A 230686-nucleotide genomic window follows, 5' to 3' on the forward strand; every position below is an offset into this window, starting at 1 on the left:
GGACTCAAAGAGCTCCTCTGAAATTCCTTCAACATCGTAGCGGTTGAACAGGTCAATGCGTTGTAACTCGGTAATACCAAGAAGATCTTTCACTTCTTTGAGCAGGGCTTTTGCCTCGCCCTCGAAACCTGGTTTTCTTTGGACGTAGACGCGCAGGACCATGGGGCCACCTTTCAATGCAAGCCATCAACGCTTTTACTGGCTTTATTGTACGTTACTTAGGTGGACAAATTGACGCTTGTCGAGAAAAGAAAAACGGGTTGTAACAGAGCGTTAAAAATACAGATTATTTAGTTAAAAGTTTTACGCCAGCATGATTTGCGTCGGCAAGTTTACGTCGGAACGTTTTATGCCAGAACAAAGACAAGGGCGATAAAACAGGCAGTTACTCCCAAGGCAATTGCCTCGCGAGCGCCAAAGGTTGGTTGATGCCAACGTGTGCGAGAAGCCCCTGCTACATAGTGACGAGCATCAAGTGCCTTGGAGAGATTGTTGGCGTGTCTGAGTGAACTTGCCAAAAGTGCCACCACAATAGAGAGAGTAGCGCGAAGTCTTTTAGGAAGCGAGCCTGAAACTACGTCTCCTGCGCGAGCGGTTTGAGCCTCGGAAATAGACACGGCGTCGCCTGCAAGCGTTGGAATAAAACGCAGCATAAGCGAGAAAACCATGGCAATTTCTTTACCAGGCAAGCCAATTTTTGAGAGCGGTGCGCAAGCTGCTTCAAAGGCATTGCCCAGATCAGTTTGAGTTGTGGTAAGCAGAAGCAATGCACCAATTAAAATTGCAGATAAAATGCGCATAGGGTAGAGAAAGGCGCTCCATGCTCCCACATCGGTGATAGTGAAGATTGACCAGGAAACAAGTACTGTTCCTTCTCGCGTAAGCAACAGGTCAAAGAGTGAGAGGAAGATTAAAAGCCAGGCAATCGGGATGATTGACATGAGTACTTGTTTGACGGGGATTTTTGCTATGACAAGCAGGCAGAGTGCGCCTACTACAAGCAGCGCGAGCTGTGGTGCAGTGCGGATAAAAAACGTTGTGAGCATCAGTAGGAGCGCAGCCAGACATTTAACGTTGGGGTTAAGCCTGTGGATGGGCGAGTTTGCATGGTAATACTGGCCGACAGAAATTTTAAGCGCCATGATTCTGACCTCCTTGTGTGAGGTCGCTGACCTGTGCGGCACCAGGGGTGGTCATCACCACATCCAACAGCGAATCTGCCAGCTCAGATAGGGTCAAAGGTTCCCCCAGGTTGATTCCCGTAGCTCGTGACAGACGTTGTGCCCACGCAAGTGCATGAGGAATGCCCAGTCCAAGCTTCTGGAATTCTGCCTCTGAGAAATGAGTAAATGTTTGTTGCGGTGAGCCAGAAAAAATCAGGTCACCCTCATGGAGCACGATAATCTGGTCAGTTTCTGCCGCATCCTCCATCGAGTGTGTCAATTCAATAACAGTGCAGCCATCCTTAAGAACAGCGTTAATAATTTTTCTGAGCTTAGAGCGATAGTAGGGATCAAGTCCGTTGGTAGGCTCATCGAGTACAAGCACCTGTGGCTGCATGGCAATAACGCCCGCAAGTGCGCAAAGTCTTTGCTGACCACCAGAAAGCTCAAAAGGGGATGCGTCTGCCTTGCGGGAAAGTCCGACAAGTTCCAGAGCAGCATTCACAGCGCTTGTTACATCGCAGGCAGAAAAGCCCAGGTTAGTGGGGCCAAACGCAACGTCTTCGGCGACCGTTTGCGCGAAAAGCTGGCGTTCTGGTCGCTGCATGACGTAACCAACAATGCCGTGGAGTTTTCTGCGATTTTGCTTCTGTCGAGTATCCAAACCAGTTACGCAAAGGCTGCCGGTGTCAGGTGTATCAAGTGCGCAAATCAAACGCGCCAGGGTAGACTTGCCGGAACCAGTGGAGCCGATAACAGCAACATGCGAGCCTTTTTGCACGTCAACCGAGATGTTTTTGAGCACAGGTTTCTGGTACGAGAACGTCACGTTCCGCACGGAAACCGCCGCTGGCTCGGATGCGCTATCAGTCGCAGTGATGCCGTTGTTCGTGTTGCAACCTGCAGCCGCGCCGTTGCAGTTCTCAGCCATATCTCCGCCCTGCGTCGCCGTGGCGAGAAGCCCTGTCAGCTCGTTGAGAACACGCTCAGCCGAAGGGGATTTGCACACGACAACTCCGCGGTTGTTGAGCGCGTGAGCAACCTGATAGGCAAACGGTTCTTCAAGATGTAGACATTCAACTAGTTCGTGCTGGTCAAAGAGGGCTTCGGGTGTTCCCTCAAACGCAATGCGGCCGTCGTCCAAGGCAATAACGTGATCAGCAGAAACCACTTCGTCCATGAAATGCGTTATATGAACGATAGTCTTTCCAGCTGCACGAAGTTTCTTGACAAGACCCATGACATTATTTCTATGAACAACGTCAAGAGCTGCGGAAGGTTCATCAAGAATTAGAATCTGGGGTTTCATGACCAGCGTACCCGAGATGGCTACACGCTGTTGCTGGCCACCCGAGAGCTTTTGCGGATTTTCAGACGAAAATTTGGTAAGAGAACCAAGCTTAATCTGCTCTTCTACCAGTTGCGTTATGTGGCCACTGGGAACCTGAAGGTTTTCCAGACCAAAAGCAATATCGTCTGCGACCACGCTGCAAATAATCTGATCCTCAGGATTTTGGAAGACCAAACCAAGCTGTGGACGAATGGTTTTGTACGACTCAAAGTCAACCTGGCCATCGTTAACAACGGTTGTTCCCAAAAAGGTAACAGTTCCTTCATCGGGAGCGGTAAGGCCAGAGAGAATCGAGGCAACAGTTGACTTGCCTGAACCATTTGCACCAACAATACAGGTACGTTTACCCGCGGGAATAGAGAACGAGACATGATCTAAGGCAACTACGCCCTTTGCGTGCACAAAGGTCACGTCCGAAAGCGTTGCAGCTACAGGGAGGTCCTGAACTTGTGCGGCGCTTTCAGACGTGTGTGTATCTGGGGAGTTGTCGAGCAGATTACTCACCGTTTTTGATGCTCTCAAAAAGTGAAGTAGCCGAGCGTATGATAACAACAAAAATAATGCTGTTGATAGCAACCTTTACCACGTTGAAGGGGAGAAGAGCGGGGACAATCAGTCCGCTTACTGCCTCTACGCTCATGCCGGTGTAGATTGGAGTAACTAAAAGGTTGCCAAGAATGCAAGCAATAACACTGACAACACTACCCACAATTAGGGCAAGTACCAGCTGTTTGATTTTCTCGGAACGATTGTACACAATCAAGGAAATAGGCAAAACGTAGGTAAGTGTTGCCAAGATTGCCATGATAGTGCCGTAAATTCCGGACTCTGTAGCGAGGTGCAGAAGGTAAGGAAGTACGGAAACAATTGCGCCTGCAGCGGGTCCAAAGGCCACGCCAGCAAGCAGAGCAAAGACGCCCGACGGATCGTACTTTAAAAATGTTACACCTGGAATTAAGGGGAACTGAAGAACCATAGTGCTAATTGCAGCAGCAGCACAAAGCATGGCGAGAATAGCGATTCTCTTGGTAGACCAACCGTTAGAAGATACGGTTGTTGCGTGAGTTGAATGGGACGATGTCATAAAAAACTCCGTTTCTTACATCCGGACTGTACCGTTGGTCCTGGAATTTAACCAGGTTAACCGCTTGTGCGGGTCGCGGACTTGATGGCTCCTTGAGCGAGGTTGTTACAAACCTTGAAGTTCGGCCACCTTACCACCAGTAGGGAATTGCACCCTTTCCTGAAACATACCGGTAAGTACTATAGCAGAGTTAATAGCTGATAACACATAAAACAGGATGGACACGAAAATTGAAGAAGAACAAAAGAAATACGTTTTGCAGTTTTGAGGTGTTTTTCCTTCCTCTATTTGTCTTTTTACCATGCCACGACTCTATGTTTTTCTCGCCCAATCCCACGTTTTTCTCACTTCAACATCACGTTTTTCTTGCTTGCGATAAACTATAAAAAGCAACTTATTAAGGAGCGTGTTACATGTCTGAAAGTGGCTATGACTTACAAAGCCTGGCCGGAAAGCTTTGCTCGATTGTTGGAGAAGAGAACGTCCTGGTAGACGAGCCAATGAGCGAGCACACCACCTTTAAAGTGGGTGGACCTGCGGATCTCTATGTTATCCCTGATGATCCCGATGAGGTTAAAGAGACTCTTCTTGCAGTTAAAGACGCAAAAGCTCCTTATTTTATTCTTGGATACGGCTCTGACCTGCTTGTTTCTGACGCGGGTTATCGCGGCGTCATCATTGCCGTCGCTGACGGCCTAACCGGTGTAAGCATCGACGACACCGAGATGACCTGCCAGGCTGGCGTTGGCCTTAAAGAGGCTTCCGAGATGGCCTGTGAACTGGACCTTTCTGGACTCGAGTTTGCGTGCGGCATCCCAGGTTCTGTGGGCGGCGCATGCTTCATGAACGCAGGAGCTTACGATGGCTGCATCTCTGACGTGCTCAAATCCGTCCGCGTTCTTCTCGCCGATGGCACCTTTGCTACGCTGGACGCTTCCGAGCTTGACCTGGGTTATCGCCACAGCAGAATTGCTGATGAAGGCATGATTGTGCTTTCAGCTACGTTTAATCTTCATCGTGCAGACGGCGAGAAGATCCGCGAAAAGATGGAAGAGTTCACGCGTGCTCGCGAGGAGAAGCAGCCTCTTGAGCTGCCTTCCGCTGGTTCAACTTTCAAGCGTCCCGAGGGTCACTTTGTAGGCAAGCTTGTTACGGATGCTGGTCTTAAGGGTTATCGCTTTGGTGGCGCTGGTGTTTCCGATAAGCATGCTGGTTTTGTGGTCAACTATGACAACGCTACCGCTGCCGAGGTTCATGCAGTTATCGAGCATGTCCAGGCAGAGGTTAAGCGCCAGTTTGACGTCGAACTTTATCCCGAGGTTAGGTTCCTTGGAGAGTAGCGTCAGAGGTTAACACAGCCCGTTATCTTAGCTTTGGGATAAATGGTGGCAGACCGTTATTGTCGGGCAAGATGTTGCTGCTGACAAATCTCCTGGTATCTGCGTCAAAAGCTAGTTCTTCATTAGAGACAAGAGGACGAAGATACGCGAGGGCCTTCTCGGTAATCCAAAGGCCGTCGTCAGAGATCATTTCCGCAGGTACAGACTTCACTCGATTAGCAATATCCGAGATAGGGATGCAGCGGATTTCAGCTTGGTATGGCACATCGCTGAGCCTTTGCAGACCAATCATGCAGCCAGTTTTGTGGGCAAGGAGTGCGTCTACTCCGGCTTTTCCCAGCTCAAACGCCTCGGACAGATCAGTTTTGCTGGACGAATGCATGGCACAGCGCTGCAGTGAGTTGAGGTTGATGCCTCTAATCTTGGCGTCAAAGTGCTTCTGGAAAAGGTCGGCCAGATAAAGGGCGTTTCCGGACTGATCTGCAAGATGGCCGAAGGCATCCATTTTTGTGTGACTTTTGTTCAGAAGCGTTGAGCCATCGGGTCTTCTAACTCCCTCACTGATAACAATTACAACGCTGTTTTTGTGTTCAAATAGCTCTGCCGTCTTGCGAAGTAGCCGTTTCTCGTCGTAAGTAACCTCGGGGAGCAGAATAAAGTCTGGAGCTTCTTCGTTTTTCTCGCGAGCAAGAGCCGAAGCCGCGCCCAACCAGCCTGCATCGCGGCCCATAGTTTCGACGATAGTGATGTTTGGCTTGTTGTAAACCTCGGAGTCGCGGGCTAGTTCGCGGACAATGGTAGCGATGTATCGCGCTGAGCTGCCAAAACCCGGCGAGTGATCGGTGCCTTCGAGGTCGTTATCAATGGTTTTGGGAATGCCGATGACGGAAATGTCATTGTTGTGCTGGGCAAAGTAAGCCGCAAGCTTGTTGACGGTGTCCATAGAATCGTTGCCGCCAATGTAGAGAATGCCGTCGATTTCAAGGGAGGTCAGGCGGCATTCAATGTCTTGGTAAAAGGATGTTTTTTCGGATACTTCGGGAAGCTTGTATCGACAGCTTCCCAGAAAGCTCGAAGGCGTTTTGACGAGAAGTTCTACGGTGTGTTTCTGTTGGTCAGCTCCGCGCTGGTCCACGCCGTGTTCCTGCTGGTCAACACTGCGCTTCTGCTGGTTGACGATATGTTCCTGCTGGTCAACGTTGCGATTCTGCTGGTTTTCTTGTGGAAAGAACAGGTTAGTCAGATTGGTATAGCGACCATTGAGAAATCCTTCAATTCCGTTTTGCATGCCATAAATTTCGATGCCTTCTTCGTGCGCACGCGCGACAATTCCTGCAAGAGAAGAATTGATTGCTACTGTTGGGCCGCCTGATTGACCGATAAGTATTTTTCTAATCTTACGCATGTAACTCCCTGTGATTCATGAACGGATAAGACAGAGAACATTGGTGCGTTTGTATGTCGCAATCGTCTTCAAAATTGCGAGTAATTCAAAATGACATACATAAAAAACTATACAAAGAACGATTTAGACACGTTTTAACTGGAATTATTTGAGTACGTAACCATACCGCTCACAAAAAATTTTAGTAGGTGAGCGGTAGAAAATCTTTATTTGTGATAGAGAATTATTACATTTTTGATGCGCATTGTGCATGATTCGCATGCGCTGTGCGATTTTTGCGTAGAGAGGATGACTTTCTCGCGACTGTCGTATTGGTTTTTATGGCAACTCCGCAAGAAAGCGGGGAAGACCGTCGACGGAAACTGGTTCCTCTATGCCTGCGACAAGAGGACGCAGGTAGGTCAGAGCGGTGTCAGTAACGTTGAAGCCATCTTCGGAGATCATTTCTCGAGGTACAAGCTTTACTTTGTTGGCCACGTCGGCGACAGGGGTAGTACGTATTTCCGTCGTATATGGTTCGTTTGGAATGCGGTGAACGCCAACCATGACGCCTGTTTTACCTTGGAGAACAGCCTTAACTCCTGCGGCGCCAAGCGCTTCTGCCTCGTCCAAGTCAACCTTGCTAGCAGCATGTGATGCACAACGTTGCAGCGTATTGAGTTCGATACCGCGAGACTTTACACCCAGCTGATCTTTGACCAGCTGCGACAAATATTGCGCGGTTCCGGACTGCGCCGCAAGGTGGCCAAACGTGTCAATCGCAACAGACTTTGCATCAAAAAGGAAACTACCATCCGCGTGATGGACGCCTTCGCTGACAACTACAATTACGTTGTTTTTCTCGCGAAGACGCTGTTCAATAGCAGAAAGAAGTGCGTTCACATCAAGAGGAACTTCGGGAAGAAGGACAAAATCTGGAGCAGTTCCGCAAATATCTTGCGCGAGTGCACCGGCTGCCGTGAGCCAACCTGCATCGCGGCCCATGGCCTCGATAAACGTTACATTTTTGGTGTTGTAGACGCCGCCATCGCGGGTGAGCTCGGCAGTTACGGATGCAACGAATCGCGCCGCGCTACCAAAGCCGGGGGTGTGATCCGTGCCCTCTAGATCGTTGTCGATGGTTTTTGGCACGCCAACAACACGAACAGCGCTTTCCACCTGGGCAAAGTATCGAGATAGCTTATCCGCGGTGTCCATGGAATCGTTTCCGCCAATGTAGAGCACGGCGTCTACCTGGTATTTCTTGAGCTGTAAATCAATCTGCTGGTAGATAGGGGAGACGGCTGCGGATTTGGAGTTTGCAGTAGATTCAGAGCTGGCACCAGACGTAGAATTAGCTTCAAGCTCTGGCAGCTTAAAGCGGCAGCTGCCCAGCCAGCTCGATGGCGTTTTTCTGAGAAGCTGAAGGTTTTTCTCGCCAAGATTTGTATCGGCTTGCTTGAGCGCTCCAAGTTTAGGTTTCTCAAGCTCAAGTACTTCAATCAGGTCAACGACATTGCCCTCAAGAAAACCTTGGATTCCATTGCGCATTCCGAGTACGCGAAGTCCCTGGGCATGAGCTGCGCGAATAATACCCGCGAGCGACGCGTTGATAGCCGTGGTTGGCCCGCCCGACTGTCCGACCAGGATTGTGTGAATTGCGTGCTCTGATGTGCTGTGCATGGGCGCCTCGGATTCTTGAGAGTTGACGTATCAAGTATAACTGCAACAGAGTATTGCGCCATTCGCGAGGCTTTTTAATGTGATTTGTACAGTGCAATAGGAGCATGATTTGCTTCAATTCATTTTTATGCATAAACAATATTCAATATACTGAATTATGGATATCGTTGTATAAAAGATTAAACTATCACAAATTTCTGAATTAAAAATCACACCTATGTCGGATAATCTGCTGATTTAGGGACAAATAGCACTTCTAATGACGATATTCTGCATGATGAAAGCAGTTTTAGTGAAATGTATAGTCTTTTTTGGCAGATTATCCGACATAGGTGTGGTTAGACGTCTTGCAGCCGAAACGGATGTGCCAGCGTGACCCGCGTATCCTTCACGTCACTGGTGCAGCTCATGGCGAGAAACCCGCAGGTGCCGTAACCATTTCTGATTCCACACCGCTTCGTTCCCGACGCTCATCCTGCGTCTAGCGCTCAACTTTGCTCGATCGTCCACAAAAAAGCCGCACCTCAAAATTGAGATGCGGCTTCGTAGCTTCTAGCAGACTAAACGGCGTTGCAACTCGGTCGGACCAGATGCATGCAAACCGCCTAGCGCACAACCTGAGGGTTTAGCGAAGGTTGTAGAAAGCGTCCATGCCCAGGTACTCAGCACCGTCAGCGAGGTCATCCTCGATGCGGAGAAGCTGGTTGTACTTAGCAACACGCTCGGTACGAGCAGGTGCACCAGTCTTAATCTGACCAGCGTTTGTTGCAACGACAAGGTCAGCAATGGTGGTGTCCTCGGTCTCACCAGAACGGTGGGAGACAACTGCGGTGTAACCTGCGCGTTTAGCCATCTCGATAGCCTCGAGGGACTCAGTCAGGGTACCAATCTGGTTGACCTTGATGAGGATGGAGTTACCAGCGTGAACCTCAATACCCTTCTTCAGGCGCTGAGTGTTGGTAACAAAGAGGTCGTCGCCGACGAGCTGGATCTTCTTGCCCAGACGCTGGGTAAGAACTTTCCAGCCATCCCAGTCTTCCTCTGCAAGGCCGTCCTCGATGGAGACGATTGGGAACTTCTCGACCATCTCCTCATAGTAAGCAACCATTTCCTCGGAGGTAAGGGAGCGACCCTCGCCCTTGAGGTCATACTTGCCGGTCTCCTTGTTATAGAACTCAGAAGAAGCTGGGTCCATAGCAAAGCGGAAGTCCTTGCCAAGCTCAAAGCCAGCAGCCTTAACAGCCTCGGAAAGAAGCTCAAGTGGCTCCTCGTTGGACTTAAGGTCTGGAGCAAAGCCACCCTCGTCACCAACACCGGTGTTGAGACCCTGGGACTTCAGAGTGTCCTTAAGGGTGTGGTAAACCTGTGCGCACCAGCGAAGAGCGGTGGTAAAGTCAGGAGCACCAACAGGCATAATCATGAACTCCTGGAAGTCAACGTTGTTGTCAGCGTGGACGCCACCGTTCAAGACATTCATCATAGGAACAGGAAGGGTGTGAGCATTTGCGCCACCGAGGTAAGCGTAAAGTGGAAGCTCAGCAGAAGCAGCTGCAGCGTGAGCGACAGCAAGAGAAACGCCGAGAATAGCATTTGCGCCAAGGCGACCCTTGTTTGGAGTACCGTCAAGCTTGATCATAGCAAGGTCAAGACCGCGCTGATCCTCTGCGTCCCAACCAATAACGAGGTCGCGGATCTCAGTGTTGACGTGCTCAACTGCTTTAAGAACGCCCTTGCCCAGGTAACGGCTCTTGTCGCCGTCGCGAAGCTCTACAGCCTCGAACTCACCAGTGGAAGCACCGGAAGGAACGATTGCACGACCAAAGGAGCCGTCGTCAAGAACAACCTCAACCTCAACGGTTGGATTGCCACGGGAATCGAGGACCTCACGTGCGTGAACATCAAAAATCTGGCTCATAGCTCACCTTTCTTTAGGTTTAACATTTTGCCGATTGCATAGACATAACTAGTATACCCATTCTGTTATGAGGTGTGTATTGTAATTACACAGAGTATGAGGCCAGGAAGAGATAGTATTTGGCCAGGCAGACGCGCTGTCCACCTGGCCAAATAGAAAATACCTGCGGAATTGTTAGGTAAATATAAAAATTATTTCTGTGGATAAACAACAACCAGCAGCATCTTGAATTCTTCTGGGGCCTGAAGTGCATGTGGGTGACCCAGAGGCATCACAATAGACTGGCCAGCTTCAAGAGTGTAGACGTCGTCATCAATGGTGATGTTTGCGCGTCCCTCAAGAATGGTGACAAATGCGTCGCCGCCTGCGCGATGGCTTGCGATCTCTTCACCTGAGCCAAAGCCAAAGAGGGTAACGCTGACGGCATCGTTTTGTGCAAGAGTCTTGCTGATGACCTGGCCAGGCAGGCATGCAACCTGGTCTTTGAGGGTTACCACGGTCTTTGCGTCGATGTTCTTCATGACACCAGGAATCAATTCTTCGGACATACTAACCTCCAACGGTAAATGTTATCGATGACTAACATTTACCCGAACCAGCCGTCTTCAATCAGTAAATTTCAAAAAAATCGCAGGTAGAAATTGCTTTTTTTAAAGCAAATTGCTGAGCAGCGGAGTCATCTTTCCTTGAGAGACCACAATCACGTGATGCATCGCGCGCGACAGCGCAGTATAGAGCCTACGGCGAGAAATTCCGTCTGCTTTATACACTTCCTCTTGTGCGTCGGCAACGATGACCTGATCAAACTCAAGGCCTTTTGCTAGCGCAAGGTCAAGAAGTACGACGCCCTTCGCGGGTAGGGAATCGTGGCTGGTGAGCACTTTGACGCCAGTGTTTGACTCGCTTGATTTCATGCCGTCGATCTGCACCGTATCGTCAGTGCCACCGCTCACATCTTCCGCAGCAAACAGCTCTTCCATCTGCTTGGCCAGCCAACGAACGCGAGACTTTTCGGTGCACACAATGGCGGTCAGGCCGTCAAACTCTTGCGCCTGTTCAACAAGAGACTTCATCGTCTTCAGGTACTCAGCGCGCTCAGTCTCTTTATCGTCAGCTACCACCTCAAAGAACTCAGGCTTTTTGCCGCCACGCTGAACAGAGCTTGTCTGGCCGCGTCCTTCTTCACTTAAAAGCGAGGTAAAGAGCGCGGTAATCTCGGGAGAAGATCGGTAGCTTATCAGAAGCTTGCAGGTAGAAACTGCGCCCTCGCCATGTGTTGCGGTAAAGATTTTTTCAATCTGCTCAAATGTTGCGGTGTCTTCCCAAATTGCCTGGTTGGAGTCACCCAAAAGCAGGAAGTGCGCGCGCGAGAAGTACTTTCCAAGCACCATAAGCTGCGTCTCGGTATAGTCCTGGACCTCGTCAATCATGACAAATTTGACGTTTTTCTCGCCAGCCCCTGTGATAAGGAGTCGCAGGTAAACGCATTCGGCGCCACTGAGTGCGGAGGTGTTGAGCATGCGCATACCAATGCGGTCGATGCGGAGCCAGGAAGTGGACTCGATGACCTCGTGAGCGGAGGAGTAGCGCCAGTTAAGGAACTCGCGGGTGCGCGCTAGAACTTCTTCCTCGTCGGAAGGGCTGATGGTGCGGCCAAAGACCTCAAGCTGCTGCTCAACGTCAAGGGAGAGCATCTCTTCTTGGATTTCGTCGTTGTGAGCCATCTGGCCAAGCCTGCGCTCCAGGCGGATGTGGAGCTCGTCTTTGGCAAGCGCAATGAGGCGTGGTCCCACAGGGAATTGCGAAAACTTTGCTACAGAACTAGCCACTTGAGCTGGCTTAATAAGCGTTGTTCCCTCAACAGAGATGGCCTTGAAGTCATCCTCATAGAGCTCAAGCGAGGCAAGTTGCTCCTCAAGCTTCTTCAGAGAATCGGGGTTGTTGTGAGCGCCCGATGCGTGGTCGGCAAGGCCCAATGCTTTGAGGAAAGAATCCCAGGTAAATACCTGCGGATTGTGCTCGCCCATGCTGGGCAAAACGGTATTGATGTAGCGACCAAACATCTCATTGGGAGTGAACAGGTACACCTGATCTGCGGTCAGCGTAGTGCGCTGCTGGTACAGAAGGTACGCGATGCGCTGCAGCAAAACAGACGTTTTACCCGATCCTGCAATACCGTTGACCAGCAGAACTGGCACGTCCTCGTGCCTGACCACAACGTTTTGTTCGCGCTGGATAGTCGCGGTGATGGCCTGCAGCTTCTCGGTGTGCTGGCGCTTCAGGGCGGCAAGCAGCAGAGAATCTTCAATGGCAACCGTTGTATCAAAGTAGAGGTTCAGCTTGTCACGCGTAATGTCAAATTGTCGGCGAAGCTCCAGCTCAACCGTTCTTTTCTTGCCGTCTACCTGGTACGACGTAGTTCCCATTTCTTGGTTGTAATATGTCTCGGCAACGGGGCTGCGCCAGTCAACAATGAGTTGCGAGCGGTCTTTGTCCGTGATGCCTGCTGCTCCAATGTATACATCGCGAGAAGGACGGCCAGGTCGCATCTTGAGCGTGACCTTGGCAAAGTAAGGCTGCCTCAAGAGGATTTCGACTCGACCGAGTTTCTCGACAGTGAAATCGTGGTATTGGTTGTACGTATCAATAACGCTGTTGAGCGTCTCAATAGCCGCAAGGGTCTCAATGGTTTCGTCCGCTCCGCCAAAGTCTGGACGGATTTCTTCACTCATCTGACGAAGGTCTCTAGCTGCATCTTTTTGCGTGGTGTTGAGCGTTGTATCCAAATCCTCACGAATCTCAACAAGTTTTTGATATACGTGGGTGAGGTGCTCTTGTTCTTGCTGGTGGATTGGATCCATGATGCTCCTAGATAGTTGCGTCTTCGATGCGGCGGCGCAACTCATCAATGCCTAGGCCAGTCTCGGATGAGGTAATAATGGTCTGTTCAGGGGTGATGTGGAATGCCTTGCGCAGGGCGGCTGCGGCTTGATTTTGCTTGCCGCGAGCAATCTTGTCTGCCTTGGTAAACGCAACTACAAAAGGCAGCTCAGCCTCTTGGAGAAAGTTGATCATTTGCAGGTCAAGCTTTTGAGCTTCGTGTCTGATATCAACAAGGCTAATGACCAGGTTAAAGCTGCGCTCTTGCTCAAAATAGCCGCCAATGAGGTCTGCCCAACGCTGTTTTTCTTGGCGAGAAACTCGTGCAAATCCGTAGCCAGGCAAGTCTACAAATTTGACACCGTCAACATCAAAGAAGTTGATATTTGCAGTTTTACCTGGGACGCTTGAAACTCGTGCAAGCTGCTTTCGACCAATAAGTTTATTTAAGAGGGAAGACTTACCTACGTTTGAGCGGCCCACAAAGGCTACCTCTGGGGTCTCTGGAGAAGGAAGTTGTGAAATTGTCCCGTATGATGCCTCATATTGTGCGGTTTCATACTTAAGATCCATGATGCCTCCCGTTGCGCTTCAAAAACGTAAGGTATTATTTTAGCGCAAGTTAGGAGGCAGCTAACAATCCATTCATCTGTAGTAGGGGTGACGAAATCTGTAGTAGGAGTGGTAAGAATTGCTACAGAGATACTCGAATTCGTTTTTCTACAGGTAGACGAGAAACAAGCAAATCAAACGTCGTATCAGTAATCGAAGTTCTATAGATTTCTTCTCCAGAAAGATTTACTACATAGGGCACATGAAGAACATATGAAGTGTGCGGTTTGATGGCAATTAGTGAAGTGGTTATATTTGGCTGGACAAGCGGCCAAAGGGAATTTTCATTTCCTAAATCGCAAATGTAATACGTGTTGTTGGCTTGTGGAATTAAAACTGTGCCGAGAAAATCTATTCCCCCTACAGGGTCAGTCTCTTCTCTATCATTTTTAATTTCTATAGTTACATCAATCACACTTGTTTGATTGCTATGAGCATTGGGATGTTGTGGCGTAATCCCATGTTTTTCCAGGTAACCGTCATATGTGGTTAGAGAAATTTCAGTTATTCGCATTGAATATCCATTTGTATTCTCAGAAGACGAATAATGAAAATTTCCGTCAAGAGGAACCCATTCTCCCATTTGATAAATCTCTTCGGGGATAGTTAGTGCATGGGCATTTACCCACCAAACCCTGTAGCCAAGAGCACAAACCAGTACAAGGCTTATGGCAATTGCGAATAATGGTACTTTGCTTTTTAGTTTCATGATGCACGTCTTTGCACGTCGATTTTCTCAACAATTTTACCGAGCTTCATTTTGTAAATTACATCGCAAACAACCTCTAAGAACTCAGCATCATGACTTGAGATGAGAAGCGTTGCACCTCTATCTCTTTGTTCAACAATGAGCTCAGTGAGCATACGGACACCGTTTTCATCAAGAGCATTTGTTGGCTCGTCAAGAATAATTAAATCTGGCTGCTCAAAAAACGCCATGGCAATTCCTAAGCGTTGCTTCATGCCAAGGGAGTATTTTCTGACAGGTCTTTTGTCTTTAGGATCAAGTCCTACTTTTTTAATTGCAGCATCAATAGCTTGCTCAGATACAATTTGTTTTATTGACGAGAGAATCTCTAAGTTCTTATGACCGCTATATGAGCTGAGAAGTGCCGGTTTTTCTAGGAGCAGGCCAACACTTGGTGGAAAATCTATATCATCCCAGAGCTTTTTGTTTTCAATAGAAACATATCCTTGGGTAGGCTTAATGAGGCCACAGACTGCTCGCATAAGCATTGTTTTGCCAGAGCCGTTTTGGCCTTCGAGACCAATTATTTGCTTCTTTTCTAGGGATAATGTGACATCCTTGAGAACAGTATCGTTTCCGATTTCCTTTGTTAGATGCTCAGCTGAAATGTACGACATGTTTACTCACCGCCAAACTGATCAATGTTTTTAAAGCGTGAAAGAGACAGATAAAGAAAAATACCTAGTGAGCCAATACAAAAAACTAGCGTGAGGAGCGGATTGACTCCTGCGCAAAGGTTACCTTCAACGATTTCCCTGCTAGCTGAATCAATATATAGAGAACTTCGAGAAAACATCATGTAGTTGCCAATAAGGATTGGATGTAATTTGAAAATCGAGGAGACTATCCAAGAAATTATTAAAAAGAGAGGAGGCCATTCTTTAATAAATAATCCTGCTGAACATTGAAGCGTTATAAGAGATAGCGAAGTAATGAATAGAGATCCAATCAATGGGACAATACTTACCGTATTTGCGGGTAATGTTGAAGCGTCAAAACCTTCGAGAATTTCTAAGCTTATTGTTGTTGATGGTAAAATTTCTCCACCGTGTAGTAGTGTGAATAAGAGGATTAAAACTCCCGCTATTATCCAATAGAGCCCAGTTGCTGTTACACAACTTACTGTTAAAAGAATTGGATAAAAGCTCTTTGAGGAAGACATAACAAGATACATATCTTTTCTTAGTGACCTGGAGACTGCCAGAAAACACATTAGATGGGGAAGTAAAACAAGTATTAACCAGGCAAAAGGAACTTTAATTTTTGGCATAGCAGCATTTGAAGAAATGCTTTGCGATATCTGTGGCATTCCAGCAAATAGACTTGATACGTTATCTGCAAATGTTGGATTACTTGTTGCCGAGCGATTGAACACTACAAGAGATGTAGTAACGATAAGCACCATTAAGATGGTACAGATACAAAATGGACTACGTAATGAATAGATAAAGGGGCCAAAAGGAATTACTTTAGAGTTTCTCATAATGACCGCCAAACTCTGTATTTTTAGTTCCAATGAGGCCAAAAATGTTTAAGCAAATGATTCCAACAAGAAAATATAAAGTTGTATATACAAGGCTAAATCCTTCTGGATTAAAAGGAAGAAGTCTCGAAAAAGTCATTAATGTAGAGGGGAACGACAGCTTAGGAAAGAACTCTCCTAAAACTAGCAGCGATACGCTTAGTAATACAGCTAGTGAATTGTGAGTATAGAGTTTTATTACTTTGTAAATAGAGCAAAAGAACAAGAGACCAAGATAGTAAATCCCAAGAAGAATCAATACTTCTGGAGCCGTGAGTGATATATCCACACCAGTTTGAACGGTATGGTTAATGAAGATATCTACATTTAGTGTAGCAATATCAGAGCTATTACCTGTACAATTAAGTAAGATAAAATACGTTACTATATAGACGGCAATTAAAACGAGACAAGATACAATTATATTTATATAGCTATAAATCCAATATCTAGTTTTCTTCTCAAATCTCATTATGCGTTGAATAGAAAAATGTTCATTCTTGTCTGAGCTAGAAATAACAATTATGAGAAAAAAAGAGATGCAGAGCGCGGTCCACTCTACAGAGAACGTGTGAGCAGATCCATAGAGTGTTGCGATAATCAAATCACCTAAAGAAAATGAATATCCTCCTTGTGTAATTAAGCTGAATTGTGCAAAAGAAGAAATAAACGCTGTGCAAGATAACAACATCGCAAAAAGCGCTGCCAGAAGATTTTTATGCATATCAAAAAACTGAGTACAGATTTTTGAAATTTTATGCTTCATAGCAGATCACTTCTACAAGTCTTTTTGTAAGAAATGAAGATTACTAGAAATAGCAAAACAAAACAGAAGCAATAAAATCCAAGTTTTGTTGGAGCATATTCGGAACTTGTTAATTGAAAGAAATTCAACTTAATAAAAGAATTTTGCCCGACTTCTCTTAATTGAGCAGAGGAGAGGATTGCTGAAAATTGTGAGCCTAAGAACGCTAATAGGTGAAGCAGAAAATAAGAAACAAAAATTGCTTGGAATGTGGTCTTGGTTAAACTTGCAAAAAGAGAAACAGTGCAGGAAAACAGCCCTCCAATTATGAAGGCTAATGCGGATAGGGTAATGACATAAGCAAGAGGAGAGTTATAAAAAAGTCCTGAGAATAGAGAGTTCATAGGAACAGCGGTATATATCTCATCGTAAATTTTTGGTGTAGATAACGGTAAGAAACAGATTACAGCTAAAAAATTTAGGACAAGAGGTAAGGCAGAGCAAATACCTCCAGAAACAAAGCTTACATATAGTTTTATCCTGATAACACTAGCTTTTTTAATTCTAAGACATTGCTGTTCAAGCACTCCTTCTTTTGAATCGTTGCTTAAAATCCAAGCGGTTGGGATGGTTGCTAAGAGTGGCCATAAGAGATAGTACAGTCCACTGTAAAAATCTCCGATTCGTGTTGGAATCCAAGCAGTATAAGTAGAAATGACAGAAAGCAAAGTGTTATAGGAAAGATGATCTCCCTGTTGAAGAGTTGCCTCTAAGGTATTTAATTCAATTTGTATTTCAATCCAAGCGGCAAGTATTGCAATACAGGCGCCAATTGCAATACATATCCAAAATAATGGATTATTGGTAAGCTGTCGCTTAAATTCAGCCTTGAACAATGAATTCATAGCAAACACCTACTTATCACTTTTTAATGCAGACTGTATATCAACTAACTTTGCGTTTGAATAAATTCCTCCCATATTTGCTAGATGAATAGAAGTAACATCTCTCAGTTCTTCTGGAGATAGCGCAAAAGCAAGTTTGACGTCACATTCATCCCCTGCATTAATCCAAAAATACCCTTTAGTTTTATCAGTATCCGAATTGTCAATTCGGGCATTTTCAGGTGTAATTTGGGACATGAAAATATTATGCCCCTCAGCATTAATTGAGTAACTAGAAAGTAATATATAGTCCGGACCATTTGGGGTGTGTTTTTGAACGGCGTCTATGTTTTTAAAATGAAGCGTATAGACTAGATACAAGCTATCTGCATTTTCTGGTGTTAATGAATTGTTAAGTGTTCCAGAGGTAAAACCTGCTTCGTCTATAGAATGACAAAGGATTACGTCTGTTACCGTTACTTCAATTGTGCCAACCCATGGTAAATCAGCCCCAAAAGGAGTCTCAACTGGATTACCTTCTTCTTGATCAAGTCCAGTTAGTTGTACAACATCGCCAATTTTATAAGTTTCCGAGGCTTCGTTTTGTTTTTGCATAACTTGTTGCGCAAAGAGTTCTTGCTGAGCCTGTTTTTGGGCAAGACTATAAAAATAAAGTAGACCTGCAATGGTGACACAAGCAATCAATACTGCCAAAAAAGGGGCTTTTTGGGGAAGTTTATTTGTTTTTAAGTTTTTAGAATCGTGAGAAAACATAATAAGCCCCAGATGACCTCGATAAATTCACTACACGAGTCGGGACTCCATACGCCCTTCACTATGCTGTTTCTTCGGTCTTTAGCCTATTACTATATTGGAGTAGATGCCGGCTCCCTTTTTTAATTTTATTCTTATAGGTATTGTTGTTATGTGTTTTACTGTGAACGGTATGTTTTTATCGGTTAAATAAATAACATAATTGTTGAATGTTATTTATTGAAATAAATCATTATGAGCAGATAACTTTCAATTGATATAAAAGGTCAGAACATTTCATATAGAAAATTTGATGAGCGCAAGTTGGGAGGCAACTAAATCCTACACCCACGTAACTGCTTGGCAGCAGCGCTTAAGCGCGTCGATGTAAAGTTCACCAAAGAGCGAGAGGCTCTTCTCGTCATGTGTAACGTAGCCAACTTCCATGTAGTCATCAACAGCCAAAGGAACTGCAACAATGTTTGGTCCGTTGAGCTCCTCATTAATAAGGCCGGTGCTGATGGTATAGCCGTTTAGGCCAATAATCAGGTTGAAGATAGTAGCGCGGTCTCGGACCATGATGTCCTTATCGCGATCAAGTGTTGCCAGAAGTTCCTCGGAGAAATAGAACGCGTTATGCTCGCCCTGCTCATAAGAAAGACGAGGGTAGGGGGCAAGATCGTTGAGCGTCACTGATGGACGTTTTGCCAGCGGGTTATCTTTTCCCACAAAAACGCTTGGCTTGCACTTAAACAATGGCGAGAAGACCAGGCCCTGATCCTGCAGTGTTTTTCTAATAACACGCTCGTTGAATGAGTTGAGGTAGAGAACGCCTACCTCACTTCTTAGCTTGGATACGTCTTCAATAATCTCGTAGGTTTGCGTCTCTCTGATACGGAAGTCGTACTTTGAGCCGCCGTGTTCTTTAATCAGGTTGACAAAGGCTTCAACTGCAAAGGAATAGTGCTGGCAAGAAACGCAGAAGCGCTGCTTAGTGGGAGCAGTGCCCAGATAGCGCTCTTCAATGAGATCGGTCTGCATGACAACTTGCCTGGCGTAACTCAAAAACTCCTCGCCATCTGCGGTAGGTTCAACACCCTTGCTGGTCCTGTTAAAAAGGGAGATTCCCAGCTCGGCTTCAAGCTCTTTAACTGCGCTACTTAGAGTAGGCTGCGAGATAAAGAGCTGTTTAGCTGCGGCGTTAATGGTGCCTGCCTTAGCAATGGCAAGAACATATTTGAGTTGAGTCAGAGTCATAAGTCAGATTTCTACGCAGAGGTTTTTCTCGCCTTATTTAACGCCATACTGCTGGTAGTAGGCATCAATGGCACTCTTCAAGGTGTCGTCGATAATAACCTTGCCATCAACCTCTTTGTTATAGAGGGCCTCGGTAACCTCATCCATGGAGACAATGGCTGCGGTTGGCATGCCCCAGCGCTCGGAGACTTCCTGAAGAGCTGCAACTTTTCCACCCTTTCCAACTTCCATACGGTTGAGCGAGACAATAAGGCCAACTACCTCAATATTTGCAATAGAGGTAATCAGAGGATAGGTCTCTTCAATAGACTTACCCGAGGTAGTCACGTCTTCTACCATCACTACGCGTTGGCCATCTTTGAGTTCAGCACCAAGTAACATGCCAGCATCGGCGCCGTGATCTTTGGCTTCTTTTCTGTTGGAGCAGTACTGCACTTGCTTGCCATAGAGTTCATTGATACCCATAGCAGTGATAACGGAAAGTGGAATGCCCTTGTAAGCAGGACCAAAGACTACGTCAAAATTCAAGCCAAAGTTGTCGTGAATGGCACGAGCGTAATAAAGGCCAAGTTTATGCAGTTGCTCGCCTGTGACATAGGCACCTGCGTTCATAAAGAAAGGAGACTTGCGACCACTCTTGAGCGTAAACTCACCAAATTTAAGTACGTTGCTCTGGACCATAAACTCAATAAATTCGCGCTTGTAGTCTTCCATAGTTTCTCCTTTAGCAGGCCTTTTGAAGCGGTAGCAGGTTACAGGTACGTTCCACTGCACTAGTTTAGCTGAATTACGGATATGTGTTTTATGACGCGCTGACTTGGCTGTGTGAGATTAGCGTAAATACCGCCAGATATATAAAAGTGAGCGTTTGCCATGTGGTTATGCGGTATTCTAAATAAATATTTGTTCGTCTCGCAGGATAAGCCTGCAGAGTGAGTTACAAGGAGGGTATGCCCGTGGAGCGCATCACGATTTCTGCATTGTACGCAGATGCAGAGCAACTTGGTGGCCAAAAAGTTACCGCGGCCGGCTGGGTACGTTCAGTAAGGGATATGAAGAATTTTGGCTTCGTCACACTTAATGACGGTAGCTGCTTCAAAGACCTACAGGTTGTTATGAATCGTGAGAACCTTAGCAATTACGAGGAGGTTGCTTCTTGTGGTGTTGGCGCTGCTCTGATTATCGAGGGCGTCCTTGAGCTTACTCCTGATCGCCCACAGCCTATTGAGCTGCAGGCACAGACTATTGTGATTGAGGGACCATCCAGCCCAGATTATCCAATGCAGAAGAAGCGTCAGTCTCTTGAATACCTTCGTACGCAGCAGCACCTTCGTCCTCGCACCAACATGTTCCGCGCCGTCTTCCGCATCCGTTCTGTGGCTGCTTTTGCTATCCACCAGTTCTTCCAGGATCGCGGCTTTGTCTACGTGAACACCCCAATCATCACTGCATCTGATGCTGAGGGTGCAGGCGAGATGTTCCGTGTTACCACGCTTGATTTGAACAACGTTCCACGTACCGAGAAGGGCGATGTCGACTATTCAAAGGATTTCTTTGGTCAGTCTTCTCACCTCACCGTTTCTGGTCAGCTTCAAGCGGAGAACTTCGCCATGGCCTTTGGTGACGTGTACACCTTTGGTCCAACGTTTCGCGCAGAGAATTCCAACACACGTCGCCACGCTGCAGAGTTTTGGATGATTGAGCCAGAGATGGCTTTCTGCGACCTTGCACAGGACATGGACGTTGCAGAAGAGATGCTCCGCTACGTTATTGCATACGTGCTTGAACATTGTCCAGATGAGCTTGAAATGCTCAATAAGTTTGTGGATAAGGGCTTGCTTGAGCGCTTGAATCACGTTGCAAATTCCCAGTTCTCTCGCGTTTCTTACACTGAGGCAATTGAGATTTTGCAGGAGGCAGTAAAGGCTGGTCAGAAGTTTGAGTACCCTGTTGAGTGGGGCATTGACCTTCAGACTGAGCACGAGCGTTACCTCACTGAGCAGCACTTTGGAAAGCCAATTTTTGTTACTGATTATCCAGCAGCAATTAAGGCTTTCTACATGCGTCTTAACGACGACGGTAAGACCGTTGCTGCAGCTGACTGCCTTGTTCCAGGCATCGGCGAGATTATTGGTGGCTCACAGCGAGAAGATCGTCTTGAGCTTCTGGAGAAGCGCATTGTTGAGCTTGGCATGAATCCTGACGATTACAAGTATTACTTGGATCTTCGTCGTTACGGCTCTTGCACACACTCTGGCTTTGGTCTTGGCTTTGAGCGCCTTGTTATGTACCTCACTGGTGTGGATAACATTCGTGACGTTATTCCACATCCTCGTACCGTTGGCAACGCCGACTTCTAAGATTGCAGGTCATAGGTGGTGTAGGAGAGCGTGGTTGATGTGCAACCTCTACTATCACAGATTTGAGCTTTGCTGGGTGGAATTTTGCTTGCATGTTGTGCATAACCGTTATGCAAAAAATGCATAGCAAAGATGTGAGATAAAAGTTTTTCTCGCCATATACCGATATATTTGCCCGTTGGCAGTAAAAATAGGATGTTCGTACAAAATTGCGCGGGCGTCCTATTACGCTATAAGAAGCAGTTTTCTGCAGATGACCAGCGGAGGTAAACATGGTAAAGACTTTGGTTCTTGTTAGACATGGTGTATCTGAACGTGGCTCTGAAGATATGAGTCGAGAGTTAACACGTGCTGGTCAGAGGGCTCTTTCTGCCAATTACCCTCATATCTTTGGTCTGTTGGGAGCAGAGGGTGAAGAGGCTGAGATTTGGACAAGTCCCGCTCTTCGTGCACTGGAGACCGCAGAGATTGTGGCAGAAGCCTTGGATGCAGAGGGCCTAGAGATTCATGACTCCCTTTACGATCAAGATCTTCCTGCACTTCAGGCAGAGCTTGAGCACGCTGATGCAGAGACGCTGGTTCTTGTTGGTCATGCTCCATTTTTGGGCTATGTTGCAGAGACTCTTCTGGGATTTGAGCTTCCGCTGACAAAGGGTGCTGTGTGCGCAATTGACGTACGTGGTTCACTTGGTCATCAACACGAGTGCGTCTGGAAGCAACTTGGAGATGTTCGTGAGCCTCATGGTAAACTTCTTTGGCTGGTAAGCGGTCCTTCTACACAGCCGTGGGAGACACTTGATGCCCTGGATGAGGCGTGCGCTCATGCAGCAACCAATCTGGAAGATGCGTACACAGAGTTTCGTGTCCATCCAGAAGATCCTGCGGTAATCAAAGCATTTAGATTTGCTCTTAGGGGAACCCAGCTGCTTACCAAGTTCTTCTCGCCACTTCTTAACGAGGAGGCGGTTGAGATTGCTGAGCCTGTTTATAGGCTGATGCTTGGAGCAACTACGCGCCTTCGTGAAATTGATGGCTTCTCTGATACCGTTGCAGATTTGATGGAGTCTGGAGAGCTTTCACAGGGCTCTAAGCTAGTCAGCGCTGTAGGGGCAGCTCGCGAGGCTGAGCGTGATCGTGTCTGTGAAGGTTTGCGCAAGAAGGCGGTTCGCCGTAGTCTGCGCTGCGCTTTGGATGAGCTCTTTGAGCCCGCATGGTCAGATACGGTTTTGCAGGACGGTCTCTCATTTGAAGACATTACCAGCCGCTTTGACTATATGCTTGAGACTATTGATGCACGTCTGTTTGGTCTGGATATGACCAGTTTTTCCGAGGTTCATCACGCAAGGCGAGAAGTCCGTGAGGTTGAGCACATTCTGCTCCACCTCAGTGACACGCTAGGTGAAAAGCGCGCTAATTACGCTCAGATTATGCAGGATATTGACTCTGAGCTCAGTACTGTTTGTACAGCTCAGCGAAACATTTCTCTGGTCAAGGAGTGGAAAGACTCCATGGACTTCAGAGATGTTACCTCAGATCTCGCAATTGTTTCAGAACATGAAAAAGTTTTAATTAAGCGTGTTATTGAAGGTAGAGAGACGAGTATCCTTAGATAATCACATAGTCCACGTTTGGAGCACATAGACGTTTGTGTGGCGTGGATGATGATTATGAGGGAGGATGCTATGTCTGAGAGCATCGAGACTCGCTGCGTACAAGGCGGTTATCAGCCTGGTTGTGGCGAGCCTAGGCAAGTGCCTATCATTCAATCAACCACGTTCAAATATGACGAGTCGATGCAGCTTGGAGAGTTGTTCGACCTCAAAGCTGCTGGCTATTTTTATTCTCGTGTTCAGAATCCAACGCTTGATAATGTAGCGTCAAAGATTTGTGCTCTTGAGGGCGGCACTGCTGCAATGCTGACATCCTCTGGTCAAGCAGCAAACTTCTTTGCCGTCTTTAATATTGCTGAGGCTGGAGATCATTTTATTGCGCTTTCCACCATTTATGGCGGCACCTTTAACCTGTTTGCTATCACCCTCAAGAAGATGGGTGTGGAGTGTACGTTTATCTCGCCAGATGCAACTGACGAGGAGATCAATGCTGCCTTTAGGTCAAATACTAAGTGCGTTTTTGGCGAGACTATTGCAAATCCTGCACTGGTTGTTCTTGATATTGAACGCTGGGCAAAGGCTGCTCATGACCATGGTGTGCCGCTGATTGTTGACAATACCTTTGCTACACCTGTGAACTGTCGTCCTCTTGAGTGGGGAGCAGATATTGTGACCCATTCTACTACCAAGTATATGGACGGTCACGGCTGTGCTGTTGGCGGTGCAATTGTTGATGGCGGCAACTTTGATTGGGCTACTCATGCAGACAAGTTCCCAGGTCTGACCCAGCCCGACCCTTCGTATCACAACCTTGTTTATACCGATACCTTTGGCAACGGCGGCGCTTTTATTACGAAGGCAACTGTTCAGCTTATGCGCGACTTTGGCTCCATTCAGTCACCTCAGAGCGCTTTCTATCTCAACCTTGGCCTTGAGTCTCTACACGTTCGTATGGCTCAGCATTGCAAGAATGGCCAAGCAGTTGCCGAGGCACTTGCTAATAACCCTAAGGTTGCCCATGTAAGCTATCCAGATCTTCCGGGTGATACGTACTATGACCTGGCTCAGAAGTACCTTCCTGGTGGGTCCTGTGGTGTTATCACCGTTGATGTTGCGGGTGGTCGCGAGGCTGCCGAGAAATTCCTGGGTAACCTCAAAGTCTTCTCCATTGCAACACATGTTGCAGACGCTCGTTCTTGCTGTCTGCACCCAGCTTCTTCAACGCATCGTCAGCTTACTGACGAGGAGCTTGTAGCAGCAGGTATTACTCCAGGTACCGTTCGCTTAAGCTGTGGTATTGAGGGCACTGAGGACCTTATCAACGACGTCGAGCAGGCACTTGCTGCTCTGTAGTTAGACGTTCTATAACCGTTCATGTTTATGGCGAGAAGATCTTTGAAGCAAAAGATCTTCTCGCCATGTTTTTGAGGAGTTGGTTATGGCACGCGTATACATGTGCGAGTGTGAATGGAGCTACATGGTCACTTGGGCTTATTGAGCTCGGGAGATGGACTCGGGATCTAGGTGATCTTCTGGGCTGGAGAGTTCGGATGTTGCAAGTGCTGCATCGGTGAGTTCGGCATCTTCTTCTTGGCTGGCGTCAGATGCAGCACCTACGTCATCTTTGTCTACACTTGTAAAGTACTTGCGATAGATATGGATGAGACAGCCAACGGAAAGCAGCGCTGAGAGAATGTTGGACACCACCGAGACATACCAGAGTGCATCTAGGCCAAAAGGCTTCAATATCAGAAGTGAGCTGATAGGGAAGATAAGCGCCATGAAGATACTTAAAAGATTAGAAATTTTTGTTTGCTTCAGGGCAATAGCAAGGCTCTCGGTGCACATGGTAATCCAGCTAAAAATGAAGATAAATGCATGGATGCGCATGGCAGGGATAGCTATATTAAGCAGTTCTTGGGTTCCGTCAGGTAGGTATAGCTTAACTAAGAATTCCGAGAAGAAAAACGAGACACAGAAAGCAAAGATGCCAATGATGATGCCTGTGGAGAAAATGTACTTCTCGATAGCAAGAACTCGATTTTTCTTCTTTGCGCCCCAGTTATAGCCAACAGCAGGTTGCATGGCATCAGCCTGTCCATAAATAAGTGGCTGGATCAGGCCGCCAGAATAGAGAAGCACGCCGTAAGAAGCAATGGCAATATCTCCACCAAGGGTGAGCAGGGCAGCGTTCATGAGCAGAGAATAAATCCTACTTGAGATGTTCTGCATAAAGATGGGGAAGCCGTTTACAAAGATCTCTCTTATGTGTGTCCAGTTAAAGTGCGGCTTTACAAATTTGAGAATCTGTTTGTTGCCAATGAAGGGCCAGACACCATAGAGTGATGAGAAGGTAATAGAGATACAGTAGCCCAGCGCTGCGTACTCAACGGAAAGTCCCAAAACACCTAGAAAGTAGTACTCAAGCACGGTTCCCAGAATTGCAGAAATAAAGGCAATGCTGGTAGAGCGCCTAATTTTTCCACAGATTTTAAGAAAGTTATCAACGGCGTATGAGATGCACATAACCGGCAAGAAAAGAGTCCATACGCGCAGGTAGATGGTTCCTTGCTCAGCAATTTTTCCCTGAGCACCCATAAGCGCTAGAACGTTTGGTGCAAAAAAGAAGAAGAAAATACCGCTGATAACACCAGTGGTGATGAGCATGATAAATGCAATGGTAAAGATGTTATTAGCTGTTTGGTGGTTCTTTTTGCCATGTTCAACTGCAATGACAGCAGAGGCACCAACGCCAATAAGGTCAGCAATAGCAAAGCAGAGAATGACCAGAGGAACGGCAATAGTTACTGCGCCAAAAGACTCCTGACCCAAGTAGCGTCCAACAAGAATTCCGTCTGCAGTGTCATAAAGCATCGACGCAAGCATGGCAATGGCGCCTGGGAGCGCTGCTCGTATAAATAATTTAAATGGTGGTGTTTCCGCAAAAAGCTTATTCGATTCCATAGTTCTCCTCGATTAGTGGTGGGACATGTCAGACAGACTCGTGGTGTGGACATGTGACACGATCACGAGAAGATTAAAAAAGCATCGAACAAGCCTCCTTACATACTTGCAGGTACACGGACAGTTGCAAATACTAACACAGCAAAGTGGCTAATGCTATGATTTATTTGAACATTTTGGACAAGTGTGAGGATTTTTTGTGTCAACGGAACAGAAGAAAGATATCGGCACTGAGTTTGCCAAGTTGACTGAGAGCTTGCGAGTAGACGAGTTCTCTAAAAAGATCACTGAGGCATCGTCTGAACTGGTGGAGAACGTTTCTGAAGTAGCAGAACGTGCAGAGAAAATTCTTGTAGTTGACGAAGACGAGCCGCTAGATTTTTCTGCGTCTGATCAAGTTAAGGCTACTATTCCAAGAACTCCTGCTCAACATGTTTTACGCATCGTCTCAATTGTTTTAATTATCTTGGGCGCAGCAGATGTCTTGACTACGTTAACATCTCTTTTTGCAACTATTATGGGCTTACAACCAGCAGTTCCTTTGGAGCAGCTTGAGTTTAGCGGCGTGTATTTTACGTTTAGTAAGAATATTCTTCTAGGCTATATATTTGTATTGCTTATTGGTGTGATGCAGATTGTTACTTCGGTACTTGGATTACGTGCAGCTAAAGATTCATCAAAAGTTGAACCATACAGATTTCTTTGTTATCTGATTGGTCTTATTATTCTGGTGGGAATTTTATGGGCATGGGGTAGAGGAGAATTGCTTATCCTTGATCCATTTGTTCAGTTAAATACCATTGTGTACGTGGTAATTTGTTCTAATCTTGCAGACAAAGTAAAGAAGGAGCACGATCAGGGAGTTGTGGGGACTACGTATTGGCGCTCTCGTCACCAGCGGGTTCTTCATTTGTTTGCACTTGTCTCCATTACATTTAGTGGCATTGTGCTTTTTCAAGTTCTGATTTTACTGGGACTCCATGATCTTTCTGGGGTTGTGAATCAGCCGGTTTTAGAAACTGTTAATCAATTCCTTACACAGCAGGGAATTCTTGCTATTTTCTTGGTGACACTTGGTGCGGTGTTTTCTCTGGTTGTGGGACTTCTGGCTCTTAAAGGCTCAAACGACGCTCGATTTATTAGACCCTACATTCTTGCTGTGACTGTTATTGTTCTGTTTGACATAGCAAGAATTATTTTTACTGCACTAACGCAGGGAATTCCTGCCGTGACTAGTCAAGATATCTTTGAGTTGACCTATAACGTTGCTGGATTGTATTTGGCTATTCGTATTGAGGCGGGATTGCCAAATAGCTATGGACAACGTTTGTGGAAAAAGATTCACTCAAATACGTAGTGTGTTTTGAATTGATTGCTTACAAAAAAACCTCTGTATCCAAATGAGATACAGAGGTTTTGTTTATAGCATTTCAGGTACTCGTAAGCTTTACAGGTCAAGTTGCATAAGGCGAGCAATGCTGACAATGTAAATCTTAAGAGCGCGCTTAAGCCATTCCTCAGAGATTCCCTCGTCAGGACCGTGCTCCATGCCAACCCACTCAGGTAGGTCTTTTGCAGCTTTGCTGTCATAAGGGCCAAAGGCAACAGCACGCTTAAAGTGACGTGCATAGGTGCCGCCACCGATAACAAATGCCTGCTCATTACTACCTGTGTACTCATGGAACGTATCAAGAAGAGTAGTAATCTCAGGAGAGCTTGGGTCAATGTAGAAAGGAACTGCATCAGAGAGCACCTCAAAGGTGCAGTCATGCTCAGCTCCTAGCTTTGTCATACGAGTGGTAATAGCCTCGCCAGTAGTGGAAGTAGGATAGCGAGAGTCAATAGTCTGCACATACCTATCTCCCTTAGTACGGATAGTACCGGAGATGCAGGTCAGAGGACCAAATTTGTCGTCAGCGCTCTGGATGCCCGTGCCAGTGCCGTCAGTGGTTGAGCAAAGCTGTTGTGAGAAGGTTAAAAAGTCGCGTTCTTTTTCTCCGCAGATGTTGTTATCAAGCAGATAGGTTACAAGCAGTCCAATGGCATTGACTGTTCCCTCAGGCATGGAAGCGTGTCCACCCTTACCTGTTGCGTTAATGCGTGCAAGTTTGGTCCCGTCATCCTCAATGCCTGCGTCTTCAACTTTGATGGAATTAGTGTTGGTCAAAGTGGAAGCGTCAGCACGAACAAGTGCGCTCGCAAGTCCTGGAATTGCATTAGGTACGGTGCCACCATCAAGCTCAACGATCTTCTCGCTGTATGCGCCAGCAATCTTTGGAGAAGTGAACTGTGCGTGGTAAACGCCCTTCTCGCCGCAGATAAGTGGGAACTCAGCGTCAGGAGTAAAGCAGAATGCTGGTTCTGGATACTTGGAGAGGTAGTAAGGAACGTCACCCATACCGGTCTCCTCGTTGTTGCCAACGATGGCGCGCAGGGTGTAAGGAAGCTTCTTGCCGGTCTTTTTAACCTGCTCAACAAAGAAGTGAGCTGCCCAAAGGGAGAGGGCAAGAGGACCCTTATCGTCCAGAACACCACGGCCCAGAATGAAACCCTCGCGGCGGGTAACGTCAAGCGGATCTACCGTCCAGCCCTTGCCCAGAGGAACAATATCAGAGTGAGCGATGGTAGCAAGGTACTTCTCAGACTCACCAGGAAGATCACCAAAGCCCAGGTAACCGTCTACATTTGTAGTCTCAAGGCCCAGGCGCTCTGCAATCTCAAGTCCGCGGCGAAGTGCCTCGTAAGACTTTGGACCCCAAGGCTTGCCTGGCTCTGCAAGGGATAAATCTTCTACGGACTCTACCTGCACAAGATAGCGAATATCCTCAATAATCTCTTCCCAGTGCTCGTTAACAAACGCCTCAGCGCTTGTTTTGAGTTCTGCATCAGTCATGAAAACTCCTCTAATTCAAACGTTTGACCCTGAAACATATTAAGAGCAGTGGTTTTAGTAGCATCCTGCGTATGAAATAGTCAAGGTCGGGAACAAGGTACTAGTTACACTATACTTAATACCCCTTCACAAAGGAGTTAACTATGACGAAAAAGACTTTTATTGGAAATGCATTGTTTCTTGGCGTTTTAACAGTTTTGGGAATTGTTTTAATGGTTCTTCGACAAACGTTGGCTCAAGACCCTTACACTCCGCTGTTCTACGCCTACTTTGTTGCGCCAATTGTGCTGTATTTTAGCATTGCTGGCCTGGTGGGCTTGCTCATTGCACGCTATACAAGCTTCTCGTTGACTAAGACAGTGGCGGTTGTGTTGCGCACCCTTGCAGCAATTTTCTTTGTATTACCGTTCTTTTTCTTTCTGATTGTGATGCTCCCTTGGGCTATACTTCGAGGACTTTTTGCCATCTTAATGGTTGTTATGCTCTATGCACCTTGGTTCTGGATGTTCTTTGGCTTGTTCTATGGCTTGAGCTGGGCTCAACAAAAGCTTGTTGAAGACGTCGCTGCTGATCCATTTGCGGAGGACACGACTGCTCAGAAAATTGCTGGCGAGAAGACCAATGCAGCTGATACAGATACAACTGATGAGGGTGCTAAAAACTAGCACTACAATCTTGTACTACAAACAGCACAACAAGAAAGAAGCAACTCGTGCTTGAACTCAAAGGTATTTCAAAACGTTATAACACTGGCGGATTTGAACAAATTGCAATGGATCACATTTCCGTTGCATTTAGAGATAACGAGTTTGTAGCAGTTCTTGGCCCTTCGGGCTCAGGTAAGACTACTATGCTTAATGTTATTGGCGGTCTTGATCGCTTTGATTCTGGAGATTTGCTGGTAGATGGCATTTCTACAAAGGAATTTAAAGAGCGTGACTGGGATACGTATAGAAACAACCGCATTGGTTTTGTATTCCAGAGTTATAACCTTATTCCGCACCAAAGTGTTGTTAGCAATGTTGAGCTTGCGTTGACGCTCTCTGGTGTTTCTAAGGCAGAGCGTCATGAACGTGCGCTTGAAGCGCTTGATAAGGTTGGCCTAAAAGAGCATGCAAATAAGCGTCCAAATCAGCTTTCTGGTGGACAGATGCAGCGTGTGGCTATTGCTCGTGCGTTGGTAAATGATCCAGAGATTCTACTGGCAGATGAGCCAACAGGTGCTCTTGACTCTTCAACGTCTGTACAAGTTATGGATCTGCTCAAAGAGGTAGCACAGGACCGTCTGGTCATCATGGTTACCCATAACCCTGAGTTAGCTCATCAGTATGCAACTCGTATTGTTGAGCTGGCAGATGGTCAGATAACTGCTGACTCAGATCCATTTGATGTTGCAAGCGTTGCTCGTCGAGAAGCTAAGCCTTCTCGTAAAACCTCCATGTCGCTTTTAACTGCATTGGGTCTCTCGTTTAATAACCTTATGACCAAAAAGGGTCGTACGCTTATGACGGCGTTTGCGGGTTCTATTGGCATTATTGGTATTGCGGCAATTCTGGCGCTAGCAAATGGAACAAACGAATATATTAAAAAGATTGAGGAGGATACGCTTTCAATGTATCCTCTGACTATCTCTGAGCAGGCTGTTAATATTTCTTCGTTTATATCGGGAAGTGGAAGTAGTTCTGACTCGGCTGACTCTCAAGGTCAAAGTGTCCAGAGTGAGATGACACAGAATCAGAAAAATGCAGAAGCTGCAAAGTTAGAAAATCAGCCTGCTGAAGGTGCTATCCCTACAAATAACAGACTGGGAATGCGGGCGGAAAGTATTGGTTCTAATGATTTGACCAGCCTGAAGGCATTTCTCGACAAAAATGGTGATGACATTAATACGTATGCCAGCGCTATTACGTATGGTTATTCTGTCAGTCCCTTTATTTACCTGCCCGCAGGTGCTGATTCCAACTCTTCTGATCCTGTTCAGGTTCAGCCAGACGTTACCTTTTCCAAGGTATCTCCTAAGATTCCGTCATATAATCCGCTTGCTTCTTTTGTGAGTACTACACTTTTTAATGAGCTTCCGGATAATCCTTCTATTTACGAAGATAGCTACACTGTTCGTGCTGGTAGATGGCCCACTGCTTGGAATGAAGCTGTTTTGGTATTGCGTCCAAATGGCACCATAGATGACTTTTTGGAGTACACACTTGGCCTACGTGACTATGCTGGTCTGCGCTCTACCGTTGATAAAATTGCAAATGGAGAATCCGGCACTATTGAAGAGTCCAATAGCAGGTACACCTACGAACAGCTGATGTCCCCAACGTTTAAGCTGGTTATGCCCAATCAACGTTATGTATGGGACGGTAATCTTGGTGTCTGGACGGATAAGTCCGACGATCAGACGTACATGAATGATCTCATTTCCAATGCGCCTGACCTGCATATTGTTGGTGTTGTTCAGGCAAAAGATCCAACAACTACAGGAGCGCTTTCTGAAGGTATTTACTACACGCCGCAACTGACTCAGAAGATGATTTCTGACGCAAAAGCTTCTCCTATTGTTCAGGATCAGATGAATCGCCCAGATGTTGATGTTTTCACAGGTAAGACCTTTGAGGACGAGAAGAACGGTCAAACTTCAGAGGGACTTTCAATTGGTTCCCTCATTTCCGTTGATTCAAATGTGCTGTCTTCGGCGTTTAACTTTAATCCACAAGCATTGAGCTTCTCGTCAATTAATCTGTCCGGTTTGGATATGTCCTCGCTTGACCTTTCTGACGTGCAGTTACCTGCTTTTGATCCCTCGCAGCTTAATCTGTCTGATAGCGATGTTCTGTCTTCCGTCACATCTTCACTTGATCCATCTGCGTTAGCCGCAGCTTTCCCAGAGCTCTCCGCAGCAGACATTCAGCAGATTCTTTCTGGCATTACCGTTAACTTCAAACCAGGCGGACAGGCTGCTATTTCTTCTCTCATGGGTACTATTGCTCTTGGTTGGAATTCTTGGAGCGCAGCTAATCCTGGTAAGACCATGGCTGACTATCTTGCCACAGATCAGGTACGCACTCAGATTGTGAACACTGTTTCTTCTGCGATTGATACTGATGATTTGCAGAAACAGTTGGTTACTGCTTTGGCAAATAAGTTGGGCACCAATCCAGACCTTCCAAGTGTCCAAGCTGAGGTTTCTCAGCGACTTATGAGCGCGTATCAATCACAGATTGCAAGTGCACTTTCTGCAGCTATTACGCGTGCTATGAGTGCTTACGTGCAGTCCGCGCTAACCAGTGTAATGACTCAAGTGGCCTCGAGAATGCAAAATCAGATTGCAGGCGCTTTAAATTCAGCTATGCAGGGCGTTATGGCAAATATGTCCAATGCCATGCAGATAGATAAAGCAACGCTGGCAAGTGCTTTTAAGCTCAATGCTGATCCGTCGCAGCTGACAGCCATTGCTGCGTCAATGCTTAGAGCGAAACCTGCTACGTATGAGTCAAATCTTACCAAGATGGGATATGCGGACCTTAATAAGCCCACGTCAATTAATATTTATCCTAAAGATTTTGCAAGCAAAGAGAAGATTGTTGAAATTCTTAACAAGTATAATGCGGATGCAAAAGCTGCTGGCGAAGAGTCTAAGGTGGTTACGTATACCGATCTTGTTGGCGCTCTGATGAGTTCCGTCACGCTGATTGTTGACATGATCTCGGCGATGCTGATTGCATTTGTATCTATCTCGCTTGTTGTTTCTAGCATAATGATTGGCATTATTACGTTTATCTCGGTGCTTGAGCGCAAAAAGGAGATTGGTATCTTGCGTTCTATTGGTGCTTCCAGGCGAGATATTGCCAATGTATTTAACGCAGAGACGTTTATTGAAGGTCTTATTTCTGGTGTTATGGGTATTGCCATTACACAGATGCTTATTTTGCCCGCAAATGCCGTGGTAAAAGCTATGTTTAACGTAGATAATTTGGTTGTTTTGCCACTTAACGGTGCACTCATTTTGATTATGATTAGTGTTGTGCTGACGCTTCTTGCAGGTCTTATTCCTGCAGGTAGAGCAGCTAAGTCTGATCCAGTTCAGGCGCTTAGAAGCGAGTAGTCCATCACTGAAGTGTGTTGCCTGACGAGAAGAACGTCTAGCCGTACGGTATTACCTCACAAGAAAATCCCTGTCATGTATATGCATGACAGGGCTTTTACGTTGCTGGTATTACGAGCGAATTTAATTCACCTGATCGCCAAAGAGGTCAACAACCTTAAGATCAAGCTTGGAAGCTTCAATGGCGTCTTTTGCACCAAAGACAACAACCGAGAGGTCATCATGGCTTTGAGGTATAGTGTTTCCTAGCTCTTTGATGTCTTCAACCTGGGCGTGAAGGATCTTCTCGCGAAGTTTAAGAAGACGCTCTGGATCACGATGGTTGAAGTATTCAATGTCCTGTCTGCGAGCAAGCATACGAGCGGGAACAGGAGCGTCAACGCCAGCAACAGAGGCAACTACGTAGCCCTCAAACTCGTCCTGGTCTGGAGTCCATTTAGAGAGCCAACTACCCGCACCAACATAGCGGTCAAGGGTTGCATCAAGCGAGGGATCTCGATAGGAGACAAAGCTCTGCAAGCCAGCGATGGAGTTTCTGAACATGACGCCATAAGCGCCGCCCTTGACGCGGACCTCGTTCCACAGGTAGTCAAGGCCCAAAACTTTGGTAGCAATAAGCCAGTCACCCTGCTGTTCATTGGTTGCATGGGCAACGTTTGGATAGGAGAGACCAACATAAGAGACATTTGATGGAATGATATATGCCACGCGCTGTAGTTTGCCCTCAGGGACAACAAGCGTTGACCTTGCGCTGTCGGCTTGCGATTCATTACTTTTCTTGAGGTTGAGATCTCCTGCCACTTTCCAGAATGCGTCTCGACTTTGCATGGAGCCAGTAAAGCTGACGGTAACGTTATCTACGCGGAAAATTTTGTGGGTTAGTGCATCTAAGTCTTTTGCAAGCTGAGGAGCACGCTGATTCCAGTTGGAAAGCAGGTTTTTTAGGTACTCGTAGAAGCCAACACCCGCCAGCGCATCATTTACGCGACTAGCGGCAGAATACGAGGTCAAAGCCTTATTTTGCGCAGCTGTATGACCAGCACCTACAAAGTACTGCTCTTGCGCAATACGACGCTGAGTCAGGATGTTTTTTAGACGGTTTAGGTCATCAAAACGCGTGCTGGACCAGACCTCAGAAGGAATGCTTGCAAGTTCTTCGGTTTTCTCGGTGAGTGCACTAGCTGCAACAATAAAAGCAGGGTATGCCTGGTCAAGTGTGTCTTGATCGTAGATATCTGTGAAGAACGAGAGATGACCAAGGTTGCTCTCAATAAGAATATCCAGCTCAGATGCAGTGTGAGCAGCTGTATCAAGCTTGCCCAGTACCTCAGCAAGAACACCAACAAGCGGCAGTTCCTCAAAGGTAACCGCGTGAGTCAAATCAAAATAATGGTAGACGTAGTCAATGCCGTGAGTGTCCAGCTCGTGTGCAACGCAAGGCAGGGGAGCCTTAACTTCAAAGCCAGCAGGGCGCTCTCTACCTGCACCAATATCACTGAGCGAGAGGGACGGAAGCTTGGCAAGATCTTCTGGAGCGTCAGGTGTTTCTTGCTCCAGACGGAGCGCCTCAACTTCTGCACGAATCTTCTCGACGTCTTTATCGGTAAGTGTGGAGCGAAGCTGTTCCAGCTCGGTGGCTTCTTCTTGGGCATCTCCCTCGTCTGTGGGAACAAGCTCGACCTGAGCTGCATGTTTGCTATTGCAGATAAGCTCTAGCAGCAGCTTCTCAAAGCCCCTTTGAGCTGCAAGTTCTTTGACGTAAGCAATGGCGTCCTCGTAGCGGATGTAGTCTAGAGGGCGCGCATCGTCGTAGAGCCAGCTTGAAAGCGAACGCAGCGTGTATTCAATACCGTTTGAGTAAGGCTGATCATTTTCGCGCAGGTTAAACTCTGCAAGTGCAATGGAAGCGCTGAGCTTCTTTTGATTAATGCCTTCGGTAGCAATTTTTTGGCAGGTTGATTCTACAAGCTCACGGAACTTTTGAGCTGCACCCTTTTTAAGACCTTTGAGCTGCAAGAAGAGCATAGGTTGTGCAAGATCATCGGAAAGGTAGTAGCTAAAATCATCACCTAGCTCTGCGTCAAGAATTGCGCGTTTGAGCGGAGATTCATTGGAGCCCATGAGGGTATCAAACAGGATATCTGCTGCCATCATTTTGTTGCGCTGGTCTGGTGTTCCAAGTACGTAGCCTAGGCCAACGCTGGAGTTGTCGGCTGTGGTGTTCATGTGGATCTGGCAAGGCTTGGGCAGCACGGGTGTCTGTAGGTTAAGCGGATTTGGAGCACCTGCATCGCGTTTCTCGGCAGCTGCAAACCTCTGGGCAATAAAAGAGAGCTCACGCTCGCAATCAAGATCGCCATAGAGGAAGGTGTAGCTGTTAGAGAGGTCATAGTGGCGAGCGTGGGCGTCCAGGAAGTTCTCGTAGGTGAGCTTAGGGATTGCGCGAGGCTTGCCGCCGGACTCTTTACCGTAGGCAGTGTCAGGGAAGAGAGCTTCGCTGACAGAATCATAGAGCACGCGATCAGGATTAGAGAGTGCGCCTTTCATCTCGTTAAAGACAACACCGTTATAACTCAGATTTCCCTGGTCATCAGCCTCTAGGTGCCAGCCTTCCTGTTCAAAGATGCGCTTGCGTTTATAGATTGCAGGGTGCAAGACGGCGTCTAGGTACACACTCATAAGGTTTTCCAGGTCAGCTACGTTAGTGCTAGCCACAGGGTAAACCGTTTTGTCAGGGTAGGTCATCGCGTTCAAGAATGTCTGCATAGAGGTTTTGAGCAGGTTAACAAAAGGCTCCTTAACAGGATAGGCATCGGATCCGCAGAGAACCGAGTGCTCCAGGATGTGGAAGACGCCCGTGTGATCTACAGGAGGTGTCTTAAACGCAATAGCAAATGAGCGATTGTCGTCGTCACAGGCAAACCACATAAGGCGTCCGCCCGTGGGAACGTGCTTGAAAATGTATGCATAGCCAGAAATCTCGTTAACCCACTCAGCCGAGATTATCTCAAAGCTTTTGTCTTCTGCATGAAGCGTGCCAACAGAAAACGCGCTGTCCATCTGTAAATATTTGGATGTCATAAGCTGCCAATCTATACGAAAACTTACGTGAGCAGTAATGCCGTTTTTGGACCATCTTGTCCCTTCCAGAGCCATTTAAAGACTTGAGACTCTATACGGAGTAGGTCAAGAAGAATTTTTGTTATTGTGATACTACCGTGACATAGAAAAAGTGACGCTTGTATCCGTATTTTGTAATGAAAGATTTATACCCAGATGAATGATTTCATTTCTAGTGAGAGTAGTGTGGAGCCCTCTAAAATCACAGACGGTGCAAAGACTGCAGTAGAAGATGAAGTACTTGGCAGCGATGATGCTGAAATAACACCTGATAACAAAAAGAAAATTTACCGAGGAATGTTGTTTGTCCTGATTGGAGGGGCTTCCTGGGGTGCATTTGGAACAGCTGCAAAATATCTGTTAGATACCTATCACGTTGATCCGATGTGGTTGATTGATATTCGTGAGCTTTGTGCCTGCTGGTTATTCTTGGGAACTGCTTTTGCGTTTGATAGAAAAAATCTCATGACCGTTATTAGGCAGCCAAAAGAGCTGGCAAAGATTTTTGTGGTTAGTTTGTTTGCTATTCTTTTCTCTCAAGTTGCTTATATTTATGCAGTTAATGCTACTAATTCTGGAACTGCAACCATCATGCAGTCGTTGGGCATGTTGGGCGTTTTGGCCTTTGTCTGCGTGGTTGGCAGGCGTTGGCCTCGACGCCGTGAGATTCTTGGCATTGTTTTGGCGCTTATTGGCACCTATCTTTTGGTAACAGGAGGAAATCCTGGCAAGCTCAACCTGCCAACTGCAGGTATTTTCTGGGGTGTTATGTGTGCTTTTGCTCAGGCAGCTCTTTCTATTTTACCCAAGCCTCTGATGGAGAAGTGGGGTAGCTTTACTGTTAACGGATTAGCGTTTCTGTTTTCTGGCATGCTTATTGCCGTGTTTTATCAGCCTTGGAATCATATGCCTCAACTGGACGCCTTTGGCGTCTTGCTCGTAGTTATTGGTGTGTTTGTGGGAACCTTTTTGGCGTACGGCCTCTACCTGCAGGGCGTTAAGGATGCAGGTTCGCTCAGAGCTGTCCTTCTTGGTACTGTCGAGCCCCTTATGGCAACTATTACCACGGTATTGGTGCTTGGAACCACCTTTAGCATCGCCGACCTTATCGGTTTTGCTCTCATTCTTGCGATGGTCGTGCTCACCGCTTAGCCGCGTATGCAACGCTTTTCCGTCTGGCGAGAAACCCGTCCACTCCAAGCTCAACCTAACCTACAAGTTCCTCTGCACCCGACAACAAAACCCCGCAGCTAAACTGCGGGGTTTTAACGTTCTTTAAAGACTATATAGCCAGAAGCTTAAATAAGTTCCATCTGCGTAAGAACTGCAGAGTACCAGCCGTTCGGATTTGCTGGGTTGTACTTTGCAGCGCCAGAAACAGAAAGCCTTCCGCCATAACCAGCAGCAAGACCAGCTGTATGATCCCAAATAGCTTCTTCCCAGCTGCTCCAGCTTTCAGAACCCCAACCCCATGCGTTGTAGGAAAGGAAGTTATACCTTCCCTTTGTACTCTCAACTGCAGAAATAGCAGGTGAAAAACGTGGATCTACACCGTAGGCCCATGCAGCCTCAGCAAAGGTTGAACCATAGCCGGCAAGAGGAGAGCCAGAAAGATATGCATCAATTCGCGCGCCCCAAGAGCTTACAAAGTTGGTCTTATCGCTTGACCAGTCAACATTTTCTGCTGAAGGAGTTGATGGGGTAGTGACCTCAGTGGTGTTACCAGAAGCATTGGTAAAGGTTGATTCAGCAGAAGCTTCTTTGAGTGCTTCTGCAGCAGCGGCTGCTTCTGCTGCTGCTTGTTGAGCTTGCTCTGCCTGTAGTTTCTCTCTTGTTGCAATTGCTTCGTTCATAGCATCCTCAGCAGCCTTCTTCTGTTCTTCTGCCTCTGCCATCTGCGCATTTAAAGATGACTGAGTATTAGAAAGCTCTTTGCTTAGGTCAACCAGATGGTTGATAGCATCTGAATTTTTGTTTTGGATAATTTCAAGATACTGAACAACAGCAATCAAATCATTAAAGTTATCTGCTGATAAAAGTAGATCAATAATTCCCATGGAGCCTTGCTGCATGCGGTACATAGCTCTAATAGACTCTGCAGCTCTAATACGCTGCTCTGGGAGTTGCTGTTCAATTTCTGCAATGCGTGCCTCATTATCTGCAATCTGTTTTTGCAGTTCAGCTACGCGCTGGTTGGCAGCATCGTAATCAGAATTTGTCTGCTCTACCTTGGCCTGGAGCTCTTCAAGAGTCTCTGCTTGAGCCTTTGAGACGCCAAACAAAAAGGTATTAACAACAAGCACTGTTGCGAGAAGTGCTGTCATAAGGCTAGAGCATGAAGGTAAGCGTCTGTGACGCATATGGTTGTTCAAATCGACCTCCGCGATTGGGGGCTTCCAATTAGTACGCATTTAGTACCGTCCGCTTATTATTAGCTTCAAGCATGAGGTCAGATAACACTTGACCTCAAAAATGCGCATAATCGCTTCTCTCCGCTCGTGCAAGGGTGTCAATTCTACCTGTTTTTGGCTTCAAATGCCAACTTTGCAGAAAACAAGGCACTTTTAATGTAGTAAAGTCGTTAAGTAAAATCGTGAACGGTAGAAAAAGAAAGGGCGAACGGATTACGTACAATAGGTTTGTAATCAGTTCCCGAGGAGGTTTTAGTGGAGTCAGCAATTTTATGGATTGAAGCGCTTAAATCAGCGTTGTTTGGCGTAGTTGAGGGTATTACCGAGTGGCTACCTATCTCATCAACAGGTCATATGTTGCTGCTTAATCAGTTTCTACCACTCAACGTCTCTGAAGATTTTTGGAATATGTTTCTGGTAGTTATTCAGCTTGGCGCAATTCTTGCTGTTTGTGTAGGATTCTTCCACAAGCTCAATCCCTTCTCGCCAAAGAAATCTAAGGAAGAGAAGCGTTCTACCTGGAAGCTCTGGGCAAAAGTGGTGGTTAGTTGCGTTCCTGCTGCAGCGATTGGCCTGCCGCTCAACGATTTTATTGAAGAGCACCTTGGAAGTCCTTTTGTTATCGCCGCAACTCTTATCTTTTACGGCATTATTTTTATTTTGCTTGAGCTACATCGCGAGAAGGTCGCCGCAACGGTAAAGGTTGAGGCACCTCGCGGAAAGCACATGCGTCCAGATGCTGGCGCATCCCTTAAGGCTTCTTCTGCCGACGATCTTGCTCGTGTAAAAGATATTGATAATCTGGACTGGAAGACCGCGCTTGGTATCGGCGTTTTCCAGGTACTTGCAATTGTTCCAGGTACTTCGAGGTCTGGCGCAACTATTCTTGGCGGTTTGGCGCTTGGTTGCTCTAGAGCAGTTGCCGCTGAGTTTACGTTCTTCTTGGCCATTCCAACTATGGCTGGCGCTTCTGCTTTAAGGCTTGTGCGCTACTTTATGAAGGGAAATACTTTCACTACTCCTGAGGCACTTATTTTGAGTGTTGGTTGCCTAGTTGCCTTTATCGTGTCTCTTATTATGGTTCGTGCGCTCATGGGATATGTCCGCAAGCACGATTTCAAGCCTTTTGGTGTTTACCGAATTATCTTGGGTATTGCTGTGATTGCATATTTTCTGTTGGTTAAGTAGTTTTTACTGACAAACGCTACAACATATGTGTTCAAGCGCGGTGAGTTTCTCGCCGCGCTTTCTTATTATGGAGCTAATAAAAACTTGCACAATTAATGTCTGGTTATCGGGGTACACTTTTAGTCTAAGAACGATTAACACAAGGATGGCGTAATGCAGATTGATCTTGAAGGTTTGAATCCTGCCCAGCACCAGGCAGTTATGACAACTCAAGGACCACTTTTGGTTCTTGCAGGAGCTGGTTCGGGTAAGACTCGCGTTTTGACATTTAGAATTGCGCATATGATTGCCGATGAAGGCGTTCGTCCTTGGCAGGTTCTTGCTATTACGTTTACTAACAAGGCTGCAGCAGAGATGCGTGAGCGTCTTGAGGCACTGCTACCTAACAATATTCGTGGCATGTGGGTCTGTACGTTCCACGCTATGTGCGTTCGTCTGCTCAGAGAAGATGGCGATCGTCTTGGTTATGGTCCCAATTTTGCTATCTACGATGATGACGATTCAAAGCGCCTGGTAAAGGCCATTTTGTCTGATTTGGATATTGACGTTCGTCAGTTCCCACTCAATTCTATTCGTTCTAAGATTTCTGCTGCTAAAAACGCGCTTTTGTACCCCGATGATGTTGAAGCTCAGGCGGCAAGTCCTATGGATCATGTGGTGGCTCGCGTGTATCGTGCGCTCCAGACGCGCTTGGATAAGGCCAACGCTATGGACTTTGATGACCTTCTCATTAAGGCGTTTGAGCTGCTCTCTAAGTATCCTGACGTGCTTGCCAAGTATCAGGAGCGTTTTCGCTACATTAACGTTGACGAGTATCAAGATACTAACGGTGTCCAATACGCAATTACCAAGCTCTTGGCGTCTAAGTATCGCAACCTTATGGTTGTTGGCGATGATGACCAGTCCATCTATTCATGGCGTGGCGCAGATATTAAAAATATCTTGGCGTTTGAGAAAGACTATGAGGAAGCAGTTGTTGTTAAGTTGGAGCAAAACTATCGCTCAACTGGTCATATTCTAGCTGCTGCTAACGCTGTTGTTGCGCATAATTCTCACCGTAAGCCAAAGCGCCTTTTCACCGATGAAGGTGATGGCGAGAAAATCCAGGTGTATCAAGCATCTGATGAGCGTGATGAGGGTGCATGGATTGGTTCTGAGATAGAAAAACTGCATGATAAGGGCATGTCATACGATAGCATTGCCGTGTTCTATCGTACTAACGCACAGTCTCGTATTCTCGAGGATATGCTGCTGAGAGCCGGTGTTCCTTATAAGATTGTCGGCGGCACTCGATTCTTTGATCGTGCAGAGATTAGAGACGTTATGGCATACCTTAAGGTTGTCGTAAACCCTGATGATGATATGGCTGCGATGCGCGTTATTAATACACCTCGTCGTGGTATTGGTGCAACCAGCATTCAGAAGATTCAGACATACGCACTGCATAATGGCTTGTCGTTTTTCTCGGCATGTGAAGCATGTGTGATGGAGGAAAGTCTTCTTACCGCAAAAGTAAGAAATGCATTGGTAGAGTTTACGTCTGCTATTGAGCATGGTCGTCATATTGACGGAGAGCTTGACGAGGTTGTTGAGGCAATCATTGATCGTTCGGGTCTCATTCGTGCGCTTGAAGCAGAGCATACCATTGAGGCTGATGGACGTATCGAGAACATTCGAGAGTTCTTTGGTGTTGCGGCAGAGTTTGACGAGTCTCACGATGATGTTGAAGAGACGCTTGAGAGTTTACAGCAGCTCAGAGAAGCGGGAGTACTTGACGCACAGGATGCTGCTTCATTGAATGCTACTGGTTTTAATGCTGCTACTGGTACGCTTTCTAGTGTTGCTGTTTCGCCAACTCCTACTTCTCAGGAAGAGAATCTACATCCTCAGGTTGTGGCGGAGAAGCTCCCTGCATTTATGGAATGGCTGGCGCTTCGATCAGACCTGGATAGTATGGATGGTTCTACCTCTGCGGTAACGCTCATGACTATTCATTCTGCAAAGGGTTTGGAATTCCCAGCAGTATTTGTTGCTGGCATGGAAGAAGGTATCTTCCCACACGCAAATTATGAGGCAGAGGCAGCTCAGCTAGAAGAAGAACGTAGGCTTGCGTATGTTGCTATTACGCGTGCGCGCAAACGTCTTTATTTGACGTATGCGTCTACGAGAAGAACGTATGGTTCTGTTCAGGCAAATCCAGTATCGCGTTTTGTCGGAGAAATTCCTCAGGAGCATGTTAAAGCTATTGGTGTTGGTTCTGCAGGCTTTTCTGGTGTTGGCTGGGCAAAGCGTGGAGATCGACATGGTACTTTTGGCTCTGGGCGTGGTTCAGAGGTCTATGGTGGAAACGTTTTTGGTTCCCGTACGCGCTCTACTGGAGGCTCTCAAGCCCCACGTCCAGCTCCTATTCAGAAAGATCCAGTTCGTGCTTCTGCAAGTTTTGCTGTGGGAGATCAGGTCTCTCACAAGACCTTTGGTCCAGGCATTGTTTTAGCAGTTCAGGGCGATACTATTGAGGTTAAATTTACGCGTACTAATAAGACAAAGAAGCTTATGAAGGGCTTTGCTCCGATAGTCAAAATTGAGGGATAGCCATGATGTTGATGCATGACGGTTTGATTTTGGACCTCACTCCACAAGATTTTATTTTCAAGGCAGTTATTTTTGTAGTGGTATTTTTCATTGCATTTTTGATTGAGCATTTTGCTGTAAAGCTTTCAAAAAAGGCCTTGGATTCATCCAAACTGCCGTCGGCTTCTATTTTTGTTAACATAATTCGTGGAATTATCTGGGCATTTGCTATTCTCGCCGTATTGCAGCCTGTTTTTGGCATTCAACCAACAGCGTTTGTAACTGCTTTGGGAGTCACATCCATTGCCTTTTCCTTTGGTCTGCAGGACACTATTTCTAACCTGGTAGGCGGTCTGGGCCTTATGCTGGGAGGTGTGGTCAAGCCAGGAGATCAGGTAAGCATCGGAAACATTTCTGGCGAGGTCATCGACATGAACTGGCGCACTACTATTGTGCGTGACCGTGGCGGTAAAGTGGATATCATTCCTAACTCTGTGCTCAATAAAACAGCACTTGTACATCGTACTAGGTGGGATGTGACTGAGGTTCCCGTAACCATTGTGCTTAAACCATCGGCAGATTTAGACGTAGTAACTCAAGAAATTATCGAAACAATTAAAGAAACCGTTGCGTCTCAGCTTGATAGAACATTTCCTATTGAGGTTGAGGCTGCAAGCATTGCTGACACTGGCATTACCGTTATTATTCACGTACACATTAAAGATGACGCGAATGATATGAGTGTACGAGACAAAATTGTAAGAGCCCTGGCTGGTTCCAGTTGGCTTGCGGGAGTAGGAGCCTAACATGAAAATTGGAATTATTGGAGCCATGGAACCAGAGATTGCATTGCTAAAAGAGCAGATGACTATTGAGCGCACTTATGAGCAGGCTCATATGCAATTTGTTGAAGGTCTTTTGGGAGAAGTTCCTGTAGTTGTTGTTCAGTCGGGGATCGGCAAGGTCAACGCTGCGGCATGTACACAGATTCTGATTGATACGTTTGCTGTAACGCATGTTATAAATACTGGTATTGCAGGACTTCTTAGTCCTGAACTGCAGGTAGGGGATATTGTTATTTCTTCTGATTTAGTTCAACACGACATGAACGTTGGTCCTCTTAATTATGCAGCTGGTCAAATCCCGGGTCTTCCGGTTTTCTCGTTTAAAGCAGATGAGAGTCTTGTTGAGCATGCTCTTACGTCAGTGCAGGAAGTAGCTCCTGAGTTGCAGGTTATTTCTGGTCGTGTTGCCTCAGGAGATCAGTTTGTAAGTTCATCAGAACTTGCTGACCACATTTACACAACGTTTGGTGCTGATTGCTGCGAGATGGAAGGCGCTTCAATTGCTCAGGTTGCTTGGCTTAACCATACGCCTTTTGTAGTAATTAGACTCATGTCTGATAAGCCCGGCACTACTTCAAGTGTTGATTATTTGACGTTTGAGCGTGAGTCGTCTGAGCGTTCTGCTCAAATTACTGCGGCTATCATCAAGAAGCTTTCTTAATAATTTGGATAACTCTTAATTTTCATAAGAGGGATTACTAAGTGTAAGAAATAACTTGCGCTGATTTTGCTATTCAAATGTTTTTAAACATGGTTAAACGATATTTCGATTATCATTGTCCCGTTATGAAAGTGGTTTGAAAGGTACTAAATGATAACCCTCGGACACTTTTTTGAGATGATAGTTGCCAATCCGTTTTTGGCCCTTGTCATTGTCCTTGTTTTTGGATGCATCTTTGTAAATGGTGCAACCGATGCGGCTAATGCTATTGCAGAGGCTGTTGGAACTCGTTCAATCAAAGTTAATAATGCAATTATCATGAGTGTTGTATGCAACTTTATTGGTTTGGTGGCTATGTGCCTCATTTCAACTGCAGTTGCAGATACAATCTTGGGCATGGTTGACTTTGGTAGTAACGATCATGAGGCTCTTGTTGCTCTTGCTGCAGGTTGTGTAGGTATTGTTACCTGGGCAGTGGGAGCCTGGGCTTTAGGTATTCCAACTTCTGAGTCACATGCACTTATTGCTGGTCTTACTGGTGCAGCGCTTGCTATCCATGGTGATTTTGGCGCTGTTAACTGGGGCGAATGGAGCAAGGTTTTAATTGGTCTGTTTTTTTCAACCACACTAGGCTTTGCTGCTGGTTGGATTATTGTTAAAGCAATTAATAAGCTTTGCGTCAATGTTAATCGACAGCATGCTGATGAAATGTTTGGTCATTTGCAGGTTGTTGGCTCAGCCTTTGTTGCAGCCATGCATGGTGCACAGGATGGCCAGAAATTTATGTCTATTGCTATGCTTGCAATTGCGCTTTCCGCTGGGCACGGAGTTGCTGGCGCAGATGCATTCCCGCTTTGGTTACAGGTACTTTGCGCTGCTCTCATGTCTATTGGCACTGCAATTGGCGGAAGAAAGATTATTAAAAAAGTCGGAATGGAAATGGTAAAGCTTGAGCGTTACCAGGGCTTTGCTGCGTCCTTCTCGGCGTCTGCATCTCTGTTGCTTTCCACGCTGACTGGTCTTCCTGTTTCAACAACTCATACAAAAATGACCGCCATGATGGGTGCGGGCGCGGCAAAAAATATTCGTTCAGTTAACTGGGGTGTTGCAAAAGAAATGGTTGCAGCATGGGTATTCACCTTCCCTGGCTGCGGACTTATTGGTTTTCTTTTTGCAAAACTGTTCCTGATGATTTTCTAAGTACGTATAACTATCTTTTACAAGTTCTATTTGAACCACTCAAATTTATTGGAGGATTCATGCTAGGTAAGCCAAAAGAGGACGTCTTCTACACCATGTTTCGTGAGTTTGGCGACAAAATTGTAGAAACCGCTGAAGAGTACGCGGTCATTATGGAAGGCTATCCTGAGACTGCTGCACGTATTCCTCAGATGAAGGTTTATGAGCGTGAGTGTGACGAGAAGGTCCAGCACATTATGAAAGAGCTTTACGCGTCCTTCGTTACTCCCTTTGAGCGTGAAGACATCTCAGATTTGGCACTTCGTCTTGACGACATTGTTGACGGAATGAACTCTGTTGCAGAGCGTCTTGATCTCTTTAACGTTGACGACACTCGTAAAGAGGCCATGCAGCTTGCTGAGCTTACTCTTCGCGCATGCAAAACGGTTCAGGAGATGCTGAGTATTCTGAGCGATTACAAAAAAGATCCTACCGTTATGGAGAAGGCCATTGCTGTTGGACACGTTGAGGACGAGGGTGACCTTATTTACCACAATGCTCTCTCTCGTTTGTTCCGCGATGAGATGCCTGGCCGTCACACTGTTGCTTGGCTTCGTATTTTTGATCGTATGGAGACAGTTTTAGATTCTTGTGACGATGCAGCAGGAGTTGTTCGCTCTGTTGTTATGAAGAATGCCTAAGTTCGTTTCTTGTAGACGATATATAAAGACTAAAAACTGCCTTCCACCGGGAGGCAGTTTTTATATTCTATTTTTGTCTGGTATTGGGGTTAAACTGTTTATATAAAAGAAAGTGGAGGTGCTATGAGCGGCTTCAAGCGTTTTTGCTACATACTCTATGTTTTAGCAAGTGTATTTGTGTTTTTAGCTCTTGCATTGACGTGGTTTGGTTCTTGGACTCATCAGGCAACCAGCCTCTTGTTTACCAAGCCATACCTTATTGCTCTTAACGTTTGTGCAGCTATTAGTATCTTTGGTCTTATTGTGGTTCTGTTTAGAGCTCTATTCATTAGAAAGACTGTAAAACTTATTGTTGCAACTGTTGAGGGCGGAACAATTTCCGTTACTAAAGACGCTATTTCTTCCCAAGCAGCACATATCATTGAAGAAGACGGAACTTGCCTTGCGCACCGTGTTAACGTGAAGATTTCTAAGAATAATTCTGTATCTGTACAGGTTGATATTCTTCCTAAAGAGCCTGTCGATGTCACCGCAAAGGGTTCTGAGTTCTATAGCGCTCTTCAGTCTGGTCTTGCTATTGTGTGTGGACCTTGTGTTTCTGACATTAATCTCTCTTTTATTAAGCCAAGTTCCTTCTCGCCAAAAGATGAAGAAGGTACGTCTCTACTTCAGTCAAAAGATGTTGTAGCAAAATCAGAGATTGTAGAAGAGCAAGCTTGTGACCAACTTTCTGAACAGGCCTCTGCACAGCAGACTGGTAAAGACATTCGGTTGAGCATTTCAGAGCCAGAGGCAAAGGAGGTCAAAGATAATGGATAAAAGCTTTTTTCAAAAGATGCAGGAGCAGTGCAAAAAATACGTCCTTGATCATCCTGGTGCTATTATTGGCGGATTTGCAGGTCTTTTGTTTGCAATTCTTTTGTTTACATTTGGTCTTTTTAAAATGCTAATTGTTGTATTGTTTGTACTGGTAGGAGTTGCTATTGGTCAGATTTTTGACGGAAAAGCAACTATTTTGGCAAAGATTCGTTCTTTATTCACGGATAGAAACTAGATAGGAGAGAGCTGTGGCAGAAGAGCTTACTAATTCACAAGAGACCACCTCTGAAGAAATTATTCCTGCGGAAGAAACAACAGATGTTCTCTCCGATGCAGATCTCGAGGATACAGATTCCCTTACTTTCTCTGGTGGAGTTGTTGAGAAGATTGTCTCACTGGCCTTGCGTGATGTTCCTAATGTAGTGGGTGCTCGTGGGAATTGGCTTAACAGGGTTCAAGACGTACTTGGTGCATCTGATACGGCTAAAGGTGTCACTGTTGAAGTATTGCCTGATAGTTCGCTAAATGTCACCGTTTCTGTTCTTATTAAATATGGCTCTTATGCTCCTCAGATTTTTGAAGACGTTAAGCATACGATTGTTGAGAAAATTACAGGTATGACAGGACTTGAAGTTTCTGGTGTTAGCCTGCGTATAGAAGATGTTTTGACTGACGAGGAATATGACCGCCTAAAACAGCGTCCGGAAGAGCCTGAACAGTTAGATAAAGAAGAGTAAAGCACACTAAAGTTTATACTGTTTTACGCCTTTATATTAATTGTTTGTCAGAAGATCAATTTCTTGTTTTAACTGGGAATGTTTACGTTCGCCGAATTTGCCAACCGTTTATCCAATAAGAGTGTTCTTCTCGCCATGGGATGTAAGAGAAGAACGACAATACTACTAAGTAGATAGTGAGTATCTGCATGAGTACCTTATTGGAGGTTGTTATGGAGCTCAAAGCTGATAAAAAAGTAATCGTCGAGCGTAATAACAAGGTTGTGTATGACAACGGAGACACAGTCGTTAAGGTGTTCAGCGGAAGCAAACCTTCTGCTGATATTTTGAATGAGGCTTTAAACCTCACTCGTGCTGAGCAGGCCGGTATTAACGTTCCATCTCTTGTAGAGATTAGTAAGGTTGGTAATTGCTGGGCCATTTCAACTAGAAAAGTTGAGGGTAAAACAATAAGGCAGCTTATTGAAGAGCATCCAGAAAAAGAGGATGAGTATCTCAATAAGTTTGTTAATATCGAGCTGGCTATTCATGCACATAAAGCACCACTTCTGACTCGTCAAAAAGATAAGTTCACCCGAATGATTAACAGCATTCCAGACATTCTTGATGAGGCTACAAGGTATGAGCTCCTGCTTAAGCTTGATGGCATGAAGCCTCATACTAAGGTCTGTCACGGTGACTTTGTACCTTCTAATGTTATTCTCGCTGAAGATGGCGCTCCCGTAATTCTTGACTGGGCACACGCAACTCAGGGCAATGGTGCTGCAGATTGCGCTACAACGTATCTGCATTTGCTTCTTCATGGTGATGAAGAGCTTGCCGAGAAATACATCAATCTTTATTGCACCAAGCAGGGATGCACGCGTCAGTATGTAAACGAATGGCTTGGCATTATCGCTGCAGCAGAGCTTGCACGCGGTCGTGTGAAAGAAACAGAATTCCTGCTTAAGTGGGTAAATGTTTTTGATGCAATGTAATTGGTTACAAGCACTTTAAACTAGCGTAGAAGAGCCTCGTCAGGGGCTCTTCTTTTATTACACTTCTTGCTTCCAAATAAAGAAATCACTGAGTTAGACAAGTTGGGACTCAAAGAGCTTTTGGGTTAGTGTTTGTCAAATTAAGAGCACACGATTAGAACATGTTCATTTGAGAGATTGTTAAACAATTTATTTGATGTTAGCGATATCCACGCTATAATAATTTTAATGGGGAGCTGGGAAATGGCCCGGCTGAGAGGCAGCACCTAATACTGCGACCCAAGAACCTGATCTGGGTAATGCCAGCGTAGGGAGCAAATGCCGTCCTTACGCACTATAAGAAGGAGGGCATATGAAAAAACTTTCTCAGTTTGCACTACAAGTCATATCCCTTACTTCTTTTCTTGCACTTTGGCAGCTTGTTATTGTTGTGGGAATTATTCCAAATTATCTAGTCCCAACTCCTATTCAGGTTGTATTTGCGCTGGTTAAGGATTTTCAGCTTCTTATGACACACACAGGAATCACGCTTCTAGAATCCTTTGTTGGTCTTGCTATTGGCGTACTTATCGGCTTCTTGCTTGCGGTCTTTATGGACTTCTTCAAAACGCTGGACAAATTACTTTCTCCACTTATCACCATTTCACAGACTATTCCTGTTGTGACCATTGCCCCGCTTCTGGTGCTCTGGTTGGGATACGGTCTTTTGCCCAAGATTGTTCTTGTAGCTATTTCAACGTTTTTCCCTATTACCGTGGCATTGAACTCAGCATTTAAAGCGATTGATCCTGATATGGTTGATCTGATGACCACCATGGGAGCCACTCGTATGCAGGTTTTTTGGCACGTCAAGTTGGCAGCTGCTGCACCACAGTTTTTCTCGGGGCTAAAAATGAGTGTGACTTACGCCGTAATTGGTGCAGTAATCGCAGAATGGCTGGGAGGCGATGCTGGTCTTGGCGTCTACATGACGCGCGTTAGAAAGGCGTTTGCCTACGACAGGATGTTTGCGGCAATCGTGGTGGTTTCTGCATTGTCGCTGGTGTTGATGAAGCTTGTAGAGCTTATTCAAAAGTGTGCGCTTCCTTGGGATACGTCTCAAAACGTCAAAGAATCTGCAAAATAGCCTTAACAAACTTAAAGAAAGAAGTGATTAAACGCATGAATGCATCAAATTGCAAGAGTATGACAAGAAAAGGCTTTCTAGCTGCGATGGGTTTCTCGACAGCAGGATTTTGCGCAGGTTGCTCGCTTGAACAACCATCTGCTCCGTCAAACGGTGGTAACAATGGCACGGGCCAAAATACTGGTGGTACTACAGAGATTACGTTTGCCCTGGACTATACGCCAAATACCAATCACACCGGCATTTATGTAGCTCAGGAAAAGGGCTACTTTGACGAAGTAGGCCTCAAGGTAACCATTCAGCAGCCACCCGCTGACGGTGCTGATGCGTTGATTGGTGCTGGTGGTGCCCAGATGGGTGTTACCTATCAGGACTATATTGCTAATAGTCTCTCGTCATCTAATCCACTACCGTATACTGCGGTTGCCGCTATCATTCAGCACAATCTTTCGGGCATTATGAGCCGTGAAGATGATCATATTGTTCGTCCGCGTGACCTTAATAACCATACTTACGCAACGTGGAATCTTCCTGTTGAACAGGCTACTATCAGGTCTGTTATAGAGTCTGATGGCGGAGATCCTTCAACGCTTAAGATGGTACCTTATGAGGTAGATGATGAGGTATCTGGCTTAAAAGCAAAGATGTTTGATGCTGTTTGGGTGTATGAGCAGTGGGCTGTTCAAAACGCTCGTGTTCAGAATTTTGCATACAATTATTTTGCCTTTTCAGCTATTGATCAAAACTTTGATTACTACACGCCAGTCATTGCGGCAAACGATGACTTTGCAAAAAAGAACCCAGATGCTGTTAAAGCATTTTTGAGCGCTACCAGAAAGGGTTATGAGTTCTGTGTTTCTAATCCTGACGAGGCAGCAGAGATTCTGCTCAAAGCTGTTCCAGAACTTGATGCTGATCTGGTCAAAGCCTCTCAGAAGTTCCTAGCCTCTAAGTATATTGACGACGCTGAGAAGTGGGGCGTTATTGATTCAGCTCGCTGGCAGCGTTTTTATAACTGGCTTAACAACCAAAAGCTACTAGAGAATAAGATTGATCCATCCGCAGGATTTACTAGTGAGTACCTTGGATAAGAAAATTACTGACATAACAGAAGGCGGCGCGATGGGCGCTCTTGGCGAGAAAAGCCCGGAGGCTGCACCTGCACATGAATCGCAGCAGAGCGCACCTGCGCTTGAAGCACAAAATCTTACGCTAGTCTGGGGTAACGGCCAGGTAGTTGCCAAAGATATTTCAATTGAGCTGCAACCAGGTACTATTACCTGCTTGGTTGGACGCTCGGGCTGCGGCAAGACAACATTGCTCCACGCGCTTGCAGGACTTTTGCAGCCGCAAGAGGGAAAAGTTCTGTTGCACGGCGCTGATATTACGGGGCATCCGGGACATATTGGCTACATGCTCCAAAAAGATTTACTTATTCCAAGTAAGCGTATCATTGACAACGTTGCGCTTCCGCTTGAGCTGAAGGGCATCCCACGCTTTGAGGCGCGTCAGAAGGCTCAGGAGATGTTGGAGCGCGGCGGACTTGAGCGTGTGGCTCAAAGCTGGCCTCACGAGCTCTCGGGCGGCATGAGACAGCGTGTCGCGTTTCTTCGTACGGCACTTATTGGTTCAGATATTATGCTGTTGGACGAGCCTTTCTCGGCGCTTGATGCACTCACACGTCGAGAAATGCGTGCATGGCTTATGTCTTCTGTGAAAGAGTTTGGTTTTTCGGTTCTGGTTATTACACACGATGTTGATGAGGCTGTTGCGATGGCTTCTCGCATTTACGTGATGGCGGGAAGTCCCGCACAGGGCGTGGTGACCAAGATTGTGGGTTTTGTTGAGCCTCAGGACTGCGTTGAGACAGTGGATACAGACTCAAGCCAAGATGCTGACCTAGCATCGTTTGATCTGAGCGATGAATTTTTGGCAGCCAAGCGAGAAGTGCTTTTGTTGTTAGGGTAGTTGCTTTGTACTTGTTGTTGGGGGATGTACGAGTTTCTCGCTTTAGTTTTTGATACAAAAAAGACGTGAAAGGTTTAACTCTCACGTCTTTCTTGTTAGCTTGATTTGCGTGCAAGGTTTGTTTATGCGCCGCGCTTACTCATTAAACTCGAGGAATGCGCGATATCCACGATACGCCTCGTAGATGTCGGCCTTGTTTGCAATCTCCCAAGGTGCGTGCATAGAAAGGACGGGAACGCCACAGTCGATGACGTGCATGCCGTATTTTGCCAGCATGTATGCAATGGTTCCACCGCCACCAGCGTCAACGCGACCAAGCTCAGCGGTCTGGAACTGAACGCCAGCATTGTCCATAATGCGACGAATTAAAGCAACGTACTCGGCATCAGCATCGTTGGAGCCGCCCTTACCGCCACTACCAGTAAACTTGTTGAATGCTAGGCCGTGACCCATAATGGCGGAGTTCTTGATTTCAAAGCTACTAGCAAAGTTAGGATCATAGCCAGCAGAAACGTCACTGGAGAGCATGTAGGAGTTAGCCATGCAGCGGCGCAGAGAAAGTGGAGACTCAAAACCGGCAAGAGCCAGAATCTCTGCCATGACATTTTCAAAGAAGAGGGAATTCATGCCAGTGGCTCCTACAGAACCAATCTCTTCTTTGTCAGTCAGGATAGTGACAGAGGTACGAGCAGGAGCATTGCATTCGAGTTGCGCAATTAGTGAAGGGTAGGAGCAGCTGCGGTCGTCGTGTCCATAGCCCAAAATCATGGAGCGGTCAAAGCCCATGTCGCGAGCAGGACCCGCAGGAACAATCTCAAGCTCAGCGGAGAGAAGGTCTGCTTCTTCAATGCCATAGAGGTCTTTCAAGATATTGATGACGTTAGCCTTAACAGCTTCTTTTGGTTCATCGCCTTCTATATCAGCGGGTTTCTCGCCATTTTGGCCCCAAATAAGTGGACGGTTGCCAACAATGAGGTCGAGCATCTCACCCTCGATGACCTTAGAAGCAGGTTTTCCAAGCTGCTCAGCGCTCAAGTGGATGAGAAGATCGGAGATACAGAAAACAGGATCCGTTGGGTCCTCACCAATGCATACGTTTACGACGCTACCGTTTTTAAGTGCAAGAACACCGTGAATTGCCAAAGGAATAGTGACCCACTGGTACTTTTTAACGCCACCGTAGTAGTGAGTGTCAAAGGTGGCAAGCTCATTACGCTCCTCAAGAGGGTTTTGCTTGACGTCTAGGCGAGGGGAATCGATATGAGCGCCAAGGATGTTAAGTCCCTCTTCCAGGGATTTGGTGCCAATCTGGATAAAGATGACGGACTTGCCGCGAATGTCTGCATAGACTTTATCGCCAGCTTTGAGAGTTTTACCCGCGGTAATAGCGTCAGAAAGTTTGACGTAACCTGCTGCCTCGGCAAGCTTAATGGCACTTGCGGCGCACTCACGCTCAGTTTTGTTCTTGGAAATAAAGTTTCTGTAGCCCTCGGTAAAAGACTGGAGTTTATCTAGGTCTTGTGAGGTGTACTTTTTCCAGGCGTTTGTGGTTTCCATACCCATCCTTTCTGTAGCAAACTCAGTGAGAGTTGCTGCTTGTGGTTACTATGTACATGAAAGTTTTGTTAGATGTACCGACCACTTAAATGTACCGTCAACTAGTTACTTCCGGTAGAGCTGCTAGAACCAGAACTGTTAGACCCGCTGTTAGAACTGTTGCCAGAGTTAGAGTTCTGATTTGATTCAGAATTACTGCTAGAGTTGTCTGTTCCAGAATTATTGCTGGAAGAATTATCCGACGAGTTACTAGAGTTACTAGAGTTATTTGAGTCGCTTTTCTTTTCCGAGCTAGACGAGCTGTCTGAACTGGTAGTTTCTGATTTTTTGGAGTCAGAAGTCTCGGAAGAATCCTTGGAATCGGTGGACTTGCTTGATTCATCGGTTTTCTCGCTAGATGAGTTGGAGTCATCTTTTTTATCTGTCGAATTACTTGTGTCCGCAGTTTTTTCTGTCACAACTGAGCTGGTACTAACCTTTGGTCCAAGGCCAGATCCGTTGGTGATAAAGTTCAGGAACATGGCATAAAGAATGACAGCAGTAATGGTAAAAATAATCGAGAGAATGGTTACAACAGTTAGTGCTCTTGTATGCTTACGCGATACTGTTGGCGTGCGATTTACCCGCGATGGCTGTCCCGCATGAGAGGCGGTGTTGGGATAGTAATTGTGAGAAGGTGCATATTGAGGTTGAGGCATGTATTGCGTGTTCTCTAGAGTACTTTGGTTGCTGTTAGGATATACTTGCTGGTCATACTCATTATTATCACTACTGCGGAATTTGTGCGTGGAGCGCCTAATAACGTTCTGGTAAATCTGTGAAGCAAATGCTGATGCGGCAGCACCAACAGCCACGCCGATAATCGAGCCAGCAACACCAATCTGGTTTGACAACATAAATGAAGTTACCGCAGCAAGCGAGGTTGCCAAAATTTGGGTAATTGAAACGCCCTTAAAAAGGCTAGGTTTTTCGTTGCCTGCTTCATTTGTAGGTTGAGCAGGCGAAGCAAATCGAGTTTTGTCTGCATCAAAGTGCTTATAGCTCACAAGATGCTCCTTTCTTTGAACTGATAGCCTACCTCATTTCTGTGAAGATGTAATGTTTCGTCGCTAAATCGCAACATCAGCTGGCAAGAAGCTTTGAAAAGGTAACGTCGATGCGACGAAACCTGTTTTTTACTGTGTAGATTTCTCGTGGAAAGCACGAGGACTTCTCGCCATTTTGACTGTGAGATTTTTTGTCAGAATGTGCGTTGGATTTCTTGCGATGTTTTGTTAAAAACGACCGTATCAAAGGTGATGAAACAAGGTATCATTTATATGTATCAGTTTTCCGTCAAACGGAGGTTTAGCATGCTTGTAAGCGCAAAAGCCATGCTCCAGAGTGCCGAGAAGGGTCACTATGGCATCGGCGCATTCAACGAGAACAACCTTGAGTGGGCCGCAGCAATCCTTGATGCGGCAGAAGAGCTTCAGTCTCCTGTCATCATCCAGTGCACCAGCGGTGCAGCAAAGTGGCAGGTAAGCTACCGCGTTGTTGCAGATATGGTTCGCCGTCTTGTTGAGGACAAGAACATCACTGTTCCAGTTGCTCTCCATCTTGACCACGGTTCATACGAGGATGCGTTCAAGTGCATCGAGGCTGGATTTACTTCTATTATGTATGATGGTTCTCACGAGCCTAATTTTGAGACCAACCTTAAGCGTACCGAAGAGGTTGTAAAGGCAGCTCATGCAAAGGGCATTTCTGTTGAGGCCGAGGTTGGTGGCATCGGCGGCACTGAGGACGGCGTTACCGCTAAGGGTGAGCTCGCTGATCCTGAACAGTGCGCAAAGATTGCTGATCTGGGTGTTGACTTCCTTGCTTGTGGTATTGGCAACATTCACGGTATCTACCCAGCTAACTGGGAAGGTCTCTCCTTCGACCAGCTCAAGGCTATTAAGGAGCGCGTCGGTGATCTTCCACTTGTTCTTCACGGTGGTACCGGCATTCCTGTAGAGCAGGTTCAGAAGGCCATCTCTATGGGCATCTCTAAGATTAACGTCAACACTGATCTTCAGCTTGTCTTTGCTGAAGCAACTAAGAAGTACGTTGAGGCTGGTCTTGTTGATACCGGCAAGGGTTATGATCCTCGTAAGCTCATGAAGCCTGGTCGTGAGGCAATTGTTGAGCGTACCAAAGAGCTTATTCGTGAGTTTGGTTCCGATGGTAAGGCTTGGAACTAATCCTTGTGGCAAGTGCTGAGGACACGTTAGTGTGCTCTGCCTATTAGTTAAAGCGACGGACCTGGATTTTCTCCAGGTCCGTTTTTTGTTGGGGGAACGCTTGGTACACTAGGCATACACCTGGTGCGCATCAAGTGCGCTTTGCAATCAACTGACCGGCGGCACGATTTTCTCGCGAGAAACCCGGTGCACTCCAAGATTTTCTCGACATGCAATCGCCATCGCACAAGACAATAAACGTGCAGCTTAAACGTTTACTCAGCAGTAGGGTTTTCAGTGGGGGAGACGTGCATATTGCCTTCGTTGTGGGCAATGTCTGCGAGCGTCTTGCTGTCTAGGAAACTGGAGGTCATGCGGCCAAGATCTCGCCAGATGTTGATGGTGGTACAGGACTCCATCTGTGGACACAACGTGGTATTTGTACAGTTCAGGCAGCTAGCAGGTGCTAGATTGCCTTCAGCTGCGCGAAGAATTTCACCCAGAGTATAGTCCTCAGGTTTGCGCGTGAGGCGATAGCCGCCGCCCTTTCCGCGCAGACTGTCAACATAGCCAGCCTTGTGCATTAGGGCAATAACCTGCTCAAGGTACTTGCGTGAGATGTTTTGGCGCTCGGAAACGTCGCCCAGCGAGACCCAGCCCTCATGAACGGCTAGGTCAGCCATTGCACGGAGTGCATACATTCCCTTTGTAGAGAACATTCCGGCCATGCTACTCGCCGCCTTTTGCGTACTCGCTGTCAGCGCTGCTATCGTTCGCATTTGCGGAGTTATCCTCGGTGGTAGAAGTACCTGCTGCAGTAGAACCGTTATTGTGAGCCTCGAGCATCTCCTCAAGCGTGTGCCATGCCAGCTCGGCGCACTTAACGCGTGCAGGCATGTGAGCGATGTCGTGCAGAATATTGGCGTCTTCCAGCTTATCAAGCACGGCCTCGTCAGTCTCTTCTCCGCGAATCATACGTCCAAAGAGTTTGCAAAGCTCAATAGCTTCTTCTGGAGTACGGTCAATCATCAGATCGCTCATGATATCAGCTGATGCCTGAGAAATTGCGCAACCACTACCAACAAAGGCAGCTTCTGCAATTTTTCCATCCTCAATGCGCACGGAAAAAGTCAGTTCATCGCCACAAGAAGGATTAACACCTGCGTGGGAGACTGTAGGATTGTCCATCTGATATTTATAATCGGGGTGAGAGACGTGGTCCATGAACTCAGCGTTATACAGGTCGTTTACTGCCACTTATTTCAGCTCCTTGTTTTGCTTAGTGTTGACCGCACTGCCAAAGATCTTCCAAACCTGGTTAAGACCCTCGATAAGCTGATCAATGTCGTGTTTATCGTTGTAGAATGCAACGGATGCGCGGCATGTGCTGGACTCATGCAGTTCAATCAGAAGCGGCTCAGCACAGTGATGACCAGCGCGAATGCAAACATTATTCATGTCAAGAATGCTTGAGACGTCGTGTGGATGAACGCCGCGTACGTTAAATGCCACAGCGCCCACGTGATTTTGTCCCAGCTTAGAGCCAACAATGTCAACAAAGTCCAGCGTGCATAGTTGCTGTACCAAGTACCTGGCGAGAAGTTCTTCTCGCTTCTCAATCTTTGCCATATCCAAGCCGTTGAGGTATTTGATAGCGGCGCCGGTAGCGTAGATACCTGCAGCATCCTGTGTACCAGCCTCAAACTTCTCGGGTACAGGGGCCCAAACAGCGCCGGTCTCGGTGACGGAATCAATCATCTCGCCACCGGTAAGAAATGGTGGCATAGCGTTGAGCAGCTCGGCACGACCCCAAAGCACACCAATGCCCATAGGTCCGCACATCTTATGCGCTGAGAAAGCCAACAAATCACAGTCAAGATCATGCACGTTAACAAGGATGTGAGGTGCAGATTGAGCAGCATCAACAACCATGTAGGCACCCATAGCATGAGTACGCTTAGCAATGGCTTTGATGTCATTGCGAGTTCCCAGCACGTTGGAGACGTGTGTGACAGATACAATTTTTGCGCGCTCGGTAATCTTTGATGCAATTTCTTCGGGCGTAATTTGATACTGCGAGTTCATGCGTAGATACACCAGGTTAGCACCGGTAGCCTTGCAAATTTGCTGCCAAGGAATGATGTTTGAGTGGTGTTCCATGATGGAAATGACCACGTCATCGCCTGGTTTGAGCGCATAGCGACCAAGGCTTGAAGCAACTAGATTAAGTGCCTCAGAAGTGTTGCGCGTAAAGATAATCTGCTGACTTTCTGGCTTGTCGTTTTTATCGACAGCACCAATAAACTTTGCAATCGAAGCGCGAGCGTCCTCGATAGCTGCGGTTGCATCCACGCTCCAACGGTACAATCCGCGCAAAGCATTTGCGTTCATGGTCTCATAGAAGCGTGACTGTGCCTCAATGACTACGCGTGGACGCTGAGAAGTGGCGGCACTGTCCAAGTAAGCTACCTTGGGATTTGCTGCCAGAATTGGAAAATCTGCTTTGTAAGGGTTATCGGTAATCTGAGCAACTTCCGTGTCGGTCATTATGCGACACCGCCTTTGTTGGAATTTGCTTCAGAGCTGGAATTGTCGTTAGCTGCAGCTTCATCATAGTCGTGAGCAATTTCTGCGCCCAGCTCAGCCTCGCAACGCTCAACGGCCACACGGTGAGAAATCTCCTCAGGTGCGTTGATGATGGCGTCTTCAAAGAGGGCGCGTACAAACAACTGCTCTGCAGCTTGGCGAGAAAGTCCTCGAGCTGCAAGATAATCAAGCTGATCAGGAGAGACGGATCCGATAGTAGCACCGTGATTGCCAGCAACATCATCTTCATCGCAGAGAATAACAGGCATGGTCTTGTTGACAACGTCGTCGCCTAGAATCATGACTGTTTCAATCTCGTTACCCTGGGCATCCTTTGCGCCACGAACAAGGTCGATGGTTGCACGAAGAGTCTTCTTAGCTGCTTCGTTAAGGACACCAGACTCGGTGAGCTGCGCGCGAGTAGAGGTACCACGCATACGCACTAGATGGTTGATATCAAGTGTTTCTTTATGGGTAGCGTGATAGCGATTGTTGAGATCGAGACGGGCTCGAGCACCAACCAGGTTAGCAGTAAGGCCAAGACCAATGGTTGATCCTCCCAAAGCGTACTGTTTAACATCAACAGTAGCATCCTGGTGAATTTCGAGTCCAACACTCTCAAGGTGCTGCTGGTCTTCATTTACACCAAGCATCTCAATAAGGTGTAGCTTTGCACCAGCTTCAACAACAATGCGGGTGAGTGCTGCGCTTGTTGGGAGCGCGTTGTTGCTAGCAGCATCTGTGCTTTTCTCACCTGCAAATGCAGCGATAACTACAATTGCTTCAGCGCCTTCACGCACAATAATGCCGGTATTTGCACACTGTTTTTGAGCAGCAGAAACCGCAACAACAATAGGTTCTTCTCGCTTGGTATGAGCGGGAACATTGTAGAAATCAGACTTAAATACCTGAGACTCAACGTAGTCAGTAACCTCTTGACCCATTCCACACTCAATGCGCTCAAAAAGACGAGGTAGAGGCAGATACACTTTGCCTGCATCGGCATGATTGGGGACGGTAACTGACAAAGAGTTGGCGTTTAGACGGTTCCATGTCTGAGCTGCAGGGACGTTGGCGCGATTAATCAAAACGTTATCCATTAGCCAATCGCTCCTTCCATCTCAAGTTTAATAAGGTTATTCATCTCAACGGCGTACTCCATAGGAAGCTCTTTTGAGACAGGGTTTGCAAATCCGTTTACTACCATGGTGCGGGCTTCGGCCTCAGAGCAACCGCGGCTCATCAAATACAAAACGGTGTCGTCAGAAATACGTCCAATAGTTGCCTCATGGCCAATCTGAGCAGTTGAATTGCGGACGTCCATCTCTGGGATGGTATCAGAACGGCTGATGTTGTCTAGCATTAGCGACTGGCACGAGAACGCCACGCGAGCGTTTTCTGCCTTGCGACCAACAGTAACTGCGGAGCGGAAGGTGTTGACGCCGCCATCCTTGGAGATGGATTTAGTGTCAACGTTTGCCGAGTTGTTGGAGCCGTTAATAATCACCTTACAACCTGTATCCAGGTCCTGAGTAGCTCCTGCAAACGTAATACCAGTGAACTCGCAGTTAGAAGAATCTCCGTTCATGATGGTAGAAGGGTAGAGATACGAAACGTGGCTGCCAAAAGAGCCCGAGACCCACTCCATCTTTGCGTTACTGCCAATGATGGCGCGCTTGGTATTGAGGTTGTACATGTTCTTTGACCAGTTTTCGATGGTCGAGTAACGCAGCCGCGCACCGTCCTTAACAAAGAGCTCAACAGCTCCAGCGTGAAGGTTTGCTGCGTAGTACTTAGGTGCAGAACAGCCCTCAATAAAGTGCAGATCAGCGCCTTCCTCAACAATAATAAGCGTGTGCTCAAACTGGCCAGCACCCTGGGCATTCAGCCTAAAGTAGCTCTGAAGAGGATAGTCTAGAGTGACATTTTTAGGAACATAAACAAAAGAACCACCAGACCACACAGCATAGTGCAGTGCCGCAAACTTGTGGTCTGAAGGAGGAATCAGCTTGCCAAAGTATTCTTTAACAACGGGTTCCCACTGTGAATCGTGCAAAGCATCCTCAATGGTGGTGTAAATAACACCCTGTTCAGCAACTTCCTCACGCATGTTGTGATAGACAATCTCAGAATCGTACTGAGCACCAACACCAGCAAGGCTCTCTGCCTCTGCTTGTGGAATGCCCAGACGATCAAAGGTATCCCTAATATCCTCAGGTACATCGTCCCAGCTATTTGCCTGCTGAGTCTTTGGCGAGACATACGTGGAGATATGGTTCAAATCCAAACCTGCAATAGAAGGTCCCCAGTTGGTGGCCATCTGGCGCTGGTGATAGGTTTCCAGGGCCGACAACCTCATCTGGAGCATCCACTCGGGTTCTTCTTTTTTCTCGGAAATAGCACGCACAATTTCTGGTGTGAGGCCATCATCGTAGCGCTCGTAACCCTCTTCAGACTTGGTGAAGTCGTAGAGCGAGCGGTCTACGTCAGCGACCTCAGATCGCTTTTTCTCGCTCACTAGTTAGCACCACCCTCATCTGTTTGGTTCTCAAAATGCTCAAAGCCCTCGTGATCAATTTGGTTGATGAGATCCGCGGGACCGTCAGCTACCAGGTGACCCTTAACCATAACGTGAGTGCGGTCAATCTCAAGGCGCTCAAGAATGCGAGTGTTGTGAGTAATGATGAGCAGCGATCCGTCGCAGGTTTCACGGTATGCCTGGATACCTTTTGAAACAACGGATAGTGCGTCAACATCCAGACCAGAGTCAGTCTCGTCGAGAATGGCAAGTTTAGGCTGAAGCAATAGAAGCTGGAGCATCTCAACCTTTTTCTTCTCGCCACCAGAGAAGCCAACGTTAAGTTCACGCATCAAGAAGCCCTGGTCAAGCTCAAGCTGATCAGAAATTTGACCAACGCGCTGACGGAACTGACGAGCGGTCATCTTAAGCTCGGGGCGCATCTGAGTAATGGTACGCAGGAATGAATAAAGAGGAACACCAGGAACCTCAACAGGTGCCTGATAGGAGAGGAAGATGCCTGCAAGGGAGCGCTTATCTGCAGCAAGTTCAGTTACATCTTCGCCGTTAAAGATAAGGGAACCATCTGTAATCTTATAGGTAGGGTCACCCATAATGACACGGCCAAGTGTCGATTTACCTGCGCCGTTAGGTCCCATCAGAACATGAGCCTGGCCATCACCAATGCTCAAATCAATTGAATGCAGGATGGATTTCTCCTCGGTACCTGCGGAAATTCCGTTTACACGGAGTAGCTCAGTTGCCATAAATCTCTCTCCAAATATCTCTACGTGCAAGCACGTGATACGTTTGTGACTAGCCATTTGGGTAGCTCTGGTGTGAGCTGAACCTTGTGCTAGTGCGGTCTGGTGGCAAAGATAGACATCAATGTCACTGACGACTTTGTCATACCCTAAAATCCGCTAATTCATACTAAATGGTAGGAATTAAAATGCAACCCTCATATGAGTACTTTTTCACGTTTTCTAGAAAATAATCGGATTTTCCATAGGTTTCAAAAGTTATAAAAGCTTTTCTGTACCAGAGTTGTCTCTCACGGGTAAACTAGAAACATCTATGTTGCAACAAGGAGGATTCATGGGTCAGAGAATTCAAGGTACCGAAGATCTTTACGGCGGCTATATGCGCTCGTGGGAGCACATGCAAGATGTTGCTCGCCATTTGTTTGGTACTTACGGTTTTGACCGCATTGAGACTCCTGCACTTGAGCAGGTAGATACTTTTGTTCACGGTATTGGTGAGTCAACTGATGTTGTACGCAAAGAGATGTTTCGCGTCTTTTCAGGCGCTCTGCTTGATGACTTGCTAGCTGCTGGTAATGAGTCCGGTCTTAAGCCTCGTCAGCGCATGGCCATGCGCCCTGAGGGAACTGCTGGTGTGGTTCGCGCTGCTGTTGAGCATAACTTTGTGCCACAGGGCGGAACGCCTGCAAAGCTTTGGTATGCCGAGGCAATGTTTAGAGGGGAACGTCCTCAGAAGGGCCGTCTGCGTCAGTTTCACCAGGTAGGCGTTGAGTGGCTTGGAGCTTCTGATCCAGCTGCTGATGCAGAGTCCATCATCATGTTGATGAAGTTTTACGAGCAGATGGGTTTCTCGCCAGCCAATATGAAGCTCATGATTAACTCTATGGGTGATGCGGAGTGCCGTCCTGCATATCGCGAGAAGGTCAAGCAGTTCATTCTTGATCACAAGGATCAGATGTGTGAGGACTGTCTTGAGCGTGCAGAGATTAATCCGCTGCGTGCGTTTGACTGCAAAAATGAGGGTTGTCACGCGGTCATGAAAGATGCTCCACTGATTTCAGACAACCTGTGCGATGACTGTCGCACTCATTATGAGCAGGTCAAAGCATATTTGGATGCTGCTGGTATTTTGTACATTGAGGATCCAACGCTTGTTCGAGGCCTGGATTACTATACGCGCACTGTCTTTGAGGTAGAAATTCCAAACGCTGGCGTTGGTGCTATCGGCGGTGGCGGTCGTTACGACGGTCTTGTTGAACTTGAAGGTGGAAAGCCAACCCCAGGCGTTGGTTTTGCTGTTGGTTTTGAACGCATCATGCTGGCGCTGGAGGCTCTTGGTGTTTCGGCTGAACCTGCAGCTCCAAGCTGTGTCTATGTTGCTTGTGCAGGTGCTGAGCAGGCTCCTGTTGTATTTGATGCTGTATTGGCGCTGCGTGAGGCAGGTATTAGATGCGAGGCTGATCGTACTGGTCGTTCGTTAAAGGCTCAGTTCAAGCAGGCAGATAAGATGGGCGCGGCACTTTGTGTGGTTATTGGTCCAGATGAGGTTGAAGCTGGTGTTGTAACTCTTCGTGATATGGAGTCTCATGAGCAGGTACAGGTACCTTCTGACCAGCTTGTTGCTGAGGTTAAAGCAAGACAGTAGTAGAAGTAGATAATAGTATTGATTTTTAAATCCTCCTATGTATTTGAACTGCCTCCCATTTCTTGGACATAAGAAATGGGAGGTTTTTTATGCGTATGGATCGTAGGGTAAAGCACGATATAGAAGTGAGAAAGAAGGCAGCCGAGCTCTTTGATGCCGGTATGGGATCTCGTGCAGTTGCAAGTACTCTTTCTGTTCCACTCCCAACTGTGAAAGTATGGCAGCATATATACCACGCGTTTGGAAGCGAGGTGCTACTGACCATGGATGGCAAGCAGGCTAAATACACCTACGAGCAAAAAGTTGCAGCAGCAAGAGCTGTCATTGAGGGCGGCATGACAAAGACTGAAGCGATGGCCAAGTTTAAGATTATGTCTCTGGCACCACTTGAGCGTTGGTGCAGGCTCTACCGTACAGGTGGTGCAGAGGCTCTTAAGCCAAAGCCAAAAGGAAGACCTAAAGGCTCTAAGTCCAAGCCGCAAAAGCGCACCCGCGAGCAGGAACTTGAGGAGAGGTGCCTAAGGCTCGAGACCGAGGTAGCCTACTTAAAAAAATTGCGCGCCCTGGTCGAGAAAGGCGAGCTCTGACCGGGGTAAAGGCTAAGATTGTGAGTGCTTTGCGGGTCGAGGGATACTCTTTGTGCTATCTACTGGAGTGCTCAGGACTTGCAAGGGCTACCTACTACTACGCACGAGCGCACCCAGTAAAGCCAACACGCCCAGAGCTACACCGCGCGGTTGCAGAGATTTCTCGCGTACTACAAACGGATGCGGTCACAGACAGATAGCCATGTGTCTGCGCGCTGAGCTGGGTGTAAGAATCGCCGACAAGACTGTTCTTAAAATCATGCGTGAGATGGGTGTTCGCTGTAAGATACGACGTGAGACAGACTATCACCGCTATAGCTCCTATAAAGGCGTTGTCGGTAAGACCTTTGAAAACGTCATAGGACGCAACTTTTCTACCGATAGCCCGTGGAAGAAGATGGGCACCGACGTCACGGAGTTCAAGCAGGCGTGGGGTAAGGCGTACTTTGCACCCATCTATGACTTCGGGAGCAAAGAGATTGTCGCATGGAGTACAGCGAAAAATCCAAACATGGTCCAGCAAATAGCTCTTCTCGACCAACTTTTGTCAAAGATACCTGAAGGTAGGACTCCAATTCTGCATAGCGACATGGGCTGGCAGTATCAGCACAGCACATGGTGCAGACGACTAAAAGATGCAGGAGTTGTCCAGAGCATGTCCAGGAAGGGCAACTGCATAGACAACGGTGCTACCGAGCAGGTCTTTGGCCATATGAAAGACGAGTTCTTCCGAGGAAGAACGTGGCCTAACTTTGAGTCTTTCAAGGCAGATTTGGATGCATATGTTATGTACTGGAACACACAAAGGCGTCAGGTTAAACTAAAAGGACTGACCCCGGAGGAGTTCCGGAATCAGTCCTTGGTGGCCTAGCTCTTTATTAAATTCGTCCAAGTTTTGGGACGCAGTTCAATTTGGCATGGGAGGATTTGTTTTAATTTGGATAATGAAATACCGTTTATAGAATAATAAAGTCCGCTTACGATAGTTATCAATAAGATCGGTTAAACGCGAATGTTGTAAGTTCATACTAATAATGTAGAAGTAAATTTATAAGTTAATAACTAATAAGCACCTTCATTTATTTATAAGGCAAAGATACGTTGTAGGTGAAGAAATGAAAAGAGCGTACCGCTTTATTGTTTCTATCATAGTTGTCTTAATTGCACTCTCCTCGTTTTTGGTGGGAAAAGGGTTTTTAGAAATTTTTATTTCTCGAGAATTTGATGCTTGGCTTTCTAATCAGCCACAAATTTATACTTCACAGATGTCCAATGAGACAAAAGAAACGTTCGTGTCAGTTGTTCGATCTTACGCACAAACTCACAAGATGATTCTTATAACAAAAAAGACTGAATCAATTACTGAAGGACCTAGGATACTGACGGTTGGCGTATTGTCCTCTCAAGGTAATAAAGTGAACAGCTTCAATTCTTTTGATGTTCTTGGCACTCAAGTTATAAATGGACAAAAAATTAATGAGCTGCTAGAGCATTCTCCAGAGTCATATCTTGGCTACGGAATGGATACCAACAATAAAGTTGGTGATTTACCGTATGTATTAGGTTCAGTTTATTTCAAATTAGATCAAATTACCCCCGGCTATAATTTGGGTAATTCTTGTGCTGTTCTAGGCCTTTCTCCTGGAGAATTTGATGAGCTAGTCAGTCAGATTTCAGAGGCTACTGGCTTACATAAAGAAAAATTTATTACTAATTATTCAGGATCAGCGGTTGAAATTGGACTGTTCTACTACGTTGCTGGGGTAACTTTTATAATCTTGAGTATTTCGTTTTGTTTACTGACGTATTACAACTCATTACAAGAATTAAAGAAACTTGGTGTCCACGTAATGCTCGGCTGGAGTAAAAGCGATTACGTTGTACATCATTATTTTTTCTATTGCTCTTTGGCAGCTGTTTTACTGCCATTAGCTCTTATTTGGACAATAGTTAATTGTTCCGGATTTAATATTACTGGCAGGTTTTTACTGTTTACGTTTACCACGGCATTGCCATCAATACTTGTAGTTGTGATTTCGGTTCTAATTTCTGCTGCTCCACTTTTAACAATTCGACCCGTGGATGCAATTTTAGGAAGACTGTCGCAAAAGGGTCTGTACATTCTAACGGCGATTATTTATGCGCTTTGTTGTGTGGTGGTTTTTGCTGGCTCAATTTATATGGATGCTCCAATAACTATGTATTCAAATTTACTATCCACTCAAGAAAATTGGTCTATATATAAAGATTGGTATATTGTTCGAAACCACGTGGTACAAGGTAATTTTTTCAACGGTAGACCAATGGATAAAAGTAAAGAATTATTTGATTGGTATAAAGACCATGAGCACGATAAGGGCGTCTATATTGCTCATGTAAATCACATAGGTGAAGCAACACTAAATGCTTATGGAATAAATTCTGCAATTTTGAAGCCATTTGATGCTCTGATTGCATCCCCTTCTTATCTAAAAGAAATTGGGGTAGCGTTAACTGATGAACAAGTTAAAAAAGCAGAGAATGGAACAAGGATTTATTTAGTTCCAAGATCGTACTCAGAAGAACAAAAATCTCTGTTGAGAGAGCTTGTATCTAGAAGCGACAAAATATTTGAGTCGGATATTGTCACGCCTTATATGCAAAATCCTTCATCTGAATTCATTGAATACGATGCTAGTGGAGGATTTTTTACCTGGTCAACAAGTATAGATAGCCCTTCTATAAGCACAAATATAGTAGTTAAAGTAGTAACGTCAAATAATATGATTCCTAGTGAATCGGAGAGCTTAGTGGCCACTGGTCTTGATAATAGTTATATAAAATTGTCACCTGAAGCCGCTTCAAGTTTGCTAGATTCCAGTGGCATTGTAGAGCTATCTGATGACGGTTTTGGAACACAATTTAATTCGATAGAAAGCTTTATAAAGGACTACAGAAAATCGTTACAAGAGCTCTTTCTCTTATTCGGAGTTGTAATTGTGCTTATGTTTGCGGCTATAACAGTTATTCAAATAAGCATGATTTCAATTGTTCAGAGATTAAATGAGAGAAAAATTGCTGTTGAATGCATGTTGGGATTTGGCATTTACAAACAATACATAAATATTTTTCTCCTAGTGAATCTCATTGCATTTGTTGGAACACTTTGCATGATTGTCATAGGCTCAACTCTTGGAATAATAATGGGCTGCTTGATGTTATTGATTTCCAATTTGACTATCAGCATTTCTGCAAATAGAAGCACTATGAAAATTGTTCTAGAGAATCTCTCTAAGGAGTAGTTATGTATACGTTTCTAAAGGTAGATGCTCTTAACAAGTCATTTGGAAGTAACACGGTTCTTCATAACATTTCATTTGAGATACAGAGTGGAGAGTCAGTGGCTCTTGTGGGACCTTCTGGTTGCGGAAAATCAACACTTCTTAATATCATTGGTCTTCTCGAGACTTTAGACTCAGGCATAATTAGCCTTGAAGGCAGAGCATACCCTTCAATCAATAGCAAAAAAGCAACACTTATGAGGCGCACTGAGATCAATTATCTATTTCAATCTTTTGCTCTCATTAATGACTGGAAAGTAAGCAAAAATCTCTTATTAGCGCTTCAATACACTAAACTGTCAAAGCAGGAGCAAGAGCGTCTTATTAGAACTGCTTTGGAAAGCTATGGAATTGGCGAGAAGTACGATGCGGTTGTAAATGAGCTTTCTGGTGGAGAAAAGCAGAGGGTAGCAATTGCTCGAGCAATGATAAAACCAGGTAATTTAATCCTTGCTGATGAACCAACCGGATCGCTTGATAAGGCTATGGCCACTATTGTCATAGATAGTTTGCTAGACTCCGTTCACGCAAACCATAAAACGCTTCTTATGGTCACGCATGATATGAATATTGCTCAACGTTGTGACCGAATTATTGAATTGCCAAAACATCAATAGAAGCATAGGTGTAGAAAGGCGCTTCCAGTTTTAGCAATTCGTATTACAGTCTATTACAGTCGTTAAAAAGCTGATTTAAGCAACTTTTGCAGCAGGAAGGCTCTCGACGGAGTCTGCTGATTCTGTCTCCTGTACGCGTGGCCATGTGCAACTACGGACATCATCAGAGGTAAGGCCAAGCCAACGGGCACGATGACCATCAATCTTTGCTGGACGGCGATGGAGCCACAGAGAAATTCCCAGAGTCCAAAGAGGTAATAAATAGAGGAAACTTGCAGCTAAAAGACTCATAGAAGGTGCACCAATTGCAGAGAGTACCGAGATATTTGAGATGGACCACGGAACCAGTGGAGCAAGGATTACAGCGCTATTCTCGATATCCAGAGCAAGTGCACTGGAGGAGTTTTCTGCGTTCTCGCACAGGTCATTTGTCAGCATAATGGCCAAGGTCTGGTTACAAGAAACCATTGAGGTAAACATGCTGGTAATCAGAACGCCAAAGAAAGGCGTAGAGCTATCGGAGAGATCAGCTACCAGCTGACACATACGGCGAAGCAGGCCAGTTGTCTGGAAAAGACCAGCATAGCTTGAAGAAATGGTGACAATCATCAAAACATTTGTCATAGAGAAAATGCCGCCACCGTTGACCATGTTTGCTACGGTAGCACCTGGAGCACGAAGGCCAAAAAGCAGAATGATAGGCAGGTCGGCAAGAGGGACGCGTTGAATTGTGACGCACAGAATGCAGGCGAGTACCAGGCTGGATGTCATGGTAACAATGACATCAACTTTAAGAAGCGAGAAAACAATAACAAGAAGTGCTGGTGTAAGTGAAATCAAAGAGAGCCTAAAGGAACGGCTTAGAAGACCGGTGACATCAGGAATGGTTCCCGTATTTGCCATGAAGAAGTCCCAGGCTACGTAGATGACGCATGCCACAATAAAAGGCACCACGCTGGTACGAAGCATGCGGTTAATATTCTTAGATAGATTGGTATCGGTAAGCTGTGAAACCAGAATTGCGCTGGTAGACATAGGGGAGCAGCGATCACCAAAGTAGCTGCCTGCAAGAACTGCACCACCAATAAAGAACTCGCTTGCTCCAATTGCTTTACCAATAGACATGCAGATGATTCCCATGGTTGCTGCGGTACCAAATGCGGTACCCAGAAGCATGGACATCATGGTGCAGAGTAAGAATGTTGCCAGAATAAAAATAGATGGAGAAATAAGAGAAGCAGAGATACTGACAATCTCTGGAATAGTTCCAGCTGCACGCCACGCAGCGCTCATAGCACCTACAACAGCAAACAGCGCAATGATTGTTTTGACTTCCCAGACAGATTTAAAGGCAGCCATAAGGAGCTTTTTTGGAGAAATTTTGCGTGAAAGTCCGTAACCAAAAAAGAGGAAGAAACCAGCGGTCAAGATAGATGTTAGGGGGAAGGATAGGACTGTGCCTACGATGAGCATCACCGCAAAGGCACTTAGTACTATTAGTTCTACCATGCATCCACTCCAAACAAACTTCTTATGTAAATAGAGTATGCGACTAAAATGTTGAAGTCCAACTGTTTTCAATGGTTATAATTACAAGTAATTTTTGTAATACAGTGGGAGCAAAAATGAACTTTCAAACCATGGATTATTTTGTTGCCGTTGCGGAAGAAAAGAGTTTCACCAAGGCGGCTGAGCGTTTGAGTGTGACTCAGCAAACGCTCTCGGCAAATATTGCGGCAGCAGAAAAAGAACTTGGCTCTAAGCTGCTGGAACGCACTGTTCCACTGTCTCTAACGTTTGCTGGAGAAGAATTTTTGCGTTATGCCCGTAGGTTCCAAGCTCAGCGTCGTGCAATGGATCAGGAATTTCTTGATATTGCAGGTAATGAACGAGGTCGTTTGCATGTTGGCGTCACCGCAACACGAGGTCATATCATCATGCCACGCTCTATTGCTGCTTTTCAAAAATTGCATCCAAATATCTCTATTGAGCTTGATGAGGGCGAGAACGATGAGTTAGTTGAGTGGCTATCTGAAGGCCAACTCGACTTGATTGTTGCAACGGTTAATTCTGCATCGTATGACCTAGTCATTCAAAAATTGTTTGACGAGAAGATCGTTCTAGTAGTTTCACAAGCACTTCTTGAATCTTTATATGCAGATAAGGTTGACTCGGTTGTCTCGCAAGTCAAGAGAACGGGAAAGCTCACGGCTTTAGAAGCTTGTCCTTTTCTAACGGTTGGTAAGCGAGACATTGCAGGTAGTTTTGCTCGCCATGCATTTGCGGCATCTGGTATTTCTCCCACCATCAAGGTTATGTCTAGGAACTCCGAGACTCTTTTGGCTCTTGCCATGAGAGGGGTTGGCGCGTGCTTCTTACCGTCGGAGCTAGTTGCCTCTTCTTACTACGACTTTGAAACTTCTGGCCTTCATATTATTGAACTGGGAAAAGAGATGTCTTACTCGGTCAGTGTTGCTTGGCGACGCACCGATCACGTTTGGAGTGCTATTGAGTCATTTGCTCAGGTTCTTTCTGAGCATCGCTACGTTGTTAAGCGAAGTGAGTAGCATGGATACTCTTCAAACCAACAGTAATCTTGAGTTTTTGTATCAGGACGATTATCTACTTGCCGTAAATAAACCAGCGGGAATGATTGTTCACTCAGATGGCACTAATGAGCCCTCTTTAACCGATTTAGTTTGCGAGAAACTCTGTGCACTTGAGAGTTCAAACAAGATAGATCTTTCTCAGGTCCAAGCATTGAATCGTCTTGACAAGGAGACAACAGGAATTGTGCTCTTCTCGCTTAAAAAAGAAACGCAGCCACAGTTTGATCAACTCATCGCCTCTAAAGAACTCTCCAAAGAGTATTTGGCAGTTGTTAAAGGAGATTTTGGATTAAATAAACTGCTGATAGATAAGGCAATTGGAAAAGACCGACATGATGCTCAGAAGATGAGAATTTCCGACACAGGAAAACCCTCTCAAACGGAGGTACGTCTCATTAAAGTTGCGTCATCAGCGCAAGGCCAAATTCAAAGCTTGTTATTGGTCAATTTGCTGACAGGAAGAAAGCATCAAATTAGAGTGCATCTCTCGTCACTTGGATTTCCTCTGGTGGGAGATGTGTTGTATGGAGGTATGTCTTCTCTGCAGCGTAAAACAAAAAAGAAGCATAGGCCGCAGCCATTAATGCTGCACGCATATAGAATTGGATTTATTCACCCAGTCACGGGCGCAAAAATTGTGATTAAAACGGATATTCCAGAGCGATTTTCTAATTTTGGTGTCCTTGAGAAGGACTTATAGTCCATACTTTGAGGTAGCAACATATTTTCATTTTGTGCAATTACGTTACCCAGACGCGCATAAAGTGAACGAGGAGGGGGAGAAATGCCTGGCACAATGCGAGGTGTATATACCAACCTGACTGAGATTCGCAGGAAGGTATTTAAAGAGGTTTCGACGCTTGCATACGAAAAAGCAGACAAGAGCGTCGATGAAATTGCTCGCCAGATGGAAGAGCTGCCTTATAAGATTATTCCTGGTGATATTGCAACTTACCGTGAGAGCGTCTTTTTGGAACGCGCTATTGTTGGTGAGCGTATTCGCATGACTATGGGTATGCCTATGCAGGGCGTAGACCAACCCGAGAATATCTCTGATGGTTTAGAAGAAGCTTCTCGACCAGAGGTTTATTATCAGCCCCCTCTGATCAACATTGTTAAGTTTGCCTGCAACGCATGTGAAGACAATGTTTATCGCGTTACTAATGCTTGCCAGGGCTGTCTTGCACACCCTTGTCGAGAAATCTGTCCTAAAGAGGCAATTAGCTTTGTAGACAAAAAAGCATATATTGACCAGGAGAAGTGTATTCAGTGCGGTATGTGCTTTAAGGTTTGTCCTTATCAGGCAATCCATCACCACGTACGTCCTTGCGCCGCTGCTTGTGGCATGGACGCCATTGGCTCCGATGAGCACGGCCGCGCAGACATTGATTACGAGAAGTGCGTATCTTGTGGTCAGTGTCTTGTTAACTGTCCCTTTGGTGCAATTGCCGATAAAAGCCAAATTTTCCAAGTAATTCAGGCTATCAACGAAGGCTACACGGTTGTTCCAATTGTGGCTCCTTCGTTTGTTGGTCAGTTTGGCAAGGGTAGTGTTGGTCGTCTTCGTGAAGCCTTCAAGGAGATGGGTTTTGCTGAGGTAGAAGAGGTTGCAACTGGTGCTGACCTCTGTACCGTTCAGGAAGCAGAAGACTTTGTCAAAGAAGTTCCAGATAAGCTACCATTTATGGGTACAAGTTGCTGCCCTTCTTGGTCTGCAATGGCCAAAAAAGAGTACCCAGAGCATGCTGATGCCATCTCTATGGCACTTACTCCAATGGTTTTGACTGCTCGTTTGGTAAGAAAACAAAATCCAGAGTCTAAGATTGTCTTTATTGGACCATGTACTGCTAAGAAACTTGAGGCACTGCGTCGGTCCGTTAAGTCCGAGGTTGATTTTGTTCTGACTTTTGAAGAGCTTGCAGGAATGATGGAGTCTAAGGGCATTGACTACACCAAGCTTGATGACGACAATTCCGACTTTGAAAATGCTTCTCATGATGGCCGTGCCTTTGCAGTTGCAGGCGGAGTCGCAGGTGCAGTAGTAAACGTCATTCATCAGAAGTACCCTGATAAAGAAGTGCCTATCATGGCTGTTGACGGTCTTGCTGAGTGTCGAGCTATGCTTAAGGATGCCGTTAAAGGTAAATATCCAGGCTATCTTCTTGAGGGTATGGCCTGTCCAGGAGGATGTGTTGGTGGCGCTGGTACTTTAAGTGCAGTTAACCGTGCTGCAGCAGCAGTTAAGCGCTATGCAAAGACCGCTTCTTCCGAATTTGCTTCTGCTAATAAGTACAATAATCTTATTCCAGAACTTGCTGGCACTGTCTCTGCCGAGGTTGAGATTGCCGAGGTTCTTGAGGTTCAGAAACCTGTTGAGTAAAGTCATAGTTTCAAATCAAAAGTAGAAACGCCGGTGCATCGCATCGGCGTTTTTCAAAGCAAAAGTATTTATAAAAAGGGCCTGTATGTAACAGGCCCTTGTAATTTAAATTGTTAAGTAATCAATAAAATATTGATTACTTAGTATTATTCAGATTTTTCATTCTTTAGTGACGCATAGAAAGTTGCATGTGAAAATACGTCTTTAATTGTTTTTCCATTAATAAAAGGAAGGGTGAGAAATTCATCTACTGTTGGAACAAGTTCGGAACAATCTACAAAGTGATTTTTTGAGTTTCTAATGCTAGTGTCTTGAGCTCTCCATGATTCATAGTTAACATCAGTAAGATAGTAAACTTGGTTTCCGACCTGCATATACACGGAGTGATTACTGTGTAGATACTCGGCCAGATCTTCGTAAGAAATCTGCAGAACCTCGGAACTTTTTTTGCCCATGATGCAATCCTTTCCACGTCGCTTGCGCGTAAATTATGGACGCACTTTTATAGACTATACCTCTGAATGAGGCTATATATTCAATTGTTTTTTTGTGCATTGGGTGAACGCGAGATTTTGTGTGGTGTGCGGTAAATGTAAATTGTACATTCTTGTAACTAATGATTTGTAAATATTGGTACAATTTATTTACGAAAGATTTGTTTTTATAAAATAAGTCTTTGATTCTTTAAATAAAAGATATGTAAGAGTGAGCCATAGAAAGGTTAGAAGTATATGAAAAGGGTCTCAACCTCTTCTTTTACGAGAGTAGCTGCAGTGTCATTATCTCTTCTTTTGATATTGACTCTTTTTCCTCTTAATCCTGTAAAAGCTTATGCAACAGATCCTGCAAAAGGTATAGAGGTTCGTGAAGATGCTTCTAAATTAGAGGCGAGTGTTGCAGCAGCAAAGGCAGCTGGTGTAGATGTTCAAAAAGATGATGATGTTGACAAGGGTTCTGTCGAATCGTCATCAGATATTGATGCTAAAAAGTCTGAGATTCAAGATGATTACAACAAACAATCTCAAGATTTAGATGCTATTACAGAAGAAGCTAAACAGAAGCTAGCAGACTATGCTACAAAAAAGGCTGCTTATGATACCGCCAAGGCTAAGTATGACGCAGACAAAGCTCAGTATGATGCAGACAAAGCTCAGTATGATGCAGATATGATTGCTTATAATAAAGCTATGGCTGAGCTTGAACAGAAAAAGAACGAAGATGGCTATATGACTAAGCCATATCCGCAGCTTTTAACATTTAAATCTGAGCCAAATGCAGTACTTACTCTTTCAGGCAGAAAATATACACATGATGAGTTTAGTGCAGAAGTTAGATCTTGGAATCTTGGATCTGAGCCATGGAGATATTCATACTTTGATGCATTAAATAATGGACAGGCTGCTAATGCAGCACGTGTTATGTTAGAAAAAGATAAGCCTTTCACTGCTACATATACAAATTTGACTAATTCTAGCTATAACGGTAAGAAGATTTCTAAAGTTGTATATACCTATACGTATAAGGGTTCTTCGGGAGTAAACGTACCTAATAAGCTTCCAGTTGTCTTGCAAAAGGACCCTACGGTTACTATTTGGTATAACGATTTCTTCGGTGATGCTCGAATTAATGTAACTGTTAAATTTTATGATGAAGACGGTAATGTAATTGACCCAACTGGTTCATTACTGAGTTTTTCTTCATTAAATAGAGGAAATGGATCCGGTGCAGTTGATAAAGATGCAATTGAAAAGGTTGGATACTTTAACGGCGAATATGTGCCTATTTCAGGATCAACAATTAAACCCCATGCTGATGGCAGCGCGTATTCAGATACAAATAATGCTGAAAAAGCTTATGGTTCCAGATTTAATACAGCTGACTGGGATACACCAACTTCTCCTAAAGCATGGTATGGTGCCATTGTTGGCCGAGTAACAAGTCCTGAAATTAGTTTTGATATGGCCTCTCATAAGAGCGGCATTGTTTGGTTTGCTCTCAATTCGGATATTAAGGCAATTAATGTGCCCACCAAACCAGTTGAGCCAACACCACCTACACCTCCAGCAGAAGAGCCTGAGAAGCCAACATTTAGCGCTCGATATCATTTGGACGTATTCTATGTAAAGCCTCAGTTAGAGAAGAAAGCATTAAGTGAGGATGATAAGGATATTAATTCCAATACAGTAAAGACTAATTCTGTTGTCAAATTTGCATTGAATACTACGCCTTTTCCAGCAGGGCATGAAAAAATTGACTCTGTAGTTTTCCATGATGTATTACCCGAGGGTTATGAAGTCAATTTGGAAGACACAAAGAAGGCAAGTCCTGATTATGAAGTAAGTTACGATGAAGGTACGCGTACGCTTGTCTTTACAGCAAATGCTTCTTTGCTCAGTCAGATTAATGCTGATCCAACTAAGGAAGCTGATGTTCCTGCTCCTGTAATCGTTGGTAAAGTTACAAAAGATGGAGCTGTTTACGAAAACGACTTTGATATAGATATTAATAATACCTATACAAGAAGCTCAAATAAGGTAACGGTAAAGACACCTGAGCCTCCTAATCCGCCAAAGAAACGTAAAAAGAAGGCTAAAACTCCATATACAGGAGACGCAGGAGTATTTTCTTCTATTGCTCTTTGTACAGGATCAATAGCAGTATTAGGTGGTTCTTGGTTTATTAAGAAGAAAAAGAAATAGATAAAAAGATTTTGATTGCAGTTTAAAGCCATTCTTCTTTTGAAGAATGGCTTTTTTATATTTGTTACTTAGGCGGAATGATTATTTCTTTATAGATTTTAATTGTTAAGAATCTTCTGTACCATCTCATCTGCAGTATCTACTAGTGTAGTTGCTCCTGCAGCTAGAAGTGTATCTTTATCTCTAAATCCCCAGGTAACACTAATGCATGGCATGTTGCTGTTTTGTGCTGTTTTAACATCAACTTCAGAATCTCCAATATAAACAGCATCTTTAGGGTTAACGCCAATTTGAGCCAGAGTGTAGTGTACGGGTTCTGCATCTGGCTTTCTTTTTAAGTCATTGCGTTGTCCAAGAGCAAAGTCAAATCTTCCGGGAAAGAAATTTTTCATTAAATCTGCAATGGCAAAATTTGGTTTGTTTGAAACAACCGCACATTTGACCCCTGCCGCTTTTAGAATGTCAATAGCATCAAGAATGCCAGGGTAGGGTACAGTATTATCTAGGCTATGGTCAGCGTAATGTTCTTTAAAGCATGCAAGTACTTGCTGATATGTTGCGTCATCTGTATCTTCTGGTACAGCATCGCGAATTAGTTTTGCAACTCCATTTCCAACCATTTGACGTACCTCATCAACAGTATAAGTAGGCATATTAAATTGCTTGAGGGCATAATTTGTTGCCCAAGCAAGATCATCTATAGTGTTGAGTAATGTGCCATCAAGATCAAAAACAGCGGCTTTATAACTCATTTGTACTCCTTTTGTTATAGATAGAATTATACTGAGCTTATATTCAGCTTAAAAGTAATTGGTTAAAGTATTATTCAGTATGACTGTAAGATTTTTTGTGTAAAATTTATGTATTTCTTAAACATTGTTTCATAAACGACAAAATTATTTAAAATTCAGCAAAGGAGCTCATTAGGTTTATGCTTCGAGAATGGAGAAACAAATGAGTGATGATTTTCGTAAATTGGTAACCGCCCTACAATCTGATTATTCTTTAGCGATTGATTTTCTTGATGATCCTTCATGTTTTTTGAAGAATTATCAGCTTAATGAAAATGAATACAAAGCTTTAAGTACATCAGATTTTTCTTTGTTAGCAGAATTATGCGGAAGTGAGCAGGTTGCTGCCGGAGCATTATCAGGTGCGCATTCAAGTCTTTGCACAAAGACTACTCCAGTAATTAAATGAGTGTTATAGAACAGTATAATTTTTATTATCTCGGGACTTGTAAATATTGCATATTTTCAAGTCCCGAAGATATATTAATCAAAGAGATATTGTTTTTTTCTGTTTCAGATAAGAAAGACTCTTATTGTGTTGTGACTGAAATGGAAGGCTGTCGTTTTAATTTAATAGTTTATTTAAATGCATTTGGTTATATTAGTTGGAGTTTTTCTTTTAGGGTTTTGGATGTTTTTTGGGTCGGTTCACGTATTTGTTTAATGCTTGAGAATTACTTTATTATTTTTGATCCAATTTTAAAGAAACGAATGGTGCTTACATTGCCATCATATAGGATTCATAAGATTATATCTTTGGATTCATCGGAATATGTTTATTCAACTTTTTCAAAAAGTATCAATTATTGCTCTATTGTAAAACATGATATTATTATAAATAAAGATATAACTATAAAAGAGATATCATGCTATGGAAAAGAAGTAAAAGAAAATATAGGCAATTTGAATCAAAATCAGCAAAATGCTATTGATAATTTTGTTTCAACCCTTTCAATATATGGTCAAGTAAGCTTTGTAGGAAAAATAAATAATGCGATAGTTCAATTTAAATATAATAGATTAAATACTGAAATTGTTGCTGAAGAAAAAGTTCGGTGGACAATTCCTGGATTTATACAGTCTGGGGGAATATTTAAATCCAAGTTAATTATACTTTGGTCAAATTTTTTGAATGAACCTCAATTGGCTTGTCTAGATGAAAAGCAGTATGATAAATTTCATTTTACGAACACATCGTCAATTTCTTATTGTATTGATTCAAGCACATTACAGCCATATTATTTTGTTGGTAATAAGAAATCAAAAGACTATGTTCTTTTTTTGCACGGGGGTCCGACTGGTCAATTTGTAAATCGTTATGATTTTCTTTATAAATGTCTCTTAGAGACAAATTGCAATCTATTGTTTTTGAATTATATTGGAAGTAGCGGATATACAAGTGAATATCAGAGTTCATTAGTTAATAGGGGAGGAAAGTTAGATGTAAAGTTAATCAAAGAGTTTATTGAAAATTTCATTAAAAATTACGAAATTAATAGATTAGTAGTAGTTGGGATGAGCTATGGAGGCTACCTGTCTATACTCCTTTCAAAGAGATTTAGTACAAGAGAATTTATCAAGTTCGTCTCTATTTCTGGATTTTGTAACGTTATGTTTCAATATTTATTTTCATCTGCTCGGAATGTCATTCTTTTATATTTATTAAATGATTATGAGAAGAATAAGTATAGCATTGACCCAGTATATATAAATTTTTTAGATGTAAAAAATTTATCTTTTATTCATGGTCTGAATGATACTTATTGCCCTCTTGAACAGATAGAACAATTTTGCATTAAAAATAACTTCAAACTATCCATTCTTAAAAATTTGAATCATATATCAATGTCATTATTGGACAAATTGGATGTAGCTCGCATCTTGATGAAAGAGATGGAAAATGATTAGAAAAGTTAAAACACCGTTGATCGACTCGTTAAATCTATTCATTGAATCTTCGCATGAGATAACAGACTACAAACTATACTATGATTTTATTGTTAAGTCTTTTTATGTAAATAGGCAAGAACGGTTCAGTTTATCTGATTTACATAGGTATTTATCAGAAAAAAATGTTAAAGACAAAAAGGAATTACTTTTAATATATATGCATAGTCTATACGTATTGGCAATAAATAAAAACTTATCAATCTATGGGAATGGTTTTAATGTTTAGGGCAGAGGATTACTTAAAAAATATTGAAAAAGATCAACTTGGAATTTGGGCTTATCCAAGTGATAATATTTATGATAATTTACCAACTTCTGGAATAAAAGTACATATTTCTGCAATTCCACAAAATTCTGAGTATATTTTTAAAGCAGTGTATCCTTTTTTACAAGAAAAAAATTTATTATTTAAGGTTCTTGTATCTGATCAAATTTTGATGCGAGAGAATAGTGGTGAGTTTGGTTATTCTCAATTAGGTAAATTTATAACAATTTATCCAAAATCGGAAAATGAGCTCGTTAGTATTGTTCCTGCTCTTCATATTTTAACAATTGGGTTTTCTTCAATTAGAATTCCCTCAGATTGTAGATATACGAATGATTCAATTATATATTATCGATATGGAGAGTTTAAGTCAGATGAAAATTTTATTGATAATCGATTAAGCACTTCAACTACAAAAAATTTAATCCCAGATGACTTGAAATATGTTCAGAAAGAACTTTCTATTATAAAAGAGTTCACCCCGATTAAATGTATCCGAGCGAGAGGAAAGTCATGTGTTTATCTCGGAATAATGAATTGTAATCGCAAAATTGTAATAATAAAAATGTGGAATCATATTGGTGAAGGATTAGATTATTCAGGTTTTGAATTATTTAAGCATGAATATAAGTTGTTGAAGTCATGTGAAAAGCTAAATTCTATTCCAAATATGATAGATTCATTTTATTACAAGGACTGTTATGTAATTGTCGAAGAGAACATGACTGGACATTTGCTTCAAGATTTTTTATTAAAAGAAGTTTCTAGGAAAAAAAGAAAACTTATAATGTGTGGAATAATTTCAGAGTTAGAAAAGATTGTGTGTAATGGATTTATTCCTTTTGATATTGCGCCATCAAATTTGTTATTAAAAGGGAATAAGATAAAATTAATCGATTTCGAGTTTTTTCGTTCAATTGATGAAGACTTACCAACTTACAATTTCGGAACGCCTGGATTTATGCACGATAACGTACAGCCAAGTAGGCAGTTTATTTTTTCATTAGCAATGATAGATTATTATTTACAAAATAGTGTTCAATATAAAACGTTGTTAGAAAATAATGAAGTTAATGAGGATACTAAAGACTATGTCTATAACAAGTTTAGTTTTATTTTGTCTAAAGAAAATACCACTTCGCTAGAAGACTGTCTAAGAATACTTAAAGAGTATATAGAGGAGGAAAGATAGAATGAAATCCATTAAATTTGATGATGTATCGTATCATTATCATAATTCCGATAAAGGAATTCGGAACTTCTCTTTAGAAATCTCCAAAGGTGAATTTATAGCGGTAATTGGTAAGAATGGTGCAGGTAAATCAACTTTTTTGAATTTGGTTGCTGGACTATTAAAGAAGTATGACGGAAAAATTACTGTTGAAGAAGAGATACCCTTTAGAGATGTTGGAGTTTGTCTACAGAAACAATCAATCGATTGGTATTTAAATGTCTTTGACAATGTGTACCTTGGTGCAAGATTAAGTGGACAAACATCTAGCGATGCTAAGATAAGCACTCATAAAATTATAAATTTACTTGGATTGTTCGAGTTTAAAGAATCTTTACCTGATGGTTTATCTGGAGGACAGCAGCAGCTCGTACAGGTTGCAAGAGCGTTAGTCCACAAACCAAATTTTCTCATTCTTGATGAGCCAACCTCCGGGTTGGACGTAATCAAAGGGGATAATTTATTTAAATATTTAAGAAAAGAATGTGATAACAGAAACTGTACAGTACTTGTTTCCTCACATGATCTTGGTTTGTTGGAGGAGTATTGTGATCAGGTTTTATTAATTGAAGATGGTAAATTAAAATTCTTCGGTAGAATTTCCGACTTCTTTTTACAGTACTCTTATGAAAAATTGGCACGAATTACTTTTGATGGATTGTTATCGCCTGATAATCAAAGAGATTTAATGTCTTGCTGTCCTTTTTCAATTGAAGAAAATGAAATGACAATAAGTGAAGATTATTTTCTTAAACTGCCTGTTCTTATCGGTAAGTTACAGAAGTTTGTTTCAATAAAGAATATTACTTTTAATAATTTGACACTGCGACAAATAATTTTGGAAGGATCTGCTAATGAATTTTAAAAAAGAGAGTTTTGGTCTTTCATCATTTGTCATCGTTGTAGAAACAGAGCTTAATGCACTTAAGTCAAATAAACACATAATATACAGCAGCTTATTGACTCCAATTTTGTATTATGTTTTTTATGCAATAGGAATTCAGTCAACATTTGGAGATATATATTTTCATGGACAGTATATGTCCTTTTTATCATTTGCATTTGCTGGCATTTTGATTATGTGCTTATTTCAACAAATGAATCAAAGTGTTTATAGGTTGGTTATAGATAAGCGATGGAATATTTTGCCGATTAAACTTGAGAGTGGCATTAATCCTGAGTGTTATGTGTTGGGCATTTCAACACTTCCTTTTGTAGTAACGCTGCTTCAATTAATAATTCTTTTGGCTATTTCAATGATTACTGGTATGCAGATAAGTCTTTGGCAAGTTATTGGTATGTTTTTGTTTCTGTGTATTTTTATTGTATTCTGGACATCAATTTTTTCTTGTATTGCATTGCTAATTAATGATTATAAACAGCGAGATTTTATTTTGAGTGTAGTAATGACGCCTTTGATTTTTGCCGCACCACTATTTTATTCTCTTGATAATGCTCCTATGATTCTTCAAGTTATATCAAGATGTAATCCATTAACATATCAACTTGAATTAATTCGAGATATTTTGATTGGAAATTTGGATTGGAAGATGACTTTTATTTCCATAGTGATTAGTTTACTATCACTGATTATTGCTGGTAATGTTCTTAAAAAAGTTGACTATGCAAGTGGAGAGCATTAAATCATTTTAGCTTAGAATCAATTAGTATAAGACCAATGGACAATTGTAATATTAGAGATATTTGAGTCGTATAGAGAGTAAAATACATAACCTATGAGCAAGAACGTGCCGTCTACACGTTTTTGCCGTCTTAAAGGTGCTTTCCGATTTGGCACAGGGAAGCAAAGACGAAAGGATTGAAATGGATTGTTCCGCGCAAATTACTCCAAATTATTCTGCTCACGCAGCTGTGGATCAACACAGTATGCATACACATACTTGCGGTGAGCTTCGGGCTGAGCATATCGGTCAGACCGTTACGCTTACCGGTTGGGTTTGGCGTCGTCGTGACTTTGGTGGTCTTATCTTTGTTGATCTTCGTGATCGTGAAGGCTTGACTCAAATTCTGTTTGACCCAGATGTGAATGCAGATGTATTTGCAACGGCAGAAACTATTCGTCCTGAGTGGCCTGTTTTGATTACTGGCACTGTTCAGCATCGTTCTGAGGGGCAAACTAATGAGGCGTTGGTAACCGGTGAGGTAGAGGTACTCGCTTCTAAGATTGATGTTTTGAATACCAGTGCTGTTCCGCCATTTCAAATTGAGAATCATATTGACGTAAATGAGGATCTTCGTCTGAAGTATCGTTATGTTGACCTTCGTCGTCCTCAGATGGCACAGAATCTTCGTTTACGTTCTGACTTTGCGTTTGCACTTCGCGAGGCATTCCATAAACGTGACTTTACCGAGGTAGAAACTCCAGCGCTGTTTAAATCTACCCCTGAGGGAGCTCGTGACTTTCTGGTTCCATCCAGAATGCAGGGTGGAAACTTCTATGCACTACCACAGTCTCCACAGCTGTTGAAGCAGCTGCTGATGATTGGTGGTGTTGAGCGCTACTATCAGATTACTAAATGCTTCCGTGATGAGGACTTACGTGCGGATAGGCAGCCTGAATTTACACAGGTTGATATGGAAATGTCCTTTGTTCGTGAAGATGATGTTATGTCAGAGCTCGAGGATATTCTCGGCGATGCATTTGCAAAGATGGGCATTGAGTTTCCAACTCCACTGCGTAAGATTCAGTACTGGGACGCTATGGATACCTATGGCTCCGATAAGCCAGATACTCGTATTGGCATGGAACTCCATGATGTTTCTGGCGTCTTTGCGCAGTCTGGATTTAAGCTCTTTAGCTCTGCTGCAAATACCGAGGGCCAGTTTGTAAAGGCAATTAACGTTAAGGGAGCGGGTACATGGCCTCGTTCCCAAGTAGATAAACTTGCTGAGGTTGCAGCAGGCTTTGGTGCCAAGGGCCTTGCATGGGTTGCTTTCAAGGAAGACGGCTCCGTTGGTGGTCCAATCACAAAGTTCTTCTCGCCAGAAGAGCTTGAGGCTCTGCGTGCAGAGATGTCTGCTGAACCAAAAGACTTGATTCTGTTTGCAGTTGGCGGACGTCTTGAAACTGATGAGATTCTTGGTGGTATGCGCCTACATATGGCCAGGGTACTTGAGGTACCGCGAGAAGGTCATGATTTCCTCTGGGTTGTTAATTTTCCGCTGTTCCACTGGGATGAAGAGACTCAGTCGTATGCTTCTGAGCACCAGCCTTTTACACTTCCTCGTGAGGAAGAGCTTGACCTTCTGGATACTAATCCTTTGGCTATGGGTTCGTATACGTATGATTTTGTTATGGACGGCTTTGAAGCTGGTGGCGGCGGAATGCGTATCCATAATGCTGACTTGCAGCTTAAAATTCTTGAGAAGCTTGGTTTTACTGAAGAGCGTGCAAAGGCTCAGTTTGGCTTCTTGATGGAGGCTTTAACGTTTGGTGCTCCTCCAATGGGTGGTTTTGCCCTTGGTCTTGACCGAGTATGTATGCTTTTGACAGGATCTGATTCCATCCGTGATGTCATGGCCTTTCCAAAGACTACCTCTGGTTCTGATTTGATGTCTAGTGCTCCTTCGCCTGTTTCTAACGAACAGCTTAAGGAGGTTTCGCTTCAAACGCTTCCAAAGGAGGCATAAGTGAACTAAGCAACGCAAGATAGTAAGGTACATGGTGTTTTAGCAATGAATGATGTTTCTGTAAAAGAAAATAGCCCATCTGCTCGCGCTGAGTTAAAGGTTATCTTGGATCATTTTGGCGCGTATAAAAAGGATTTTGTCATGTCGGGACTCTGTGTATTCACAGAGTCCCTGCTTGAATTGATGATTCCTATACTCATGGCCCAGATTGTTGATCAGGGTATTTTGCAAGGTAACCTTCAGATTGTTTTTGTAAACGGTATTGTGATGGTTGTTTTTGCTCTTCTCGCCATGCTTGCTGGTATTGGTTATGCGCGTTACTCAGCAAAAGCGGCTATGGGACTAGGTGCTCAGCTAAGACAAGATGAATACCGTCGTATGGAAGAGTTTGCTTTTGCAAATCTTGATAGATACGATTCATCCTCTTTGGTCACACGACTTACATCAGACGTTACTATTATTCAGAATGCCTTTGCAATGGGTACGCGCCCGTTTATGCGTGGACCAATTATGCTGGTTATGGGCTTGGTTATGGCGTTTATTATGAGTCCAGAGTTGGCAATAGTGTATTTTGCTGTTTTGCCGTTCTTGGCTATTGCACTCTTTTTTATTGTGAAGCGCGTTAGTCCTCTATACAGGGTTATGCAAGGCGCAATGGATAAGCTTAACGAGGCTCTGCAGGAAGACTTTGCCGCAGTACGCGCGATTAAGGCTTATGTTCGAGAAGGATATGTCTCTGAGCGTTTTGAAAAGGTTAATACACAGTATGCGCAGACTGCCACAAAGACTTTTGGAACTTCCGTTTTAAACCTGCCAATTTTCCAGGCTTCTATGTATGTCACCAACGTGGCCATTCTTTGGTTTGGTGGTCAAATGATTATGGCAGGTAGATTAGGAGTTGGCGAACTCACAGGATTCATGAGTTATGTCTTGCTCATCATGAACTCTCTTATGATGATTTCTGGCGTGTTCTTGCTTACTGCTCGAGCCATTACTAGTGTGCGTCGAATCGGAGAGATTCTCTCTGAAGAGCCTGCTATTGAGTCTCCACAAAATGGTTTGACTCATGTTAAGAATGGTGCAGTTCGCTTTGAAAATGTGTCTTTTAAGTACAGCTCAGATGCAGAAGAAGACGTCCTAGAAGATATTAGCCTCTCGTTTGAGCCAGGTTCTACTATTGGTATTCTTGGCGGAACAGGTTCCGGAAAAACTACGCTTATTCAGCTGATTGCTCGCTTGTACGATGCAACTGAAGGCACCGTTTTTGTTGGCGAGAATGACGTCCGCTCCTACAATCTTGTTTCACTTCGTGACGCGGTATCTGTTGTGCTTCAGAAAAATGTGCTGTTCAGCGGTACCGTCCGCGACAACCTACTTTGGGGAGATCCTAACGCAACTGATGAGGAACTGCTTCACGCTTGCTCTATTGCGTGTGTTGATGAGTTTCTTGACAGGATTGGTGGCTTGGACGGAGACCTTGGTCAAGGTGGCGTCAATGTTTCCGGTGGTCAGAAGCAGCGTCTTTGTATTGCCCGCGCGCTTTTGAAGAAGCCAAAAATTATCATTTTTGATGACTCAACTAGCGCAGTTGATACTGCCACTGATGCAAAGATTCGCGCAGGTCTAGCTGAACTTGCTGACATGACAAAAATCATTATTGCCCAGCGTGTTAACTCAGTTATGGACTCAGATCAGATTGTCGTTCTTGATAATGGCAGGGTTCACATGACGGGAACTCACGCAGAACTTCTCGCCAAGAGTCCTATTTACAGAGAGTTGTATGAGTCTCAGATGGGTGGTAGTCAGCTAGACATTGACGCTGCTGGTAAGGAGGTGTCACATGGCTAATCGCGCAGGAGGAGCACGTCCTCAAAATATCGGACATACCATTAGAGTGTTTGTTTCGTACTTGGGTCATGCTAAGAAACGCCTTATGTTGGTGGCACTTCTTGTTTCTATTAGTGGTTTAGCTGCGCTCCTTGGCACCTATATGATTAAGCCTGTTGTTGCTGCGGTGGGCAGGGGAGACGTAAACGCATTCACCAATCTCATTGTGTTTACGGCTGTTGTGTATGCAATTGGTGCTCTTACTAGTGTGGGTTACACGCAAATCATGGTTCGCGCTGCTCAGAGGATTGTTTTTGACATAAGACGAGACCTCTTTGAGCATATTGAGTCGTTGCCGTTAAGGTTTTTTGACCAGCGTACGCGTGGCGATATCATGAGTTTCTTTACAAATGACGTGGATACTATTTCAGAAGCGCTCAACAATAGTTTTGCCAATCTTGTTCTGGCGTTTATTCAGATGGTTGGTACACTTGTGCTGCTCATTGTTCTTAATTGGCAGTTGACGCTTATTACTATTCTCTTTGATGTGTTGATTGTAGTATATGCGCGTTATGCAAGTAAGCGTTCAGCTAAGCATTATTCAGTGCAACAAAAGAGCCTTGGTGTTCTTAATGGCTTTGCAGAGGAGACCATTTCTGGACTTAAGGTAGTTAAAGTCTTTAATCATGAGGATGCTAATTTTACTGATTTTCAAAAGGTGAATGAGGAGCTAAGAAGCTCTGGAACAAGCGCTCAGTCATACGCAGCCACGATGGTTCCTATTACTGTTTCTTTGACTTACATTAACTACGCAGTAGTTACCGTGGTTGGAGCACTTTTGGCTGTAAATGGACACGCTGATGTTGCAAGTCTTGCATCCTACCTGGTTTTTGTTCGCCAGGCAGCCATGCCGTTCAACCAGTTCACACAGCTCTCCAACTTCCTGCTCACTGCTCTTGCCGGTGCCGAGCGCATCTTTGCTGTTATGGAGATGACTCCCGAGGTTGATGAGGGTAAGGTTAAACTGCTTCGCGTAAGTGGCTACGAGTCAGGTGACGAATCTTGGGCATGGGTTAAACCATCTGGCGAGAAAATCCCTCTTGCTGGAGACGTACGCTTTGATGAGGTAACTTTTGGTTACGACGAGGGACAGACGGTTCTTGCTAACCTTTCTTTGTTTGCAAAACCTGGCCAGAAGATTGCCTTTGTTGGTTCAACAGGTGCTGGTAAAACAACTATTACCAATCTTATTAACCGCTTTTATGATGTTCGCAGTGGCACTATCACTTATGATGGCATTCCTATTAACGATATTAAGAAGTCAGCACTTCGCTCTTCTTTGGGCATTGTATTGCAAGACACGCACCTGTTTACCGGTACCATTGCAGATAATATCCGTTTTGGTAAGTTAGATGCTACCGATGACGAAGTTATTGCTGCAGCAAAGATTGCAAACGCGGACAAGTTTATTCGCCGCATGCCTCGTGGTTACAACACTGTGCTTACTTCCGACGGTGCTAATCTTTCTCAAGGTCAACGACAGCTTCTGGCTATTGCACGTGCTGCTATTGCTGATCCTCCCGTACTTATTCTAGATGAAGCAACTTCCAGCATTGATACGCGTACTGAGGCACTTATCGAGAAGGGCATGGATGCCCTTATGGCAGGTCGTACCGTCTTTGTAATTGCTCATCGCTTATCTACGGTACGTAATGCAAATGCCATTATGGTACTTGAACATGGACGCATTATTGAGCGCGGCACTCATGATGAGTTGATTGCTCAGCATGGTGAGTATTATCAGCTTTATACCGGCTCACGTGAACTTGAGTAGAGGCGTTTATTGTGCTTGAAGCTTTAGCTGTTGCTCTTGGTGGAGCGCTTGGTAGTTTAGGTCGTTGGCAGTTGGGAGTTCTCTTTAAACAGTGGATTCCTAATCTTCCAGTTGGCACGTTTGCTGCAAATGTAGTTGCAGGTTTGATTATTGGTTTTGTGACAGGAATAGATCTTGCAAGTCTTCTTCAGCCGCAGGTAAAGCTTTTCTTAGCTGTTGGTCTTTGCGGAGGACTTTCGACTTTCTCGACCTTCTCAAATGAAACGCTTGCGTTTATTCAGGCAGGTAACTGGACTGCTGCAGGCGTGAACATTGCGGCTAACATTATAACTTGCTTGGTTGCCGTTTTTATTGGATTGAAAGTAGCAGCTGCTGTTTCATAGCATAACCATTTAGACCTTGATATTTTGTACGTTGACTCTAGGGCACAGATTTTTCTGCTTGTTAAGCTAAAGCACGTAGGGGATTAGGGAGGTGGAATGCGTATATGATAGAGTCGTTCAATAATACAATTGACTATATTGATACTGAGCTTGCTAATACTATTGATGAAAAGAAAATTGCCCAACTTTCGGGATATTCATTTCCATTATTTAGCAGAATTTTTTCTATTTTGACTGATATGACGTTATCCGAATACATTCGGAATAGGAAACTGTCTCAGGCAGCCGTCAATCTCAGAAATACCAACGAGAAAGTTATCGATATAGCTATGAAGTATGGCTACGAATCAGCTGATTCATTTACAGCTGCCTTCAAAAGATTCCATGGATTTACCCCTACCGAGGTAAGGAGTGGAAAACCGTTCAAGGTTTTCTCGCGTGTTCAGTTAGCTTTAAGCATACAGGGAGGTAGAACTATGGAGGTTAAGATTCAAAGGAAGCCGGGATTTAAGATTGCTGGCATCAGTGCTCAAGAGATTGAAACTTCATTATGCAATGGCGTATGGAAAAAGTTGTTTTCAAAATGCAGTTTTGAAGAGTTGTCTAAAATTGGGAATGGTCAGAGTTTTGGCATGTGCTATGACGTAGAGAATATTAACAGCATAAACTATCTAGCTGGTTTTGATGTGACTGATGTAGACCGTGCCCAAAAGTATGGGCTCGAAATTGTAGATATTCCCGAGGCAGAATATGCTGTTGTAAAATTGCACGGTCCTATCCCTACGTGCATTCATGATGGATGGAAGTATGTGATGGAAGTTTTCTTCCCGGAGCATGGTTATGTGCATGCTGGAACTCCTGATTTTGAAGTGTATAGCGAAGGCGATATGAATGATTCTGCCTATGAGATGGAGCTTTGGATTCCTGTTGTAAAGGCTTCGAAGGCGTAAGGGTAACTGTAATATCAGAAGTTTTTATCTTACTTTTTTATATTTTCTTTACGAGGAAGTACAAATAATACTATTCCCATAGTAACAAGAGGAATACAAGCTACGCATACGAGTACAAAGAGTGCATTTTGAGCTCCTGCAAGGGTACTTGTTGCTATGTCAGAGGTGCCAAGTTGTGATGCGGCTACAATGCCAGAAATAATACTGGTGCCTAGTGCACCAAAGAGCTGCTGCATAGTATTGATTACAGCATTGCCGTCTGCCTTTAAGTTCTCTGGTAGGTGCTTGAGCGCAACGGTAAAGTTATTTCCTATCTGTAATGCTTGACCTATGGTAAAGATACAAAAAATACAAGCAATTAGTTCTACCGTGAGCAGGGGAGTAAACGCTAAGAAAAGGATCTCGCTAATAAGACAGAAAAGTATGCCTGTCATGATAGGTTTGCGAGCCCCTAGTTTATCGAATATCTGACCAGAAATAGGCGCCATAACTGCACCAATTGCGCATCCTGGAAGCATTTGTGCTCCTGCGACAGTAGCACCTGCTCCTAGAGTGAGTTGAGAAAAATTAGGTAAAAGATAGGATTGACCAAGAATAATAAACTGTAGAGCAATAATGGCAAAAAGTGAAAGTACAAAGGCTTTCTCGCTAAATACGGCAAGGTCAATGAGAGGAATTTTAGGAGATTGTTTAGAGGATTGCATTTTGTTAGGCAATGATTTAGTTAGAGATTTAAGCGAGTTCTCGTGGCGTATAAAGAGCGCGAGTGATCCAGCAAAAATTACCATTGCAAGCAAAACAGGAATGCTAAGAAGACCAAACGCGCCGGACTCGTCAATAACAAAGATAAGCGCAATAAAACTTACGGTAAGAAGTAGCCAGCCAAAGACATCAAAAGAAATAACTTCAGTCTCATGGCTCTGTTGGATTGAACTGATTCCCAGCACAAACGCTACAATCAAGAAGGGAAGAAGACCGGCAAAAATCATTCGCCAACCAAGATGTTCTGCAATCCAGCCACCAGCTGAAGGCCCTACTGCAGGAGCAACGGCGGTAACAAGCATACCAATGCCCATCATGACGCCCATATTTTTAAGTGGAGCCTGCTCGGTAATGATGTTGAACATCAGGGGCAGCGCTAGACCGGTGCCAATTCCTTCTAAAATGCGGCCAAGCAGCAATAACATAAACGTTGGAGCAGCAAATCCGCAGAGAATGCCGCTGATATAGAAGATCATGGCTACGGTAAAAATACTTTTAGTTTTGAACCGTCTATTTAAAAATGATGACATAGGCATGATGATGGCAAGAATCAAAAGGTACGATGTGGTCATCCACTGTACTGTTGAGGTACCAATAGAAAATTCTTCCATCAATGTCGGAAACGTCACGTTCATGGCAGTTTCTACGACAACTCCCGAGAAGGACATAATTCCTGTTGCAATTACAGAAAGAACAAGTTTTGTATTGAGCTTTCGTTCAAACATGAATCCCCTTTATTGCCGCGTAGGCTTACTAATTCGACGGTATATCGTAGCATGAATAGAGCATTATTTTTTGTATACGCACAAAGGCCTATATAACTAAAACTTATAGAAAAAAACAGGGTGGTTTAAAAACCACCCCGTTCTGCTTAGCAATATAGCGTGTTGGCAAACAGTTTATTTAGCTTTGCCCTGGTTAGCAACAGCGTTAATCTTTGCTTCAATAACTGCTGGATCGCCAATATAGTGCTTGTCAACAATGTTCCAGTCCTTATCAAAGGTATATGCGCAAGGAATGCCGGTTGGGATGTTGACCTCAAGAATCTCTTCTGGAGTGAGGTGCTCAAACTGCATAACAAGAGCACGAAGGCTATTGCCGTGTGCAGCAATGAGAACACGCTTGCCAGCCTCAAGTTGTGGCTTAATCTCCTGCTCAAAGTAAGGCCATGCGCGTGCAATGGTGTCCTTCAGGCACTCTGTGTATGGAAGGTCCTCTGCTGGGACATCGCGGAACATCTCTTGAATGTGAGGATCACGCTCGTCACCTGGCTCAAGAGCTGGTGGCTGTACATCAAAGGAGCGACGCCAAATCTTTACCTGATCCTCGCCATGCTCCTTAGCAGCATCAGCCTTGTTAAGACCCTGCAGAGCGCCGTAGTGACGCTCATTGAGACGCCAAGTCTTATGAACAGGAAGCCAATTGCGATCAAGCTCATCAAGAACATGATTCAGAGTGTGAATAGCACGCTTGAGTAGGGAAGTGTAGCAAACATCAAAGTCGTAGCCAGCCTCTTTAAGAGCGCGACCGCCAGCTGTTGCTTCCTCATGACCAGTCTCGGTAAGGTCAACGTCGGTCCAACCGGTGAATAGGTTGAGCTTGTTCCACTCAGACTCACCATGGCGAACAATAACAAGGTGCATGTACTGATCTTCAGCCATAAGGCTTCCTTTCTACGCGTTAAACTTTGTGTACCATGCGTGGTACACAAAGTTTTTGGTAATACTTTGCACACAGCTGCAAGATAAAACGCTTGCGAATAATATTTTACCGCACGCCGAAAAATACGTGCGAATCAATGTCTAAAAGATTTTTCGTAATGCGTGCACTAATTCTGACTCAAAGAGTATTTCAACTTCTTTAGCGAGAGTTTAGATTCTTCAAATAATTTATGATTTAGCGTATGTAAGTATGCAATGAGGGTATAGTATGCCTTGGTTAACAAATTGAGGAGTATCAGTATGAGTCCTATTGATATTTTGATCGTCCTTATCGTCATTGCCCTTGTTGTTCTTTGTGTTCGTTCTCAGCTTAAGAGTGCAAAAGAGGGTTCTTGCTCTGGTTGTTCTTCATCTAGCAGCTGTGGAACTCATCATGGTGGCGATGGACATTGCGGTGTTGCACAGAAAATGATTTCTGATGTCGACAAGGCTTTTGACGCTTAATAAGTCATTTGTCACAATTTCATTAATAATTTTTGCCGTTCACCCGGTTTTGGAGAAGTGGAAACATAGCCGTAACAAGAATGTGTCATGGTAGTTATGATTCCAGTTTTCTGACCCGGGAAGGCCATATGAGTACAGATAAGAAGATTGATTATATTCTTCGTACGGTAGAGGAGCGAGATGTTCGCTACCTGCGCCTTTGCTTTACCGATGTACTCGGCGGATTAAAAGCTCTTTCCATTTCCCCTGAGGAGCTAGAAGAGGCTTTTGTTGAGGGCATTGGTTTTGATGGCTCTAACGTTGATGGTTTTGCCTCTCAGGAGCAGTCAGATCTTCTCGCATTTCCTGATGCAGATACGTTCCAGATTCTTCCATGGAAGACAGATGATGGTGTAGTTGCAAATGTATTTTGTGACATTCAAACTCCTCGACGCGAAGCCTTTGCAGGTGACCCACGACTTGTGCTTAAAAATGCTTTTATTAAAGCAGAAGATCTTGGATATGTTGCAAATGTTGGTCCAAAGCTTGAGTATTTTTACTTTGTGAATGGTATTGAACCAAAGCCTATTGACCAGGCAGGATACCTTGATTTGAATTCCGCTGACCTCAGCCATAGTCTTCGTTATTCCACATCTCGTGCGCTTGAGAATCTTTCAATTCCTGTTCAGTATTCTTTCCACGCAGCTGGTCCTGCACAAAATGGCGTCGAGCTTCGTTATGCAGAGGCACTAACCTGTGCAGATAATATTGTTACTGCTCGTTTGGTTATCAGGCATATTGCAACACTTCACGGTGTATTTGCTTCGTTTATGCCAAAGCCTCTTCAGGGTGTTCCTGGCTCAGCCATGCTTTTGAACCAATCGCTTCTTAACCACGATGGTGAGTCTCTGTTCTGGGCTCCAAAGACTGAAAATGAAGCTCACCTTTCTGAACTTGCACAGCACTACATTGCTGGTCTTATTAAGTACGCCCCTGAGTACATGCTTATTACTAATCCAACGGTTAATTCCTATAAGCGTTTTGATCGCGATGCTATTCCAGCATATGCAACTTGGGGTCGCAAAAATCGTTCTGCCATGGTCCGCATTCCTACGCATAAGCCAGGAAAGCACGTTGCCACCCGCGCTGAACTGCGCATTCCTGATCCAACTGCAAATCCTTATTTGGCCAATGCTGTTACGCTTATGGCTGGACTCAAGGGTATTGAAGAGGGCCTCTCGCTTCCTGAGGAGTTTGTGGGCGGAAATCCTGCCGATTATGGCGAGAAACTCCCAACTAATCTTGGAGAGGCACTTGAACGCTTCAAGCAGTCTGAGCTTCTCAAAGATGCTCTTGGCGAGCATATCTTCTCGTATCTGTGTGAGCGCAAGGCAGAGGAGTGGCGTGAGTTCTGCCTTACAGTTACCGATTGGGATACCCACAAGTACTACGCAGGCTGCTAAGTAAGTATTTCGTTTGCTTTTTATGTTTTTACTTTTGAACCCTGTTCTGATTTATTCAGAGCAGGGTTTTTGTGAGAAAACATTTTGGTAAGAAGAATGTTTTACTTGCTTCTCTAAGCTATTTTTGAGCCGCTTTTTTCAAATTGTTACCGTTTTATGAACTGAAAAAATTACTTTTACCTGGTCTTTATTGGATAGAATGACTAAATAATAGTAATTTATACAAAGAAGTTGTTCTTCTCGCCATTTTTATGCAATAAAAACGAGAATAGTATAGAAAAATATAAGTAGATTTTTCATATTTGCTTTCTATAATTCATTCCAACGAATTTCAGCTCAGATTTATTCAGGAAGAGGCAGATATGAAATCTTCATTTGCAACTACAGTTAAAAAGACTGCTCTGAAGGGCGTTGCAGTTGTTTCTATGGCGTGTGCACTTATGGGCCTTATAGCTTGCTCATCACCTAAACAAGAAACTGCTCAGCAGAGCACAACTTCACAGTCCGAGTCTGGCTATACATTGGTAACTAAGGGTCATCTGACTGTTGTCGCAGAACTTGGTTTCCAACCTTTTGAGTATTTTGAAGGTAATTCAACCACTCCTGTTGGCTTTGACGTTGATCTTATTACTGAGATTGCTAAGAGACTCAACCTCGAAGTTACTTACCTGCCAAATCAGAAGTTTGACACCCTTGTTCCAACTATTAAACAGGGCGGTAAGGCAGATGTTGCTATTGCAGGTATTACCATCACTGATGAGCGTTCCCAGGAAGTAGACTTCACTACTTCTTACCTTGACTCTAATCAGTCCCTTGTTGTTAAGTCTGGCAGTACCGAGACTGAGCAGACGCTCAATGATGCCTCCAAGAAGATTGTTGTTCAGACAGGAACTTCTGGTGAGGATTGGGCTAAAGAGAACCTTCCAAATGCAACTATTGTTTCTGTAGACGACGTTGCTGCAGCAATGGCAGGAGTCCAGACTGGTCTGTATGACGCGATGGTCATTGATCTGCCTGTTGCTTCTAATTTGATTAGCACTTCATATTCTGATCTGACAATTGCAAAAGAGATTCCAACAGGTGAGCAGTACGGCATTGCCGTTTCCAAGGACAATCCTGCACTGACTGAAGCAATTAACAAGGTTCTCGCAGATATGGAAAAAGATGGCACTATGACTGCTCTTAAAACCAAATGGTTTGGCTCTAATATCTAGTTTTATCAGCTCAATAAAAGTGCTTGAAGTCAGATTTGGCTTCAAGCACTGCATTGTTTTAAGCGTCAGGATTTATCGCACCTCAAGCACCAAAGGAGTATCACGTGATTGCACTTTTGCACAAAACTATGTCCGGACAGCAGCTGTCCTTGTGCATATCATCAGCGAGTTTCAAGGCTGAATCTATGCCTCAGAATATGGCTCATGATTCTGCTGAGTCAAAGTGTCCGCATGTACGCGTGTATTCCTCTTTGTTTGTAGTATTTCTCGCCACGTTTCTTTTGAGTGGATTGTTCTTCATGAGCTTGAGCGTGTTTTCTGCTGAGAGTGCGTTTGCTCTCACCACAAACAAGGCAACAGCTAAGTCAAATCAGACGGAAGGTAATGGTGTTATTGGTGGCAAAGAGACACGCTTGACCTGGGAGGGAACAGTTGAGGATGAGCAGATATCTCAGCTGACTTTGCAGCTTCCTGAGGGCTCTGATTTGCAGAGTGCAACTACTAAGGTAACCGTTCTTTCAGGTCTTACGCGCGAGAAGATCGAAGCAACTGCAAGCGTGCAAGGAACGCAGGTTGTCATTTCTTTTGCAACACCTGTAGATGCTCAAAAGCTTATTCGCGTTGAGATTTCCGGTATGAAGTTTCCTTCTGACGGAGGCGCGTACACTGTTGAAGGAACCTATACCACTGAGCAGGGGACTCAAAAGCTTGTCTCTTCTCCTGAAATCACCGTTATTTCTAATACACCTGTTCAGGCCATTGTAAATTGGCTTGATGTTCAGCCTTGGGTTGAAGCATGGAACTCAAACCACTTTTTGGGTATGTTCTTAAAACCTCAGCTGATTGTCTCCTCAGTTGTGATGTTATTCCCGGGATGGCTGGTTTGTCTGGCAATTGTAATTTGCGCCTATCCTGTGGCCATTGTGCTAGGAATGGGATTTGCACTGCTTAAGATTTCTAAGAATCCACTCCTGCGTGCCCTAGCGGTGGTATATATTAACCTTTTGCGTGGTACCCCATTTTTCCTGCAGATTTATATTTTGTTCTTTGGTCTTCCCATGCTGAACATCAATTTGGACACCAATCTGCTTGGCTTTATTGTAGTGGCCATTAATTCTTCTGCCTATCTTTCAGAGATTTTCCGTGCTGGCATTCAGTCAATTCCTCAGGGTCAGTACGAGGCAGCAAGTTCTCTTGGTATGAATCGCTTCCAAACCATGACATTTATCATCATTCCTCAAACTATTCGCCGAGTGATTCCACCTCTAACCAGTGATTTTATTACTTCTTACAAAGATACTTCGCTACTTTCTTCTGTAGGTGTTATGGAGCTGATGATGTTTGCTAAAAACCTCACCACATCAACCGGAAACATGACTCCATACATGACAGCGGCTCTGTTCTATTTGGCAATTACACTGCCACTTATTAAGGTGGTTGGAAGTATCGAGAAACGCATGGAGCAGTCAGAAACAGGTCAAACCGCAAGTACTAAAACTAGTAAAACTCAAGCTATTTCTAAGGAGGAAAACTAATGTCGTTCTTTTCTTTCAATAAGAAATCAAACACAGAATATCCTGCCTTGGACGCTGAGATTGCTGCACAAGAGGCATTTGAGCGCGATAAGCTGCTTACTAACCATGCCTTTGAAGCAGGGGAACATCCTATTGTTCGTATTGAGCATCTTAATAAGTCATTTGGAGCAACGCATGTTTTGAATGACGTTAATCTAACTGTCTGGCCAGGCGAAGTTGTGGTTGTGCTTGGTCCTTCGGGCTCAGGCAAGTCCACTATGCTCCGTTGTATTAATCTGCTGGAGACCCCGTCTGCAGGTCATATTCTTATTGAAGATCAAGAGATTACGGGTACCAATGAAGCTGAGGTTAACGCCCTTCGCAGAGATGTAGGAATGGTTTTCCAGCAGTTCAATCTGTTTGGCCATTTAACTGTCAAAGAAAACGTAATGATTGGTCAAATTAAGGTTTTAGGAAAGTCAAAAGAAGAGGCGGAAGCCGAGGCATTAAAGCAACTTGAGGCTGTTGGTCTTGCTGATAGGGCAGACTTTAAGCCTGGCGCTCTTTCCGGAGGACAGCAGCAGCGTGTAGCAATTGCTCGCGCCGTGGCTATGCATCCAAATGTACTTCTTTTTGACGAGCCTACTTCTGCGCTTGACCCTGAGCTTGTCCGTGGTGTTTTGGATGTTATGCGTGATCTGGCAAAGAATTCTGGTATGACTATGATTGTGGTAACGCATGAGATGGGTTTTGCAAAAGACGTGGCAGATCGCATAGTTTTTATGGAAGGAGGAGTTGTAGTTGAGCAGGGCACTCCCGATGCCATCTTCAACAATCCGCAGAGTTCTCGAACGGCTGAGTTCATTGGCGCTATTGTTTAAAACATATACTTTTTACAATTAATATGTATATTTTAAAAAATAAAATTAGGGCGAGAAATTCTTCTCGTCCTAATTGCAGATAATGAGGTATATCTGCTCTTTATCCGCAGCATGTGGTATGCTTGTTAAGATTAAGCTTATCCTAGGGGGAATCGATGCATCACAAGAATATTCTTCTTGTATCTGCAACGACACGCTTACATGAACGTATGCGTGAACTTTCGCATGTCATTGATGTTTCTATTGCTCTTGCAAATGTAGCTTCATTTGCGCAGGCTACAGTTTCTGGTCATACTTTTGATCTGATTATTCTTGATCAAAAAGATCTTTCTCAAGATGTTGTTAGTACCGTTGAGAATTATTCCGCGCAAAATGGTGGAATTGCTCGACTATTTGTTGCTGACCTTGATAATCTTTCTAAATTTGTTCTACCTGTTCAAGGTAAGAGTGATTTTATTTTGTCTACTGCAACTATCCAGGAGTTTAGTCTAAGGTGTTCGCTGCTTTTGTGGCCAGGTACTGAGAGCACTTCTAGAGATTTGGTTATTGTAGACAATATAAAGATTAATTTGGCAACGTATCAAGTTTACATTGATGAATCTCCAGTTGATCTTACTTATATGGAGTATCTGCTACTGTCATTTTTGGCAACTCATCCATCTCGTGCGTACTCGCGTGAGGCACTTTTACAGCGCGTTTGGGGCTTTGAGTATTGCGGTGGTACCAGAACGGTTGACGTTCACGTGAGACGCGTTCGCTCAAAGATTGGTCCTCAGGCAGCCGCTCATTTGGAGACAGTGCGAGGCGTGGGTTATCTTTTCAGAGCATAATCACAGCTATAGAAGGTTTTATTGCAATTTGCATACGCTGAACTTGTCAGTGCGATGTCTGAGCATGTTCCCAACAATGAGAGACGAATTTTTGTCCGGCGTAACGTGTAGAATACACATATTGAAAAATAATGCTAAGCGTGGAGTTTTTACGTTAGTAGTTTGCATCAAAGTGATGTTAAGGAGGATGTCTATGGAGAACAAAACATATAGTTTAACCACAGATTCCGTTGTTTATAAGCGTTTCTCGCCAGTTAAGCGTGATGGGTTTATGTCTAAGCTTCGTAGCTCAAGCATAAAAAGAACAGCTTGTGCAATTGCCTTTGCTGTTGTATGCGTTCCTACAATTGCTTTGGGAGAGGGAGTTGCTAAACTCCCTGCAGTGTCTGGTCAGGCAACTATTTCTCAAGCAGCGGCTCGTCCTGCTGCAGAACCAACTGACACCAAGACGGCAGAAACGGTAGCTTCTAAGGTTTTGCCTTCGGTCGTTTCTGTTAAAGCTACTAGTGATTCATCTGGTTCAACCGGTTCTGGAGTTGTGTTGAACACAAATGGAGATATTCTTACTAATTACCACGTTATCGAGGGTATGGATACCTTCTCTATTTCAATTAATGATAAAGAATATGACTGCACCGTTGTAGGTACAGATCCTACCTCTGACCTTGCTGTCCTTCATGCTGACCTCAAGGGAGATAGTGTAACCCCAATTGAGATTGGCAATTCCGATAACCTGGCCCCTGGTAGTTGGGTTATGAGTGTTGGTAGTCCGTTTGGCCTTGATCATTCTGTTTCTGCAGGTATTGTATCTGCGCTTTCTCGTGGCGATATGCTTGAAACAGAAGGTGGAGAAACCACTATTTATGCCAACCTCATCCAGGTTGACGCTGCTATTAACCCAGGTAATTCTGGCGGTGCTTTGGTTGACTCTAATGGTCAGCTTGTAGGTATTTGTACGCTGTACTCGTCTGACACTAAGTCGTTTGCTGGTATTGGTTTTGCAATTCCTATTAACTATGCCATTGATATTGCAAATCAGATTCTTTCTGGTCAGCCGGTAAAGCATGCTTATATTGGTCTTTCTATGCAGACTGTTACTCCACGAGCTGCAAAGCGCAATAATCTTTCAGTAGATTATGGTGCCTATGTGGCAGGTCTTCTCGATGATAGTCCTGCAGGAAACGCCGGTATTAAAAAGGGAGATGTCATTATCTCTATTGGTGGAGAGCGCGTAATTTCTGCTGATGCAGCTATCATTGCCGTTCGTTCTCATAAGGTTGGAGAGACAGTTCCTGTAGAAATCATGCGTGGAGAAGACCGTCTTACCATCAATGTCACTCTTGGTTCTGATGAGACGCTTTCTTCTATGAAAGATAAAGAAAAGAATAACAAGAACAATACAAACGACACTGATGATAAACAGGATCGTACTGAGGATGATGATGATTCCTATAGACATTATCGTCAGCAAAATTGGTGGCAGGAATTCTGGGATTACTTCACTAATCCTTATGGAGACAGCGATACTGATTCCGATAATCCATTTGAGAATTTTGTAGAGAGTATTACTAATAGCATTGCAGAAGCAATTTACGGAATTTTTGGTTAATTTATAGGTTGTGTTTGCTTTAAATGGTGCATTTATTTGCCGTGCTGTGAGTTAGGGGAGTCTTGTGGATTTACTCGTGCTATTAGTTTTGACTGTAGTTTTTATTCTACTAATCGTGGGTCTTGTTACACTTTCCTCTAAGCTTTCGCAAGTAAAGACACTGCAAGAACAAAATCAAACATCATCTTCAGAGCTTTTAAGAAACTCTCAAGATTTAGATCGTCGCATTTCAGACAATATGACTGCTATGCATCAACTAATGGATACAAAGCTTGATCAGGTAAGAGAGGTAGTTGATCAGAAGCTCACCACAACACTGCAAGCTCAGACAAAGCAGACTGACCAGCGTATTGCTCAGCTTGATGCTCGCTTTGATGCTTTTCAGCGTCGTGTTGACGAGAACATGAAGACAACTTCTCAGACCTCAACTGAGCAGCTTGGTAAGGTTAGAGAGACTGTTGATAAACAGCTTAGTGATATGCGCAAAGAGAATGAAGCAAAACTTGAGCTGATGCGCCAGACCGTTGACGAGAAACTTCAGAAGACACTTGATGAACGTATGACCCAATCATTCCAGCGTGTGTCCACGCAACTTGAGCAAGTTCATCAAGGCTTAGGAGAAATGCGTGGCCTTGCAGAGGGTGTTGGAGACTTAAAGAAAGTTCTCTCTGGCGTTAAGACTCGTGGAATTGTTGGAGAAATCCAACTAGGAGCAATCCTTAGAGATATTCTTTCTCCTGAGCAGTATGAAGAGAATGTTGCTACTGTTTCTGGCTCTTCTGAGCGCGTTGAGTTTGCTGTTAAGCTACCTGGAGAGTCAGGGGAGAGCGTTTGGCTTCCTATTGATTCTAAGTTTCCTGGTGATACCTATGAGCATTTAGTAGATGCAATCAATACCGGGAATGAAGAGGCTATTATTGCTGCTAAAAAGAGTTTGGAAGCTCGCATTAAGGCAGAGGCAAAAGATATTTCAACAAAGTATATTGCTCCACCAGAGACAACTAACTTTGCTATTTTGTTCCTTCCTTTTGAGGGACTTTATGCAGAAGTAGTAAGTCAAGTAGGTTTACTTGAGCAGTTGCAGAGAGAATATCGTGTTAATGTGTGTGGACCTTCCACTATGGCTGCGCTTCTTAACAGTCTTCAAATGGGATTTCAATCTGTTGCAATCCAAAAACATGCTGATGAGATTCAGCGGGTTTTATCGGCAGTTAAGACTGAATTCGAGACATATAAAGGTCAGCTAGAAAAGGCTCGATCACAAGTGCAAAAAGCAGAAAAAGCTCTGGATACCATTTTGACTACAAGAACAAATGTTATGAGTAGAAAATTGAGAACCGTTACCGCATTAGAAAATCTCGGTGAAGCTCAAAAAACATTGGGGATTAGTGACATGGTAGATGATGGAGATGAGGATGAGAAGTAAGTAGATTTCTCTTTTTTGTTAATTGATAAGTTATTCATGATAAACCAAAGAAGAATATAAATTTAGTACGGTCCGAGAGGAGATGAAAAATGATCCAGCAGGAATCAAATCTTGACCATGATACTTTACTTCCTCTGAATGTAAAAAAGGTAAGTAGATCATACAGGATAAAAGAAGGGAAACGTATAGTTTTAGATAATGTGTCGTTTTCTGTTCATTTGGGGGAAATAGTTTGTGTGCTCGGACCGAATGGTGCTGGAAAGACCACTTTAGTAAAAATTGCTTCATCGCTTTTACTCCCAGATTGTGGAGAAGCAGAAGTATGTGGTGTAGACGTTCTTAAATATCCTCGCAAGGCTTGTAAGAATATTTCTTTAGTTCTTGGTGGAGAAAATGGGTTTTATCTTCACGCTACTGCTATTAATAACTTAAGATATTTTGCGCAAGTGAGTGGTGTTCCTTTTGATGAGCAAGAATCAAGAATTAAAAATGCCCTTCAACAAGTACATTTAGTTGAATTTTCAAATCAAAATGTATCAACTTTTTCTAGGGGAATGAGACAAAGGCTCCATCTTGCAAGAGCTTTAATTTCAGCTCATAGTTTAATTCTTCTTGATGAGCCAACATCTGGTTTAGATCCAAATAATGCCGCAGATGTTAGACAACTTATCGCCGAGTTACGTCACATTCCTAGTGGTATTTTACTTACGTCTCACAGTATGAGAGAGGTTGAATTATTAGCCGATCGAGTGCTTATTCTCAAAAAAGGAAAGTGTATTTTTCTGGGCAGCTTAGAGGAGTTGAGACAGAAAGTAATAATAGAGGGCGTATACACGTTTATTACTAATTGTCTAGATGAATCTAAAGTTAAAATTTTAAAGGAATGTTCTGGGATTGCATCAGTCGAAGTTTTTGAGAAGTTTGATTCAATTTATGTGGATGTGTCAGGAAATAAGAAAATGATTTTTGATTTATGTGTTGATGATTTTGGTTGGAAGAACGTCAATGAAAGACGTGCCTCACTCGAAGAGGTGTACCTTGCTATAATGGGAAAAGATGATGAAAGACAGTATTAATTCAATTTTTGATATACGTTCAGAATTACGGATGCTACGCTTTCATACGAGTATGTTTTTAACGACTTCATTCTTTTTAATAAGTGTTTTAGGATCATGCTTTAGTTTCTCTTTGTTTAAGATTTTTTCAATGATTCAGGGGTCTAATAATCATTCATTTTGGGTTTATTCATCTATTGCAACTATATGGGCTTCTACTATTCTTTCAACAGGTATTATTGGATATCAGCGTTATCAGGGAACTTTGGACTATCTATTTGTAAGTCCGAAAGGAATTGCTAATATTTTTTATCCAATTATTTTTTCTGCAACTACATTAGGTTTAGTTCTTGGGGTACCGTGTTCTATTCTTCTTAGCTTATTTTTTGATGTTCCTATTACTCTTTCCATACATGAGATATTGGCACTATTCTTTTCAACTATTGCATGTGCCTCTTCAGCTTTGGTTTTGTCTTCTTTATATGTTTTAACAAAAAATGCTTCATCATTTGAAAGTCTTATTTTAACTGGTATATGGATAGGGTCTGGTATAGTTTTACCAATAGAAAATTTTCCATTACCAATACGTATAATTGCATACGTACATCCTTTGACTCCAGCAGTAAAGTTAATTACCTCAGTTACTATACAAGATTTTTTCTTGTATTCGGTTGTTTGTTTGATCTTTTCTATTGCCTATGCTTTTTTAGGGTGGTTTTTGATTAAATTAGCCTTTTCAAATCTTCGCAAGAATGGAGATTATTTATAATTATGAAAAGAATTACTTCATATGTTTATCCTGCTATTTGTATAGCATTGACTTCCTTATCTAGTTACGGCTCTATTTTAGCTTTTTGCATCCAATTTTTTATTGAACCTATTTTTTCATATCTATATTTTATTCTGTTCGGTATGCAGCTTTCTGCTTCAAGTATGTCATTGCTTATAGGAATTTTAACCTTATCGTCATGGCTTTCTGCAATGCAATGTTCGGCCAATATTATTGTTCAAGATCGATTTGCAAAAACAATTTTTATGTATTTAATTTCTCAAAATCATGCAATAGTATTCTTTTTAATTAGGTACATAACAATTACCGTTATTTGTTTTATGAGTTCTTTTTTAACTTCAGTTATTGTTCTTTATATTGCAGGTGCTGATGTTCTGGCCCTTCTTTTTCCTTTATGTATATCCCTTATTCTTGCTTCTCTTGGTGGTGCTATATTTGGAGTATTTTCTTCAGTAATTGGTCTATTGTTTACTGATGGATTTGCTGTACTAAATCTATTATCAATAAGTATTCCCATACTTTCTGGAGCTGTCATACCACTTTATTTATTTCCAAGCTCTTTGATTTCTATCTGTAAGTGTATTCCCATTTCATGGATTGTTGATGGTGTCGGATTATTTTTGAGTTCTAATACAAATGATGCGTTTCTATTGTGTGGTTATGCGTTGTTCCTAGAATTTCTATGGATATTGATAACGCTTGCTTTTATCTCTTTTTGCAACAGCAGGCAGAGAATCACTGGGCAAATAGAGGGGATGCATTTGTAAGTATTGTATTGAAATACCCATAGGGGGTATAATTCCTTCAGATATTAATACCCCATAAGGGTATATGAAGGAGGCTATATGGAAACACGGAGCGCAGTAGAAAAAAAATCTTGTCATCACTGCGGATATAAAGCAACTCCTCGTTCGAGTGAACTTAAAAGTGGGGTTTCTCGCCGTATTAATCGTGCAATCGGACAGCTTAACGGCATTAAAACAATGATTAACGAGGATCGTTATTGCGGTGATGTTCTTATTCAGCTTGCAGCTGTTGAGTCGGCGGTTAAGGCCATTTCAAGAGAAGTAATGCAGGATCATCTGGAGTCTTGCGTAGTTGATCGTATCCAGTCGGGCGACACAGAAGTTATTGATGAGGTTATGGACCTCTTTAAGCGTTTTATGTAAGGTGGCGTTATGAATCAGAAAGTTTTTGATGTACAAGGAATGACGTGTGCAAGTTGTTCTGCGCACGTAGAGAAAGCAGCTAACTCTGTTTCTGGCGTCTCTGAGGCTCGTGTTAATTTGCTTAAGAACTCGATGGAAGTTGATTACGACGGTAACCCAGACACCCTTAAGCAGATTTCTGACGCAGTAAGTAAAGCAGGCTATGAGGCAACGCCTCGTAGTGACAAAAAGGATTCTGCTGCAGCTATTAAGGCAGATGCTACCGATGCTTCAGAAAGGGCAGTAAAGCAAAAGAGGGTTGAGCTCATTTCCTCAATGGCCTTTGCAATTCCACTGTTCTATCTTGCCATGGGTGAGATGATGGGAGCACCTGTTCCACCTGCTGTTTCTGGTATGAATGGCATGATGAACTTGGCTCTTACAGAGCTTTTGCTCTGCATTCCTATTCTGTTTATTTGTCGTCACTATTTTATTGGCGGATTCCGCTCATTGTTGCACGGTGCACCTAATATGGACTCACTTATTGCGCTGGGCTCAGCGGCGTCGTTTGCCTACAGCGTTGTCAGCCTGTATCAGATGGCAAACGCTTTTGTTGCAGGAGACGTGACTGCAGCTCACCATGCAATGCACGGTATGTACTTTGAGTCCGCTGGTTTGATTCTTGCTCTGATTACCCTGGGCAAGTTCTTTGAGGCTCGCGCAAAAGGTCATACTACTGGTGCAATTAATGCGCTCATGAATCTTGCTCCAAAGACGGCTATTCTCGTCAAAGACGGTGTTGAGCAGGAAGTTCCTGCAGAGACAGTTGTGGTGGGAGATATGCTTGTTGTAAGGGCGGGACAGTCAATTCCTGTTGATGGCCAAGTCATTGAGGGAGAAGGATCTGTCGATGAGTCCGCTATTACCGGAGAGCCAGTTCCTGTAAGTAAGACTGTTGGTGACTTCGTGACAGGCGCTACGGTGTCTACTGGTGGCTGGTTTAAGATGCGCGCCACTGCCGTTGGTGATGATACAACGCTTGCAGGTATTATTCGCTTGGTTGATGAGGCAACAAGTTCCAAAGCACCTATCGAGCGTCTTGCTGACAGCATCGCCGGAGTCTTTGTCCCTGTTGTCATTGGAATTGCACTGGTGACGTTTGTAGCATGGTTTGGCTTTGTGGCACCGGGTGACTTTGCAGTTGCCCTGTCGCACGCCGTTTCTGTTTTGGTCATCTCTTGCCCTTGTGCACTTGGCCTTGCAACTCCTACCGCTATTATGGTGGGCACTGGTCTGGGGGCTTCAAATGGCATTTTAGTGAAGTCCGCTGAGGCACTTGAGGGAGCGGTACGAGCAACCGTGGTTGTTCTTGATAAGACGGGAACGCTTACTGAGGGCAAGCCAAGTGTAACTGACGTACTTTGTGCAGGTAGCGTTTCTAAGGATCAGCTGCTTGAGTATGCATACGCGCTTGAGCAAAAGAGCGAGCACCCACTTGCACAGGCAATTGTTACGTATGCTCAAGAGAAGCTTGGGAAGTCTGAAGCTGGCTCACTTGATGTCCAAGAGTTCTCACAGGTTGCTGGCGGTGGTCTCACGGCAAAGGTTGGCGAGAAACACCTTGTAGCAGGTAATGCTCGCCTTATGGAGCAGGAGGACATCAACACACAAGAGCTGATTTCCCAAGCTCAGCAGCTGGCTGAGCAGGCAAAGACACCACTGTACTTTGCACTTGAGGGTAAGCTTCTTGGCGTCATTGCTGTGGCTGATAAGGTAAAGCAGACCAGTGCGTCCACCATTGATCGTCTTCGCGCTATGGGCGTTAAGTCTGTCATGCTCACCGGCGATCAGGCAACAACAGCAAACGTCATTGGTAAAGAACTTGGCGTTGACCAGGTCATCTCTGATGTGTTACCAAGTCAAAAAGAGTCCTACATCAGGCAATTCCAGGATGCTGGAGAAAATGTTGTTATGGTTGGCGATGGCATCAATGATGCCCCAGCACTTGCGCGAGCAAATGTAGGAATTGCAATTGGTGCAGGTACTGATGTTGCTATTGAATCCGCTGACATTGTCTTGATGAAGTCTGATCCAGCTGATGTCGCAACCTCAATTGAGCTCTCTCGTGCCACAATGACTAACATTAAAGAGAATCTGTTCTGGGCACTGTTCTATAACACCATTTGTATCCCTGTTGCTATGGGTCTGTTGTATCCATTTGGTATTTCGCTGAACCCTATGATTGGTGCAGCCGCCATGGGCTTCTCGTCAGTCTTTGTTGTATGCAATGCGCTGCGTTTGCGTACCTGGAAGCCAAAGAACGCCAGCTCAGTAACTCACCAAGACGCTCATGACACAAAAGCAGTCATTGACGTTCAATCTAAGTCCACAAACGACACATCCGTGTCACAGAAGGAGGAATCTTATATGAAGAAGAAACTAAACGTAGAGGGTATGTCCTGCCAGCACTGTGTTGCACATGTCACCCATGCCCTTGAGGCTGTCGAGGGTGTCTCTAAGGCAACTGTTTCACTTGACGAGAAGAGCGCAGTAGTTGAGCTGTCTTCTGATGTCCCTGATAGTGCATTGGTTGACGCTGTTGTTCAGGCAGGATACGAGGCTACTATTGCCTAAGGTAGGCAAGTAGACAGTCCTTCTCGCTAGAATCACTAAATACCGCACGTGCAGCATTTTCAGCAAGCTCACGTGCGGTATTTTTGTCTAGACCACAGTACTGCTGCAAAAGCTCAAATTCGTGCGAGAGGGTAGTGTTGGAAGCGGTCATGTTGTCAGTGTTGATGGTGACCGTTAGACCAGCATCAAGCAGCTGTTCAAGAGGGAAGCGCTCTATTGACTCAAAGATGCGTGTCTGAAGGTTGCTGGTAGGACAAATCTCAAGTGTAACATTTGCAGCTTTGAGGTCCTGGATAACACTCACATCTTCCAGGGAGCGTACACCATGACCAATGCGTTGTGCGCCAAGACGAAGTGCGGCCTTGATGCTCTCTGGACCAGCGGCTTCTCCTGCGTGAATAGTAAAAGGAACATCTTTTCTTTGCGCTTCAGCAAAAAGTGACGAGAAATTCTCTGTGGCAAAGAGTGCTTCTGCTCCCGCTAAGTCTGCCGCAACAACACCCTTTCCAAGGTATGCTACAGCCAAATCGATTGATTGTTCATTTTTACGTTTAAGCTCTTCACCTGTGCCACGCATGGCGCAAAGGATGTACGCCGTGTGAAGCTCTGACTGTGGATTCTCTGCAAAGAAATCCGCTCTACCAGCAAGGGCAGCCTCAAGGATTTCTTGCTGAGAAAGACCTTCCGCCGTAAGGCTTCCTGGTGCAAAGCGGGGTTCTGCATAGAGAATACCCTCTGCATCAAGTTGCTTATGAAATGCCTTTGCAACAGCACGTATGCCTTGCTCTGACTGCATGAGCTTTAAGGGCAACTCAAACGTTGCAAGATATTGGTTAAGATCCTGACAATGAGCGGGGACTTGCATCTTTTCTTGGAGTTCATCCAAAGAGAAATTAAGTCCCGCTTCTGCTGCAAGTTGGGCTGCGGCAGGAAGGGGGATTGATCCATCAAGATGGACATGCAAATCGATAAGAGCACAGGAGCTCATGGCGCCTCCTACAAGAAACGTATTCTATGGCGCAAAGAGCGCAAATTAGATAGCTACATCATACGGTAGGGAAGTGGCATTTTCCAAATTGTTTGCAAGTTTTTCAAACTGGTATCCATTAACATGTTCAAGCAAACTTACCTCATCAGGCAAAATGTCATAGTGAATTTGTGAACAAATAGCACAAGCAATAGATCCAATAGTGTCAGTGTCTCCACCCATTTCCGCAGCTATTCTCGCTGCTCTTGAGACTTTGCCTTTAGAAAGCTTTACTACCGCAAGAACTGCAGGTATGGTCTCTATTGTTTCGTAGCCACAGCCACAATAGTCGTAGATATCTCTTGATGCTGCTAGAGGAGCTTCAAGGTTTTTGGCACCCTCGCAAAATTCCAATGCTATGATGCACTTTTGGTACATGCTTGGCATAGGCATTTGTGTGCCAATTTTTGTGTAGAGAGCTCGGTGTCCGTAGCTTAAAGCGGTTTCAAGAGCGTCCTCTACCGTAAAAGAATTTTCGCTAAGTCCTCTGCTTATAGCGGCAACAATCATTGCTGCGCCCATAATGGCCACATTGGTTCCGTGAGTGGGAAGCGCAAGCTCAGTGACACTGTCGATAAGTGCATGCTTGTCTTTCCAGTTAACAATCGAAGCCAATGGAGCACACTTCATTGCGCATCCATTAGTGGTACCAAGACGTCCGCATGTTTTGAGCGAGTGGCCAGAAAGTCGATTAGCTAGTGCAGCTCTTGTGGAAGGACCAACTACTTGAGCGGCATTTGGTTCAGTAGCCACATAATTTTCAAGTGCGTCAAAGTAGCGTGATTGGTTAAAAATGCCCTGATTATCAATGATATTTTTAGTCAAAATAATTGCGTTTGCAGTGTCATCTGTGGTTTGACCTGCAGTAAAAGGTCTTCCAAAAAAGTCATTTTTGGGTGGACTTGAAAGGCTTTGAATTCCATCAGGAAACACAAAATCAATTTGACGCGGTGACATCATCTCTGTTGGCATACCATAGGCATCGCCATAAGCAAGGGCCGTAAGCATCCTATAGAGTTTGATTTTTCTTGCAGCATTCATGTTACTCACGCTTCTTCATGCTAGAAGAACGTGACGTTTTGGCTCTGCAGACAGTAATGTTATCTACAGAAATAAGCTTCTCATAGCAGTGTGCCATGATTGCTCCCCTCAATTAGATATTCTCTGTCTTTACAGATGTTTTTTCTGTGCCGTAAGGAATACCTCACTCCCTAAATCCTTACTTGTTAGCTTATAGTCGCAATACAAGCTAGAAGACTCAGACAGAAAATATCTCCCCCAAGTATGTTTAAAGATATCAAATATTTAAGTATTACTACAGAGGATAAGTTTTATTTTTCGGCAGACGGTAGGTAGCGCGTGCCCAGAGGTACCTTGCTCACAATAGTGACCACATGCCATTTTATATTTCTTTCTGATTTCATATGCCATTGCTGGGTAAAATGGACTGTAGCAATCTGAAAGGAATGGACATGCCCGCAATTTTGACTCACGACTTCTTTGGCAAGGATGCTTTTGATATAGCTGCAGGCAAACTTGGTTTTTCCACGATGGAGGAGCGAGAAGCTTTTCTGTTGGGAAATCAAGGTCCAGATCCGTTGTTTTATTTGGCAGCAGATCCATTGCTACATCGCTATGCCAAATATGCGTCAATTATGCATAAAGAAAAAACGCCTGAACTCCTTCTTTCTATGCGAGACGCAATTGCACCGTTGCCGCTTAAGGATGTAGCAGTTGCTCGCGCCTATATTGCGGGCTTTCTCTGCCACTATATGCTTGATTCCACTGCTCATCCCTTGGTTTATTACTGGCAAAACATGCTTACCTCTCAAGGTGTAGAGGGTCTGGATGAATCTGCTAAAAATCAAGTTCATGCAGAAATCGAGAAGGACCTTGACGAGGCAATTCTTTATGCTCATCTTGGCAAAACAGTAGCAACGTATAGACCTTATAGTGAGGTTTTGAGGGCATCGTTGCATACGCTCTATGTTTTGGATAGGGTGTTTTTCTTTGCGCTGCTATGGACGTACGAAAAACCTACCGATACCAGGATTTTTTCATCAGCAGTTGTTGATTTTAGGATTATTCAGCACCTCGCGTATTCACCAACAGGTAAGAAGAGAAAGCTGCTAGGTCATCTTGAACGTACGTTTGGTACAAACAGGTTTTCTCTTATAGAGGCGCTTTCCCACGGGGTTAGAAAATCCTCTGATTCTGATTTTGATAATAGAGCAGGAAATGAATGGATTGATCCTTTTACAGGAGAAGTACGCAAGGATAGCTTTTGGGATTTGTACGACCATGCCCTTGCCAATGTGCCGTATGCACTTGACGTTTTCTTCTCGCCAGACTTTAATCTTGATACTGCAAGAGAGCTCACGCAAAATCTGAACTTTGCTGGCCAGAAGCTTGCAGATGAAGATTCGACAGAATAGGTTTTTGTGGCAACGTACGTTTTTTCTGATATTCATGGTCATGTGGAACCGCTCAAACGTGCTTTAGAGCGCATTAATCCAACTGAGTCGGATGTTTTTTACTGCTTAGGTGACATGATTGATCGTGGTCCCAGTTCTCTTGATACCATCAAGGTAATTCGCGCACTTCCAAATTGCACCGTTTTAATGGGCAATCATGAGCAGCTTGCGCTGCAAGCATTAGCTCCAGAAGCTAACATTGAAGCTCAGTTTATGTGGCAGATTAACGGTGGAGATGCCACACTTGCTGAGCTCAAGACACTTTCTGAAGAAGAGTATTGTGAGCTTATTGCTTGGCTGCAGACGCTTCCTCTGTACGCCATAGTTGAGGTTCAGGGCAAGGATTTTGTTCTGGTACATGCGGGTGTAAAGTCCAATGGCGTTCCTGTGCCAACCGCTTGGGATAAGGCTTCTCTGGAACAATATTTGAACAAGCAATCAGAAAACGATTTGTTGTGGATTCGCGAGGATTTCTGGCAGCATCCTACGGATTTCCGCACGTCAGATGCATCGTATCCCATTGTTATTTGCGGTCATACGCCCACACCTTTGCTAGAGAGCTTTGGTGCAAAAAACTTGAATCGCAGTGCTACTACTGAGGGCGGACTGGCGCAGTGGGTTCAGTCAGATGACGATAAGTGGGGAATTGATACAGGTACTACGGGCGGAGCTGGCTACGGTCAAGTAACCATATTGCGTCTTGATGATTTGCAGGAGTTTGTTGAGCCACTGCAAGAAGGCGAGTAGTCGTGGCGGTAAAGAAGCCTCAGCCTGCCGCCGATACTGCAAAAACTACACTTACGCATGTAGAAAACACGCTTGACCCCATTATTTTTCCCGACTCTCGCGTATTGCTTTTGGGATCCATGCCTAGTCCCAAGTCCCGAGAAATTGGTTTTTATTTTGGCAACCCTCAGAATAGATTCTGGCGTGTAGTTGCCACGTTGTATGGTGAGAAACCCTTGCAGTCCATACCTGAAAAGATTGACTTCTGTAAAAGACATCATCTTGCTCTTTGTGATGTTCTTAAGGCTTGTGACATTAAGGGTGCAAGTGACGCCTCTATTGCAAATCCAGTTCCGCACAATATTGGCGCTCTTATTCAAGATTCATCAATCTGTGCTATTTTTACGCTTGGTGGGACAGCAACAAAATTTTATAAACGCTATACTGAGCAGCAAACTGGTATTCTTGCACGTCAATTGCCTTCCACGAGTCCTGCTAATGCACGTATGTCAGTTGATGATTTAGTGGAAGAATTTTCCATTATCAAAAAATTTACCAATTGTGAGTTGACAATATCCTAGTTGCGACTAGGATTATACGCATGCGAATTATGGCTACGACATATAATGCACTTTGTGCATGCACCGCGATGTGTCTGGTGCCCGGGTCACATACGACCAGGGTGTAATTGTCGCTGAGTAAAATTTTCCTGGTACAGACTCGGGCGTAAAGCTATTTTGTAATTCTTGTGTGAGCATTCGCACATCCCGAGAGGATTTATTCGCATGGACTGGAGCTTCATAGGGGAACATCTCCCACTGTATGCAGAAGCTGCAAAAATAACACTAACCATCTCTTTCTTTGGAGTTATCTTCTCGCTTATCGTTGGTTTGATAAGTGCTCAGATTTCGCTGTCAAAAATTCCTATTTTGAGTCAGCTTAATTCTGTTTACGTGGAGCTTTCCAGAGGAACACCCCTGCTTATTCAGCTGTTTCTTATCTACTTTGGTCTGACTAAAGTTGGTCTCAAAATGGATGCAGAGGCAGCTGCTGTTGTGGGTCTAACGTTTCTTGGCGGTTCCTATATGGCAGAGGCGTTTCGTGCAGGTTTTGAATCAGTTGCAGCTATTCAGTTTGAATCTGCACAGGTTTTGGGCCTCTCAAAGATTCAAACTCTTCAGCACGTTATTCTTCCACAGGCGCTTTCTGTGGCAGTTCCTGGTTTCGTTGCTAACGTTATTTTCTTGATCAAGGAATCCTCCGTTGTCTCCGGCATTGCCCTTGCAGATTTGATGTATGTAACCAAGGACATTATTGGCATGCAGTACGACACTACAGAAGCTCTCTTTATGCTGGTTATTGCTTATGTGATTATCCTTGTTCCTATTTCTTTAATTGGAAGCTGGCTAGAGAGGAGGCTTGACTATGCCCGTCGATAACATTTTGCTCCAAGAAGGAGTGCTAACGCGCCTTTTTGGAGGCCTTGCAACAACGGTGTACATTGGCCTTATCTCAGTGGTGCTCTCTATTCCTCTTGGTATTCTTGTTGGACTTTTTATGACATCCAACAACAAGATTGTTCGTACACTTCTTCGTGTTTACCTTGAGATTGTTCGAGTTATGCCTCAGCTGGTGCTGCTCTTTGTGGTGTTCTTTGGTACTTCTGAATGGTTTGATGTCAATTTTGATGGTATTGAGGCATCAATTGTGGTCTTTACGTTTTGGGGAGCTGCCGAGCTTGGAGATCTGGTAAGAGGAGCGTTGGAGTCAATTCCGGCATCTCAGTATGACGGCGCGTTTGTGCTTGGTCTTTCTCGCCAGCAGACGTTCTTTCAGGTCATTTTGCCTCAGGCACTTAGGCGCCTTTTACCGCCAGCCATCAATCTGATTACTCGCATGATTAAGACGACGTCGCTTTGTAATTTGATTGGCGTGGTTGAGCTGCTTAGAGTTGGTAGTCAGATCACCGATTTTTATCGCTTTATGTTCCCAACCGACGGAGCACTTTGGATCTATGGAGCTATTTTCTTCCTGTATTTTGCTGCCTGCTTCCCACTTTCGTATCTTTCACGCAGGCTTGAGAGGAGTGCCTCACATGAGTAACACCGTTTTAGCAGTTAAGGACCTCACTAAGGTATATCCCTCAAGCCAGAAACCCGTGCTTGATAAGGTCTCGCTCTCCATCAATAAAGGCGAGGTAGTTGTGGTGTTGGGACCTTCCGGATGTGGTAAGTCTACGCTGCTTCGCGCTATTGTTGGTTTGGAAGATATCCAAGGGGGAGAGGTACTTCTTCACGATCAGGTAACTTCTGGTCAGAAGAGAGAAAGCGCCGCAACAGGTATTGGTATGGTTTTTCAGAGCTATGACTTGTTCCCTAACATGACGGTTTTGAAAAACGTAACTCTGGCTCCTCTGGTAGTGCAGAAGCGCTCAGAGGATGAGGTTTTGGCACAGGCAGAAGAACTGCTGCGTCGTGTGGGACTGTGGGAGAAGAAAGACTCCTACCCATCAGCTCTTTCCGGTGGTCAAAAGCAGCGCGTGGCAATTGTTCGTGCGCTTATGACTAATCCTGAAGTGCTTTTGTTGGACGAGATTACCGCAGCTCTTGACCCTGAGATGGTTCATGAGGTTTTGCAGGTAGTTATGGAGCTAGCAGAGCAGGAAATGACCATGCTGGTGGTAACTCACGAGATGCGCTTTGCTCAAGCAGTTGCTGATCGAGTCATCTTGATTGATCAGGGACACATCGTAGAAGAGTCGTCCGATGCACAAGAGTTTTTCTCGGCACCTAAAACGCAAAGAGCTCAAGAGTTTTTGCGTACCTTTGAATTTGAACGTGTACATAAGTAAACAACGTGTTTTTGCACGTAGATAACGTAGTAATTGATTCAACTTGTTAGGATTTAAAATGAACTTCTTTGAAAATACTTCCACTTCTCTTTCTCGTCGTGCTTTCCTTGGTGCAACCGCACTTTCTGCTGCAACTCTTTTGGCAGCTTGCAAGAAAAAGGATTCCGATGGAGCTCAGGGCGGATCTTCTGATACAGACTCAAAGTTTAGAACTCTTGATGATATCAAGAAGGCAGGCACAGTAAATATCGGCGTCTTCAGCGATAAGGCTCCTTTTGGTTACGTTGATGCAAACGGTAATTACGCTGGTTACGACATTGTTTTTGCTGAGCGTCTTGCAAAGGATATGGGCGTAAAGATTAACTACATTGCCACTGACGGACAAAATCGCGTGCCTTTCTTGCAGTCAAATAAGGCAGATATCATGCTGGCAAACTTTACGGTAACTGATGACCGTAAAGAGAAGGTTGATTTCTCCCTGCCATACATGAAGATCAAGCTGGGTGTTGTTTCTCCAGCTTCTGCGCCAATCACAGACGTTTCTCAGCTTGATGGCAAGAAGCTTATTGTTTCTAAGGGAACCACAGCTGAGGTTTGGTTTGCTAAGAACGCACCTAAGGTTGAGCTGGTGAAATTTGATAGCTACGCTGATGCGTATAACGCGCTGCTCGACGGCCGCGGAGACGCGTTCTCAACTGACAATACCGAGGTACTTGCATGGGTTAAGTCTAACCCTGGCTTTATTGTTGGCATCGATGATCTGGGCGACTCCGATACTATTGCTGCAGCAGTTCACAAAGGCAATTCTTCGCTATTGGAGTTTATCAACAATGAGATTACCGGTCCTCTTGCAGAGGAGAACTTCTTCCACAAGGCCTATGAAGAGACGCTTGCTCCAATTTATGGCGACGAGGTAGATCCAAATACCATGGTTGTCGAGGGCGGCAAAATTTAAGTTCTAGCTCTCAGTTTTACGCGCCGCGTCGTCTTTAACAGCTCAAATACACCCATTTCGCGAGAAGGTCTTGCAGTTTGTAAGGGCTTCTCGCGTTTGTAGCTAAATTGTTAATTTGTGCAGTACTTTTTTAAAAATGTTTCTTTGTGCTGATAGAGTAGGTCAAATATTTTTTAACCAATTAGGGCAAAGGAGCTGATAATGGCAGCTGAACAGCAGAAAGCAACTCGTAAAATTGGTGTCCCCAGGTTCCCCGGCGATATTATGCTTTATCCGCTTTCTGTGGGCCTGTTGCTCCATTCTTTTTTCCCACAGGTTTTAGAAATTGGTAGTTTTACTACGGCTGTTGCTAAGGGCGCTCCTGCTATTGTTGGTATTGTTTTACTGTTTGTTGGCGCTTCTATTGATCTTAAGACTGTTCCCAAGGTTCTGAAAACTGGTCTGACCATCCTGATTCCTAAGCTTGCTATTGCTATTGCCTTTGGTCTCTTTGTTGCTAAATTTATGGACGACAATTTCTTTGGTCTTAATGCACTTTCTATTATTGGTGGCATTACTTTTTGTAATGTTGCCCTGTACATTGGTATTACAGCTGAGTATGGTACTCCTGATGAGCAGGGTGCTGCTGCAGTTTTATCTCTTGTTGCTGGTCCTGCAGTTACCATGATTGCTCTAGGCGCAGCGGGTGTTGCAGCAATTTCTCCTACCGCACTTATTGGCACACTGCTTCCTCTTGTTCTTGGTGTTGTTCTTGGTAACCTTAGTCCATTTATCAGGTCACTTTTGGTTCCAGGCATTAACCCTTGTATTGCTGTTGTTGGTTTTGCCCTTGGCTGCGGCATGAGTGTTGAGAATCTTATTACTGGCGGTCTATCAGGTATTCTTTTAGCAGTTCTTTGTATCATCGCAGGTATTCTTACCATGCTTGTTGAACGTCTTCTTGGCGGTTCTGGTAAGGCAAGTCTTGCTAGTGCAACTATTGCAGGTACCGCAACAACCACACCTGCTGCGGTTGCTGCTGTTGATCCAACCTACACTGCTCAGGTTGTTGCTAACGCAAACGCTCAGCTTGCAGCTGCTGTAGTTATTACTGCACTGGTAGCTCCTGCATTCACTGGTTGGCTTGATAAGAAGTTGGCAAAGAAAAATGATGACGCCGAGATGCAGACTTCAGAAGAAGTACCTGCTACTGAGTAATTAAGCAAGAATCAAATAATCAGCATGAAAACCCCTCTTCTGCACAGGTAGAAGAGGGTTTTATTTACCAGTTAAAAATTATAATACTGTTTAATTAATCTCGTAGTATATAACTATAGTAATTTAACTGGTGATTGGAGGTGTGTATGGAAGTGGGAGAGTGGAGCATCAGTTCTCCAGCATCTAGGTTTTTACTTGGTGCGCCATGGTCAGAAAAACTTGCTCACGGGTGGGTTCATCCGCTGCGTATTTCTCCCAATCAGCTTAGAGTTATTGGCTCTTGTTCTTCCTGGCACCCCGGTCTTTTTAAACAGATGGCAGCGTGCACTTCAGATATTCAAGTTACTTTTACCACGGACAGCTCAGAAGTGGTACTTGATCTAAAAATTGATGAACTTCCTAAAGGCTCCTCTTCTGTTTTACAGTTACTTAAAGCTACGTATCTTAAAAAGCTCAGCTCTGTATTTGTGACGGTTGATGGTAAACCTTACAAGAACTTCTCGCTGGATGATGTAGGTGAACATACACTTTCTATTCATCTAGAAACAGAAACCTCTGAAGATGACCTTGCTAGACTTCCAGGTTTTAACGACACACATCGCGTAAATGTTTACTTGCCCTGTTTGCAGAGCGCTTCTGTTAAAAATCTCCGTGGCAATGGCACGTTTTTCTCGCCCGGTGAGCCTAAGAAAAAACTGGTGGTGTTTGGCGATTCCATTGCGCAGGGTTTTGTTGTGGAGCGGCCAGACAAAACTTGGCCGCACTGTCTTGCTAAGCGCATGAAGCTTGATGCGGTTAACCAGGGAATCGGTGGACAAGTTTATCAGCCTGGCTCGTATGCGTTCATTGAGGATGCCTCTTTAGTTGTTGTTGCGCTTGGGGCAAATTATCGATACGAGAAATGCTCAAAGTCACAGGTAACATACGATATTCAAAATTCACTCTGGCAGATTTCTCAGATGTATGCAGATACGCGCGTGGTGGTTCTGACGCCCACCCCTTATTTTGAGGATACGTATCCCACGCACCCTTATTCTTGTTTTGCTGAGGTTCCTCAAATAATTGAAGAGGTTGCTGGTAAGTTTGGTTTGCAGTGCATCTCTGGAGAAAAGCTGTTGCCTCAGGAGAAGAAATATTTTGCTGACGATGTGCATCCAAATTCTAAGGGTGCAGCACTTTTAGCAAAGAATCTGTTTGAAGCCTTAAAACAGCCAGTTCAGGATAGTCTTTTTTAGATACCAGGCTTTCACAACAGTTCTCTCAAAATTCAACATGAGTTTTTGTCCGGTGAAACTTCTACACTAGAGTTGAAAAACATCTAGAGAGGATACACATGAACATCACTAATCCTTTTGCACCTCATATGACCGGGCAACTTTCAGAAGAAACGCAGGCTCTTGTGGCTGAGCAAATAGCCAAGGGCACCTTAAGTCCTTACGCGTGCAAAAATGAAGACATCATCCGCCGAGATTCCACCCATGATCAGGCTTCACTTTTGCGTCCCGCTTTTATGCGAGATGTCGAGAAAATCATGCATACCCCTGCGTATAACAGGCTAAACGGTAAAACACAGGTTTTCTCATTCCGTGCGCATGATGACATTACGCGCCGTGGCCTTCATGAACAACTTGTTTGTAGAGTTGCTAAAGATATTGGACGTGCACTGTGTCTTAACCTTGATTTGATTGAGGCAATTGCTCTTGGTCATGACGTGGGTCATACCCCCTTTGGTCATGCAGGGGAGTATTTCCTCAATGATATTTACCATGAGCAAACAGGACGTTGGTTTTTCCACAACGTACAAAGCGTGCGTGTTCTTGACGGTCTCTATGCAAGAAATCTTTCTTTACAGACGCTTGATGGAGTAATTTGCCACAACGGTGAGTTTGAACAGCAGGTACTTCAAATGAGTAATCTTTCAACTTTTGATGAGTTTGACAAGGTGGTGGAAGATTGCTGGGATAGGGGTCCTCAGGCTATTGCACACTTGCGTCCTATGACGCTTGAAGGTTGTGTTATGCGCATCTCGGACATTATTGCGTATGTCGGAAAAGATAGACAGGATGCTCTTCGTGCAGGTGCCGCAACAGAAGAAACGTTTGATGATGGTCTTGGCGGTGCCTATAACGCATGGGCTACCTCTGCTTTTGTTGCAGATATTGTTCAGAACAGCTTTGGTAAGCCTCAGATTTCTCTCTCAGAAGAGGCATTTAAAGAGATGAAACGAGCAAAGCGCGAGAATTACCAGAAGATCTATGGCGCATCAGAGGCCAATGGTGATTTCTCTGAAGACATTAAGCATCTGTTTGAGAAGTTGTACGAATACGAGCTGTCTGCGCTTAAATCTGGTGATCAGAACCTTGCAATCTTTAAGCATCATATTGAGCCCGTGAGTAGACATCTTTCTAGGTACGGTCATACGTATGACTGGAAGAGTGACCTACATCGTACTGTTGTTGATTTTATTTCTGCAATGACTGATGACTACTTTGTGGCTACCTGCGAAGCGCTCTTCCCAGAAGCTCAGGAGCTCTTTCCAAAGAGAAGTTACTTTGCAGAAGGAGTACGCGTGTAAGGTTAGGAAGTTGGTCAGAGCACAACAGACTGGTCACTTAAAGAGCATTTATGTTGAGCGGCTTTCTCGCCAAGCTTTTATGTTTGAGACGGGGTAAAATAGCTGCATGGATACTTTATTTTCTGGCATAGAACGTGCCGCTAAAAAAGCTAATGCACCACTTGCAGCTCGCATGCGTCCTACCACGCTTGATGGATACGTGGGTCAGGAAGATGCGGTTGGTCCAGGTTCGTGGCTGCGTAAAGCCATTGAGCACGATACGCTCTCATCCGTCTTACTGTACGGTCCAGCTGGTACCGGCAAGACCACCCTTGCGCGTATCATTGCTCATACAACGCACGCAGAATTTGTAGAAGTATCTGCAATTACGGGAACTGTTAAAGATCTTCGTAGAGAGATCGAGGCTGCAGAATCAAGGCTTTTAACAGCAGGCAGAAGAACTATTCTATTCATCGACGAGATTCATCGTTTTACGCGCTCTCAGCAAGATGCTCTGCTTCATGCGGTAGAAGACAGAATAGTTGTACTCATTGGAGCTACTACAGAAAACCCTTACTTTGAGGTTAACAGCGCTCTGATTTCTCGCTCTCGTGTAGTGGAACTGCATGCATTGTCAGATAATGCCATTGATGAGCTCATTCAGCGTGCACTTGAGTCAGAAGATGGTTTAGCTGGCGCATTTGTCCTGGAAGAAGATGCTCGCAAAGAGATTGTGACGCTTGCAGGTGGAGATGGCCGCGCAGCCCTTACTTCTCTTGAGCTTGCTTCTCAGATGGTTGATGTTCCAGAATCAGCTGATGGCAAAGCATCTGAGCCACTTGTTATCACCAAGCAGAACGTTCTTGAGGCAAATCCTCGCCGTGGACTTCCATACGATAAAGCGGGAGATATGCACTATGACATTATCTCTGCGTTTATTAAGTCCATGCGAGGTTCAGATCCTGATGCAGCTCTGTATTGGCTTGCCCGTATGATTGATGCAGGTGAAGATCCTAAATTTATTGCGCGTCGCATTATGATTTTGGCTTCAGAAGATATTGGAAACGCTGATCCACAAGCGCTGCTTATTGCTCATGCGGCATTTAGGTCAGCCGAGGTCATCGGATATCCGGAGTGCAGAATTAATCTTGCACAAGCAGTAATTTATATGGCGCTAGCTCCAAAATCGAATGCTGCGGAAGCAGGTATTGACGCTGCGCTTCATGAGGTTAGAACAGGTCCAAGGCGAGAAGTTCCAAGTTACTTAAGAGATCGTACGCGCCCTGGTTCTGAAGAGTACGGTAATTACCTCTATCCTCATAATTATCCTGGCGGATGGATTGAACAGCGCTATCTTCCAGAAGGACTTGAACGTGGAGCGTTCTTCTCGCCATCTCCTAGAGGGTGGGAAGCTTGGAGAATTGCAGCAACAGAGCGTGATCGTCACGAGGAAACTTAGGACTTTGAATTACTCAAGTGGGAGCATTAAGAAGTCGCTCCTCGGGTAAAATAGAATGAACTGTAACCGTTAGCTTTGAGGGATGGCATTGATGAATTACCTACAAATTGCCCTTGTAGTTTTAGCCGTGGTTGGCGTTTGGGCTATTATCGAGGTTGCCCTGACATTAAGAACAACAAGAAAGTCGATTACTGAGATTACACTCTCGGCTAACAATACTATTGAACAGATTCAACCTGTTATTTCAAAGATTGATGGCATGGTTGATGAGTTAGATCCAACTATTAAGCAGCTGCCTGCACTTATGCAGAAAGTTGATGATGCCGCAGAGAATGCTAATACCTCTCTTGAGAGTCTTAACGTAGTTCTTGGTGATGTGGCTACCGTTTCTGGCGCTGCGTCTGCAGTAACTGCGACAGTAAGCAAAGCTGCAAGTGACGCTGTGACAGGCGTTGTTGAGTCAGTATCAAAGCTGGGGACTGGTTTGGGAGGATCTTTGAATCCTTCTAAGCTTGCTGAGGCAGCTCAGGCTCGTTTGAGCGGTGTAACTGCAACAGCACAGCAGGGCGCACAGAGAGCACAGGAGTACCTTGAGGAGCTTCCTTTGCTTTCTCAGGATAAGACAAAGCATTCCAAGCCAGCTCGTTCTGAGCAGTTCTATATTGAGTACGGTTCTGAGTCTTCTCAGAAGACTGAGGAGTAGATTGATATGGCACAAAAAATTGTTGAGCTTTCCGCTCCAGCAGATCCAACGTTTGCTCGTTCAGTCAGAATGATGGCTGCTAACCTTGCTGTTCTATGTAAGATGAATGTTGACGAGCTTGAAGACGTCAAAATGGCCGCTGAAGAAGGTTTTGTTTTTGCATGCGGTACTCAGAGGGACTTCGTAGATATTACGTTTACCCTTGAAGACAATACTATGGAAATTGATTTTGATTTGGGTGACGAGGATCCAGTTGAGTCTGAGACGGATAATTCCCAGCCACTTGAGCTTGTAGAGTTATTGCTTTCCGCTATATGTGACGAGTTTGCGCTTAGTGATGACGGTTATACACTTCATCTTGTAAAGATTTCTGGCGGTGCACATGCCTAAACCTGAAGCAAACGAGGCAGTACAGGCATCTGCAGAAGAGCAGAAAGCCGCAAGAAGAGCTGCTCGTCGTGCTTCTAAAGGTATCCCCGCCTGGGATAAAGATAGAACACGCCAGCTCTTTGCCCAATATAAAGAAACAAAAGATTCTGAGGTAAGAGACCAGCTTATTGTGAGCCACTTAAACCTCGTGCGCTTTTTGGCCTCCAAGTTCAAAAATCGTGGAGAACCCCTTGATGATTTGATTCAGGTGGGAACCATTGGACTTATTAAGGCAATTGATAGGTTTGAGCCTGATCGCGGTCTTGAATTTACTACATATGCAACACCTACTATCATGGGAGAGATTAAGCGTCACTTCCGCGATAAAGGCTGGTCAGTGCGTGTCCCTCGTCGCCTGCAAGAGCTTTCTTCTAAGATTAATCAGGTTACTGATGACTTAACTAAAGAACTACAAAGAAGCCCTTCAATTGAAGAGATTGCTCAGCGCCTTGATACTAACGTTGAAGAGATTCTTGAGGCTATGGAGTCTTCCAGTGCTTATAGCTCTGTTCCTCTTGAGGGAGGCGGCTCTGGCGCTGACGGAGATGAGACACCCTCTATCATTGATCAGTATGTGACCGAAGATGAAGATCTTGCTGGTTCTGATGATCGCATTGTTCTTGATGAGGCCATTAGAGACTTCTCACCACGGGAGCAAGAGATTATTCGTATGCGTTTTGTTGAAGGTCTTACTCAGGTAGAGATTGCAGAGAAACTTAATATTTCCCAGGTACAGGTTTCAAGACTGCTTCGTCGTACTTTAAAGCGTATTCAAGAAAAGATTGACCCAGAAAGCGTGAATCGTTAATGGATCAAAAGCATCAAAACTTTTCCGATTCGATTCAGAGTTGGAAACAGCGTGGCCTGATGGTATGGACAGCCATTGGCTTTGCTGCGTTGTTTGCACTTGCACTGTATGTCCTTGGTATTTTGGGGCAGGCCGTTGAGTTGTTGGCTATTGGCGCTATTGTTGCGTTTGTGTGCAGTCCTGTAACTAACTGGCTTGAAGATAGGGGAATACCTCGCGGTATTTCTGCTTTTGCAGCACTTATTCTTACACTTATTGTGTTTGTAGGATTTTTGATTTTGATTGCTCAACCATTGGTGCTTGAGCTTACCACGCTGCTTAAGAATGCTCCTTCGTATGCAAGCCAGATAGGAGCAATGGCTAGGGAATTTTGGCAGAACTTTGACTCTCAGAGTAACCCAGCTGTTAGACAGACGGTAGAGCTTGTAATTGAGCGGGCATCGAGCATTGGAATATCAGTTGCTTCTGGCATTTTAAGTTGGCTTTCAACATCTGCTTTAGGCAATATTTCATCTATGGCAAACCAGCTTATGGTCTTTTTCTTGGGTCTAGTGCTTGCCTATTGGCTTGCCAAAGATTATCCCGTTATTGTTCGTGAGCTGGCTATTATTGCAGGTCCTCAAAAAGAGGATGAGTTCAGACTTATTCTTGCAATCTTAAGCAGATCTACCAGTGGATATATGCGTGGAACTATCATTACCTCTGCAGTTAACGGCATTCTTGTGTACTTTGGTTGCCTTATTTTAGGTAACCCTTATGCTGCCCTCATTGGTATGGTCACAGGAATCTTCCACATTATTCCTGTGGTTGGACCGGTTTTCTCGGCAGGCATTGCTCTGATTCTGAGTATTTTGGTAGACCCCATCATGACCGTGTGGACCATCGTTATCTTGATGGTTGCTCAAAACGTTGTGGATAATGTGCTTTCACCTTTGGTTATGGCAACTAGCGTCAAAGTCCATCCGGGTCTTTCACTTATAGGCATTGTTATTGGTAGCGCTCTTGGCGGAGTAGTCGGAACCATTCTTGCAATTCCACTGACTGCAGCACTTAGAGGTATTTTTGTGTACTTCTTTGAGAAGTACTCGGGCAGACAGATTGTCTCACCAAATGGTGCGCTCTTTAATTCCACGCAGTATGTGGATGAGAAAGGCGCTATTTTGCCAGAGTATGATGCACTGGACGATCCAAAGTTTTTTGAGGAGTCACGTCTTGTTGATCAAGACACTACGGCTCATATTCGTAGTAAGTCTTCAATTCCTGCGCCAAAGATTCTTGGGCATGATTTTTCTCAGTTACTTTTTAGGAATACTCAAGAAGTTATTAAAGAACCAGATAAACCATCGTCAGATACGGTAGACTCAGACAGTACAAAAGAGTAGTTATTTGAATACGGAGAAGTACTTTATGGCTGACTATAAAACAATGACAACAGCAGAGATTCGTGAGGACTTCCTGAGCTTTTTTGAGAGCAAAGGTTGTAAGCGTTATCCTTCTTCATCTCTGGTGCCTTCTGACCCTTCACTGCTCCTTGCTAACGCTGGTATGAATCAGTTTAAGGAGTATTACCAGGGTATCAAGACTATGAAGGAGATTGGCGCTACATCCTGCCAGAAGTGTCTTCGTACTAACGATATTGATAACATTGGCGACTCCCGTCACCTTTCATTCTTTGAAATGCTGGGCAACTTCTCCTTTGGTGGTTATACCAAGCGCGATGCATGTACCTGGGCAATGGAGTTTATTTCTTCTCCAGAGCACCTTGGTCTGCCACTTGATCGCCTGTACTTTACCGTTTTTACTGATGACGATGAGGCAATTGAGATTTGGAAGTCTCTTGGCATAACAGAAGATCACATCACCCGTCTGGGCGAGGAGGACAACTTCTGGGCAGCTGGTCCAACTGGTCCTTGTGGTCCTTGCTCTGAGATTTATTTTGATCAAGGCCCTGAGTTTGAGGGAGAAGCGCCTGGAGATGATGGTGACCGCTACCTTGAGTTCTGGAACCTCGTCTTCACTCAGTTTGACCGTCAGGAAGATGGCTCTCTGCCTGAGCTTCCTCATCGCAACATCGATACCGGCATGGGTCTTGAGCGTATTGCAGCTATCATGCAGCATGAGGGAACCAACTACGAGGGTGACATTATGCGTACCCTCATCTCTTTGGGCGAGAAACTCTCTGGCAAGAAGTATCACTCAACTGACGAGATTGATCGCAGTCTGCGTATTCTTGCAGACCACTCCCGTGCAGTTACTTTTATGATTGGTGACGGCATTCTTCCTGGTAATGAGGGCAGAAGCTACATTCTTCGCCGTCTGCTTCGTCGTGCTGTCTACCACGGTCGTTTGTTGGGTATTCAGGGTACTTTTATGGCGGAGTACGCGCATGAGGTTGCTGTTTTGCTTGGTGCAGAGTATCCAGAACTTGTCGAGAAGAGCGCTCTTATCGATGGCATTTTAACTGCAGAAGAGGAGCGCTTTGGCGCTACGCTTGACGCTGGCGAGTCCAAGCTCACTGCTGAGCTTGAGCAGCTTGAGGATGGTGCACAACTTTCTGGTGAGGTTGCATTCCTCCTGCACGATACCTACGGATTCCCCATTGATCTTACTCGTGAGATTGCAGCAAATGCAGGTCACGTTGTTGATATGGATGCATTTGATGCTGCAATGACCGAGCAGCGCGAGCGCGCTCGTAAGTCTGCTAACCGCGATGCCTGGGGTAATGCTCAAAGCATCTGGGTGGCACTTTCTGACCGCCTTGATGAGACCGTTTTTGACGGCTACGACAATAATGAGCTTTCCGGTGTTCGTGTTGTTGCTCTTGTTCAGGACGGGCAGGAGGTTGAGTCCGCCACTGTTGGCTCCGAGGTAGAAGTTGTACTTGACCGCACACCTTTCTACGCAGAGATGGGTGGTCAGGTTGGTGACACTGGTAGGCTCAGTGGTCCTGGTCTTTATGTTCACGTCACTGATACCAAGCACCGTGACGGCGGCCTTGAGTCCCACATTGGTGTAGTAGAGGAGGGTACGCTCTCTATTGGTGATTCTGTTACCGCAACTATTGACGCTGGTCGTCGTGAGCTTATTCGTCGCAACCACACAGCAACTCACCTCCTTGATGCAGCGCTTAAGAAGGTTTTGGGAGACCACGTTAACCAAGCTGGTTCTCTTGTTGCCCCAGATCGTATGCGTTTTGACTTTACGCACTTTGAGGCTCTTACTAAAGATGAGCTTGATCGTATTGAGGGCATGGTAAATGCAGAGATCTTTGCCGCTAAGCCTATTGTTACTAAGATTATGAGCATTGAAGACGCAAAGGCAGCTGGTGCTGTTGCACTCTTTGGCGAGAAATACGGTGATGTCGTACGTGTTGTTTCTGCTGGCACAGAAGACACTCCATTCTCTCGCGAGCTTTGCGGTGGTACTCATGCACGCAACACTGCAGACCTTGGCCTCTTCAAGATTATTTCTGAGAGCTCCGTTGGTTCTAACTCAAGGCGTATTGAGGCTGTAACCTCTATGGGCGCTATTGAGTACGTTGATGAGCGCCTGGCTCAGCTTGATGAGGTTGCTGCAGCTCTGAAGGTCCGTCCTTCCGCTGTTGCAGACCGTGTTGAGCAGCTGCAGCAAGATCTTCGCGCTGCTAATCATAAGCTTGAGGCCGCTCTTACTGGAGCAGGTAGCAATCAGGTAGCAGAAGCACTTAAGTCTGCTGTTCAGCTTAACGGTTACAGCTGCGTCATCGCTAAGCTTGAAGGTCTTTCTGGTAAGGAGCTCCGCTCTGCATGGGATGGCATACGTGATGCATCTGACGGTCAGCCTGTTGCTTGCGTTATCGCATCCGCAACTGCTGACGGTAAGGTTTCTCTGCTTGCAGGTGCAACTGATTCTGCAGTTGCAGCGGGATTCTCGGCAGGAGACATTGTAAAAGAGATTGCAGAGTTTGTTGGTGGCCGCGGTGGCGGCAAGCCAGCGATGGCGCAGGCAGGCGGCTCAAATGCCGCTGGAATTGATGCTGCACTTGATGCTGCAAGAACAAAGCTTGGTGCATAACGTTTGCGTGTTTTAGCTTTAGATATTGGTGAAGTTCGCATCGGGGTTGCTGTAAGTGACCCCGATGGTGCTATTGCGTCACCTGTTTGTGTACTTCCTGCACAAGAGGTGCTCTCGCATGCGCGCACGTTTAAAACCGTGCTTGAAGATTGGGAACCAGAGCTTCTTTTGTGCGGTCGTCCTAAGACGCTCGCCGGTGAAGATGGCCCACAGGCCCAAAAAATTACCGTTCAAGCTGAGCAAATTGCGAAGAACTGCCAACTTCCATTAGAATTTACTGATGAAAGACTCTCTTCCGCGGAAGCGAAGAAGATTCTTCGAGCGCAAGGTTTATCTGAGAAAGCTATGCGTGGGAAAGTTGACATGGTTGCTGCTTCGCTCTTTTTGCAATCGTGGCTTGATGCACAGATGAATAAGGGAGACTAAATGCCCACTCCATCTAATGATTCTTCTCCGCGTCGTCAGGGCGCACATTTTTCTTCTTCTGTATCAGAGGGACAGGCCCAGGAAGAACAGATACAGGAAAAACAAACTCAACAAGACTCAGCGCACTATAACGCTGGTTCGCAAGAGGCGCTTCAGCAGCCTCCTGTTGAAGCTACGGGATCGCTGCCTGCACTTACTGGCGGTAAGCTTTCATCAAGAAGTGCTCAAGTTACGCATAAGGCAAAAAATAAGCAGGTCAAGCATAGAGACAGGAAGGCTTCAAAGTGCTCTCGTATTTTTGCAACGCTTATCGCTTTTGTTATGGTTGCAGCTCTTGGCATTTTTGTGTGGAAAGTTGCACTTCCAGAGCTTTCTCGCACTAACTCTGATACACAAGAAATTACCGCTGGTCAGCAAGTTACTGTTACCATTCCAGATGGTGCTGGTGCGCAGGAAGTTGCAAAGATTCTTTTTGAGAACAAGATTATTGCTACTAAGAGCGAGTTCTTAGATCAGGTAAAGCGCCAGGATGCTGAGCAGAAAATCAAGAGTGGTAGTTATGTTATTACCACTGGTACCAAGCCAGCAGACATCGTACACCTTCTTGTTTCTGGTCCAAATGCCCCTGGCAGTGGCTTCGTCGTACCAGAAGGCTATACCGTTTCTCAAGTTGCTGATTTGGCTCAGAACTACTTTGGCATTTCTCGCGATGATTTCTTAAATCAGGCAAAAGCATCCAATTATGTTGCTGACTATCCGTTCCTTGCCGGTGCGGTAGATGCTAACGATTCTCTTGAAGGTTATTTGTTCCCTAAGACGTATACCTTTACGGAAAGCAACGTAACCGCTGATACTGTCATTCGTGCCATGCTTGATCAATTTAAGGCAGAGACGGCCAATCTTAACTTGGACGCTGCTCGTATTACGCTCAACAAACGTTACAACTTGAATCTTACTAACGAGCAAATCATTACCATGGCATCAATTATTGAGCGAGAAGCTCTGACTGATGAGGATCGTCCTAAGGTTGCGTCTGTTTTCTACAACCGCCTGTATGATGATATGTATCTACAAAGTGATGCAACTCTTGCATATTCCTTGGGTAGAGAAGCTACTGCTGAAGAGTTAAGCTCAATGACAAGCGATCCGTATAATACCTACGCGTTCAAGGGCTTGACCCCTACGCCTATTTGCTCTCCAGGTTATGCCTCTATTAAGGCGGCAATGGATCCAGCAGCAACCAATTATTACTACTTCTGGATTACCTCAGATGAACATGTATTCTCTGAGACTTATGACGAGCATCAACAGGCTATTGAAAACGCACGCGAGCGTGAAGCCGCAAGCAAACAGTAATTGGTGCAGGAATGAGTCTGATCAAAGCAACACAATACGTTTCTGCTGTTGAACATATCTCGGTAGAGAGCCTTGTTCAGCGAGGGATTAAGCTTGTGCTCCTAGATCGTGATAATACCTGTGTACCTCGAGATACTAAAGTTGTGCCATCAGAGGTGTCCGCTTGGTTTGAAAAGGCCCATGCAGCTGGTCTTATGCTTTGTCTTGTCTCTAACAACATCCATTTTGATGAGGTCCAGCGCAGCGCTCATGAACTGGGAATTGAAGGAGAGGGCTTTGCTTGCAAGCCGCTTCCTCGTGCATTAAATGCTGCTATGAAGCGTTTTTCGGTAACAAAAGAACAAACAGTAATGGTAGGAGACCAGATTTTTACCGATATTATTGCAGGTAATTTAGCCGGTGTATCAACTATTTTGGTAAAACCGCAGTCTACTGAGGATTTGTGGTACACCAATCTCATTCGTCACGTAGAGCGCCGCATTTTAAAAAATGTAACTTTTACGTCATAACAGGACAGCATTAGTTTACTTGCTCCAACTCGATGATAGAATCATCTTGAAAGGCTGGAGGAGTATGGAGTTTCGCGATTCAAGATACGTCGTACATGAGGGCTGTGATCATATCTTTTTTGTCGGCTTTCTGGGTGCCGGAAAGTCCACACTCGCACGCAATTTAGGAGAGCTATTTCATCGTCGCTATGTCGATACCGATCGCCTAGCAGAACGTATAGCAGGTAAATCACTGGCAGAAATTTATGAAAATGATGGCGAGGAGCTCTTTAGACAGGCAGAAACTGAGGTTTTACACACGCTCAAGTCTAAGAAGTCACTGCTGGTAAGCTGTGGCGGTGGAATTGTCGAGAAGGACATTAATCTTGCGCTTATGCGTGAGATGGGAGTCATTGTGTTTCTCGATGGCGATCTTTCTGATTCGCTTCGTCAAATTCAGCGCACTGATAGACGTCCTGATTTGGGAAGCGTCGAAAACGCTACTCAGCTTTATAGACGCCTGCGTCCACGTTATGAGGCCGCCGCTGATATTACTATTGACATTCGTGAGAAAACATTTGAGCAGGTTGCCATTGACTCTGGCAAGCTACTTTGGGAAAGAGGGCTTTTATGAGTGACACTATCCAGGATGAGCTTGAAGAGGAATTGCCACCTGCTCAGATTAAACAGTGGGTTTCCATTCCCGGGGGCTCTATTGCACTTCGTTCTGGTGTGGGTGTTCTTTCAAACTTTGGCACTGAGTTAAGGACTGCTGTAGGTAGACCTCATAGATGCGCCTTTCTGACAAGTGGTCAGGCAGACGAGGATCTTGTTGAACTTCTTCGTAGAGATCTTACTACCATTGGTTTTTTGGTGACGCTTGTTGAAGTAGAAGATGGTGAAGCAGCAACTACCGTGGCAACTGAGGCGCGAGTGTTGTCTTCTTTGGCAGAAATGCACCTTACAGCTGATGATCTGGTAGTTGCCGTGGGGCACTCGGGAGTTATTTCTCTTGCTAACCACGTGGCAAACAAGTGGTGTGGGGGAGTCTCCCTTGCTACTGTTCCACTTGATTTAGCGGCAGTTATTGTCTCGTCTATTACTCCTCGTGCGCTTGATACTGATGCAGAGCATCAGCGTCTTGTAACTACTAAGCCTTGCGCTCGTTTTTGCTTTGCAGACCTTGAGGTTATGGATCTTTGCGATGACAATGCAAAGGTTGCCCAGGTATGTATGGTTGCAACAGCTATGTCTGATAACGAGGCGGAGTTTGGTCGTATTTGGGATAGGGCAGATAACCTCACCTCTGGAGTTGCTGATATCGTTGCAGAGCAGCTGGCAGAGTCCACTAAGACTCGTGGTCGCCTTTCTGATTCCTCAGCTATTGCTATCCAGCAGTCTGTTCCTTACGGTTGGGTTTTTGTGGAAGCGCTTCGTCCGCTTATTCCAGCTGACCAGCCTCTTTCTGCACTTTATGCGGATGCATTGCGTTTCTCGGCAAGAATTGCAGTGGCCAAAGAGTCACTTTCTTTTGATGATATGCTTGCTCAAGATGAGATTCTTGAGCACTTGAATATTGGTTTTGTTACCTGTGATATCGCTCCTGAGCAGCTTATCGAAGCTCTAAAACAGGAATGTTTCCGTTCTACTAATCGTTTTATGTTGCCGATTCCAATGTCTATTGGAAGGGTAAGATTAGCTTCGGTCGACGAGGAACTTCTCGCCGAACATGCCCGCGCTTGGTGTGAGGCTCACGCTTCACATTAAAGCGACACATCTTGTACCAAGGAGTTTTGTTTGGATAAGTAACTCCACTGGGTGCAACTATTTGTTGTAAACATCTCGAGAAGGGATTTGAAATGGCAGATTTACAGGCGGCCGCAAAGCGCGTTGCGCGTTTTCGCGAGGTAATGGCTCAGAGGGGTTACGACGCTGTTGTCTTGCGTCACAATCCAGACCTTCGTTGGTTGACTGATGCTGAGCGTACCTTTGACTTTGAACAGGCACATACTGCATTTATTACGCAAGATGCACTCTTCTTACACACTGACTCTCGTTACTACAACACATTCCTGGAGCGCCTTGGCACTGACTCTCCATGGAAGTTTGACCAGGAAGCTACTACACCTACCGAGTGGGTTGCTGCACATGTTGCTGAGGCTCGTGCTCGTGTTGTTGCTATTGAGGATACCGTTGACCTTGCTTTCTTTGATGGGCTAGAGCAGGCGCTGCGCAATCGTTCAATTGCTGCTCTGCTTCCACGCATGCATGGTGATATTGCTGAGTTGCGTATTGTCAAAGACCCAGCAGAGATTGAGCTTATGAAGCATGCTCAGTCAATCACTGATAAGGCATTTCTTCACATCTGTGAGTACATCAAGCCAGGCCTCACTGAGCAGCAGATTCGTGCAGAACTTGAGAATTACATGCTCTCTAATGGCGCAGATGCTCTGTCCTTTGATTCCATCATTGCTTCTGGCCCTAACGGTGCTAATCCTCACGCACAGCCAGGCGAGCGTGTGGTTCAGACTGGCGACATGATTGTTATGGACTACGGTGCGGGCTACTTGGATTACCACTCAGACATGACCCGTACGGTTGTTGTTGGTGCACCTTCTGAGGAGCAGCAGCATGTCTACGATGTTGTTCGCAAGGCAAATGAGACTTGCGCTGCAGCTATTCATGCAGGCGTAACCGGTTCTGATATTCATAATCTTGCAGTTAAGGTTATCTCTGAGGCTGGTTACGGTGAGTATTTTGGACATGGCCTTGGTCATGGTGTTGGTGTTGAGATCCATGAGCGTCCATTCTTTAACCCTCGTTGGAATAAGGTTATTGCAGCAGGTTCTGTTGTTACCGATGAGCCTGGTATCTATCTACCTGGTAAGTTTGGTATCCGTCTTGAAGATTTTGGTGTTGTTACCGAGGACGGCTACGATGTCTTTACTCAGTCCACACACGACCTTGTGTCTGTTGGTTGCTAACTAGCTACGATATACAGAATTTTTACGGCCAGAAGCTTTGGGTTTCTGGCCGTATTTTTGCTCGTTTTCCCAAGGTGAGAAGACCTTCTCGCCCTAGAATCAGCTTGTATAACTTAAAAAATTAAAAAGAGTTAAGTTAGTGGGGGCACGTTTTATACATATGTAATAAAATTAGAAAAGTAAATGTTATTTTCATTGTTATGTTTATAGTTTCATTTATTTTATTAAATAGAAAAGAAGGAGGTAAAAGTGGTTAGTATCGTTCTAGCCAGTCATGGTAAGTTTGCCGAGGGTATTAAAGATTCTGGCAGCATGATTTTTGGACCACAGGAAGGCGTTGTAGCTATTACGCTTACTCCTGATATGGGTCCAGATGACCTGCATCAGAAGATTCTCGACGCAATTACCACGCTTGAAGATCAAGAGCACGTTCTGTTCTTGGTTGACCTATGGGGTGGCACTCCCTTTAACCAGATTTCTCGTGTTCTTGAGGAGGAGGGTAAAGAAGATTGGGTTGCTGTTACTGGTCTTAACCTCCCAATGCTTATAGCAGCATATGGTTCTCGCCTTGGCGTAGATACCGCCACCGAGGTAGCAAAAGAGATTTTCTCTGAAGCTCGTATGGGCGTAAAGATTAAGCCAGAAGAGCTTGAGCCACAAGAGGCAACACCTACTGATGTTCCTGCTGTTGCAACACCTAAGGGAGCAATTCCTGTGGGAACCGTAATTGGTGATGGCAAGCTTAAGATTGTTCTTGCTCGTATTGATACCCGTCTTCTGCATGGTCAGGTTGCAACTACCTGGACAAAGATGACCAAGCCAGACCGTATCATTGTTTGTTCTGATGGTGTTGCACAAGATGAGCTTTGCAAGACCATGATTGTTCAAGCAGCTCCTCCAGGAGTGCACGTTCACGTTGTTCCTATTAAGAAGATTATTGAGATTGCTCACGATACTCGTTTTGGTAATACCAAGGCAATGCTCCTGTTCGAGACTCCTCAGGACATGCTTCGTGTCATTGAAGGTGGCGTAGAAATCAAGGAAGCTAATCTTGGTTCTATTGCTCACTCTGTTGGTAAGGTTGTTGTTACCAACGCAGTTGCTATGGACGAAGACGATGTAAAGACCCTTGAGGCTATCCGAGAGTGCGGTACAAAGTTTGATGTCCGTAAGGTTCCTGCAGACAGTGCAGAAAACTTTGATGCAATGCTTAAAAAAGCTAAGTCCGAGCTTGCTAATCGTAAGTAACTAGAAGGAGGTAGAAATGACACCTATCACAATACTGCTTGTCGTAATTGTTGCGCTTCTTGCTGGCATGGAAGGCATCCTTGACCAGTGGGAGTTCCACCAGCCCCTGGTTGCTTGCTCACTGATTGGCCTTGTGACTGGTCACCCTGCTGAGGGAATTATCCTCGGCGGTTCTCTTCAGATGATTGCTCTTGGTTGGGCAAACATTGGAGCTGCAGTTGCACCAGATGCAGCTTTGGCATCTGTCGCATCTGCAATTATTATGGTTCTGGCACTGAACGGTGGAGATACTGATACCACTGCTGCTATTAACACTTCTATTGCACTTGCAATTCCTCTGTCTGTAGCAGGTCTGTTCCTTACCATGATTGCTCGTACTATTGCAACCGGTATTGTTCATGCAATGGATGCAGCTGCCGAGAAGGGCGATTTTGCTGCAATTGAGCGTTGGCACATTGTAGCTATTTTTATGCAGGGTGCTCGTATTGCTGTCCCTGCAGCTGCTCTTTGCTTCATTGACCCAGCTATCGTCACTGATGCTCTAAACGCAATGCCTAAGTGGCTTACTGGCGGCATGGCAGTTGGCGGTGGTATGGTTGCTGCTGTTGGTTATGCAATGGTTATCAACATGATGGCTACTCGTGAGGTTTGGCCATTCTTTGCATTGGGCTTCGTCTTTGCGGCTATTAATCAGCTCACCCTTATTGCTCTTGGTGTTATTGGTGTTTGCCTTGCAATTATTTACCTTGGTCTTAAAGATCTTGCTAAGCAGGGCGGCGGCGCAGGTGGTGGGTCTGGCGATCCACTCGGCGATATTATCGACAACTACTAATTCTGAAGGAGTGTGAAACTAATGGAGAATAAGATTCAGCTTTCTAAGAAAGACCGCATGTCTGTTGCTCTTCGTCACCAGTTCCTTCAGGGTTCTTGGAACTACGAGCGTATGCAGAATGGTGGTTGGGCATTTTCAATGATTCCGGCCATCAAAAAGCTTTATACAAATAAAGAAGATCAGATTGCAGCTCTTAAGCGCCACCTTGAGTTTTATAATACTCACCCTTATGTTTCTGCACCAGTCATGGGTGTTACTCTTGCACTGGAGGAGGGACGTGCTAACGGCGAGCCTATTGATGACGTTGCAATTCAGGGCGTCAAAGTAGGTATGATGGGTCCTCTGGCTGGCGTTGGTGACCCAGTCTTCTGGTTTACCGTTCGCCCCATTTTGGGCGCTCTGGGCGCTTCTTTGGCGCTTGGCGGCTCAATTCTTGGTCCCATTCTCTTCTTCGTGTTGTGGAATGTCATTCGTCTTGTCTTCCTGTGGTACACCCAGGAGTTTGGTTATAAGGCCGGTGCTTCCATTTCCTCCGATCTTTCCGGCGGTATGCTCGGCAAGGTTACCGAGGGCGCTTCTATCTTGGGTATGTTTATCATCGGCGCGTTGGTACAGCGTTGGGTTTCAATTTCATTTACCCCGGTGGTTTCTACCATTCCTCAGCAGGCAGGTGCCTACATTGATTGGACAACCCTTCCTTCAGGAGTAGATGGAATCTATCAAGCATTGAAACTTTACTCTACTCTTGGACCAAACGGTCTTGATCCAGTGAAGGTAACTACGCTTCAGCAGAACCTTGATTCGTTGATTCCTGGTCTTGCTGCGGTTGGCCTGACGCTTTTGTGCTGCTATTTGTTAAAGAAGAAGGTCTCTCCAATTGCCATCATCCTAGCTCTCTTTGCTGTTGGTATTGTTGGTCGACTTCTCGGTTTTATGTAATGAGTAAGAGTACGTACTAGTACTCAAAGTCGCACGAATATGGGTCGCGCTCTATAATGGGTGCGACCCATTTTTGAAAGGATTGTATGGCTCAGTCTCAAAATAGCACCGTTGACCTCAGCATGAAGGCTACTTCGTTTCATGGTTTGGCTACGTATGGCGATATTCTTATTGGCAATAAAGCCTTTGAGTTTTACAACCAGAAAAATCCCGAAGACTACATCCAGATTCCCTGGGATCAGATAGATCACATAGCCGCCTCAGTCATAGGACGTAATAAAAGTATTTCTCGCTTTGCTATTTTTACTAAAAGCAATGGTAATTACTCTTTTTCTACGAGAGACAACAAGGCAACGCTTAGGGCAATTCGTGTCTATGTAGGAGAGGAGAAACTCGTACGTTCTCCAAACTTCTGGTTTGTCTTTAAGCATGGACTTATGACAATTCCACAGATTCCTCGTCTTATTCAAGAGGCTTTTATTAAAAAGAAGTAGGCAAATTTTGCATTTTCACAAGAGCCGCCAGCACGGAAGGCGTGAAACTGATAAAATCCAACATGCATATACGTGTCGCGGGTAGTTTGAAAATTCACGTTCTTCTCGCGACTTTATCGAGTGAAAAGAGTTAGACGTGGCAACTATCAGTACCGCAGACTTCAAGAACGGCCTTGGCCTTAAGATTAACGATAAGTACTACACCATCGTTGAGTTCCAGCATGTAAAGCCAGGTAAGGGCGGTGCTTTTGTCCGCTATAAGATTCGCGATCTTCGTTCTGGCCGCGTTATTGATCAGACCTGTAATGCGGGCACCAAGTTTGAGAACGTACTTTTGCTTACCAAAGAGATGCAGTATCTCTACAACGACGGTGAGTCCTTCTATTTCATGGACAATGAGACTTACGATCAGGTAGCTGTTCCAGCTGATTTTATTGGCGAGAAGAGCGTCTGGTTCAAGGAGAATGATAACGCACAGCTTCTTTATGCAGATACTGAGCTTCTTGGCGTTGAGCCTCCAATGTTTATTGAGGCAGAGATTACCGAGACCGATCCAGGCTTCAAGGGTGACACTGTTCAAGGTGGTACCAAGCCAGCAACTATTGAGACTGGTGCAACTCTTCAGGTCCCAATGTATCTGAACCAGGGTGAGCGCATTAAGGTTGATACGCGTGACGGCAAATTTGTTTCTCGCGTTTAATGCATATTCTTTGGGTGTATAAACACTTAATTGGTATTGAGTAATTATTTCAAAGACAGTTTGTCTTTTTAGGGGGTAGACATGGCTGAAACAGAGCTTCGTATAGCGGGCATCGGCATCTCAAAAGATGTAATTTCAACGGTTGTCTCCGGCGCAGCTGGAAATGTTGAAGGTGTTGCCTCCGTTGGCGGAAACGATACATTAGCATCTAACCTTATCAACGTCTTTACCAGCAGAAGTCTTGCTCCAGAGAAGGCTGTTGAGGCAGGCGTAGAAAACGGTCAGCTTCATCTTGGAGTTCACCTTACCGTGTTTTATGGCTATCCTTTTACAAAGCTTGCCTCTGAGGTAAGACTTGCTGTTGCAACTGCAGTAAATGAGCAGATTGGCGTTAGCATTGCCTCCGTTGATGTTTACATTGACAGCCTGGTTTTTCCTAAGGAGTAGGCTTGAGCGTTAAGTTTTTTGGACGTACTCGCGCCCGTAGCCAAGCACTACAGCTTTTATTCCAGGCTGAAGCCACTAATCGCAGCGTTCTCGAGGTTCTTGGTGGAGACTATACGCTCTCCGAGGGACCTCTTGATGAGTATGCGCGGTTACTGGCAGTAGGAGCAGATGGCATCAGAGATGACCTTGATGATATTATTGCTGCTTACTCAAAGGATTGGTCAATTGATCGCATGCCTTCCGTTGACCGTAATCTCTTAAGAATTTCTCTCTACGAGATTCTGAAGGTTCCCGAGGTTGATGTTGCTGTTGCTATTAATGAAGTGGTAGACCTTGCTCGTGCTTATTGTGGTGACGATTCTCCTCGCTTTATTAATGGCGTTCTTGGCCGTATTGTTGATGATATTGATGCTGGAGAAGACATTTACTCGCTTTGTCATAAGCAGTCTGTTGAGCAAGATAGTTTTGAAGAAGAGCCAATGGGCTCTGTGGAAGATGTAGGGTAGTCATGGCTAAAATCGATACATCTGAATATCAGAGCTTTGACCAAATAACTGCAAGACTTGATTCAATTGTTGATCAAGTTCGCGATAAAAACGTCTCGCTGGAGCACTCTCTTGACCTCTTTGACGAGGCAATTGCTCTAGGTTCAAAAGCTGTCAATATGGTTGATACTACTGAGTTTACGCCGGAAGAGGAAGAACGCTTGGTTCAGGCTCAGGCAGCAGGAGATGCACCTACTTCAGAGCCTGTTGTTGAAGAGCAGGCTTCTTCTGAGCAAGTTGAAGCTTCAACTTTAGATAAAACGTCGTCTGATGACTCAGTTTCAGAGAGTGATGGGCACTAGTGGCTCAACGCATTTCTCGCCAAAGGCTCGACAAAGAGCTGGTTAGGCAAGGATTTTTCAAAGACACTCAGGCTGCTTTGCGCTCAATTCTTGCGGGTGATGTTTCTACTAAGGATAGAAAATTAACCTCAGCAGGAGAGCTTGTTCCTGAAGGTTTATTTCTGCACGTAAAAGGCGCTATTCCGTACGTAAGCCGAGGCGGACTTAAGCTGGAGCGAGCCTTTGAAGTTTTTGATATTACTGTTCAACATAAAAAATGTTTGGATATTGGCTGTTCAACTGGTGGTTTTACTGATTGTCTGCTTCAAAATGGAGCTGCTTCGGTTACCTCAGTTGATGTTGGCTATGCGCAGTTTGATTGGTCGCTTAGAAACGACAGTAGAGTTGAACTGCATGAACGTACAAATATTACTTCGCTGCCAGAAATGGGTTATTCTCACGTTTTTGATGTTGCCGTATGTGACGTATCTTTTACTTCAATTTTGTCAATTCTTCCATCTGTTTTAGATGTTTTAGCTTCTAAGGGAGTATTTGTTACGCTGGTTAAACCACAGTTTGAGGCTAAGAGGGAAGAAGTGGGTGAGGGCGGCATTGTGACAAATGCATCCGTGCATCTGCAAACGTTGCAAAAGGTTGCTGATGCGTTTAAAGAAGCTCATATGGGTCCTCTGGGTGCATGTGAAAGTCCTATTCATGGTGCTAAAGGTAATGTGGAATATTTACTGTTTGGGCAGCTTGGAGTGGGTCCGTATGATTTGAATCTTGCTTCAGTGGTGTCGAATCATTCTGTAGAAATAGTGAAATAGAACTAATGTTCTATTTTGTAGTGTTGTTCGTAGTATTTTAGGTATACTAAGTACATTGAATCAGATTGTTTTAACTGTTTCAGTTGTGCAATCAAGCAAAATCAGGAGAGTGGTTTGCGTGAAGGTACTTCTTGTTCCAAATTATTCAAGAGAAGTTGCTGTTTCTGGTGCACGTGAACTTGAAGAATGGCTTTTTAATCAGGGATGTGATGTCCAGTGGGCACACGATAAAAAGTTGTTTCCAGATAAAGATGTAGACTGCTCTGATTGTCAGCTTGTTATTTCCCTTGGTGGAGACGGAACACTTCTTAGAGCTGCCAGAATTGTTGAGTATTCAGAAATTCCTATTTTGGGTATTTCATATGGTCACCTTGGCTTTTTGACTAGTGCAACTCCCAATCAAATGATTGAGATGGTAGCTGATGCTCTTGCAGGAGAGCTCCATGTTTCTAGAAGAGCAACGCTCGCAATAGAAACAGAATACGAGCTTCCTTCTGAAGAAACCTACGTCAAGAAAACCTTCTCGCTCAATGATTTTGCTGTTTCCAGAGGTGGGGCTGGTGATATGGTTGAGTTTACGGTTTCTGTATCTGGCAACCATATTGATAAGCTTCGTGGAGATGGCTTTGTAGTTAGTACGGCAACAGGATCAACTGGTTATGCATTGGCTGCAGGTGGACCGATTGTTACACCAGAGTTTTCGGGAATGGTTTGTGTACCAATTGCGCCACATACTATTCTGGCTCGTGCATTCCTTACATCTCCTTCTGATGTAGTTGAAATTACCATGTCAAAAGATCGGCCTGCACCGTGTCATTTCTTTTCTGATGGACAAAACATCAAGCATCCAGAGGAAGGTGCGGCTACTAAAGCTCGTATTAGCCGTGGACCGGGAGATATCATTCTGCTTGATAGGAGCGCTGATAGTTTCTATCGTTCAGTTTCTCGCGTATTTTACGGTAAAACTGGTCAGTAAGCAGGTTATGTATGCTTGATGAACTTCGCGTGCAAAATGTTGCACTCATTGATGATGCCTCTTTTGCTCCCGCCTCTGGCTTAACTGTTTTAACGGGAGAGACAGGTGCTGGTAAAACTGCTCTTTTATCCTCTATTAAGCTCTTAGTTGGTGAGCGTGCAGATGCTTCTGCAGTCAGAGAAGGAACGGATGCTCTTCGGGTTGAAGCACGTTTCTTTACCTCTTCAGAAGATCAAGAGGGAATTGTGGTCTCTAGAAAAGTCTCTGCTGATGGTAGAGGTAGAGTAGAGATTGATGGTCACATGGCATCAGTTAAAGAGTTGGCTGGGGGTATTGGAACCTCAATTGATCTTTGCGGACAGCATGAACACCAAAGACTTCTTGATGTAAAAAATCATGTCAGCATGTTGGATGCATGGATTGGGCCAGATATTCAGTCTTACCAGGCAGAGTATAAAGACGCTCTACATGCTTACTATGTTGCAATTGCCGAGCTCCAACGAGTTATTGAAGTAAGCCAGTCAAGTAACGCAAAAATTGATGAAGCATCATTTCTTGTCCAAAAAATTGATGAGGTTTCTCCTAAAGAAGGAGAGTTAGAAGATTTAGAGGAACAACTTCCTCGGTTTGAGCATGCAGAAGCACTCCTTCAAGCTGCGGGAGGAACACATGAGTTACTCTCAAGTGATGAGGGTGTTATTGATTCACTTTCAGAGGCAGTTCAGATTCTTCAAAATGCTTCAACGTTTGATGCTACGTTAGGCTCCTATGCAGAGTCTCTTTCAAGCGCACTTATAGAGATTGAAGATGTTTCCTCAGAGCTTAGAAGCTATGTTGGGTCTCTTGATTTTGACGAAGAAGCCCTTGAAGAGATGCAAAGCCGTATGGCTCGTCTCCAAGGTCTTATGAGAACGTATGGTCCTGGTATGAAAGATGTATTTAAGAAATACCAGGCGGCTCAAAATCTTCTTGAGGTTACAAGAGATACAAAAAAGCTTGTTCGTGAAGCACAGGCAGAGGTTGATAGAGCAAAAGATACTCTTAGCGTAAAGGCTAACGCGCTTAAAAAGGTTCGTGTCGCTGCGGCTCCAAAATTGTGTGATGCAGTTAATCTGCAAATGAGTCATTTGCAGATGGGTTCAGCTCAGATTGAATTGAATTTTGAAGATCTTCCTTTTGAGCAGTGGAATAAAGTCGGCTCTACAAAGATTGAGCTTATGTATAAGCCCTCAGCTCAGATGACAGCTCGCCCTCTTAGAAAGATTGCTTCTGGTGGTGAGGTTTCTCGCGTTATGCTTGCGTGCAAAGTGGTCCTTGGAGAGTCTGATGACTGCGATACGCTTGTATTTGATGAAGTTGATGCTGGCGTTGGCGGAACTACTGCTGTTGCTCTTGCAGAGGTTTTAGCGCAGCTTGCTAAAACACATCAGGTGATTGTGGTAACTCATTTGCCACAAGTTGCTGTTCTGGCTTCAAAACACTATGTAGTGTCTAAGACAGAAGAACATAACGCCCTTCCTATAACCTCGCTTACAGAGGTTTCTGGTACTCAGAGAGAAGAAGAGATTGCACGTATGCTATCAGGCTCAATAACTGAGGCTTCTTTGGCTCACGCGCATGAACTACTCACAGAAACTTACTAGATTTTTCAGAATTACATGGACATAACAATGTATTTGTTTGGAGATTAAATTTCTCGACTCTATGGGCTTTAAAGCGGAATAATATAAAGACCCGTAGAAATGTAATTGGCTAATCTTACCTACGGGAGCAATCCATGACCAAGCACATATTTGTAACAGGCGGCGTTGTTTCTTCTCTTGGAAAAGGAATCACTGCTGCATCTCTCGGCCGACTTCTTAAGGCTCGTGGCTATAAGGTCATGATGCAAAAAGCTGACCCTTATCTCAATGTTGATCCAGGCACCATGAGTCCTTTCCAGCATGGTGAGGTTTTTGTAACTGAGGATGGTAAAGAGACTGACCTTGACCTTGGTCATTATGAGCGTTTTATTGATGAGAACCTTACTAGGGAGTCTAACTTCACCACTGGTCTCATTTATCAGTCTTTGATTCAGCGTGAACGTGCTGGAGACTTTCTTGGTGGTACAGTTCAGGTAATTCCTCATGTAACTGACGCAATTAAAGCTCGTTTTGCTCGCATTGAAGAGGTTACTAATGCTGATGTAGTTATCACGGAGCTGGGTGGCACTATTGGCGATATTGAGTCACAACCTTTTGTTGAGGCAATTCGCCAATTCAGAAAAGAGCGAGGCGCAAGTAACGTTGCTATTATTCACGTCAGTCTTGTTCCTTATATCGCAGCTGCTCATGAGGTCAAGACTAAGCCTACGCAGCACTCCGTAAAAGAGCTTCGTTCCCTTGGTATTCAGCCAGACTTTATCGTATGTCGTTCAAGCCATTCTGTGGATGAATCTATTCGCGAGAAAATCGCTAATTTCTGTGATGTTGATGCAGATTGCGTTTTTGAGAACAATGATTTGCCTTCAATTTACGACGTCCCAGCGCACTTGGCAGCACAGGGATTTGACAAGAAGGTACTTGAGCGTCTTGGTCTTGAAGTTCGTCCAAGTGATCTTGGTGGCTGGGAAGCATTTACTACTGCTATGCATAAGGCAAATGCGCTTGAAGACACAACAAGAATTTATGTTGTTGGTAAGTATACGCAGTTACCTGATGCATATCTTTCCGTTATTGAGGCACTTCACCACTCTGGTATTTTCTACGGCAGACACGTTGATATCCGTCTGGTAAATGGTGAAGAGCTAACAGAAGAAGACGTGGAGCAAGAGCTTGCCGGCGCAGATGGTATTTTGGTTCCCGGCGGCTTTGGTCTTCGTGGTGTAGAAGGCAAGATGGTTGCTATTCGTCGTGCCCGTGAGCTTAAGATTCCTTATCTTGGTGTCTGCCTTGGTATGCAGATGGCTGTTACTGAGTTTGCTCGTGATGTTTGTGGAATGGAGGGCGCAAATTCAGCAGAGTTTGGTCCAGATACTCCATATCCTGTCATCGATCTTATGCCTGATCAGGAGGATATTACCGATAAAGGCGGTACTATGCGCCTTGGTTCTTATCCTTGTAAGGTTGTTGAGGGAACTCTTGCGCATGAGGCTTATGGTGACAACTTGGTTTATGAGCGTCATCGTCACCGCTATGAGGTTAGCAACGTATTCCGTAATCAGCTTGTTGAGGCTGGTTTGGTAGTTTCCGGCATTTCTCCAGACGATCGCCTTGTAGAGATGATTGAGCTTCCAGAGTCTGTTCACCCTTGGTTTGTTGCAAGCCAAGCACACCCAGAGTTCAAGAGCCGTCCAACTCATCCTGCACCTTTGTTCCGTGAGTTTGCACGTGCAGCAATCGCTCATCATGAGGGTGTTGATCGTCATGATGTTAATCAGACTCTCTAAACAGAGTCTTTACTAAGAAAGATTGATTATGGACCTCGCTCAAGCGCGTACAGAATATATAGCGTACGTTGCTGTTGAGCGAGGTCTTTCTGTAAATACGCTTGATGCTTATACCAGAGATTTAGAGGGCTATTTGTTCTGGTTGAGCGGCAAAAAAATTACTTCACCCAATCAGGTGACTCGATCCGACGTAGAAGAGTACATTGGTTCTCTCAGAGATTTAGGTATGGCTCCAGCTTCAGTTGAGCGTCATACTGCAGCAATTAGGAATTTTCACAAGTTTATGGCTGTTGAGCAAATTTGTGAGTCTTCGCCAGCTGAAGATTTACCTACTACAGCAAGAATTCAAAGGCTTCCTGACGTTATTTCTCAAGAGAAGGCAGAAGAACTTCTTGATCAACCGTTTCCTAATTCGCCTCTAGGTATTCGCGATAAAGCAATACTTGAGTTGTTGTATGGATGTGGACTTCGCGTGTCTGAGCTTTGTGATCTTGAAGTACGTGGAGTCCTTTTAGAAGATGAACTCTTACGTGTTTTTGGAAAGGGCTCCAAAGAGCGCGTAGTTCCCGTATTGGGCTCTGCATATCGTGCGCTTAAAACATATCTCTTTGAAGCTCGCTCTTTATTACTTAAGCATGGACAAGTGTCTGAGGTCTTTGTAAACGCTCGAGGTGGACGTATTTCTCGCCAGTCGGTTCATAAATTGGTGGCAAATTACGGCAGGGTAGTGGGAATTGAAGGCTTACATCCTCATACACTGCGTCATAGTTTTGCTACACACCTTTTAGAAGGCGGAGCTGATCTTCGCTCGGTTCAGGAGCTTTTGGGGCATGTAGATATTTCAACTACGCAGCTTTATACGCACGTAGATAGGTCTCACATTAGAGATGTGTATCTTGAAGCTCATCCAAGAGCTCATGTCCATGCGGATAAATAAATCACGTGTGGGGCAAAGTGGTGAATGCATAAAAGCAAATTGACGGTTTCGTCAGAGTAACGTGTGATTTTCGTCACGAGTTCACCACAAATTCCTCAAAAATTATTACTCAATAAAAAATTTAATAAAGCATTCTTATGGCCGAGAAAATCCGTTCTTTTGTAGTTCGGATTTTTTTAAACACTACATATTGTGGTCTTAATCAATCAATTCATGTCTTCGTTAAACTCCAGCTAGACCATTAGAAAAATACTTAGTGTTGGAAAGTGTTTTCTAGTGTGTGTAAGTGTCGAAATGAGTTATATTTATTCCACGTTCAATCGACGGACTATGCCCAAGCATTGCCGCACACACACAACACAAACACAGCCCGCGCGGCAAGGGGCGCCAACGTGAAAGGGGGAGGCATGCTTACTGGTCAGTATCAGCGTTCGCTGGACTCCAAGATTCGTGTGACTCTTCCTGCACCTCAGCGCAAGCAGCTTGGAGATGTTGTCATTTTGCTCCGTCGTCAGGACGCGCTTTACGGCTACTCACCTGAGGCGTATGAGGCTTGGATTGCAAGTCTGAACCTCAACCCAAGGAATCGTGACGACGTCACAGCACTTCGCATGCTGAATGCAGCAGCAACAACCGTCGACATTGACTCGGCCGGCCGCGTTGCTCTGGGAAAGATTGACGAGTCCGATCCACAGGCTAGAGAGAAGCTCCAGCTTGACCGCGACGTCACCATTGTCGGTAACGGTGACCACTTTGAGATTTGGAACACCAACAAGTGGAACAGTCTCTTCTCGGCAGATGATCGCGTTGCAACGCTCGAGGATCTTATCTTTGGCGCCTAGTGAGGCGAGAAGATCGTGAAGGTAGAAGAAGGTAACTTGAAAGTCGAATATCGGCACCAACCAGTAATGCTTGCAGAAGTGCTGCGCGAGTTGGATCCCAAGCCAGGTGAAGTTGTTTGCGACTGCACTTTGGGAGGAGCGGGTCACACCGTAGAGATGGCAAAGCTGATTGCTCCAGACGGTCTTTCCATTGGAATTGACCAGGACGCAATGGCTCATCAAGCAGCAGCTGCTCGCCTGAAGCAAGAAGTACCAAACGCGGAGTTTTTGCCGCTTAAGGGAAACTTTGGTGACCTCGATGAGCTTCTCGTTTCTGCAGAAGTTCCCGGAGTTGATTGTTTCCTCTTTGACATTGGTGTTTCTTCTCCTCAGCTTGATATCCCAGAGCGAGGCTTTTCGTACCATGAAGATGCCCCGTTGGATATGCGAATGGACCCGGGTAAACAAACTCCAACTGCACAAGAGGTCATAAACACCTATAACGAAGCCGACCTCGCCCGAATCCTTCGAATTTATGGGGACGAAAAATTTGCCTCAAGAATTGCACGACGCATTGTGCAAACGAGAGAAAAACGTCCCATCCAAACGACGTTTGAACTTGTTGAGGTAATCAAGGCGGCAATTCCAGCAGCAGCACGTCGTCATGGCGGACATCCTGCCAGAAAGACGTTCCAAGCGCTTCGTATCGAAGTTAATCATGAGCTTGAAGTGCTGGAACGCGGACTTCGTTCTGCTATTGCCTGGGCTAATCCAGGGGGCAGGATTTGTGTTATTTCGTATCACTCGCTTGAAGATCGCATTGTCAAGCACGTGTTCTCCGAGTTAAGCCAAGGTTGTATTTGCCCACCAGACCTTCCGGTTTGTATGTGTGGTCAAGTGCCGATAGTTGACGTGATTACGCGCAAACCTCTTGTGGCAACTCCAGAAGAGATTGAGCGCAACCCAAGGGCGAGAAGTGCCCTGATGAGGGTAGCGGTTAAACGCAACCCAGAGAAATGAAGTACCCCATAGCACTTGTTGCTTTTTGTGAAGAAGTTTTTGAAGGGATTGAAGTTTAATGGCACGTTACGGATCAGAGGCTGTAGCACGCACAATTCAGTTTGAGCATGAGTACGCTCCTGAACAGAGCACTCGCTCATCCTTTGAGGTTGTCCCTGGTGGCGGCCTTGATGCTGATGCTCGTCGTGGTGTAAGCAGCCAGTTTATCCAGCGTGTTAAACTCATTGCCGTTGCTGCAGCACTCTTTTTAACGCTTGGTGTTGTTCGCGTTGGCATCTCTACCGCAACGGTTTCTACACTTCAGTCTAACAACGCCATCAGAAATGAAATGCGCGCAACAACTGCAACTAATGACTCTTTGCGCGTTTCTCGCTCCCTGCTTGCAAGCACTACACGTATTGAGCGTATTGCTACTCAGAATTACGGCATGACTCTTGAAACAAATCGTCCTGTTGTAGATGTAAGCAATAACGCTTAGGCGTAAAATATACGTTGTGAGTACGCAGAATCGACATACTCGCGCATTGCGCAGAAAAACTCCTGAGGCCTCGTACGACGAGGCCTCTCGTGTGCATTTTCGCGGTCATCGAGGTAGTAGTGGTGGCTCGGATGGCGTTGGTCCTGAAGGCAGGCTTCGCCGCGTAGCAGCTGCTATGGCTATTATGGTGGCAATTGTTGTCCTAAGGCTTGCTTGGCTGCAAATCTTTACTGCAGCAGATCTTTCAAAAGGTGCCGAGAATAACCGCACTAACGATATTGTTTTGCACGCTCGTCGTGGCACCATTTACGACCGCAATGGCAACGTTTTAGCTATGAGCGTTGACTGCAAAGACATTTACGCCAATCCTTCAGAAATCAAAGACGCTAGCACCGTAGCACAGGTCATTGCCTCTTTCTTAGGGGGAAGTCCTTCAGACTATCTTGGAGACTTGCAGCAAGACACTACGTTTGTCTACGTTCGTCGTCGTGTTGACACTGATACCGCTTCCAAGATTGAAAAAGCGCTTGGCGAGAAAAAACTCAAGGGCATCTATTTTGTTAATAACACTAAGCGCGTTTATCCATACGGTAATGTTGGCGTTCAGATTCTTGGCTTTGTAAACGCTGATAATGAGGGCGCTTCTGGTCTGGAGTATTACTACAACGATATTCTTGCTGGTACCAATGGTCATATGATTGTAGAGACCGGTGCAGGCGGTACGCCAATTGCAGGCGGTACTTCAAACATCACTGAGGCTCAAAATGGTCAAGACATTGTTCTTTCCATTGACATTGAATTGCAAAAGAAGGCAGAAGAGCAGCTTACTGCTGCAGTAAAGGACTTTGAGGCCAAGCAAGGTGGCTCAATCATGGCAATGAATCCTCGTACCGGAGAGATTTATGCTGCTGCTTCGTATCCTCTGCCAGATTTTGAAAGCGATAACGGTGTTGACTACGAATCCCTCAACCTCAAGCTAGTCTCAAGTATCTATGAGCCAGGCTCGGTATTTAAGGTAATCACCACCTCTATTGGCGTGGATAATAATCTCTTTGGTCCAAATTCAACCTTTAACATTCCAACTGAGCTTCAGGTTGGCGACAACAAGGTTACCGACGATGACTGGCGTACCAGTGCCATGGATATGAGTGTAAGAGAGATGCTCAGGCGTTCCTCTAATGTTGGTATGGCCTTCCTCGAGACGCAACTCATAGGTGATAAGCGCTTTGCAGAAGGAATTGATAAGTTTGGCATAGGACATACCACAGGTATTGACTTCCCAGGTGAGGCTACAGGAATTGTACGTAGCTTGGACCAGTACGAAGGACCAACTGGTGGAAACATGGCGTTTGGTCAGGGTCTTGCAATTCCATTTATCCAGGTTATCCGTGCATATACCGCTGTCGCAAATAAGGGAACCATGGTAACTCCGCACTTTATGGTTTCTAAGGGTGGACAAGAGGTTAGCTGGCCTACTAAAGACGTTATTTCTTCTTCCACTGCTTCTGCCGAACTTGACATGATGACCACAGTTGTCAAAGAAGGCACTGGTGTCCGTGCAGGTATCTATGGTTATACCGTTGCTGGTAAAACAGGTACTGGTCAGCAGGTTGTGGAAGAAACCGGCTCATACGGCGAGAATTCCGGTTTTGTTGCCTCCTTCTGCGGTATCGTAAACCCATCAGAATCTGATTTGATGGTCTACGTTGGACTTAACGATACCCATCAGCTGGCATCTCAATCTGCTGCTGTAGTCTTCTCGCAATTTGCAAAAGACGCAGCTACACGCCTTAATATTCAACCAATAAATCCATAGGAGAGCTCATGGTTAAGCTTTCGGTTGAACAAATAGTCGCAGCTACTCATGCTCAGCTGCTCCATCGCGGAACTCGCGAGGTTGCGGGCTGCGCTGTGATTGACTCTCGCGAGGTTCAGCAAGGCTCGCTCTTCGTGGCCTTCGCTGGCGAGAAGGTCAATGGAAACTCGTATCTTTTATCTGCTGCTCAGGCGGGCGCTGCTGTTGTTGTGGCATCAGAACCTGTAACAGACAATCTGCTTGACAGCCTAGCCGCCACAGGAGCTAGTGTTCTTGAAGCCGCTGATGATGACTGTGAGGCGTTTTTGCTTGCTCTTGCCGCTGCTTGGCGAGAAGCACATCCAAACTGGCTGGTTGTGGGTGTAACTGGATCAGTTGGTAAAACTACCACCAAAGAAATGCTTCGTCGCGGCATTGGCGCTACTCGTCGTGTGCATGCTACCGCCGGCAACCATAACAACCTTATTGGTCTGCCACTTACGGTACTTTCAACTCCTGAAGACACCGAGGTTCTAGTGCTTGAGTTGGGCATGAATCATGCTGGCGAGATTACCAGGCTCACTTCTGTTGCTCGTCCAACTGTGGCGGTCATTACAAATGTTGGTACCAGCCACATTGGTCTTCTCGGCAGCCGTAAAAACATTGCGCGTGCCAAGGCAGAGATTGTCTCTGGCATGCGAGCATTTGGTTCAATTGAACCTACGCTTATTCAGGCCTCGGCAGGGGATTACACCAAGTTCATCGCAGACAAGTTTGCTCGTCCTGCTCGCGTTGTTTGCAAGACCGTGGGTGCTACAGAAGATGATGTCATGAGTGCTCAGAAGGTCATTCTTGACGAGAAAGGCCTTCCAACAGCCACTATTAGTGCATCTTCTGGCTGGTCACGCACAGTAACCCTTGAGGTACCTGGTCGCGTTGTTGTCGACGACCTTCTCTTGGCGCTTGAGGCTGTAGAGACGCTTGGCCTTGATCTTGATGCTGCAGCAGAGGCAATTGAGCAGATGCCAGCTACTCGCATGCGTCTTTCGGTACTTGATGCTACCTGTGGTGCCAAGATTATTGATGACTCTTATAACGCAAGTCCAAACTCAACAGCTGCTGCTCTTGATGTTTTAATGCAGATGCCCGCAGAGGGTCGTCGCATTGCGCTCATTGGAGAGATTGGTGAGCTTGGACCAGAAGAGAAGCGCCTTCATGGATATGTGGGTGCCTATATTGCTGCTAAGAACCCAGATTTTGTTGCTTTTGTAGGCACAGGAGCAGCACGTGAAATGGTTGAAGCAGCGCGCGTTATGGGCTTCTCGGAAGATAAAATTGAACAGTTTAATGATGTTAATGAAGCGCTTGCCGTACTCGGGCCAGTACTGAAACAAGGAGATGTTCTTCTCGCCAAGGCATCTAGGTCTGCCCAGCTTGATATTTTTGTCAAAGGAGTTACCGAGTAATGTTTTTTCAAACTATTTACCCAACATACCAGGTGTTTGTGGCGCTTGGTGTCTCCTGTATTATTACTATGGTTTTAATGCCACTCTTTATCAAATTGATGAAGAAAGAGGGAGTGGGTCAGCAGGTTCGTGCTGACGGTCCTCAGCAGCACCTGATCAAACAGGGTACTCCAACTATGGGTGGCGTCGTAATGTTGGTGAGCATTGTGCTTACCTGTATTGCACTTGCTCAGTGGAACACCGACCTCATTCTTGTCATGGCAGCTATGTTGCTGACGGGTTCGCTGGGTCTTTTGGATGACATTGAGTCTGTTGCTCACGGCAGAAGCCTTGGCCTCACAGCATCTCAGAAGATGGCTGGACTTATTACTATCTCTGTGGCATTTTGCCTGGCAGCAGTTAATATTTGGGGCATTACTCCAATTATTGCATTTCCAGGTGGCCTTGATATCAATCTGGGCATCCTCACCACTACCGTCAATTTAGGTGAAAACTCAATTTCTATTCCTTGGCTTTATCTTTTCTTTGTCTTTTTGCTCATGGCAGGCCTTTCCAACGCCGTCAACCTCACTGATGGTCTTGATGGTTTGGCTGGCGGTTGCGTCATGGTTGTTATGATTTTTATGGCTGCTGTAGCGTTTCGTTATGGCGAGAGTAGCCTTGCTGTCTTTGCTGCATCTATTGCAGGTGCTTGTATTGGTTTTTTGTGGTTTAACAGCTATCCTGCAAGCATTTTTATGGGTGATACCGGCTCTCTTGCCTGGGGCGCTGCTTTTGCAGCCTTAGCTGTTCTTACCAAGACTGAGGTAGTTTCCCTGGTCATGGGCGGTCTTTTTATTATCGAGGCGCTGTCCGTTATCATTCAGGTTGTCAGTTATAAGACAACTAAAAAGCGTGTATTCTTGATGGCCCCTCTGCATCATCACTTTGAAAAACTTGGCTGGAACGAGACAAAAGTAGTATTTAGGTTCTGGATTATTTCCGGAGCATTTGCTGCTTTGGGCTTTGCTCTGTACTTCCAGCTTCATTAAAGGTATTGCCTTAGGAAAGGATCGCTTGCGTGTCGCTTCTAGAAACACTTGGTGATGTGTGTGTTCTTGGTTTTGGTAAGACCGGCGTCTCTGTCTGTGCGTACTTGCTGCAGCAGCCAGAAGGTCGTGTGTCTTCCATAACCCTTGTGGGCGGCGCAGATGCTACTGTTGGCGAGAAGGTCCAAGGGCTTGCAGACTCAGGCGTGCAGGTTCAATGCGGCTCTGATCAGGTTGAGGGCACCTTTGACCTGACCATTGCGTCTCCTGGTATCCCAGATACCTCTGAGCTGTTCCTAAGTGCAAAGGCTGCCTCTAAACAGATATTAGGAGAGCCAGAGTTTGCCTATCAAGAGAGTCCTACTCAATGGATTGGTATTACCGGTACAAATGGTAAAACAACTACTACAAGTTTAACCACGTCTATCCTGCAGTACGCTGGCCTTGATGCATGTGCTGTTGGAAATATTGGGTTTACTATTACTGATCAACTTTCAGAGAGAAAATCTAATAGCTGGTTTGTTGCAGAGCTTTCAAGTTTCCAACTTGCAACTACTCAGAAATTGCATCCTCATGTTGCTATGCTTTTAAACATTACGCCTGACCACCTTGAATGGCATGGTTCGCTCGAGGCATACGCTGCGGCTAAAGAGAAAATTTTTGCCAACCTTGATGTAAATGATTTGGCAATTGTGTCTGATTTAGATGAGTTTTGCCTAGCTGTGTCTTCTCGCCTTGAGGCTCGTGGCATTAGCGTATGTCATCTTGCTCAGACAGATCCTGGTACACAAAATGCTGCCTTTGTACGTAATGGCGCACTGGTAGTAAGGTTGTCTGGTAAGGAGATGGAGCTTGTAGCTACAGATGCACTTCACATTAGAGGAATGCACAATGCACTCAATGCTCTTGCTGCGGCCGCTTGTGGGCTATTTTTGGGCATTGATATTGTGTCGATTAGGCATGCCCTTTTGGATTTTATGCCGCTTGAGCACAGAATTGAGCCTGTAAAAACCATTAATGGCGTGTTGTACGTAAATGATTCCAAGGCAACCAATACCGATTCGGTTGAGAAGTCTCTGACATCGTTTCCAGATAAAGACATAATTTTGCTTCTTGGTGGTCACGATAAGGGCACAGAACTGGATAAATTTGCTCAGAAAGTGTCTGCTACCTGTGCATATGCAATCTGCTTTGGAGAAGCTGGTCCTCGCTTTGCAGAAGCACTTCGCCACGTTTCTGGCGGACGTGCAGAAGTGGTAGAGGAGCCTCATCTACGTGAGGCCTTTGCCCACGCAGTAGAACTTGCTCGCCCAGGTTTTGTAGTACTTCTCTCGCCTGCGTGCTCATCATTTGATGAGTTTTCTGGCATGGCTCAGCGTGGTCATGTCTTTAAACAGCTGGTGGAAGATCTTGCTCAAGAAGAGAGTGGTCGATAATGTCTACCAGCAGAAATAGGAATGCAGAACGCGTGCAGCAATCACGTATTTCTCGCCAGAGATCTTCTGAGCGCTCGCAGGCTAAAGGCCGCTTTGGTGCCATTCCAGAGCGTTTTATGCAGCCTCGTCTAGTGCTTCTGGTGTCAACGGCTATTCTTGTATGCTTTGGCTTGGTAATGATTTATTCTGCATCCTCAATTTCTGCTATGACATCTGAGGATATGGGTTATAACCCCTTCTACTACGTGCAACGTCAGCTTAGTTTTGCTGCGGCTGGCGTAGTGTTGGCGTTTATTGTTTCTCGTATTGATTACCGCGCAGTAGTAAGAAACTTCCAGATACCTATCTGGTTTGTGACCATTGGAATGCTAGCAATTATTTTTACACCTATTGCTGGTGCCGATGCATATGGTGCAACTCGTTGGATTTCAATTGGACCATTTTCTTTCCAGCCATCTGAGTTTGCAAAGATTACTATTTTAGTGTCTGTGTCGTATCTGGCTCAGCAGTACTTTATCGATCAGACCATAGATAAGATGGAGTTTTTTAAGAAGTTTGCCATTGCTGCGCTTGTGCCACTTGTGCTTATTCTGGCTCAGCCAGACAAGGGCTCCACTTTGATTATTGTGGGAACTCTTTTGGTTATTGGCTACCTTGCTGATGTTGATCGAAGAGTTTTGGCAACCATTGCCGTTGCTGGCTTCATTGGTTTTGCTTTTCTTTCACTTAAAGATGATTATTCTCGCGCTCGTGTTATGACCATGCTTAATCCTTGGGCTGATTATTACGGTGCGGGTTATCAGCTTGCCCAGGGCTTTTATGCCTTTGGTTCTGGTGGTATTTTTGGTGTTGGACTAGGCTTTTCAAGGCAGAAGTATTCGTATCTCCCTATGGCTCACAATGACTTTATTTTTGCGGTTATTGGAGAAGAACTGGGATTTATTGGTGTTCTTGGCCTTCTTGTTGTATTTGGTGCGCTAGTGTGGGCAGGCTTTAAGATTGCTCGCTATGCGCCAGATTTGACCGGTAGGCTTATTGCTGCAGGTTGTACTTCTATGTTTATCATTCAGGCCTTTGTTAACATTGGCGGTGTTTTAGGTCTTTTGCCTCTCTCCGGCAAGCCTCTGCCTTTTATCTCGTACGGCGGCTCAACTATTATGTCCAGCATCTTGATGATTGGCCTTCTGATGTCTGTTTCAAGGCAGTCAAGGCTTCCAGAAACCGAGCACGATAGACAGCGCGCTACATGGAGTATGGCTGAAGGGCAAGATGACTTTGATGCTCCAGGCTTTGCGGGTCTTACCATGGTTGATGGTGGGGTAGGAGTAGGCATGCCGCTTCCACGTTCTTCTCGCCCTAAGAGCAGCGCGCAGAGCTCCGCACGTCCGTCACGAGGCGTTTTGCGTTCAAGAAATGACGATGCCCCTCAAGGTCGCATTACTACAGACGCCTCGGGTAGGCGCAGAATTGATTTGGGACCTTCTGCATCAGATAGGCTTCGCGGAAACAATACAAGGCCTCGTCGATAGCTGATTTCTAGGAGATGGAACGCATGGCAGAACAGAAGAAACTCTCTGTTGCAATTGCTGCAGGTGGAACCGCAGGTCACATTAACCCAGCTCTGGCTTTAGCCGAGGAGCTTCGCGAGCGCGGCCACCAGGTTACGTTTTATGGTCAGCCCAACAAACTTGAGGGTACGCTGGTGCCTGAGGCAGGATTTGAGCTGGTGCCTATCCATGTAAACGGCTTTGATCGCAGGCGTCCTTGGACGCTCATGAGCGCAGCATATAATCTTGAGCGTGCAAAATTGCAGTTGCATAAGCGTTTTAAAGAGCAAGGTTCTCCTGATGTTGCTATTGGTTTTGGTGCATATGTTGAGTTGCCCCTGCTTCAGCTCTGCGCAAAACTTCACATTCCGTATTTAATTCATGAGCAGAATTCGGTGACAGGTCTTGCTAACCGTGTTTCTGCTGGTAAAGCCGCTAAGGTATGTATTGCGTTCCCAGAGGCTCGCAAGGCATTTGAAGGACACGTAAAAGCTCAGAACACTATTGTGGTTACAGGCAATCCTGTGCGTAAGAGTGTTCTCTCTGCTGACAGAGCTGCTTCTAGGCAATGTTTGGGTATTGCAGATGATCAGATATTACTGCTTATCTTTGGTGGTAGCCTGGGTGCTCGTAGTATCAATGAGACATTTGCTACTCTTAAACAGGAGCTTCTTGCTCGCCCCAATCTCCGTATTATTCAATCAACAGGTCAGAAGCTCTATGACGAGGTTGTCTCGCTTATGAAGCTCACCGATAAAGAAGCTGCTCGTTGGGAGGTTAAGCCCTATATCTCCAACATGGGTGCTACGCTTGCTGCTGCTGACCTGGTGGTTTCTCGTTCCGGGGCATCTTCTGTAGCTGAGATTGCAGCCCTTGAGCTCCCAAGTATTTTGGTGCCGTACCCTCTGGCAACAGCAGATCACCAGACCACTAACGCGCATTTGTTGTCGGATGCAGGAGCAGCTATTTTGGTACCAGATAACCAGGTAGGCACAACGTCCTTCTCGACAGCTCTCTTTAATCTGGTAGATAACGCAGACCAGCGTAAAAAGCTTTCAGAGGCTGCCGCTACACTTGACCAGCGCAGTGCCGCATCTCTTGTAGCTGACGCTGTGGAAAGTGCCGTTTGTGGCGTATAAAACAACTCGTTTTGCGTTAGAGTAAACATGTCTTGGTATGTCCAAGACTTAAACGATAACAATATTTGGAAAGGCTCTCTTATGGCAGATTCCATGGGCGAGAAGAACATCTCGCGTGCACATTTTATTGGAATTGGTGGCGCAGGTATGAGCGGAATTGCGCTTGTCCTGCACGAGCGCGGCTGCACGGTTACCGGCTCCGATTTGAAGAGCTCGCATTATGTTAGAGAGCTTGAAGACGCAGGTATTCAGGTAAGCATTGGACACACCGCAACCACTATTGACACTGTGATGCCTGATGTCATTGTTACCTCTACTGCAATTCCAGAGACAAACCCAGAGGTCATTCGCGCACGTGAGCTTTCCATTCCTATTTGGCCTCGTGCTAAGATGCTCTCGTATTTATCACGTGGCCGCAAGACTATCGCAGTTGCTGGAACTCATGGCAAGACCACTACATCCTCTATGATTGCTACTATGCTGGATAAGCTTGGTGCCGATCCATCGTTTTTGATTGGCGGCGTTGTTGAGGGCTATGACACCAATGGTAAAAATGGTAACGGTCAGTACTTTGTCTGCGAAGCTGACGAGTCTGACGGTTCGTTTATGTTCCTCAACCCTAGCGTGGTAGTTATTACCAATATTGAGGCAGACCATCTTGACCACTACGGTTCTCTTGAGAATATCGAGAATACCTTCTGCGAGTTCATGAGTTTGCTTGATAAGGAAGAAACCGTTGTTATTAACGGTGATAACCCTCATTACGTCGAACTTGCTCAGTCAACTGGTAGACACGTGGTCACCTATGGCTTTGATCCAAGCTGCGATTTTGTTTGCAAGCAGGAGGAGAGAAAAGCTGGTATTGAGAATCCGCTGACCATCAAGACTCCTTCTGGTCAGACCATTTCTGTGGTGCTTCCTGCTAACCCTGGTAAGCACAATGTTGCTAACGCAACCGCTGCTATTGCTGTTGCCGATACTCTTAACTTTGATCTTGAGGAAGCCGCCGCGGCGCTTTCGCAGTTCAAGGGTGCTCGACGCCGTTTTACGCACGTGGGCGATATCAACGGCATCACCGTTGTAGACGATTACGGCCACCATCCAACTGAGATTGCAGCAACCATGTCTGCAGCTCTTCCTCTTGGCTTCAAGCGCGTTGTTGTGGTCTTCCAGCCACACCGATACAGCAGAACACAAGACTTGGCAGATTCGTTTACACACGCGTTTGACGGCATTGACGTTTTACGAGTCATGGATGTTTTCTCCGCAGGTGAACTGCCTATTCCAGGCGTCTCTGGCAAGACAGTTTCTTCAAGGGTCCAAGCTGCTAATAGTGTCCCTGACGTGCGCTATATTCCTTCTCGCCGTGATCTTATCGCAGACCTTCTTGAAACGGTTCATCCAGGAGACCTGTTGATTACTCAGGGTGCAGGTGACGTTACTCAGATTGGTCCAATGCTTATCCGTGCGCTCAAAGAACGCCTTCAGAACAACTAGGACTTCTGCTGTGAGCTTGTTTAACGCCTATGTAAGCCTTTCTGGGGCTCTCGATGCAACAATTAAGCAAGACGAGCCGCTGGGCCACCATTCTTCCTTTAGAATTGGCGGTAAGGCGTCACTTTTTGCTGCTGTTCATAGTCATGTGGCGCTTGTACGCGTGCTTGAGGTACTTGCAGCTAATCGAGTTGATTGGGTGCTTCTAGGTAAGGGTTCAAACATCCTTGTTTCCGATAAAGGTTATAACGGCTGCGTTATTGTTCTTGATGATGAACTTTCTACTATTTCAGTTGGCGAGAATAACCTCATTACTGCAGGTGCAGGTGCACTTACAGCACGCGTTTGTAACGAGGCTATGAAGGCAGGCCTCTCTGGACTTGAGATGTGTGCTGGTATCCCTGGAACTATCGGCGGCGCCCTTTCTATGAATGCAGGTACCAGACATGATTGGATTGGCAAAGCCGTCCGTGATTGTGTGGTGCTTAAGCCTGGTAAGGGTCTTGTACGCTATGATGCTTCTGAGATTGAATGGGGTTATCGCTATACTACGTTTGCTCCAGATGAGATTATTCTTGAGACGACGTTTGCGCTAACACCGTCTGATCGCTCTAAAGTTGCCTTAGGTATGGATACTCTTTTGCAGCGCAGAAGAAATACCCAGCCAACTGGTCAGCTTTGCTGTGGTTCTGTTTTTAAGAACCCAGGCAGTAGGTCTGCTGGTGCGCTTATTGAAGAGTGTGGTCTTAAAGGCACCACTGAAGGTGGAGCTCAGATTTCTGATATCCATGCAAACTTTATTGTGAATACCGGCAATGCCACTGCTGCAGATGTTATTGCGCTTATGCGCAGGGCACATGATGCGGTGCAAGAAAAGTTTGACATTGATCTTCAACCAGAGGTTAAGCTTCTGGGTTTTGGGGCATAGGGAAGATATGGCAGAAGATACTTCAAAGCAAAAAACACGCCGTAAGGGCACAAAGAGGGAGCCTTTATCGTCTGGCGCTGCTCAGACAGCTGGGGAAGCTAAGCCTTCTTTTATGAGTAAGGCTTTTAAGCCTAAACCAAAGGCTGAGACTACAGCTTCTGATGCCAAGATTTCTACTAAAAAGACTTCTACTAAAAAGACTTCTACTAAAAAGGCTTCTGATAAAAAACCGAATAACGCTACAAAAACTGCGGATCAAGCTCGTGCGGAGCGTATTAAACACAGCAGAAAAGTATCTTTTAAGACTGTACGGACAGTTTTTATTGTTTTGTTGAGTCTAGCCATTTTTGCTGGTATTGCTTTTCTCGTCTTACGCTCTTCTTCGATCTTTGCTATTACTAACATTCAGGTTGAGCCAACAGAGCATGTTACTAATGAGCAGATTCAAAAGCTTATTGCAGTAGAAGAGGGAACAACTCTGCTTAATATGGACGAGTCCCTCATTACTGAGGAGCTCCAGAAAGACCCTTGGGTAGCATCTGCAACGTATGAGAGGCAGTTCCCCAATACGCTGCGCATTACTATTATAGAGCGTAAGGTTACGGCCATAGTGACGCTTTCTTCTGGTCCTGTTGCATGGTATTTGGGTGAGGATAATGTTTGGCTCGAGGCTGATCAGCTTACTGTTCCAGAAGGAAAAACTACCGCGACAGTAGCGCTTGAGAAGGCAACATCAGAGGGAAAGTTGCTTATTACCGATGTTCCTGCAACGGTTTCTCCTGTAGCAGGTACCACGGCAACAGATGCAGAAATTCAAGCGGTTATGCAGTATCAGTCTACGTTCTCGTCAGAGCTTACTTCACAGATTGTGAGCTACTCGGCCAGTAGTGTTGATGCTATTTCCGTCACCCTAACCAATGGCGTACAGGTTGCTTTAGGCTCTCCAACACAGATTACAGATAAAGAAAAAGTGATTCTGGCAATGCTTAAGCAGTTCCCAGGAGAGCTTACTTACTTGAATGTAAGAACGCCTGCAAGCCCAACCTACAGACGAGTTTCTACTGGAAACGTTCAGTCTGGTTCTGGTGTTTCATAGGCAATCGTTGTGGTAATACGTGCCGTTAGGGAATCTTTTCCTACCGTTCACCAGCTTTCTTCACAATTTCTTCATATTATTTGACTTGCATGGGTGAGTTGTGCAAATATACCCCGCTTTGCATGAAGCGTAAGCCTTAACTTGAGGTTTAGGGTTTTATACAGCGGTTCTGCGAGCGCATAAACGTAGCCTAAGCGCAGTCGCGCTCCGGGACAAACGGGCACAAGCGTGCCTCAAGGAGGAAGACATGATTAAGGACACCGATACCCTTAACAACTATCTTGCTGTTATCAAGGTTGTTGGCGTTGGTGGCGGCGGAACTAACGCTGTCAACCGCATGATTGAAGAAGGCATCCGTGGTGTTGAGTTCGTTGCTGTAAACACTGATGCACAAGCTCTTGCAATTTCCGATGCTGACATTAAGGTTCACATTGGTACTGACATTACCAAGGGTCTTGGTGCTGGTGCTAACCCTGAGGTGGGTAAAGAGGCAGCAGAGGATAGCCGTGACGAGATTAAGGCTGCCCTTGCTGGCGCTGATATGGTCTTCATCACTGCTGGTGAAGGTGGCGGTACTGGTACCGGCGCTGCTCCAGTTGTTGCTGACATTGCAAAGAATGATGTTGGCGCACTGACTGTTGGTGTTGTTACCAAGCCATTCTCCTTCGAGGGTCGCCGTCGTTATGGTTCTGCAGCTGACGGAATCAAGACTCTTTCCGAGAATGTCGATACACTCATTGTTATTCCAAACGATCGTCTGCTTGATCTTTCTGAGAAGAAGACCACCATGCTTGAGGCATTCCGCATGGCTGACGACGTTCTATGCCAAGGTACCCAGGGTATTACCGACCTCATCACTGTTCCTGGTCTGATTAACCTCGACTTTGCAGACGTCTGCACCATTATGAAGGGTGCAGGTAGCGCAATGATGGGCATCGGTATTGCTGCTGGCGATAACCGTGCTGCTGATGCTGCAACCGAGGCAATTTCTAGCCGTCTGCTTGAAAGCTCTATTGAGGGCGCAACCCGCGTTCTTCTCTCTATTGCTGGTAATAAAGATCTTGGTATTCAGGAGATTAACGAGGCGGCTGACCTGGTTGCTAAGAACGTTGACGCTGATGCAAACATCATCTTTGGTACTGTTGTTGATGAGTCCCTAGGCGATCAGGTTCGCGTAACCGTTATTGCAACTGGTTTTAATGACGCTAACGTTCAGCAGCAGCTCCCAACTTTGAGCACTCAGAGCACCAGCCGTCCAAGCCGTCCTGCTCAGCCACAGCCAACTCGTCCTGCAAGTGCTCAGCCACAGCCTGCTCGCAGCAATAACTCTTCGAATGAGAAAGAGTTTGATATTCCAGACTTCCTTAAGCGTAGTCGCATCTAAATATGTGCGCGCTGAATAGACAGTGCTTACACGGCGTGACCCTGCTCATGGATCCTGAGGTTCCATGCGGGGTCACGCTCGCATTTACTGAGCGTACGGGTGGTTTTTCAAAAGGGGAGTTTGCTTCCCTTAATTTAGGCGGTAGATGCGGGGACAATCTGCAACATGTGCAGAAGAATCGCCAGCTGGTTCTAGAAGCTCTTGGAGCGGGCGAGCACTTCTCGCGACTCCTTATTCCTCATCAGGTACACGGAAGCACTGTTGTCTGTTTGTCTTCCGATACATCAGAGGCTTTTGAACAGGCTAAGACTGAGGCAGAAGCTGGTGCAGACGCTATAGTGTGCACCGTGCAAAATACACCCGTGCTTTTGGCGTTTGCCGATTGTGTGCCGGTAATTCTAGTGGCTCCTGGTGGATTTGCGGTGGCGCATTCAGGTTGGAAAGGCACAATTGCTCGCATTTCAGCTTGCACAACAGAGACTCTTTGCCAGGCAACTGGCGCCAAACCTTCCGAGGTCAAAGCATATATTGGACCACATATTGGCAGTGCTGACTACGAGGTTTCTTCTGAGCTTATTCAGATGTTTTCGCAAGAGTTTGGCCCCAATGTTGTGGACCGTGCATCTGGCGAGAGGTACCTTGATCTTGGATATGCTGTTAGAGCTGCGCTGATAGATGCTGGTGTACGTGAGTCTGCTATTGAAGAGGTAACTGACTCGACGGCCTCTACAACAGAGCGGTTCTTCTCGTATCGTGCTGAGCATGGCAAGTGCGGAAGGCATGCGGCTGTTGCTTACATGGCTGCAAAGTAGGGTAGAAGACGTTTAGCGTTACGTAAGATAATGATGTATTCACTGCAAGAGATGATGGCTATGACGTACGATTCAGATGAATATCTTGAGTTTATTAAGGCTCGCAAAGCTCAAATTGAGTCGCTCGTAGCAGACGCTGCAAAAAAGTCTGGCAGAAGTGCCTCTGAAATTGAAATTGTGGCCGTCTCTAAAACTGTTCCTGTTGAGGCTGTTCTAGCAGCTTACAAGGCAGGCTATAGGGTTTTTGGCGAGAATCGTCCACAAGAACTGACACATAAACTAACATGTTTATCTGAAACTTCTTTTGGATCTGAAATAACTTTTGACATGATTGGTAATCTTCAGAAGAACAAGATTAACCAAGTAGTTGGTAAGGTTCGTTATATTCATTCAATTTCTTCTGAGCATCTTGCAGAGGCGGTTTCAAAGCGTGCGGAAGCAAAGGGCTCTCAGGAGTCTGTTTTACTTGAGGTAAATGTTTCCGCTGAAGCTTCAAAATCGGGCTTCTCGCCAGAAGAAGTTTCTGAGTCTATTCAAAAGGTTGTGGAACTTTCTCATATTTCTGTTGTAGGACTTATGACTATGGCACCAAGGGATGACCCAGAGCGTGCAAAGAGGACATTTGCAGGATTACGAGAATTGCGTGATCGTTTAAGCCAACAAGTTGGTTTGAAGTTAGATGTTCTTTCTTGTGGTATGAGTGATGACTTTACGTATGCCATTGAAGAAGGTTCTACCACTATTCGTCTGGGCCGGATATTGTTTGATCCAGCCTATACGTTGAGTGAACGCTAAAATAGTTGCAAGTTTTGATACAGTAGTAAGAAGTTACGTGCGTTTTAGAAAGGCACAATGATGAGCATTCTTGATACGCTAAGAGCAAAGCTTCGTGGTGGTCAGGACGACGAGTACTACGACGATGAGTATTATGGTGAAGACGGCTATGACGAGCTAGATGGAACACCTTCTCGCTCGTACGATGACCGCGCACAGCAGGGTTCTTCTAGTAGATTACTGGGTAATCCATCTAGGCCAGAGGCGGAGAGTGTCTCTGTTTACACTCGTTCCGGTAAACCAATTAGTACCAATCCAGCTGCTTCTTACAATCCTCAGCAGGATATGCGCCCTCGTGCTTCTGCGTATGCATCTCGTCAGGAGCCTTCTGGGTACACTCCTTCTTATGAGCATACAGTGAGCCCAAATCTACCAACTCCTGGTGATATTGGTCTTCGTCCTGTGAGCCGTACAAGTTATTCTGGACAGCTACCACCATACATTCTTCGTCCTGTTTCTTATGATGATGTTCAGTCAGTAGTTCGCCGTGTTCGTACTGGTCAGCCAGTTGTCCTTATCTTTAAGAACACTAACATTGAAGTTGCTAAGAGAATTTTGGACTTCAGTTTTGGTCTTTCTTATGGTCTTGATGGAGCTGTTGAAGAAGTTGCTGATCGCGTTTTTGTTGTACTTCCTCATGGCGTTTCTTTGACGCAAGCTGATCTTGATAAGCTTGCTGATGAGGGCGAGATTACCAGGTAACTGGAGGTTTTTGTGTTTTCGTCTTATATCTTGAACGTGCTCTATACTTTGTTAAGGATTTATAGCTTCTGCATTGTGGTATGGTGCCTATCCTCTTGGATTACCGTCTCAAATGACTCGTTTAATCGTATTCTTGAGGGAATTGGCAAAATTGTTGAGCCATACCTTAGTGTGTTTAGGCGTGTAATTCCTCCAATTTCTGGCATTGATCTTTCACCAATTGTTGCACTTTTTGTGCTTAATCTTGTGGGACGTTTTGCCATTTCGACGCTGGGCCTTATACTAATATAGGAAACTAGTTTGTTTTTAATTACAAACTGAGTAGTTATGATGTGTGGTACGTCTACTCGCAGACTGAAAGGGAACAAAGATGGCAATCACACCAGCAGACATTGAGCAGCAGACATTCTCTCCTGCTGAGACCGGCTACAATCCAGAGGAAGTCGACGCATTTCTTGAGCAGCTATCTTCTGAGGTTGATGCAATGCTTCAAAAGATCGCTGATCTTAAGGGCCGTCTGACCAGCACTGAGCGGCAGCTTGCTGCAGCACAGGCACAGGTTGCAAGCCTTGAGGAGAACGCAAGCGTTCCTTCTGTTGAGGAGACAAACGCTGCAGCTGTTGCTGCATCTGAGCACCAGATTTCTCAGGTCCTCATTGTTGCTCAGCAGAGTGCAGATAAGCTTGTTGCAGATGCTCGTGCAAATGCAGAGCGTATTCGCAATGAAGCAGATCAGAAGGCTCGTGAGGTTATCCGCCAGGCTCTTGCAGAGAAGCAGACTGAGCTTGACGAGATTGATCGTCTCAAGCAGTCTCGTGAGGATTTCCGCGCTGAGTACCGCAAGCTTCTCCAGCACTTCCTGGACGATGCAGATTCTGTTTTCCCAGAGACTGTCCTTACCAATAATGCTCCAACTGGTTCCCAGAATGCTGCACAGTCTACAGCTAACCAGACTCAGATTTCTACATCTGCACCTGCAGCTGGTGACTTTAACGATCTTGACTAAGTCTTAGACCATTACATTTGAACTGATAAGCGTCCAGCTTTGCTGGGCGCTTTTTTATTTTGTGCTGAAAATTACCTTAAGTAATCGGCTCCTGAGTAATTGCTTTAGAACTCAGAGATAAGTTCTTTGAGAAATGCTGCTTTTGTTCTATATGAGGAATATCCTTTCTATCTTCTCGGCCTTGATAACGAGTAGGTATACCTTGGCTACGTGCTGCTTCTGCACTTGTGCTTGCGATAAGTTCAGGAAGTTCTTGCCATACGCGCTTTGGCATCAAATGAGCACGTAGGTCATATCCTCTTTCTGTTGGTCCGCGTCCCTTTAGGCTAACTCCATCATAGAAACGTCTCCACATGGCTTGCACGTATTTTTCATCAGTTGCAAGGTCTGTTCTAGAGAGCAGTTCTTTCAAAGACGTGTCATCGAGTTGAATTGTTCCAAATGTCTTCATTTCTGGTGTATAAAAACTGGCTATATGGTGAGCTGGGTCAACAATAAAAAACCGTTCGGTGCTCATCCGTTTAACAAAGTAATTGCAGGTTAGGGGCACTACATTTGCGTTAGGGTGAAATACAGACATAAAAGAGCCATCTGACATGCGAGAAAACCGTATAAATTGACGTGTGTGCTCTCGCTCAGTTTCTACTTGTCGAGCCAGCGCATTAAATTCTGCTACGGTTGGATCAGCAATATCTTCAAGGGCTCCTATCCCGTACAAGAATGCGAGACGGATATACCTATGCACAATCTCTGGCATAGTATGAGCATCTGAAGCACATGCTAGAACAATGCGACGTGTTATCTCTTTTGTGCCTACTTTCTTTTCTAATCCAGTTAGAACTCGTCTAGCTAAGGCTACTACTGAATCATCAGAGGGATCTGGTACGCAGAGCATGTACTCCTCAAGGCCGGGCTGACAAAAGCTCTCTCTAACAAGACGTACGTGTGTTGGGTTAGCATGTGAGAGATAAGTGAGTCCCACAGTTCCTACAACGCCTTCTAAGCTTGGATTGCAGGAGATAACAACCTTCTGAGACTTGGAGAGTCTTGTAAGTCTCTCAACAAGTGAGACAAGGTCTACGCTTTGATTAGAAGAGTCTGAGTTGAGAGGATTCAATGCGACGTCTTGTTTTGTTGTATGAACTTGCTTTAGCATCAGCAATTACTCTCTGTTTAATTAGTTCTTGGTCAAGTGGGGCTGTAGCATCTCTTACTCCGCAGCAGGTGAGAAAGTGATGGGATCGTTTGAGCTGTATTCCCAGCCGTTTAAGATCATCAAAAGTAAGACGAGATCGTCTTCTTGCGGCAATGATTCTTCGTGCACCGGTAGGGCCAATTCCGGGCACTCGTAAAAGTATTTCTAGTGGTGCATCCATAATTTCTATAGGAAATTGATCAAGATGAGCCAATGCCCATCCAAGCTTTGGGTCAACTTCTAAATCAAGCCAAGGCGCTTCTGGAGAAACAAGTTCATCAGGAGAAAATGCATAGTAGCGCATAAGCCAATCAGCTTGGTAAAGGCGATGCTCTCTACGGAGGGGAACAGGGGTATCTAACTCAGGAAGACGATCATCTTCCATAACAGGAATATAGGCAGAAAAAAATACTCGTTTTAACTCAAATTGTTGGTAAAGCGCTTGTGATAAATGCAATATTTGATTATCTGACTCTGGAGAAGCCCCAATAATAATTTGTGTTGACTGCCCAGCAGGCGAGAAAGACCTTTTACTCGAAGACACCCTTGATGAATGCATAAAAGTGTTCTTCAAACAATTAGAACGTAAGGCTAAACCTTCTTTTATAATCTGCTTCTGACTTGGAATAATAATACCTTTAGATTTGCCAGCAGACTTCACAATACTCTTTGACGTATTTTTAGCTTCGAGTAATTGTCTTTCTTCAGAGACGCGTAGGTGGTGAATAAAAGACATGGGTTTAGTAACCGTTTCAGCATTTTTGTGCGGGCAAAGTTTAGTAAGTGAGGTTGAGCTAGGTAATTCCAGGTTGACGGAGAGTCTGTCTGCCAAACGGCCAATAGCGTCAATAAGATCTGAGTCTGTTCCGGGAATTACCTTCGCATGAATATAGCCGTTGAATAGCAGTTCATTTCTAAGGTAGGAGAGACATTCAATCATGAGTTCCGTGGTGTGATCCGGCGACCCTATAACACCTGAGGAAAGAAAAAGTCCTTCTATGTAGTTTCTTTTATAGAAATCTACGGTAAGTTCTGCTAACTCTTGTGGTGTAAAGGTAGCACGTTTAGTTTGAGCAGACGATCTATTGACGCAGTAAGCGCAGTCATAGCAACAAGCATTAGAAAGCAAAACTTTTAGCAGCGTAATGCAGCGGCCGTCAGGAGTAAATGAATGGCAACAACCCGCCGTCGAAGCCATGCCTATCTTTCCTGCCTGCGGATCTCTGTCTACACCAGAGGAGGTACATGCCGCGTCAAATTTGGCCGCATCTGCAAGTATGGTGAGTTTATCAAGAGTATCCATATGGACAACTTTCTACTTGAAAACAGAACGTCTGTTCGTATACTTAGACTATCACGAATAAAAAAGAAGTAAAGAAAAATTTAGAACAAATGTTTGTCATTTTAAAACCGTAGAAAGGATGTGAATGACGTGTGAAGGATGTATACTTTTCTCATTAGTAGTAGCGGAAGGAATGGTCGTGGGCATAGAGAAAAACAGCTCTTCACCATGTCTTTCTCGTCCTGTGGATTTACAAGTTCCCACGTATGCTTTACGCGTATTAGAAGTTCTCGAAAATGCTGGGTTTGAGGCATGGATTGTTGGCGGCTGGGTACGAGACGCCCTGCGGGGTTCATTTGCTCATGATATTGACATCACAACTTTAGCTACTTGGCAGCAGAGTAAGGCGGCCTTTGTAGCTGCAGGTATTCCTGTACATGAGACGGGTATTGCATACGGAACTGTTACTGCTGTTGTTGAGCAACATCCCATTGAAGTTACAACGTATCGCTGTGACGGAGAATATCTGGATGGTCGTCGTCCTGATTCTGTGCAGTTTGTCTCTTGTATAGAGAAAGATCTTGCTCGTAGAGACTTCACCATAAACGCAATGGCATATCATCCTAAGAGGGGACTGCTAGATCTTTATGGCGGTCAAGAAGATTTATCTGCACATGTGATTCGCTCTGTTGGGGAGCCAAAAGCTCGCTTCACTGAGGATGCATTGCGTATGCTACGTGCATTAAGGTTTGCGTGCAGATTCTCGTTTTCAGTTGAGGAGAAAACACATCAAGCGCTCATTGAATGTGCGCCGTTGCTCTCACAAGTTGCTTCTGAGCGTATTGGCTTAGAAGTGGCTCAAATTGTTGAAGGGGGTCATATTGCTCATGCTATCAAGTTGGGTTTCTCTGTTTTAGCAGTAGCAATTCCAGAACTCTTACTGCTACAAAACTTTGATCAAAGGAGCCCTTATCACGCCTATGATGTATTGAAGCACACTGCTCGGGTGTGCTCTGCAACAGAGGCATTTACGGTAGGTTGTGCTACTCCGATACTTAGGTGGGCTGCGCTTCTACACGATATTGCAAAGCCGGAAATGTTTAGCGTTGATGCAGATGGTAGAGGTCATTTTTATGGTCATCCAGAAAAGGGTGCAGATGTAGCAAAAGTCCTGCTTAAACGCTTAGCTTTACCGCAGCGCTTGATTAATGAGATTTGTGCCCTTGTGGCTCTGCATGACTATGACGTGGATGTTACAACGGCGTCGCTTAGGCATATGGTTGCCCTGTTAGCCGAGGTAAGTAAATCAGACGGCATCACCCTTGCGTATGATCTTTTGACGTTAAAGCAGGCAGATGCCTTGGCAAAAGCGGTTCCATATCGCGGATATGCTGTTGCTTTAGAGCGTATGTTTAGCTTATTGAAGAACGAAGCTAAGAAAGGTATCGCTCAAAGACCTCAGGACTTGTGTATTTCGGGAGCCGATATTATGCAGGCACTCTCAATTACTCCTGGTCCTATTGTTGGTGCATATCAACATAAGCTTTTTGAGGCATATCTTATTGGAACGGTAGAAAATAGGCGAGAAGAGCTGCTTGCCCTTCTCGCCCAATTAGCCAAATAAGTATTGCGCTTATAAAGCATATAGATTGAGGAAATTCCTCCGGTTACATAATCTTAGTATCCTCAAGTTTTTCTATAATCCAGGCATTAAGTTTTGCAGTTGGCTTTCTAAGAACAAGGCCAAGCATAAGGGAGGCTGCAAGGAAGATAGATAATGCACCAAGTTCAGAAATCCATACGTTGCTATAGTATCCTGCTATGTTTTCGTGCATTGCTGCAATGGCATGAACAAAGGGAAGAAGTGGATTTATAACTTGGAAAGATTCAGGAAGCATTTGGACGGGGAAGCTTCCGCCTGCACCTGCAACTTGGATAACAAGTAAGAAGACACAAATTGCTTTTCCAATATCACCAAACGCATAGGTAAATGCGTACATGATGTTGACAAATACAAGTGAGGTAAACCAAACACTTATCATAAAACGTACAGGGTCAACACATTGAATCTGCAGATAGAAAAGATCGCCCAGTCCAACTAACGTGGACTGTAAGAAGCCTAGTACGCTAAAGGTAAGCAATCTTCCAAGATATGCATGACGTGGTTTTGCGTCAGTTTTCTTAAGGAGACTCTCAGTAATCCCTGTGTTAAGCATGGCAACTAAAATGATGCCACCTACCCACAAAGAAAGTGTGGTGTAGAAACCCGCCATGGCCGATCCGTTGTTTTCAATAGGGTATACGGCAGTTCGCTTGAGTGTTGTAGGCGCAGCAATAAATTCTGCAAGATCAGATGAACTTGCAGATAGAATCTGCCTGACAGTTTTTATATCTTTGCTGGAAAGTGCCTCAGAGAGTTGAGCGTGTATTAAATCAAGCTTGTCGGCAAGATCAGTAAGCTGATTTTTAGACTTAGAAAGAGTGCTGGAGAATGCTGAGAGGTTGTTTGCTGTTGAATTTGCGATGTTTTGAATGTCTTGAAGTGTTTGAGTTAAAGATTCAGAAAGAGTAGAAGTGGTATTAGAAACATCAGTTAGAGATGTAGAGATTGATGTGAGGCTTGTTTTAAGAGCTGTTTGGAGGTCTGAACGTGTAGTACTCAAGTCAGAAGATGCTTGTGATAGGAGCGCATTGATTTGAGCTCTTTGTGTTGCAGAGACGGATATACCATCATTAATACTTTGGGCAGCATTTGTTAGCTCATCTTGAAGATTTTGGAGGGTGGCAATGCTCCCCTGAAGCCTGGCAATTGGAGCATCAAGAAGTCCTTGTAGGTTTGTTGGAAGGGCTGCTTTAACTGACTGAAGAGAGGTAAGAAGCGATTCATAACCACTCTTTACTTGCTCGATTCTACTTGCAGCATCTTGAATATTAGAAGCGGCATGGCCTGCAGTTGTCGAAGCATTATCAAGCGCATCATTAATAGAAGTATTAAGCGTATCAAAGCTTGCAGAAGTTTGGGCAAGTGCGCTATCTACTGCTTGAGTAGCGCTTGTTGCTGCGTCATTCATGCGTTGCGTTCCATCAGCTGCTTGTAGAAGTGTTTCTTGTGCTGAGGAGAGTGTATTACTTGAGCTTGAGGATAAATCAGATGTGCTCTCAATAATTTGTTGAGCTGAATCAACAAGTCCCTGATATACACCAATATGATTAGCAGCAATTCTGAGCTCATTAGATCCATGAACAAGAGTCTCATCAAGCTTGGTTACTACAGAAGAAAGATTAGAATCATCCGCGTTATTAGTGAGTTCACCAATAAGACCTGCGCCTACTTCAGTAACTGACTCTGCAAAAGATCGTTCAATCTCTGTACGTGCAGATTCTGCAGCTTTATCGGTAACAATAGGTGCGATTGCTCCCAGTTTTTGATTGCTTAGATAGGTAATACTGGCATCATTTTCTTGGCCAGAAAGTGAAGCAAGTAACTCTTGCGAAAAATTCTCTGGAATGAGGAGCGCTGCGTAATATGCGCCGGACTGCACACCGTGTTCAGCGTCTTCTTTTGAAGTAATAACATAGTGAATAGTGGTGCTTTCACTAAGTTTAGATACCATACGTTCACCAATGTTGACGCGTACAGGAATAAGATCGCTTTGATATCCTGCGTCATTGTTAGCAACAGCAATTTTTATTTCATTGGTGTGTCCGTATGGATCCCAACTACCCTCAATATTAAGCCATGCATATAAAGATGGCAGTATTACTAGCCCCACGCATACAACAAGAGCAATGGTGTTGTGTGCAACAGCCTTAAAATCAGCAAGAAAAATAGTCCAAATTTTTTTCATGTTACTCACCTTGCTTTGAAGTAGCTGATGTGTTGGGGCTACTCATAGATGAGTTGTCATCTGCAATAGAAGAATTTATAAAACTTCTTTGAGCACCGTTTTCAGAGCCATATTCTTCCTGCAAGAGTACAAGCATCTCGTTTTTAGAAAGTTCAGACATCGAATTTTTATAATTTATACTCTCGTTGATGTATTCAATAACAATGAGATAGGTAAGGCCAATAACAATTGAAATAACCCAGACAATAAGCCACGAGAGCTTTTGAGAGGCTCCAAACATAATAACAGTCAAGATAAGGGGAAGTGCTAATAGGTATACAATTCCTGCACGTTTAAGCGCGGGATACTTTGTACGGAATTTCTCGCCATTTTTCTGTACTTGGACAGTCGTAATGTCGGACTGAGCAAGCGCTGATGTAATAGTGGATAGAGAAAGATGTCTTTTTGTGAGTGGTTTCTGCTCGTGAATCATAAAGCCAGTTTCAGAGAGTTTCTTGTCAAAGAGTGCATTGATATTAAGCAGGTGTCGACGCAGGACCACTCCAATGATGAGGGCTGGAATAATAAAGCAGGCGAGAAGTGCTAGCTGCGTTGCATAGGTGGTCTCAAAGTATCCACCAACAGACTCGCGCATGGCTGCAATTCCATAGGTGAACGGAAGCCATGGATGAATAGCTTGAAAGAATCCAGGCATCATTTCAATAGGGTAGAGACCGGAAGTGCCAGGAATTTGCAAAATGACAAAAAGCACGCAGAGGCCTTTACCAATGTGCTTAAAAGCGATAGAGAATGCGTAAATAATGTTGACATATACGATGGATTCAATAATTCCTGCAAAGATAAAGCCAGCAGGACTGACACATTGAATTCCCATAGCTAAGTCTCCTATAGTGCAAATAAGTGCTTGGGATATGCCAAGAATCATGAAAAGAATCCAACGTCCAAAGTATGCTTGCCAGGGCGTAACAATACCTATTTCTTTGTCCGCAACCTCAAGCTTATAAATGGCAATGAGAACAAAGCCGCCTACCCATAGAGCAAGATTGGTATAAAACGGAGCAACGCTTGATCCATAGTTGGCAACTGGATAGACAACTTGATTGGTAAGAGTTACTGGTTTTGCCATGTACGCTGCAATATCGCTTGGTTCCAGAGTCATGGTGTTTTGCAAAAGCTTCATAAACTCTGAGCTCTGAATAAGACTTGCATCTGCGGCAAGATTGCTAAACGTCTTCGCGCTATTGGAGAGCGAATTCTGCGTTAGTTGAGAAGCGTCTTGAGCTTGTGCAAGAGCGTTCTCCAGTTGGGAAAGAATAGCTTTTATTTGAAGAAGCGTAGGCTTAATGCTTGCGGTAGTGCTAGAGAGCGTGTTTGCAGCTCCCCAGAATGAGTCATAGGCGGCATTGAGGCCAGGGATGGTTGTTGTAGCAAGAGTATTTTGCGCGTCAGCTGCTGCAGAGACACTTGTAGTAATAGTGTTATTCAGTGAGTTAGAGACAGAAGAGAGTGAGTTGTTGTTTGCTTCAAGATCACTAACTGCAACTTGGACTCGTACAAGAGCGGCTTGTTCATTGGATACTTGCGTTGTGAGGGTAGATATCACGGAATCAAATTGACTTTGTTGAAACGTAGGAACTAGCGGTCTTAAGGCTAAAAGTTCCTGGAGAAGTTGTTGATGTGATTGAACTAGCGACTGAGCTGAGGTAACGCTTCCTTCTGCCGTGCTTAAGGCGGTAGATACACGTCCTGTTATGACACCTACTGCAGTGTTTGCTTTATTTGATGCATCGGTGAGCTGTGTTGAACCAACGGCAAGTGCACTAGAGAGTTTTGATGCAAGGGTAGTAGTGTCATTTCTTGCCTGAGTCAGCTGACTTGTAATGTCATCGAGCGTTTGATGAGAACTGTCAGATGTCTTAATGAGAATATCAAGCGTTGATTGTGTATGTGCAAGGGTTGTTTGAGCATCTGCAAGAGCGGTGCTTGTTTGTGCAAGGTTAGAAGAAATCTCGTTTAAGTTATTGCTTGTCTGAGCAAGATCGCCAGCAAGTCCAGTTTCAGAAGAAATTACTTGTGAAGAGATAGTTCCAGCAAGGTCAACAACATGTTCAGAAATTACTTCAGCAACTTTTGATAAGAATTGCTCATTTATCTGTGTTTCAATAGTCTTTGCTCCCGAGTCCGTGACTTTGGGTGCAACTGGATTGAGTTTCTCGTTTACAAAATATTCAATCTGAGGACGTTCAAGATTTCCAGAAATAACGCTTGCCAGACTTTGCGTAAAGTTTGAAGGAATAACTACTGCTGCATAAAAACGACCTGAATACACTCCATCTAATGCTTCTTCCTTTGAAACAAAAGTCCACTGCAGCTGATTATTGTCTTTAAGCTTGTCTACTACTAAGTCTCCCGCATTAATGTGTCCTTGGCTGCCTACTTCAGCGCCTACATCTTCAGAAACTACAGCAATAGGCATTGTTTGTGTGTTTTTATAGGGGTCCCAGTTTGCGGCAATATTGAACCACGCATAGAGCGAGGGAATTATACAAACACCAATAGTTACAAGGACGGCTATGGGATTTTTTAGGATACGTTTTATGTCGTGTAGGAATATATTCCAAACCACGTTCATGAGTACTCCTTATATAGATCTACAAGCATTCTCTAGGTGTTTGTGCGGACAAGCTTCTTGTTCCCAGATTTTTGAACACTATTCAAAAATCGAGAAAGTAGCATAGTATTTCTTGTATGTAGAAACATAATTAACTTGATATTTTTTGTTTTTCACATAAACGTTATAGTGATACATAGGAATTAAATTATTGTTTTTGCTGGTATCTGATGTAATGGGGGATTTATGAGCGAGAAAAACACAGATGTTGTAGCCGATGTAATGACCTATCTTGCTCACGCGCATAACCACACACAGGAAGTTGTGGGCACAGTAGCTGCATCAGTATCACACATAAGAGCTGAAGCTCGCACTAAAAAGAGTGCTACTACACGTAAGCGTATTATGCATGAAACTACAGAACTTATGCTTGCACGTGGAAATACTAATTTCAAAATGAGTGAAATTTCTCAGCGCGCACATCTCTCTAAAGGGGCGCTCTATTACTATTTTTCTGATAGAGAAGCACTTTTGCAAGCAATCTTTGATGAAAGTGTTGATGAACTTGCAAAAGACATTGCACGTTCAATTGAAAATAAGCCTGCCTCGGTAGAGACACTTCATGCAATTGTCACAGAGCTTGCATCCCATATTTTGCCAGACTCACCTTTGGTATTGGCGCTTATTAATAAGCTTGCTAGTTCAGAACAAGCCCTTATCACTAATATTGAGGGCCCTCTTTCAAGGGTGGTGGTTTTACTTGTGAGTCAGCTTGAGCTTGGAAAAGAGCGAGGATTTGTTCGCAAAGACATTAATTCAAGACTTGCTGCATGTTCTATTACAGGAGCTCTTGTGCTTTCTGCCATTGGTTTAATGGGAGAACGTCGCGGAGCAGAAGATTCTTCTCAACTTTCGCAGGACCTTCTCAGTCTTATGCTTACCGGCATTGGTTTAGATGCCAAGACGCATTAATAGAGGGTATTTTTACTATTTACCACCTTATCCGCGTACGTCTGGGTATAGTAGTACTAATTGCGCGTAGAAAAACGCAAGGTTTATTCCTAGAAGCCATGTGTGAAAGGACAGTTCATGGCACACAAAAACTATTTGTTCACTTCAGAGAGTGTTACTGAGGGACATCCAGACAAGGTTTGCGATCAGATTTCTGATGCAATTCTTGATGCAATCTTGGCAAAAGAGGCAGAGCTTGAAGAGCGTGGATACGTTTCTCCAAGCGGCGTTCCAGCTTGTCTGGATAACGTCCGTTGTGCATGCGAGACTTTTGCTACTACAGGAACTATTGTGGTAGCAGGAGAAATTCGTACTCAATCCTACGTTGATGTTCAAGAGATTGTTCGTAACACCCTCAGAAATATTGGCTACGACCGTGCTAAATATGGTTTTGATTGCGAGACCTGCGGTGTCTTGAGCCTTATCCATGAGCAGAGTCCAGATATTGCTCAAGGTGTTGACCAGTCTTTTGATACTCAGGCGGGACGTACTACTGATCCGCTTGATCTTATCGGTGCAGGCGATCAGGGTATGATGTTTGGTTTTGCATCTGATGAGACCGATGTTCTTATGCCGATGCCTGCTTATCTTGCTCAGCGTCTTGCTCAGCGTCTCTCAGAGGTACGTAAGTCTGGTGAGGTTGAGTACTTGCGTCCAGACGGCAAGACTCAGGTTACCGTTCGCTATGAGGACGAGAAACCCGTCGAGGTTACAGCCATTGTTGTTTCCACGCAGCATGCTCCAGAGATTGAGGACATGTCCATCATCAAGCAGGACATGATCGACTATGTTATTGCTCCTGTAATGGGTGAGGTCAACATTGCTTGGGATAACGCCGATATTTACGTTAATCCAACTGGTCGCTTTGTTGTTGGTGGACCTATGGGAGACACTGGTCTGACCGGTAGAAAAATTATTGTTGATACTTACGGCGGCATGGGTCGTCATGGCGGCGGCGCTTTCTCTGGTAAGGATTGCACCAAGGTTGACCGCTCAGCAGCGTATGCGGCTCGTTGGGTTGCTAAGAATGTTGTTGCAGCTGGTCTCGCAAAGAAGTGCGAAGTTCAACTTGCCTACGCTATTGGTGTTTCTCATCCACTGTCTATTATGGTTGATACCTTTGGTACTGGTATTGTTGACGATGCTGTTATTGAGCAGGCCATCGAGAAGGTCTTTGACCTTCGTCCTGGTGCCATTATTAGAGATCTTAAGTTGCGTCGTCCGATCTTCTTTAAGACAGCAGCATATGGTCACTTTGGCCGTAAAGACCCAGACTTCACTTGGGAAGCAACTGATCGTGTTCAAGAGCTCAAGAACGCAGTTTCTGCACTTCAGGCATAGCGTTCTTACAAGGTAATCTTGTACAACCTCATTGAACCTTCTTCCAGCACCACCTCAAAACCTGGGGTGGTGTTTGTTATTTGTGTGATACCTCTAAAAGTTCCAGGTTTGTAGGTACTGGTAACAGCATTAGAGTAATCAACAACGTTGTTTAGAATAAGGACGTACTGCACATTAAGATCATGCGCCGTCTGAAGTACCTCAGGGTCGCTCGCAATGCGATTAAGGCGCTTACGAAGAATTGCACTTGCGGGACGTTCTGAGGCGTCATAGCCGTTAGGGAAGCGCCAAAGCACATGTATGTTGTTAGTGCCATATGCCCAGAGACTGCCGTCTTGAGGTAGATTTGCAATAACAGCACCTGAAGGAACGGTAAGCTCAACACGGCGTAAAAACTCTAGTTCCTCTGATGTCAAAATGTAATGGTCACCATAGGCCTTCTCGGAAGCCTGCTTAAAGGCAAGAGCTGCAGGAATTGGTTCTTCTGATTTAAGGTTAGGCATAGGAATTACATAGTTGAGTGCAACTACGCACGCAATAACTGCACCTGCAATTAGGGGTTTTGCCCAAATGTTATAAAAGACACAGGTCTGCGTTTTAGCCTGGTTCTTAGCCTGACCTTGACCCTGACTTTGGTACTGAGAGAGCTTTTCTCTACAGGTGCTAAATGTTTCCAGCGCAGCTTCAACAAGGGTCGCAAGACCAAGTGCTGCAAGTGGAATTGCCATAATGATGCAGCTGGCGGCAATGCGGAATGGATCGGTATACCAGAATCCTGAGAGGTATCCTTTCAGCGGAACATCAAACGTAATAATAAAAATGCAGAGGATGGATAGGTACAAAAAGGCAGATACCATCCAGCGAGCTTGTTTATGCTTGAATGTCCATACTGCGCCTACTAGTACGCAGATTGAAAGTATAGGCTGTGGAGAAACAACCTCTCCACCCGCATACGATTGCCCAATAAAGTCCATGCCAAGGGCGTGCAAAATGGCATCTTGTAAGCTTGAGTAAGCACTCCACCAGAAATTGAGCGCGACGCCTCGAATAATTAAAACATAGTAGAAAACAGACCATATAACCAGCGCAAAGATAAAGAATGCATACGCTAGTGTGACAGGCTTGACTCTTTTTCCAAAGAGAACAACTTTGCGCTTGGATTCTCCAATACGTGCAAAACTCCAAGGCAAAAGAACCACAATTGACGAAAAAATCGTGGAAGGATGCAAGACAAAAAGGGTAATGCAACCAAGAATAAATATGATAACAAGCCAGATAAGGTCATGCTTTGGAGTCTTTGAACGAGTCATCTGCATAAAAATCCACCAAATAGAGGGCATTACACAGAAGGCTACAGTGTTAGGGAAAATTGGTCCGTAGATTAAAAGCGACCACGGGAAAACAAAAAATGCTAAACAAACAAAAGCTCCGCTTGTAAGCGCAATGCGGTGTTTGGGAAGAACTTTGGCAATAAGCGAGCAGATTGAGAGTGGAAAGATAATTGCAGCACTAACAAAGTTGAGTGCATTTCCTGCAATAGGAACTGTTGTAGAAACAAGTTGTGTCGTCAAGGCAACAATGATGTTCCAGCCGGAAGGATAAAATCCCGAAGCCCCCGGCTCCCAAGGGGTAATTGAGGCTTCTATGGTGCTGTAGAAGTCATAGTGAATGGATGAGTATTTTTGAGACTCGATCATTGCTTGCGTAACATCTAAGTGATGCACAATATCCCAGCCCTGCACAAAAGAGCTAGCAGATGGCAGGGTGGGTAAGAAAAGAAGTCCCACAGTAAGAAGACCAATTGTTACATACAGAAGAGGAATCCAGAAGGGGAGCTCTTCACAGACAAATGAGGGCATGCGGTAAGTTGGTTGTTTGACCGCTCGCGATGCCTTGGATTTGATGGGTTTCTCGCCCCTGTGATCTTCTTTGTTTTTTGATGCAACGTAATAAACGTAGCCATTGACTAGAGCTGCGATAAGCAGTGGAACAAGAATCATTACAGCTAAGGGAACAGGGATGTTAAGTGCACTAAAGATTTCTCCCTCAATAAAGTAGAGAGCGCAGCTTACTAAAGGAGCAGTAACAAATGCCCAAGGCTTTGACATACCAGAGGCGTGCAGCAAAATGACGCCCGGCACATAGAGTAGGGCAACAATTACAACTGCACTTTGGAAGAACTCAAGCCACATCCTGATCCAATCAAGGTGCCAGTAAAAATTTTTATACTTCATGGTCGCATTAGTGAGTGCGACAACCACTTAAAACAGACTGGTCTATTTTACGATAGAAGTAAAAGTAGCGTTGAGATAAACAAAAAGGACTTCCGAAGAAGTCCTTGAACTTTTGGTAGCCCGTACCAGATTCGAACTGGTGATCTCCGCCTTGAGAGGGCGGCGTCCTGAACCGCTAGACGAACGGGCCATATATGACTGGGAGGACATGGCTGGGATAGAGAGAGTCGAACTCCCGTTGACGGAACCAGAATCCGCTGTCCTACCACTAGACGATATCCCAAGATGTCATCCGTACGCATCAGCGCGAGAAATAACTATAAAGGAGACTTGTCAGAGATGCAAGCAATAATTTCAAGAAATTCAGTTTGCAGCAAAAATAGTATATAGAATGTGTCTTTAAGCACAAGGAACGTCTTTGTTGTTTGCGTTGAGTATGCGCTCTGCATCAAGAAGTGTCTGGTCTAGAGAAACACAACCCGTACAGCTTGCACATGCGGTAGGAGCGCTTGGAGTAGCTGCAAGACCGCCTTTAGCTGTTTCTCTGAGTGAAACGGGGAGTGCGGCACCTACTTCTGCCATAGCATGAGCAACCTCATCAAACGGGATTGGGTTACCAACGCCTGCAAGAGCAAGCTGAGAAGAACTTATAGCTGCGGCTACACCAATGGCGTTTCTATCCTGACAAGGATACTCAACCAATCCTCTGACAGGGTCACAGATTAGTCCTAAAAGGTTAGAGATAGCAATGGAAGCTGCGTCTAAGCATTGCTGAGGAGTGCCGCCCAAAAGCTCGGTTAGTGCAGATGCACTCATCGCGGCAGCAGATCCGACCTCTGCTTGACAGCCGCCTTCAGCACCAGAAACACTTGCGTTGGTGGTCAAGATGGCACCAATAGCACTTGCATTCCAAAGCGCAGAGATAACTTGCTCATCTGTGGCGCCAATCTCTTCTGCAACAGAGATGAGCGATCCCGGTACAACACCAGATGCTCCTGCGGTAGGAGCAGCAACAATAACGCCCATGGTTGCCGAGCGCTCAAGAACAGCCATAGCGTATGCAATAGCTCGCGTTTGTGTGGTGCCCATAAGCGTGTTCGAGATTGCAGGCGGGGTATTGGCTACGGTTTTGGCTTGGCCATTGAGCAGGCCACCAATTGACTGACGAGGCGTCTTGATGGTGTCGTGAACCTCATCACGCATAATTTCAAGAACGTGAGTCATCTCTGCGTCTACGTTAGCATTTGGTCGCAAGCCCTTCTCGCGCTGGCGCATAATTTGGCCAATGGAGGCTCCCGTCTTGGAGCACCTGGCGAGAAGATCTGCGCCGTTGTCAAAGGCTCCCGAAAGTACGTCGTTTGTGACCTGTGGAGCTGCTCCTGGAATAGAAACTTGAGCAGCGTACGAAACATGAGGCGCTAGCTGAAAGAGGTCTAAGACTTTCTGCTCAATAGGCTCGTCAATCTCAAAGACGGTGTGAGCAAAGCCGCCGCGCTCTGAGCGGAAGGTGCGCATAGTTGCAACATTGATATTTTGCGTAGCCAAAATAGTAGTGAGAGCTGCAAGAACACCGGGTTTATCGCGATGCGAAACAAAGATAGTGGGCATATCACCGGACATGTGAATACGTGCTCCGTTAACGCCAGAGATGCGAATACGGCCACCACCAACAGACTCACCCATAACGGAGACGTGGGCGTTATCTGCGCCGTAGAGGTGAATTTCTACGGTGTTTGGGTGAAGGGTTTCGTCATCACCCTTTTCAATAACGCTGTAGTTGAGGTGGGCTTCTTCTGCCAAGGCAAGTGCTTCACGGACGCGAGTATCGTCTGGCGCAAGGCCCAAGATGCCTGCAATGAGAGCATAATCGGTGCCGTGGCCAAGATGGGTATGAGAGAAGGAGTTGTAGAGCCAAAACTCAACGTGCTCCAGCTGCTTTGGTGCAAGCGAGCGTGCAACTAGGGCAATGCGTAGGGCTCCTGCTGTGTGCGAGGAAGAAGGACCCACCATAATGGGGCCTAAAACCTCAAACGCAGACATAGAAATCATAGTTACTCCAAAACTGAACAAACGGTAACGATAAAAGAGCTGCAAAACCATCTGTTTTACAGCTCTTGCGTGGTTTTACTTTTGATACCCACTTACGTTTGGAAGAATACGCGGCAAACACGTATTCAGTGTGTTATTTGCAAAGCTCCATGGCGCGGTCAAGGCGAGCAAGGCAAACCTCACGGCCAAGAAGCTCCATAGACTCTCCAAGAGGAGGGGAGACCATGTTGCCACACTCAGCAACGCGAATGGACTGGAAGACAACGCGTTTCTTTAGGTCAAGCTGTTCTGGAAGCACCTCAAGGGCAGCATCAATCGCTGCAGCCTTCCACTCTTCCTCAGAAACGCCCTCAAGAGCAGTCTTTGCAGCAGTAAGAACAGTTGCACTTTGAGCAGCGTCTTTGGTAAGGCCCTTCTCAACACTCTTCTGATCAAAGGTGACGTTTGCACCTTCATACAAAAAGCGTGACTTCTCAATGACGTCTGGGCTTACTGTGGTACGAGGACGAAGAATCTCGGAGAGCAGGTCATACCAACCTGGACGAGTTGCGTAAATCTCATCTGCGTCAGTTGCGTTGCCCTGAACAGGCTCAAGACCTGCGCTAACAAGTTCTGGAATTAGAACAGTCTGTGCAAAGGTCTGATTGTCCATATTGGCAAGATAGGTAGCATTAATCCAGTTCAGACGTTCAGGATCGGACTTTGCAGGGTTTTTGGAAACGTGATCCAAAGAGAACTGAGATGCCAAAACGTCGCGAGGAACAATGGTTGTCTCGCCATCAAGTGACCAGCCGAGAAGAGCCAGGTAGTTGACAAAGGCATCTGCAAGATAGCCCTGGTCACGATACTCTTCAACAGAGGTTGCACCATGTCGCTTGGAGAGTTTCTTGCCGTCAGGACCCAAAATCATGGAGATATGAGCGAAGGTTGGAACAGGTGCGCCAAGAGCTTCGTACACCATAATCTGGCGAGGAGTGTTAGACAGGTGATCGTCGCCACGGATGATGTGGGTAATGCCCATGTCAGCGTCATCAACAACGGTGGCAAAGTTATAGGTTGGGGTGCCATCAGATCGGAAGATGATAAAGTCATCAAGCTCGCGAGCGTTAAAGGTTACGTCACCGTGAACAGCATCGTGGACAATGACGTCGCCGCGGTCCAGAGGAACCTTAATGCGGATAGTATAAGGCTCGCCAGCATCAATGCGGCGTTGTGCCTCTGCAGGATCAATGTTTCTGCAGGTACGCTGATAGCCTTGGAAGGGGTCATGGCGCTCCTCAGCAGCTTTCTTATCTTCAGCAAGCTTCTCTGGTGTGCAGAAGCAAGGGTATGCCTTGCCCTCTGCCAGCAGTTTATTTGCTGCTTCACGATACAGGTCAAGGCGCTCGGTCTGGCTGTAAGGGCCACAATCGCCGCCCTTATCTGGACCCTCGTCCCAATCAAGACCAAGCCACTTCATAGCACGAAGAATAATCTGAGTGTTCTCTTCAGTTGAGCGCGTAGGATCTGTGTCATCAATGCGAAGAATAAACTTGCCACCATTTGCACGAGCAAAAGCCCAGTTATAGATAGCAGTGCGCGCACCTCCAATGTGTAGCTTACCTGTTGGGGATGGTGCAAAACGTACCCTTACCTGCTTCTCTGACAAAACTCCTCCTTGGCAGTTATTTTCTAGCGAGAAAATCTAGTTTATGCACTCTTTAGTATAAACGCTTGACCGTGCGTGACCGACAACGTTGTCTAGTCTTCAAACATATTGTGGTCTGCAAATTCTGCTTGAACGGTACGAATCATAAGGTCTACGTCTTCAAGTCCCAAGTGACGTTCCTTCTCGTCTGCTGCAAGTGTATGTCTACGACGTGCCCAGTTCTCAAGCGCGGCAGGGGAAGACTCGCGTGGAAGAGATCTAATTTCTGGGTCCAAACGACGGCAGATATCGCGGGAATCAATAACAATAATCTTGCCCGCTTTTCTGGCCTCTGCGTAGCCATCAATGTTGAACATGAACCAAGAATCCTCAAAGGCGGCGTTATGGGCCATAAAAGGAATCTTTTTCATAGTTGTCAGCAGGGCTTCTTGGGCTTTTTTATCGTCTCTAAATGATTTTTTGCCTTCAACATCTTTCCAGGTAATTTGGTGAATATCGGCAAGTGGAACGCCTTTTTCTTTGTATATCTCTGGGATACCAAAATAGGCAGTATGAGGCTCTACCGGAACGGTATTGCGACCAAGATTCCAGAACTCAAAGCCAACGTTAACAATGTATCCTAGTTCAGGAAAGCGCGATGTAGTTTCAATATCAATGCCTAAGACCGTGCCAGAAACGCTCTTCTCGACATACGCAATTTGCAAGTCATTAAGAAGCGGGCCTGCGGTTTTGTAGACAGCCTTAGGACGACGACGCTGCATTTTTGCTACAGCAGCTGCAAGGTCATCGTTAGAAAGACCGCGAGAAAGACCAACACCTCGATGGTTTCTGAGCCTCTCAACGCCGTAAGTGTCGCATAGTGAGCGCGTTCTATCAGCAAGCTGTTGAATGACAGAAAACTCTACAGGCTCTTGGCCCAGAGGTGCTTCCTTCCAGGCATCAAACAGCGTTTTAATAGCATCACAGTTTTTGTTGATCTCGCCGATGATGGACTGATCATCAACAAGAAGACCAGGTATGACAAACGCATTAGCGTGCTCAATAGCTTGATTGATATCCATACACTCTCGCTTTGGTGGGTGAGAATTAGTTCAACATATAAGTATCTACCCTGAAGCGCATATTCTTTACGTCATTTTCTAGAAAGTATGGGCGCCTCACTAAAAATGCGTGCTAGGCTGTTGAGTGCAACACAGTTTTATGAAAGGTTTTTAGTCATGTCGGATTTACATGAGTCACTTGCTCTTTCTGAGGAGCTTCTTGCTTTTATTAAGCAGAGTCCTTCCATGTTTCATACTACACAAACTATCAAAGACTACCTGTTAGAGAACGGTTTCACTTACCTCTCTGAGGGTTCTTCTTGGGATGTTCAGCCAGGCGGCTCTTACTTTACAACACGCAACAATTCTTCAATTATTGCCTGGAAAGTTGGCGAGAAATACCGTGAGGCTCAAACCTCAAACGCTGATACTCCTTATCACTTCCAGCTTGCTGTTGCCCATGGCGATTCTCCAACTTACAAGGTAAAAGCCCAGCCAGAGCTTACTGGCGAGGGCAACTCGCTTCGTCTGAACACTGAGGCATACGGCGGCATGCTTGACCACACGTGGTTTGACCGTCCTTTGGGTGTTGCTGGCCGTGTGCTGGTCAAGGTAGGAAACAAGGTAGAGTCCAGGCTGGTCAACATCGAAGATGACGTTGTCATGATTCCAAGCTTGGCTATTCATCTTGAGCACAAAAATGGTCTCTCGCCAGAGTTCAACCGTGCTAAAGATCTGATGCCACTTTTCAGCGTTGGAGAGCTCAATCCCGGCGCCTTTAACGCCCTGGTAGCAGATGCAGCAGGTGCGTCTCAAGAGGACATTCTTTCTCGCGATCTCTTTTTGGTTGATCACACAGGTGGTCGTATTTGGGGCGCAAAGAAGGAGTTTGTTTCCGCTGGTCATCTGGATGACCTGCAGTGTGCCTTTGTAGCACTTAAAGCTTTCCTTGCGTCTTCAAATGAGCAGGACATCTCTGTGTACACCTGCTTTGACAACGAAGAAGTTGGCTCAAACACTAAGCAGGGTGCTAAGTCTACGTTCCTTAAAGACACGCTACAGCGCGTAAACGCTACGCTTGGCTTTACGCAGGAAGATTACTACCGTGCGCTCTCGGCATCTTTGCTAGTAAGCTGCGACAACGCTCATGCGGTGCATCCCAATTATCCTGAGAAGCACGATGCGGCCAACAAACCTTACCTCAACGGAGGTATGGTTATCAAGGAAGCAGCACGTCAGTCATACTGCACGGATGCGTTTAGCCGCGCCATTGTCGAGGCAATTTGGAAGCAGCAAAACGTTCCATATCAGATTTTTGCTAATAGAAGCGATATGCCAGGTGGATCTACTTTGGGCAACCTCTCCAACATTCAGGCCAGCATGCATGCCGTTGACGTGGGTCTGCCTCAGCTTGCTATGCACTCTGTTTACGAAACCGCGGGCACTAAAGATACACTTTTGGGGTACCAGGCACTTAAGGCGTTCTATGACACCTGCGTCTGCATTACTGATGCCGATTCGTTTGAGTTGAGGTAAACGCTTGGCGAGAAACCCTGTGCACTAGGTATACTTAACTACAAAAACACAACACGTGACTTGAAGGAGTTCCATGTCAGAAAAACAGCTTACTGCTCATGATATGGAGCTCCTAATCTGTGCAGGTATTTACGTTGAACCCCAGACGCTGAGTGGTCCTGCGTTGGTATTTCCTATCTCAGATGGTGAAGGTGGAGAAATACGCGTGCTGTGGCAGGGCGGCGCCTATGAGAGTGCAACTTACACGGATTCAAGAAAGAATCAGCTGGTATTTCCTTATCTTGAATTGTATGACTTGCTGTTTGAAGCTGCCTGTCCTGTACACTCAGTTTTGATGATTGGTGCTGGCGGCTGCTCGTATCCTCGTTATTTAGTAGCTCACCATCCAGAGGTTTCTTGCGATGCACTGGAGATTGATCCTAAAATTGCAGCTCTAGCTCGTAGCCACTTCTTTGTGGATGAGGCTATTAGAGAGAGCAACAACAGACTTCAGCTACAGATAGCTGATGGCGTTGAGTATATAAAGAGCCTATCTACATCTAATAACAAGCACTATGACGCTATCCTAAACGACTGTTTTATCGGAGAAGCTCCACCTGCGGCTATGATGACCGTTGAGTGGATGAGCTTGGTAGCACAATGCCTTACTCCTGGCGGAAGATATCTCACAAATGTAGTTTCTGCACAAGTAGGAGAGGATGCGCATCAGCTTGAAGCGCTCATGGATGCTGCTCGCATGGTGTTTGAACAGGTAAAGGTTGTTCCCTTGGATCTAGAAGTAGATCCAACAGAGCCAGATAACCTTATGCTCGTTTGTCAGCGCGCTTAAGTATTAGTATTTGACTATTTATTAGTCAAAAGTTTTAGTGATGTTAATGAATTAACATCGATAGAAAATTAAAAAACAATGAAGTGTAAAATTAAAGTCGCTGATTTTAGTTTTTGAATGATTCTCGTTTGGACACAGCATAAATTGAATTCTTTAGTCCAGTTCAGTGCACTTGATTGGAGATATAAATATATGAAAGAATCGTTTTTATCAATAAAAGAAATCTTTCATATTGGTAATGGAAAAATTAATGTACTAGTTTTTCTTGCTGTTTTAGCGGTTATATCATCATTTCTTGAAATTTATTCGATTCAATATATGCAGTCACTTTCAAAAGTTTTTAGCACAACGGTTTCAAATGATCTTTTTCAAATTGGTTTTATTTGTGCTAAGTTTTTGATGTTAATTGTGCTTTCAACAATAGTTAGAAATTACTTTTGCTTTAGAGTTTCCGTCTTTTCAAACGACATCATTAAAAACGTAAGAGATAAAGCGTATTCGAAACTTACTGATACGGAATATGAATTAGCGATAATTCACGATAATGCGTTTTATATTAATTTGATAGACAATAACGTAAATAAATTGAGCTTAATTTTTTCAACAAGTTTTTTTACTTTGTGCTCAGATATATTCGATACAGTGTGGATTTGCTTTTTTATGATACAAATAAATATTACATCGTTACTTATTTTAATAGTTGGCATATTACCATTAGTTTTAATCGGTAATATATCAGCATCCGAGCAAAAGAAGTTTGCAGAAAATACAATCAAACTCAATGAGGATTTGATTGAAAAGATTAATGAAACTAATGATAACTTTTCATATATTAAATTGTTTAAAGGTAAGGAGAGAGAGGCTAATCGTTTTAACCGTATAAATATTGATATTTTGGAGAATGATAATTTATCGAGTGCAGCACTTAGTATTTTCTTTGTAATAGAAAAAAGTATTCGATACTTATTTGTTGCGATTTCATTATTCTTTTTATGTAAAGATGTACTAGCGCAAGATGGGAATTGGATGATTCTTATCCCATTTTTGCTCTATGTACAAAGATTTTATAATCCATTTTCAAATTTGAATAAATATTCTCAGTTAATTCAAAAATCCGTTTCAAGTGCAGACAAGCTTATAGATTTTATAATCTCAAAGCCAACTGAGGAAATTTCAACTATTCAATTTATTTCTGATTCATCTGAATCAGAAATAGTTTTGTCTGGTATATCAAAGAATTATGAATCTGAAACAATTCTTGAAGATGTTACTTTTAGTTTTAAAGAAGGAATCAACTTAATTGACGGAAAAAGCGGTGTAGGTAAATCCACTTTGTTAAAAATACTTTTAGGCTTAATTAAATCTTCGAGTGGGAAAGTGACTATTTATTCTCGAGCAGATGACTTGAATTTGTATGCATATTCAGGACAATCAAATAAACTGTTTAATTTATCTGTGATAGAAAATTTAATATATCCAAAAACCGTAGACCATCTTTCATCATCGGAAAGAATGAAATTAGAGAGTCTACTAGATGAATTTGGATTCAGAAAAAGCATATTGAATAAAGATATTGCTAAAGAAGGTGAAAATCTTTCTGGAGGTGAAAGAAAAAGACTGTCTATTCTTAGAGCACTGATTCGTCCGTCAAAAGTTGTGATACTTGATGAACCATTTGCAAACTTAGATTCGAACAATATTGAAATTATCGCTCGGAAAATACAGGATCTTTCCAAGAACAGAATTGTTATTATTGTTTCTCACGAAACGTCATTTCCTGATTCTTTAAAATTTAATACGCACTTGACTATTAGCGGCACCTAAAGTTTTCTTTTGTTTTAATCATCCTTCCTCAAAATCCAGAAACAGACCCAACAGAGCCAGATAACCTTATGCTCGTTTGTCAGCGCGCTTAAGTGCGGTGAGCGCAAGCGCAAGGCATGTACTCATAAGTACAATGCCTATGCCAAAGAGAACCAAGAAACCGTGGGCTGAACCGTCAACAATCAAGCTCCAAATAATGAGCGCACAGGCAGAGACAAAGCAGCTTACACCTGCAATTCTTGAGTAGATAAGAGTGGAATCTTTTTTTCCAAAGACTGTGCGTACCAAAAGAGGTGAGCCGACTGTTGTAAGGGCGTAGGCAATTCCAAAAAGGAAGGTTCCTGCCAGCAAGAGCGGCAATATTGGAAGCTTAATTCCCAACATAAGTAAGCTAACAATACCCGAGAAAATTCCTACAAAGCAGGCAAGTTTTACCGAAATATCACTTAACGCGCCTAGAAGTACCTTTCCAATTGCTTGGCCAAGCATAGTTGCTCCGGCAAGAAGGCCCGTAGCCGCAGCAATTGCAGGAGCGGTTTCTGCAAACGTTGCAGCATAGCTAGGGAAGTACTGAGAAATTTGCTGGTTAAGAGTAATGAGTGCATAAAACGCTGCAACCATATAAAACTCTGGATATTTCATTGCGTCATCAGCAGAGATGTCGGTTGAAGTAGTTTCTTCAACTTCAACGTTTTTCTCGCCAATAGAGGAGAAGGTAAGAGGCGTAAGGCCAAGGTCTTGGGGTTTCTCGCGTATTACAAAAAGGGTAAAGGGGAGTGTTCCCACTAGCATGACTAGGGCAAAAATAAGATAACAAGCACGCCAACCTTCAGGACTAGAGGAGATAATGGCAGATCCGATGGGGTTAAAGACAGTGCCGCCGATGCCGGTAAATGCAAAGCAGAGACCCATAAAAGTACCAACGCGCTGGTCAAACCAATCGTTGATAAGGGCAGGGACGCACAAGAACATGAGTGCAGGTACGCCAATACCAAGTCCCACCGCGCAGAGATAGAAATGCCATATCTCTTGAGCGGCTGACATGGCTCCGTATGAAGCTGCGCAGATGATAACGCTTGCAGAAAGCACCAGGCGAGTGTCGTGTGATTTATAGAACTTGCCTATGAACGGCAAAGCTATCGTCATAGCAATGCAGAGTACCGAGAAGACCGCAGAGAAGGCAACGCGGGGAACGCCAAAATAGTTTGAAACAGGTGTAATAAAAATTCCAAAGCAGGTCAAAATAATTGCACAGGGCAAAAACATGATGACAATACAAGTTGCAACGATGGCATATGCATACTTAGTGCCTAGTAAACGTTGTAGCACTGAGGCTCCTCTCTTTTGACCAGAAATAGTGTAGGCGATGTGCCGTAAAAAGGACACATCGCCTACCGAGTCGTACAAAATTTTTAGAGCTAAAAAGCCTTTGTGAGTGCGTTTTGCTTACTTTTTTACGCGCTATTTTGCGAACATGAGACCTTAACTGTCAGAGCCTCTGCGGTTTTCTCCCTCAAGGGCACGGATTGGTCCGATGTCTTGAGTGGTCTCAAGAGCGCCCAGGTAGTTGCCCTTTTCATCGCGGACAGCAAAGTAACGGACATAGAGGAACTTGTCTTTGACTTCAAACCAGAACTCAGAGCAATCACGCTTGCCGCTCTTGAACTCGGTGAGGATACGGCGAACAGCTTCTTGGCTCTTTGGTGGATGACAATCGTAGACGTCGCGACCAAGGCAACTCTTTGGACGAGGGAAGGCGCGGGTGTCGCCGTGGCTGAAGTAACGGGTTTTATCGTCTGCATCAACAAAGGTAATGTCAAGCGGAATGGTTGCAAAAACAGCCTCAAGCTGAGGAATGGTGAACTCACCGGTAGAGAGTTTAACCTTTCCATCAGCAGAAATTGCTTCCTCTTCTGCCTCAGCGTTATTCTCGCCCATAGCACCTGCAGCTTCCATTTCTTTGAGTTTGTCATTTGCAAGCTCAAGAGGATCTGCATGCCATGAAGGTGGATTGACGCCAAATGCGTGGCCAAACTCGTTCTCTTCAGCAGCAATTTGGGTCCACTGGGTGGCAGTTAGGTGCTCAAGGGAAAGTGGAATAAGGACGTTCTCTTCCTTGGAAGCCATGGACTCAGCGCCTTCAATAGCTTCATCCAGATAGTCAGCAACGCCTGCCATAAGACCAGCATCATACTGACCATAAGCAGTCTCAAGCAGAGCCTCTGCGCCGTTAACGGCGTTTCTTACTTCGTCGTCTTTGCCCCACATAACCTTTGAAGGACCGGTAATATCGTGACGCTCCAGGTGAGGGAAGAGCAGCTCTTCCTTGCGTTTGTAGTGAACAAAGACCTCGTCAAAGGCGTCCATATCAGCCTTTAGAATTGCTGCAACACCAGCGCACTCTTCATTGCTGGAAGACTCGTTAAGCGTGCGAGCACGTCTTACATCTGGAGCAACGCGGTCGTGAATAAAGGCAAGAATGCGGTCGTTTTCTTGGCGCATGGTCCAAACAGGATGTCCAGGAGTCTCTTCAGCAGCGCCTGTTGGTGCACAAGAGACCTTTCCTTCAAAGAGAGCAGCGTGAACGTCGCAGAGCTTCAAGACCTTCTCCATAGGAACACCGCCAGCGATAAGCTCCTGCTCAGCGGTAGAGATCTCAGATCCAGAGACATCCTTGAAGTTACGAGCAAAGTCCTCACGAACAGCCTCGATGTCCTCACCGTCGTTGAGGCGCTCAAGATACTGGGCGATAAGAGCTTTGCGCTCCTTAGGGGTTTGTGCAATAGGTGCGTCAGTTGCCTCTGTGTCTGCGGGTTTCTCGTCAGATGGAGTGTCTGCAGCTATAGGCTCCTCATCACCAAGAATAGTAAAGCCGTGAGAGCGGAAAATTGCCTTGAGCTCCTCAAGGTCTACGCCTTTGTGGTCACAGCCTTTAGGAATGGTCATAAAACGGCCCATGGTCTGAAGGCGGCCTGGCTCGGTAATCTCGGCAAAGCCGTTTTCTGCCATAAGGCCTTTAATGACGGGAAACTTAGTGCAAATCTCATAAACGGATTTGCTTAAATCAAGAACCTGTGCCATACGGGCTCCTCTCGGATAAGTTTAGAAAGTCTACTTAGGCTTACTTTATACCCAAAGTGTGACAGGAGTTCCATGTGGCTTTTGTTGTGGTTACAACAAAACAGAAATTATTCTTTAGTTTTAAAAGAGATCAGAATGAGAACCGGTTCTAAAAAGATTTCAAGCATCTAGGACCTCCGACATTGCGTCGGAGAACGAGGCGTAGTGCTTGTAATTTTCTGGGTGCTCTTTCATGTTTGAGTATTCATTAAGAGCCTCTATAGTTTGAGCATTGGGAATTTCTCGTTTAATTTCAAAAGGAATTCCCTGCTCACGAACAGTCTGACGAAGAAAAATGGTAATAGCAGTAGTAAGATCCATGCCTAAATCTCTGAGAAGCTCCTGAGCATTCTTTTTGAGCGTTGGATCCAAATTTATATTTGTGCTTACTTTTGCCATGATTACCCGCCTTTCTTGTAGTTTTGTTATACAAGATATAGGCAACAAAGTCAATTAATATGTGCGTATTATAGGTATAACACGCACATATTGTGGACATGTATTACTAACTTCTATTCTACTCTGCGCTCTTTAATGTGAAAGACAGTAGAACCGGGTTGTGATCAGAGTAGGCAAACTGCGTGTCAACATTTTTAGCGGTTGCAACAACGTTGTCCGAGACAATCCAGCCATCAACAGTGGTGGTGTATGTTTTGTCTTTCTCGTAAGGAATGTCATCTCCGCGGCAGGTAGGAACGTTGTTAAGGTTGTCTGGAGCCACAACAGTAAAGCCTTCTGGCAAATCAGATTTTTTGAGTTCCGCTACCCAGTCAGGTACTTGCTGGATGGAAGGATAAAGAGTAAGCGAGCCTAAAATTGCATGGTTCCAGTCGCCGCCCGCAATAACGTAATTACCCTTAGCGCGCTCTTCGGACATAACTTTGGTGAGAAGTGCAAGCTGCTGAGCTCGGCTGGTGCCACCTTTATCATAAGCAGACATGTGGCTGTTAATAAGTACCAGCTCATGACCATCACTTGTGGGGTAGCGTGTAATCATGAAGCAACGGTCTAGATCAAAGAATTTTGTTGGGAATGACTCGTCAATGGGATAGGTGCGACGAGTAGCGCTTGAAGCAAGTACGTTTGAAAGCGTAAGAATTCCCGAGTTAGAGGTTCCGTGGAATTCAGTGAGTGGATAGGCGAGAAACGCGGTGTGGAAGTTTTGAGCAAAATATGACGCATAAGAACTAAAGCGGTTCTCTGCTTCAGAAACCTGATTAACATGCCAGCTTCTATCAGATGAAGTATCAATTTCTTGGAAGAGAATAAAGTCAGGTGCAGCTCCACCATTGAGAGAAGAAACGGTGGTGAGAGCACCGTTTGTGGTGTATAGAACGGAGTTTCTGCTTACTGCGCGCCCGTGAGTTCCCACGGTACGTGTGCCATCCTGCATGATGCCTTCATCCATAAAGAAGGTGTAATCAGGTGTGTAAGCGCCAAAGCCAATGTTATAGGTTGAGGCTGTGTAAGTTTGGCCTACCTGCACCGTTGTAGCTTCAGGTGAGGCGCCTTGATTGGATATAGAGGTATTGTCAGGAATGCGGTAGTAAGTAAACTGCAGGTAGAGGACATACCCACCAAGAACTAGCAAAGCTAGAATAAATAGTCCGCCTACAAATTTAAAAAGGGGCGCAAGAACCCTTTTTAGTAGGCCAGTAATAAATTTAAGGCTAAGAGACAAAACTCTTTTCATGCAGACCTCATATCAGTTAAGTGTCGTATGATTTAAATGATAACTATTATGGATTGAAATTACGTTGAGGAGTTTGTATGTCGCTATTAAGAAATACAACACTAGAGCTTTTCAAACTCTCTGGCATTAGGCGTTTCTCGGCACTTGCTGCTGCAACACCGGGTTGTATTTCTTTAACCATTGGAGAGCCAGGAGAAGACACTCCATCCTCCATTTGCAATCAAGTAGACAAAGAGCTTGCGGCTGGAAACACTCACTACCCACCTAACATTGGTACTCCTGAGCTTAGAAGTGCGATTGCTGCTTGGGAGTCAGCTCGTGGAATGAAGGTCAGTCCAGACGGCATTGTGGTTACCGTGGGAGCAACAGAGGCTATTTCTGCTGCCATGTTGACGCTTATGAATCCAGATGATGAAGTTATCATCCCTGAACCAGCGTATTTGGTATATAGAACGCTTTGCCAGCTTAATCGTGGTGTTGTTGTGCCGCTTGATACCAGTGGTAATCATTTCCAGATTGATTCAGAGCAGCTTAAGTCAAAGATTTCCGAGAAGACAAAGCTCATGGTGCTGACTTCTCCAAATAATCCTACGGGATGTGTGTATACAAAAGAGTCGCTTGATGCGGTGGCAGAGCTTGCTCGCAAGCACGGCTTTTATGTTTTGTGCGATGACGTTTATAGAGAGCTTACGTACGTTCAGAATGTCCCTCGTTTTGCTGAGCTCTATCCAGATTTGGCTGATAGATGCATTGTGACAAATAGTTTCTCCAAACCATGGGCAATGACAGGTTGGAGACTTGGCTGGGTTGCCACCTCTGATGAGCTTGCGGCAGATATTGGAAAGGTCCACGCTCAGCTGGTCTCTTCCGTTCCTTCTTTTTTACAGCCAGCTGCTTTGTATGCACTTTCCTACGATGTCACGCCTATGCGCACAAATTATCAAAAGCGCAGGAAGATTGTTCTTTCTGCACTTGAAGACATGAAGCTTCCTGTTGAAGAGCCAGAAGGCGCCTTCTATGCATTTCCTTCAATCAAGGAATTTGCCATTGATTCTGAGGCGTTTTGTGAGCGAGCAATTAAAGAGTTTGGTGTTGCATTGGTGCCTGGTGTTTTCTTTGGCGCTGAGGGGTATGTGCGTATCAGTTATGCTGCTTCTGACAAGAATCTGACAGAAGGTCTTTCTCGCCTTAAGATTTTTGTTAATACTTTGCGAGAAGAACAAAACTAACTCAAATACAGAGCTTTCTGTGGTAGGGTTTTACTGTCAATAGAGGAGCGAGCACGATGGGTTCTGGGTTAGCCGGCAGGCAGTGACCCCAGAAGGAGGCGAGGTTCGCCGAACTTGGCAATCAGGCGTGGTTGTCAGGTGGGCTTGTATGAAATACATGCAAGACTGTCCGAGATTTCGGGGGTGCTACTTTGACGGTGTATTGCGCCCCCAATTTGAGGGGGAGCTTTGAGTAAGAAACCGTTTGTTTCTGCAGATGCCCTAGAGGTAATTACTAAGACGTATCCAACGCCATTTCACTTGTATAACAAGGCAGAGATTGTTCGCCGAGCAAAGCTTTTGCAAGAGGCTTTTAGTTGGAATACTGGCTTTAAAGAGTACTTTGCCGTGAAGGCCACGCCAAACCCTTACATTGTGAAGTTGCTGGCAGAGCTTGGTTGCGGCTGTGACTGCGCAAATGCTACAGAGCTTACCCTTGCAAAAGCCTGTGGAGTTACAGGTCAAAACATTATGCTCTCGTCAAACGACACTACGGTGCTTGACTTTGCACGCGCTCATGAGCTGGGAGCCATTATCAACTTAGATGCTGGCGGCGATATGCTTACAACGCTTGAAGATGCGGTGGGAAGTACTATGCCTCAGGTTATGTGCGCACGTCTTAATCCTGGCGGTGTGTTTGAGTCGCAAAACGGCATTATTGGAAATCCCGATGATGCTAAGTTTGGCATGACAGAAGAGCAGCTTTTCCAGACGTTTGCGTACCTTAAGACTAAAGGTGTTACTGAGTTTGGTCTTCATGCATTCCTGGCTAGTAATGCTCAAGAAGAAGATTACTATCCAAACCTTGCGCGCGTTCTCTTTGAGCTGGCTGTTAAGCTGCATAGAGAACTTGATATTCATATTGGATTTATTGATCTTTCTGGTGGCATTGGCGTGGCGTATGAGCCAAATCAGGTTGAGCCTGATGTCTTGGCCATTGGTCAGGGCGTAAAGTGTGCTTTTGAAGAGGTCTTGGTTCCCGCTGGCATGGGCGACGTTTCCATTTACACCGAGCTTGGTCGTTGGCTTTTGGGTCCCGCTGGCGCACTTGTTACCCGCGTTTTGCACCAAAAAGAGACATATCGTCACTACCTTGGCGTGGACGCTTGTGCGGCAAATCTCATGCGTCCTGCAATCTACGACGCCTACCACCACATCACCGTTATGGGCAAAGAGGATGCTCCTGCAACACATACGTACAACGTTGTGGGTGGACTTTGCGAGAATAACGATCAGTTTGCAAAGAATCGCCAGCTCCCAAAGGTGGCTGTGGGTGACCTCTTGTTTATCCACGATACCGGCGCACATGGTTTCTCGATGGGCTATAACTACAACGGTCGTCTTCGCTCCGCTGAGCTGCTGCTTCTAGAAGATGGATCTGTGCAACTCATTCGTCGCGCTGAGACAGAGGCTGATTACTTTGCAACGCTTGCATTTGACGGCTCAGACTTTTCAGATCTTGCACAACAAACATCTATAAACACCACACGTTAGAGGGCGAGAAAAACTATGGATATGAAGAACATAACTGGTGCAATTACCGCATTAGTAACCCCATTTGATGCTCAAGGAAATGTTGATTTTGAGGCACTTGAGCACTTTGTTGACTTCCAGATTGAACAGGGAATTGACGGTATTCTCGCTCTAGGCACTACCGGAGAGTCCTCAACCATGACAGACGAGGAGGACATCGAGGTAGTCAAGACAATTCTTGCACGAGCCCAGGGTAGAGTCCCTGTTATCGGTGGTGCTGGTTCCAACTCTTCTGCTGAGTCTTTGCGCAAAGCAGAAGCTCTTGAGAAGGCAGGTGTTGATGGTCTGCTACTGATTACTCCTTACTACAATAAGAGTAATGAAGAGGGCATCTACCAGCACTTCTCGTATGTACTAGACCGCGTTGATGTCCCTTGTATCTTGTATAATATCCCCGGTAGAACGGGCTGCTCAATTTCTGAACGCAACGTTCAGAGACTTGCAGCACATCCAAATGCATGGGGTATTAAAGAGGCTTCTGGAGACATTGCATATGCAACAAGGGTTGCTCGTTATTTGAGCGATGACTTTACTATGTGGTCAGGAAATGACGACATGATTGTGCCTTTGCTTTCTCTTGGTGCTTCCGGTGTTATTTCTGTTTGGTCTAACCTTGATCCAAAGATGGTTCATGACCTGGTAGCTGCGTGGCATCGCGGAGAGATTTCTCTTGCCCGTGAGCTGCAACTTCAGTATCTTGACCTGGTCCATGCACTTTTCTGCGAGGTTAATCCAATTCCTGTAAAAGCCGCGCTGGCTCGTATGGGACTTATGGAAGAGAATTATCGTCTGCCTCTGTGGAAGATGACGGAAGAGCACGCTGAGGTGCTTGAAAATGCTATGAGAAAGGCTGGTCTTCTTGATGCCTAGTGCAGTAGTTATTGGTACCGGCAAGATGGGAAAGCTCATTGAGCAAACCCTGATTGATCACGGCTTTGAAGTGCTTGGTGCTTTTGGTCACGAGAATATCAATCAGCTGAATACCGTTGTGCAGACGCCTGATGTGGTTGTGGATTTCTCTGGCGTTGCTGCCTTTGATGCTGTTGTCGGCTTTGTACGTGAGCGCGGGTGTGCGTTGGTTTCTGGCACCACGGGTTTCTCGCCAGAGCAACTTTCAGAGCTGAAGCAGCTGGGAGAGAGTGCGCCTGTGATCCACGCGGCAAACTATTCGGTGGGTGTTGCTGTGCTGAGGCGTGCGGTGACCATGGCTGCTGAAGCACTTAACGGCTGGGATACAGAAATTGTGGAGACGCACCACAACCAGAAGGTTGATGCTCCGTCCGGCACAGCAAAACTGCTTTTAGCTGCTATTGACCCAGAGGGAACTCGTCCCGTTGTTTCTGGTCGCGAGGGTTTCTGTGGAGCTCGCACTAAAGACGAGATTGGCGTGTTTGCACTGAGAGGCGGCACAGTGGCTGGCACTCATGAGGTGCACTTCTTTGGACAGGATGAGGAAGTGTGTCTGATGCATCGCGCAACATCTCGTCAGATTTTTGTGAACGGTGCCGTTGCTTGTGCTGAGAAATTGCTTACAAAAGCTCCAGGTTTTTATACCTTCGAAGATTTAATTTTTGGATAAAAGCATGCGCTGGCTTGTAAGAGTCGACGCCTGTTTGTTTAAGAAAGGACGCGCATGGACGCCCAGGAAATTATCAATTACATTGCCACTTCTGAGAAGAAAACTCCCGTTAAGCTGTATGTTAAAGAGCGTGAGGATGCTTCTGTGTCTTATGGATCTTCTCGCGTTTATGGCGAGGGCACTTCAAAGGTTGTCTTTGGCGACTGGTCTGAGCTCAAGAGCGTTGTTGAGCAAAACGCAGACGCATTTGAGTATTTTGACATCGAGAATGACCGTCGAAACTCCAGCGTTCCCCTGCTTAATATGAAAGATGTAAATGCTCGTATTGAACCAGGTGCGTTGATTCGTGAGCGTGTTGAGATTGGCGATAATGCTGTCATTATGATGGGTGCCGTTATTAACATCGGCGCTGTAATTGGCGAAGGCACCATGATTGACATGGGTGCTGTTCTAGGTGGTCGTGCAACTGTTGGTAAGAACTGTCACATTGGCGCTGGTACCGTTCTTGCGGGTGTTGTTGAGCCTGCTTCTGCTACTCCAGTTATTGTTGAGGATAACGTTCTAATTGGCGCAAACGCTGTGGTTATTGAGGGTATTCGTGTTGGAGAGGGTGCTGTTGTAGCAGCAGGCGCCGTGGTAGTTGAGGACGTTCCAGCAAACGCCGTGGTAGCAGGATGCCCTGCACGTGTGATAAAAATGAAGGATCAGAAAACAGAGGGCAAGACAGCACTGGTCGATGCTCTTCGTACGTTGTAATCGAGGTTTCATGCCAGACGGCTCCAAAAAAGCACAGGGTTTTACCACCAAAATTTCTTGCGTATATACAGAAAATTGGGCAGAGAAAAAAGAAGATTCTTGGTTTACTTACGAACTTCTCGCTGAAGATCCTAAGACGCATGCGCGCGCCGGTGTCTTCCACACACCTCATGGTGATATTCCAACGCCTATTTTTATGCCGGTAGGAACTAAGGCAACTGTTAAAGGTTTGATGACTGATACCGTCCGTGACCTTGGCGCTAAGATTATTCTGGCAAATACGTATCATCTGTCTCAGCGCCCGGGTGATGAGCTGGTGGCGCAGATGGGCGGCTTGCATGACTTTATGCAGTGGCATGGTCCTATCTTGACGGATTCTGGCGGATTCCAGGTCTTTAGTCACGAAGAGTTCATGAAGCTCTCTGATGAGGGCGTTAAATTTCGTGCAGTTGATTATGACGGCGCATGGTCGTATTGGACTCCAGAAACTAACATGCAGATTGCCCAGAACCTTGGTGCAGACATTGTTATGCAGCTAGATCAGTGCGTAGGTTATCCTGCAGAGCGTAAAAAAGTTGAGCGCGGTGTTGAGCTTTCAAGTGCATGGGCCGAGAGGTGCTTCAAGGCTCATACCCGTCCTGATCAGGCGCTCTTCGGTATCGTTCAAGGTGGCATGCATCTTGATTTGCGCAAGCGCTCAATTGAGCACCTTGAGTCTATTGGTGATTTCCCTGGTTATGGCATTGGTGGTTATTCTGTTGGTGAGCCTCATGAGCTTATGTTTGAGACACTAGCTCCACTGTGCGCAGATTACATGCCTCGCAATAAGCCCCGTTATCTGATGGGCGTTGGTAATCCGTCTACGCTTATTCGCGGCGTTGCTTGCGGCATTGATATGTTTGACTGCGTACTTCCAACGCGCACCGCCCGTATGGGTACCGCGTTTTCCCATGAGGGCCGTATGAACCTCAAGAACGCTAAGTACTTTGCTGATGCAGGTCCTATTGACGTTAAGTGCACCTGTCCTGTTTGTACGGGCGGTTATTCTCGTGCGTATATCAATCACCTGGTCAAACAGCATGAGATGTTAGGTGGACAGCTGCTCTCTATGCATAATATTTACTTCCTGCTTGAGCTAATGCGTCAGGCACGAGAAGCAATTCTCGCAGGTACTTATAGCGACTTTGTTGAGGAATGGGAAAATTCGGAAGGTGTGGTTGATTTTTAAGTTCTTCTGGCGAGAAACCCGTCCTCTTGATAGATTTTCGCAAGCAACATTGATTTAAATTTTTTATGACTAGCTCACTAATTTGCGAGCTAGTCATTTTTTGTCCGGTGACATGGGTAAAATGAAAGAGATAAACATTCGCGGGTACCCAAGGTGCCCCTGGCTGGCTCTGCCGCCACAGAAAAGAGGACATGATGCCCGGCATCGAGAAAAGCACTCGCTGGAGTGTTCTTACGCAAGACGTATATCTAGAGTCATTGTTTGAAAAAGAATTGCACGTTACCCCACTTGTTGCTCGTGTGTTGGTAGCACGTGGATTTACCGATGTAGCTGAAGCTCAAGAGTTTCTCTCACCATCCCTGCAAAGAGATTGGCTTGATCCACAGTGTATTCCAGGAATGGCTGAGGTTGCCAATCGTGTTCAAAAGGCCATTGTTGAACAGCAAAAGATTGCTGTTTTTGGTGACTTTGACGTTGATGGAATGAGTTCAACTTGTTTGCTCACCTTGGCTTTGCGCCGATTGGGTGCTGATGTTTTGCCGTATATTCCACATCGATTTGGTGAAGGATACGGACTTTCTAAAGAGGCTTTAGCAAGAGTTTTACTAGATAGAAAGCCTGATTTAATTATTACGGTAGACAATGGTATTGCTGCTGCTCAAGAGGTTGCATGGCTTTTGGAACAGGGGATTGATGTTGTTATTACCGATCACCATGAACCCGCAGATTTGGTGCCCCAGGGTGTCCCTGTAACTGATCCAAAACTTATTGAGGATTGTCCTTCCAGAGAGCTTGCTGGTGCAGGCGTTGCCCTTAAGCTAGTACAAGTTTTAGGGCAACTTCAAAATCAGCCTCAGCTTTGGCTTGATTACATTGATGTTGCCATGTTGGGCACGCTGTCTGACATGATGATGCTCAATAAAGAAAATCGTGCACTGGTCTCTGAAGGTGTTAAACGTCTACAGAAAGGCCTTCGTCCTGGTCTGGTGGCTCTTGCTGCTGTTGCCGGTCAAGATATTGCACAAATTTCTGCAGATAATCTGCCATTTTCTATTATTCCACGTCTTAACGCGGCAGGTCGTATGGGTACTACCGATATTGCCCTTGACCTTCTTCTCACAGAAGATGCAGAGGAGGCAACTATTCTGGCTGGCAAGCTGGAAGAGATTAATGCTGAACGTCGTGCTATTGAGGCAAAACTCACTGATGAAGCCCTTGAGCAGGCAAAAGAAATCTACGACGGTGGTCACGCTATTGTGCTTGCCAAAGAGGGTTGGCACGAGGGTGTAAAGGGTATTGTTGCTTCAAGAATTGTTAATCGCTATCACGTACCTTGCATTCTGTTTACCATCCAAGATGGCGTAGCTCGTGGTTCTGGACGCTCAGTTGGCTCCGTTGATTTATTCCATGCGGTAGAGCAGTGTGCAGATCTTACTGTTCGTTTTGGTGGTCACCAGGGTGCTGTTGGCGTAACGGTAGAAACATCAAAGATTGATGCATTTAGAAAGCGCTTATCTGAGGTTATGGCAGAGCTTCCAGAAGAAGAGTTTGAGTCTTCAGGAGAAGTAACTGCCTTGGTAAACCTTGACGAGATTACTATTAACTCTATTGATGCACTTGAGGCGCTGCAGCCTTTTGGTCAGGGTAACAAAAAACCGCTCTTTGGCGTTAAGGGCGTAGTGATGAAGAATCGTTCGCGCGTTGGCGCAGGCGGAGCTCATCTTTGTTTTATGGCTTCAAATGGCATCTCTTCAATTTCATCCATTATGTTCAGAACACCTCATGTAGAGGCGGCAGCTGAGTATGACGGTGCTGTTGATTTGATTTTTGAGGCAGTTAACGAGACTTGGCAAGGTAGAACCAAACCAAAACTCATGGTTAGAGACATTCTCTACAGAGACTTTACCGATGAAGATGATGGTCCCATTGAAGCGGACCTTCTCGGCAGTGCTGTTGACTTGCCACTTGTGGTTACCAAAGAGGCTACAGAGACTGAAGAAGCGTCTCAAGAACAGTCGCAACAAAAACGCCATGAGCTGGAGAGCCTGCCTTATGAGGAGCTCACTCAGACCCTGGTTACATCCATGATTGGTTCAAGAGAACTCTTGCCTCTACAAAAGAAAACATTAGAGGTTCTCTCTCAAGGAGAATCCTGTCTCTCTGTTATGGCAACAGGTAGAGGTAAATCACTCATTTTCCAAGTTTACGCTGCTTGTGTTGCACTTCTGCAACACAAGATGAGCGTATTTGTTTACCCACTGCGTGCCCTCATCAACGACCAGGTTCAAAGTATGAAGAATACCTTTGAGCCTCTGGGAATTTCTGTTGAGGTGCTTAACGGAGAAACAGACCTTACCAGTCGAGAAGACCTGTTTGCTCGCATGGCAAACAATGAGCTTGATATTGTGCTGACTACACCAGAGTTTTTCTCGCTCCATGCTGATCAGTTTGCTGCAGCGCATAACATTTCGTTTGTGGTGTTTGACGAGGCCCATCACGTGGGAATGAATGCTTCTGAGGGCAGACTCGCCTACGCACAGATGCCACAGGTACTTAAGATGCTTGGAAATCCTCAGGTACTTGCCACAACGGCTACGGCTACCACGCAGGTAGCCCAGCGTATCTGTGAACTTCTCTCTATTGATGCAGACCACGTATATAAAGACAAAACTGCTCGTACTAACCTTGAACTTAAGGATCTTCGTAGTGCAAAAGATAGAGAGTGTGCTCTACTTTCTCTTGTGTCTGATGGCACAAAGACGGTTGTCTACGTTAATTCAAGGGAGCAAGCGCAGGCTTTGACGCGCATGCTGCGTCATCGCATTCCAGAAATTGGTCATAAGGTTGCGTTTTATCATGCGGGTTTAACGCCTCAGATACGTAAGAACGTTGAACGTGCATTTAGACGCGGTGACGTTTGCTGCATTATTGCTACAAGTGCGTTTGGCGAGGGCGTTAATATCTCCGATATTCGCCAGGTCATTTTGTATCACCTGCCGTTTGGTCGTGTTGCATTTAATCAGATGAGTGGACGTGCAGGTAGAGATGGCAAGCCTTCTAAGATTTATATGCTTTTTGATGCACATGATATGCGCGTTAACGAGCGTATTCTTTCTTCTCGTGCGCCTCAGCGAGAGGCCCTTGTTGCAGTTTATCGTGCGCTTACTGCATTGCAACCAAAGCTTGTCGCACAGCCAACTAATCCCGCACTTACTGATGAAGATATTGCACAGATGGCGCTTGAAATTGATCCAAGATCTAAGGCCGATGAACAAATCGTTCGTGTTGCACTTGACGTTTTTGTTGAGCTAGGGTTTATTAGCATTGAGGGATTTGATCAAACACGAGTAATTTCCGTCAATAGTCAAGCTTCGCACATGGACTTGTTGGAGTCTGCTCGCTACGCTGAAGGACTTAAAGCGCACACTGAGTTTGAATCATTTGCTCAGTGGGTCTTTTCTGCTTCACTAGATGAGCTGGCAGATGCTATAACAAAACCCATCGTTCCAGAGATTGGTCCAATATTTGATGGGGGGAGGGAGTCCTCTAATGAGTGACGAGAGGACCAAAAAAGAGGTTAAGGCACCAGGAGCAGATAATTACCGTCTGCTTGAGGGCGCCGTGCGCTCATATTTGCCTGAGGAGGCTCAGACTAAGATTGCTGCTGCGTATACCTTTGCCGCTGACTACCACAAAGACCAGCGCCGCCGTTCCGGCGAGCCCTATATCAACCATCCAGTTGAAGTAGCTCTTATTCTTGCACACGATCTTCACATGGACGAGGACACCATCTGCGCTGCTCTTATGCATGATACCGTAGAAGATACATCTGCCTCACTCGATGAAATTTCTTCTCGCTTTGGTAAGTCAGTTGCTGAGCTTGTTGACGGCGTTACCAAGCTTACGTCTATTGAGGTTAGCTCAATGGACGAGAAGCAAGCACTTAACTTGCGCAAAATGTTTCTTGCTATGTCAAAGGACATCCGTGTTGTTATTATCAAGCTTGCTGACCGTCTTCATAATATGCGTACGCTTGCGGCACTTCCACCGGATCGTCGCCTGTTTAAGGCGCGAGAAACCATGGATGTGTATGCACCACTTGCTGATCGCCTAGGTATCTCTTCGGTTAAGTGGGAGCTTGAAGACTTGTCCTTCTTTTGGCTTGAGCCAGAGGAATACCAGCGTGTTGCTCGTATGGTCTCTGACTCTCGTGCGCAAAGAGAGAATGATCTCAACAACGCTAAGAAGACTTTGACTGACGAGCTCAACGCTGCAGGAATTACTGACTTTCAGATTACGGGTCGTCCTAAGCACCTGTGGTCCATCTACCAAAAGATGGTCCGTAAGGGCAGGGAGTTCTCCAACATCTACGATCTTATCGCCCTGCGCGTTATTACCAAGAACGTAGGCGATTGTTACTCAGCGCTTGGTGCTATCCATGCACTTTGGCATCCAATGCCTGGTCGTTTTAAGGACTACATTGCAACGCCTAAGGCAAACCTTTATCAGTCTCTACATACAACGGTCATTGGCCCTGATGGTCGTCCTATTGAGATTCAGATTAGAACAGCTGAGATGCATGAAGCATCTGAGTACGGTATTGCTGCCCACTGGCTCTACAAGGAAGAGGGCAATTCAAAGGGCAAGATGTCCTCTGAGGATAAGCTTATTGACTCTACTATCAACTGGATTCGTCGCAGTCTTGACTGGGCTGTCGAAGACGATATTGATGATCCTCATGAGTTCTTGGACAACCTGCGTGTAGACCTCTTTGAGCATGAGATTTTTGTCTTTACTCCAAAGGGTGAGGTCATGAGCTTGCGTGTTAACTCGACACCTTTAGACTTTGCCTATGCCGTTCACACTGAGGTAGGTAATCACTGCGTTGGCGCGCGTGTTAACGGCTCCGTTGTTCCGCTGACGCATACGCTTCAGATGGGCGATCGCATTGAGATCTTAACTAACAAGAACGCCCGTCCTTCTCGCGACTGGATGACGCTGGTAAAGACTCCGTCTGCTCGTGCAAAGATTCGTAAGTATTTCTCGCAAGAGAACAAGTCTGATGATGCAGAGCGCGGTCGTTCTGAACTTGCAAAAGAGTTGCGTAAGCATGGCTATGGTATCAGCGCCACGCGCACCATTAAGGCGCTTGATCAGCTCATTGAACAGTTTGATTATCGCAGCGTAGATGACCTGTTTGCGGGTATTGGTGCGGGTAATCAATCTGTCAAACAGGTTGTTAATCGTGTGAGCGAGATTTTGGAAGAGAAGAATCCTGAGATAGTTACTGAGCAAGAGCGCAACGCAGCACGCCTTCAGGAGAAGAACAAGGCCATTGCAAACGATCAGCCCTTGGTTCGCTCGTACGTTATTTCTCGTACTGCTAAGGGAAGTCGTCCTAAGAAGTCTAACTGCGGCGTTGTGGTAAACGGCGATCCAGATTTACTTGTTCATCTTGCACATTGCTGCAATCCTGTTGCAGGAGACGATATTGTGGGCTTTATCACACGTGGCCGCGGTGTTTCAGTTCACCGTGCCAACTGCCCTAATGTTAAAGACCTGTCCAACGATCCAAAACGTATCATTCCTGTTTCTTGGGATGCGAGCGGCGCTACTGAATTTAGAGTTGAGATTGTCGTTGAGGCAACAGACCGCATGGGTCTTCTTAAAGACGTTACGGTTGCTTTGTCTGATGCTGGCGCAAATATTCTTTCTGCTGCTACACAAGTTGGCGAGCAGGGCGTGGTGCGTATGCGTTTTCTTGTTTCAATCTCCGATACTAGCTTACTTGACACCTTATTTGCATTTGTGACTCGCGTGCCTTCTGTCTACGACGCTCGTCGTATTATGCCAGGTGAAGGCGCTAATCAGATGAGAAGGAGACTTTATGGCTAATCAGAACGAAGGCTGCTCTTGCGGTCATAACCACGAGGAAGAGCATGGCAGACACGGCGGTTGCTGTGGTCATCATGGCGAGCACGGCCATGGTGAGCATGGACACGAAGGCTGCTGCGGTCATCACGGTCACGGCGGATGTCATCACGCAAAAGACCAGATTGGTATTTTTAAGGTAGGCCCTCTTGAAACTAACTGCTACATCTATGTTTCTGGCAATGAGTGCATGATTATAGACCCCGGTGCATCGGGCGCAGAGATTGCTGCACAGTTATTAAATCTTGAACTTAAGTATATTGTCGCCACTCACGGTCATGCAGACCATGTTGGCGGCGTTAAGGCTTTGAAGCTTGCAGTTTCAAGTGCTCAATATCTGATTAACGAGGCAGACAATGAGCTTGCACAGAGGGCTCACAACTCAAACGACATTTATGATGATGCTCCAGAGCCAGATGGTATTCTCCATGAGGGAGATGTTCTTTCCGTTGGAACAGCACAGTTCAAGATTATGGAAACTCCTGGTCATACTCCTGGTGGCATTATTTTGGTGGGAGAGGGAACAGCTTCCGGCGCCGTTTTTGTAGGTGACACACTCTTCCAGGGTTCTGCTGGAAGAACAGATCTCCCAGGCGGCGATTTTGACACGCTCAAAGTATCTTTAAATCGCATTAAGACAGAGCTTGATCCAACCTCTATCATTTTATCAGGGCACGGAAATCAAACGTCTTTAGAGGCAGAGCTTGCAACCAATCCGTTCTTGCAGGATTAAATTAGCTACAACTTTGATGATTTAGCAAGACAGATTTGCATAGGTGCGGTATAGTACCTATGCAAACTTTTTTGCCCGAGTGGCGGAATGGCAGACGCGGAGGTCTCAAAAACCTTTGAGGAAACTCGTGTGGGTTCAAGTCCCACCTCGGGCACCAGTTAAAAGTTTAAGCTAGATGTGAATTTCTCGTCATATCTAACTTGGCACTTGTAATGTTTTCTCGTTGGAGGTAACCTTACAAGGTATTTTTGAAGTGGGATTGAACGTGAGTCCCCACCTACACAGCGCAAAAGCAGCTGTCTGGTCAGACAATTTAATTATCGCACGCTATATGTGCGTATTGTCTCCCAGTTGCTTATGCACTGGGTTTTTTATTGGCGGACAAGCAATTGTCCAAGAGGGAAGGTGTACAAGATAGCCAAGAACGATGGTCCTCGCATTAATGAGGAAATCACTGCTCGCACGTGCCGTCTTATTGACGCTGATGGTAGTCAGCTTGGTCTTTTTGGCGTCAATGATGCAATGAAGAGAGCTCGTGAGCATGGTCTTGATCTCGTAGAGATTGCTCCAAATGCCGAGCCTCCTGTATGCAAGATTCTTGATTACAGTAAGTTCAAGTATGAGCAGGCTCGCAAAGCCAAGGCAGCTCGTAAGAACCAGGTCAAGATTGAAGTCAAAGAGATGAAGTTCCGCCCAAAGATTGATGTGGGCGATTACGAGACCAAGAAGGGTCACGTGCTTCGTTTTCTTAAGAAGGGAGCACGCGTCAAGATTACCATCATGTTCCGTGGACGCGAGATGGCTCACCCAGAGCAGGGTCGTATTGTACTTGATCGCCTTGCTGAAGATTTGAAGCCTTATGCCACAATTGAGCAAAAACCGCTCATTGAAGGCCGTAACATGCACATGCTCGTTGCTCCAATCAAGGGAGCGTTTGACGAGAAGCCCGAGGGTGCTGAGGATAGCACCACACAGGAGGAGAAGTAGTATGCCTAAGATGAAGACGCACAAGGGTTCGGCTAAGCGTTTCCGCCGCACCGGTACTGGCAAGATTATGCGTGCTAAGGCTTTTAAGAGCCACATTCTTACTAAGAAGTCTCAGAAGCGTATCCGCGGCTTCCGTAAAGAAGCTGTTCTTTCCGCTGGCGATGCAGCAGTAGTTTCTCAGCGTATGGGCGCTAAGAATTAAGCGCGCCACCCACCAGATCAAATAACAAGGAGTGATTAGATATGGCAAGAGTTAAGCGCGCAGTTGCTGGCCGCAAGAAGCGTCAGACGCTCGTCGAGCGCACAAAGGGTTATTACGGAACTTCTTCTCGTACTTTCCGTGGTATGAAGGAGCAGTCACAGCATTCTGGTCAGTATGCTTACCGCGACCGTCGCAACAAGAAGCGTGATTTCCGCGCACTATGGATTCAGCGTATCAACGCTGCAGCACGCATCAATGACCTTTCTTACAGCAAGTTTATGCACGGCCTTAAGCTTGCTGGCGTCGAGCTTGATCGCAAGGTTCTCGCAGAGATTGCTTACTCTGACGAGCAGGGCTTTGCAGATCTTGCAGAGATTGCTAAGAAGGCACTTGCTGAGTAGTTTCAGTATACGCTGAGCGATTTCATCGCAGTTTTACTTTGGACTGCGTATCTCGTGCATATGAACCCCGTACATCTTGCATGTACGGGGTTTTCTTTTGGCAAGAAACCCGGATGGAATGCGTCGCGCGGTTGATCTTCCGGCGTGCTTGCTAGCGTCCACCCGGCTCCCGACGGACCCCGGTCTGGCCCTGGTGAGCCTGATTTTTCTCGCCATGTCTAAGTAAATTTACTCAGATGTGACGCACGTTTCAAGCTCAGAAAATATGTTTCAGCTAAGGTCGGTTGCTTTAGCTACTACGCGCCTGATTTCATTAAAGAATCGGTAGATTTTGCCTAATAACATCAAAGAATCTGTGGATTTGCCTGATTTTGTTAGAGAATCGGTGTCTCAAATACAGAATCTTTGCACTTTTCAGGCGCACTTAGCGAGAGAAGCGCGCTGGAGTCTGCGCACTTGGCGAGAAGAACGCGTTACTGCAAGGTATCTGCCGAGAAATCCATGCAGCTGTATCTGTGTGGCGAGGACCGTAGGTCGCACAGAAAGCTGATTTTGAGCAGCTAGTTGCCCTAGTTATTCGTTCTTGTAATCTCCATGGATGAGCTCTTCGAAATGCTCGTGCTCTTCTTCGTGGAACTGTTTAATTTCTTTATCGAAGTCCGGGTCTTTTGGATCAATGAGCTCGTCTTCGCCAGTCTTTGGGTCAGTGTGGTGCAGCAAAACGGGCTCAAATAAATGTAGATATTTTGCAAAGAGCGCAGACATGGTAAGCAGTAGAACAAAAATTGCAATACGAGGTATCGTGTTGACCTGCGTCATAATGAGCGAGCCAACGCACAAGAGGGAAGTCCAGCCATACATCAAAAGAACTGCTTGGCGCTGGTTGTATCCGTGCGCCATCAGGCGATGATGGATGTGTCCGCGGTCGGCGGTGGCAAAACTGACGTGTGCGCGTGTACGGCGGACGATTGCCGAGAAGGTATCAATGATTGGAATACCTGCAACGACGAGAGGAACAATGATGGTTGTGAGTCCTGCCCAGCGGGTGACGGACAAAAGCGAAATTGTTCCTAAAGCAAATCCTAAGGTCAGGGAACCAGAATCGCCCATGAAGATAGTTGCAGGGTACGAGTTATGAACCAAAAATCCTAGCGTAGTGCCTGCGATCGCTGCACTTAAAAGTGCAGCATCAAATCGTCCTGCCCAAATAGAAAGTACAAACATTGTGGTAGAGGCAATGCAAGTAATTCCTGAAGAAAGTCCATCAAGACCATCGATAAGATTAATGATATTAGCGTAAGCAACCAAGTAGATGACAGTTGCTGGATAGGCAAGCCAGCCAAGATCTACAAAGCCATACGCGGTAAATGGATCAACGACATTACCGATAATCAGACCGTCTGCTGCTGCAATGCTTGCGGCAATAAACTGACCAGCAAGTTTTTGGATAGGCTTGAGAGAAAAAATGTCGTCAAGTAAGCCGGTTAAGAAAATGACAACAAACGCAGCACCAACAATCCAGAAGTTGACGTTGAGATAGTAGTGGGAAGAGAAGGTAATCTCGGCATGTCCAAGAATTGCTTCAACGCCATAACGTACCAGCATAGCAACGGCTAGTCCAAAGAAAATGGCTACGCCACCCATGCGAGGGACAGGTTTTTTATTAACTCGACGTGCAGAGGGTTTATCGACAACTCCAAGTTTCCAGGCCAGCTGACGAACGGCAGGGGTAATCAGCGCTGAACCAAGACCAGCTGAGAGGAAAACACAAAACATGGTTACCCAGAGGTTCAAGCCGTATACCCTCCAATAAAACAGTATTTAACTGCTAAAATCCATACCGTTTAATTGTGCTGCTCATTAAAAAACAAGTCAAGACTTTAATCTTTTTATAATTTCTTTATAGTAAGAATTGTCCTTTCCCGCAGTCTAAACTGGGTGAACCGACAAGTTTTTTCAGGGAGCCTAATCTCGTGTTCAGTACAGGCATCCTTCGTTGTTAAGGAAGCTGGAACGCCCGAGTGCGGCACCCACCTTATGAAGGTGGGTTCATAGATGACTGCGGGGGAGGATATTTTCTGCTGCAAGGTTCTGTAGAAGAGTCACAGAAGAGCCGCGGAGGGTCAGCAGAAGGCTGCAGGTCGTCTCGTTTCACCCGCATAATCATTGACATACCTGCCCCTGATTGCCACAATAAGTACCGCAACGGGGATATAGCTCAGTTGGGAGAGCGCTGCCTTCGCAAGGCAGAGGCCGAGGGTTCGAATCCCTTTATCTCCACCATGACTTTGACGCGCGCAGAGATCCTGCGCGTTTTTTATACGTACATCTGCTTGGGCAGATATGACGGGAGGCGAGAAACCCTTGGGTAGTGCACCATCACCTAATGCCCTTACGTTTTCTGCCTACGACGTCTGTGAATTGTGTCCAAGGCGTTGCCGCGCTCAAAGAAACGCTGGCAAAGCAGGTCTTTGTGGGGCTTCAAACACCATTCGTGTAGCTCGTTCTGCACTTCACTTCTGGGAGGAGCCTCCCATCTCGGGCGAGGCTGGATCAGGTGCTATTTTTTTCACAGGCTGTCCACTTAGATGTGTATTTTGCCAGAACCATCAGATCTCGCAGGAGGGCTTTGGCAAGCCAGTTACAACCGAGCGCCTTGCTCAGATGATGCTTGAACTACAAGCTCAAGGTGCACTCAACATTAACCTTGTAACCCCACTGCACTTCTCGCCACATATTATTGAAGCGGTAACGCTAGCAAAAGAGGCGGGTCTTACGCTCCCGGTTGTGTGCAATACCTCGGGATATGAGTTGCCAGAGGTGGTTCAGAAAGTTTCGAGCGTCATTGACATTTGGCTGACGGACGTTAAGTATGCAGATCCCAAGCTGGCAAAAGAGCTCTCGTATGCAGCGGATTATCCAGAGATGTCCATGGCTGCACTTGAGGTTATGTACAATTCGGTTATGAGTCGTGGTGGCCGCAAGTTTGACGATGACGGTCGCATGCTACAGGGTATTATCGTGCGTCACTTGGTCATGCCCACGCACGCGGATGATTCCTGCGAGGTGCTTAACCGCGTTTGGAATCTTTGTCATAATGATGTAGACGTATCAATCATGAATCAGTACACACCTAACGAGCGCATGCGTGCGACTGGCGGACCGCTTTCTAAAACGCTTTCTGACGAGGAGTACGAGTTGGTGCTCTGTCATGCGGATGATTTGGGCTTTGAAAACCTGTGGTGGCAGGAGGGCGGAACCGTCTCTGAGAGTTTTGTTCCAGCCTTTGATGCAACGGGAGTTGAAGGTCCTGCGCTCAAGCCTCGTGCTGCTTACGGTAGCAATGCTGACGACGGCTACATTGCTACAAGCATCTCCAATACACAAACTGAGGAGTAACCATGTCTGTCGAGAAACCCGAAGAGCTCAAAACTACCCCAGTGCTACAGACAGCCGCTCTAACGGACGCAGAGCGCGCTGAGCTTGAGGCGTTGCGTGCAGAGAAGGAACGCAGGGAGCTCGAGGCATTGCGTGCCGAGAAGACCCGTACAACTCAAGTAAAAACTGCAGCTCAAGTAGAGGCGCCTGCCGTTGCCGAAGATGCTCAGCTTCGAGCGGCTCAGCAGCGTGCTGCACACCAAGCAGCTCAGCAGGAAGCTGAGCAAATTCGTCGCATTCAGGAGCAACGCGCAAAAGGCCGCGCTCTCATGGAGCCAGATGAGGACGATGAAGATATTAAGATGCCTCTGGGGCAAAAAATTGTTATTGGAACTGTGGTAATTCTCGCAGTTATTTTTGTTGTAAGCCAATTTATTTTGTAGGACTGCTACTCTAGATATATCGTCTCACTGTCAGTTTTTGACCAATCGAAAAGAGCAAACATGTCACTCACTGATCGTACCAAGCCTTCGGATGTAAGTCTTAATACAGATTTGTATGAGCTCACGATGGCTCAGGGTTATTGGGAAGCCGGTCTTGTTGATACTGAAGCATGCTTTACCGCATTCTTCCGCGAGAATCCCTTTAATGGTGGATTTGCTATTTCCTGTGGTACCGGTCAGATTGCTGATTTAGTTGAGAACTTTATCTTTGAAGATGATGATATCGACTATCTAGCAAGCATTAACTCTCCTGGTGGTGGCCGTCTTTTTAAGCCAGCGTTTCTCGAGTTTTTGCGTAATCACAAGCTTAATGTAACCATTGATGCAATCCCAGAAGGAGAGCTTGTATTCCCACGTGAGCCTATGGTTCGAGTTGAAGGCTCTATTGTTGACTGTCAGCTCATCGAGACTGCTCTGCTTAACTTGGTTAACTTCCAAACGCTGGCTGCAACTAAGTGTGCTCGCGTTATCAAGGCAGCTCAGGGCAATCCTGTTTCTGACTTCGGTCTGCGCCGAGCACAGGGTCCAGATGGTGGATTGGCGGTTGCTCGCGCCTCTTATATTGCAGGTGCTTCAAGCACTTCAAATGTCCTTGCTGGCAAAATCTACAGCATTCCTGTCTTTGGTACCCACGCACACTCTTGGGTTATGTCCTTTGATACTGAGCTTGATGCATTTAGGGCATTTGCAAAATCCAGCCCAACCAACTGCTCACTTCTGCTTGACACCTACGATGTTCATGAGGGCATTAAGAACGCTATCATTGTGGCAAAAGAGATGGAAGAGCGTGGCGAGCGTTTAAGTGCCATTCGCATTGACTCTGGAGATTTGGCACGTCTTTCCAAGGAAGCGCGCAAGGCGTTTGATGAAGCTGGTCTTCCATACATAAAGATTTCTGTTTCAAATGATCTTGACGAGTACACTATTCAGTCGCTCTTTGCTCAAGGCGCACCTATAGATGCTTTTGGTGTAGGTACTAAGCTTGCTACCTGCGATCCTCAGCCTTCTCTTGGTGGTGTCTATAAGCTGACCGCTCGTCGTCAGTCTGCAAATGAGCCTTGGACTCCTGTTATCAAGCTGTCTGAGATGGCATACAAGCGCACCGTTCCTGGCATTCAACACATCCGTCGTTTTTATGATGCAAACGGCTGCCCTGCGGGTGATATGATTTTTGATCCAGATTACCTGGTCACCAAGAATCCAGAATCTAAGGCAACTGTTGTAGATATCATTGATCCATACTCAACTCACAAACTTGAGGGAACTTCTCGCGAATTGATGATTCGACTGGTAGAAGATGGCAAGCGCGTAGGGGAGAGCGAGTCCATTGAGGTTGCTCGCGATCGTTGTCATGCGGCGCTCATGCGTCTGGACGCGGCGTATACACGCTTCCTAAACCCTCAAATTTATCCTGTGGGTCTTGAGCGTGGTTTGGCTCATTTGCGTCACGAACTTGCTGCTCAACATCAGGTAAAATCTTCCGAGGAAACTGAGTAGCGTCTCTTAGGAACTACACAACTTCACTACGTAATTGCGCTGCACATGTGCACTGAATTTAAAGGAGAACAATGCGCGAGAAGATCGAGGAACTTGTACGTCAAGCCTTGGCGGAAGCCCAGGCTGCGGGTGAGTTACCTGAATTCCAGATTGATGACGTGGGACTGGAGCGCCCACAGGATTCATCAAATGGCGATTGGTCTTCTACAGTTGCAATGCGTTCTGCAAAGTTGGCACACAAGGCTCCTCGTGATATTGCTGCAGCTCTTGTAGCTCATATTGTCAAGGATGCTCAGATTGAGCGCGTTGAGGTTGCGGGTCCTGGTTTTGTAAACTTCTACCTGTCTACTGCTGCAGGCAATGAGATTTTTAACACCGTACGTAAGCAGGGCGCAGACTTTGGACGCTCTTCTTTTGGCTCTGGTCAGAAAGTTCAGGTTGAGTACGTTTCTGCAAACCCTGTTGGACCTCTCCATATTGGTCATGGTCGTTGGGCGGCACTCGGAGATTCTCTGAGCCGCATTCTTGCGTTTGCGGGTTATGAGGTTGAGCGCGAGTACTACGTAAACGATCACGGCTCTCAGATGGACGTATTTGGCCACTCTATCTCTAAGCGCTACCTGCAGCTTATTGACATTATGCAGAAGCGCGGCATTGACGCCGATACAGCTGCACAGGTGCTTGCTGAAGACCGCAATGCTTACGTTGCAGATGAAGATGATGCTCATCCAGAGGAGCATCCGTTTACTGACGAGTTTATTAACTCTCTTGGCGGTAATGCATACGCTGGAGATTATATTGTTGACCTGGGACTTTTCTTCCTCAAAAATGATGGAGAGCTCTGGGCAAATAAGTCTGAAGACGAGCGTATGGTTGAGTTCCGCGAGCGCGGCTACAAGATGATGCTTGAATCCATTAAAAAAACCTGCCATAACGCTCGTGCTGATTTTGACGTTTGGTTCTCCGAGCGTTCTCTGTACGTTAAGGATAGCCAGGGTAAAGATGCTGTTGATCGTGCACTTGATGCTCTTGATAAGCTTGGCTACCTCTATCGTTCTGACGAGGGCGCACTGTTCTTCCGTTCTACTGATTTTGGTGACGATAAAGACCGCGTACTTATTAAGACAAACGGCGAGTATACCTATTTTGCTTCTGATGTTGCGTACCACTGGAATAAGTTCCAGCGCGTAGATCACGTTATTGATATTTGGGGAGCAGATCATCACGGATATATTCAACGTGTTCGCTCTGCTGCGACTGCGCTTGGTTACCCAACCCAGTTTGAGGTTTTGCTTGGTCAGCTGGTTAACCTCCTGAGAAACGGTGTTGCTGTTAGAATGTCTAAGCGCAAGGGAACTGGTATCCACTTTGACGAGCTTCTCGCTGAGGTTGGTGTTGATGCAACGCGCTACACTCTTGTTTCAAAGTCTTCCAACCAGATGATTGACTTTGATATTGAGCAAGTAAAGCGTCAGGACAGTTCTAATCCTGTGTATTACGTTCAGTATGCTCACGCTCGTATTTGTTCTATTTTGCGCCGCGCTGCTGGCATTGACCTTGAAGAAGCAAAGACGCTTGGCATGGATGCTGTTGCAAGTAAGGCTATTGGCTCTGTAGTTGATCTTGGACTTCTTTCTGATGCAGCCGAGCAAGCACTTGCCCGTAAGCTTTTTGAGTTTCCAGGACTTATTGAGAGCTGTGCTCGTGATAGGGCGCCATTCCGCATTACGCACTATATTGAAGAACTTGCTGGTCAGTTCCATGCGTTTTATACAGTTTGCCAGGTACTTCCTTCTGAAGGACGTCCATTAGACACAGAGCTTTCTAAGGCTCGTCTTGCGGCTTGTGACGCAACTCGTCGCGTGCTTGCAATTGCCCTCAACTTAATTGGTGTTTCTGCTCCTGAGGTAATGTAAATTGTTATCTAACTATGTTGTTTTGTCATGATACCGTGCAAGTATTGAATACCTGCACGGTATCTTTAGTGAATTTCTCCAGATAATTTACACATTTTTTCGTTGTGTAAAAAATTTTTTAATGTATAAAAGAGATAATAAAATTAATTTTTATTTCTTAAATTTTATATTACAGCATATAAATGGCTATATTGATGTCATATATTCGCTATTTTCTAACATATTATTGACTAACTATTGTTTTTTCTCCACGTTAATACGTATTTTTTAAGGGTATACTCACTGTGCGAGCAAATAGTAAACGGTTCGGGCATAAGAGTGGAGGTCTCTATGGAACTTCGCGAGTACATGTCCATTCGCAGGTCTTACAACTTGGTTAGAAGAGTGGTGCCTGCTAACAGACGACTCACATTTGAAGAGTTTGCTATTTTGTGTCGTCTTAATGTGAAGGGTGCTTCTGTTAAGACTTCAGAAATTGCCGAGTATCAGAGTGCTCTTCGTCCTACGATTACTCATCGTACCTCGCACTTGGCAAGGCTTGGTTTCATCAAGAGAGATGAAGGCACTATTGATCGACGCAACGTAGTGTGCATTATTACAGAAAAAGGTGTAGAAGCAGTAGAGGAGCTTTCTAAACTCACTTGTGCTCGTATTGCACCCGGTCAGGCACTTTCCCGCACTTCGTTTGAACGTATTGTTATGTATGTTAACGCTATGGGAGCTCTGTATTGCCGAGCTGCAGATATGGTGCTTCTTGCAATTTTAGATTCTCCTAAAGACGCTCTTTCAATTACAGAGATTGTCGATGCGCTTGGACTACTACAACCAACTGTCTCTATGTCTCTTACTGCTTTGGCAGAAAGTGGTTTGGTACAGCGCAAACATGACGATGTCCTTTCAAGAAGGGTAACCATGGTTGAGCTCACACCTGCAGGTAAAACGTATACCAAAGAAATTGTTCAGCAAATTGAAGATATCATTGTTAAAAGAAAGAGTCGTACAGCTGTTTAAATGATTTATGTAGATTATAGAGCTATAGAAGATGGGTCTTTGACGTATAAGATTTAACGGCTATAAATCCCCATTTGCTCGTTTTATGGTGAATTTTATTATTTTTTCATCATAAGGCGAGCATTTTCGTGGTATATTCCTTTTTGGATTTGCACCTATTTGATTTTGTTTGTTATCTCTTCATCATATTTCTCATATTTTTTTCAGATTATTTTGATGAGCAAACAGAGAGGTTTGTACATGTCGGACGAAACATCTTCGGTCCAAAATGATTCTTTAAACGATGTAGAAATTACTCCAGCACCACGTAGACGTGGTAGACCTCGCAAGAGTAAAAATATTAATTCGGAAAATACTACTTCTGAAAATAACAATTCTGATACAACTGAAGAAAAGACATCTAATTCGTCAGCTGTGAAGCGTCGTCGTGGTCGTCCTACTAAAAAGGAGACTGAAGCTCGTCGTGCAGTAGAGGCAGTTATGGTTGAAGCTTTAAATGCAGCTGGCGTTGCAGAGCCTCCTAAGCGTCGTCGCGGTCGTCCAAGCAAAGAAGAGATGGAGGAGCGCGCTTTACGGGAGCAGACTCTTGAGGCTCTTCAAGCGGAAGTTTTGGCTCAGGTCCAGGCAGGCGGCAAGGTCTCTTCTGACGTTGTAGATACTGATCGACTTACCAAGATTGTTCAGGATGCAACTCAGCCTTCTGTAGAGGTAACCCCTGTTCCAGCTTTTACCAAAGCAGAGGCAGAAAGTACAGCGGACCAGAATGACAATGCATTCCAGAAGAGCATTGTTGAACATCAAGACAGTGCTGAGCAGCAGGAAAGTCCAGTTCAAGAGCAGACTTCTGGCGCAGAGGCAGATGCTGAGGTAGCTCCAACAGGGCGTCTAGGACGTTCACGTACGGGAGTGGCACGTCGCCGGCACCGTAATGCTGAGCCAAAAGAAGCAGCTCAGGAGGGCGAGAAGACACAGGAAAACGCACACGCTAGCAATCAAGAGCATTCTTCTCGCGATCGTAGGCAGAACAACCAACGCAACAAGAATCGTAAGCAAGGTCAGGCAAGCAAACCTTCACTTTCCAAAGAAATGCTTCAAGAGATGAAGCTTTCGGAGCTTCGTGCTAAAGCAACTGAGTTGGGTATTGAGTATGCGGGCGTTCACAAGTCTGATTTGATTGAGCTTGTGTATGCTGCATCTGCAGCCGCTGAAGGCTTCAAGACTGTTGAGGGTATTCTTCAGATTAGCAATGAAGGCTACGGCTGGATTCGTACAGGTAATTATATGGAAGGCGATAACGACGCCTTTGTTCACCAGCAGATTATTAGAAATCTTGGTCTGCGTCCTGGCGATAGCGTTTTGGGTATGGTTGGACCTGCTCGCGTAAATAGTAAGTATCCACCACTACTTCAAGTTACCCAGGTTAATGGTGGGGAAGTTGAGGGTCTTAAGGATCGTCCTCGTTTTAAAGACCTGACACCTATTTTCCCAAATCAACCTCTCACTATGGAGCACGGCAAAGACTCCATTACGGGGCGTGCAATTGATTTAGTAGCTCCTATCGGTAAGGGTCAGCGTGGTTTGATTGTCTCGCCTCCAAAGGCAGGTAAGACCACTATTTTGAAGCGTATCTGCCAGTCCATTACCATCAACAATCCCGAAGTTCATCTCTTCTGCCTTTTGGTAGACGAGCGTCCTGAGGAAGTCACGGACATGGAGCGTTCCATTAAGGGTACTGTCGTTGCTTCAACTTTTGATATGCCAGCAGAGAATCACACTGTTGTTTCTGAGCTTGTCATTGAGCGAGCAAAGCGTCTGGTTGAGATGGGTCAAGACGTTGTAGTTATTCTAGACTCCATCACACGTCTTGCTCGTGCGTATAACCTTGCCATCCCTGCATCTGGTCGTATTCTGTCTGGCGGTGTTGACTCCGCTGCTCTGTATCCACCAAAGAAGTTCTTAGGTGCAGCTCGAAATATCGAAAGCGGTGGCTCACTCACCATCATTGCTTCTGCTCTCGTAGATACGGGCTCCAAGATGGACGAGGTTATCTTCGAGGAGTTTAAGGGCACCGGTAATATGGAGCTCAAGCTTGACCGTGATCTGGCAGACCGCCGAATCTTTCCAGCTATTGATCCCGTTTCTTCTGGTACCCGTAATGAGGATTTGCTTATTAAGCCAGAGCTTCAGCCTATGGTTTGGGGCGTTCGTCGTATTCTTGCAGGCTTTAACAACACTGAGCGAGCTACTACTGCTCTTATCAGTGGTCTTAAGCAGACCGACAATAACCAGGACTTCTTGATTAGATCTGCAAAGAAGGCCGCACAGTCTGACTATCTACAGAACTAGTTAGATTGAGGATTGTTACTGGTGTCATATAAGATTGAGTAATGTTGCATAAGGCATTGCGAGTGCTGAACTAAGATTATTAAAAGTGTCTTCCAGCCATTGTTGGAAGGCACTTCTTTTTTCATATTAATTTTTTGTTGAATAACTGCCAAAGAATTATGAAAAAGTTTTAAAGACGCTGTAAAAAATAATAAATTACGCTATAGTCATTTCTAACAGCACAATTGTGTGTTGCAGCGGATTACACAAAGATGAAATGAAGCCCACCCGTTGCTCACGTCACCCGTATTGGGTCTAGTAGCATATGCAAATTTAGCGTGTGTCTTCATACATCTTCTTAGCGTTTGTAGGGGGAGTTTGTATGACAGAAGGTAGGAATCCGGCAGTAGTCGCCGGCCTGCTCAGTGGACTGGTTCTTGTAGCAGAGCCAGCGTCTGCGCATGCCCTTACAACTAATGTAATTCGCCAAACTCCACTTGGAGCAATTTTCACAGGCATCGGTATCGTACTTGCTGCGGTTGCTGTCATTTCTGGTACTGCATTCGTTGTTTCTCGTGTTGTAAATCGTGGCGAGAAAACCGATGGGACAGGAGAAGAGGTTCAGTCAGGTACGTCTTTCCAGAGTACAGACGAGGTTACATCTTCAAAGCAGATTCCAGCAGCATCAGACTTCTCGCCAGAGCAGAGCGTTGTGATTCCGCTGGATTCTTCAAGGCGCTCAATTGCTGCATATAAGCCAAAGCACATGAGAGTTTCTCAGTGGGATATGACTGGCTCTATCCGTGTTCAGTCTGCTAAGCCAGTTGTAAGAAAACCGCAGGTTGTAAGCGCAGATGCAGAAGGCGTTCTTCCAGTTCGCGCTAAGAAAGCACCTGCACACTCTACAAACGACTACGCGCAGATTGCAGAGAACTATACCAAGCTTATAAGTTGGCGTGAGCGCACTGTTGCTCGTGCAAAGGGCGCTGCTGCTGTACTTCTTGAGCGCCTAGGACAAGACCCTATGGATGGTCTGCCTATTATCGAGCGCGCTGATGGAACTGTTGGTGATGTTGGCACTGCTTGGTGGACTAAGGCCGTGGGCGAAGAGTCTATTACGCGCGATTTTGGCATTGCTGAGATTGGTGCTGAGGCTATTCCTGAAGACTTTACCAATCATGCTGCGGATATTTCTAGTCGTATCTCTTACGTTGATCAGGGAGTTTTCCCAGAGAAGCGCACGATTGATGAGCTTGAACACACTGATGATTGGGCGCTTGCGCTGGCTGCTATGGATGAACATTTAGCTCGCCATGATAATTTGCAGATGCGCAAGTATCATCCAGTGCAGTTGCCAATTATTGGTCAGGCTGCTGCTGAGGCGGAAGTTACAAGTCCAGCGGAGTCGTCGGGTGCAAAACTCGCCGCATCTCACAAAGTTTCTACAGCTCAAGTACGTTCTTCTCGCGAGCCGAACTACGCTGGTGTTGTTGCGCAATCAACCGCAATGCCGCTGGTAAAGGCGACAAACGATACATCTTCGCATGTTCAGGACATCTTTGACGCGGTTGAGCGCGAAATGGCAGCTGAGCTTCAGGCGGCTGACGAAAGGCCAACGCGTGAGTTGCTACGCCTTATTGAGGGTGGCACCAGCAAGATGAAGAAGATCTCTTCACTTGATCTGGGCGAGAAGACCGCTTCAGATAAGGCTTCTTATAAGCCTCGTCACTTTGCAGGTGAGCTTCCTCTGGTACGCGAGGCGTAAGCAGAAGCGTACAGGGTAGCTTGTAAGTCAAAGGCGCAATCGTCACGTCAGGCTGGAACTAGCAGAAACATCCGATATCTCTAAAATTATTTCAAGTTAGATAACATTTTTTGGCTGTGGTTCTTTTTTAAGAGCTGCAGCCATATTGTGTTATGTCACATATTCAACGCTATGGAGAAAAGGAGATGAATATGGCACACAAGCTAACGCGACGACGCTTTTTGGAGGTGGCCGGGACCATTGCGGGGTCGTTTGCTTTAGCAGGCTGTTCGCCAAAGAACCAAGACCCTAACTCCATTTACGTTGGCGTGATGGGTCCATTTACCGGCGACGTTGCTCAGTATGGACTCGCTGTGCGAAGTGGCGTTCTTTTGTATCTTAAGGAGTTTAACAAGAAGGGCGGCGTTAACGGTCGTCAGATTGTTCCTGTTGTTGAGGACGAGAAGGGCGATTCAACTGAGGCTATTCTTGTTTACAACAAGCTTCTTGACGAGAATGTTTGTGCAATCCTTGGGGACGTTACCTCAACGCCAACCATTGCATTAGCACAGAAATCGGTACTGGACAACATTCCTTGTGTTACTGCATCTGCTACAGCAGAAGATGTTGTAACACACGGTAATAACATGTTTCGTGCTACTGTTACGGACCCTTTTCAGGGCGTTGTTCTTGCAGAGTTTGCTAAAAAGCAGGGCTATCAGCGTGTGGGAACTATCTTTAACTCCGGTGGCGATTATGAGATTGGTGTAAATAACGCCTTTGTTCAGAAGGCTCGTGAGCTGGGCATTGAGGTTGTATCCCAGCAGGGCTATCCAACGGGAGCTGTTGACTTTAATGCCCAGCTTACCAGCATTATTGGTTTAGATCCTGATGTTATCTTGGCTCCCAACTATTATCAGGATAACGGTAAGATTGTGACACAGGCTCGCCAGCTTGGCTGCAAGAAGCCTTTTATGGGTGCAGATGGTTGGGCAGGCATTATTGGCGGTGAGCAGGATTATGCTTCTGCTACTGATCTTGAAGGATGCTTCTATTGCTCCGCATTTGTTGCTTCAAATCCTGATGAAAAGGTGCAGCATTTTGTTACTGCTTACACCGAGGAATACGGTGAGGCTCCAACTAATTTCTGTTCTTTGGGGTATGACGCTGCAATGATTCTCTGCTCCGCTCTTGAGGTTGTCGAGAAACATGGCTATACCTATAACTCTGATGCGTATAGACAGGCAATTATTGACGCTATTGCATCTGGTGTGGTCGAAGGTGTTACTGGAGCCCTTTCATATCAGGGAACAGGTGACCCAGTGAAGTCCACCTTGATTATTACCTTTAAAGATGGCAAAGAGTCCATCTATGACACAATCAATCCTTCATAGAAAAGAGAGCCTCAGATGTTTTTAACTCAGGTGCTCAATGGACTTCAATTGGGCAGTATTTATGCACTGGTGGCGCTTGGTTACACAATGGTGTACGGCATCATCTTGCTTCTTAACTTTGCACATGGTGACATCATCATGTTTGGTTCCTACGTTGCATGGATTGCTCTTGTTCAGCTAGGACTTAATCCAGCAATCGCTGTTCTTCTCGCCATTTTTGGTTGTGTTGTATTGGGTGTCCTTATTGATAAGGTTGCATACGCACCACTCAGAGAAGCTCCAAGGCTTTCTATTCTGATTACTGCAATTGGTGTTTCTTATTTGCTCGAGAATGGCGTTCAGTTGCTTCTTGGCGCTGATGCTAAGGTTATTCCAAACATCATCGACCTGGGAACCGTTCAGGTATTTGGCTCAACGCTTTCTGGTACTGCACTTTTAACAGTTGCTGTCACTACTTTAGCAACCGTTGCCCTGACCGTTTTGGTTCAGAAGACTCGTCTTGGTAAGGCAATGCGCGCCGTTTCGGAGGACATGGGTGCTGCTCGCCTGATGGGCGTTAATGTCAACAGTACTATCAGCTTTACCTTTGCGGTTGGTTCTGCGCTTGCAGGTATTGCTGCAATCTTGTATTCAATGGCATATCAGCAGGTTTCTCCAACCATGGGCGTTATGTTGGGAACTAAGGCATTTGTTGCAGCGGTTCTCGGCGGTATTGGCTCTATTCCAGGTGCTGTTATTGGTGGTCTTATTGTTGGCTTTTCCGAGGTCTTTGTTGCTGCCTTTGGCTTGTCTGTTTGGCAGGACGCAGTAGTCTTCTTACTCTTGATTCTTGTTCTTGTTGTCAAACCAACTGGCTTGCTTGGTCGACCAGTTACTGAGAAAGTGTAAGGAGGCTCACATGACTAAAATGTATCCACGCGATAATAACCACAACCCAGTAATTGTCACTGGTTTTGGTGGAAAAGATGGTCAGCGTCGTGAGCTTACTATGCCTGCTCGCTATGCTATCAATGCAATTCTTGTTGCACTTTTTGTTTTTGGTGGAAACTTCCTGGTAGGAGAGGGCCTTATTTCTCGCTATCAGACTGTTGTTTTTGAACAAATCGGCGTATATGTACTGATGACCGTTTCTCTGAATATTGTTACTGGATATTTGGGACAGCTTCCTTTAGGTCACGCTGGCTTCATGTCCATTGGTGGTTACGCCTGCGCAATTTTTATTATTCGCATGATGCCGCTCTTTGGACTGGATGCTCAATCCATGGCTTCAGGCTCTACACCAGCAGTGATCCTCTTTGTTGTTGGTCTTTTGTTTGGTGGTATTTGCGCTGCTCTCATGGGTATGGTTATTGGTATTCCAGCACTTCGTCTTCGTGGCGATTATCTGGCCATCATTACCTTGGGCTTTGCAGAAATTATTCGTGTTGTCTTGGTGAACATTGACTCTGCTCTTGGCTTTAAACTTACTGGCGGTGCATCTGGTCTGACAGGTATTCCTGCCTATACGGGTTACCTGAATACTGCGATTGTTGTTTCACTTGCCATTTTTGCTATTCATACTCTCATGAAGTCCAGACACGGCCGCGCTATTCTCGCTATCCGCGATAACGAGATTGCAGCAGAGGCATCTGGCGTTAATACTACGTATTACAAGACTCTTGCCTTTGTTTTCTCAGCGTTCATTGCTGGTATTGCTGGCGGTCTTTACGCAGGCTGCATTGGCGTCATGGCACCAGCAAAGTTTGGCTTCATGAAGTCTGTTGAAATTCTAGTTATGGTTGTTTTGGGTGGCATGGGTTCTATGTTTGGCTCCGTTGTGTCCGCAACTGTCCTGACCGTACTTCCAGAGGCTTTACGTGCCTTTGCAGACTACCGCATGGTTGCTTACGCAATCGTGTTGATTCTGGTCATGATTTTTAGGCCAGAGGGCCTGTTTGGCTCATATGACTTCTCGCTGTCTCGCATCATAGAGCGAATCATGAACAGGGATTTCCCTTGGAATAAAGATGACTCGGATGAGCAGGCGGGCGTACAGGTCAACGCGCAGGCGGGTGTCCAGGCAGATACGCAGGCAGAGGTCTCAACTGATTCGAAGGAGGTGTAAGAGCGATGGCCACTAAAAATCCTACAAAACTTATTAGACAAGAATCGCCCAACCTCATTCCTGAGCGAGACCTTGGCGCAATTCCAGTTCTTCAGGCTGAGCACTTAGGCATTGACTTTGGCGGCTTGACTGCTGTTAATGACTTCAATATTGCTCTTGGTCCTACTGAGATTTCTGGCATCATTGGTCCTAACGGTGCAGGTAAAACGACTGTCTTTAACTTGCTTACGAGCGTCTACAAGCCAACGCGTGGTTCTGTCATGATTGATGGTTATGACCTTGCTGGTAAGAGTGTTGTTGAAACAAACCATATGGGTATTGCTCGAACCTTCCAGAATATTCGTCTGTTCAATAACATGACTGTTATGGAGAACATCCAGGTTGGTCAGGGAAGTCACATGACATCTCACTTCTTCGAGGACGTTTTTCGTCTTCCAGCTCACTGGAAACAGGAGAAGGAGAGCGCTGATAACGCTTGTGAGTTACTACGTATTTTTGGCATGGAGAATCTTGCAAATACGCTTGCAGGCAACCTGCCATATGGCGCTCAGCGCAAGCTTGAGATTCTTCGTGCTCTGGCAACTCAGCCAAAGATTCTGCTTCTTGACGAGCCAGCTGCAGGTATGAACCCAGCAGAGACTGATGAGCTTATGGAGAACGTCCTTAAGATTCGTGACGACTTCAAGATTGCCGTTCTTCTCATTGAGCATGACATGAAATTTGTTATGGGTATCTGTGAGGGACTGGCTGTTCTGGACCACGGCAATATCATCGCAAAAGGTACCCCAGAAGAGGTTCAGAACAATCCTCGTGTTATTGAGGCCTATCTTGGAAAGCAGGAGGTGCGTTAATGGCCACTGAAAATATAAATACTCAGGCAGCTGGTGTTGAAAAAGCTCTGCTGTCTGTTAAGGATCTTAATGTTTCTTATGGTGCCATTCACGCAGTTCAGGGTATCTCTTTTGATATCCACGAGGGTGAGATTGTCACCCTTATTGGTGCTAATGGTGCAGGAAAATCAACTACACTGAATACCATTGCTGGCCTGGTAAAGCCTGATTCTGGCACCATTACTCTTGACGAGAAAAACCTTGTAGGTCAACGCGCCCACAAGATTGTTGAGGCTGGCCTGGCGCTGTGCCCTGAGGGTCGCCGTGTGTTTTCTCGCATGAGTGTTGCTGAAAATCTTGAGATGGGTGGCTATACACAGCCCGATTCCAAGAATGCCAAGACCGTCAAAATGGTTTACGAGCACTTTCCACGCCTTCGTGAGCGTAAGAATCAGCTGGCAGGAACGCTCTCTGGTGGCGAGCAACAGATGCTTGCTATGGGTCGTGCTTTGATGAGCAGACCTAAGCTACTGATGCTCGACGAGCCTTCCATGGGCCTAGCGCCCATTCTGATTGAGGAGATCTTCCAGATCATTCGTCAGCTTGGTGATGCAGGGACCACTATTTTACTGGTCGAGCAGAACGCTAACATGGCACTTAAGGTTGCTGATCGTGCGTATGTTCTTGAGCTTGGTAAGGTAGCTAAGCATGGAACTGGCCAAGAGCTCCTGCATGACGATGACGTACGCAAGGCTTATCTCGGTGCGTAACGTTTTATTTCATAGCATATTAAACGTGTCTTAAATATCAGCCCCGGTTCCTATGCAACATAGAAGCCGGGGCTTTGTCATATCTGAGTAAAGTGCCTAATAAAAGATATGTTAGATTTCGTCGAAAGTACTGTGGTGTTGTTGGCCGTCATCCAGAGTAAGGACGGTACCCAGAAGCGCCGGCTCAAGAATCTGAATCCAGAGATCGCCTCTGACTTGCTTGGCGTTTTCTGCAACAGCACGAGCGGTAACAGGGGAGTCGCAGATGGCAATCATGGTGGCACCCGATCCGGAAATGACAAATGCGCATGCTCTAGCAAGCTTAGACACTTGTTTGAGTTCTTCGTAATCGGGAATGAGCTCTTTGCGATACGGCTCATGGAGCTTGTCATTACAAGCGGCCATTAAAAGACCACCGTTGCCTGTTTCAAGGGCATGAGTAACGGCAACGGTGCGTCCCATCTGATAAACAGCCGTTTCAAGAGAGACTTCTTGTGGAACTACTTTACGAGCGTCTTCGGTGTTGACTGTATAAGGCGGTGCAATCGCGACAAAAGAAAGTCCACGCGCCACAAGTCTTCTGGTGCATACGGTATGACCGCCGTCAACAAATGACGAGGTCAAGCCACCATAGATGGCAGGAGCAACATTATCGGGATGACCCTCAAAATTGCAGGCAAAATCAAGCGCACGTTCAGGATCCCAGCCGCCATGAGATTCAGTCATTGCAGCCGCAATACCCGCAACAACACAGGTTGAACTTGAGCCAAGTCCGCCAGAAAGCGGAATTGGCGAGTTGATGGTGATGTGCTTAGGTGTAGGTTCTTCACCCAGCTTTTCGCAGGCACGAACATATGACGTCCATACAAGGTTGTTTTCGTTTCTGAATTGCTCGGGACAGCCATCAATGATAAGCGCAGGAGATTCTCTAAACGCAATTTTTGCTCGCAGGTTAAATGCAAGACCTAGCGTATCGTAACCGACGCCGATATTTGCTGAGGTAGCAGGTACAGAAATGGTTAAGATGGTGTTGTCGAGCATGTAGAACCTGCTTTCTCAGAGTCTAACAAGCAAAAATACGTTCGCATGCCTCAAAAACGTACGAAGCAAGTTCTTCCTTCTCGCGAACGTCAGTATGAATGATAACGTTATCATTCAGCGATGAAAGCTGGATTGGCGGATTAGTGCCTGTGATTTCGGCGAGCGTATGCATGCACGCAAAGTCATTCAGGTCAGCGGTCGAGTGACCCAGCGCGGCAAGCACGTCGGACGAAAACTTGTATGGACTTGCAGTGGACAGACATATGCGCACGTCGTTTGTTTGGCGAGAAACCCTGTCAAGTACGTGTTTTGCAACAGCTGTGTGAGGATCAATCAGCATACGACAATTCTCCCAGGTAGAACGAATGGTTTCTCGCGTCTGGTCGTCGGTGGCAAAGCCAGCGTCAAAGGTTTCACGGATGGTGTCCATCACCTGAGCAGGCACTGTGTAGATACCCTTAGTTACCAGCTGGTTCATCAGATAGCTGACAAGCTCGGTGTCTTTGCCGGATGCAAGATAGAGAAGTCGTTCAAGATTTGATGAAACTAGAATATCCATTGATGGAGAGATGGTTTTTTCAAATGCACGTCTACGGTCATAGGTGCCTGTTGTTAAGAAATCAGTTAGCACTTTATTGCTGTTAGAAGCCACGATAAGGCGATCAACAGGTAATCCCATCTCTTTTGCAAAGTATCCAGCAAGGACATCGCCAAAGTTGCCAGTTGGAACGCAGAAGGTAATCTTTTGACCCAGCGTAATAGTGCCCTTGGCAACTAGTTGAGCATATGCGTCAAAGTAGTAGGTTACCTGTGGAGCTAAACGACCAATATTAATTGAGTTTGCGCTGGAAAGTACAGTATTTTTGCCGGCTAATTCCTGAGCTAATTTTTTGTTAGCAAAGATTGCTTTAGCGGCATTTTGTGCATCATCAAAGTTGCCATTAACAGCACAAACAGCAATGTTTGAGCCTTTTTGGGTCACCATCTGTAGGCGTTGAATATCCGAGACTTTACCCTCTGGATAAAAAACGGTAATACCCATACCTGGTACATCTTTGAAGCCTTCAAGTGCAGCTTTACCAGTGTCTCCAGAAGTAGCGGTGACAATCATAATATTCTGACCGCTAGTACTAGCTGCATTTGTGTCTTCGCGAGCAACGCTCATCAAGCGAGGGAGCATCTGAAGTGCAACGTCTTTGAAGGCAGATGTCGGACCATGGAAGAGCTCAAGCAGCCAATCATCTCCGATAGCAGAAACAGGAGTAATGGTCTTGGTGTCCCACTGAGTGCCATATGCACCTTCAATACAGCGATTCAACTCCTCAGGCAAGTAGTCATCAAGCAGAGTAGAAAGTACGTCATAAGCTGTAGACTTAAAGTCCTGGGAGCAAACCTTTACAAGATCAAGGGGTTTCTCGCCAATAGAATCTTGGATGTAGAGGCCGCTATCGGGAGCAATTCCCTGCAAAATGGCCTGTTTAGCCGAGACGGTATGATCAAAGCTTCTTGTGCTGTGATATGCGACGGCCATGAAACCACCAATCTTTAGAATGTGCGGCATGTTGCGTTTCTATTATTTTAACAGTGAGAAGTAAATGTCGCTTGTAGCATAGAATTGTTCATAGCATTATGAAGACGAGAAAAACTGTCAATAAGATCTTGCCATGTTTTTGGTAGTTTTTGTCTATGAGATTGTGACCAGTGTGGTCATCTTTGCGAGCAATCGACCTTGTTGCACAAAGATGACTGCTAGATTTGGAGCTATATGCAAAACGTTGCCCTACTTGGATTTGGAACGGTTGGTGCTTCAGTCGCGCGCATTCTTGATGAGCGTATTTCTGACGTTAACCTGACCTCCATCTTAGTTAGAGCTGGTAAAGAGCACGTTGACCCTCGTGCAACGTCTAATTTTGATGCGATATTGTCTGATTCTGCACTCGATACTGTTGTTGAGTGTATGGGTGGTCTCTCGCCAGCTTATGAGTACATTAAGGCAGCACTGATTGCTAAGAAAAATGTAGTCACTTCAAATAAAGCTGTGGTATCAGCTCATTTTGAGGAATTCATGACCCTTGCTGCTGAAGCAGGCGTCAACTTAAAGATTGAAGCATGCGTGTGTGGCGGTATTCCTTGGATTGCAGGAATTCAAAAAGTACGTCGTATTGATGAGATTTCTGCGTTCTGGGGAATCATGAATGGAACCACCAACTACATTGTTTATTCTATGCTCAAAGACGGAACGGATTTTGCCGAGGTTTTGAGCAAGGCTCAGGAGTTGGGTTATGCCGAGCGAGACCCGTCAAGTGATATCGACGGTATTGACGTTCGTTCCAAAACTATGATTTCTGCATCTATTGCTTTTGATGTGATTTGCACTAATCAGATCCCTATGTCCGGTATCAGAAACTTAACTAAGCGTGATCTTGCCATGTTTGGTAGCCACGATATGACTATCAAGCTTTTTGGACGAGGTGTTTCCAACGGCTCATCCTACGCTGTTGTTGTTGAGCCGGTTGCTGTTCCACTTTCAGCTATTGAGGCTCACGTTCCTACCAACTTTAATGTTGCTACTGTGGTAGGAGATACCATTGGGGAGCTAAAGTTCTATGGTCAAGGTGCCGGTGGTAATCCAACGGCAAACGCTGTTGTACAAGATATTATTGACTGTGCAGATGCTCCTATTGAGGGCCAGCAGAACTTCTCGGCAAATCTTTTATATAATCCTGAGCTGTTTGTTTCCGATTATGTGTTTAGGACGCAAGCTGATATTCCGGGCGGCTCGTTCTGGGAGCCAGGCGCTCAATTGGTCAAGAATTTGAGTGCCGAGAAGGCCCGTGAGCTTCTTACTAGCGCGCTTACGCAAGACCCTACAACCTTTATGGCTGCACTTGAAAAGAGGAATTAGAAATGATTAAAATTGCAAAATTTGGTGGCTCAAGTGTTGCCTCCGCAGAGCAGTTTAAAAAAGTTAAGGCTATTGTTGAGGCTGACCCTGATAGATGCTTTATTGTTTCGTCTGCAGCAGGAAAGCGTCATTCAACTGATAATAAGATTACTGACCTTTTATTGCTGGTAAATGCTCATATTGAGTATCACGTTGACTGCACTTCTTTGCTTGCAGATATTGAGGCTCGCTTTGTAGAGATTGCTGACGAATTGGGAGTTACATGGCCTGTTGCTAAGGAATTTAAGAAGTTTGCTACAAACATCAAGTCCTTCTCGCCAGAGTATGTAGTGAGTAGGGGTGAGTGGTTTACCTGCCAGATTCTTGCTGAGTATCTGGGATTGCCATTTGTTGATGCTGCCGACGTCATGCTGTTTCATCATGATGGCACCATCGATATGGAGCGCACTGCTTCTAGAATTAAAGGAGTAGTTGCTCGTAGTGGTTCTTTTGTACTGCCTGGTTTCTACGGCGCTACAGTTGACGGTGCAATTAAGCTGTTCCAGCGCGGTGGCGGCGATATTACCGGTGCCATTGTGGCTCGCTGCTTAGACGCGGACTTGTACGAGAACTGGACTGACGTGTCCGGCTTCCTTTCTGCTGATCCTCGCATTGTGCAGAATCCGCGTGCCATCGGCCGTATTACCTTTGACGAGATGCGCGAGCTTTCTTACATGGGTGCTTCCGTTCTTCAGGAGGAGGCAATTTTCCCTGTTCGAGAGGCAAACATTCCAATCCAGATTAAGAATACGAACCGTCCAGAAGATACAGGTACTGTGATTCGTGAAACCGCTGATGGTGATGTGAGCGAGCATCTTATTACCGGCATTGCAGGTAAAAAAGACTTTTTAGCAATTCATGTTAAAAAAGCACACATGTCCAACGAGGTTGGCGTAATTAGTCGTGCACTCAATATTGTTGAACGCTATGGTGTTTCTGTTGAGCATATTCCAACAGGCGTTGATTCATTTGGTATTGTGGTCAATGCTTCTGACGTAAAAGATACGGTTTATTCCATCATCAGCGATATTCGTCGCGAGATTGAACCTGATGATATTACGATGGTAGACCGTCTAGCTCTCGTCTCTGTTGTTGGCCGTAATATGTCTAGGCGCTCCGGTACCTCTGGCAAGATTTTTGGTGCGCTGGGTAATGCGGGCGTCAACATTCGTATGATTACGCAGAGTTCTGAAGAGATTAGCATTATCGTGGGAGTCGATAATACCGACTTTGATCGCACAATTGGCGTCATTTACAACGGATTTGTTCGTGACGAAATGGTTTCGAGGTAATTATGGCTTTTGATCCCAACGGTAAGGTTGTTGCAATTCTTGGTGCTACTGGTGTTGTTGGCGCTCAGATGATGCAGTGCCTTGAAGAGCGTAATTTTCCTATTAAGGAGCTGGTGCTCTTAGCGTCTGCTCGAAGTGCAGGCAAAACTATCAACTTTATTGGTCAGCAGATTGTTATCCGTGAGGCAACTCCCGAGGCTTTTGAGGGAGTTGACATTGTTCTTGGAGCGGCCGGTGACGAGCAGGCAAAAGAGTTGCTCCCTGAAGCAGTTAAGCGCGGGTGCGTCTGTGTTGACAATTCCCATGCGTTCAGAATGGATCCCGATGTTCCGCTGGTAATTCCAGAGATTAATGCCGAAGACATCAAGGGACATAACGGCATCATTTCTAATCCAAATTGTGCAACCATTATTGGCCTGGTACCTCTGTATCCTCTACATAAAGTAGCAGGTGCTAAACGTATTATTGCTTCTACATATCAAGCTGCATCAGGTGCCGGTCTTCCTGGTCTTACTAGCTTGAAGAACCAGATGGCTGACGTTGTTGCAGGCAGGAAAGTAACCGAGACCACTCCTTTTGCATACCAGCTGGCAGTCAACCTGATTCCACAGATTGGTGGCTTTGATGAGGTTGGCTACACCTCCGAGGAAATGAAGATGCAAAACGAGGGACGTAAGATTATGCATCTTCCTGAACTGCGCGTTAATTGTACTTGCGTCCGCGTTCCAATAATGCGCTCTCACTCCGAATCCATCACTGTTGAGTTTGAGCGTCCTTTGAGCCCAAATGAAGCTCGAGCTATTCTTGAGGATGCACCGGGTATCAAGGTTGTGGACAATCCTGCAGAGCTTCAGTACCCGATGCCTCTTGATACCTCCGATCAAGATCTTATTTATGTTGGACGTATTCGAGAGGACCTCTCTGCTGATAAGAACACCAATGCATTGACGTTTTTCTGCTGCGGTGACCAGATTAGAAAGGGCGCCGCAACTAATGCTGTCCAGATTGCAGAGTATCTGCTGTAATACGTGGCATATAAGGATGTGTTAAACGTAAGTGCGCTTAGGTTTTTGTTGATCCAGTACCCGTTCAATCCCATTTTGTGGAATTGAACGGGTATTTTGTGCTTATGTTGGATTTTGTTTAATTGGTCATTTATAAAACTGATTTTAATCCCTCTATTTTCTATGGTATTTCAATACGGTTAAAAATGGAAATCAGAACTTGCCACTATGAAGAAAGAGAAAAAGAGCCTTTACAATCAAATATTAGAGATAAGAGAAGAAGTAGAACAGGCAGAAAAAGTTAAGACCTGTATAGAGCAGTTACAGGAACAAAAAAAGCAACTATTACAGGTAAAGCGGAACGAGTTAGACCTATAAAACTAAGCGAAAAAATGGTATAAATATAAATAATTATTTGATTTTGGAGGAGCTTAAATTTATGAATGAAAGAGAGAAAATCATTCGTTTATGGTTTGATATGTGGCTTACACAACAAGACTTAGGGATAGATGAAATTTTTTCTGATGATGTAATTTATATTGAGAGTTGGTGTCCTAAGTATGAAAACCGTCAAACAGTAAAGCACTGGTTTAACGAGTGGAATACAAGAGGAATAGTGCTTGCGTGGGATATAAAGCAATTTTTTCATAAGGATAATCAAACTATTGTAGAATGGCACTTCAAAAATAAAATGAATGAGGGGGAAGTTGAAGAATTTGACGGTATTTCTTTGATTGTTTGGACAGCCGATAATAAGATAAAAGCATTAAAAGAGTTTGGCTGTAATTGCAATAACTACAATCCTTATAAAGAGAGTGAAACACCCTTATTTAGAGATGAAAAAGCAAATTGGTTTTGAGGAGATAAAATATTGATAGAAAGTAGACCTGAGTTTGATAAAATTACATCGTTTGATGAATTTAGTAAATACTATTGGTATCGTGAAGAACTTTCACAGATATGCAAGTCATTAGGATTAGAATATAGAGGTATAAAACAAGAACTCAATTATATTATTGAGCAGTATTTTAAGGGTAATTTGATTAAAAAGTCATCAATAAAAAATGAAAAGAAAAAAGTGGAAACTATTACCTTAGATATGCCATTACTTGAATGTGGGTTCTCCTTTAACACACAATTTAGAGAATATTTCTCAATTTTAACAGATGTTTCACCATTTAAATTTACTGCTGATATGGCTACTGCTTGGAGAAAAGTAAAAAGCGAAAATGATTTGAGTTTTACAATTCAAGATATGCTGAAAGTTTATTATGGAAAATCAGATTATGCCAAGTATGATAATTCGGTTTGTCAATGGAATCAATTTTTAAAGGATTTCTGTGCAGATGAAAATAGTTGCAACTATTCAAATAAATTAAAAGTAGCTTCCATTCTTTGGAAAGAAGTTAGAAATTCAAGAAATGAAAAAATTTATTCAAAGAATCTTTTGACTGAATATGCTTATAAAATAAAAGAGTATTGCAAGTAGGATATTTTCAGTTTGCTAAACTAACAATTTAATAAAAGCTAACACGAAAACAGCAAATCAAAAAAGGTTTACTGTTTTTTCTTTGCTTAAAAACGGAAAGGAGGACACATGGAAGAAGAAAAAAGAGAAATAAAAGCACCACCTAATAAACAGTTAATTATGGATATTGGAAAGACAAAATACACTGTAAACCTACATTTCAAGCAAGGAACAGTCGAAACATACAAAGATAAAATACTAAAGCTAATTAAGAGAGAAACAGAGAAGATATAAATTTGTCAAAGAAATTTTGTTTATGTCCTTGACAAATCTTCCCAAATGACTCTGTAAGCATCGATATTTGTTTTTAGATTTATCGAGGTAAATGGCCTATCTAAATAGTTAAAACTTTTATTCGAACAGGTATTCTACTTTTACAGTAGCCATACAGTTTGGAGGCAAAATGGAGGCAGAAAATAAAAAATTTAACAAAAAAGGTAGACGGCAAGCCGCCTACCTGGTGTTTTTGGTGCCTCCTGCGCGATTCGAACGCGCGACCTGCGGTTTAGAAGATATATCATCAACCGCTCATTAAATTCCGTTACGCTCAATAAATGCCGTTACGACCTGCTAAAACGAGTTTTTGTCCGGTGTGTATAGTAAAACTGTCCATACAGTTTGGGTGCAAAAAGGGTGCACTGCACCCCTTTAAGCGTTTGCACGTTAAGGAGAACGGCATGAATATTGCAGTCAAAAGACATGGAACTTTCTGGCAAGCTCGTGTACGTTTTCGTGGAGCTGATGGAACCATCCAAGAAAAAAGTAAATCTCTCGGAATTCCCTGTGCGGCTGGAAGGGGCAAAAAAGTTGCTCGAGCAGCTGCTGAGAAATGGGTTCAAGATGCAGGGTTTGTTGAGGTTGTCGAACAGAATCAAGCAACAAGGCTTGATTGTTCGGCATATACGTATTGTCTTAATTACTTTAAGAGCCTTGTTGCCACACAACAAATTGAACGTCGTACTTATACGTCTTATAAGAATAACGTCCGATATATTGATTTGTTCTTTGGAGAAAAGCGACTACAAGAGATTACTGTCACGGATGTCGAGTTATATGTGTCTTGGCTTTATGATTCTGGCTATGCAGCTAATACGGTTAAGAAAGCATTTAACTCCTTCCGTGCTTGTACGCGCCATGCTGTAGCAATTAGAGATCTGCAATACGATCCATGTGCGGCAATTAAAGCGCCAAAAGGTTATCTTGCACCGCCAAATCCGCTAAACGAACCTTCACGCAAGAAGCTTCAAGTCATGCTTTCTGCTCTTGAGCTTTCTCCGATGGTACTTGCGACATACCTGGCATATTACACAGGTATGAGACGTGAGGAGTGTTGTGGACTTCAATGGAAGGACGTGAAGTTTAAAGCTGAAGATGTCACAGCACATCTCTGTCGAGCCATCTCATACGATGGCGGCAAAACCTACATTAAGGGTTTAAAAAATGGTAAAGATAGAACGGTACCTATTCCAGCTCCGCTTGTAGACATTCTTAAGCAGTGGCGTTCTAAATACATTGAAGATTGTATGTTGATGGGAATTGCGTTTAGTGAAGAGATGTACGTTCTAGGTGACTTCTCTGGCGAATATCTTAGACCAGAGCGAGCGACTGCATGGTGGAAGAGTCACTCTGAGGAGTGGGGTCTTCTTGGAACGCAGGGGAGAAGACCAGTCTTTCATGATCTGCGACACACATATGCAACGATTGCAGTTAGAACTATGGACATTAAGAGCGCACAAGACATTCTTGGACACAGCGATATTAATATGACAATGCGTTATGCAGATACAGACTTGGAGCAAATTCAAAAGGCAGGGAAAATTATTGGAGAGGCTCTTAACGATGCTCACAAAGACGGTGCAGAAGTACTACAACTTAGGCGAGCGATATAAAAAGAGGAGCTTATTGCTCCTCTTTTTTACTCCAACGTTTTGAAATTACCTCGTAGGTTATTCCAATTCGTTTTATTGTCATACAAGTTACAAGAACAAGATTTAATGAAAAGGCAATTGCTAAACCTGCAAATAGATTTCCTATCAATGTGCTGTATGTTGCTACAAGTGGTTTTACAACTATAAATGCCGCTGAAGTAAAACCTGCGACGACAGCCCAAAGAGTACAATAAAAAATCTCATCGATTACTCTTAGTTCATTTCCTTCATGCTTAATGTCTTTCTGAGAGATTAGTTGCATCCTAAGCTGGTAAATCATAACAACAACGGCAAAAATTAACGAAGAGGTAATTGCTACCCATGTTAGGAGTCCCTGAAGAGCTTCATCGAGAGAGTCATGGAATTTATCTGCGTTGATGATAATTACAACAGCAATGATAAGCGGTGTAATAATCTGACAAAAAACGTCAAATTTAGATATCTTCTTTTCGTAACCTTGGTGGAGTGATGCAATATAGTTTTTGACCACATAACATAAACTAATTTTGCTCATTTCTCCTCCTTATGTCGAACATTCGTTCTTTGTTGTTATTATTCTACAATATTGAGCGTCCTAATCTGTTTGAAATGTCTTCTACCTTTTCTGCACATCTTTTAACAAACTCATTATCGCTTAAAGGTTTGTCTCCATTACAGTTTAATAACTCTACAATTCTCATATCAAAATCATCATTCAGTTTGAACTTCTTTGTTCGTCCAACGTTATTTTTCATTTGAACTTCGACAACAGCGTCATCGCCGTCAAAAATACTCTTTTCATATCCGACTAAGGTTTTTCTTCTCGCGTCTTTAGATCTAATTGCATCGAGTATCTTCGTTGGAAATGGTCTGTTCTTTTTATGCCCATACGTCAACATGACATAGTCGCTTTCTTTAATTAGGCTTTCAGATATGTCATTTTGTTTGATGTAGTGTTTGATAGAAATTTGCTCGACAGATTTAAATGTGTCTTCTGCTTCTTTTTCTGTAACTGCTTCATATTTCATAGTTACGTGTGGAGCGGCTTGTCTCAGGTAGTTTGCAAATTCTTTTGGAACAATAGTATCTCCAGCAA

General features: G+C 45.0%; 200 protein-coding genes, 4 tRNA genes and 3 riboswitches (2 of these 207 cut by a window edge). Of the genes, 148 read left to right on the forward strand and 56 right to left on the reverse strand.

What is annotated here, in order from left to right; translation table 11 throughout:
- The 4 genes from APAR_RS01815 to APAR_RS01830 all read right to left on the reverse strand — a co-directional run.
- A protein-coding gene (locus APAR_RS01815) for a phosphoribosylformylglycinamidine synthase (protein WP_012808440.1) crosses the window boundary here: on the reverse strand, nt 1-162 show its 5' end (the start). Its footprint begins 3594 nt before the window's first position; the window shows 162 of its 3756 coding nt (coding positions 1-162); its start codon is at nt 160-162; its stop codon lies off the left edge, out of view.
- A 185-nt stretch (nt 163-347) separates the two neighbouring features.
- Nucleotides 348-1142 carry an energy-coupling factor transporter transmembrane component T family protein gene (locus APAR_RS01820; RefSeq protein WP_012808441.1) on the reverse strand — a complete coding sequence of 265 codons (795 nt, stop codon included), beginning with the start codon at nt 1140-1142 and terminating at the stop codon, nt 348-350.
- A complete protein-coding gene (locus APAR_RS01825) occupies nt 1132-3018 on the reverse strand; it encodes an ABC transporter ATP-binding protein (RefSeq protein ID WP_012808442.1) in 1887 nt (628 codons plus the stop codon). Before APAR_RS01825 ends, APAR_RS01820 begins: the two co-directional genes overlap by 11 nt.
- Nucleotides 3011-3598: an ECF transporter S component gene (locus APAR_RS01830; RefSeq protein WP_012808443.1), complete on the reverse strand. Its 588-nt coding sequence runs from the start codon at nt 3596-3598 to the stop codon at nt 3011-3013. Before APAR_RS01830 ends, APAR_RS01825 begins: the two co-directional genes overlap by 8 nt.
- A gap of 5 nt (nt 3599-3603) precedes the next feature.
- Nucleotides 3604-3769: riboswitch (FMN riboswitch) on the reverse strand.
- Between the two features lie 242 nt (nt 3770-4011).
- Between APAR_RS01830 and murB (APAR_RS01840) the strand changes: the two genes are divergently transcribed.
- On the forward strand, nt 4012-4938 hold the full coding sequence (gene murB / locus APAR_RS01840) for a UDP-N-acetylmuramate dehydrogenase (RefSeq protein ID WP_012808444.1): 927 nt from the start codon (nt 4012-4014) through the stop codon (nt 4936-4938).
- A 22-nt stretch (nt 4939-4960) separates the two neighbouring features.
- On the opposite strand, the gene APAR_RS01845 is transcribed toward murB (APAR_RS01840), so the two are convergent.
- The gene (locus APAR_RS01845) at nt 4961-6343 is read right to left on the reverse strand and encodes a diphosphate--fructose-6-phosphate 1-phosphotransferase (RefSeq protein WP_012808445.1); all 1383 of its coding nucleotides are present in this window, start codon (nt 6341-6343) and stop codon (nt 4961-4963) included.
- 318 nt (nt 6344-6661) lie between these two features.
- Nucleotides 6662-8005, reverse strand: coding sequence for a 6-phosphofructokinase (locus tag APAR_RS01850; protein WP_012808446.1), 1344 nt, complete (start codon nt 8003-8005; stop codon nt 6662-6664).
- Between the two features lie 347 nt (nt 8006-8352).
- Between APAR_RS01850 and APAR_RS07355 the strand changes: the two genes are divergently transcribed.
- The gene (locus APAR_RS07355) at nt 8353-8490 is read left to right on the forward strand and encodes a hypothetical protein (protein ID WP_169302133.1); all 138 of its coding nucleotides are present in this window, start codon (nt 8353-8355) and stop codon (nt 8488-8490) included.
- Nucleotides 8491-8630: 140 nt separating this feature from the next.
- Here APAR_RS07355 and eno read toward each other — a convergent pair whose 3' ends face one another.
- The 12 genes from eno to pyrE form a co-directional block, all read right to left on the reverse strand.
- Nucleotides 8631-9920, reverse strand: coding sequence for a phosphopyruvate hydratase (eno, locus tag APAR_RS01855; protein ID WP_012808447.1), 1290 nt, complete (start codon nt 9918-9920; stop codon nt 8631-8633).
- 191 nt (nt 9921-10111) lie between these two features.
- On the reverse strand, nt 10112-10468 hold the full coding sequence (locus APAR_RS01860) for a cupin domain-containing protein (RefSeq protein ID WP_012808448.1): 357 nt from the start codon (nt 10466-10468) through the stop codon (nt 10112-10114).
- 102 nt (nt 10469-10570) lie between these two features.
- Nucleotides 10571-12781 carry a HelD family protein gene (locus tag APAR_RS01865; protein WP_012808449.1) on the reverse strand — a complete coding sequence of 737 codons (2211 nt, stop codon included), beginning with the start codon at nt 12779-12781 and terminating at the stop codon, nt 10571-10573.
- A 7-nt stretch (nt 12782-12788) separates the two neighbouring features.
- A complete protein-coding gene (yihA, locus tag APAR_RS01870; protein WP_012808450.1) occupies nt 12789-13373 on the reverse strand; it encodes a ribosome biogenesis GTP-binding protein YihA/YsxC in 585 nt (194 codons plus the stop codon).
- Between the two features lie 121 nt (nt 13374-13494).
- The gene (locus APAR_RS01875; RefSeq protein WP_012808451.1) at nt 13495-14121 is read right to left on the reverse strand and encodes a DUF5028 domain-containing protein; all 627 of its coding nucleotides are present in this window, start codon (nt 14119-14121) and stop codon (nt 13495-13497) included.
- Nucleotides 14118-14777, reverse strand: coding sequence for an ABC transporter ATP-binding protein (locus tag APAR_RS01880; protein ID WP_012808452.1), 660 nt, complete (start codon nt 14775-14777; stop codon nt 14118-14120). Before APAR_RS01880 ends, APAR_RS01875 begins: the two co-directional genes overlap by 4 nt.
- Nucleotides 14778-14779: 2 nt before the next feature.
- Nucleotides 14780-15643 carry a hypothetical protein gene (locus tag APAR_RS07305; protein ID WP_012808453.1) on the reverse strand — a complete coding sequence of 288 codons (864 nt, stop codon included), beginning with the start codon at nt 15641-15643 and terminating at the stop codon, nt 14780-14782.
- Nucleotides 15630-16448 carry a hypothetical protein gene (locus APAR_RS01890; RefSeq protein WP_012808454.1) on the reverse strand — a complete coding sequence of 273 codons (819 nt, stop codon included), beginning with the start codon at nt 16446-16448 and terminating at the stop codon, nt 15630-15632. The genes APAR_RS07305 and APAR_RS01890 overlap by 14 nt, the downstream gene beginning before the upstream one ends.
- Nucleotides 16445-17332, reverse strand: coding sequence for a hypothetical protein (locus tag APAR_RS01895; protein WP_012808455.1), 888 nt, complete (start codon nt 17330-17332; stop codon nt 16445-16447). Before APAR_RS01895 ends, APAR_RS01890 begins: the two co-directional genes overlap by 4 nt.
- A 9-nt stretch (nt 17333-17341) precedes the next feature.
- Nucleotides 17342-18085 (reverse strand): hypothetical protein, encoded by a 744-nt coding sequence (locus APAR_RS01900; protein ID WP_012808456.1) that lies wholly within the window; start codon nt 18083-18085, stop codon nt 17342-17344.
- A gap of 321 nt (nt 18086-18406) precedes the next feature.
- Nucleotides 18407-19321, reverse strand: a complete 915-nt coding sequence (locus tag APAR_RS01905; protein ID WP_012808457.1) for a LysR family transcriptional regulator — start codon at nt 19319-19321, stop codon at nt 18407-18409.
- A gap of 33 nt (nt 19322-19354) precedes the next feature.
- Entirely contained in the window at nt 19355-20035 is a 681-nt protein-coding gene (gene pyrE, locus APAR_RS01910; RefSeq protein WP_012808458.1) for an orotate phosphoribosyltransferase, read from the reverse strand.
- A gap of 242 nt (nt 20036-20277) precedes the next feature.
- Here pyrE and asnS point away from each other — a divergent pair, with 242 nt between their 5' ends.
- The 3 genes from asnS (at nt 20278) to APAR_RS01925 (ending at nt 24644) form a co-directional block, all read left to right on the forward strand.
- Nucleotides 20278-21681, forward strand: coding sequence for an asparagine--tRNA ligase (gene asnS / locus APAR_RS01915; protein ID WP_012808459.1), 1404 nt, complete (start codon nt 20278-20280; stop codon nt 21679-21681).
- A 272-nt stretch (nt 21682-21953) separates the two neighbouring features.
- Entirely contained in the window at nt 21954-23294 is a 1341-nt protein-coding gene (locus tag APAR_RS07100; RefSeq protein WP_012808460.1) for a SixA phosphatase family protein, read from the forward strand.
- Between the two features lie 69 nt (nt 23295-23363).
- A complete protein-coding gene (locus APAR_RS01925) occupies nt 23364-24644 on the forward strand; it encodes an O-acetylhomoserine aminocarboxypropyltransferase/cysteine synthase family protein (RefSeq protein WP_012808461.1) in 1281 nt (426 codons plus the stop codon).
- Nucleotides 24645-24782: 138 nt separating this feature from the next.
- Here the strand turns inward: APAR_RS01925 and APAR_RS01930 are convergent, their stop codons facing one another.
- Nucleotides 24783-26255, reverse strand: a complete 1473-nt coding sequence (locus APAR_RS01930; RefSeq protein WP_012808462.1) for an MATE family efflux transporter — start codon at nt 26253-26255, stop codon at nt 24783-24785.
- Nucleotides 26256-26454: 199 nt separating this feature from the next.
- Here APAR_RS01930 and APAR_RS01935 point away from each other — a divergent pair, with 199 nt between their 5' ends.
- Nucleotides 26455-27612 (forward strand): hypothetical protein, encoded by a 1158-nt coding sequence (locus tag APAR_RS01935; RefSeq protein WP_012808463.1) that lies wholly within the window; start codon nt 26455-26457, stop codon nt 27610-27612.
- Nucleotides 27613-27702: 90 nt separating this feature from the next.
- Here APAR_RS01935 and APAR_RS01940 read toward each other — a convergent pair whose 3' ends face one another.
- The gene (locus APAR_RS01940; RefSeq protein WP_012808464.1) at nt 27703-29148 is read right to left on the reverse strand and encodes a Sapep family Mn(2+)-dependent dipeptidase; all 1446 of its coding nucleotides are present in this window, start codon (nt 29146-29148) and stop codon (nt 27703-27705) included.
- A gap of 143 nt (nt 29149-29291) precedes the next feature.
- Between APAR_RS01940 and APAR_RS01945 the strand changes: the two genes are divergently transcribed.
- Both APAR_RS01945 and APAR_RS01950 read left to right on the forward strand, forming a co-directional pair.
- Nucleotides 29292-29813 (forward strand): hypothetical protein, encoded by a 522-nt coding sequence (locus APAR_RS01945; RefSeq protein WP_012808465.1) that lies wholly within the window; start codon nt 29292-29294, stop codon nt 29811-29813.
- Between the two features lie 47 nt (nt 29814-29860).
- The gene (locus tag APAR_RS01950; RefSeq protein WP_012808466.1) at nt 29861-33253 is read left to right on the forward strand and encodes an ABC transporter ATP-binding protein/permease; all 3393 of its coding nucleotides are present in this window, start codon (nt 29861-29863) and stop codon (nt 33251-33253) included.
- A 123-nt stretch (nt 33254-33376) separates the two neighbouring features.
- On the opposite strand, the gene APAR_RS01955 is transcribed toward APAR_RS01950, so the two are convergent.
- Nucleotides 33377-36334, reverse strand: coding sequence for an insulinase family protein (locus APAR_RS01955; RefSeq protein ID WP_041654167.1), 2958 nt, complete (start codon nt 36332-36334; stop codon nt 33377-33379).
- Between the two features lie 225 nt (nt 36335-36559).
- Between APAR_RS01955 and APAR_RS01960 the strand changes: the two genes are divergently transcribed.
- Nucleotides 36560-37525, forward strand: a complete 966-nt coding sequence (locus APAR_RS01960; RefSeq protein WP_012808468.1) for a DMT family transporter — start codon at nt 36560-36562, stop codon at nt 37523-37525.
- A gap of 146 nt (nt 37526-37671) precedes the next feature.
- On the opposite strand, the gene APAR_RS01965 is transcribed toward APAR_RS01960, so the two are convergent.
- Nucleotides 37672-38745 (reverse strand): coiled-coil domain-containing protein, encoded by a 1074-nt coding sequence (locus APAR_RS01965; RefSeq protein WP_245526059.1) that lies wholly within the window; start codon nt 38743-38745, stop codon nt 37672-37674.
- A gap of 294 nt (nt 38746-39039) precedes the next feature.
- On the opposite strand from APAR_RS01965, the gene APAR_RS01970 reads away from it, so the two are divergent.
- From APAR_RS01970 to APAR_RS02030, 13 genes are all read left to right on the forward strand, one after another.
- Nucleotides 39040-39972: an undecaprenyl-diphosphate phosphatase gene (locus APAR_RS01970; RefSeq protein ID WP_012808470.1), complete on the forward strand. Its 933-nt coding sequence runs from the start codon at nt 39040-39042 to the stop codon at nt 39970-39972.
- A gap of 153 nt (nt 39973-40125) precedes the next feature.
- Nucleotides 40126-42564, forward strand: coding sequence for an ATP-dependent helicase (locus tag APAR_RS01975; RefSeq protein ID WP_012808471.1), 2439 nt, complete (start codon nt 40126-40128; stop codon nt 42562-42564).
- A gap of 2 nt (nt 42565-42566) precedes the next feature.
- Nucleotides 42567-43349 (forward strand): mechanosensitive ion channel family protein, encoded by a 783-nt coding sequence (locus APAR_RS01980; RefSeq protein ID WP_012808472.1) that lies wholly within the window; start codon nt 42567-42569, stop codon nt 43347-43349.
- A gap of 1 nt (nt 43350) precedes the next feature.
- The gene (locus tag APAR_RS01985) at nt 43351-44049 is read left to right on the forward strand and encodes a 5'-methylthioadenosine/adenosylhomocysteine nucleosidase (protein ID WP_012808473.1); all 699 of its coding nucleotides are present in this window, start codon (nt 43351-43353) and stop codon (nt 44047-44049) included.
- Nucleotides 44050-44199: 150 nt separating this feature from the next.
- Entirely contained in the window at nt 44200-45249 is a 1050-nt protein-coding gene (locus APAR_RS01990) for an inorganic phosphate transporter (protein WP_012808474.1), read from the forward strand.
- Between the two features lie 59 nt (nt 45250-45308).
- On the forward strand, nt 45309-45929 hold the full coding sequence (locus APAR_RS01995; RefSeq protein WP_012808475.1) for a DUF47 domain-containing protein: 621 nt from the start codon (nt 45309-45311) through the stop codon (nt 45927-45929).
- 123 nt (nt 45930-46052) lie between these two features.
- Nucleotides 46053-46748: an alkaline shock response membrane anchor protein AmaP gene (gene amaP / locus APAR_RS02000; RefSeq protein WP_012808476.1), complete on the forward strand. Its 696-nt coding sequence runs from the start codon at nt 46053-46055 to the stop codon at nt 46746-46748.
- Nucleotides 46741-46983, forward strand: coding sequence for a DUF2273 domain-containing protein (locus tag APAR_RS02005; protein ID WP_012808477.1), 243 nt, complete (start codon nt 46741-46743; stop codon nt 46981-46983). Before amaP ends, APAR_RS02005 begins: the two co-directional genes overlap by 8 nt.
- A 13-nt stretch (nt 46984-46996) precedes the next feature.
- A complete protein-coding gene (locus APAR_RS02010; protein WP_012808478.1) occupies nt 46997-47485 on the forward strand; it encodes an Asp23/Gls24 family envelope stress response protein in 489 nt (162 codons plus the stop codon).
- Nucleotides 47486-47673: 188 nt separating this feature from the next.
- Entirely contained in the window at nt 47674-48462 is a 789-nt protein-coding gene (locus APAR_RS02015) for a phosphotransferase family protein (RefSeq protein ID WP_245526060.1), read from the forward strand.
- A gap of 219 nt (nt 48463-48681) precedes the next feature.
- Nucleotides 48682-48793: riboswitch (TPP riboswitch) on the forward strand.
- Nucleotides 48794-48814: 21 nt separating this feature from the next.
- Nucleotides 48815-49588 carry an ABC transporter permease gene (locus APAR_RS02020; protein ID WP_012808480.1) on the forward strand — a complete coding sequence of 258 codons (774 nt, stop codon included), beginning with the start codon at nt 48815-48817 and terminating at the stop codon, nt 49586-49588.
- A gap of 35 nt (nt 49589-49623) precedes the next feature.
- On the forward strand, nt 49624-50679 hold the full coding sequence (locus APAR_RS02025) for an ABC transporter substrate-binding protein (protein ID WP_012808481.1): 1056 nt from the start codon (nt 49624-49626) through the stop codon (nt 50677-50679).
- Nucleotides 50680-50710: 31 nt separating this feature from the next.
- Nucleotides 50711-51556, forward strand: a complete 846-nt coding sequence (locus tag APAR_RS02030; protein WP_012808482.1) for an ABC transporter ATP-binding protein — start codon at nt 50711-50713, stop codon at nt 51554-51556.
- Between the two features lie 135 nt (nt 51557-51691).
- On the opposite strand, the gene APAR_RS02035 is transcribed toward APAR_RS02030, so the two are convergent.
- A complete protein-coding gene (locus tag APAR_RS02035; protein ID WP_012808483.1) occupies nt 51692-53113 on the reverse strand; it encodes an aminopeptidase in 1422 nt (473 codons plus the stop codon).
- Between the two features lie 101 nt (nt 53114-53214).
- The gene (locus tag APAR_RS07360; RefSeq protein ID WP_012808484.1) at nt 53215-54159 is read right to left on the reverse strand and encodes a hypothetical protein; all 945 of its coding nucleotides are present in this window, start codon (nt 54157-54159) and stop codon (nt 53215-53217) included.
- Nucleotides 54160-54465: 306 nt separating this feature from the next.
- Between APAR_RS07360 and fba the strand changes: the two genes are divergently transcribed.
- Complete coding sequence (gene fba, locus APAR_RS02045) at nt 54466-55338, forward strand: class II fructose-1,6-bisphosphate aldolase (RefSeq protein ID WP_012808485.1); 873 nt, start codon at nt 54466-54468, stop codon at nt 55336-55338.
- Between the two features lie 254 nt (nt 55339-55592).
- On the opposite strand, the gene APAR_RS02050 is transcribed toward fba, so the two are convergent.
- Genes APAR_RS02050 through sufC form a run of 6 tightly spaced genes read right to left on the reverse strand, consistent with a single transcriptional unit; the run spans nt 55593 to nt 61188 of the window.
- Nucleotides 55593-56045 carry an RrF2 family transcriptional regulator gene (locus APAR_RS02050; protein ID WP_012808486.1) on the reverse strand — a complete coding sequence of 151 codons (453 nt, stop codon included), beginning with the start codon at nt 56043-56045 and terminating at the stop codon, nt 55593-55595.
- A gap of 1 nt (nt 56046) precedes the next feature.
- Complete coding sequence (gene sufU, locus APAR_RS02055; protein WP_012808487.1) at nt 56047-56574, reverse strand: Fe-S cluster assembly sulfur transfer protein SufU; 528 nt, start codon at nt 56572-56574, stop codon at nt 56047-56049.
- Entirely contained in the window at nt 56575-57864 is a 1290-nt protein-coding gene (locus APAR_RS02060; protein WP_012808488.1) for an aminotransferase class V-fold PLP-dependent enzyme, read from the reverse strand.
- Nucleotides 57864-59003, reverse strand: coding sequence for a SufB/SufD family protein (locus APAR_RS02065; RefSeq protein WP_012808489.1), 1140 nt, complete (start codon nt 59001-59003; stop codon nt 57864-57866). Before APAR_RS02065 ends, APAR_RS02060 begins: the two co-directional genes overlap by 1 nt.
- On the reverse strand, nt 59003-60421 hold the full coding sequence (gene sufB, locus APAR_RS02070; RefSeq protein WP_012808490.1) for a Fe-S cluster assembly protein SufB: 1419 nt from the start codon (nt 60419-60421) through the stop codon (nt 59003-59005). The genes APAR_RS02065 and sufB overlap by 1 nt, the downstream gene beginning before the upstream one ends.
- A complete protein-coding gene (gene sufC / locus APAR_RS02075; RefSeq protein WP_012808491.1) occupies nt 60421-61188 on the reverse strand; it encodes a Fe-S cluster assembly ATPase SufC in 768 nt (255 codons plus the stop codon). The genes sufB and sufC overlap by 1 nt, the downstream gene beginning before the upstream one ends.
- Nucleotides 61189-61519: 331 nt before the next feature.
- Between sufC and hisS the strand changes: the two genes are divergently transcribed.
- The 5 genes from hisS to APAR_RS02100 all read left to right on the forward strand — a co-directional run bounded on the left by hisS (nt 61520) and on the right by APAR_RS02100 (nt 67354).
- On the forward strand, nt 61520-62830 hold the full coding sequence (hisS, locus tag APAR_RS02080) for a histidine--tRNA ligase (RefSeq protein ID WP_012808492.1): 1311 nt from the start codon (nt 61520-61522) through the stop codon (nt 62828-62830).
- 89 nt (nt 62831-62919) lie between these two features.
- Complete coding sequence (locus APAR_RS07500; protein ID WP_012808493.1) at nt 62920-63417, forward strand: helix-turn-helix domain-containing protein; 498 nt, start codon at nt 62920-62922, stop codon at nt 63415-63417.
- Nucleotides 63418-63484: 67 nt separating this feature from the next.
- A complete protein-coding gene (locus tag APAR_RS02090) occupies nt 63485-64288 on the forward strand; it encodes an IS3 family transposase (RefSeq protein ID WP_425357246.1) in 804 nt (267 codons plus the stop codon).
- 244 nt (nt 64289-64532) lie between these two features.
- On the forward strand, nt 64533-66698 hold the full coding sequence (locus APAR_RS02095; RefSeq protein ID WP_012808495.1) for a bacteriocin-associated integral membrane family protein: 2166 nt from the start codon (nt 64533-64535) through the stop codon (nt 66696-66698).
- A gap of 2 nt (nt 66699-66700) precedes the next feature.
- The gene (locus APAR_RS02100) at nt 66701-67354 is read left to right on the forward strand and encodes an ABC transporter ATP-binding protein (RefSeq protein ID WP_012808496.1); all 654 of its coding nucleotides are present in this window, start codon (nt 66701-66703) and stop codon (nt 67352-67354) included.
- Between the two features lie 75 nt (nt 67355-67429).
- Here the strand turns inward: APAR_RS02100 and APAR_RS02105 are convergent, their stop codons facing one another.
- Nucleotides 67430-68935, reverse strand: a complete 1506-nt coding sequence (locus APAR_RS02105) for a Na+/H+ antiporter NhaC family protein (protein ID WP_081433506.1) — start codon at nt 68933-68935, stop codon at nt 67430-67432.
- Nucleotides 68936-68979: 44 nt separating this feature from the next.
- Here APAR_RS02105 and APAR_RS02110 point away from each other — a divergent pair, with 44 nt between their 5' ends.
- From APAR_RS02110 to APAR_RS02120, 3 genes are all read left to right on the forward strand, one after another.
- Entirely contained in the window at nt 68980-69921 is a 942-nt protein-coding gene (locus APAR_RS02110) for a LysR family transcriptional regulator (RefSeq protein WP_012808498.1), read from the forward strand.
- 1 nt (nt 69922) lies between these two features.
- On the forward strand, nt 69923-70663 hold the full coding sequence (locus APAR_RS02115; RefSeq protein WP_012808499.1) for an RluA family pseudouridine synthase: 741 nt from the start codon (nt 69923-69925) through the stop codon (nt 70661-70663).
- Between the two features lie 84 nt (nt 70664-70747).
- Nucleotides 70748-72343, forward strand: a complete 1596-nt coding sequence (locus APAR_RS02120; RefSeq protein WP_012808500.1) for a 4Fe-4S dicluster domain-containing protein — start codon at nt 70748-70750, stop codon at nt 72341-72343.
- Nucleotides 72344-72489: 146 nt separating this feature from the next.
- Here APAR_RS02120 and APAR_RS02125 read toward each other — a convergent pair whose 3' ends face one another.
- Nucleotides 72490-72798, reverse strand: a complete 309-nt coding sequence (locus APAR_RS02125) for a hypothetical protein (RefSeq protein ID WP_012808501.1) — start codon at nt 72796-72798, stop codon at nt 72490-72492.
- Between the two features lie 318 nt (nt 72799-73116).
- Here APAR_RS02125 and APAR_RS02130 point away from each other — a divergent pair, with 318 nt between their 5' ends.
- Nucleotides 73117-75042, forward strand: a complete 1926-nt coding sequence (locus APAR_RS02130; RefSeq protein ID WP_220093149.1) for a GbpC/Spa domain-containing protein — start codon at nt 73117-73119, stop codon at nt 75040-75042.
- 98 nt (nt 75043-75140) lie between these two features.
- Here APAR_RS02130 and APAR_RS02135 read toward each other — a convergent pair whose 3' ends face one another.
- Nucleotides 75141-75794, reverse strand: a complete 654-nt coding sequence (locus APAR_RS02135) for an HAD family hydrolase (protein ID WP_012808503.1) — start codon at nt 75792-75794, stop codon at nt 75141-75143.
- A gap of 202 nt (nt 75795-75996) precedes the next feature.
- Between APAR_RS02135 and APAR_RS02140 the strand changes: the two genes are divergently transcribed.
- The 10 genes from APAR_RS02140 (at nt 75997) to APAR_RS02190 (ending at nt 87924) form a co-directional block, all read left to right on the forward strand.
- Nucleotides 75997-76242 carry a hypothetical protein gene (locus APAR_RS02140; protein WP_012808504.1) on the forward strand — a complete coding sequence of 82 codons (246 nt, stop codon included), beginning with the start codon at nt 75997-75999 and terminating at the stop codon, nt 76240-76242.
- A 140-nt stretch (nt 76243-76382) separates the two neighbouring features.
- Nucleotides 76383-77741 (forward strand): alpha/beta hydrolase family protein, encoded by a 1359-nt coding sequence (locus APAR_RS02145; protein WP_245526069.1) that lies wholly within the window; start codon nt 76383-76385, stop codon nt 77739-77741.
- Between the two features lie 260 nt (nt 77742-78001).
- A complete protein-coding gene (locus APAR_RS02155; RefSeq protein WP_012808506.1) occupies nt 78002-79240 on the forward strand; it encodes a class III lanthionine synthetase LanKC N-terminal domain-containing protein in 1239 nt (412 codons plus the stop codon).
- A 1-nt stretch (nt 79241) separates the two neighbouring features.
- Nucleotides 79242-80144 carry an ABC transporter ATP-binding protein gene (locus tag APAR_RS02160; RefSeq protein WP_012808507.1) on the forward strand — a complete coding sequence of 301 codons (903 nt, stop codon included), beginning with the start codon at nt 79242-79244 and terminating at the stop codon, nt 80142-80144.
- Complete coding sequence (locus APAR_RS02165; RefSeq protein WP_012808508.1) at nt 80134-80922, forward strand: ABC transporter permease; 789 nt, start codon at nt 80134-80136, stop codon at nt 80920-80922. Before APAR_RS02160 ends, APAR_RS02165 begins: the two co-directional genes overlap by 11 nt.
- Nucleotides 80923-81103: 181 nt before the next feature.
- Entirely contained in the window at nt 81104-82930 is a 1827-nt protein-coding gene (gene aspS, locus APAR_RS02170) for an aspartate--tRNA ligase (RefSeq protein WP_012808509.1), read from the forward strand.
- 45 nt (nt 82931-82975) lie between these two features.
- Nucleotides 82976-84778: an ABC transporter ATP-binding protein gene (locus tag APAR_RS02175; protein ID WP_012808510.1), complete on the forward strand. Its 1803-nt coding sequence runs from the start codon at nt 82976-82978 to the stop codon at nt 84776-84778.
- Nucleotides 84771-86591, forward strand: a complete 1821-nt coding sequence (locus tag APAR_RS02180; protein ID WP_012808511.1) for an ABC transporter ATP-binding protein — start codon at nt 84771-84773, stop codon at nt 86589-86591. The genes APAR_RS02175 and APAR_RS02180 overlap by 8 nt, the downstream gene beginning before the upstream one ends.
- 11 nt (nt 86592-86602) lie before the next feature.
- Entirely contained in the window at nt 86603-86974 is a 372-nt protein-coding gene (gene crcB / locus APAR_RS02185) for a fluoride efflux transporter CrcB (protein ID WP_012808512.1), read from the forward strand.
- A 104-nt stretch (nt 86975-87078) separates the two neighbouring features.
- Nucleotides 87079-87924: an AraC family transcriptional regulator gene (locus tag APAR_RS02190; protein ID WP_012808513.1), complete on the forward strand. Its 846-nt coding sequence runs from the start codon at nt 87079-87081 to the stop codon at nt 87922-87924.
- 29 nt (nt 87925-87953) lie between these two features.
- On the opposite strand, the gene APAR_RS02195 is transcribed toward APAR_RS02190, so the two are convergent.
- A complete protein-coding gene (locus tag APAR_RS02195; RefSeq protein WP_012808514.1) occupies nt 87954-89411 on the reverse strand; it encodes an MFS transporter in 1458 nt (485 codons plus the stop codon).
- A 174-nt stretch (nt 89412-89585) separates the two neighbouring features.
- Nucleotides 89586-90347 (reverse strand): 2,3-diphosphoglycerate-dependent phosphoglycerate mutase, encoded by a 762-nt coding sequence (gene gpmA, locus APAR_RS02200; RefSeq protein ID WP_012808515.1) that lies wholly within the window; start codon nt 90345-90347, stop codon nt 89586-89588.
- Between the two features lie 300 nt (nt 90348-90647).
- Between gpmA and APAR_RS02205 the strand changes: the two genes are divergently transcribed.
- The 13 genes from APAR_RS02205 (at nt 90648) to APAR_RS02260 (ending at nt 105394) form a co-directional block, all read left to right on the forward strand.
- A complete protein-coding gene (locus APAR_RS02205) occupies nt 90648-90851 on the forward strand; it encodes a FeoB-associated Cys-rich membrane protein (RefSeq protein ID WP_012808516.1) in 204 nt (67 codons plus the stop codon).
- A 128-nt stretch (nt 90852-90979) separates the two neighbouring features.
- A complete protein-coding gene (locus APAR_RS02210; protein WP_012808517.1) occupies nt 90980-92293 on the forward strand; it encodes a glutamine synthetase family protein in 1314 nt (437 codons plus the stop codon).
- A 362-nt stretch (nt 92294-92655) separates the two neighbouring features.
- Nucleotides 92656-93507 (forward strand): ABC transporter substrate-binding protein, encoded by an 852-nt coding sequence (locus tag APAR_RS02215; RefSeq protein ID WP_012808518.1) that lies wholly within the window; start codon nt 92656-92658, stop codon nt 93505-93507.
- A gap of 104 nt (nt 93508-93611) precedes the next feature.
- The gene (locus APAR_RS02220; protein WP_049754776.1) at nt 93612-95042 is read left to right on the forward strand and encodes an ABC transporter permease subunit; all 1431 of its coding nucleotides are present in this window, start codon (nt 93612-93614) and stop codon (nt 95040-95042) included.
- Nucleotides 95042-95902, forward strand: coding sequence for an amino acid ABC transporter ATP-binding protein (locus APAR_RS02225; RefSeq protein ID WP_012808520.1), 861 nt, complete (start codon nt 95042-95044; stop codon nt 95900-95902). The genes APAR_RS02220 and APAR_RS02225 overlap by 1 nt, the downstream gene beginning before the upstream one ends.
- Before the next feature lie 155 nt (nt 95903-96057).
- Nucleotides 96058-96732: a winged helix-turn-helix domain-containing protein gene (locus tag APAR_RS02230; RefSeq protein WP_012808521.1), complete on the forward strand. Its 675-nt coding sequence runs from the start codon at nt 96058-96060 to the stop codon at nt 96730-96732.
- Between the two features lie 193 nt (nt 96733-96925).
- On the forward strand, nt 96926-98341 hold the full coding sequence (locus APAR_RS02235) for a S1C family serine protease (protein WP_012808522.1): 1416 nt from the start codon (nt 96926-96928) through the stop codon (nt 98339-98341).
- Nucleotides 98342-98405: 64 nt separating this feature from the next.
- On the forward strand, nt 98406-99767 hold the full coding sequence (locus APAR_RS02240) for a DNA recombination protein RmuC (RefSeq protein WP_245526062.1): 1362 nt from the start codon (nt 98406-98408) through the stop codon (nt 99765-99767).
- A gap of 89 nt (nt 99768-99856) precedes the next feature.
- Nucleotides 99857-100843 carry an ABC transporter ATP-binding protein gene (locus APAR_RS02245; protein ID WP_012808524.1) on the forward strand — a complete coding sequence of 329 codons (987 nt, stop codon included), beginning with the start codon at nt 99857-99859 and terminating at the stop codon, nt 100841-100843.
- Complete coding sequence (locus APAR_RS07310) at nt 100824-101591, forward strand: hypothetical protein (protein WP_143714109.1); 768 nt, start codon at nt 100824-100826, stop codon at nt 101589-101591. Before APAR_RS02245 ends, APAR_RS07310 begins: the two co-directional genes overlap by 20 nt.
- A 2-nt stretch (nt 101592-101593) precedes the next feature.
- On the forward strand, nt 101594-102379 hold the full coding sequence (locus APAR_RS02250; RefSeq protein ID WP_012808526.1) for an ABC transporter permease: 786 nt from the start codon (nt 101594-101596) through the stop codon (nt 102377-102379).
- Nucleotides 102380-102457: 78 nt separating this feature from the next.
- Nucleotides 102458-102781, forward strand: coding sequence for a metal-sensing transcriptional repressor (locus APAR_RS02255; RefSeq protein WP_012808527.1), 324 nt, complete (start codon nt 102458-102460; stop codon nt 102779-102781).
- A 9-nt stretch (nt 102782-102790) separates the two neighbouring features.
- Nucleotides 102791-105394: a heavy metal translocating P-type ATPase gene (locus APAR_RS02260; RefSeq protein ID WP_012808528.1), complete on the forward strand. Its 2604-nt coding sequence runs from the start codon at nt 102791-102793 to the stop codon at nt 105392-105394.
- Here the strand turns inward: APAR_RS02260 and add are convergent.
- Nucleotides 105384-106382, reverse strand: coding sequence for an adenosine deaminase (add, locus tag APAR_RS02265; RefSeq protein ID WP_012808529.1), 999 nt, complete (start codon nt 106380-106382; stop codon nt 105384-105386). The genes APAR_RS02260 and add overlap by 11 nt on opposite strands.
- Nucleotides 106383-106427: 45 nt before the next feature.
- A complete protein-coding gene (locus APAR_RS02270; RefSeq protein ID WP_012808530.1) occupies nt 106428-107462 on the reverse strand; it encodes an ADP-ribosylglycohydrolase family protein in 1035 nt (344 codons plus the stop codon).
- A gap of 431 nt (nt 107463-107893) precedes the next feature.
- On the opposite strand from APAR_RS02270, the gene APAR_RS02275 reads away from it, so the two are divergent.
- The 53 genes from APAR_RS02275 (at nt 107894) to APAR_RS02535 (ending at nt 160523) form a co-directional block, all read left to right on the forward strand.
- On the forward strand, nt 107894-108856 hold the full coding sequence (locus APAR_RS02275) for a zinc dependent phospholipase C family protein (protein ID WP_012808531.1): 963 nt from the start codon (nt 107894-107896) through the stop codon (nt 108854-108856).
- Between the two features lie 6 nt (nt 108857-108862).
- On the forward strand, nt 108863-109642 hold the full coding sequence (locus APAR_RS02280) for a metallophosphoesterase family protein (RefSeq protein ID WP_012808532.1): 780 nt from the start codon (nt 108863-108865) through the stop codon (nt 109640-109642).
- 2 nt (nt 109643-109644) lie between these two features.
- Complete coding sequence (locus APAR_RS02285) at nt 109645-110202, forward strand: DNA-deoxyinosine glycosylase (protein ID WP_012808533.1); 558 nt, start codon at nt 109645-109647, stop codon at nt 110200-110202.
- Between the two features lie 204 nt (nt 110203-110406).
- Nucleotides 110407-111060, forward strand: a complete 654-nt coding sequence (locus APAR_RS02290; protein WP_012808534.1) for an amino acid ABC transporter permease — start codon at nt 110407-110409, stop codon at nt 111058-111060.
- Entirely contained in the window at nt 111047-111724 is a 678-nt protein-coding gene (locus APAR_RS02295; RefSeq protein ID WP_012808535.1) for an amino acid ABC transporter permease, read from the forward strand. Before APAR_RS02290 ends, APAR_RS02295 begins: the two co-directional genes overlap by 14 nt.
- Entirely contained in the window at nt 111717-112472 is a 756-nt protein-coding gene (locus APAR_RS02300) for an amino acid ABC transporter ATP-binding protein (RefSeq protein ID WP_012808536.1), read from the forward strand. The genes APAR_RS02295 and APAR_RS02300 overlap by 8 nt, the downstream gene beginning before the upstream one ends.
- Nucleotides 112473-112530: 58 nt before the next feature.
- Nucleotides 112531-113427 carry a cysteine ABC transporter substrate-binding protein gene (locus APAR_RS02305; RefSeq protein WP_012808537.1) on the forward strand — a complete coding sequence of 299 codons (897 nt, stop codon included), beginning with the start codon at nt 112531-112533 and terminating at the stop codon, nt 113425-113427.
- Between the two features lie 201 nt (nt 113428-113628).
- Complete coding sequence (locus APAR_RS02310; RefSeq protein ID WP_012808538.1) at nt 113629-114624, forward strand: 2-keto-3-deoxygluconate permease; 996 nt, start codon at nt 113629-113631, stop codon at nt 114622-114624.
- A gap of 146 nt (nt 114625-114770) precedes the next feature.
- On the forward strand, nt 114771-115859 hold the full coding sequence (locus APAR_RS02315) for an SGNH/GDSL hydrolase family protein (protein ID WP_012808539.1): 1089 nt from the start codon (nt 114771-114773) through the stop codon (nt 115857-115859).
- A 98-nt stretch (nt 115860-115957) separates the two neighbouring features.
- Nucleotides 115958-117199: a deoxyguanosinetriphosphate triphosphohydrolase family protein gene (locus APAR_RS02320; protein WP_012808540.1), complete on the forward strand. Its 1242-nt coding sequence runs from the start codon at nt 115958-115960 to the stop codon at nt 117197-117199.
- A gap of 106 nt (nt 117200-117305) precedes the next feature.
- Nucleotides 117306-118637, forward strand: coding sequence for a replication-associated recombination protein A (locus tag APAR_RS02325; protein WP_012808541.1), 1332 nt, complete (start codon nt 117306-117308; stop codon nt 118635-118637).
- Between the two features lie 91 nt (nt 118638-118728).
- Nucleotides 118729-119340 (forward strand): MlaD family protein, encoded by a 612-nt coding sequence (locus APAR_RS02330; protein WP_012808542.1) that lies wholly within the window; start codon nt 118729-118731, stop codon nt 119338-119340.
- 6 nt (nt 119341-119346) lie between these two features.
- Complete coding sequence (locus APAR_RS02335; RefSeq protein WP_012808543.1) at nt 119347-119730, forward strand: hypothetical protein; 384 nt, start codon at nt 119347-119349, stop codon at nt 119728-119730.
- The gene (locus APAR_RS02340) at nt 119723-120577 is read left to right on the forward strand and encodes a SigB/SigF/SigG family RNA polymerase sigma factor (protein ID WP_012808544.1); all 855 of its coding nucleotides are present in this window, start codon (nt 119723-119725) and stop codon (nt 120575-120577) included. The genes APAR_RS02335 and APAR_RS02340 overlap by 8 nt, the downstream gene beginning before the upstream one ends.
- Nucleotides 120577-121959, forward strand: coding sequence for an AI-2E family transporter (locus APAR_RS02345; protein WP_012808545.1), 1383 nt, complete (start codon nt 120577-120579; stop codon nt 121957-121959). The genes APAR_RS02340 and APAR_RS02345 overlap by 1 nt, the downstream gene beginning before the upstream one ends.
- Nucleotides 121960-121984: 25 nt before the next feature.
- Nucleotides 121985-124630 carry an alanine--tRNA ligase gene (gene alaS / locus APAR_RS02350; RefSeq protein ID WP_012808546.1) on the forward strand — a complete coding sequence of 882 codons (2646 nt, stop codon included), beginning with the start codon at nt 121985-121987 and terminating at the stop codon, nt 124628-124630.
- A gap of 3 nt (nt 124631-124633) precedes the next feature.
- The gene (gene ruvX, locus APAR_RS02355) at nt 124634-125056 is read left to right on the forward strand and encodes a Holliday junction resolvase RuvX (RefSeq protein ID WP_012808547.1); all 423 of its coding nucleotides are present in this window, start codon (nt 124634-124636) and stop codon (nt 125054-125056) included.
- A complete protein-coding gene (gene mltG, locus APAR_RS02360) occupies nt 125057-126412 on the forward strand; it encodes an endolytic transglycosylase MltG (protein WP_012808548.1) in 1356 nt (451 codons plus the stop codon).
- An 11-nt stretch (nt 126413-126423) separates the two neighbouring features.
- Nucleotides 126424-126921, forward strand: a complete 498-nt coding sequence (locus tag APAR_RS02365; protein WP_012808549.1) for a YqeG family HAD IIIA-type phosphatase — start codon at nt 126424-126426, stop codon at nt 126919-126921.
- 64 nt (nt 126922-126985) lie between these two features.
- Nucleotides 126986-127534, forward strand: coding sequence for a shikimate kinase (locus APAR_RS02370; RefSeq protein ID WP_012808550.1), 549 nt, complete (start codon nt 126986-126988; stop codon nt 127532-127534).
- Nucleotides 127531-128667, forward strand: a complete 1137-nt coding sequence (locus APAR_RS02375; RefSeq protein WP_012808551.1) for a 3-dehydroquinate synthase — start codon at nt 127531-127533, stop codon at nt 128665-128667. The genes APAR_RS02370 and APAR_RS02375 overlap by 4 nt, the downstream gene beginning before the upstream one ends.
- 92 nt (nt 128668-128759) lie before the next feature.
- Nucleotides 128760-129884, forward strand: a complete 1125-nt coding sequence (locus APAR_RS02380) for a M24 family metallopeptidase (protein ID WP_012808552.1) — start codon at nt 128760-128762, stop codon at nt 129882-129884.
- A 249-nt stretch (nt 129885-130133) separates the two neighbouring features.
- Nucleotides 130134-131132 (forward strand): PTS sugar transporter subunit IIB, encoded by a 999-nt coding sequence (locus tag APAR_RS02385; protein WP_012808553.1) that lies wholly within the window; start codon nt 130134-130136, stop codon nt 131130-131132.
- Nucleotides 131133-131148: 16 nt separating this feature from the next.
- On the forward strand, nt 131149-131964 hold the full coding sequence (locus tag APAR_RS02390; protein ID WP_012808554.1) for a PTS mannose/fructose/sorbose transporter subunit IIC: 816 nt from the start codon (nt 131149-131151) through the stop codon (nt 131962-131964).
- Nucleotides 131965-131985: 21 nt separating this feature from the next.
- Nucleotides 131986-132903, forward strand: a complete 918-nt coding sequence (locus APAR_RS02395) for a PTS system mannose/fructose/sorbose family transporter subunit IID (RefSeq protein ID WP_012808555.1) — start codon at nt 131986-131988, stop codon at nt 132901-132903.
- Between the two features lie 86 nt (nt 132904-132989).
- Nucleotides 132990-133397 carry a DUF956 family protein gene (locus tag APAR_RS02400; RefSeq protein ID WP_012808556.1) on the forward strand — a complete coding sequence of 136 codons (408 nt, stop codon included), beginning with the start codon at nt 132990-132992 and terminating at the stop codon, nt 133395-133397.
- A 136-nt stretch (nt 133398-133533) separates the two neighbouring features.
- On the forward strand, nt 133534-134097 hold the full coding sequence (gene efp / locus APAR_RS02405; RefSeq protein ID WP_012808557.1) for an elongation factor P: 564 nt from the start codon (nt 133534-133536) through the stop codon (nt 134095-134097).
- A gap of 81 nt (nt 134098-134178) precedes the next feature.
- Nucleotides 134179-134544: an Asp23/Gls24 family envelope stress response protein gene (locus tag APAR_RS02410; protein ID WP_012808558.1), complete on the forward strand. Its 366-nt coding sequence runs from the start codon at nt 134179-134181 to the stop codon at nt 134542-134544.
- A gap of 2 nt (nt 134545-134546) precedes the next feature.
- Nucleotides 134547-135050, forward strand: coding sequence for a transcription antitermination factor NusB (nusB, locus tag APAR_RS02415; RefSeq protein WP_012808559.1), 504 nt, complete (start codon nt 134547-134549; stop codon nt 135048-135050).
- A gap of 2 nt (nt 135051-135052) precedes the next feature.
- On the forward strand, nt 135053-135391 hold the full coding sequence (locus tag APAR_RS02420; protein WP_012808560.1) for an exodeoxyribonuclease VII small subunit: 339 nt from the start codon (nt 135053-135055) through the stop codon (nt 135389-135391).
- A complete protein-coding gene (locus APAR_RS02425; RefSeq protein ID WP_012808561.1) occupies nt 135391-136197 on the forward strand; it encodes a TlyA family RNA methyltransferase in 807 nt (268 codons plus the stop codon). The genes APAR_RS02420 and APAR_RS02425 overlap by 1 nt, the downstream gene beginning before the upstream one ends.
- Before the next feature lie 118 nt (nt 136198-136315).
- Nucleotides 136316-137173 carry an NAD(+)/NADH kinase gene (locus APAR_RS02430; RefSeq protein ID WP_012808562.1) on the forward strand — a complete coding sequence of 286 codons (858 nt, stop codon included), beginning with the start codon at nt 136316-136318 and terminating at the stop codon, nt 137171-137173.
- A gap of 11 nt (nt 137174-137184) precedes the next feature.
- Nucleotides 137185-138816, forward strand: coding sequence for a DNA repair protein RecN (locus APAR_RS02435; RefSeq protein ID WP_012808563.1), 1632 nt, complete (start codon nt 137185-137187; stop codon nt 138814-138816).
- A 134-nt stretch (nt 138817-138950) separates the two neighbouring features.
- Nucleotides 138951-140600 carry a CTP synthase gene (locus tag APAR_RS02440; RefSeq protein ID WP_012808564.1) on the forward strand — a complete coding sequence of 550 codons (1650 nt, stop codon included), beginning with the start codon at nt 138951-138953 and terminating at the stop codon, nt 140598-140600.
- A gap of 28 nt (nt 140601-140628) precedes the next feature.
- Nucleotides 140629-141537 carry a site-specific tyrosine recombinase gene (locus APAR_RS02445; protein ID WP_012808565.1) on the forward strand — a complete coding sequence of 303 codons (909 nt, stop codon included), beginning with the start codon at nt 140629-140631 and terminating at the stop codon, nt 141535-141537.
- A gap of 392 nt (nt 141538-141929) precedes the next feature.
- Nucleotides 141930-142379, forward strand: a complete 450-nt coding sequence (locus tag APAR_RS02450; protein ID WP_245526063.1) for a division/cell wall cluster transcriptional repressor MraZ — start codon at nt 141930-141932, stop codon at nt 142377-142379.
- 15 nt (nt 142380-142394) lie between these two features.
- Nucleotides 142395-143378, forward strand: a complete 984-nt coding sequence (rsmH, locus tag APAR_RS02455) for a 16S rRNA (cytosine(1402)-N(4))-methyltransferase RsmH (protein ID WP_012808567.1) — start codon at nt 142395-142397, stop codon at nt 143376-143378.
- A 58-nt stretch (nt 143379-143436) separates the two neighbouring features.
- Nucleotides 143437-143856 (forward strand): FtsB/FtsL family cell division protein, encoded by a 420-nt coding sequence (locus tag APAR_RS02460; protein ID WP_012808568.1) that lies wholly within the window; start codon nt 143437-143439, stop codon nt 143854-143856.
- Between the two features lie 91 nt (nt 143857-143947).
- Nucleotides 143948-145672, forward strand: coding sequence for a peptidoglycan D,D-transpeptidase FtsI family protein (locus tag APAR_RS02465; protein WP_012808569.1), 1725 nt, complete (start codon nt 143948-143950; stop codon nt 145670-145672).
- 8 nt (nt 145673-145680) lie between these two features.
- On the forward strand, nt 145681-147117 hold the full coding sequence (locus APAR_RS02470) for a UDP-N-acetylmuramoyl-tripeptide--D-alanyl-D-alanine ligase (protein ID WP_012808570.1): 1437 nt from the start codon (nt 145681-145683) through the stop codon (nt 147115-147117).
- Complete coding sequence (mraY, locus tag APAR_RS02475; protein ID WP_012808571.1) at nt 147117-148148, forward strand: phospho-N-acetylmuramoyl-pentapeptide-transferase; 1032 nt, start codon at nt 147117-147119, stop codon at nt 148146-148148. The genes APAR_RS02470 and mraY overlap by 1 nt, the downstream gene beginning before the upstream one ends.
- Before the next feature lie 29 nt (nt 148149-148177).
- Nucleotides 148178-149581, forward strand: a complete 1404-nt coding sequence (gene murD, locus APAR_RS02480) for a UDP-N-acetylmuramoyl-L-alanine--D-glutamate ligase (RefSeq protein WP_012808572.1) — start codon at nt 148178-148180, stop codon at nt 149579-149581.
- Entirely contained in the window at nt 149581-151110 is a 1530-nt protein-coding gene (gene ftsW / locus APAR_RS02485; protein ID WP_012808573.1) for a putative lipid II flippase FtsW, read from the forward strand. The genes murD and ftsW overlap by 1 nt, the downstream gene beginning before the upstream one ends.
- Nucleotides 151111-151133: 23 nt before the next feature.
- Nucleotides 151134-152267, forward strand: a complete 1134-nt coding sequence (murG, locus tag APAR_RS02490; RefSeq protein ID WP_012808574.1) for an undecaprenyldiphospho-muramoylpentapeptide beta-N-acetylglucosaminyltransferase — start codon at nt 151134-151136, stop codon at nt 152265-152267.
- Nucleotides 152268-152348: 81 nt separating this feature from the next.
- Nucleotides 152349-153764, forward strand: a complete 1416-nt coding sequence (gene murC / locus APAR_RS02495; RefSeq protein WP_049754794.1) for a UDP-N-acetylmuramate--L-alanine ligase — start codon at nt 152349-152351, stop codon at nt 153762-153764.
- A 10-nt stretch (nt 153765-153774) separates the two neighbouring features.
- Nucleotides 153775-154689, forward strand: coding sequence for a UDP-N-acetylmuramate dehydrogenase (gene murB / locus APAR_RS02500; protein ID WP_012808576.1), 915 nt, complete (start codon nt 153775-153777; stop codon nt 154687-154689).
- A 7-nt stretch (nt 154690-154696) separates the two neighbouring features.
- The gene (locus APAR_RS02505; protein ID WP_012808577.1) at nt 154697-155785 is read left to right on the forward strand and encodes a cell division protein FtsQ/DivIB; all 1089 of its coding nucleotides are present in this window, start codon (nt 154697-154699) and stop codon (nt 155783-155785) included.
- 247 nt (nt 155786-156032) lie between these two features.
- Complete coding sequence (gene ftsZ, locus APAR_RS02510; RefSeq protein ID WP_012808578.1) at nt 156033-157169, forward strand: cell division protein FtsZ; 1137 nt, start codon at nt 156033-156035, stop codon at nt 157167-157169.
- A 47-nt stretch (nt 157170-157216) separates the two neighbouring features.
- Nucleotides 157217-157981: a purine nucleoside phosphorylase YfiH/LACC1 family protein gene (locus APAR_RS02515; RefSeq protein ID WP_012808579.1), complete on the forward strand. Its 765-nt coding sequence runs from the start codon at nt 157217-157219 to the stop codon at nt 157979-157981.
- 60 nt (nt 157982-158041) lie between these two features.
- Complete coding sequence (locus tag APAR_RS02520) at nt 158042-158776, forward strand: YggS family pyridoxal phosphate-dependent enzyme (protein ID WP_012808580.1); 735 nt, start codon at nt 158042-158044, stop codon at nt 158774-158776.
- Between the two features lie 60 nt (nt 158777-158836).
- Nucleotides 158837-159517: a cell division protein SepF gene (locus APAR_RS02525; protein ID WP_012808581.1), complete on the forward strand. Its 681-nt coding sequence runs from the start codon at nt 158837-158839 to the stop codon at nt 159515-159517.
- A gap of 12 nt (nt 159518-159529) precedes the next feature.
- Nucleotides 159530-159808: a YggT family protein gene (locus APAR_RS02530; protein WP_012808582.1), complete on the forward strand. Its 279-nt coding sequence runs from the start codon at nt 159530-159532 to the stop codon at nt 159806-159808.
- A gap of 79 nt (nt 159809-159887) precedes the next feature.
- Entirely contained in the window at nt 159888-160523 is a 636-nt protein-coding gene (locus APAR_RS02535) for a DivIVA domain-containing protein (protein ID WP_012808583.1), read from the forward strand.
- A gap of 76 nt (nt 160524-160599) precedes the next feature.
- Here the strand turns inward: APAR_RS02535 and APAR_RS02540 are convergent, their stop codons facing one another.
- On the reverse strand, nt 160600-161679 hold the full coding sequence (locus APAR_RS02540) for a TIGR03915 family putative DNA repair protein (protein WP_143714114.1): 1080 nt from the start codon (nt 161677-161679) through the stop codon (nt 160600-160602).
- The gene (locus tag APAR_RS02545; protein ID WP_012808585.1) at nt 161612-163021 is read right to left on the reverse strand and encodes a putative DNA modification/repair radical SAM protein; all 1410 of its coding nucleotides are present in this window, start codon (nt 163019-163021) and stop codon (nt 161612-161614) included. The genes APAR_RS02540 and APAR_RS02545 overlap by 68 nt, the downstream gene beginning before the upstream one ends.
- Nucleotides 163022-163193: 172 nt before the next feature.
- On the opposite strand from APAR_RS02545, the gene APAR_RS02550 reads away from it, so the two are divergent.
- Entirely contained in the window at nt 163194-164624 is a 1431-nt protein-coding gene (locus APAR_RS02550; protein ID WP_143714163.1) for a CCA tRNA nucleotidyltransferase, read from the forward strand.
- A 43-nt stretch (nt 164625-164667) separates the two neighbouring features.
- Here the strand turns inward: APAR_RS02550 and APAR_RS02555 are convergent, their stop codons facing one another.
- Together APAR_RS02555 and APAR_RS02560 are read right to left on the reverse strand one after the other, a co-directional pair.
- Entirely contained in the window at nt 164668-166848 is a 2181-nt protein-coding gene (locus APAR_RS02555) for a YhgE/Pip domain-containing protein (RefSeq protein ID WP_012808587.1), read from the reverse strand.
- A 1-nt stretch (nt 166849) separates the two neighbouring features.
- Complete coding sequence (locus tag APAR_RS02560; RefSeq protein ID WP_012808588.1) at nt 166850-169480, reverse strand: YhgE/Pip domain-containing protein; 2631 nt, start codon at nt 169478-169480, stop codon at nt 166850-166852.
- A 225-nt stretch (nt 169481-169705) separates the two neighbouring features.
- On the opposite strand from APAR_RS02560, the gene APAR_RS02565 reads away from it, so the two are divergent.
- Both APAR_RS02565 and metK read left to right on the forward strand, forming a co-directional pair.
- Entirely contained in the window at nt 169706-170431 is a 726-nt protein-coding gene (locus APAR_RS02565) for a TetR/AcrR family transcriptional regulator (protein ID WP_012808589.1), read from the forward strand.
- Between the two features lie 117 nt (nt 170432-170548).
- Nucleotides 170549-171811 (forward strand): methionine adenosyltransferase, encoded by a 1263-nt coding sequence (gene metK, locus APAR_RS02570; protein ID WP_012808590.1) that lies wholly within the window; start codon nt 170549-170551, stop codon nt 171809-171811.
- Between the two features lie 5 nt (nt 171812-171816).
- Here the strand turns inward: metK and APAR_RS02575 are convergent, their stop codons facing one another.
- The 6 genes from APAR_RS02575 to APAR_RS02600 form a co-directional block, all read right to left on the reverse strand.
- The gene (locus tag APAR_RS02575) at nt 171817-174003 is read right to left on the reverse strand and encodes a DUF6541 family protein (RefSeq protein ID WP_012808591.1); all 2187 of its coding nucleotides are present in this window, start codon (nt 174001-174003) and stop codon (nt 171817-171819) included.
- Nucleotides 174004-174158: 155 nt separating this feature from the next.
- Nucleotides 174159-174235, reverse strand: a tRNA-Glu gene (locus tag APAR_RS02580).
- Between the two features lie 19 nt (nt 174236-174254).
- A tRNA-Gln gene (locus tag APAR_RS02585) sits at nt 174255-174328 on the reverse strand.
- Nucleotides 174329-174444: 116 nt separating this feature from the next.
- Nucleotides 174445-176094, reverse strand: coding sequence for an L-serine ammonia-lyase, iron-sulfur-dependent, subunit alpha (sdaAA, locus tag APAR_RS02590; protein ID WP_012808592.1), 1650 nt, complete (start codon nt 176092-176094; stop codon nt 174445-174447).
- 133 nt (nt 176095-176227) lie between these two features.
- Nucleotides 176228-177742: a glutamate--tRNA ligase gene (gene gltX, locus APAR_RS02595; protein ID WP_012808593.1), complete on the reverse strand. Its 1515-nt coding sequence runs from the start codon at nt 177740-177742 to the stop codon at nt 176228-176230.
- A 92-nt stretch (nt 177743-177834) separates the two neighbouring features.
- The gene (locus tag APAR_RS02600) at nt 177835-178803 is read right to left on the reverse strand and encodes a 3'-5' exonuclease (RefSeq protein ID WP_012808594.1); all 969 of its coding nucleotides are present in this window, start codon (nt 178801-178803) and stop codon (nt 177835-177837) included.
- Between the two features lie 156 nt (nt 178804-178959).
- On the opposite strand from APAR_RS02600, the gene APAR_RS02605 reads away from it, so the two are divergent.
- The 3 genes from APAR_RS02605 (at nt 178960) to APAR_RS02615 (ending at nt 182971) form a co-directional block, all read left to right on the forward strand.
- On the forward strand, nt 178960-180318 hold the full coding sequence (locus APAR_RS02605; RefSeq protein WP_012808595.1) for a M18 family aminopeptidase: 1359 nt from the start codon (nt 178960-178962) through the stop codon (nt 180316-180318).
- A gap of 73 nt (nt 180319-180391) precedes the next feature.
- On the forward strand, nt 180392-181147 hold the full coding sequence (locus APAR_RS02610; protein WP_012808596.1) for a spermidine synthase: 756 nt from the start codon (nt 180392-180394) through the stop codon (nt 181145-181147).
- Between the two features lie 192 nt (nt 181148-181339).
- A complete protein-coding gene (locus tag APAR_RS02615) occupies nt 181340-182971 on the forward strand; it encodes an ATP-binding cassette domain-containing protein (RefSeq protein ID WP_012808597.1) in 1632 nt (543 codons plus the stop codon).
- Nucleotides 182972-183037: 66 nt separating this feature from the next.
- On the opposite strand, the gene APAR_RS02620 is transcribed toward APAR_RS02615, so the two are convergent.
- The 4 genes from APAR_RS02620 to APAR_RS02635 form a co-directional block, all read right to left on the reverse strand.
- Nucleotides 183038-184300 (reverse strand): MFS transporter, encoded by a 1263-nt coding sequence (locus APAR_RS02620; protein ID WP_012808598.1) that lies wholly within the window; start codon nt 184298-184300, stop codon nt 183038-183040.
- Nucleotides 184301-184453: 153 nt separating this feature from the next.
- Complete coding sequence (locus tag APAR_RS02625) at nt 184454-186052, reverse strand: DUF438 domain-containing protein (RefSeq protein WP_012808599.1); 1599 nt, start codon at nt 186050-186052, stop codon at nt 184454-184456.
- Nucleotides 186053-186211: 159 nt separating this feature from the next.
- Nucleotides 186212-186490 (reverse strand): type II toxin-antitoxin system RelB/DinJ family antitoxin, encoded by a 279-nt coding sequence (locus APAR_RS02630; protein ID WP_012808600.1) that lies wholly within the window; start codon nt 186488-186490, stop codon nt 186212-186214.
- A gap of 118 nt (nt 186491-186608) precedes the next feature.
- Nucleotides 186609-187784, reverse strand: coding sequence for an endonuclease/exonuclease/phosphatase family protein (locus APAR_RS02635; protein WP_012808601.1), 1176 nt, complete (start codon nt 187782-187784; stop codon nt 186609-186611).
- Nucleotides 187785-187861: 77 nt separating this feature from the next.
- On the opposite strand from APAR_RS02635, the gene APAR_RS02640 reads away from it, so the two are divergent.
- The 13 genes from APAR_RS02640 to rplT all read left to right on the forward strand — a co-directional run bounded on the left by APAR_RS02640 (nt 187862) and on the right by rplT (nt 202402).
- Nucleotides 187862-189013 carry a pyridoxal phosphate-dependent aminotransferase gene (locus tag APAR_RS02640; protein ID WP_012808602.1) on the forward strand — a complete coding sequence of 384 codons (1152 nt, stop codon included), beginning with the start codon at nt 187862-187864 and terminating at the stop codon, nt 189011-189013.
- Nucleotides 189014-189045: 32 nt separating this feature from the next.
- A riboswitch (Lysine riboswitch) is annotated at nt 189046-189210 on the forward strand.
- 31 nt (nt 189211-189241) lie between these two features.
- The gene (locus tag APAR_RS02645; protein ID WP_012808603.1) at nt 189242-190546 is read left to right on the forward strand and encodes a diaminopimelate decarboxylase family protein; all 1305 of its coding nucleotides are present in this window, start codon (nt 189242-189244) and stop codon (nt 190544-190546) included.
- A gap of 15 nt (nt 190547-190561) precedes the next feature.
- Nucleotides 190562-191455 carry a 4-hydroxy-tetrahydrodipicolinate synthase gene (dapA, locus tag APAR_RS02650; protein WP_012808604.1) on the forward strand — a complete coding sequence of 298 codons (894 nt, stop codon included), beginning with the start codon at nt 190562-190564 and terminating at the stop codon, nt 191453-191455.
- Nucleotides 191448-192164, forward strand: a complete 717-nt coding sequence (gene dapB / locus APAR_RS02655; RefSeq protein WP_012808605.1) for a 4-hydroxy-tetrahydrodipicolinate reductase — start codon at nt 191448-191450, stop codon at nt 192162-192164. The genes dapA and dapB overlap by 8 nt, the downstream gene beginning before the upstream one ends.
- A 54-nt stretch (nt 192165-192218) precedes the next feature.
- Nucleotides 192219-192920, forward strand: coding sequence for a 2,3,4,5-tetrahydropyridine-2,6-dicarboxylate N-acetyltransferase (dapD, locus tag APAR_RS02660; protein ID WP_012808606.1), 702 nt, complete (start codon nt 192219-192221; stop codon nt 192918-192920).
- Nucleotides 192921-192930: 10 nt separating this feature from the next.
- A complete protein-coding gene (gene tgt / locus APAR_RS02665; RefSeq protein WP_012808607.1) occupies nt 192931-194148 on the forward strand; it encodes a tRNA guanosine(34) transglycosylase Tgt in 1218 nt (405 codons plus the stop codon).
- A 194-nt stretch (nt 194149-194342) separates the two neighbouring features.
- Nucleotides 194343-197705 (forward strand): single-stranded-DNA-specific exonuclease RecJ, encoded by a 3363-nt coding sequence (gene recJ / locus APAR_RS02670; protein ID WP_012808608.1) that lies wholly within the window; start codon nt 194343-194345, stop codon nt 197703-197705.
- The gene (locus APAR_RS02675) at nt 197698-200043 is read left to right on the forward strand and encodes a RelA/SpoT family protein (RefSeq protein ID WP_012808609.1); all 2346 of its coding nucleotides are present in this window, start codon (nt 197698-197700) and stop codon (nt 200041-200043) included. Before recJ ends, APAR_RS02675 begins: the two co-directional genes overlap by 8 nt.
- Complete coding sequence (locus tag APAR_RS02680; protein ID WP_012808610.1) at nt 200036-200812, forward strand: MBL fold metallo-hydrolase; 777 nt, start codon at nt 200036-200038, stop codon at nt 200810-200812. The genes APAR_RS02675 and APAR_RS02680 overlap by 8 nt, the downstream gene beginning before the upstream one ends.
- Before the next feature lie 73 nt (nt 200813-200885).
- A tRNA-Leu gene (locus APAR_RS02685) sits at nt 200886-200969 on the forward strand.
- A 200-nt stretch (nt 200970-201169) separates the two neighbouring features.
- Complete coding sequence (gene infC, locus APAR_RS02690) at nt 201170-201799, forward strand: translation initiation factor IF-3 (protein WP_049754796.1); 630 nt, start codon at nt 201170-201172, stop codon at nt 201797-201799.
- Between the two features lies 1 nt (nt 201800).
- On the forward strand, nt 201801-202001 hold the full coding sequence (rpmI, locus tag APAR_RS02695) for a 50S ribosomal protein L35 (protein WP_012808612.1): 201 nt from the start codon (nt 201801-201803) through the stop codon (nt 201999-202001).
- 41 nt (nt 202002-202042) lie between these two features.
- The gene (rplT, locus tag APAR_RS02700) at nt 202043-202402 is read left to right on the forward strand and encodes a 50S ribosomal protein L20 (RefSeq protein ID WP_012808613.1); all 360 of its coding nucleotides are present in this window, start codon (nt 202043-202045) and stop codon (nt 202400-202402) included.
- A gap of 573 nt (nt 202403-202975) precedes the next feature.
- Here rplT and APAR_RS02705 read toward each other — a convergent pair.
- The gene (locus tag APAR_RS02705; RefSeq protein WP_049754777.1) at nt 202976-204178 is read right to left on the reverse strand and encodes a glycosyltransferase family 4 protein; all 1203 of its coding nucleotides are present in this window, start codon (nt 204176-204178) and stop codon (nt 202976-202978) included.
- 431 nt (nt 204179-204609) lie between these two features.
- Here APAR_RS02705 and APAR_RS02710 point away from each other — a divergent pair.
- From APAR_RS02710 to APAR_RS02770, 13 genes are all read left to right on the forward strand, one after another.
- Nucleotides 204610-204685 (forward strand) — tRNA-Ala (locus APAR_RS02710).
- 60 nt (nt 204686-204745) lie between these two features.
- Complete coding sequence (locus APAR_RS02715; protein WP_049754778.1) at nt 204746-205801, forward strand: radical SAM protein; 1056 nt, start codon at nt 204746-204748, stop codon at nt 205799-205801.
- Nucleotides 205802-205803: 2 nt separating this feature from the next.
- Entirely contained in the window at nt 205804-206223 is a 420-nt protein-coding gene (locus tag APAR_RS02720) for a hypothetical protein (RefSeq protein ID WP_012808616.1), read from the forward strand.
- A gap of 60 nt (nt 206224-206283) precedes the next feature.
- Complete coding sequence (locus tag APAR_RS02725; RefSeq protein WP_012808617.1) at nt 206284-207780, forward strand: nicotinate phosphoribosyltransferase; 1497 nt, start codon at nt 206284-206286, stop codon at nt 207778-207780.
- A 71-nt stretch (nt 207781-207851) separates the two neighbouring features.
- The gene (gene argS, locus APAR_RS02730) at nt 207852-209696 is read left to right on the forward strand and encodes an arginine--tRNA ligase (RefSeq protein WP_012808618.1); all 1845 of its coding nucleotides are present in this window, start codon (nt 207852-207854) and stop codon (nt 209694-209696) included.
- A 330-nt stretch (nt 209697-210026) separates the two neighbouring features.
- Nucleotides 210027-210707, forward strand: a complete 681-nt coding sequence (locus APAR_RS02735; RefSeq protein ID WP_012808619.1) for a MarR family transcriptional regulator — start codon at nt 210027-210029, stop codon at nt 210705-210707.
- A gap of 240 nt (nt 210708-210947) precedes the next feature.
- Nucleotides 210948-213053 carry a transcription termination factor Rho gene (gene rho / locus APAR_RS02740; protein ID WP_012808620.1) on the forward strand — a complete coding sequence of 702 codons (2106 nt, stop codon included), beginning with the start codon at nt 210948-210950 and terminating at the stop codon, nt 213051-213053.
- Between the two features lie 361 nt (nt 213054-213414).
- Entirely contained in the window at nt 213415-214797 is a 1383-nt protein-coding gene (locus tag APAR_RS02745) for a hypothetical protein (RefSeq protein WP_012808621.1), read from the forward strand.
- Nucleotides 214798-214988: 191 nt separating this feature from the next.
- On the forward strand, nt 214989-216170 hold the full coding sequence (locus tag APAR_RS02750; RefSeq protein ID WP_012808622.1) for an ABC transporter substrate-binding protein: 1182 nt from the start codon (nt 214989-214991) through the stop codon (nt 216168-216170).
- 15 nt (nt 216171-216185) lie between these two features.
- Entirely contained in the window at nt 216186-217058 is an 873-nt protein-coding gene (locus APAR_RS02755; RefSeq protein WP_012808623.1) for a branched-chain amino acid ABC transporter permease, read from the forward strand.
- Nucleotides 217059-217068: 10 nt separating this feature from the next.
- Complete coding sequence (locus tag APAR_RS02760) at nt 217069-218274, forward strand: branched-chain amino acid ABC transporter permease (RefSeq protein ID WP_012808624.1); 1206 nt, start codon at nt 217069-217071, stop codon at nt 218272-218274.
- Between the two features lie 5 nt (nt 218275-218279).
- On the forward strand, nt 218280-219125 hold the full coding sequence (locus APAR_RS02765) for an ABC transporter ATP-binding protein (RefSeq protein ID WP_012808625.1): 846 nt from the start codon (nt 218280-218282) through the stop codon (nt 219123-219125).
- Entirely contained in the window at nt 219125-219874 is a 750-nt protein-coding gene (locus APAR_RS02770) for an ABC transporter ATP-binding protein (RefSeq protein ID WP_012808626.1), read from the forward strand. Before APAR_RS02765 ends, APAR_RS02770 begins: the two co-directional genes overlap by 1 nt.
- Nucleotides 219875-219985: 111 nt before the next feature.
- Here APAR_RS02770 and thrB read toward each other — a convergent pair whose 3' ends face one another.
- Both thrB and thrC read right to left on the reverse strand, forming a co-directional pair.
- Nucleotides 219986-220915 carry a homoserine kinase gene (gene thrB / locus APAR_RS02775; protein WP_012808627.1) on the reverse strand — a complete coding sequence of 310 codons (930 nt, stop codon included), beginning with the start codon at nt 220913-220915 and terminating at the stop codon, nt 219986-219988.
- Nucleotides 220916-220937: 22 nt separating this feature from the next.
- Nucleotides 220938-222446, reverse strand: a complete 1509-nt coding sequence (thrC, locus tag APAR_RS02780; protein ID WP_012808628.1) for a threonine synthase — start codon at nt 222444-222446, stop codon at nt 220938-220940.
- Between the two features lie 234 nt (nt 222447-222680).
- Between thrC and APAR_RS02785 the strand changes: the two genes are divergently transcribed.
- The 8 genes from APAR_RS02785 (at nt 222681) to APAR_RS02815 (ending at nt 229572) form a co-directional block, all read left to right on the forward strand.
- The gene (locus APAR_RS02785) at nt 222681-223820 is read left to right on the forward strand and encodes a homoserine dehydrogenase (protein ID WP_012808629.1); all 1140 of its coding nucleotides are present in this window, start codon (nt 222681-222683) and stop codon (nt 223818-223820) included.
- 2 nt (nt 223821-223822) lie between these two features.
- On the forward strand, nt 223823-225151 hold the full coding sequence (locus APAR_RS02790; protein ID WP_012808630.1) for an aspartate kinase: 1329 nt from the start codon (nt 223823-223825) through the stop codon (nt 225149-225151).
- Nucleotides 225152-225153: 2 nt separating this feature from the next.
- Nucleotides 225154-226176: an aspartate-semialdehyde dehydrogenase gene (locus tag APAR_RS02795; RefSeq protein ID WP_012808631.1), complete on the forward strand. Its 1023-nt coding sequence runs from the start codon at nt 225154-225156 to the stop codon at nt 226174-226176.
- A 418-nt stretch (nt 226177-226594) separates the two neighbouring features.
- The gene (locus APAR_RS02800; RefSeq protein ID WP_012808632.1) at nt 226595-227014 is read left to right on the forward strand and encodes a nuclear transport factor 2 family protein; all 420 of its coding nucleotides are present in this window, start codon (nt 226595-226597) and stop codon (nt 227012-227014) included.
- A 12-nt stretch (nt 227015-227026) separates the two neighbouring features.
- Nucleotides 227027-227644, forward strand: coding sequence for an SAP domain-containing protein (locus tag APAR_RS02805; RefSeq protein ID WP_003029059.1), 618 nt, complete (start codon nt 227027-227029; stop codon nt 227642-227644).
- Between the two features lie 108 nt (nt 227645-227752).
- Entirely contained in the window at nt 227753-227917 is a 165-nt protein-coding gene (locus APAR_RS02810) for a transposon-encoded TnpW family protein (RefSeq protein WP_012808633.1), read from the forward strand.
- 169 nt (nt 227918-228086) lie between these two features.
- Complete coding sequence (locus APAR_RS07475) at nt 228087-228218, forward strand: hypothetical protein (protein WP_280990951.1); 132 nt, start codon at nt 228087-228089, stop codon at nt 228216-228218.
- A gap of 142 nt (nt 228219-228360) precedes the next feature.
- Nucleotides 228361-229572: a tyrosine-type recombinase/integrase gene (locus APAR_RS02815; protein ID WP_012808634.1), complete on the forward strand. Its 1212-nt coding sequence runs from the start codon at nt 228361-228363 to the stop codon at nt 229570-229572.
- Between the two features lie 10 nt (nt 229573-229582).
- Here the strand turns inward: APAR_RS02815 and APAR_RS02820 are convergent, their stop codons facing one another.
- Both APAR_RS02820 and APAR_RS02825 read right to left on the reverse strand, forming a co-directional pair.
- Nucleotides 229583-230125 carry a hypothetical protein gene (locus tag APAR_RS02820; RefSeq protein ID WP_012808635.1) on the reverse strand — a complete coding sequence of 181 codons (543 nt, stop codon included), beginning with the start codon at nt 230123-230125 and terminating at the stop codon, nt 229583-229585.
- Between the two features lie 43 nt (nt 230126-230168).
- Nucleotides 230169-230686 carry the 3' portion of a hypothetical protein gene (locus APAR_RS02825; protein WP_012808636.1) on the reverse strand. Its footprint extends 400 nt past the window's final position, so only the last 518 of its 918 coding nucleotides appear in the window; its start codon lies off the right edge, out of view — the gene reads right to left on this strand; the stop codon is at nt 230169-230171.

The organism is Lancefieldella parvula DSM 20469, assembly GCF_000024225.1.
GTDB lineage: Bacteria > Actinomycetota > Coriobacteriia > Coriobacteriales > Atopobiaceae > Lancefieldella > Lancefieldella parvula.

Coding starts and splice junctions, on each gene's coding strand:
- APAR_RS01820 (WP_012808441.1), bottom strand. CDS start 1,142: ATGGCGCTTAAAATTTCTGTCGGCCAGTATTACCATGCAAACTCGCCC.
- APAR_RS01830 (WP_012808443.1), bottom strand. CDS start 3,598: ATGACATCGTCCCATTCAACTCACGCAACAACCGTATCTTCTAACGGT.
- murB (WP_012808444.1), top strand. CDS start 4,012: ATGTCTGAAAGTGGCTATGACTTACAAAGCCTGGCCGGAAAGCTTTGC.
- APAR_RS01845 (WP_012808445.1), bottom strand. CDS start 6,343: ATGCGTAAGATTAGAAAAATACTTATCGGTCAATCAGGCGGCCCAACA.
- APAR_RS01850 (WP_012808446.1), bottom strand. CDS start 8,005: ATGCACAGCACATCAGAGCACGCAATTCACACAATCCTGGTCGGACAG.
- eno (WP_012808447.1), bottom strand. CDS start 9,920: ATGAGCCAGATTTTTGATGTTCACGCACGTGAGGTCCTCGATTCCCGT.
- APAR_RS01860 (WP_012808448.1), bottom strand. CDS start 10,468: ATGTCCGAAGAATTGATTCCTGGTGTCATGAAGAACATCGACGCAAAG.
- APAR_RS01865 (WP_012808449.1), bottom strand. CDS start 12,781: ATGGATCCAATCCACCAGCAAGAACAAGAGCACCTCACCCACGTATAT.
- yihA (WP_012808450.1), bottom strand. CDS start 13,373: ATGGATCTTAAGTATGAAACCGCACAATATGAGGCATCATACGGGACA.
- APAR_RS01875 (WP_012808451.1), bottom strand. CDS start 14,121: ATGAAACTAAAAAGCAAAGTACCATTATTCGCAATTGCCATAAGCCTT.
- APAR_RS01880 (WP_012808452.1), bottom strand. CDS start 14,777: ATGTCGTACATTTCAGCTGAGCATCTAACAAAGGAAATCGGAAACGAT.
- APAR_RS07305 (WP_012808453.1), bottom strand. CDS start 15,643: ATGAGAAACTCTAAAGTAATTCCTTTTGGCCCCTTTATCTATTCATTA.
- APAR_RS01890 (WP_012808454.1), bottom strand. CDS start 16,448: ATGAAGCATAAAATTTCAAAAATCTGTACTCAGTTTTTTGATATGCAT.
- APAR_RS01895 (WP_012808455.1), bottom strand. CDS start 17,332: ATGAATTCATTGTTCAAGGCTGAATTTAAGCGACAGCTTACCAATAAT.
- APAR_RS01900 (WP_012808456.1), bottom strand. CDS start 18,085: ATGTTTTCTCACGATTCTAAAAACTTAAAAACAAATAAACTTCCCCAA.
- APAR_RS01905 (WP_012808457.1), bottom strand. CDS start 19,321: ATGACTCTGACTCAACTCAAATATGTTCTTGCCATTGCTAAGGCAGGC.
- pyrE (WP_012808458.1), bottom strand. CDS start 20,035: ATGGAAGACTACAAGCGCGAATTTATTGAGTTTATGGTCCAGAGCAAC.
- APAR_RS07100 (WP_012808460.1), top strand. CDS start 21,954: ATGGTAAAGACTTTGGTTCTTGTTAGACATGGTGTATCTGAACGTGGC.
- APAR_RS01925 (WP_012808461.1), top strand. CDS start 23,364: ATGTCTGAGAGCATCGAGACTCGCTGCGTACAAGGCGGTTATCAGCCT.
- APAR_RS01930 (WP_012808462.1), bottom strand. CDS start 26,255: ATGGAATCGAATAAGCTTTTTGCGGAAACACCACCATTTAAATTATTT.
- APAR_RS01940 (WP_012808464.1), bottom strand. CDS start 29,148: ATGACTGATGCAGAACTCAAAACAAGCGCTGAGGCGTTTGTTAACGAG.
- APAR_RS01945 (WP_012808465.1), top strand. CDS start 29,292: ATGACGAAAAAGACTTTTATTGGAAATGCATTGTTTCTTGGCGTTTTA.
- APAR_RS01955 (WP_041654167.1), bottom strand. CDS start 36,334: ATGACATCCAAATATTTACAGATGGACAGCGCGTTTTCTGTTGGCACG.
- APAR_RS01975 (WP_012808471.1), top strand. CDS start 40,126: ATGCAGATTGATCTTGAAGGTTTGAATCCTGCCCAGCACCAGGCAGTT.
- APAR_RS01980 (WP_012808472.1), top strand. CDS start 42,567: ATGATGTTGATGCATGACGGTTTGATTTTGGACCTCACTCCACAAGAT.
- APAR_RS01985 (WP_012808473.1), top strand. CDS start 43,351: ATGAAAATTGGAATTATTGGAGCCATGGAACCAGAGATTGCATTGCTA.
- APAR_RS01990 (WP_012808474.1), top strand. CDS start 44,200: ATGATAACCCTCGGACACTTTTTTGAGATGATAGTTGCCAATCCGTTT.
- APAR_RS01995 (WP_012808475.1), top strand. CDS start 45,309: ATGCTAGGTAAGCCAAAAGAGGACGTCTTCTACACCATGTTTCGTGAG.
- amaP (WP_012808476.1), top strand. CDS start 46,053: ATGAGCGGCTTCAAGCGTTTTTGCTACATACTCTATGTTTTAGCAAGT.
- APAR_RS02005 (WP_012808477.1), top strand. CDS start 46,741: ATGGATAAAAGCTTTTTTCAAAAGATGCAGGAGCAGTGCAAAAAATAC.
- APAR_RS02015 (WP_245526060.1), top strand. CDS start 47,674: ATGAGTACCTTATTGGAGGTTGTTATGGAGCTCAAAGCTGATAAAAAA.
- APAR_RS02020 (WP_012808480.1), top strand. CDS start 48,815: ATGAAAAAACTTTCTCAGTTTGCACTACAAGTCATATCCCTTACTTCT.
- APAR_RS02025 (WP_012808481.1), top strand. CDS start 49,624: ATGAATGCATCAAATTGCAAGAGTATGACAAGAAAAGGCTTTCTAGCT.
- APAR_RS02030 (WP_012808482.1), top strand. CDS start 50,711: ATGGGCGCTCTTGGCGAGAAAAGCCCGGAGGCTGCACCTGCACATGAA.
- APAR_RS02035 (WP_012808483.1), bottom strand. CDS start 53,113: ATGGAAACCACAAACGCCTGGAAAAAGTACACCTCACAAGACCTAGAT.
- fba (WP_012808485.1), top strand. CDS start 54,466: ATGCTTGTAAGCGCAAAAGCCATGCTCCAGAGTGCCGAGAAGGGTCAC.
- APAR_RS02050 (WP_012808486.1), bottom strand. CDS start 56,045: ATGGCCGGAATGTTCTCTACAAAGGGAATGTATGCACTCCGTGCAATG.
- APAR_RS02060 (WP_012808488.1), bottom strand. CDS start 57,864: ATGACCGACACGGAAGTTGCTCAGATTACCGATAACCCTTACAAAGCA.
- APAR_RS02065 (WP_012808489.1), bottom strand. CDS start 59,003: ATGGATAACGTTTTGATTAATCGCGCCAACGTCCCTGCAGCTCAGACA.
- sufC (WP_012808491.1), bottom strand. CDS start 61,188: ATGGCAACTGAGCTACTCCGTGTAAACGGAATTTCCGCAGGTACCGAG.
- hisS (WP_012808492.1), top strand. CDS start 61,520: ATGGGTCAGAGAATTCAAGGTACCGAAGATCTTTACGGCGGCTATATG.
- APAR_RS07500 (WP_012808493.1), top strand. CDS start 62,920: ATGCGTATGGATCGTAGGGTAAAGCACGATATAGAAGTGAGAAAGAAG.
- APAR_RS02095 (WP_012808495.1), top strand. CDS start 64,533: ATGAAAAGAGCGTACCGCTTTATTGTTTCTATCATAGTTGTCTTAATT.
- APAR_RS02100 (WP_012808496.1), top strand. CDS start 66,701: ATGTATACGTTTCTAAAGGTAGATGCTCTTAACAAGTCATTTGGAAGT.
- APAR_RS02110 (WP_012808498.1), top strand. CDS start 68,980: ATGAACTTTCAAACCATGGATTATTTTGTTGCCGTTGCGGAAGAAAAG.
- APAR_RS02115 (WP_012808499.1), top strand. CDS start 69,923: ATGGATACTCTTCAAACCAACAGTAATCTTGAGTTTTTGTATCAGGAC.
- APAR_RS02120 (WP_012808500.1), top strand. CDS start 70,748: ATGCCTGGCACAATGCGAGGTGTATATACCAACCTGACTGAGATTCGC.
- APAR_RS02125 (WP_012808501.1), bottom strand. CDS start 72,798: ATGGGCAAAAAAAGTTCCGAGGTTCTGCAGATTTCTTACGAAGATCTG.
- APAR_RS02135 (WP_012808503.1), bottom strand. CDS start 75,794: ATGAGTTATAAAGCCGCTGTTTTTGATCTTGATGGCACATTACTCAAC.
- APAR_RS02140 (WP_012808504.1), top strand. CDS start 75,997: ATGAGTGATGATTTTCGTAAATTGGTAACCGCCCTACAATCTGATTAT.
- APAR_RS02145 (WP_245526069.1), top strand. CDS start 76,383: ATGGAAGGCTGTCGTTTTAATTTAATAGTTTATTTAAATGCATTTGGT.
- APAR_RS02155 (WP_012808506.1), top strand. CDS start 78,002: ATGTTTAGGGCAGAGGATTACTTAAAAAATATTGAAAAAGATCAACTT.
- APAR_RS02160 (WP_012808507.1), top strand. CDS start 79,242: ATGAAATCCATTAAATTTGATGATGTATCGTATCATTATCATAATTCC.
- APAR_RS02165 (WP_012808508.1), top strand. CDS start 80,134: ATGAATTTTAAAAAAGAGAGTTTTGGTCTTTCATCATTTGTCATCGTT.
- aspS (WP_012808509.1), top strand. CDS start 81,104: ATGGATTGTTCCGCGCAAATTACTCCAAATTATTCTGCTCACGCAGCT.
- APAR_RS02175 (WP_012808510.1), top strand. CDS start 82,976: ATGAATGATGTTTCTGTAAAAGAAAATAGCCCATCTGCTCGCGCTGAG.
- APAR_RS02180 (WP_012808511.1), top strand. CDS start 84,771: ATGGCTAATCGCGCAGGAGGAGCACGTCCTCAAAATATCGGACATACC.
- APAR_RS02190 (WP_012808513.1), top strand. CDS start 87,079: ATGATAGAGTCGTTCAATAATACAATTGACTATATTGATACTGAGCTT.
- APAR_RS02195 (WP_012808514.1), bottom strand. CDS start 89,411: ATGTTTGAACGAAAGCTCAATACAAAACTTGTTCTTTCTGTAATTGCA.
- gpmA (WP_012808515.1), bottom strand. CDS start 90,347: ATGGCTGAAGATCAGTACATGCACCTTGTTATTGTTCGCCATGGTGAG.
- APAR_RS02205 (WP_012808516.1), top strand. CDS start 90,648: ATGAGTCCTATTGATATTTTGATCGTCCTTATCGTCATTGCCCTTGTT.
- APAR_RS02210 (WP_012808517.1), top strand. CDS start 90,980: ATGAGTACAGATAAGAAGATTGATTATATTCTTCGTACGGTAGAGGAG.
- APAR_RS02215 (WP_012808518.1), top strand. CDS start 92,656: ATGAAATCTTCATTTGCAACTACAGTTAAAAAGACTGCTCTGAAGGGC.
- APAR_RS02225 (WP_012808520.1), top strand. CDS start 95,042: ATGTCGTTCTTTTCTTTCAATAAGAAATCAAACACAGAATATCCTGCC.
- APAR_RS02230 (WP_012808521.1), top strand. CDS start 96,058: ATGCATCACAAGAATATTCTTCTTGTATCTGCAACGACACGCTTACAT.
- APAR_RS02235 (WP_012808522.1), top strand. CDS start 96,926: ATGGAGAACAAAACATATAGTTTAACCACAGATTCCGTTGTTTATAAG.
- APAR_RS02245 (WP_012808524.1), top strand. CDS start 99,857: ATGATCCAGCAGGAATCAAATCTTGACCATGATACTTTACTTCCTCTG.
- APAR_RS07310 (WP_143714109.1), top strand. CDS start 100,824: ATGATGAAAGACAGTATTAATTCAATTTTTGATATACGTTCAGAATTA.
- APAR_RS02250 (WP_012808526.1), top strand. CDS start 101,594: ATGAAAAGAATTACTTCATATGTTTATCCTGCTATTTGTATAGCATTG.
- APAR_RS02255 (WP_012808527.1), top strand. CDS start 102,458: ATGGAAACACGGAGCGCAGTAGAAAAAAAATCTTGTCATCACTGCGGA.
- APAR_RS02260 (WP_012808528.1), top strand. CDS start 102,791: ATGAATCAGAAAGTTTTTGATGTACAAGGAATGACGTGTGCAAGTTGT.
- add (WP_012808529.1), bottom strand. CDS start 106,382: ATGAGCTCCTGTGCTCTTATCGATTTGCATGTCCATCTTGATGGATCA.
- APAR_RS02270 (WP_012808530.1), bottom strand. CDS start 107,462: ATGAATGCTGCAAGAAAAATCAAACTCTATAGGATGCTTACGGCCCTT.
- APAR_RS02275 (WP_012808531.1), top strand. CDS start 107,894: ATGCCCGCAATTTTGACTCACGACTTCTTTGGCAAGGATGCTTTTGAT.
- APAR_RS02290 (WP_012808534.1), top strand. CDS start 110,407: ATGGACTGGAGCTTCATAGGGGAACATCTCCCACTGTATGCAGAAGCT.
- APAR_RS02295 (WP_012808535.1), top strand. CDS start 111,047: ATGCCCGTCGATAACATTTTGCTCCAAGAAGGAGTGCTAACGCGCCTT.
- APAR_RS02300 (WP_012808536.1), top strand. CDS start 111,717: ATGAGTAACACCGTTTTAGCAGTTAAGGACCTCACTAAGGTATATCCC.
- APAR_RS02305 (WP_012808537.1), top strand. CDS start 112,531: ATGAACTTCTTTGAAAATACTTCCACTTCTCTTTCTCGTCGTGCTTTC.
- APAR_RS02310 (WP_012808538.1), top strand. CDS start 113,629: ATGGCAGCTGAACAGCAGAAAGCAACTCGTAAAATTGGTGTCCCCAGG.
- APAR_RS02315 (WP_012808539.1), top strand. CDS start 114,771: ATGGAAGTGGGAGAGTGGAGCATCAGTTCTCCAGCATCTAGGTTTTTA.
- APAR_RS02320 (WP_012808540.1), top strand. CDS start 115,958: ATGAACATCACTAATCCTTTTGCACCTCATATGACCGGGCAACTTTCA.
- APAR_RS02325 (WP_012808541.1), top strand. CDS start 117,306: ATGGATACTTTATTTTCTGGCATAGAACGTGCCGCTAAAAAAGCTAAT.
- APAR_RS02330 (WP_012808542.1), top strand. CDS start 118,729: ATGAATTACCTACAAATTGCCCTTGTAGTTTTAGCCGTGGTTGGCGTT.
- APAR_RS02335 (WP_012808543.1), top strand. CDS start 119,347: ATGGCACAAAAAATTGTTGAGCTTTCCGCTCCAGCAGATCCAACGTTT.
- APAR_RS02340 (WP_012808544.1), top strand. CDS start 119,723: ATGCCTAAACCTGAAGCAAACGAGGCAGTACAGGCATCTGCAGAAGAG.
- APAR_RS02345 (WP_012808545.1), top strand. CDS start 120,577: ATGGATCAAAAGCATCAAAACTTTTCCGATTCGATTCAGAGTTGGAAA.
- alaS (WP_012808546.1), top strand. CDS start 121,985: ATGGCTGACTATAAAACAATGACAACAGCAGAGATTCGTGAGGACTTC.
- mltG (WP_012808548.1), top strand. CDS start 125,057: ATGCCCACTCCATCTAATGATTCTTCTCCGCGTCGTCAGGGCGCACAT.
- APAR_RS02365 (WP_012808549.1), top strand. CDS start 126,424: ATGAGTCTGATCAAAGCAACACAATACGTTTCTGCTGTTGAACATATC.
- APAR_RS02370 (WP_012808550.1), top strand. CDS start 126,986: ATGGAGTTTCGCGATTCAAGATACGTCGTACATGAGGGCTGTGATCAT.
- APAR_RS02375 (WP_012808551.1), top strand. CDS start 127,531: ATGAGTGACACTATCCAGGATGAGCTTGAAGAGGAATTGCCACCTGCT.
- APAR_RS02380 (WP_012808552.1), top strand. CDS start 128,760: ATGGCAGATTTACAGGCGGCCGCAAAGCGCGTTGCGCGTTTTCGCGAG.
- APAR_RS02390 (WP_012808554.1), top strand. CDS start 131,149: ATGACACCTATCACAATACTGCTTGTCGTAATTGTTGCGCTTCTTGCT.
- APAR_RS02395 (WP_012808555.1), top strand. CDS start 131,986: ATGGAGAATAAGATTCAGCTTTCTAAGAAAGACCGCATGTCTGTTGCT.
- APAR_RS02400 (WP_012808556.1), top strand. CDS start 132,990: ATGGCTCAGTCTCAAAATAGCACCGTTGACCTCAGCATGAAGGCTACT.
- APAR_RS02410 (WP_012808558.1), top strand. CDS start 134,179: ATGGCTGAAACAGAGCTTCGTATAGCGGGCATCGGCATCTCAAAAGAT.
- APAR_RS02420 (WP_012808560.1), top strand. CDS start 135,053: ATGGCTAAAATCGATACATCTGAATATCAGAGCTTTGACCAAATAACT.
- APAR_RS02435 (WP_012808563.1), top strand. CDS start 137,185: ATGCTTGATGAACTTCGCGTGCAAAATGTTGCACTCATTGATGATGCC.
- APAR_RS02440 (WP_012808564.1), top strand. CDS start 138,951: ATGACCAAGCACATATTTGTAACAGGCGGCGTTGTTTCTTCTCTTGGA.
- APAR_RS02445 (WP_012808565.1), top strand. CDS start 140,629: ATGGACCTCGCTCAAGCGCGTACAGAATATATAGCGTACGTTGCTGTT.
- APAR_RS02460 (WP_012808568.1), top strand. CDS start 143,437: ATGGCACGTTACGGATCAGAGGCTGTAGCACGCACAATTCAGTTTGAG.
- APAR_RS02470 (WP_012808570.1), top strand. CDS start 145,681: ATGGTTAAGCTTTCGGTTGAACAAATAGTCGCAGCTACTCATGCTCAG.
- mraY (WP_012808571.1), top strand. CDS start 147,117: ATGTTTTTTCAAACTATTTACCCAACATACCAGGTGTTTGTGGCGCTT.
- ftsW (WP_012808573.1), top strand. CDS start 149,581: ATGTCTACCAGCAGAAATAGGAATGCAGAACGCGTGCAGCAATCACGT.
- murG (WP_012808574.1), top strand. CDS start 151,134: ATGGCAGAACAGAAGAAACTCTCTGTTGCAATTGCTGCAGGTGGAACC.
- murC (WP_049754794.1), top strand. CDS start 152,349: ATGGCAGATTCCATGGGCGAGAAGAACATCTCGCGTGCACATTTTATT.
- APAR_RS02505 (WP_012808577.1), top strand. CDS start 154,697: ATGGCAGAAGATACTTCAAAGCAAAAAACACGCCGTAAGGGCACAAAG.
- ftsZ (WP_012808578.1), top strand. CDS start 156,033: ATGATTAAGGACACCGATACCCTTAACAACTATCTTGCTGTTATCAAG.
- APAR_RS02515 (WP_012808579.1), top strand. CDS start 157,217: ATGGATCCTGAGGTTCCATGCGGGGTCACGCTCGCATTTACTGAGCGT.
- APAR_RS02520 (WP_012808580.1), top strand. CDS start 158,042: ATGACGTACGATTCAGATGAATATCTTGAGTTTATTAAGGCTCGCAAA.
- APAR_RS02525 (WP_012808581.1), top strand. CDS start 158,837: ATGAGCATTCTTGATACGCTAAGAGCAAAGCTTCGTGGTGGTCAGGAC.
- APAR_RS02535 (WP_012808583.1), top strand. CDS start 159,888: ATGGCAATCACACCAGCAGACATTGAGCAGCAGACATTCTCTCCTGCT.
- APAR_RS02540 (WP_143714114.1), bottom strand. CDS start 161,679: ATGCTAAAGCAAGTTCATACAACAAAACAAGACGTCGCATTGAATCCT.
- APAR_RS02545 (WP_012808585.1), bottom strand. CDS start 163,021: ATGGATACTCTTGATAAACTCACCATACTTGCAGATGCGGCCAAATTT.
- APAR_RS02550 (WP_143714163.1), top strand. CDS start 163,194: ATGGTCGTGGGCATAGAGAAAAACAGCTCTTCACCATGTCTTTCTCGT.
- APAR_RS02555 (WP_012808587.1), bottom strand. CDS start 166,848: ATGAAAAAAATTTGGACTATTTTTCTTGCTGATTTTAAGGCTGTTGCA.
- APAR_RS02560 (WP_012808588.1), bottom strand. CDS start 169,480: ATGAACGTGGTTTGGAATATATTCCTACACGACATAAAACGTATCCTA.
- APAR_RS02565 (WP_012808589.1), top strand. CDS start 169,706: ATGAGCGAGAAAAACACAGATGTTGTAGCCGATGTAATGACCTATCTT.
- metK (WP_012808590.1), top strand. CDS start 170,549: ATGGCACACAAAAACTATTTGTTCACTTCAGAGAGTGTTACTGAGGGA.
- APAR_RS02575 (WP_012808591.1), bottom strand. CDS start 174,003: ATGTGGCTTGAGTTCTTCCAAAGTGCAGTTGTAATTGTTGCCCTACTC.
- sdaAA (WP_012808592.1), bottom strand. CDS start 176,094: ATGATTTCTATGTCTGCGTTTGAGGTTTTAGGCCCCATTATGGTGGGT.
- APAR_RS02600 (WP_012808594.1), bottom strand. CDS start 178,803: ATGGATATCAATCAAGCTATTGAGCACGCTAATGCGTTTGTCATACCT.
- APAR_RS02605 (WP_012808595.1), top strand. CDS start 178,960: ATGTCGGATTTACATGAGTCACTTGCTCTTTCTGAGGAGCTTCTTGCT.
- APAR_RS02610 (WP_012808596.1), top strand. CDS start 180,392: ATGTCAGAAAAACAGCTTACTGCTCATGATATGGAGCTCCTAATCTGT.
- APAR_RS02615 (WP_012808597.1), top strand. CDS start 181,340: ATGAAAGAATCGTTTTTATCAATAAAAGAAATCTTTCATATTGGTAAT.
- APAR_RS02625 (WP_012808599.1), bottom strand. CDS start 186,052: ATGGCACAGGTTCTTGATTTAAGCAAATCCGTTTATGAGATTTGCACT.
- APAR_RS02630 (WP_012808600.1), bottom strand. CDS start 186,490: ATGGCAAAAGTAAGCACAAATATAAATTTGGATCCAACGCTCAAAAAG.
- APAR_RS02635 (WP_012808601.1), bottom strand. CDS start 187,784: ATGAAAAGAGTTTTGTCTCTTAGCCTTAAATTTATTACTGGCCTACTA.
- APAR_RS02640 (WP_012808602.1), top strand. CDS start 187,862: ATGTCGCTATTAAGAAATACAACACTAGAGCTTTTCAAACTCTCTGGC.
- dapA (WP_012808604.1), top strand. CDS start 190,562: ATGGATATGAAGAACATAACTGGTGCAATTACCGCATTAGTAACCCCA.
- dapB (WP_012808605.1), top strand. CDS start 191,448: ATGCCTAGTGCAGTAGTTATTGGTACCGGCAAGATGGGAAAGCTCATT.
- dapD (WP_012808606.1), top strand. CDS start 192,219: ATGGACGCCCAGGAAATTATCAATTACATTGCCACTTCTGAGAAGAAA.
- tgt (WP_012808607.1), top strand. CDS start 192,931: ATGCCAGACGGCTCCAAAAAAGCACAGGGTTTTACCACCAAAATTTCT.
- recJ (WP_012808608.1), top strand. CDS start 194,343: ATGCCCGGCATCGAGAAAAGCACTCGCTGGAGTGTTCTTACGCAAGAC.
- APAR_RS02675 (WP_012808609.1), top strand. CDS start 197,698: ATGAGTGACGAGAGGACCAAAAAAGAGGTTAAGGCACCAGGAGCAGAT.
- APAR_RS02680 (WP_012808610.1), top strand. CDS start 200,036: ATGGCTAATCAGAACGAAGGCTGCTCTTGCGGTCATAACCACGAGGAA.
- infC (WP_049754796.1), top strand. CDS start 201,170: ATGCACTGGGTTTTTTATTGGCGGACAAGCAATTGTCCAAGAGGGAAG.
- rpmI (WP_012808612.1), top strand. CDS start 201,801: ATGCCTAAGATGAAGACGCACAAGGGTTCGGCTAAGCGTTTCCGCCGC.
- rplT (WP_012808613.1), top strand. CDS start 202,043: ATGGCAAGAGTTAAGCGCGCAGTTGCTGGCCGCAAGAAGCGTCAGACG.
- APAR_RS02705 (WP_049754777.1), bottom strand. CDS start 204,178: ATGTTTTGTGTTTTCCTCTCAGCTGGTCTTGGTTCAGCGCTGATTACC.
- APAR_RS02715 (WP_049754778.1), top strand. CDS start 204,746: ATGACGGGAGGCGAGAAACCCTTGGGTAGTGCACCATCACCTAATGCC.
- APAR_RS02720 (WP_012808616.1), top strand. CDS start 205,804: ATGTCTGTCGAGAAACCCGAAGAGCTCAAAACTACCCCAGTGCTACAG.
- APAR_RS02725 (WP_012808617.1), top strand. CDS start 206,284: ATGTCACTCACTGATCGTACCAAGCCTTCGGATGTAAGTCTTAATACA.
- argS (WP_012808618.1), top strand. CDS start 207,852: ATGCGCGAGAAGATCGAGGAACTTGTACGTCAAGCCTTGGCGGAAGCC.
- APAR_RS02735 (WP_012808619.1), top strand. CDS start 210,027: ATGGAACTTCGCGAGTACATGTCCATTCGCAGGTCTTACAACTTGGTT.
- rho (WP_012808620.1), top strand. CDS start 210,948: ATGTCGGACGAAACATCTTCGGTCCAAAATGATTCTTTAAACGATGTA.
- APAR_RS02745 (WP_012808621.1), top strand. CDS start 213,415: ATGACAGAAGGTAGGAATCCGGCAGTAGTCGCCGGCCTGCTCAGTGGA.
- APAR_RS02750 (WP_012808622.1), top strand. CDS start 214,989: ATGGCACACAAGCTAACGCGACGACGCTTTTTGGAGGTGGCCGGGACC.
- APAR_RS02755 (WP_012808623.1), top strand. CDS start 216,186: ATGTTTTTAACTCAGGTGCTCAATGGACTTCAATTGGGCAGTATTTAT.
- APAR_RS02760 (WP_012808624.1), top strand. CDS start 217,069: ATGACTAAAATGTATCCACGCGATAATAACCACAACCCAGTAATTGTC.
- APAR_RS02765 (WP_012808625.1), top strand. CDS start 218,280: ATGGCCACTAAAAATCCTACAAAACTTATTAGACAAGAATCGCCCAAC.
- APAR_RS02770 (WP_012808626.1), top strand. CDS start 219,125: ATGGCCACTGAAAATATAAATACTCAGGCAGCTGGTGTTGAAAAAGCT.
- thrB (WP_012808627.1), bottom strand. CDS start 220,915: ATGCTCGACAACACCATCTTAACCATTTCTGTACCTGCTACCTCAGCA.
- thrC (WP_012808628.1), bottom strand. CDS start 222,446: ATGGCCGTCGCATATCACAGCACAAGAAGCTTTGATCATACCGTCTCG.
- APAR_RS02785 (WP_012808629.1), top strand. CDS start 222,681: ATGCAAAACGTTGCCCTACTTGGATTTGGAACGGTTGGTGCTTCAGTC.
- APAR_RS02790 (WP_012808630.1), top strand. CDS start 223,823: ATGATTAAAATTGCAAAATTTGGTGGCTCAAGTGTTGCCTCCGCAGAG.
- APAR_RS02795 (WP_012808631.1), top strand. CDS start 225,154: ATGGCTTTTGATCCCAACGGTAAGGTTGTTGCAATTCTTGGTGCTACT.
- APAR_RS02800 (WP_012808632.1), top strand. CDS start 226,595: ATGAATGAAAGAGAGAAAATCATTCGTTTATGGTTTGATATGTGGCTT.
- APAR_RS02810 (WP_012808633.1), top strand. CDS start 227,753: ATGGAAGAAGAAAAAAGAGAAATAAAAGCACCACCTAATAAACAGTTA.
- APAR_RS07475 (WP_280990951.1), top strand. CDS start 228,087: ATGGAGGCAGAAAATAAAAAATTTAACAAAAAAGGTAGACGGCAAGCC.
- APAR_RS02815 (WP_012808634.1), top strand. CDS start 228,361: ATGAATATTGCAGTCAAAAGACATGGAACTTTCTGGCAAGCTCGTGTA.
- APAR_RS02820 (WP_012808635.1), bottom strand. CDS start 230,125: ATGAGCAAAATTAGTTTATGTTATGTGGTCAAAAACTATATTGCATCA.